We start from the raw sequence: 230686 nt of genomic DNA on the forward strand, positions 1-230686 counted from the left end.
GGCGATCCCGAGCTGTTTCGCGACCCGCCCGATCAACTGATACTCCGTGCTGCCGTCCTCACGATCGGCCTCCCGGATCATCCGGACCGCACGCTACCGGAACTCCGGCGGATACTGACGTGGCATGACTCCATCCTCCTAAAAGAAGCGGAACCAAAACCAGTACGGTTCAGCACGTCACATGGCCTGTGCTGCGATGGTCCTGGCCCTGCGGTGGCCGTGGCAGTTCGCGGCCGGGGCGATCTTGATCGGGATCGTGGCGACCACCGCGACCAGTGTCAGCATCTCGACGTTCTCGTTCGCGCCACTGCATCCCTCGGACCTGATCACGCCGACCGCGATCCTGTTGCTGGTCCTGGTCCTGGGCAGTCTGGTACGGCAGTGGCTGCTCAGCCGGGAACAGGTGCAGCTGCAGGAGCAACGCGCCGAACACGAGGCCGGTCTGCGGCGCGCCATGGAGGAACGCAGCCGGATCGCTCGGGAGCTGCACGATGTGGTGGCGCACGGTCTGTCGATCATCTCGATCCAGGCCTCGACCGTGCGGTACCGGGTGGAAGGGGTGCCGGAACCGGTGGTCGTCGAACTGGAGCAGATCAGCGAGTCGGCCCGCGAGGCCCTGGCCGAGATGCGTTCCCTGCTGCAGGTGCTGCGGGCCGAGGACACCGAGACCGAACTCGCCCCGCAGCCCTCGGTGGCGCGACTCCCGGAGTTGATCGCCGCCAGCCGCCGCGGTGGTCAGGAGGTGAACCTGGAGATCAGCGGTGACCTCGATACCGACCTGTCGGAGGTGACCTCGCTGGGGGCGTACCGGATCGTCCAGGAGGCGCTGAGCAATGTGCTGCGGCACGCGCCGGGACAACCGATCGAGGTCCGGGTCACGGTCGGGGAGCGCGCGGTACGGGTCGAGATCAGCAATCCGCTGGCCGGTGCCGACCGGGGGCGGACCGAACCCCGTCGCGACGGTCTCGGGCTGCTGGGAATGGCCGAGCGGGCCAAGATGGCCGGCGGCTGGGTGGAAGCCGGCCGGATCGGGGACGACTTCCGCGTGGTCGCGGAGCTACCGCGACACGGTCGGGCGACCCGCTCCTGAAAGCGACCGGGCCCGGCACCTCGGAATCGAGGTGCCGGGCCCGGTTGGCCTCGTCAGTGACTCAGCTGCGATCGGTGCCGTCGAACCCGTGCGGATCGCGCCGGCCTCGGGCCCAGGCAGCAGCGCCCAGGCCGACGGACAGCAACCGTCGCCACCGTCGGCGCCGCCGTTGTCACCGTCGTCGGAGCCACCCGAGGACTTCTCGGTGACGGTCACCACCGTGGAGGAGATGGCCTGGTTCCCGTTGGTGTCCTGCACCGTGTAGGTCAGGGCGTGGCTGCCGGGCTCGGAGGTGTTCACCGAGCCGATCACCTCGACCTCGGGAGTCAGGTCACCATCGGTGTCGTCGGTGGCCGAGACCCCCGCCAGCGGGTCGAAATCGTCGCCGACACCGACCTCGGTGCCCTCGGGCACCGTCAGCTCCGGGGCGGTGACATCGGTACCCGCTGCGGTGGCGGTGAACACCGACATCTGGGTGATCGATCCCGGGGTCAGGTTCTCCCCGGTCTCCGCGTCACGGCTGACCGCGTACCAGGCGTAGGTCTCGCCTTCGGTGAGCCCCGACCATTCCACCGAGGCCGGCCAGCCCGACTCCGCGGTGTCCTCGCCGATGACCTCGTCGGTGGGAGTGGTTGTCCATGAGGTGGAGAGGACATGCCCGGTGACGATTTCGGCCCAGATGCCCTGCCCGCACCGTCGCGGTGGAACTGTTCCGCCGAACGCACCGTCGCGGTGGACCTCCAGATGAACGCACCGTCGCGTTGAAACTGTTCCGCAGCACCTGCAGCTCTGCTTCCGTCTGGGGTGCAGATACTGCGGAACGGATGGTGGGAGTGGGCGGTACGAGCCCCGCTGGCGCGACCGCAGAGGCAACGGCGATCATGGCCGGAGGACGAATCCGGCCGAACGCAGGGAGATGGGTACCGATGAGTGATCGTGAACGCGTACTGATCGAGGTCGAGGAACTGCTGCACCAACTCGGTTCCGGTTCGCCCCCGGTGCTGCTCGACGTGCGTTGGACCCTCGGTGGCCCCTCAGGCCACGGTGACTACCTGGCCGGGCACATCCCGGGCGCGGTCTTCGTCGACCTGGACACCGAGCTGGCTGCCCACGGGGAGCCGACCGAGGGACGGCACCCGCTGCCGTCGGTGGCCGACCTGCAGGCGGCGGCTCGCCGCTGGGGGATCGACGACGACTCCTCGGTGGTCGTCTACGACGGTGGGGGCAATCTGGCCGCTGCCCGGGCCTGGTGGCTGCTGCGCTGGGCGGGGCTGAGCCGGGTACGGCTGCTCGACGGTGCGCTGCCGGCCTGGCAGGCCGCCGGTGGAGCGTTGGAGACCGGTGAGGTCGTACCGGAACCGGGCAGGGTCGAACTGAGCGAAGGACATGTGCCGAGCCTTGATCTGGATCAGGTGGCCGAGGTCGCCGACACGGGGGTGTTGCTGGACGCCCGGGCGGGGGAGCGCTATCGCGGGGAGACCGAACCGATGGACCCGAAGGCCGGCCACGTACCCGGTGCGCTGAGCGCCCCGACCAGTGAGAACCTGACCGCCGACGGGCGGTTCCGCGATCCCCAGGAGCTGCAGCAACGGTTCGACGCGCTGGGGGGTCGGCCCCGGCACCGAGGAGGTTGCCGTCTACTGCGGCTCCGGGGTCTACGCCGCGCACGAGGTCGCCGCGTTGGCCTCGATCGGAGTCAGCGCCGCGCTCTACCCGGGATCGTGGTCGCAATGGAGCAATCACGACCTGCCCGTGGCCACCGGACCGCACCCCCGATGAGTCTGTTCCGCAGCATCGGCAGCTTTCGTTGCCGGATGGGTGCGTTTGCTGCGGAACGGATGTGGGGCCGGGTTGTGGAGGCGGTGGGGCCGGGGCTGATGGAGCCCCCAATCGGAGTCGAACCGATGACCTTCGCTTTACAAGAGCGCTGCTCTGGCCTCTGAGCTATGGGGGCCGAGGCATCGCACACTCTAACCTGTCCGATGCTGCTTCCTCATCTCCGGGAACCGGTGCCCGCGGGCGGTGAGGAGACTCAGCCGGGGTCGCTGGACAAGCCGATCCCGAACAGTCCGAGCGACAGCACGGCGAGGATGCAGGCCAGGGTCGACAACAGGCGTGACTGCACCCAGGTACGGTCCGCCCGGGCATGCCGGTCGTTCTCGGACCCGGCCAGTCGCAGGGCCATCTCCACCCTGGCCGGGGCCGCCAGGGTGCAGATCGACGCGGCCACATTGTGCACCGCCAGGCCGAGGGCGAGGGGTACGCCGGTGCCGGCGAGCGCAGCCGTCTGCGGGCCGGCCAGCATGGCATTGGCCCCGGTGTTCGAGCCGGTGACGAAACCGCCGATCCCGGCCAGCCACGGCACCACGAGTGCGTAGGCGGCGCCGAGTGATCCGAATCCGGCGGCCATCGCCGCCGACATCCCCGAGGCCGCCATCAGTGCGCCGAGGACGATGAACATGCCGGTGGCCGGGCCGACGTGCAGCCAACCGCGACCGGCCGCCGACCAGGCCGACCTGCGCAGCGCGACATCGGTCCCGGGCAGCGATCCCGCCACCGCGCTGGTCACCAGCAACCACAGCGCCGGGGAGGCCAGGTACCTCCCGGGGCCCTCCTCCAGCCCACCGAGGCGGACCAGGGCCGAGGTGCTGACCACCCCCAGCAGCAACACCGCATACGGTACGAGCGCGCGGCGCAGCGGGGCCGAGCCGCGCATGGAGCCGCCGCGCAGGCGGGCGAGGAGCAGGTGCCCGGTCAGCACCACCAACGCGCCGACCGCCCCGGCCGGGGCGGTGCCGAGGGTGAGGTTGGCACCCAGCACGGCCAGCCAGAGGGCCGCTGCGGAGGCAGCGGCGGCGAGCAGTGACCGCAGTCGCACCGGCGCCGGGGCCAGGAGGACGGCGGCGAAGCCGACGCCGAGGAAGACCGGCAGACTGGCCACGGCCGAGAGCACGCCCAAGGTCTGGAACGACACACCGCTGAGCTGGGAGGCGATCAGGGTGCCCGGACCCATCGAACCCCAGGGGACCGCGCACAGACCGAGCAGTCCGATTCCCGCCGCCCGACCGATCCCCAGTCCGAGGGCGGCCAGCAGCGGGATGGCCAGGGCGGCGCCGATGCCGTAGCCGGTCAGCGACTCGGCCAGCGGGGTCAGCCCGTGGACGATCGCCAGGACCGGTCCGATGCCGTTGCCCAGACAGTTCCGCAGCCAGTCCGAGAGAACCCTCTGGCCACCGCTCCGGCGGCCGAGCTCGGCGAAGGCGATTCCGCCGAGGATGATCAACAAGACCTCCACCGTGACCGGCAGCCAGTCGTGTACCAACCCGGGAATCGCCTGTGCCGGCAGGGGAAAGGCGATGACCATCACCACCAGCGTCAACGCCAGACCGAGCGCCGCGGCGAGGGTGGTGGACAGCCGCACAGCCAGCGCGATGATCACCGCGATGATCGGCAGCGCTGCCAGCAGACTGATCATCGGGCCCACTGTACGGATCGGTCCCGGGCCGGATCAGCCGGTCCCGGTGCCGGCGTGCGGGGACGAATCGAACCCTCGCGGTCAGTCACCGGGTCCGGCCAGGTAGCCCAGCCCGGTGCCGTCGACGGTGACCGCCTCACCGGCTGGCAGGAAGACCGCCTGCCCTGTTTCCAGGGTGAGTTCCTGATCGGTGCCGGTGAGCCTCAGGTCACCGGCGACCGACAACAGGATCCGTGGCGCATCGGTGGCCGGGACCGAGGCGGCCACGGGATCGCGTACCTCCCAGATGGCGAACTCCGGGGCCGGCGTGGGATAGCGGGAGATCCCCGGCCCTTCCGGCACCGGGTGCAGCACCCGGGGGACCTCGGGGGAGAAGTCGACCACCCGGCTGAGCTCGGCCACATCGATGTGCTTGGGGGTCAGCCCACCCCGCAGCACATTGTCGGAATTGGCCATGATCTCGATCCCGGTGCCGTGGAGATAGGCGTGCATGTTCCCCGCACCGAGGAACAACGCCTCACCCGGCTGCAGGTCGACCCGGTTCAACATCAGGGCCGCGACGATCCCGGGATCATCGGGGAAGTCGCGGGCCAACTGCAGCACCGTCCGGGCATCCCGGCCGGCCGGGCCGCCGGCCTCGGCATAGGTGTGCGCGGTGTCGACCACCTTCCGTACCTGTCGTTCGGTCAGTTCCAGGGCAGCCAGGAAGGCGTGCTCCAGCGGTGCGGCGCCGGAGAGTTCGGCCACCAGTTCGCGAGGGGCGTTGAACAGGTTCAATGCTTCGCGGGCCGCGGCGACGCTGCGGAAACCGCAGAGCCCGGAGAACTCGGTACGAGCGATGATCGCCTCCGGCTTCGGCCAGTCGTCGCGATAGTTGCGTTCGACGGCGTCGCGGGCGAGGCCGGCCGACTCCTCGGCCCGGTAGCCCTCCTCGGCCTGGCTGCGCGAGGGGTGGGCCTGCAGCGAGAGCGCCTTGGCCGCGGAGAGGATCTTCAACAGGAACGGCAGCCGGTCGCCGAAGCGGCGGCGTACCGATTCCCCCAGCAGTGCCGGGTGCTCGGTGATCGCGATGTCCAGGCCGCGTCCGTCGGACAGCTTCGAGGGTGCCGAGCTGTGCGCCCCCAGCCAGTACTCGGCCTGTGGCTCGCCGGTGGCAGGGGTGCCGAGCAACTCGGCGATGGCGTCGGTGGTGCCCCAGGCGTAGTGCTGGACCTGTCCGCTCAGTCGGTACATGGGGCACAGTCTTGCAAAGCCGGGCCGATCCGGTGACCCCGATCACCACCGGGGATCACCACCTCGGCCGGGAACGGTCCCATGTGCTCGGCGAGGGAATGACACCGGTGTGATTACGGCCTACGATGGTGGGCATGGTCGAAGCCAACCCTGCTCCTCGTCGGGCCACCGAGCTCTCTGACCGCGATCGCGATCTGCTGGATTTCGAACGCGAGTGGTGGAGTTTCGCGAGCTCCAAGGAGGAGGGCATCCGGACCAAGTTCGGTATGTCGGCCACCCGCTACTACCAGGTCCTCAACTCGCTGCTGAACACCGCCGAGGCCGAGGCCTACGACCCGTTGCTGGTGAAGCGGTTGCGCCGGTTGCGTGACTCCCGGCAGCGCGCCCGCTCGGCGCGGCGACTGGGGTTCGACCCGGATCAGACCGGCTAGGAAACCATCCGGCTGGGAAACGATCCGGATAGGAGGCAGGACCCGGATTCATCGGTAGCCACCGCGCTCCAGTCCGGCCAGTCGCTCGAAGAGGTTCGCCCGGGCCGGATTCCCGGTGCGCAGCGCGGACCAGCCCATGGCCAGCAGATAGGCCGGCAGGAACGGCGGACCCGCCAGCGCGAACCACTGCCAGGCATGGGTCTCCTCGTGCAGCATCACTTCCGGATGCCGCCGCACCAGGCGCGGTACGGAGGACTGGGTGAGGACCACATTGCCGATGGTGAATGCCCCGGCGATCGGGAACCGCAGCCGGTAGCCCTCCCCGACGATCATCCCCCGGGGCCCGTGTTTGAACCGGACTCCACCGATCCGTCCCACGAGCAGCCCGAACAGGGTGCTGCCGTTGATCAGGTTGCCCAGTTCCCGAATCCGCCACGCGTCCACGGACCGAGTGTGCCCGATACGGGCGAAGGGCGGGTCGGAGTGCCGAGGCGTTTGCACTCTCACATGCCGAGTGCTAAAAATGAAATTGGCACTCGACTCATGAGAGTGCCACCGGCAAGCCGGTGAGGGGTGGCGAGAGCCTCCCCGTCCGTCGCGGGCACCAACCTTGTCACCGAAAACCTGACAGATCCATTCGTACGGCACTGAGCCGGGAGGAATCGGAAGACATATGGCAAAGCTCATTGAGTTTGACGCGGAGGCCCGCCGCGGCCTCGAGCGGGGCATGAACGTCCTCGCCGACGCGGTGAAGGTCACCCTCGGCCCGAAGGGCCGCAACGTTGTCCTGGAGAAGAAGTGGGGAGCCCCCACGATCACCAACGACGGTGTTTCCATCGCCAAGGAGATCGATCTCGAGGATCCCTACGAGAAGATCGGCGCCGAGCTGGTCAAGGAAGTCGCCAAGAAGACCGACGACGTCGCCGGCGACGGCACCACCACCGCCACCGTGCTGGCCCAGGCGCTGGTCCGGGAGGGTCTGCGGAACGTCACCGCCGGTGCCAACCCGATCGCCTTGAAGCGGGGCATCACCGCTGCTGTGGAGAAGATCACCGAGCAGCTGCACAAGAACGCCATCGAGGTCGACTCCAAGGAGCAGATCGCTGCCACCGCGTCGATCTCGGCCGGCGACAAGCATGTCGGTGAGACCATCGCCGAAGCCATCGACAAGGTCGGCAAGGAAGGTGTCATCACCGTCGACGAGTCGAACACCTTCGGACTCGAGCTCGAGTTCACCGAGGGTATGCGCTTCGACAAGGGCTACATCTCGCCCTACTTCGTCTCCGATCCCGAGCGGATGGAAGCCGTCCTCGACGATCCGTACATCCTGATCGTCAACTCCAAGGTCTCCTCGCTGAAGGACCTGCTGCCGGTGCTGGAGGCTGTCATGCAGTCCTCCAAGCCGCTGCTGGTGATCGCCGAGGATGTCGACGGCGAGGCCCTGGCCGGCCTGGTCGTGAACAAGATCCGTGGCACCTTCAAGTCCGTGGCCGTGAAGGCACCGGGCTTCGGTGACCGGCGCAAGGCCATGCTCGGCGACATCGCCATCCTCACCGGTGGCCAGGTGATCTCCGAGGAGGTCGGCCTGAAGCTCGACGCCGTCTCCCTGGAGATGCTGGGTCGCGCCCGTCAGGTCGTCGTCACCAAGGACGAGACCACCATCATCGACGGCGCCGGCGATGCCGACCAGATCGCCGGTCGGGTGGCCCAGATCCGTGCCGAGATCGAGAACAGCGACTCCGATTACGACCGGGAGAAGCTGCAGGAGCGCCTGGCCAAGCTGTCCGGTGGTGTTGCGGTGATCAAGGTCGGCGCGGCCACCGAGGTCGAGCTGAAGGAGCGTAAGCACCGGATCGAGGACGCCGTGCGCAATGCCAAGGCTGCGGTCGAGGAGGGCATCCTCCCCGGCGGTGGTGTGGCCCTGCTGCAGGCGGCCAAGAGCATCGACCTGTCCGACCTGACCGGTGACGAGTTGATCGGTGCGCAGATCGTGCTCGCCGCCGCCTCGGCACCGCTGCGGCAGATCGCCCACAACGCCGGCCTGGAGCCGGGCGTGGTGGCCGAGAAGGTCGCCGGGTTGCCGGTCGGCGAGGGCCTGAACGCTGCCGACGACAGCTATGTCGACATGGTCAAGGCCGGCATCATCGACCCGGCCAAGGTGACCCGTTCGGCGCTGCAGAATGCCGGCTCGATCGCCGGTCTGTTCCTCACCACCGAGGCCGTCATCGCCGACAAGCCGGAGAAGGCTCCGGCCGCACCGGCCGGTGACGACATGGGCGGTATGGGCGGCATGGGCTTCTGATCCCAGCCTCCGAGCTCACGAAGGGCGGTTCCCCACACGGGGAGCCGCCCTTCGGCGTTTTGCGGTACGGGCGGGTCAGGGAGGTTCGTGCCGGTCCGGCAACCTCCGGTGCCCCGACCGGCAACTTGCAGGCATTGGCTCCGGCCGGTGTCCCCGGGTGCTTCGGGGACCGGCACAATGGGGCCGGTGAGTGAAGCACTGTTTCCGGTGATCGATGGACACAACGATCTTCCCTGGGCGCTGCGGGGCGACAGCTACGACCTGGACAAGGTGGACATCGCCCGCCCCCAGCCGCAGCTCAACACCGACCTGATCCGGGCCAAACAAGGAGGCCTGGCGGCACAGTTCTGGTCGGTCTACGTCCCCTCCGCCCTGCCCGAACCCGAAGCAGTGACCGCGACCCTGGAGCAGATCGACGCGGTCTTCTCCATCGCCGAACGCTATCCCGACGACCTGCACCTGGTCCGTACCCCCGACGAACTCGACGCCGCCCTGGCCGACTGGCGACCCGGCGGGCCGATCGCCTCCCTGATGGGCGCCGAGGGCGGGCACTCGATCAACAACTCCCTGGCGGTCCTGCGCAACCTCCATCGTCTGGGCGTGCGCTACCTGACGCTGACCCACAACGACAACACCGACTGGGCCGATTCGGCGACCGATGAGCCGGTGCACGGTGGACTGACCGATTTCGGTCGGCAGGTGGTCGCAGAGATGAACCGGATCGGGATGATGGTCGACCTCTCCCACGTCGCCGACACCACGATGAACGACGCCCTGGACGTCACCACCGCGCCGGTCATCTTCTCCCACTCCTCGGCCCGGGCCGTCTGTGACCACCCGCGCAATGTGCCCGATCAGGTGCTGCAGCGGCTCCCCGGCAACGGTGGCCTGTGCATGATCACCTTCGTGCCCTACTTCATCTCCACCACCGTCCGGGCCTGGGCGCTGCGCCGCTCCGAAGGCGCCGAACAGGCCGGGATCGACCCGAAGGACTGGCCCGCCATGGACGAGTTCGCCAAGACCTGGCCCGAGCCGACCCCCGAATCGACCATCGCCGACGTGGTCGCCCACCTGAACCACGCCCGGGAAGTGGTCGGCATCGACCACATCGGCCTCGGTGGAGACTACGACGGGACCGACGCCTTCCCCGACGGGATGGACGATGTGTCGGGCTATCCGGCGCTGATGGGCGCCCTGTTGGACGAGGGATGGTCGGCCGCGGAGCTGAACAAGCTCACCCACCGCAACCTGCAGCGGGTCTTCCGCGACGTCACCGACGCCGCAGCGGGCTGAGGTCAGCCCAACCGGCCCAGGGCAGCCAGCGGGATCCCCAACCACGACGGTCGGTTGCGCGCCTCGTAGACCGCCTCGTAGACCGCCTTGTCGGCGACATAGGCGGCCAGCAGTGCCGATTCGGTCGGGGTCAGTTCCTGTTCCTCGGTGTACCCGTCGAGGAAAGCCTGCTGGTTCCGGGCGGCCCAGCCGGTCGCCTGCAGCTCACGCTCACCCTCATCGCTCAGATCCGCGCTGACCTCGGTCATCACCACCGAATGAGCGGCGTAGTCGAAGGAGCGCAGCATTCCGGCGACATCGCGCCAGCGGGAATCGGGTTGGCGCCGCTGCGGCAACGGTTTGGCCGGTTCGCCTTCGAAGTCGACCAGTTTCCAGCCGTTCACCGTCCGCAGCGTCTGCCCCAGATGCAGGTCACCGTGGATCCGCTGGGTCGGCGTACCGGGCAAGGTTGCCAAGCCCTGGTAGAGCTCGGTCAGGCCGGGGGCGAACTCGGCCAGTTCCGGCACCGCGACGACCGCCTCGGCCAACCGGCCGCGCATCCGGGCGATCAACTCCGCGACCCCCTCGGCGGTGCGCTCGGTGGTGCCGAAGTGCTCGGCCAGCGCCCGATGGACCGAGGCCAGCGCCGCACCCAGCCGGTAGGCCTCATCGGCGAAGTCACCGCCGGCCTGGTTGGCATCCATCTCACCCTCGGCGCTCCAGGCGGCTTCGGCGAACAGGTTGCGAACCGAGGTCAGCGCCAGCTCCCAGCCGTCGCTGGCGGTCTTCAGGAACTGTTGCAGGATGGCCAGTTGCAGGGGCTCCTCCTCGGTGTCCCAGGACAGCCAGCCGTACAACCGGGCGACGTGCTCGGAATGGTCCTGGGTCAACACGTCGAGGACCTCGATGTCGGGATTCATCCCGCGGGTCAGTTTGCGGAAGATCTTCAACAGCGCGTCGTCGCCGAACATCACCGAGGAGTTCGACTGCTCCCCGGTGAAGGGGGAGGACTGGGCCTCGGAGGACAGCTCGCAGCCGGGCTCGAGGTGGAACTGCAGGCCGATCGCCCCGGTCCCGGCACCGATCACGTCCGTGGACTGGAAACCGGCCAGCCAGCAGGCCATGGCTGCCCGGTCGTGGATCGCGTCATAGGCGTGGCGCCACTGTTCGGGTTCACCCTCGGGCGCCTCGTTGTGCCAGCTGATGAAGGCATGCCCGAGGTTCTCCTGCGGTTGGCTGTAGAGAGCGAGCGGCAACTGGTACAGCTCGGTGTCACCATCGACGTAGTGCACATGGACCACGTCGATCACCACCCGCAGATCAGGTTGGGCGGTGGGCAGTTCACCGATCCGGGTCACCCAGGTGACCTCGAAGTCACGGCCTTTGCCGCCGAACCAGCGGGCGGTGGCCAGGTAGTCGGCCAATCCGGTGGTCGGCAGCGGGCTGGGGGTGCCGATGGATGTCATGCTGTGGCCTCCACGACGGGTCGGGTCAGTCGGAACCAGTAGAAGCCGTACGAGCCGAGGGTGAGCAGGTACGGCAACTGGCCGATCTTCGGGAACGGTACGCCGCCGACGAGCTCGACCGGGACGCGGCCCTCCCATTCACGCAGGTCGAGTTCGATCGGCTGGGGGAAACGGGACAGGTTGTTCACGCAGAGGATCACATCGTCGACACCGGGCTCATCCTCGGTCGGTTCGCTCAGCGTGTGGGAGCGGACGTAGGACAGCACCGACGGGTTCGATCCACCCAGGTCGATGAAGTTGCCGCGGCCGAAGGCCGGGTGCCGTTTGCGGATGTGGATCATCCGGCGGGTCCAGTGCAGTTGTGAGGACGGGTCGGCCATCTGTGCCTCGACGTTCACCGCCTGGTAGCCGTAGACCGGGTCCTGGATCAGCGGCAGATGCAGTTTGCCGGGGTTGCAGCGGGAGAAGCCGGCATTGCGGTCCGGCGTCCATTGCATCGGGGTACGCACACCGTCGCGGTCACCGAGCCAGATGTTGTCGCCCATGCCGATCTCGTCGCCGTAGTAGAGCACCGGTGAACCGGGCAGGGAGAACAGCAGGGCGTGGAACAGCTCCATCCGGTTCGGGTCGTTGTCCAGCAGCGGCGCCAGTCGTCGGCGGATGCCGATGTTGGCGACCATCCGCTGGTCCTGGGCGTACTCGGCCCACATGTAGTCGCGGTCCTCGTCGGTGACCATCTCCAGGGTCAGCTCGTCGTGGTTGCGCAGGAAGATGCCCCATTGGCAGCCGGACGGGATCTCCGGGGTCTGCGCCATGATCTCCGAGATCGGATAACGCGACTCCCGCCGTACCGACATGAACAACCGGGGCATCACCGGGAAGTGGAAGGCCATGTGGCATTCGTCGCCGCCGACCTCGGGGTCGCCGAAGTACTCCACCACATCGGCCGGCCACTGGTTCGCCTCGCACAACAGCACCCGCCCGGGATACTTGTCGTCGACGAATCGGCGGACCCGCTTGAGCATCTCGTGGGTCTCCGGCAGGTTCTCACCGTTCGTACCGGGCCGCTCGTAGAGATAGGGCACCGCGTCCAGCCGGAAGCCGTCCAGGCCCATCGCCAGCCAGAAGTCCATCGCGTCCAGGATCGCCTGCTGGACCGCCGGGTTGTCGAAGTTCAGATCCGGCTGATGGTGGAAGAAGCGGTGCCAGTAGTACTGCTGACGGGCCGCATCCCAGGTCCAGTTGGAGGGTTCGGTGTCGACGAAGATCACCCGCGCCTCGGCGTACTCGTCATCGTCGTCGGACCAGACGTAGTAGTCGCCGTAGGGGCCCTCGGGGTCACTGCGGGAGGCCTGGAACCACGGGTGGCCATCGGAGGTGTGGTTCATCACGAAGTCGATGATCACCTTGATGCCCCGGGCGTGGGCGGCGGTGATGAAGGTACGGAAGTCCTCCACGTCACCGATCTCGGGCAGGATCGAGGTGAAGTCGGCGACGTCGTAGCCGCCGTCGCGCAGCGGGGAGGTGAAGAACGGCGGCACCCACAGGCAGTCGACGCCCAGCCAGGCCAGATAGTCGAGTTTCTGGATCAGCCCGGCGAAGTCACCGGTGCCGTTGTCGTCGGCGTCGTAGAAGGCGCGGACCAGCACCTCGTAGAAGACGGCGCCCTTGAACCAGTCGGTCTCGGTATTCGGGTTCAGCACGGTGGGGTTGGACCGCACGGGACTGACATCGCTCACCATGCCAACCTAGTGGCCCGTTCGTCGCGGCGCGGCCGGGCCCCCGAAACGGTTCGGATCCGTATGCTGATGCCGAGTCCGGAACGGGAGGCTGGGATGGCAGATGCAGAGCCGCTGCTGGAGGTCATCTGCCTGCACGAACACGATGCCGTGCGTGCCCAGGCCGGTGGTGCCGATCGGGTCGAGCTGGTCGGCACCTTGGACGACGGCGGGTTGTCACCGGCACCGGAGCTGGTGGAGAAGGTACGCGACGCGGTCGATCTCGAGGTACGGGTGATGCTGCGCCTGCACGGCGGATTCGACATCACCGGCTCGGAGTTCTCCCGACTGCGCGGCCTGGCCGCGGCCTATCTCGATTCGGGCGCCGACGGGTTGGTGCTGGGATTCCTCAACGGCCACGCCGAGGTCGACACCGCAGTGGTGGAGGCGCTGGTCGAGGGTGGTGACTGGCCGTGGACCTTCCACCGGGCGATCGACCATGCCTTGGACCCCCGGCGGGCCTGGCGGGCACTGCTCGGGCTCCCGCGACTGGACCAGGTGCTGACCGCGGGTTCCCCCCGAGGGGTCGAGCACGGCCTGGACGAGCTGATCGGTTTCGCCGGCCAGGATCACCGGATCGCGGAGTTGATCATGGCCGGTGGGGGACTGCGGGCCGAGGACGTGCCCTGGTTGTGCCGGGCAGGGATCCGCGCCTTCCACATCGGCACCCCGGCGCGACCGGGTGGGTCGCTGAAGGCCTATGTCGATGCCGATCTGGTCCGGACCTGGCGGACGTTGATCGACGACTCCCACCAGCGGGCCCGACGGGCTGCCACGACAGGTCCGGAATCGCCGGCAGGCTGAGCGGATCAGCGGGCCGAGCCGGCCGCCACCGCCGGCGTCGATCAGCCCAGGGCAGCCGGCAGGGGACGCTCGTGCAGCACCAGCAGGCCGGAGACCGCTCGGGTGAGCACCACGTAGAGCCGGCGGAGGCCGGTCAGCTCGTCGGCCTCGGCCTCGACGATCTCGGCCGGTTCGACGACGATCACCTGGTCGAATTCCAGGCCCTTGGCCAGGCTCGCCGGAACCAGGTCCACTGCGCCCTCACCGGGTTCGACAGCACCGAGGGTACGGAAGTCGACAGCGGCCTCGGTGAGCAGTCCGGCCATCTCGGGCAACCGCCGATCGGCGCAGATCAGCCCCAGGGTGCCCGGTCGGTCGATCCGCTCGCGGATGCCGCGGAGCAGGGTGTCGCGCTCGGCGGAGGCGATCACGGCGAAATCGCCGTCGCCACGGCGGACCGAATGCGGCGGTGCCAGCTCCGGTGCGATCGAGGGCAGCAACCTGGCCGCGTACTCGATCACCGAGGCCGGTACCCGGAAGCCGGCGGTCAGCTCGCTGACCCGGGTCTCGGGCTGCTGCAGATGTGCCAGCGCCACCGGCCAACTCCCGGTCGACCAGGCGGTGGTCGCCTGGGCAAGATCACCGAGCAGGGTGACCGAGCCGCTGCTCGCCCGGCGGCCCAGGGCACGCAACTGCATCGGCGACAGGTCCTGGGCCTCGTCGATGATCAGGTGACCGTAGGACGGGGTCCGGTACAACTCGTCGGCGGCAGCGTCCAGCAACGCCAGATCGGCACTGCTCCATCGCATCGAGCGGACACTGCGGGGTGGTCGGTCGATCAGCAGGGCAGCGATCTCGGCCTCGTCCAGGATCCCCTCGGCAGCCGTCCGCAGGACGAGCTCGTCGGTCAGCAGGGCGAAGATCAACTTGCGTGGATCGACCTGTGGCCAGAGTTTCTTCGCGCAGTCCTTCACCGGTTTGCTGCGGGCCACCGCTGCCTGCACCCGGTCGTCGGGGGAGTCGCCGGCGGCCTCCATCCGCAACAGCACCTGATGGGCCAGGCGCATCGGCAACATCTCCCGGGCCGCCCCGTAGCGGACGCCCCGATCACGCAGGTTCTGCAGGGTCTCGGCGATCAGGTACGTCGGCACCCGCCACTGCCGCGAACCCCGGGGGACGACCAGGTTCTCGGTCGGCTCGGCCAGGTTGTTCCAGACCGCGCGAGCGATCACCTGCGCCATCCGGGCATCGGATTTGATCATGGCGACCTCGACCGGGTCGACACCGCGGACCTCGACGCCCAGGCAGCGTTCCAGCAGGGAGTCGATGGTGTACTGCTCGACCTCGATCTCGCCCAGCGCCGGCAGGACATCACCGATGTAGGACAGGAAGCTGTCATTCGGGCCGATCACCATCACCCCGGCCCGTCGCAGCTGTTCGGCGAAGGCATACAGCAGATAGGCCGCACGGTGCAGGCCGACGGCGGTCTTGCCCGTACCCGGTGCTCCCTGGATGCACAGCGAGGTCTGCAGGTCGGCACGGACCAGCAGATCCTGTTCGGGCTGGATGGTGGCCACGATGTCGCGCATCGGTCCGCTGCGCGGTCGCTCCACCTCGGCCTGCAGGATGTCGGAGTCCGCGGCTGCATCGGCGGGGGCGGTCAGGTCCTCGTCCTCGTAGGCGGTCAGCTCACCGTCGGCGAAACCGAATCGGCGGCGCAGCCCGACCCCCATCGGTTCGGTCGGGCTGGCCCGGTAGAAGGGGCGGGCCATGTCGGCGCGCCAGTCGATCACCAGCGGCTCGTCCCCGGCCTCGGCGGTGACGTGCTGGCGGCCCAGGTGCAGACTCTCGTCCCGGCCGGCACCGGCCTCGCGGCGGTAGTCCAGGCGGCCGAAGAAGGGCGGGGTGGCGGGGTCGGTCTGCAATCTCACCATCCGCCGGAACAGCGCCTGCCGCAGGTACGCGGTGGAGACCGCGTCACCGGCGGTGACGGTGCCGTCGAACAGGGCACCGGCGCGCTCGTGCATCGCCACCAGGGCGGCTCGGGAACGGTGCAGATGGGCGGCCTCGGCGGCCAGGACGGGATCGGTCGACGGCATGCGAAACTCCGGACGAAGGTACGACTGGTGTCACGGGGAAGGCTGCCGCGCGCCTGCGCGCCGGTCAGGGACAGCCCACCGTACTCCGTGCCGCCCGTCGGTGCCAGCCGAACGGCGCCACCACCGGCGTGTGACAGCGGGTGTGACAGTCAGCGGGTGTGACGGTCAGCGGGTGTGACAGTCAGATGACGGATTCGGTGTCGCACTTCCCGGCTGCCGCCGCGCGGCAATAGCGTGCCGACATGTGTCGACTGCTTGCGATGACCGCTGGTGAGTCCAGGACCATGTCCGAGCATCTGGGCGAGGACCTGGATCGTTTCGTGGCGCTGTCGGAGCGTCATCGCGACGGCTGGGGTCTGGCCAGTTCCAGCGGTGGTGCACCGGAGCTGGTGAAGGCCCCGGAGCAGGCACTGGGCTCGCCGCGGTTCGCCGAGGCCGCCACCCAGTGGCCCGCCGAGCAGTTCCTGCTGCACCTGCGGCTGGCGTCGCCGAACAAGCGGCACTCGATGCAGAACACCCATCCGTTCGTGTCCACCGAGGTCCCCGGTGGGCATCCGGACCTGGCCTTCGCCCACAACGGTCATGTGTTCGACAACGCCTCGCTGAATGCCCGGACCGGGCAGGTCACCGCCCGCCGCCCGCTCGGGCAGACCGACTCCGAGGCCTACTTCTTCATCGTCGACGAGTTCCTGCGCCGGGGCGAGGAGCCCTTGCGGGCGCTGGCCGCGGCGATGCAGGTGGTCGCCGATTCGACCGAGTACACCGGGCTGAATGCCGTTCTCTCGATGCCGGAGGGGCTGTACGCGATCCATGCCGCCGATCCGAATCCGCGCCAGGGTGATCTCGATCGGGCACCGGATCCGCAGCAGTTCGAACTCCGTTACCGGGTCGAGGAACGGTTGTCCGTGGTCGCCTCCAACGACTGGCAGCCGGCTACCGACGGCTGGCAGGTGTTGGCGAACCGGCAGTTGCTGTTCCTGCCCGCCGGTGGCGGGTCGTCGATGACCGTCGATGTCGACGAGGCCTTGTTGCCGATGGCCGCCTGACGGGCCCCGGTCCGGCGCCCGGGGTGATAGACAGAAGCCGTGATCGAACGTCCCCGAAAGACCCGCAGCGCCGTCCGGCTGATCGTGCTCAGCGATGACGACCGGGTGCTGCTGCTGCAGGACAGCGACCCCGGGATCGCCGAGGTGACCTGGTGGGTCACTCCCGGCGGTGGGATCGACCCCGGTGAGAACGAACTGCAGACCGGGGTACGGGAGCTGGCCGAGGAGACCGGCTGGCAGGCCGCGGAGTCCGACCTGATCGGCCCGGTCGCCCGGCGCCGGGTGGTGCACGGCTACAGCGACGAGATCCTCGATCAGTACGAGGCGTTCTACCTGATCCGGACCCCGGCCTTCACCGTCGACATCGCCGGGCACACCCCGGAGGAGCAACTCACCCTGCAGGGCAACCGCTGGTGGCCCCGGGCCGAGCTGGAGACCACGAAGGCCTGGATCTGGCCGGCCGAACTGCAGCAGATGATCAGCATCGGGCAGACCGGCGGCCAGCCGCTGGAGCTCGGTCTGGTCACCCGCGAGTCGACCGTACCCGTCGACGACTGAGGAGGGTCAGGTCAGTTGTTGATCAACTGGCGAGGTCCTCGGCGTCGGTGACGTGGTAGGCGTAGCCCTGTTCGGCCAGGAACCGCTGCCGGTGCTGGGCGAACTCGGCATCGACGGTGTCCCGGGCCACCACGGCGTAGAAACGGGCGGTGGTGCCATCACCCTTCGGCCGCAACAGCCGTCCCAGCCGCTGGGCCTCCTCCTGCCGGGAACCGAAGGCGCCGGAGACCTGGATCGCCACCTGGGCAGTCGGCAGGTCGACGGAGAAGTTCGCCACCTTCGAGACCACCAACAAGTCGATCTCGCCGGTACGGAACTGCTCGTAGAGCTCCTCGCGCCGTCTGGTCGTCGTCTCCCCGGTGATCACCGGGGCCTCCAGCCGCTCGGCCAGGTCGGCCAGCTGATCGACGTACTGGCCGATCACCAGCCGGGGCACTCCGGCATGGCGGTTCACCAGATCCACCACCGCAGCCGACTTCGAGTCCGCGGTCGCGGCCACCCGGTAACGGACCTCGGGATCGGCCAGGGCGTAGGTCATCCGCTCGTCCTCGGCCAGGCTCACCCGAACCTCCACGCAGTCGGCGGGGGCGATGTAACCCTGGGACTCGATCTCCTTCCACGGAGCGTCGTAGCGCTTCGGGCCGATCAGTGAGAACACATCACCCTCATGGCCGTCCTCGCGGACCAGGGTCGCGGTCAGGCCGAGCCGCCGGCGGGCCTGCAGCCCGGCGGTCATCCGGAACACCGGCGCCGGCAACAGATGCACCTCGTCGTAGACGATCAGCCCCCAATCGCGGGCGTCGAACAGCTCCAGATGCGGATGGATCCCGTTCCGCTTCGTCGTCACCACCTGGTACGTGGCGATGGTCACCGGGCGGATCTCCTTCTTCGCCCCGGAGTACTCACCGATCTCCTCGGCGCTCAGCGAGGTGCGCCGCAACAGCTCGGCCCGCCACTGCCGGGCCGAGACGGTGTTGGTGACCAGGATCAGCGTGGTGGCCTTGGCATGGGCCATCGCGGCGGCACCGACCAGCGTCTTCCCGGCGCCGCAGGGCAGCACCACCACACCGGAGCCGCCGTGCCAGATCGATTCGGCGGCCTGTCGCTGGTAGGGCCGCAGCTCCCAGCCGTCGGGGCGCAGGTCGATCTCGTGGGCCTCACCGTCGACATAACCGGCGACGTCGTCGGCCGGCCAGCCCAGGGTCAGCAGCAACTGTTTCAGGTGGCCGCGCTCGGAGGGATGCACCGCCACGGTGTGCTCGTCGATCCGGGAACCGACCACCCCGGACAGCTTCGAGGACCGCAGCACCTCGGTCAGCACCGGGATGTCGGTGCTGGTCAGCACCAGCCCGTGGACGGGATGCTTCTCGATCCGCAACCGGCCGTACCGGTCCATCGTCTCGGCGACGTCGACCAGCAGGCTGCTCGGCACCGGGTAGCGGCTGTAGTTCAACAGCACGTCGACGACCTGCTCGGCATCGTGACCGGCGGCCCGGGCGTTCCACAGCCCCAGCGGGGTCAACCGGTAGGTGTGGATGTGTTCGGGTGCCCGTTCGAGCTCGGCGAACGGGGCGATCGCGATCCGGCACTCGTCGGACTGGGGGTGGTTGACCTCCAGCAGCAGGGTGCGGTCGGACTGCACGACCAACGGGCCACTCAATGGATGCTCCTTTCGGTGGCAAGGGGTTCCACGGTACGGATCCGGGCAAGCGGCACCGACAGTTCCCGGTCACCGCCGTCAGGTCGCAGCCGCAACCGGCCGCCGGCCACCTCGACCGCCAGGCCCCGGTCCTGCAACTCATTGCCCTGCTGGTCGACCCAGCCGAGGTCGACCCGGGAACCGGCCACCTCGGTCAGGTTGCGCTGCAACCGATCGGCGTCGCGGCGCCGCTGTTCCTCGGCCTCCCCGCGGCGGACGGTCGCCAGCAGCTGCTCGGCCAGGGCCTGTGGTGTCGCCGTCGGGCGGGTACGGACGGTACGTGGCCGGGCGCGTTGCGGGGCGGGTGCGACCAGCCGGTTGCCGCCCATCCCCTCGGCGGCCGGGGACAGCCCCAGGTCGTGCAGCCAGTCGACCATCTCGGCGGCATCGGCGGCGGCGATGATCACCCCCGGGGCGACCTGCCGTACCCCGAATTCACCGGCCCGGGGGTGACCGGTGACCAGGGCCAGTTGCGCCGGATCGTCGATCCGCAGCCAGCTGCCGGCGCTGCCGATCCGGATCGCACCGTGGCGGCGGGCGGCATCGGTGATCAGGTACTGCAGCGGCTGCGGTACGTCGGTCTCGGTGTGCTCACCCAGCCAGTCGATGATCTCCTCGGCCGACCAACCGCGGTCCAGTCCGCGGCGGATGCTGTCGGCGCTGAACCGGTAGACCGAGGCGGTGCCGCGGCTCTCGGTGTCGGCCAGCAGCCGCAGCACCCCGAGCACCGGCGGTTGCAGCGGGCCTGCTGCCACCGCGGTCAGGTCGGCCTGCAGGATGACGGTGCTGATCGGCTCGGGGAAGGACAGCTCGGCGGGGAGCTCACCGGTGACCGCGACCTCGGCCAGGCCGGTACGCCCGCCCATCGCGGTCAGCCCGAACCACTCCGCGGCTTCGGCCACCTCGGCAGCAGCCGCGGCCAGATCCAGGTTCTGCCAGGCCGGGCGCAGCCAGCCGACGGTAGCGGTGATCAGCTCCCAGTCGACCGTCGCACCCACCTCGACGGAGATCAACTCGGCCAGGAACAGGCCGCGTAGCTCGGCGGCGCGGGCATCCAGCGGTCCGGGTTCCTGTTCCAGTGGGCGGGGATCGCGCTCGGGCCAGTGGGGAAGGTCGCGCCAACCGAGGACCAGGCTCAGCCAGCGTTCGGCGCCGGGCCGGGCGAGCCAGCTGTCGTAGGCGCTGGTGATCTCCACCCGCCCGCCGGCGGCCCGCAGCAACCCCAGGGATTCGGCGAGCGCGGTGGTCCGCAGCAGTCCCTTCGAGGTGAGGCCGAGCCGACGGATGAGCGTGGACTGATCGGCCGCGCCGATACCGCCGGCCCGCAGGAGCTGGGGGTTCATCCGGTCGAGCTCGTCGACCAGTCCATCGGTCTCCTGGATGCTCGCGAAGGCGGCACCCAGTCCGGCCAGGTCCACCCGGCGGTGCCGGGCGGGGTCGACCACGGCGGGCTCGACCGCCCGGGGCGGGCCGTCCCCGACCTCGGCCGCGGCGAAACCGCCGCGGGCGGCCAGGGCGACCTCACGGGGCAGGATCACCGTCTCGGTGTCGGTCGGCCGCAGCAGCCCGCGAGCCAGCAGTCGCTCGACCGGCGTCCGGGCACTCGCCAGATCCACCGTCCGGTCGGCCTGGCGCAGGGCACCGGTCGGTGGTCCCCAGGCCAGCCGGTCGACGACGGCCCGCTCGTCGGTGCCGAGTTCGGCCAGCAACTGCTCGGGATCGGCGATCCGCTGACCGGGCGTGCTCGGTGGGGCCAGACCGCCCGGCCAGGGCCCGAGCGCCAGGCGTACCTCCCGCAGCAGTTGCAGCGACTCCTCGCCACCCCAGACCAGCCCGCGCTCGCGGAGTTCGCCGACCCGGTCGGCCAGCCACCGGCGGTCCCGCCCGGTCAGCTCGACCAGCTCCGCGATCGACGGTTCGCCGTGGGTCGCCGCGATCGCCCGGGCGGTCATCAGCTGGGCGGCGTCCAGACGTTCCAGCGCCCGGCCGACCGAGGCGGCGGTGGCAGCACGGTTCGCCACCTCGGCCAGATCGGCCGGCGGTGGACTGCACAGATCGGGGCGCAGCTCCAACAGCCGGACCAGTGCGGACTGGTCCAGCCGCCGCAGGGCTTCGCTGTAGGTGCGGGGCGGACGCATGGGACCGAGCCTACGCGCGGCTCACACCTGGTCGGGCCGTTCTCCGCGTTGCAGTGCCCGGGCCTGGACGAAGCCGAGCACGACCAGCACCACCCAGCTGGTGACCAGTAGCACCGAGGACATGTCGGTCCACCAGCCGCCGAAGGTGCTCGAGCTCAGCGCGAGCAGCAGCAGGCTGAGGGTGAGACCCGCGCCCAAGGCGCCGAGGAAGACATTGCGTACCAGCCGGCGGCGGTACCGGATCCGGACCGAGCAGAACATCGCGATGACGAAGAACGGCAGGGACAGCGGGCGGATCAGACCGCCCAGCAGCAGGAAGATCACCACCGCCGGGGTGAGCGCTCGCAGCACCTCACCGAAACCGGGGGCGGGCAGGCTCGGCGGCGGTCCGCTGGAGGGGCCGAACCATTGCGGGGTACCCGGTTGCGGGAAGCCTGCCGGTGGAACGCCGCGGTCGGCCGGCACCGGGGGGCCCTGGGGTGGGGGGAAGTCCGGTGCCGGGGCCGCCAGGACCTCCCGCATCGGCAACCGGGGGTCGAACCCGGGCTCGGTGGCCGGTGCGGTGTCGAACGGTGTACCCGGTGCGGCCTCCTGGGCCCGGCGGGGGGAGTCGTCGGCGAATGCGGTCAGGGCCGCCCGCTCGGTGCGGTAGGGCTGTCCGGGATCACGGCCGGGCTCGGTGAGAAGTCCCAGGACCTCCAGCGGCGGTGCCTCGGGGGCACCGTAGTGCGGCTGCCCGGCCGGTACCTCGGTGGCCGCGGGCACCGGGTCGGCATCGGGTTCGGCGCGGCTCAGCGGGGCCGCTGCCGGAGCCTCGAATCGTCCGGGCCGTTCGCTCGGCGCGTACTCCGGTCCGTCCTCCCAAGTGGCCATGGCCGCCATCGTAGTTCGCGCCCGGTCACCCGGCGCACCGAGCGGCTTCGATTCCCGGTTCGGCTGTGCGGTCGGTACGGGTACGCTGTGCCCCGTCACGGTGACGCGTCGTCGTGCCGTGACGATGGGATTCGTTGGACCAGTGCACACCTGTCCGGAACATCCGGTCGGGTCGGTGGCCTGGGAATCAGAAAGGGTACGTGTCGTGGCGGTTGGCAGAGTGCGTTTCTTCGATGCGGAGAAGGGCTTCGGCTTCCTCACCAAGGATGATGGTGGCGATGTCTACGTCCGGTCCTCGGCGCTCCCCGCCGGCGTGAGCACGCTGAAGCCGGGGCAGAAGGTCGAGTTCGGGGTGATCGACGGCCGCAAGGGTGAGCAGGCATTGTCGGTGGAGCTGTTGGAGGCGCCGCCGTCGTTGTCCAAGGCCTCCCGCAAGTCGCCGGAGCAGATGGCGGTGATCGTCGAGGACCTGGTGAAGATGCTGGACGGCATCGGCGCGGGTTATCGCCGTGGACGGCATCCCGACGGACGTACCTCGGGCAAGATCGCCAGTGTGCTGCGGGCCGTCGCCGACGAACTGGAGCTGTGAGCGTGCCGCAGGTGACGGAGCGGAAGCGGCCCAAGCTGGACGCCCAGCTGGCCGCGGCGATCGACGATGCCCGGCGCGCGGCCGAGGAGTCGGCCGATGTCTTCGAGGTCGGTGAGCATCTCGGTGTGGTGCCGGAGGCAGAACGGGTGGTGACCCACTGGTTCGCCTGTCACCACCCGGGATACCCCGGCTGGCGCTGGGCGGTCACCTTGACCCGGGCCTCCCGGGCACGGACGGTGACCGTGAACGAGGTGGCACTGCTGCCCGGTACCGAGGCACTGGGTGCCCCGGAGTGGCTTCCCTGGGACGAGCGGATCCAGCCCGGTGACGTGGGCCCCGGTATGTTGCTGGCGACCCCGGACAACGACCCGCGACTGGAGCCCGGTTACACCGCCGGATCGATCGAGGTCGACCCCGAGGAACGGGTGGCCCTGCGCTCGGTGGTCAGCGAGCTCGGACTCGGCCGGGAGCGGGTGCTCACCGCGCACGGGCGGGACCTGGCCGCGCAGCGGTGGCTGCACGCTGCTCCCGGGCCGCACAACGACCTGACCCGGCAGGCGCCGGACGTCTGCGGCAGCTGCGGCTACCTGGTCCGGCTGCAGGGCGGCCTGGGTGTGATGTTCGGTGCCTGTGCCAACGAGTACTCACCCTCGGACGGCCGGGTGGTCAGCATCGACCACGGGTGCGGTGCGCATTCGTCGGTGACCGAACCCGAGCGCGGGGTGGAGATCCCCGAGCCGGTGTGGGACACGATCAGCGTCGGGGAGAGCATCTTCGACTGAACCCACAGCGGCCCCGCCGGGATCCCGGCGGGGCCGCTGTGGGTTCGCCTGCCCGTTTCGGGCGCCCGGCGATCGGCCCGGTCAGCTCGCCTTCACCGACCGGTGCGCCCAACTGCCGATCAGGTCGATCGCCGCCGTGGCCGAAACCTCGGCAGCGTTGATCACCTGGTCGTTGAACACCTGCTGGTTGTCGGTCTCGATGCACAGATCGGAGACCCCGCGCAGGTAGGCGAACGGCAACCGGTGGTGATAGCTGACCTGGGCCAGGGCCAGTGACTCCATGTCGGCGGCCAGGGCCTCGGGCCATTCGGCGATGATCTCGGCAGCCTTGGCAGCGGTGATAAAGCTGTAGGAGGAGACCGCCATCCCCGACACCGCCCGCTCGCCGTGGTGGGTGGCCACCAGCCGGGAGACCCGCGGATCGGCGAGATAGCGGAACGGCATCCCGGGGACCTCACCCCGGCGGTAGCCGAAGGCGGTGGCGTCGGCGTCGATGTTCACGAACTCGGTGCCGATCACCAACCGGTTCAACGTGTTCGCCCGCAGCCCACCGGCCGTACCGGCGCTGATCACCAGCGGATCCCGGCTCTGCACGGTGCTGATCGCGGTGGACAGGGCGGCGGCGGCGTTGACCAGTCCGACCCCGGACTGGATCAGCACGAACTCGACCCCGTCGCGTTCGAGGGTGAGCATCAGCGCACCGCCGACGAACCGGGAGTCGACCTCGGTGCACAGGTCGAGGAACGGTTCGGCCTCCTGGCGCATCGCCACACTGACGATCGCTGCCGGGAAGGCAGCGCTCATGCCCAGACCTGTTCCCAGGCCTCGCGGGCGGCCAGGAAGGCGGCCGCTTCCCGCTGGGCATCGACCAGGGAGTGGGAGGCGGCCCAGCCGCACTGCTCGATGTTGGCGGCCGGCACGGCCTCGGCCGACATCACATCGGTCAGGGTCTGCTCCACCAGTTCGGCCACCTCACTCCACTGCGGGGCGCCGTCGAGGGTCAGGTAGAAACCGGTCTGGCAGCCCATCGGGCCGAAGTCGATCACCTTGTCGCTGTGGTTGCGGCTGAGTTCGGCGAACAGATGCTCCAGCGAGTGCAGGGCCGGCATCTCCAGTGCCTCGGCGTTCGGCTGCTTGAAGCGGATGTCCCATTTGGTGATCGTGCTGCCGCCGTCCAGCTGCTTCTCCGAGGCGAGTCGGATGTAGGGCGCGGCGACGGCGCGGTGGTCGAGGTTGAACGATTCGACGTTCATCTGCTTGTTCACGTTGATCTTCCGTCGGGTGCATTCGTGGGTGGTCCGGGACCGGCCGGACAGGGCAGGTCCCAAACGGGACAAGTCTAGGCGAGGACCGGCCTCGGCCGGCAGTCGCCGGTCAGGCCGGCGCGGGGCCGGTCGACTCCCGGATGGTCAGCGCCGGTGTCAGGCTCAGCTGGCGCAGCGCCCGGCCGGGTTGTTCCAACCGGTCCAGCAGCAGATCGACCGCCGCGGCACCGACCTCGGCCCGGGGCGGCTTCACCGCGGTCAACGGTGGTGTCATCAGCTCGGCGATCTCGTCGTCGTAGGAGACGATCGACAGGTCACCGGGCACCGAGATGCCCGCACTCAGGGCCGCCTCGATCATCGCCATCACCTCGGCGGCCTGCGGCGACTGCATGTTCGGTGCGACCAGCAGGCCTTGCACACCCTCGGTCCGCAGCATCCGTTCCATCATCGGTCGCTCGTCCAGCAACTCGTAGGAGGCGCCGCGCAGCAACAACCGGTGGCCGCGCGCGGCGGCCTTGCGCTTCATCCCGGTGATCACCTCGGGCCAGTAGAAGCTCAGGGAGGGCACCAGCACCGCCAGCGCCGGCGCGGTCTGCGGCTTCGGCGGTTCGGTACGGCCGCGCGGCGGCTGGTCGACCCGTACCGCGCCGCCGTGCACCCGGGTGAGCAGACCCCGGCGCTCCATCGCGGCCAGATCCCGGCGCAGGGTCACCGGGGTCACGCCCAGCTCATCGACCAGTAGCCCTCGTCGAACTGGTGGTAGGACGCGGTGTCGAAGTCGGCATTCGTCACCGGATAGAGCAGGACCTGCGACCGCAGGTCCCCGCCGCCGCGCTCGGCGTTCATCAGGCGAACACCGTCGACATGCAGCCGCCGACCGATTCGCCGGTGACCGCGACCCGGGAGGTGTCCAGATTGTGTTCGGCACCATGCTCGGCCAGCCACTGACCGACGGCGTAGTTCTGCTCGATCTGGGTGGGGTAGCCCTTCTCCGGTGCCCGGTCGTAGACGCGGAAGACGCCGGCCGCTCCGGCACCGACCACCAGTTCGCGGAACAATCGGTCGTGGGTGTGCTGGTCACCGAAGACCCAGCCGGCGCCGTGGATGTAGAAGATGACCGGCAACGGCCCCTGGGTGCCGACGGGACGGATGATCCGGGTACGCACGGTGCCCCACTCCCCGGCGTCCACGTCCACCACTCCTCCTCGACCTGGGGGCGCTCGACGCCCTGCCCGCTCTGCAGGTCGGCGAGGATCTTGCGTCCCTCCTCCGGTGGTACCTCGTAGATCCGTGGGTGCGGATCGGTCTGTTCGGCCAGCGCGGCCGCCTCGGGCTCGAGGTAGGGCTGGATCGGATCCGGCAGTTCGGACATGGAATGCCTCCATTCGCTCGAAAGGTGGTGGTGCGTGTGCTCCTGGTGTGCTGTCGGGGGCAGAAGTAAGCACTGCTTACTCAGTGTAGTCGGGTCCACCTCGACGCTCCACGGGGGTGTCGGCGTCGGGTTCGGGGACGCATCGCCTGCAGTCGCAAATCGATCGGCGAGTGGTGGCGGTACCCGGCTTCGTTCGGCGGTCGAAGCTGGGCCTGCGGGGCGGCCGGGGTGGGCGGGAGTGTCGGCGGCCAGCGTGGTGGCGCCGCGCACGCAGGTGCTTAGCGTTTGTAATTAGCGTTGCTAACTATTAACCTCGAAGTAGTGACGAGCGAACCGACCCAGCATCCCGAACCGGGCCTGCGGACCACCGCGGGTCTGGCCAGCACACTCAGGTTGGCCACGATGCGGCTGGCCCGCCGGCTCCGACAGGTCCACGCCGGCGGTCACGACCTGGGTGCGAACCAGCTGTCGACCATGAGTGCCCTGATGCGCGACGGCGAACTGGGGATGTCGGAGCTGGCCGAGCACGAGAAGGTGAAACCGCCCTCGATGACCCGGATCGTCGGCTCCCTGGTCGAACTGGGGATAGTCGAACGCCGCTGTGATGATCATGATCGTCGGCACCAGCGCGTCCGCCTCACCGCCGAGGGGCGCAATGTCGTCACCGCCGAACGTCGTCGCCGCGACCAGTGGATGGCCCAACAGGTGGCCGCCCTGAGTCCGGCCGAACGCGCCGCCCTGCGGGCGGTCGTACCAGTCCTGCAGAAGTTGGCCCAACAATGAACCTTGCTCGCTCCCGTACCTTCTCGGCCTTGCAGAACCCGAACTACCGGATCTACCTGGCCGGCTCCTTCGGCTCCAACATCGGCACCTGGATGCAGCGTGTCGCCCAGGACTGGCTGGTCCTGGAACTGACCGGTTCGGCGCTCGCCGTCGGCATCACCACCGCGCTGCAGTTCCTGCCGACCCTGCTGCTCTCGCCCTACACCGGGCTGATCGCCGACCGCTTCGACAAGCGGAAGGTGCTGTGGTTCAGCCAGGGCTGGATGGCGCTGATGGCCGCTGTCCTCGGGGCAGCCGCGATCACCGGCGTCGCCACCGCCGAGACCGTCTACCTGCTGGCCCTGCTCTTCGGTGTCGGCTCGGCCATCGACGTACCGGCACGGCAGTCCTTCGTCTCCGAACTCGTCGGCCGGGAGAACCTGACCAATGCGATCGGGTTGAACAGTGCCACCTTCCACCTGGCCCGGATCATCGGCCCGGCCCTGGCCGGTGTGGTGATCGCCGGCTTCGGTTCAGGCTGGGCGATCGCGACCAATGCCGTCACCTACCTGGCATTCCTGCTCGCGATCACCCTGCTGGATGCCTCGAAGCTGCAAACCGTCGCCCGGGTGGAACGGGCCAAGGGGCAGATCCGCGAGGGGATCGCCTATGTCCGCGACCGGGCCGATCTGCTGCTGGTGCTGTTGATCGCCTTCTCCGTCGGCACCTGGGGGATGAACTTCCAGATGACGATCGCCCTGATGGCCTCCCAGGAGTTCGACAAGGGCGCCGAGCAGTACGGCATCCTCGGCTCCTTCATGGCCGTCGGTTCGCTGGCCGGGGCGCTGATGGCGGCCCGGCGTACCTCGGCGCCCCGGGTCCGCCAGGTGGTGATGAGCGCGATCGCCTTCGCCGTCGCCGAGATGGCCCTGGGGTTGATGCCGAGCTACCTCTTCTTCGCGATCGGCCTGCCGGTCGTCGGCCTGATCTCCCTGCTCACGCTGACCGCGGCCAATGCGGCGGTGCAGATGGGCACCACCTCGGGGATGCGCGGCCGGGTGATGGCGCTGTACTCGATGGTGCTGATGGGCGGTACCCCGATCGGGGCCCCGCTGCTGGGCCTGCTCGCCGAGCACTTCGGGCCCCGATCCACCCTGATCGGCGGCGGTGCACTCACCCTGATCGGGATCGGCATCAGCGTCGCCCTGGTGATCCGGTTCAAGCACCTGGATGTGGAGACCCATCTGCGACCGCGTCCCAGTCTGGCGGTACGCGAACCCAGCACCCCCCGGGTCTGAGCCTGCCGAACCCGAGCTGAGACCTGGACGGGCCGCAGGCGAGCACGGCGGTCGGGATAGATTGCCGCCATGTTCTCGAAAGTGCTGGTGGCAAACCGTGGTGAGATTGCCGTCCGTGCGCTGCGAGCAGCACATGAGCTGGGTGCCCGCACCGTCGCGGTCTTCGCCTACGAGGATCGCAACGCCGTGCACCGGATCAAGGCTGACGAGGCGTACCTGATCGGTGAGGAGGGGCACCCGGTCCGGGCCTACCTCGATGTCGACGAGATCGTCCGGGTGGCCCGTGAATCCGGTGCCGATGCGGTCTATCCCGGGTACGGCTTCCTCTCGGAGAACCCCCAGCTGGCGCGGGCCTGCAGCGCCGCCGGGCTGACCTTCATCGGCCCGCCGGCCGAGGTGCTGGAACTGGCCGGCAACAAGGTACGGGCGATCGGCAAGGCCCGCGAGGCCGGTGTACCCACCTTGTCCTCGACCTCGCCGAGCACCGACATCGACGCCCTGGTCGCCGGCGCGACCGAGATCGGTTTCCCGGTCTTCGTCAAGGCGGTCGCCGGTGGTGGTGGCCGCGGTATGCGCCGGGTGGACGAACCGTCGGAACTGCGGGGAGCGATCGAGGCCGCATCGCGGGAGGCCGAGGCCGCCTTCGGTGACGGCACGGTCTTCGTCGAACAGGCAGTCGCCCGGCCACGGCACATCGAGGTACAGATCCTGGCCGACACCCAGGGCGAGGTGATGCACCTGTTCGAGCGGGACTGCTCGATCCAGCGCCGGCACCAGAAGGTGATCGAGATCGCCCCGGCGCCGCACATCTCCGACGAACTGCGGGCAGCCCTCACCACCGATGCGGTGAAGTTCGCCGAGGCCCTGGACTACTCCTGTGCCGGCACCGTGGAGTTCCTGGTCGAGACCGAGGGACCGCGCGCCGGCGAACATGTGTTCATCGAGATGAACCCGCGGATCCAGGTCGAGCACACCGTCACCGAGGAGATCACCGATGTCGACCTGGTGCAGGCGCAGATGCGGATCGCCTCGGGTGAATCGTTGTCCGATCTGGGGTTGAGCCAGGACACGGTACGGATCAACGGCGCCGCCCTGCAGTGCCGGATCACCACCGAGGACCCGGCGAACGAGTTCCGCCCCGACATCGGCACCATCACCGCCTACCGGTCCGCCGGTGGAGCCGGTATCCGGCTCGACGGCGGCACCGCGGCCACCGGTGCCGAGATCAGCGCCCACTTCGATTCGATGCTGGTGAAGCTGACCGCCCGCGCGCGTACCTTCCCCGAGGCGATCGTCCGGGCCAAACGGGCCCTGGCCGAGTTCCGGATCCGCGGCGTGGCGACCAACATCCCGTTCCTGTTGGCGGTGCTGAACGACCCCGACTTCACCGCCGGGGACCTGTCGACCTCCTTCATCGCCGAGCGGCCGGCACTGCTGACCTCCCACACCCCGGCCGACCGTGGCACGAAGCTGTTGCGGTGGCTGGCCGATGTGACGGTTAACCAGCCCCACGGGCAGGCGCCGACCGACATGGACCCGGCGGAGAAGTTGCCGCCGGCCGATCTGGAGACGGCCCCGCCGGCCGGCTCGCGACAACTGCTGGTCGAACAGGGGCCCGAGGGGTTCGCCGCGGCACTGCGGGGTTCGCAGGCGGTGCAGGTCACCGACACGACCATGCGTGATGCGCACCAGTCCCTGCTCGCCACCCGGGTCCGGACCAAGGACCTGCTGACCGTCGCGCCCTACCAGGCGCGACTGCTGCCCGGCCTGCTGTCGGTCGAGTGCTGGGGTGGGGCCACCTACGACGTGGCGTTGCGGTTCCTCGGCGAGGACCCCTGGCAACGGTTGGCGCAGTTGCGCGAGACGATGCCGAACCTGTGTCTGCAGATGTTGCTGCGCGGGCGGAACACGGTCGGCTACACCCCGTACCCGACCCAGGTCACCGACGCCTTCGTCGCCGAGGCGGCGCAGACCGGGATCGACATCTTCCGGATCTTCGACGCCCTGAACGATGTGGAACAGATGCGCCCGGCGATCGAGGCCGTGCGGGCCACCGGGACCGCGGTCGCGGAGGTGGCGCTGTGCTACTCCGGTGATCTGTCCAGTCCCGAGGAGGACATCTACACCCTCGACTACTACCTGCGGCTGGCCGAGCAGATCGTCGAGGCCGGCGCCCACGTCCTGGCGATCAAGGACATGGCCGGGCTGCTCCGTGCGCCGGCGGCGACCACCTTGGTCAGCGCGCTGCGGGAACGATTCGACCTGCCGGTGCATCTGCACACCCATGACACCCCCGGTGGCCAGCTGGCAACCCTGTTGGCCGCTGTCGAGGCCGGGGTCGATGCCGTCGACGTGGCCAGTGCACCGATGGCGGCGACCACCAGTCAACCGCCGTTCTCGGCCCTGGTGGCGGCCTTGCAGAACACGCCCCGGCAGACCACGCTGACCGGTGCCGACGGTACGCGGGATCTGCGTACCGTGATGGACTTCGAGCCCTACTGGGAGGCGGTCCGCAAGCTCTATCGGCCCTTCGAGTCCGGACTGCCCAGTCCCACCGGCCGGGTCTACGACCATGAAATCCCCGGTGGTCAGCTGTCCAACCTGCGGCAGCAGGCGATCGCACTCGGGCTGGCCGATCGATTCGAGCAGATCGAGGACACCTACGCCGCGGCGAACAAGATCCTCGGCCGACCGACGAAGGTGACCCCGAGTTCGAAGGTCGTGGGCGACCTGGCGTTGCACCTGGTGGCGGTGGGCGCCGACCCGGCCGACTTCGCCGAGAACCCGCAGAACTACGACATCCCCGATTCGGTGATCGGTTTCCTGGCCGGTGAGCTCGGTCGGCCGGTGAACGGATTTCCCGAGCCGTTCACCAGCAAGGCCCTGGCGGGCCGGCAGGTGCCGATCCGGGAGGCCGAGGTCAGCAGCGAGGATGCCGCGCTGTTGGACGAACCCGGTGAGGTGCGGCGCCGTACCCTGAACCGGTTGCTGTTCCCGGGCCCGACCAAGGACTACGAGGGTGTGCTGGAGACCTACGGAGACCTGTCGGCGGTGCCCACCCTGGACTACCTCTACGGCCTGGGCGAGACCGGTGAGCACACCATCCGGATGGGCAAGGGCGTGAACATCATCGTCGCCCTGGAGGCGATCGGTGAACCCGACGAACGCGGGGTCCGCAATGTGATGACGTTGATGAACGGCCAGTTGCGTCCGATGCGGGTACGGGACCAGTCGATCAAGGTCTCCGACGTCGGTGCCGAACGCGCCGACGCCCAGAACCCGGGACATGTCGCGGCGCCGTTCGCCGGGGTGGTGACCGTCTCGGTGGAGGTCGGTGACACCGTCGAGGCCGGTCAGGCGGTCGCCACCATCGAGGCGATGAAGATGGAGGCCGCGATCACCGCCCAGGTCGGTGGCACGGTGGAACGGGTCGCCCTGAGCGGTGTCCGTTCGGTCGAGGGTGGCGACCTGGTGCTGGTGATCGCACCGGAATGATCGACCGGCCACCGGTGCCGTACCGACGGCAGGTCGTGGGTCGATCGTCCATTTGCGGTGTTTTCCCCCGCCGCTAGTGTGTTCGGGTGAATACTCGCAGCCGGCGCAGGTTGGTGACAGCAGCCTTGCTGGCGCTGATCCTGATCGTGATCGTCGGCGCGTTGCTGCAAGGAACCCGCTGAGTGTCTGTCCGCAGGCGCTCGCGGTACGAACGGATGGAGACCGGACGCAACGTTCGGCGCGGACGGATTGTTGGGGCAGGCTGGATGGTGCGAGGCAACGGTACGAGGCGCTGGGCGAGCCTGCTGATCGCTCTGCTGACTCTGCTGATCGGCCCGGCCGGGTTCGCCGTCGCTGCCGACGATGTCGCCTTCACCGTCGACGACGAGGCGATCGCCGCTCCCACCGGTTTCGCCTACGACGTGGAGACCGACCGATACTGGATGGCCCGGTCCTCGGGCGCCGGCGAGGTCGTCGGACTGAACTCCGACGGCGAGGTCGAGGGTGTGGTCGGCTTCGGTGCCGAGACCCAGCAGGTGCAGGCCCTGGCCGACGATGCCGATCGGTTGTTCGTCGGCGACATCGGTGATGTCGACCTGAACCGGGAGTTCGTCACCGTCTACTTCCTGACCAATGCCGAGCCCGGTACCGGTGACGGCACCTACGGTGCGTTCGATCTCGCCTACCCCGACGGGCCGCATGACGCCAAGGCCATGTTCGTGCGTTCGGGCCGGGTCTACCTGGTCACCGCCGGGGACGATCCGGCGATCTATGCCGCACCCGAGCAACCTGACCGGACCGGGGTGAACCAGCTCGAACGCCTCGGCGATGCGCCGGCCAATGTCACCGATGCGACGGTGCTCGGCGACGGCCGGGTGGTCCTGCGTACCTACACCTCGCTGCATGTGCTCGACGGTGACGGGGTCGAGGTCGGCAGTTCCGAATTGCCCTGGCAACAGGCCGGGGAGACGATCGCCCGCGATGCCGAGGACGACTCCCAGGTGCTGATCGGCGACAGTGCCCAACCGATCCAGGTCCTGCGGACCGCGATCCCCGACGAGGTCACCCCGGTTGCCGAGGCGCCGGCCGAGCCGCCGGCCTCGCCTGGTGCCGAGCCGGCCGAGGACACCTCGGGTGAGACCGAGGTGGCCGAACCGTCGAGTGGCGGTGCTGCCCGTACCGGCACCTTCGTGGCGATCGGGCTGGCGGCATTGGTGGCGGTGCTCGCCGCGGTGATCGCGTTCCGGGCCAAGTCACCGGCCGGTGCCGACCTGCGACCTCGGGTGACCTTCAGCGAACCTCCGGGCTCGGCGGTGTGGCGCGCCGGCCGGGAGGACGAGCAGAGTTCGGAACAGGCCGATCGCGTCGCGGAGTCCCCGGAGGAGGCCGAGAGTTCCGAGGTCGACGCCGAGGGATCCGCCGGCCGGGCTGGGGCTGCTGAGTCCGATGCCTCCGGTGAGCGTGGCCGGGAAACCGCTGGGTTTGCCGGGGCGGTCGGTGAGGCCGATGTTGGCGATGAGCGTGCCGCGGAATCCGGAAGCCCGGCTGAAGATCTCGGTGAGCGTGGCGGTTCCAAGGAGGACGTCGGCGCGGCGGCCGAGGAGGTCACCGGCGCCGCCGGCCAGGGATCAACGGCGGGTGAGCTGGCCACCAGTACAGCCGCTGAGGAAGCGAACGGTGCAGGCAATCGTGCCGATCCCGCGCTGACGAACCCGTCAGCCGTGCGCACCGCTGATGCCACCGACGGCGCGGCGGAGGCCGCGACCACCCGCTCACCGTGGCAGCGTCTGCACCCGCCCGCCGAGGCGCCCGACGTTTCCGGCGCTGGAGCCGCGGGTGCTGGAGCCGCGGGCGCTGGAGCCGCGGGTGCTGGTGCTGAAGGGACCGGAGCTAGCGGCCAGGAAAGCGGTGCCGGGGAGCAATCCGACGAGGTGGCACCGGCGCCGACACCACGGCGAGCGGTCCGGCGTACGACGTTCACCGAGACGGACCTCGACGATGACGATGACGACCTCGGTCTCGCGCCGTGGGAACGCCAACCCGTCGATGATGCGGCCGGCGAGCCGTCCCGACCGCGCCGCGGTTTCCCGTTCACTGACTGATTCGGCGCATCCACTCTCACATGGAGAACACCACTGGTGTGGCTCCAGATCGCAACAACGGTCGTCGCGGGACCTGTTTGGGGTTCTGGCGCCACCTCAGCGGTGTCGGGACCTGCCGCGGGTGGTCACCGTCATCGGCCGGGGCGGTAGGTCGGCATGAACACCGCTGGTGTGGCTCCAGATCGCAGAACCGGCCGCTGCGGGTCCCGTTTCAGGTTCTGACGCCAGCTCAGCGGTGTTCCGTGCAGGGAACGGGTCGGTGGTGATGCCTTGGCTCGGGCACGCTGATGGCCCCGGCTCGTGGCGGCCGGGTTGCGGATGGACTGCAGAACCGGTGACCGCGGTCGGTCGGGCGAGCTCGCACCGACCCAGCGGTTTCGGGCTCAGCCGACTCGTTCCAGGATCCAGTCCAGACAACGGATCAGTGCCTGCACATCCTCGGGATCGACCGCGGCATAGGTGCCGATCCGCAGCTGGTTGCGGCCCAGCTTCCGGTACGGCTCGACGTCGACGATCCCGTTCGCCCGCAGCACGGCCGCCAAGGCAGCCGCGTCCAGTTCCTCGGAGAAGTCGATCGTCACCACCACCGGCGAGCGGTACTGCGGATCGGCGACGAACGGGGTCGCCAGCGGATGCGCCGATGCCCAGGCATACAGCGCGTCCGAGCCCCGACGGGTGCGGTCGGCGGCGAACTCGATGCCGCCGTTGTCCAACAGCCACTGCACCTGCGCGTCCAACATCAGCAAGGTCGCGATCGCCGGGGTGTTCACCGTCTGGTTCTTCCGCGACTGTTCGATCGGGCCGACCAGCTCCAGCCCGCCCGGGATCCAGCGCGAACCCGCGGCCAGCCGGTACGCACGATCGATCGCGGCGGGGGAGAGGAAGGCCAGCCACAGCCCGCCGTCGGACCCGAGGTTCTTCTGCGGCGCGAAGTACCAAGCGTCGGTCTGGGACAGGTCCACATCGATGCCGCCGGCGGCCGAGGTGGCATCGATCAGCATCAGCGAACCGTCGTCCACGACCCGCCGGACCGGCAGGCTGACCCCCGTGGAGGTCTCGTTCTGCGGCCAGGCGTAGACATCGGCATCGGTCGGAGCGAGTGCCACCCCGGAACCGGGCTCCACCCGATCGACCTCGGGCTCGTCCAGGAACGGTGCCGCCGCGGAGGCCGCGGCGAACTTGGCCGAGAACTCACCGAGCACCGCATGGGCACTGCGACGCTCGATCAGCGAACTGACCGCGATGTCCCAGAACAAGGTGCTGCCACCGTTTCCGAGCACCAACTCGTACCCCTCCGGCGCCCGGTACAACGCCGAGAGACCCTCGCGTACCCGGCCGACCAGTGTGCGCACCGGTTCCTGCCGGTGGGAGGTGCCCAGCACCGGTGAGGTCGAGACGACCGCGGCGGCCGCCTGGCGAATCTTCGCCGGTCCGGACCCGAAACGTCCGTCGGCCGGCAGCAGGTCGACGGGGAGGCGCAGGTCGGGGTCGAGGTGAAGGTGGGCCATGCTGCGATCCTTGCAGGTTCCGTGCCACGCTTGGAACATGAGCACGCATGGCGAGATGCCGGAAGTCGCCTCCATCCGTACCGATTACGTCGGTGGCCGGCTGGTGGAATCCGAGGTGCCGGACAACCCCTGGGAACTCTTTGCCGTCTGGCTGGCCGAGGCTTTGGCCGCGCATGCGGACGGTCTGCTCAGTGAACCGACCGCGATGGCCCTGGCGACCGCTGCGACCGAACGTGACCAGACGGTGATGCCGAGTGTGCGTACCGTCCTGTTGAAGGGCCACGACGACCATTCGATCACCTGGTTCACCAACTACGAGTCCCGCAAGGGCGTCGAACTGGCGCAGAACCCGCACGCGGCGATCATGCTGCACTGGGCGCCGCTGTACCGGCAGGTACGGATGGTCGGCGCGGTGGAGAAGGTCCCCGAGGAGGAGTCGATCGCCTACTTCGCCACCCGACCGCGCGGCTCCCAGATCGCGGCCCGGGCCTCGGCCCAGTCGCGGTTCGTCGGGGCCAGGTCCCTGGCCGAGGACTACGCCGCCGAGGAGCAACGGTGGGTCGACCGGGAGGTCCCGCGTCCGGAGCACTGGGGCGGGTACCGACTGCTGCCGAACCAGATCGAGTTCTGGCAGGGCCGGCCGAACCGGCTGCACGACCGGATCGCCTACCGCCGGGTCGCCGCCAACTGGACCTTCGAGCGCCTCGCCCCCTGACCCGGAGGGAATGCGCGCACACGCATGGGTGTTGGGTGCAATAGGATCACCGCATCACCGGAGTCGTGCGGACTTCGCACGCCCGCCGGTCGGATGCGCCGAGGAGCAGGAGACGTGACACGTGAGTGACCTTATTCATCCCACCGAGATGTATCTGCGGACCATCTTCGAGTTGGAGGAGGAAGGCATCGTGCCGATCCGGGCACGGATCGCCGAGCGCCTGCAGATGTCGAATCCGACCGTCTCGGAGCGGGTTGCCGGGATGGAGCGCGAAGGCCTGTTGACCGTCGAGGGCGACCGACACCTGGAGTTGACCGAGACCGGCCGCGAGCTCGCCACCAAGGTGATGCGCAAACACCGCCTGGCCGAGCGGTTGCTGACCGATGTGATCGGCCTGGACTGGGAACTGGTCCATGTCGAGGCCTGTCGCTGGGAGCACGTGATCAGTGACGAGGTGGAGAAGCGCCTGATCGAGGTCCTGAACCACCCGACCGAATCGCCGTACGGCAACCCGATCCCGGGGCTGGCCGCGCTCGGCGCCACCCACGAGGTGCCCGGATTCCGCGATGGCACCGAGCCGCTCAGTGCGGTGGTCAAGAACGGCCCGGTCGAGGTCGTCCTGCGCCGGATCAGCGAGGAACTCCAGAAGGAGGACGAGGTGCTGATCAACCTGCGCGGTGGCGGTATCGAACCCGGAGTCGCCCTCAAGGCCGAGCCCGGCGGCCTCGGCGTACGACTGATCCCCGCCAGTGGGCCCGGGGTGGAGGTCGACGTCGACACGGCGCAGTACCTGTACGTGAGCAAGGCCTGAGCCAGCAACTCGCCATCGGCTCGGGAATACCTGCCGGGCACGGCCGGTTGTGCTGGTGAACGCAATTGACGGGCCCCACCGAGGGGCCGTGATCTGGAGGAGAAATGGCAACCGTCGATCTTGACACCCAGTCCTTTGCCGAAACCGTGCAAAGCAGCGATCGGGTGATCGTTGACTTCTGGGCCGACTGGTGCCAGCCGTGCAAGCGGTTCGGACCGATCTTCACCAAGGCGTCGGACAACGAGGGCTATGGCGAGGTCGTCTTCGCCAAGGTGGACACCGACGCCAACCAGCAACTCGCGATGCAGCTCGGAATCCAGTCGATCCCGACCCTGATGGCCTTCCACAAGGGGGATCTGGTCTTCAGCCAGCCGGGCGCCCTGAACTCCCAGCAGTTGGAGCAGGTGCTTGACGCGCTGGTGCAGTACGACGGCGAGGAGCCGGCCGCCGAGACCGCCGACTGAGCACCTCGGTGACGATGGCCATGGGGCACTAGCGTGTGACCCATGGCCATTTTCGCTATCACCTACACCTATGCCGCGGACTCCGCCAGCCAGCGGGATCAGTACCGGCCCGAACATCGCGAGCACCTGACCGAACTGGCGAAACGGGACCAGCTCCTGCTCTCCGGGCCGATCAACGACGACGGGCCGCCGGCGGCCCTGCTGATCGTTCGCGCCGGTGATGCGTCGGAGGCCGAGCGTCTGCTGGCCGAGGATCCCTTCCAGCGTGAGGGGCTGGTCGCCGAGATCGGTGTCCGTGCCTGGGAGCCGGTGCTCGGTTCCCTGTCGGGGCCCTTCGTTTCCTGATTCCGGTCTCGATCGTGACGGGTCCGTGACACCTGCGGCGGGTTGCGGCAGGTTCTCCGAAATCCCGTGTTCAGGCTGCTAACGTCGCCTGCGGTGCTCCATCGGGTGCCACATTCATTCGACGATAGGAGCATCTGAGCCATGAAGGGGTTCAAGGAGTTCTTGTTGCGCGGCAATCTGATCGATCTTGCCGTCGCATTCATCATGGCGACCGCCTTCGGAGCAGTTGTCACCGCGTTCACCGAGCTGGTTGTGGCTCTGATCGCTTTCGCCCTCGGCGGAGCGACGCCCGAGGTCGGGCGGATCCTGATCCTCAACAGTGTGGACATCGCACCGTTCATCAACGCCGTGATCTCGTTCGTGATCATGGCCGCCGTGGTCTACTTCGGCATCGTCAAGCCGTACCAGATGTTCCAGGACCGGTTCGGCAAGAAGGAGCCCGAGGAAGAGCTCGACGACCAGACCAAGTTGCTGGGTGAGATCCGCGACCTGCTGGCCGGGCGCTGATCAACCTCCCCGACATGCCCCGACCCGTCGTGGGTCGGGGCATTGTCATGTCCAGGGGTTCGGCAACTGCCGGTGCGAGGGTACGGGCCGGCCGCTCGACCGTACCGACCAACTGCCGCGGCGCTCACCAATGCGGCGGGCGGTCCTGCAGCAACCGGCGATCATCGGGCCCCAGGGCACCGGGGTGGCGGGTCGGTGAGTTCGCCGGCCCGACCTGTGCCACCGCCTCGGCCAGCAGGGCCGCCCATCTGCCGTACCCGATCCGGGCCAGCAGTTCCGGTGGTACGGGCATCGGCCACGGCCGCGCGGCATCACGACACCGCTGCCGTACCTCCCGGGCACGTTCGAGGTCGACCGGACCGGGGGAGCCGGTCAGGGCCAGGCCGATCGCTTCGGCGACCGGGTCGGCTGACTCCTTCGCCATCCTCAGTGCAGCTCGGTGCCGTCGGGCACCTGCCCGCCCGGTCCGTCGACCACGACATCGCCGATCACGACCACCCGGTCGCCGAAGGTCCAGTCGCCGCGAACGGTGAAGGCGGTCGCTCCCTTCAGTGACGGCGGTCCGGCCGGGAACCGGGCATCGAAGTCCTTGATCAACTTGTAGAACTTCGGGTCGAGATCGACATTGGTCGCCTCCGGGGTGACCGCGCGCAGACGTCCGTCCTCGGTACGTTCGTAGAGGTCGCTGCGGACCACCAGCAGATCGTTGGTCGTCTTCACCGGCTGGAACCGCGATCGCGGGACCTCGATCACCTGCGCGCCCTCGAAAGCCTCGATCGCCGAACCCATGGCCGTCTCGATCTGGATCACCTTCGGTGACTGCGAATCCGACGGGTCGACGGTCTTCCGGTTGACGATCATGGGCAGGCCCAGCACACCGTCACGCTGATCGAGCAGTGCGGCGAGTTTGCGCAGGTCCAGCCACAGGTTGTTGGTGTTGAAGTAGCTGTGCCGGTGGATGTCGCCGAAGGCGTCGGCATCGGCATCGCGGACCTGGGCGGACTCGCGCAGGACCAGCCGGCCGTCGGACCTGCGTACCGCCAGATGACCACCCTTGCGGTCGGCTGCGGTACGTCGGCACACCTCGATCGCGAAGGGTGCGTCGCTGTCGATGAACCAGGCGGCGATCTCCGGTGAGGGGGTGGCGCCCAGATTGTCGACATTCGCCACGCAGGCATAGCGGAAACCGGCATCCAGCAGGGCCTGCAGAACACCGGAATCGCGCAGCGAGGGATAGAGGTCGCCGTGGCCCGGCGGGGTCCATTCGAGCTCCGGGTCGGCGGGCCAGTGCGCGGGGGTCAGGTCCTCGGCCAGCAACTTCGGCTCCTGACTCTGCAGGAAATCCAGCGGGATCCCGTCGACCGTGATCTCGGGGTGGCGCTCGAGATGGGCCAGGGTGGGTTGACGGGTACGGAAGCTGTCCATCAGCACCAACGGCATCGCCACGTCGTAGGTCCGTCGTGCATGCAGCACCTGTTCGACGATCAGGTCCAGGAAGGTCTCCTCCCCGCGGACCGGCAGCAGCGACTTCGGGCCGGTCATCCCCATCGAGGTACCGAGCCCGCCGTTCAGCCGGATCAAGGCGACCTCGGACAAGGCCGCGGCGCGTTCGGCGTCGCTGAGGTCGATGTCGGCCAGGCTGCTCGGTGCGGACAGCGGCTCGATCTCGTCCTCGGCGACGATCCCGGTCACGCCGTCGGCGAGCTGCCGGTAGTAGGAGCTGAATGCCTCGATCGCGGCCGGGTAGACCTCGGCCTGTTGCATCTTGGTCCGGGCCTGGCTCAGTCCGGCCGGTTCGGTGGTCTGCGACATGGCCCAATCGTGTCATGTCCGGCCCGGCTGTAGGGCTGCCGGCACCGGTCGGCGCGATCGTTCCGGCCGGGTTCACCGGTTGTTCTGCCGCAGGCATCGGTCGGGGCCCCATCCGGGGTGGTGATCGACCGCGAACCGCCGAGCCGGGACGGTGCGGCCCGGGCATGGAATTCAGGAATCCGAAGCGCCCCCGGCAGGATTCGAACCTGCGACGCACGGTTTAGGAAACCGACGCTCTATCCCCTGAGCTACGAGGGCCTTGTCGCCGAGGCGACTCGGGCAGTGTACGCGCGATTGCGGTCGGCTCGCACGGTCGGTACTCAGCGCAGCACCGCCGACAGCGGGCCGGAGTTGGCTGCCGTGGTCAGGCTGACCGCGGTGGCTTCGGGGACCTCGACCAGGATCAGCGAGGAGTCGGCGGTCGACGGCCCGAGACCGCCGCCGGACCCGGTCGGAGCCGGCACCGAGACCAGCCGGGCGCCCTCGGCGATCACGGTGGTCGTACCGGTCTCGTCGACCCCGATCAGGTCGACCCGTTCACCCGGTTGCAGCAGGGAGACCAGCTCGGCGTCGGAGAGCCGGACCGGTGCGATCACCATCCCCAAAGCGGCTGCCGCGGAGTCCTCGGAGACCACGCTCACCTGGGTCACCGGACTGCCGGCGCTCAGCGGTGCGGTGAGGGTACGCCCGACCAGCGGCTCCGGATCGGGCAGGCTCGCCGCCGGCGCCAGCTCGACCGGCCACTGGGCCGGCTGCAGATCGGCGGCGGTCAGCCGGTGCCCACCGGGCAGGTCGGCGCGGGTCACCACGACCGGGGTCTGCGCCGGTTCGGGCGGTCGCAGGGCCATGGTCATCGAGAACACCGCCAGCGCGGCCGCCCCGGCTGCCACCGGACGGCGATGCCAGGACAACCAACGGGTGAGGCGGGTGATCGGCTGGGCCATGTCGCCCAGCGTGGTCGATCGGGATCCCGGTTTCGACCTCGGACCGCGGTTGTCCACAGATCAATGCGTCGACCGGCCCGATCAACTCCGGCAGACAGGTCGGTCAGGACTTGTTCGCACTGCCCGAGCCGGCAGGCGTCGAGGACGAGCTGCTCGATCCGGAGTCCGTCGATTTGCTCGATCCGGAGTCCGTCGATTTGCTCGATCCGGAGTCGGTGGAGGTGCTCGGCGAGGAATCGGATTTCGACGACGAATCCGAACCGGAGTCGGACGACTTGTCCGAGTGGCTGCTGCTGTGCGTGGACTTCGTCGAACCGTTGGACCGGCTGTCGGTCTTGTAGAAGCCCGATCCCTTGAACACCACGCCGACGGCGTTGTAGACCTTGCGCAGCTTGCCGCCGCAGGCCGGACATTCGGTCAGCGGCGCATCGGAGAACTTCTGCACGGCCTCGAGGTCGTGGCCACATTCGGTGCAGCGGTACTGGTAGGTGGGCATGTGTTCGGTTCGCTCTCTGGACGGTCTGTGTGTCAGTCGGTGTCTGGCACTCAAGCATAGCGACTGCTAACGGTATTCTCTGGCCGGTGCGCTCCATTCCTCGCTGGCTGACCGTGACCCTGGTCGTGGTCGTGCTGCTCGCCCTCGCGTTGAGCAGCGCCATCACGGTGATGTTGCGCAATCCGTACCCGCAGGTCGAGGGGGAGATCCCGGTCAGTGCCGTGGGCGCCCCGGTGACCGTGCTCCGGGACGACTTCGGCATCCCGCAGATCTATGCCGACACCCCCGAGGACCTGTTCGCCGCCCAGGGGTTCGTCGCCGCCCAGGAGCGGTTCTTCGAGATGGACGTGCGACGCCATGCGACCTCGGGTCGGCTGGCCGAACTCTTCGGGGCCGATCAGGTCGAGTCCGACGCCTATGTGCGGACCATGGGCTGGCACCGGGTCGCCGAGGAGGAGGTAGAACTGCTGCCGGCCGACACCCGCCGACTGCTCGAGTCCTATGCCGCCGGTGTCAACGAGTACCTGTTCGGGCGGGCCACCGAGGACATCTCCACCGAGTACGCCATCCTCGGGGTCAGCGGCCTGACCTACCGGCCGGAACCGTGGACGGTGGCTGATTCGCTGGCCTGGCTGAAGGCGATGGCCTGGTCCCTGGACGGCAACCTGACCTCGGAGGTGGAGAACGCGCAGCTGCGGCAGGTGCTCGATGCCGAGCAGTGGGAACTGCTCGACGACGACCCCGATCTGGCGCCGGTGCTCACCGAGGGCACCGTCGTCGACGGCGAGTTCGTCGGCGATGCCGACCAGGGCAGTTCGCGACCCGCCGACGACCTGCCCACCGAGGCCGCCGAACCGTTGCAGGATGCGGGCAAGGTGACCGAGGCGGTGCAGGGTCTGCTGGGGAGCTCGGCCGACAATGCGGTCGGGTCCAACTCCTGGGTGATCTCGGGCGATCACACCGCCTCGGGTATGCCGATCCTGTCCAACGATCCGCATCTGGGGACCTCCATCCCCTCGGTGTTCATGCAGATCGGGCTGCACTGCCGGACCGTCGACGAGCAGTGCCCCTATGACGTCTCCGGCTACTCCTTCTCCGGGATGCCCGGGGTGATCATCGGCCACAACCAGTCCATCGGCTGGGGGCTGACCACCCCGTACCTCGACACCCAGGACCTGGTGATCGAACGGGTCCGCAACGGGCGGGTGGAGACCGCGGACGGTGAGGCCGAGCTGCAGGTACGGACCGAGCGGATCGAGGTGCGTGACGCCGAACCCCGGGAGCTGCAGGTACGGGAGGGCCCGAACGGGCCGTTGCTGTCCGACGTCGACCCGCAACTCGCCGGGGTGGCCGAGATCGGATCCGGGGCCGACGCGGCAGCGGGTGAGGAGTACGCGGTCGCGCTCAGTTGGACCGGGTTGTCACCGTCCACCTCGGCGGAGGCGATCTTCGCGCTCGACCGGGCCCAGGACTTCGACGAGTTCCGGGATGCCGCGCGGTTGCTCGGCAGCCCGGCGCAGAACCTCGTCTACGCCGATGTGGAGGGCAACATCGGCTATCAGTTGCCGGGCACCGTACCGATCCGCAACGGCGGGGACGGCACCGTACCGACGCTCGGCTGGACCGAGGACGCAGGCTGGTCCGGCACGATCCCGTTCGAGGAACTGCCCTATTCCTACAATCCGCCCAGCGGACTGATCGTGGCGGCGAACCAGACGATCGTCGAGGACTATCCGGGAGTCCTGCAGGCCGGACAGTCGGCCGGTTGGCGGGCCGAACAGTTGGAGCAGGCGCTGCGCGAGGCCGACCGGCTCGATCTCGACACCGCCCAGGAGCTGTTCGTCGACGACGACTTCCGGCTGGCCGAGACCATGGTGCCGTTGCTGCAGAACGTCTATCTCGGTGACCCGTGGGTACGCGAGGGCCGCGACCTGCTCGGTGACTGGGACGGTTCGATGGACTCCGATTCGGCCACCGCCGCCTGGTTCGCCCTGGTCGTCCGGAGCACGATCGCGAAATCGTTCGGTGCCAACCTGCCCGAGGACCTCGCCCCGGCCGGGGGTGAACGCTGGTACGCCGCCTTGGAGCAACTGCTGCTGGATCCGGAGAACCCTTGGTGGGACGACCCGGAGACCTCACTGGTGGAGCGCCGCGACGACGTCCTGGCCGCTGCCATGGTGCAGGCCAGGAAGGAGGGGACGGTGCTGATGTCGGACCGGATGGACACCTGGTCCTGGGGGCGGCTGCACCGCTTGGAACTGCAGCACCAGACGCTGGGCAGCTCCGGGGTGGGCCTGCTGGAGTCACTGTTCAATCGCGGCCAGGAACCGATCGGTGGTGGTTCGGGCATCGTCGAGGCCTGGGGTTGGGACGACCGCAACGGCGACTTCACCGTCACCACCGGGCCGGCGATGCGGATGCTGGTCGACTTCTCCAACCTGGACAACTCCCGCTGGATCAACCAGTCCGGGACGTCGGGGCACACGACGAATCCGAACTATGCCGATCAGTATCCGCTGATGGTGCGCAACGAACTGCAGCCCTTCCTGTTCAGCGCGCCGGCGATCGATGCTGCCAGCACCCGGCGGTTGACCCTGGTTCCTCGCTGAGGCCGGTCACTCGACGGCGATCACCCGCTCCTCGGTGATGATCACGTCCACCGGTACGTCGTTCTCGGCGGTCGGCAGCGAGTCCAGCACCTCGTTGTCGTTCAGCAGCAGCACCACGGCCGCCTTCGGGTCCGACCAGGTCAGTGCCCGGTCGTACCAGCCGCCGCCGGTGCCCAGTCGATCACCGGAGGCGGTCGCGGCCAGCCCGGGGCAGATGATCACCTGTGCCTCGGCCAGGGTCTGCGGCCGCAGCCGCTCGGTGGTGGGCTGCGGGATGCCGAAGGGTCCGCGCTGCAGTTCCTCCGGACCGGCGTACCAGGCCCACTGCGGATCGGCGGCCGAGGCATCGGGGCCGAAGGCCGGCAACAACACCTTCGCGCCCGCCGCGCGCAACATGCCGACCGCCTGCAGGGTGCCCGGTTCGCCGGGGCGGGAGAGGTAGCAGGCAACGACCAGGTCAGGGCCCAGGTTGTTGCCCAGGAAGTCGATCAGATGCTGTGCCCGTACCCGGTCCATCTCGGCGGTCTCGGCCGCCGGGCGTACCGATCGTCGAAGGAGGACCGCCTGGCGAAGTCGCTGCTTCGACTCGGCGATGGCTGCCCGGAGGTTGTCGTCCACTGTCCTATCGTAGGGACATGGCATTGTTCGGCCGACGCAAGAAGCGACAGGAGGAGGCGGAAGAGCCTGTCGTGGAGGTCCAGAAACTTCCCGACCCTCCGGCTCCCACGATCAACGGCATGCGCAGCATGGCTGATCACCGGGACTACCTGCTGTCCCTGGTCGAGCCGTTGCCGCCGTTCGGGCAGAACCTGCTGGAGGCCCAGGGGCTCGCGCTCTGCGAGGACATCGTCTCCACGATCGAGCTGCCGGGCTTCGACAACTCCTCGATGGACGGGTACGCGGTGCGCTGCGCCGATGTCGCCGAGGCGGCCGAGGACAACCCGATCGATCTGCCGGTCGCCGGTGAGATCGCCGCCGGTGACGGTGACATCCCGCAGCTCGCCGTCGGTACGGCGGTGAAGATCATGACCGGTGCACCGATCCCCGACGGTGCCGATGCGGTGATCCCCTACGAGGGCACCAACCGCGGCACCGATCGGGTACGGATCATGGTCTCGGCCACCCCGGGCCTGCATATCCGCCGACGCGGTGAGGACATCGCCGCCGGCACCTTGTTGATGAACGACGGTGATCAACTCGGGCCGCGCAACATCGGGTTGCTCGCCGGTGTCGGGATCGACAAGGTGCTCGCCCGGCCGCGTCCTCGGGTGGTCGTGCTGTCCACCGGCAGTGAGCTGGTGCAACCCGGATCCCCGCTGACCGGCGGGGGACAGGTCTATGACTCCAACTCCTACCTGCTCGCCGCCGCGGCGAAGGCCGCCGGGGCGCTGGTGTACCGCGTCGGACTGGTCTCCGACGACCGGGAGGAGATCAAGCAGACGATCTCGGACCAGATGGTCCGCGCCGACCTGATCGTCTCCTCCGGCGGTGTCAGCCAGGGCGACTACGACCTGGTGAAGTCGGTCATGCCCGAGCTGGGACTCACCGACTTCTGCCAGGTGGCGATGCAGCCGGGCAAACCGCAGGGCTTCGGCCTGATCGGGGAGGACGACGAGGAGCGGGTACCGATGATCATGGTCCCGGGGAACCCGGTCAGTGCCTTCGTCTCCTTCGAGGCCTTCGTCCGTCCGGTGATCCGCAAGTTGATGGGGGTCGAGCCCTACGTCCGGCCGACCGAACGGGCCTTCACCACCCATGTCATCCGGTCGGTGAAGAACAAGACCCAGCTCGCCCGGGCACTGGTCACCACCGATCCCGGCGGACGCCGCACGGTGGAACTGGTGGGCGGCCACGGATCCCATCTGCTGGGCGACCTGTCCAAGGCCAATGCGCTGATCCTGCTCGGCCCCGATGTGGAGACGGTCACCGCCGGTCAGCCGATCGCCTACTGGCCGCTGAACGATGGCTGAGGAGCCGCAGCTCACCCACCTCTCCGAACGCGGTGAGGCCCGGATGGTCGACGTCTCCGACAAGCAGGTGACGGCCCGCCGGGCGAGTGCGCTGGGAGTGGTGGCCATCAGCGCCGAATGCGCTGCGCTGCTGCGATCGGGCGGGGTGCCGAAGGGTGATGCCTTCTCGGTCGCCCGGATCGCCGGGATCATGGCGGCGAAGAACACCGCGCAACTGATACCGCTGTGTCATCCGTTGCCGTTGACCGGCACGACGGTGGAGGTTGAACTGGTCGGGGAGACGGTGGAGATCCGGACCAGTGTGAAGACGACCTCGCGGACCGGCGTCGAGATGGAGGCCCTGACTGCGGCCGCCGTCGCCTGCTGTGCTTTCATCGATATGGTCAAAGGAGTGGACCGGCTCGCTAGGATCGAGCGGGTGGAGGTCGTCACCAAGTCGGGCGGCCGAAGTGGAGACTGGAGTCGGCAGACGGATGGCACAAACGCAGCTGGGTCGGGCGATGGTGATAACGGTGTCGACGCGGGCGGCAGCCGGTGAGCGTCCCGACACGACCGGCCCGCTGATCGTCGAGGCACTGAAAGACTGGGGTTTCACCCTCTACCCGAAGGTCGTGGTTCCCGACGGTGACGGGATCGAGTCGGCACTGAAGGCGGCGGTGAACAGCAAGGTCGCCCTGGTGGTCACCACCGGCGGCACCGGCATCTCGCCGACCGACCGTACCCCGGAGGCCACCGCGGCCCTGTTGGACAAGACCTTGTTCGGGCTGTCGGCGCAGATCGTCGCCCGCGGTGTGGACAACGGCGTGCCCGAGGCGGTGCTCTCGCGTGGGCTGGCCGGTGTCTGCGGCACCACCTTGGTGGTGAACCTGCCCGGTTCGCCCGGTGGGGTGAAGGACGGGCTGGCAGTGCTGGAGAAGGTCCTGCCGCATGCCATCGGTCAGATCGCCGGCGAAGATCATGAGCAGTGAGGCGCGATTTCCTGATCATCATCACTGGCCGGTTTCGCTGCGTCACGGAAGTGTGAGGCTGGATCCGCTGCGACGCAGTGATCGTCGCGAGTGGAACGAGGTACGCGGGCGCAACTTCGGCTGGTTGCTGGCCTGGGAGCCGACGGTGCCGCCCGGTGGGGACAATCGCCCCGGCTCGTTCACCGAGCTGGTCCGGACGATGAACGCCCAGGCTCGACACGATGCCACGCTGCCCTGGGTCATCAGGTACACCCATGGCAGCGATCAGCCGGTGCTCGCGGGTCAGCTGACGGTGAACAACATCATCGGCGGGGCGGCGATGACGGGTTCGATCGGTTACTGGGTGGATGAACGCTGGGCCGGCCGGGGGATCGTACCGACCGCGGTGGCGCTGGCCATGGACTACTGCTTCAGCGTGATGCGGCTGCACCGGATCGAGGTGGCGATCCGGCCGGAGAACGGCAGATCGCTGCGGGTGGTGGAGAAACTCGGCTTCCGCTCCGAGGGCTTGCGTCCGCGCTATCTGCACATCAACGGGCAGTGGCGTGATCATTTGATCTTCGCCCTGCACGCCGATGAGCTCAGCGGGCCGATGTTGAGTCGGGTCGGCGACACTCCGCGCCGCCTCGCCTGATCGGCATCGGCGGGCGCTTACCGTTGCCCTCGTGGAGGCTTTGATCTATGCAGCGATTGTCGTGGTCTGGTTGGCCTACCTGATTCCGATGTTCCTGCGACGGCAGAAGGTTGCCGGTCAGGCGCCGATCCAGCCCATGGAGTCCGGTGTGCGCATGGTCCGTCGGCCGACGGTGGTCGAGGCCGAGGAGGCGGGTTCGTCGCTGGTGTCGACACCGCTGACCCGGCGGGCAGGGTTGTACAACCTGCGTCGTCGGGAGCTGCTGGCTGCCCGTCGCCGGCGCAATGTGCTGACACTGTTGATGTTCGCCACCACTGTCGTGTTGGTCCTCTGCGTCGCCGGCATCACGCCCTGGTGGGCAGTGGCCGTCCCCGGAGGGATGGTCATCGCCTTCCTCGTCCTGGCACGGGTTTCGGTGGTGTACCTGCGTCGTGATCTTGATCGTCGGCGCGACGCGCTGCTGCGCGACGGCGACGAGGAGGAGACGGTCGCGGTCTCCCTCGATCAGGTACGCCCCGGTGCGGCCGTCGAGGGTGTCGCCCTCGGTGTCCCCGACGACGAGGGTGGCCAGCTGTGGCAACCGCTGCCGATCACCTCGCCGACCTACGTCTCCCGTCCGGTTGCCGGGCGCTCGATCCGGACCATCGATCTCTCCACTCCGGCCTCGGCCCCCGCGGCCACCGACCATCAGGATCGCCCGGTGACGGCCGATGAGCCCACCGAGGCGATCAGCCGTACCGGCAGCACCGCGCTGTGGCGTGACGGCTCGCCCGAGGGCGAGCAACAGCGCCCCCGCGCCGTCGGCGAGTGAGGCGCCGGTCGTAGTCGGCTCGGCCGGCCGGCCGGCAGTCGTAGTCGTCTCGGCCGGATCTTCACGGCGCTGCGCGGCCGATCACCCGCTCGCCTCTGCGTCTGTTCCGCAGGAAACGCACCCATCCGAGGGTTTTGAGTGCGTGTGCTGCGGAACGGATGAGTGGGGGAGGTGCTCGTCCGCGGACCCTCTGCGAGTTCGGTCTTCATGAGTTCGGGCAGCAGCAGATCGCCATCACTCGACGCGCTCGGAGTGATGGCGATCGTTGCTGAGACTGTCGGCAGGCGAGGTCAGGCGGCGAGCGGCAGCCTGCCCAGCAACCTTTCGAAGACCAGTTGCCGGTCGAACTGCAGACCGTAGGCCCGGGCCGCGATGGCCATTGCCTCGCGCTGCATCGGGGTCAGTTCCATCGCCTTGTCCAGTTCCCGGGTGATGGACTCGGCATCGCCGGCTTCGATGATCATCGCCGTGTCACCGACCGCCTCACCGATCCCGCCGGTCAGGGCGGTGATCACCGGCCCGCCACCCGCGAGCATCTTCTCCACCAGGGCGATGCCGAAGGTCTCGGTGAACTCCGGACGCGGTTTGCTCGGCAGCACATAGGCGGCACAACCGGCCATCAGCGCGGGCTTCTCCACGTCGTCGACGTCATCGAAGAAGACGATCCGATCGGCTACCCCGGAGCCCTCGGCGACGGACTTGAAGTAGTCCTTGTCCGGACCGTTCCCGGCGATCACCAACTGCTTGTCCACACCTGCCTTGCAGTTGGCGAAACCTTCGATCAGGTCGTCCACGCCCTTGGCCAGGGCGAGCCGGGAGAGGAAGAGCACATAACCGTCGGCGGTCAATCCGCGACGCTCCAAGACCGCGGTGATCTCCTCGCGGCTCTGCTGCACGTACGGGGTGGAGTCGATCGCCGGGTAGGAGATCTCCACCCGGTCGGCCAGCTGGGGTGCGAATCTGGTTCCGGCACGGGCATCGAGCTCGGTCGCCGAGCTGACGATCAACTCCTTGGTGTACTCCGAGACCGCCACACAATGATCATTGGCCAGATAGGTCGCCAAGATGTCGACCGCGGCCCCGAACCGTCCCTCGGCGACACAGGAACGGACGACATTGGTGATGTCGGAACCGACCGCCTCGGCAATCGTGGTCACCCGACAGGGCAGACCGGCGGCCTCGGTGAGCCGGCGGGCATCGACCACGGCCCGGTCGTGCGGGCTCAGGTAGAGCGACATGCAGACGGTCGGCGTACCGTCGGAGAACAGTTCGATCAATCTGCCGGTCAGGCCGGCCAGGTAACGGCCGTCGGGCACCTTGTAGTCGCCGACCGGTTCGGGCCGTTCGACAATGATCCCGGGTGAGTAGTCGGGAACGGTGTCCAGTGGCTTCAACGGCAGGCCGGCCTCGGCCAACCGGTCGATCGGCCAGCTGAGGATGCGTACCTCGTCGAATCCGCGTAGGCGGGCGACCTCGGCCAGGTTGCGGGCCTCGACCGAATGCCCGCAGATCACCGGGTCGGCGCGGACGACGATGACCATCCGACTGTTCACCGATGGGCTGAGGATCGAGAGTTCGCCGTTCTCCTGGGTGGCGTTGGGGTGGAGGGTCATGGACATCTCACCTTCTTTCGACTCGGGTCTGTGGGTCCTGCGGTGGTTCAGCCGACGGCGGAGTGGAAGCCGATCGACGGCGGCCGGTTGTGCCTGCCCCACTCCGACGGCTCGGGGCCGAGCTCGATGTCCAGGCGCCCGCCCCGGCGGACGTCGGCAGCATCGATCCAGGTCTGTTGCAGCAACTGGCCGTCCAACCAGGCCTCCTGCACGTACTGGTACGGCCCACCCCTGCTGGGGGTACGGAAACCCTGGGTGGTGATCTCGAACAATCCGCCGGGTACGCGCAGCCGGGCGGCGCGGACGTTCGGGGTGTTGATCAGGAAGCGGGACTGTCCGGTGACCGGGAACAGGCCGAGCGTGGCCCAGACGTACCAGGAGCTGAGGCCGCCGGAATCGTCATTGCCCGGCAGCCCGCCGGCGCCGGTACCGAACTGGTTCAACCAGGCCGACTGGATGATCTCGGCGGTCCGGTCGGGACGGCCGGTGTAATGGTAGGCCCACGGCGCGTCGAGATCGGGTTCGTTGTTCAACCCCTCGAAGCGGTTCAGCGCATATCCCGCGGCCATCTCCTCGATCCCGGGTTGCTGGCCGGGTTGGGTGACCGGCTCGGCGCCGTACCCGAAGAAGGCGTCCAACAAGGCGGTGTAGGCCTCATCGCCGCCGGACAGTTCGATCCGCGAGGCCATGTCGTGCACCAGCCGGAAGGAGTAGTTCCACTTGCCGCCCTCGTAGTAGGTCGAGTCGCGCAGCAGGCCGGTCTCGGGATCGAAGGCATTGCGCCAGTTCTGTGCCAGCTCGGCATAGCGCGCGGCGCCGGCATGATCGCCGACGTACTCGGCGACGATCGCGGTGCAGTGGAAGGCATGGGCCAGATCGAGGGTGTGACTGATCGGGTGGGTCAGCCCGCGGGTCATGTACTCCTCACCGTAGGAGCGGCGGAAATCGGCATCCATGAAACACAGGGCCCAGTCCCAGTCCACGCCACTGAGTCCGAGCTGGCACAGATCGGCCAGGAAGGGATGAGCCAGCGCGCTGCCCTGGCGGGCGAACCGGTCGGCGCCCTTGGCCATCCGATAGCCGATCGGCAGGTTGCCCTCGTTCTCACAGATGTGCAGCAGGGCGATGCCGAGTTCGACCGCCCGCTCCGGCAGCACGGTGGTGAGCAGCGGTAGCTGGGTCCGGTAGATGTCCCACATGGTGCTCAGGTCGAAGGCGAACGGGCTGTTCATCGGCCACAAGGGGCTCTCGTTCAGCGCCATGCACGGTTTGATCAAGGAGTGGTACAGCGCGGTGGAGAAGATCGTCCGGACGCCTGCGTCGTCGCTGTCGATCTCGATCAGGTCCAGATGATCACTCCAACTACGGGCGGTCTCGGTGCGCCGGGCGTCGAAGCTGGGCGGGATCGTACCGGTGAGCTCGTCCACCCCACCGCAGTCGCGGTACAGGCTGGCCCGGGCTTGTTCCACCCCGCGCAGGGAGAATCCGATGCGTACCTCGATCTGCTGACCGGGTACGGCAGGGCCTCGCCACATCAGACCGAAGGAACGCAGGGTGGTGGCGCGGATGTAGTCGAAGTCGAGCCGGGTTCCGCCCTGCATCAGGCGCTGGTCGTACCACAGCGTCTGCCGCCAGCCGGGGACATCGCACTCGATGTGCACCGACAGCGGCACGCCCTCGACGACGACCTCACCCTGAGCGACATTGGGGGAGACGATCTCCAGATGTGCCCGCAGCGGTACGGTCTCGCCGTGCGGGATCTCCAGCCCGCCGTGGGAGAAGTCGATCACCACCCGGGCATCGCGATGGGCCTGGCCGAAGGTGTAACGGTGGACTGCCGATTTGGGGCCGACTGTCAGTTCGCAGTCGATCATCGAGCCCGGGTCGTCGGGGTCGACACCGGTCAGCCGGGTGCCGTACCAACCGGGTTGGGCTGCCTCGTCGACCATCCGCCAGGAATCGCCCAGGGCATCCAGCGGCTGCACCATCGGGGTGACCCGGAAGTAGTTGTAGTACTTGCGGATGGCGCCGGTGCCGGACTGCTGGAAGTGGGTGAATCCGCTGATCTGCCCGGCGGGTCCGAGGCGCACGGGCACCCCCTCGGTGTTCAGCGCGTAGTTGGAGTACCCGGTCGGGTAGCCGCCGGAGTAGGCGCAGGCCGAGACCATGCCGAGCGGGTAGGTGGCTCCGGGATGGGTGTTGCCGACCTGCGGCTTCGGCCACCACCAGGTGGCTGCCAGCCCGACCGGGTCGGGCAGGTCGGTGGCGGCGGTCCCGATGAAGGGATCGACCCAGGAGTAGTTGCCGGCCTGCTCGGCCCGAGGCCAGGCACCGGCATGCCCGATCGACGCATCTCGATGCATCTCAGGCTCCCGTCACCGTCCGTGCGGTGAACTGCGGGCACGGCTTCACCATGGGGCCGAAGCTACGACAGGACCGTAACGGCGGTGTTTCGCGGCGGTGACAAACGATGGCGTCCCAGCCGAGAAGTTGCTGAGGACTGCCTCGGGAAGAACTGGGCTGCGCGGGGATGTGTGGTGGGGACTACGACGGGGAAGAACCGGGACCGTGAGGGAGAACCGGGACTGCGACGGTGGCCCGCCGCGGTGGACATCACCAGAGCCTGTCCCTGGCGGGGTGGTTGCGGATCGTGCCCGAGGTAGCCGGGACTGTGAACCACCGGCCGGAGACCGGGCATTTGTGGTCGGTATTCGGCCTTTGCTGCCGTAAATGGCAGCAGTGGCCGATTAGCGACTGTTTGTGCCAGTGGTCGGTCGAGAAGCGGCATGGGTCGGTCGATGGGTCAGGGGTCAGCAAGCATGCCCCCGGTGCCGACCGCCGAACCGGTGGCCGAGGTCCGCCGGTCGTGAAGAGTCGGAGACGGGCGAGGTGAGAAGTGCGAAGGCAGATGATGGGCCTGTGAACAGGGCGCTGATCCGACATTTGTGGTCGTCATAGGGCGATTGCTGCCGTATATGGCAGCAGTGGCCGATTAGTGACTGTTTGTGCCAGTGATCGGTCGAGAAGTGACCGGGGCCGCGGTCGGCGGGGTTGGAGGTCTCGGGGTTGGAGGCCTCGTGGTCGGTGGGCACGTGGTCGGTGGGCACGTGGTCGGTGGGCACGTGGTCGGTGGGCCCGGGTCGGTGACCTCGGGTCGGTGGGTTCGGGGTCGGCGTGTTGGCAGGTCAGTGGCAGGCGACCGGGATGGTTGACCGGGGAGGCCGGTTGCTGGGCCTGGGGGTCTTCTGGCCGGGGCAGGAGGGGTATCTGGTTCGGCAACCGGCAGGTCAGCGAAATCGGTGGCGTCTGCTGCGCAGGATCTGTGACAACGCGGCGGAGGTCCGATCCCAGTCCCCGAAAACCTGGAGATAGGTCAACCGGATCACGCTGAAGCCTGCCCGTCGCAGTTCGAGGTCTCGGCGCCGATCAGTGGCATAGCTCGTGCTGTGGCTGTGGTGGGCCCGGCTGTCGGCCTCGAGGACCAGTGAATCGCCGACCAGCAGATCCACGTGTCCGACATCGGGGATCGGCACCTGGATCTTCACCGGAACCCCACGGAGTTCGAAGAACAACCGCAGTCGGGTCTCGGTGCCCGACTGTGCACCTGCGCGGACCCGCCGCAGGATCCGCTGCTTCTTCACCTGTCCGATTGCGGCGATCGTCCGGGCATCGGCGAGGGTGATCAGCTTCTGCTCCACAGCGGATTCGAGGACGATCACTGCGGTCTCTGCTTCGTGCCGCAGAACCGCGGACTCCAGGCTGTGCCACAGCGACATCGTCGGCGAGCGGTCGGGCCAGTTCTGCAGCCGATGATCGAGTCGATCCGGCGACCGCGGCGGCTGGTTCCGGCGGAAGAACACATGGGTGAACGAGTCCGGTGGTGTCCAGACCCCGTGCAGGCGGAGCACGCTCAGGCACCCCAGCCGACATCCCAGTCGGAGAGCGCCGAGGACTGCGGGGTCGGCGGTGCCGGTGGCATACCAACCGTGTCCGATGTGCAGCAATCTGTTCTCGGCGATCGCACGGTGAAGCGCGGGGCGACCCGCACTACCGATCAGGTCGGCATGGGACCAGACACCGAGTGCGGGCAGATGGTCATGATTCATCCAGTGATCGTGGAGCGAACTCGACCGCACTCGACCGCTCGGAGACACCCGGACGACACGGCAGCCGCGACGGGCGACACCGAGGCGGGTGGCATCGAGGCGGGTGGCATCGAGGCGGGTGGCATCGAGGCGGGCGGCACCGAGGCGGGCGGCACCGAGGCGGGTGATGAGGTGTCAGTGCCACCGGCCAGTGCTCTCACCGTAGTTTGGCCTGGATCACCGACAGGGAGCTGGGGTTGGTCCGGGCGACGAGGCCGGTGCGGTGAACCGGTGTGATCCGACCCGGTGCCGATCAGCGCAGCGTGTCGCGGATGCTCTGTCCTGCCTCGCCGATGTGGTCCAGCTCGTCGTGATCGCGCGCCGGCTCCTCGTGATCGTGCGCCGGCTCGTCCTGATCGCGCCTCAACTCGGCCTGATCGCGCGTCGGTTCGTGATGATCCTGCGCCTTCTCGGTCTGGCCCTGTGCCGGCTGGGCCTGTGCACCCGGCTCGTGGGCGACCGGTGGATCTGCCGACGACACCTCGTCACCGCCCGATCCGGCGACCCCGTCGTCCGGTTGCGTGGTGTCGCCCGACAGCGGCGGTACGGCCTCGGCATAGGCTGCGGACAGCCGACGGTACGGGCGGGAGACGAAGGCCACCACGACCGCCAGCAACATCACCAGGCTGGCTCCGACGAAGGCCAGTGCGATCCCGCGGGCTTCACCGTCACCGAGCAGCCAACCGAAGGTCTGCCGGCCCTCGCGGGACTCCATGTAGGGGATCAGCACGAACTCCGCCAGTGGGCCCACCAGGAACGACGACACCGGCGCGGCGGCGGCTTCCACACTGGCGGCGAAGCCGAACACACGTCCCTGTTTGGCGAACGGCACCACCCGCTGGATGATCGTCTGCTCCGTCGCCTCGGCCATCGGCGTCAGGCACATGAAGACCCAGATCCCCAGCGCATAGAGCCACCACAGCTCGCGGATGGCGAAGGTCATCCCGAGCAGGGCGATGCCGACGTTGACCAGCAGCATGGTACGTACCGGATTCTTGCCCAGACCGAACTTCGCCACCAGCATGCCGCCGATGATGAAACCGGTGCTGGTGACACCGAGCACGACACCCCACGCCTCGACGCTGAACAGGGTCAGCCCGTAGGGATCCATGAGTGCCAGGAAGACACCGCCGACGAGGTTGTTGAAGGTGGAGAACAGGATCAGTGCGAGCAGTCCGGGCACCACCAGGACCGCCGGCAGCATCTCCCGCAGACCGAGGAACTTCGGTGCCTCCGCGCCGGCCTCGGCAGTGCTGACGATCCGCTCCTCGGGGATGGCGATGGTCAGCAGGTGCGCCAGCGCCAGCCCGGTCGCGGCGGTGGCGATGACCACCGTCCAGCCCATGCCGAGCAGGCCGATCGACAGTCCGGAGAAGACGCTGGTGACCATGAAGGCGAGGCCTTGGACCGTACCGACCAGACCATTGGCCCGGTCGCGGCGGTCGGCCGGGACGAGCAGGGTGACGGTCGTCGACAGCGCGATGTTCCGCAGGTGCTCCACCACGCCACCGATCAGGATGACACCGGCGAACAGCCAGAACCAGGGTCGGCTCCAGTCGACCAGCGTGGTGACGTCGAAGATCAGGTAGAGCAGGCCGGCCAGCAGGTACGCACTCACGGTGATGCTGCTGGACAGCACCATCACCGCCTTCTTCCGCATCCGGTCGACCAGACCGCCGAAGATCATCCCGAAGACGGCGATCAGCAGCATGTAGGAGCCGCCGATGATCGACGTGGCCAGCACCGAGCGGGTCTCCAGATAGGCCCAGAAGGTCAGGCCCCACCACAGATAACTGGAGGTGATGTTGGCGACTGCGGTGTTCACCAGCACTTGGTGGAAACTGCGCATGGTCGCGCCGACCGGGCCCTGTGGCCGTGGGGTGGCGGTGCCGTCGGTCATCCGGACTCCTGAGCAGGTCTGCGGCTCCGCACGCCTGCCGTGTCGGTCCGTGACTCAGCGTAACCAAGGGGACCGACACGTTCCCATCGATAAATCCGACAGGCACCGGGGGCCGGCCAGCAGGGTGGCCGACCCCGGTAGCGGCTCAGGCCGGCTGCGGTACGCGCCCGTCGGTCTGTGCACTCGCCGTTGCGAACGTACCCGCCGCCAGATAGCGCTCACCGCTGTCGGGTAGGACGGCGACGATGGTCTTCCCGGCATTCTCCGGACGCTGGGCCAACTGGGTGGCGACCCAGGTGATGGCGCCGGCGGAGGTGCCGATGAGCAGGCCCTCCTCGGCTGCCAGGGCCTGGGCGGCGGTCCGGGCGTCGGCGGTCTCCAGGGCGATCACCTCGGCCCTTCCTGGCCACCCTGGTCGAGAATCCCGACGCCTACTTCACCGATCAGCTCGCCAATCCGGGTCGGCGAAGTTCACATTGGGCACGGTCACCACTTCGGCACCGAAGGCCTGCAGCAAGGTGATCTTGTCCGGGCTGATGTTGTCGCTGAGGTAGAACTTCGTGCGGTAACCGTGGCGGGCGGCGATCGCGGCCAGGGAGATCCCCGGTGTTGCCGCTGGTGACGTCGACGATCGTCCCGCCGGGCTGCAGGGCGCCCGATTCCTCGGCCTGGCGGATGATCGACCAGGCGGCCCGGTCCTTCACGCTGCCGAGTGGGTTGAGGTATTCGAGCTTCGCGAGCAGTCGTGCCCTCAGGCCGCGGTTGGTGGAGTACTTCTGCAGTTCGAGCAGCGGGGTGTGGCCGATCAGATCGGTGATGCTGGTGGCGATGGTGGTCATGGTTCGAGATCCGGTCCTGATGCGTACAACACAATGTCTAGTGACTTAATGCTAAAAACGTCGGTAAGGGGAACCCGGTGTCCAGCTGCTGGACAGGGGGAGTGGTGTCTCGAGCCCGGTAGGCCTGGGTGAACCCGGTACGCACTAGTCTGCGGACAGGCCAACTCCACTGCCGCAGTTGCTCGCCGAAGTGCCCGCATTGAACGACCCTTCCGAACCGTTCAGCTACACCGTCGACGGGGAAACGATCGTCGCCCGCTGGGACATCGGCAAGGCCAATCAGTTGCACCCGGGTGAGGTCGGTGAGCTGAACACCGAGTTCGCGGTGGTCGTCAGCTTCGACGAGGCGAAGGGGACCTGGAAGTCCAAGGACCATGAGAACACCTCCGGCTGGTCGGCCGGCGGTGGTGGGCTCAGCTGGGGCACCTCGATGTCGTCGGGAAAATCGGCCAGCAAGGGATTCAGTGTCTCCTTCGGTGGCGGCGACGGCCCGAAGGTGACGACCTGGGACACGAAGCGGATGAAAGAGCCGCTGTTCGCGTTCCTCGAGGTCCACGGCTGGACCAAGAAGCGCGGTCTGTTCGGCTGAGTCCGCGGCCGACGGATTGCCGCCCGGAGCAGTTCCGGTGGTATAGTCGGCCCTTGCCTGGGGCTATGGCGCAGTTGGTAGCGCGTCTCGTTCGCAATGAGAAGGTCAGGGGTTCGAATCCCCTTAGCTCCACCACCGGAAACAGTGGGGTTTCCACACCCGCGAAGTCAGTTCTCCACCTCGTCATGTCGTTCACGTGTGCCCCCGGCGTGCCCCGGACCATTCAGCCGTGCCAGACCCGCTCGATCCGCACCCGTTCCCAGATGGTGCAGATAGATGTTCGTCGTCGCGATCGACGCGTGCCCCATCCACGCCTGCACGGTCACCGGATCGACCCCGCGAGCCAGCCACAAGCAGGCGGCCGTGTGCCGCAGATCGTGAATCCGTCGACCGCCAGCCGTCGATGACCAGTTCAGCGTCCGCTTCACCGCCGTCGCATGCAACCGGTGCCCGGTCACGGTCGTGAACAGCGGCTCATCAGGAGCACGATCGGCAGCCATCGACCGGACCAGCGGCAGCACCTTTCCGGCCAGCGGCACTCGCCGACCCTTGCCCGATTTCGAAGCCTTCGCCGCGACACCTTCGGGCTCGGCGCGCTCCACCACCAGCATCGGCATCGGAACCTCAACCAGATCCCGTACGCGGACCGCGCGCAGCTCCGACCACCGCAGACCGGTCCACCCAGCGATCAGCATCACCTCGGCCAGGCGATGATCCCGCTCAGCCGCCCGAGCGACGAAGGCATCCAACTCGGCCTCATTGAACGGATACATCTCGACCTTCGGGCTGGCCGCCTTCGGGACGCGTGTCGGCGTCACCGGATTCAGCAGGATCAGCCGCTCCCGCACCGCCCAGGCGAAGAAGGTCGACAACGACGCACGGAATCGCCGCACCGATGACTCCGCCAGACCCCGGCGGGTCAGATGGATCAAAGTACGCGTCACCTCGCGGTCGGTGACGGAGCCGATCGACAGTGCCGCCAGGTTCGTCGGCACCAGACGCGGCAACGCCCGATCGGCCACATACGTCTTGGCCGACACCGAGTCCTTGCGCTCCTCCAGCCAGATCGGCAGCAGCTTTGCCACCGTCTCCCGACCAGCACGAGGATCGACACCTCCGGACAGCGCCGCCCGCTCACGGTTCAGCCATGCTGTCGCTTCACGCTTGGTATCGAACGTCCTCCCCGCGACATAGGTGCGGCCGGACTTGAGCACCGCCCGGAATCGTCCGGATGGCTCCTTGCGGATGGTCATGCCACTTGATCATGCAGCCAGGACAAGACATCGTCACGCTGATACCGAGGCACCGACGGGGACAACCACGTCACCCGAGGCCCCTGCCCGGCGGTGCGCCAACGACTCAGTGTCGACCGGTCGACCTTCAACACCTTGGCCACCTCCGCGCTGGTCATCAGCACCGGAAGATCACTGGACAACAATGCACTCATGACAATCTCCTCGTGTCAGTCGGGGAACGGCTTCCCCGGATTTGATCTTGAATGGGGTTCAGTCACCGGGTGGCGCGTCAAGGGCACCTGCGGTGTCACTGCGTGATTCGCGTTGCTCACCCTGGACCCGCCACCCGGTGACCGAAGGGATGGCAGCTATCCGGGGAAGCCGGATCACGGTCGCGTTCACGGGTCGGGGCCGGTTGCCGAACGGGTTTCCACAGCCTGTTTCGCGGCGTCGTACTGATCACGCCAGGAGCGTCGTTGGACGATCAGGTCGCTGATGACGCGGGCGTAGGTGTCGGCGGGGACGTCGGTGTCGGTCCAGATGTAGCGGGGGTGGCCGTCGGTGCTGGTGACGTCGGCGGCCATGGATTCGATGTCGGGGTCGAGGTATCCGGCGGCGTGCAGGGCTTCGCGGACCACGCTGGCACGATCGGCGCGATGCCGGGCGAGGGTCTTGCCGGACCATTTGCGGGAGACCAGGACGCGGCGGCCGCCGAGGCCGAGGTGGTCACGATCGTGCGCCTTCTTCGGGCACCGGCCCGGTTCCATCCCGCGAGCAGCGTGGTCGGGCTGGACGCCGTAGCGCAGCCAGTTCCAACACCCAGGCGAGCAGGGCAGGAACCGCAGTTCGGCTTCCATCCGGGCGATGTGCGCGAGCCGCCGGGGATGATCGTCGGCGTCGTCACCGCCGAGCGGGTCGGAGACGGCTTTGGTGAGGTACTTCGTCAGATAGCGGACGGTCCGGTCAGCTTCGGGGGAGGGGGCGATGATCCCGCGTGAATCGTGCTGGGTCCCGAAGCGGAGCAGATGCGCTGGCCGATCCAGATCCTCGGTCGCCTCATCCCAGGTGGGGAGGAGTTCACCGGTGGTCGGGTCGGCGTATCCGGCACCGGTCCACACCGGCAGCTCGTCCAGATAGACCGGCTGGTCGTGTTGCGGCCACCACACCTGGTGATAGACGGCTGCGAGTGCTTGGCGGATGATCTGGTGGGGGATGGTGCCCCGGATCGCCATGTGTAGGTGCGGCGCGAGCCGGGCTTGCGGTTCGACGGTGGCGAAGTATTGGAGCTTGAACCCACAGGTCCGGCGGAGCTGTTGGATGAATCGGTCGACGAGCTTCGCGAAGTGCACCGTGTCCCTGGCTTGCCGCTGGTAGTCATAGCTGGCCGGGTCGGTCGGGGCACCGTCACGAACTGGACCGTAGGAGGGCAGGGTGAGGGTGAGGAACATCGACGGCCGGAACTCCCGACCCTCCGGCGTCCGATAGACGGTGCCGATCGTGCGGTCCTCGACCGGGACACGCGGCAAACTTCCCGCATCCTGCCGACGACGCGTCGACCGTTGCCGACGACCGCCCGCAACGGCCCCGACCAGGCCAGGTGTGGCGTCGTCGACCGGGCTCGTATCATCTGGACCAGATAGTCGGCTGTCGGCGTCCGCTCGGTCGTCGTTGTCGTGGTGATCTTGGTCGCCCGGACCGTCTGGAGCGTCCGGGTTGTCGTGGGTGTCGGGTTCGTCGGTGCGGTGCCAGCCTTCGGCGCATTGCTGCATGCGGAGCACGCGTGCTTTGTGGGCGCAGGAGGGGCAGGCGGATGCGCGGGTGGCTCCGCAGGGGAGCGCGACGACGGTGTCGCTGCCGGTGTCGCGGTCGAGGACGCGGCGCATCATCGGCCGCACACAGACGCGTTCCTTGATCGCGAGTTCGCGCATGGTGTCGTTCAACACCTCCCGCAGCCGCACCGGCGCACCCATCGGACTCAGCCCTCCTCATCCGGACGCCGCGACCGCCGACGGCGCGAGCTGCGTGAGCCGGGCGTGCTGTCCCCGGTGCCCGGATCCTGGCTCGTGGCGGGTGGGCAGATGGGGGATCTTGTGACAGGTCGCCCCGGCCTGGACTGCTCCGTCGCCGAGGACCATCGCGACCTCTTCCCGGTCCCGCAGCCGCAGCCCCAACGACTGGGGGAACAGGTGCCGCATCTTCACTATCTCTTTGCGCGGGTCCTGCAAGAACGCGAGCACCAGGAACTTCGGTGCCCGGCCTGCGCTCAGCAGCCGCGACAACGCCGCCTCCGCCCGCTTCACCAGATCCCGATCCGCCGAATAGGCCACCAGCGAGGCAAGTTCGTCGACCACGATCAGCACCAGCGGCTCCGCGATCGTCGGCCGGTGATCCCGCACCCGACCAGCCAAGGCGTGCGTGCGCTCCTCCAGCCGTTGCACGGCATCCTCCAGCAACTGAACGGCCTCAACAGGTGTGGTGGCGGTGCGGGTGAACAAGCGTCGGCCCATGGTGAGTTCCATGCCGCCTTTGAGATCGATCCCGTGCAGCTCCACCAGCCCGGACCGGACCGCCGGGGCGAGCGCCAAGATCGTGCTCCACATCACCGATGCCTTACCCGCGCCAGTGCACCCAGCGACCAAAGTCGAGATCAGCGGCAGCCACCACGTCGTGCTGTCCTCCGTCCGACCGACCGGCACCGCCACCAACTCGCCACCCGAGCCGTAATCGGCACCGTGGCCGTAGTCGGGGATGGTGGCGAGGAACGGTTCACCCAAGGGGTCACCGAAGGACCACACGATCCTGCAGGTCGTGTAGGTGTCGTCGGGGATGATCCGGACCCGGCGGGCACCGACAGCGGTCCGTAACCGGTCGGCGGCGTGTTCGACATCTTCGACGGTTTGGCCGATCAACAACAACAGATCGACCGACAGCTGACCGTCGATCCAGCGCAGCCGCCGCCGTGATGGCACCGCCACTGTTTCCTCGCCGGGGGTGCGGCGGGCGAGGCCGCAGGCATCCATGACCGGTCCCCAGCTCTTGCGGACCCACCGCTTCGTTCGCCGCCGAAATGACGGCAGTGCCACATGCCGGTCGAACGACACGGGCCAGACCCGCGCCCACACCCCCAGCAGGGCGAGGTAGGTGACGATGACGATCAGCGGCCACCGGTTCTGCTGGATCTCGCCGACACAGACGATGATCACCGCGAGCAGCGACCACAGCCAGTACCGCAGCAGCAGCCGGACCAGCCGCGAGACCCACCACCACACTTCCAGCCCGCACCAGCGCAGCACCTTGATCGCCGGCATGATCACGCCGCCTTCGAATCACCAGCAGCACGTCCACCCTTGGGTGAGGCCATCCCGGTGGCTCGCAGCGAGAACGCGATCCGCTGCCGACCATTCCCCACATCCTTCAGATACGGGGTGACCGTCAACTCACTCAGCACCACCGGCCGCACTGGAACACCCGGGATCGCTTCCGGCGGCACCGGCTGCACGTCCGCCAGCAACTTGACCCGGTGGGTGCGTTCGCGGGCTTCGGGATCGAAATCCATCACATCGACAACCCACACCGGCAAGCCAGTGCGCTCGTCCACTTGCTGCACCTCACGTTCCTTCGATGAACGGTCGAAATCACGCTGCTTCGACACCTCACCAACCACCCCCGCACCATGCGGGAACACCTGCTGAAAACTGACCTGAAACGGACCCTGAACGCCCATGGCGTGTGCCTCCTGGTACTCGCTGCACATCGGAACTTCCGATGCATCTAGCGAACGGCGTGGGCGAGTTGCGCGAAAGATGGCAGGAGGTGGCAGGCACCGTGCCAGGAGTGCTAACCCTGCGAAACGGTTTGATATGTCAGTCCGATGAGGCAGCATGCTGTGCAACCGATGAGGCGCTACGCACCAGGAGTTGACGATGGCGTACAACCAAATTCGAGCGGCACGCGAAAGCCGCGGATGGTCGCAGTCACGGCTTGTCGCGGAAATTGAGCGTGCAGCTCAAGCGAATGGCGTCTCGCTGATGACTCGGGGATCCCTGACGACCGCTCTTTCGCGCTGGGAAAACGGACACGTCGCACCGAAGCAGCACCACCGCAGTTTGCTCCGGGCGACCCTAGGGATTGACCTTGACGATGGCCACAACACGGGCGAGCCAATCGGTCAGGCAATGACGCTGGTCCAGGTCGACGCGCAGGCCGAAGTGCTCAGTGCGATCCGTCGATCGGATCGTCACGGACTCGCGCACATGACCAACCCGCAGCTCGACATCTATGCAGCCGCCCTCCGAGGCAGCCTTGGCACCGGCGGACCGTTACCGGTACGAATCCGGCTGGCGGCGCTGCTCGCTGACGCAGAGGCCTTGATTGCCTGGCAACTCATTGACCTCAGCCAACCAGCAGCCGCTTTGAGTCGATATCGCAGGGCCGAGCAATACGCGCGCGATGCGGAGGACGCTCACCTGATCGCGCACGCCCGGGCGGGTCAGGCTGTCGCGCTGATTGATCTTGATCACCCTGACGATGCGCATCAGCTCATGCAGGCCACACGAGCCCAGGCCGAAGGCAAGGTATCCACGTTGTTCTGGGCGTGGCTGCTCGCCGCCAACGCTGAGACCGGTGCTGCCGCCGGCGATGGCAGGACATGTCGAGAATCTGTGCGCGCTGCTTTCGATGTCTTGCCTGACGGTCAGCGGGCCGACCCAGCGCTGCCATACATCACGCTTGGTCCTGCCCACCTACAGCGGTGGGCGGGGCACTCACTGAGCATGATCGGGGAGCGCAGCGCGATTGACATGCTGGAAGAAGCGGCAGAAGCGATGCCGATCGACTTCGTCCGTGCTCGGGGCAGTCTGCATACCGACATGGCCGAGTGCCATGCACTGCTTGGTCATAAGTCTGATGCCCGTCGAGAGCGGGGGACTGCGCTGGAGCTCGTCCAGGAGAGCGGATCCCGACGACAGCAGCGGCGGCTCAACTATCTGGTGGCCGCCTAACGCGAGCAATCAAGTAGAGCAGGGCAACCAGCGAGCCAGAGCCCAGAACTTCACCTCGCGCGGCCATTTGGGGAATGCTGGCCAGCGGAACCCACCGAGACACGCCAGTCTCCTCGCTGTCAGTCTCCGATGTCACGTGAACCGCGTCACGGCTTGCGAAGAGGTCGTGAGGGCTATCCACCATGCCGATCGCTGGCTGGAACGAGAGGAGACGCTCGACCGATTGTGGCTCCCAGCCTGTTTCCTCACGCGCTTCACGAGTCGCCGCCTTCTCAGAAGCCTCACCGGGATCGACAATGCCACCAGGAAGCTCCCAGCCCCATTCATTGGAGACGAACCGATGCTTCCACAGAAGCAGCACTTTATCCTCGGCGTTCAGCATTGCTACGAGCGCGACGCGCTGTAGCCGAACCACGTGATGCTCAAATCGTTCGCCACCTGGCGGCTGGACGTCGACCTTGGTCAGGCGTACCCATGGACTCTCATACAGCGACCGTTCACCGAACGTTGCCCACTCGCCCACGGGCTTAGCCGCCTGCTCGTCGTGGTCTTCCGAAGTCACGACAGTTACGCTACCGGCGGCGTCCGACCGCACCCAACTGCCGAATCCAGCTCTAGTCAATCAAGTCGCCTCGCTGCGCTCGGCGAGCCGCTGCGGTCCGGGTCCTCGCGCTCCGCTCCGCTTCGCGCTGCGGGCCGATCCTCACAGGTCACCGCGCCCTTCAGGTTCTAACCGCAAATGGATCAGGGTATGGGCGACATCCAACTATTGAGGCTTGTTGGTCCGGAATAGATCGATCCGGTCGTGGCCTGGCTCAATCGCCTACTTCGCCAGAAATCAAAATATCTCGCTCCAGGTCCAGTAGGTTCGACACTCCGAGATAACGGGTCCGCCAGCCGGGGCATCGACGCAGTGCTCGACTTGGCGAAGTGTAAACAATGCTGCCACGCCTACTAACAAGGCCAACACGATTACGGTGATCAGAATCACCCGAGAGATCCTGCTCCTCCTACGCACTTCCATAGTGCCTCAAGAGTCCATTCTGATCACCGCGGCCCAAACTGCGCTGGCTCAAATTGCATTGGTTTATGAAGGGCTTCATTATCTGGGATTCGTCGTCGCCGACGTGACCAAGGCCTCCGGCATGACCGAACTCGTGCACGGCCAGAGACTCGAGGTCGTATCTCTGCCCGCTGCAAGACGAGCCTGACACATACCAATTCTTGTAATTCGAGTTGACCTTAATATCGGATTCGAGTCGAAGTCCAGGGGCTATGGCCGCCCAAGAACATGCAACGCCCAAAACGGAACTGTCGATTGGGCCCCAGCCGACTACGTTGACATTGTCGCCCACAACAGGGCATGTGCCATCTCTAGTCACTTGTGACGACCGGCTGGTCGTTCCTCGATTAGAAGTGATCAATGCGCTGTCGCGGTTGCCACAGCTAGAACTTCGGCCCGTCGAGACTGACGCTGCGGCTCTTTGCATCGCTTCCCGACCACCTGAAACAGGCGCGCCCGAGTTATTGTAATACCAGTCGTAACGCTTTGCCGCCCACTTTCGATTCAATAGGTACGGTGCATTGGTGGCGCATTTAGGGCTAGCTCGCCGTGGAGCACTCTCCTGCTCGCCCCCGTTCGCCAGCTCGTCTGAGAGTGTTCGGGCCGCGGAGGGTGAGCTGCCCAGCACCGTCCCGTCATCGGCTGCTGCGAGGTTGAATGACTCGTCGAGATAGGCCGAGAGCTCGTATCCCTCGCTCGGGGTCCGTCCTAGCGCGCTCACGGTGACTAACCGGTCAGGCTCTGTCGGAACATCGAGAACAACACCGTTTTCAAACTCGATCTGTGTGCCCGTCGGGTCGCAGTCGGCCGGAAGGTCAGCTATGTTTTCGAACTCGATCAGAGGGCCGCAGAGCGGGGCGGCGTGCGCGGCCCGGTCCGCCGCTGGCACTATGAAGGCGCAGGTTACCGTGAGTGCGAATGTGATTGCTACGGTCTTCGATCGGCGACTCATCTTCATGGCACAATCTCCCGTCGGGGGGGCTTGCGTGGAGGGCGGTCGGCAGATTCTTCCGAGATCGATCACCGCATACGCTGTGGTGCCGACGGCATCAACTTAACTAGCTCGGGGCGATGCTGTCTATCGTTTCTGCCGGTCGTTCACCTCTGCGTCGTCGTCTCGTAACCGAATTCCCGGCCCTGAGGTGGGCGCGCGCCCCTATCGACGGACCTTCCGTCACCGGCCAGTCCGCGAGCTTGCGGTACAACCATGCATGTTCCCCCGGCGTGCCCCCAGATCCAATCTCATCGCCCGTAGTGCACGTTGATCACGGCGTCCATGCGGTGCACCGGCAGATTGGACAGGTCAGATATCGTTCGCAATGAGAAGGTCAGGGGTTCGAATCCCCTTAGCTCCACCACCGGAAACGCTGGTGTTCCGCACCATCGCATTCACGTCTCCATCTCGGCATGTGCCTCGTGTGTGCTGGCCCGTCCTTCTGGTCGCGGCGATGGTTCCATCGTTCCGGCGGGGCCGGTCGTGGTCTGGGCCGGACCGCTCCTGAAGATCAAACTGCTGCTCTAGCACCCCCTGCCACACGACGCGACCACAGAGGCGGACGGTTCCGCAGCTCGCGCGGATTTGGCTCTCCCGAACACCTGCCGGCATCGGCCAACCGGATCTAGGGTGATGAGGCAGGATCACCCCGACCACAGGAGATCTGATGGACGACCCCACAGCGGCGATGCGCAAGCATCTCGTCCGCTACATCCCCGCCTTCAGCCCGCGGCTGATCGAGAGTGCCGCCGGATCGTACGTCCACGATTCCGAGGGCAGGGCGATCCTCGACTTCACCTCCGGCCAGATGAGTGCGGTGCTCGGTCACTCCCATCCTGACATCGTCGCCACCGTGTCCTCGTCCATCGCCACACTTGATCATCTCTTCAGCGGGATGCTCAGCCCGGCGGTGATCGAACTCGCCGAACGACTGGCCGACTCGCTGCCCGAGCCGCTGTCGAAGATGGTCCTGCTGAGCACCGGTGCCGAGGCGAACGAAGCGGCGATCAAACTGGCGAAGCTTTACACCGGTGGGTACGAGATCGTCTCCTTCGACCGGTCCTGGCACGGTATGACCTCCGGTGCCGCGGCAGCGACCTTCTCCGCGGGCAGGCGCGGGTACGGCCCGGTGCTGCCGGGCAACCTCACCCTGCCGACGCCCAATGCCTACCGATCACCGTTCCGCCACCCCGACGGCACGCACGACTGGCAGACCGAGCTGGAGTACGGCTTCGCCTCCGTCGATGCCCAGTCCACCGGGGCACTCGCCGCCTGTCTGGTGGAGCCGATCCTGTCCTCCGGTGGCATCGTCGAGCTGCCGATCGGCTACCTCGCCCGACTGCGTGAACTCTGTGATCAACGAGGAATGTTGTTGATCTTGGACGAGGCGCAGACCGGAGTCGGCCGTACCGGCACGATGTATGCCTTCGAACGCGACGGGGTCGCCCCCGACATCCTCACCCTGTCCAAGACCCTCGGAGCCGGCCTGCCGGTGGCGGCGGTGATCACCAGCCCGGAGATCGAACAGCTCTGCCACGACCGCGGTTTCCTCTTCTACACCACCCATGCCTCCGATCCGCTGGCAGCGGCCGTGGCGAACACCGTGCTGGACGTGGTCGAGCGCGACGGCCTGGTCGAACGCGCCGGCAAACTCGGCGAGCAGCTGGGAGACCGGCTCGGTGAACTGCAGTCGGAGTTCGAGGTGGTCGGCGACGTGCGCGGGCGCGGCCTGCTGCAGGGGATCGAGCTGGTCGCCGACAAGCAGACCAAGGAGCCTGCCGAGGCGCTGGGGGCAACGGTCACCGCGGCCTGTCTGGAACGCGGACTGCACATGAACATCGTGCAACTGCCGGGGATGGGGGCGATCTTCCGGATCGCGCCGCCATTGACCATCAGCGAGGACGAGTTGCACCAGGGGCTGGACATCCTCGATGCCTCCCTGCGGGCGAGCATCGGCTGAGCCGGGAGTCGGCGGCCCGGAATCCGGCGGAACAGATCGGCCGGCGGCGATGTTGACGACACCGTGACGACATTGCGTGGTGAATACAAGGTCCCCGGCGGCAAATTGGTCGCAGTCGATGTGGAGACCGTCGACCGACGAATGTCTCGGGTGAGCTTGTCCGGGGACTTCTTCCTCGAGCCCGACACCGCCTTGGAGGACATCGACGGTGCGCTGACCGGGATGAGTGTCGATGCCGGGGTCGACCAACTCGCCCAGGCGATCAACGGCGCCCTGGACGACGGTGTCTCCATGATCGGCTTCAACGCCGATGCCGTGGCGATCGCGGTACGCCGAGCCCTCGGTCACGCCACCAGCTGGTCCGACCACACCTTCGACCTGATCCCGGCCACGGTGCTGCCGCCGGTGATGCATGTCGCCCTGGACGAGGTGATCGCCAAGGAGGTCGCCGCCGGCACCCGCGGACCGACCCTGCGGTTCTGGGACTGGGATTCGCCGCTGGTGGTGATCGGCTCCTTCCAGAGCTATCGCAACGAGATCGACCCCGAGGGCGCGGCCCGGCACGGGATCGACGTGGTCCGACGGATCTCCGGTGGCGGGGCGATGTTCATGGAGCCGGGCAACTGCATCACCTACTCGTTGACCGTCCCGACCTCCTTGGTGGAGGGCCTCAGCTTCGAGCGTGCCTACGCCTTCCTCGACTCCTGGGTGATCGAGGCCCTCGCCCGGGTCGGGGTGAATGCCCGCTACGTGCCGCTGAACGACATCGCGTCCGATGTCGGCAAGATCGCCGGCGCGGCGCAGAAGCGTTACCCCGGTGTGGTGCTGCATCACGTGACCATGGCCTACGACATCGACGCCGACAAGATGCTGGAGGTGCTGCGGATCGGTCGGGAGAAGATGAGCGACAAGGGCACCAAGAGCGCCAACAAGCGGGTCGATCCGATGCGTTCGCAGACCGGTATGGATCGCCAGGCGATCCTCGACTCCTTCGCCGACACCTTCCGCGGCCTGTATGCCATCAACGAGTCCGCCTACACCGATGCCGAGCTGGCCACAGCCGCCGATCTGGTGGAGACCAAGTTCGGCACGAAGGAGTGGACCCACCGGGTGCCCTGATCCTGGGCCGGTCCCGGTGATGCCCTTTGCGGGCATTTGCGGTTCATATTCGGCCATTGCTGCCACATACGGCAGCAGTGGCCGAATGACGACCCCGAATGCCGGGGAGCGCCGCCCGGGTGTTGCCGCTGGCTCCCGGCAGGGGTCAGCCCAGCGCCCGGCGCAACCGCTCCTGCAACTCCGCCGGGGCTCCCTGCAGCAACTTGCGCCAGTGCCCCAGGGTCGAGCGCAGACCCGGCTCGTCGATCACCGAAGCATCCCCGACCCAGTCGGGATCGGACCCGGCCGCGGTCTGCCGATCGCCGTCGGCGGCAGTCCCGGTCGGCGCCCCGGTGACGGCCCGGCGCACCGCCTCTCGGGCACCGATCCGCCCGACGACCGAGTTCTCCGGGTCGCCGACCATGTCGTGGCCCATGCTCTTCACCAATTCGGTGACCGTGTTCTCCGGCATCCCGGTGATCTTCGCCATCACCGGACCGGCCACGTCATAGGACAGATCGGGCAGCGGCAGGCTGGTCCGGGACAGTCCGAGCTCCTCGGCGAACAGCGAGATCAGCTCCGGATAACTGAGCACGGTCGGCCCGACCAGATCGCGATGGCCGTTCCACGGCGTGGACTCGCCGGCCTCGATGAGCACCCGCACCACATCGGCAGCCGCCACCGGCTGCACCCGGTGGTCCAGCCACTGCGGCGCGGGCAGCACCGGCATCCGCTGCACGAGCCGTCGGATCAGTTCGAAGGAGGTCGATCCGGCGCCGAGCACCACCGCTGCCCGGAACACCATCACCGGCACCGGGGACTCCTCGGTGAGGATCTCCTCCACCTGCAACCGCGACGTCAGGTGATCGGACAGTTCCCCCTCCGGCACGATCCCGGACAGGTAGACCATCGACCGGCAACCGGCCGCCTCACAGGCGGCGGCGAAGTTGCGGGCCGCCTCGGCTTCCCGATCGACATATCCCGAGGAGGTCATCGAGTGCACCAGGAAGTAGCCAACCTCGCAGCCGGTGAGGGCGGCGCGCGCGGAATCAGCGTCCTGCAGGTCGAACGGCCGTACCTCCACCTGGTCGGCCCAGGCGTACCCGCTCGCCTTCGCCGGATCCCGGAACCCGGCCACGACCGAATGGCCCGCGCCGAGCAGCGAAGGGATCAACCGGGATCCCACATAACCGCTGGCACCGCTGACGAATGCTTGCACTGGCTGTCTCCCTCACCCGACTGAATCCGACCGATTGGGTAGTCTCCGGGTCACGGAGAGTGTCTGTTCTTCGACACCGTACTCCCACCCCCTGCCAGTCCGAGCCGAAGCCGATCCCGGGAGGATCCATCAGCGACACCGTGAACAAGTCCGCGCCGGTGGGCGCACGCCACTGGGTGTTGCGGATCGGGGTCCTGCTGCTGGGTGCGGCGTTCCTGGCCGGCACCTTCAGGTTCGACTACGACAGCATCTGGTTCTACCTGTTGTCGGTCGGGCTCGGGCTGTCCTGGCTGGCGGTGTGGTGGGTCGACCGTGCCGCGGCAGCAGCAGCGGAGCCGCCCCGGTTCTCGGTGGTACGCAGGGTGCTGCTCGGGCTCGGGGCGGGTGCGGCGCTGGCAGCGGCCTGTGCGGTCGGGGCACTGCTGTTCGGTGACGTGCCGGTGATCGGGCCGTCGATCGCCGAGGTGATCTCCCCGGTGCAGTCCTCGATCCTGCCGGTCGCCGTCACCGCCCTGGCGGTCGGCGCGACTGAGGAGTTCGCCTTCCGCGGCGGGGTCTTCGCCTGGTTCGACCGCCGCCCGATCGTCTGGTCCACTCTCGTCTACGTGGTGATCACCGCGGGCACCGGCTCGATCTCGCTGGTGATGGCCGCTGTGTTCCTGGGGGCCGGCACCGGCATCCTGCGCGCCTGGACGAGGTCGCTGATCGCCCCGGTGCTCTGCCACGTGGTCTGGTCGGCGCTGTTGTTGCTGGTGCTACCGCAGGTCGTCGCCCGCTTCGGCGGCTGAGTCCTTCGTACCGCCCACCAGCTTCAGCCCGATCACCGCGCCGACGATCCCCAACAGGAAGATGATCTTGGGTGCCGACACGGCCTCGGCCCCGGTCAGCATCGCCCAGGTCACGGTCAACGCTGCGCCCACTCCGACCCAGACGGCATAACCGGTACCGATCGGGATCGTCCGAACCGCCTGCCCCAGACCGATCATGCTCGCCACCACCGCGACGGCGAAGACGGCGGTGGGCAGCGGACGGGTGAATCCCTCCGACATCCCCAGCGCCGTCGCCCAGACAGCCTCCAGGACCGCACTCACCAGCAGGATCAACCACGGCATCAGCTGACCACCTTCAAGCCGATCACCGAACCGACCAGGACGACCAGCAGCAGCGAGCGCGCGATCGTCGGCCGTTCCTGGCCACTGACGAATCCCCAGAGCACGGTCAGGCTCGCCCCGATGCCGACCCAGACCGCATAGGCAGTACCGGTCGGGATGGTGATCATGGCCCAGGACAATCCGGCCATGCTGATCACCACGGCGATCACGAAGATCGCTGTGGGCAGTTTGCGGCGCAAGCCGTTGGAGGCGCCCAGGGCAGTGGCCCAGACGGCTTCCAACATGCCGGAGACGATCAGGATCAACCAGTCCACGTACCCTCCGATGATCATGAACGCCCGTGATCCGGGTGGACTCCGATGCTAACCACTCGCAGATCCGGGTCGACGGCCGGGCAGGGAGAATGGGTGAGGATCGGGCAGAATGCAGCGATGCGATTGTGGAGTCTGCACCCCGGCTATCTGGACCGCCAAGGCCTCACCGCCGGCTGGCGGGAAGCCCTGCTGGCCCAGGCGGTGCTGGCCGGGCGGACCAAGGGATACCGCTCGCATCCGCAACTGGCCCGCTTCCGTGCCGCAACCGATCCGTCGGCGAGCATCGGCGGTTTCCTGGTCGGCATCGCGGACGAGGCCGATCGGCGCGGTTACCGCTACGGCCGTTCCCGGATCCTCACCCCCACCGATCCGCCGGCGGTGGCGATCGAGGTCACCGACGGCCAGCTCGGGTACGAGTGGGAGCACCTGCTGGCCAAACTGCGGCAGCGCTCCCCGCAGGTCGCCGAGGAGCACGCCGGCGTCACCGTACCCCGTCCGCATCCGTGCTTTCGGCAGGTCCGGGGTCCGGTGGCCGAATGGGAACGCCGATGACCCTCGCCCGATGATCAGCTGGGATCGGCCGAGCTGACCGCCGCGGCCAGGGCCGCGCGGCAGGCACGGACCCGCGGGGTCTCGGCGATCGATCCCCGGGTGGCGGTGAAGACGGTACGCCGGGGCCCCCCGGCCAGGTCCAGCAGGCGAAGCCGGGCCCGGGTCGATGCCTGCAGCAGACCGGGCAGGATCGCCACCGCCATCCCGGCCTCGATCAGTGCCAGGTGGGTCTGCAGATCGGCGGTCTCGAACCGCACATCGGGTTCGAAACCGGCACTCCGACAGGCCTGCTCGGCCCAGTGGCGCGACGCCGCGCCGGGCGGTTCCATCACCCAGGGACGATCCGCGCAGTCGGCGATCGAACCGACATCGGACCACCCGTCGGGTACGCCGAGCTGCAACCGGTCGCTGGTCAGCCCGACCCGGTCGAGCTCGGGATGCCAGGGCGCGGCATGGCCCGGGTACTGCTCGGCGATCACCAGGTCGAAGGACCGCAGCCAGGTCTGGTGCAGTGCGGTCTCGGGTTCGCGCTGACTCACCGTCACCCGCAACTGGGGGTGATGGGTCTGCAGATGGTCAAGCATCTGCACGGTGAACGCGAGCGCCGCGGACTGGAAGATCGCCACCCGCATCGTCCCCGAGGCCTTCTCCTCGGCGCCGGCCAGCTCGGCGGCCGCCCGGTCCAACCGGTCCAGGATCGCTGCGGTGTGCTCGACCAGCACCTCCGCGGCCGAGGTCAGGCGTACCCGCCGGCCGACCTTGCGCAACAGCGGCTGGCCGACCTCGCGCTCCAGCAGGGCGAGTTGCTGGGAGACCGAGGACGGGCTCTGATGCAGGGCCTCGGCCACTTCGGCCAGGGTGCCGCGCAGACTCAGCTCATGCAGCAACCGCAGTCGCCGTAGGTCGTACACGCCACCCCCCATGATTCGGAGTCTCTTATTGATACTCGTCAGAAAACATCGCTTTACCTGATGCTACGACCCCGCGGATACTGAGGGAAAGCGTGAGTATTCCAGGAGGGGCCGATGACCACCGAGCAGCACAGCGAGATCCGGGCCGGGGAGCCGTCGGTCGCCGAGGTGGAGGCCCTGGTCCGTCACTGGCTGGCCGAGGCCGCCAAGGAACCCGTCGACCCGGCTGCCAAACAACTGGCACAGGTGCTGACCGACCCCACCGGGTTGGAATTCACCGTCGGCTTCGTCGATCGGGTGATCCGTCCGGAGGATCTCGGGGTGGCCGCCGACAGTCTGCAGGAGCTCGCCGCCAAGGCGCCGGCCTTCCTGCCCTGGCATCTGCGCACAGCGGTGAAGCTGGGGGCTGCGGTGTCCAAGGTGGCGCCCTGGCCGGTGATCCCGATCGCCCGCCGGGCACTGCGGGAGATGGTCGGCCACCTGCTGGTCGATGCCAGCGATGCCAAGCTGGGCAAGGCGATCGCACGGATCCGCGAACGCAACGTCCGGTTGAACATCAATCTGCTCGGTGAGGCGGTACTCGGGCAGACCGAGGCCGAGCGGCGGATGGCCGGCACCCGCCGGCTGCTCGAGCGCGACGACGTGGACTACGTCTCGATCAAGGTCTCCGCGGCCGTCTCGCCGCATTCGGCCTGGGCCTTCGATGCCGCCGTGGATCACATCGAGCAGTCGCTGTTGCCGCTGTACCGACTGGCATCGCAGTCACCGACGCCGAAGTTCATCAACCTGGACATGGAGGAGTACCGCGACCTCGATCTGACCATGGCGGTCTTCATGCGACTGCTGGACCGGCCGGAGCTGCTCGACCTGGAGGCAGGCATCGTGCTCCAGGCGTACCTGCCCGATGCGCTGGGGGCGATGGTCGAGCTGCAGGAATGGGCCGCCGCCCGGCGGGCCCGTGGCGGTGCGCCGATCAAGGTACGACTGGTGAAGGGTGCCAATCTGCCGATGGAGCAGGTGGAGGCGTCCCTGCACGACTGGCCGCTGGCGACCTGGGGCAGCAAACAGGACTCCGACACCAACTACAAGCGCGTTCTGCACTACGCGCTGCAGCCCGAACATGCCCGCAATGTGCGACTCGGTGTGGCCGGACACAACCTCTTCGACGTCGCCCACGCCTGGTTGCTCGCCGGGAACCTCGGCGTCGTCGATCAGGTCGACTTCGAGATGCTGCTGGGGATGGCGCAGGGTCAGGCCGAGGCGGTACGGCGTACCGTCGGCCAGCTGCTGCTCTACGTACCGGTGGTGCATCCGGAGGACTTCGACGTCGCGATTGCCTATCTGGTGCGCCGGCTGGAGGAGGGCGCCAGCCAGGAGAACTTCATGTCGGCGGTCTTCTCCCTGAACGACGATCCGACGCTCTTCGCCCGGGAGCGTGACCGCTATGTCGCCTCCCTCGCCGGAGTGGACGACCAGATTCCGTTGCCGAACCGGCGGCAGGACCGGCGCAACGAGGATCCGGCCGATTCGATCAAGCCGGTCTTCGACAATGTCCCCGACACCGACCCGGCACTGGCCGGCAACCGGGAGTGGGGGACGACGATCATCGACGCCATCGACGGATCGCAGCTCGGTGAGCAACTGGTCACCGAGCACACGGTGAGCGATGTCGAGGAGCTCGAATCCCTCGTGTCCACCGCAGTCGGCGCCAGTGCCGAGTGGGGAGCGCTCGGCGGTGCCGGTCGGGCGGCGGTGCTGCGCAAGGCGGCGGCCGTGCTCGCTGAGCGTCGGGCCGAACTGCTGGAGGTGATGGGGGCCGAATGCGGCAAGACCCTGGACCAGAGCGACCCCGAGATCTCCGAGGCGATCGACTTCGTCAACTATTACAGCTCGCTGGCCGAACAGCTCGACCAGCTCGACGGCGCCCGTCAGGTGCCGGTGAAGCTGACCGTGGTGACGCCGCCGTGGAACTTCCCGGTCGCCATCCCGACCGGGTCGACCACCGCAGCGTTGGCGGCCGGATCATCGGTGATCATCAAGCCGGCGCCGCAGGCAGCCCGATGCGGGTCGGTGATGGTGCAGGCCCTGTGGGATGCCGGTGTGCCCCGTGCGGTGCTGCAGTTGGTGCACACGGACGAGGGTGAGGTGGGCAAGCGGCTGATCTCGCATCCCGAAGTCGATCGGCTGATCCTCACCGGTGCCTTCGACACCGCATCGCTGTTCCGTGAGTTCCGCCCCGATCTGCCGCTGCTGGCCGAGACCAGCGGGAAGAACGCGATCATCGTCACCCCGCATGCCGATCTTGATCTTGCTGTGAAGGATCTGGTCAACTCCGCCTTCGGTCACGCCGGACAGAAGTGCTCGGCGGCCTCGCTGGGGATCCTGGTCGGCTCGGTCGCAGGCTCGCGCCGTTTCCTTGATCAGCTCACCGACGCCGTGCGCTCGTTGAAGGTGGGCTATCCCTCGGATTCGACCACCCAGATGGGGCCGATCATCGAACCGGCCTCGGGCAAGCTGCGGCGCGCGTTGACCGAGTTGGCCCCGGGCGAGCAGTGGCTGGTCGAGCCGCGACAGCTCGACGACAGCGGTCGCCTGTGGTCGCCGGGCGTGAAGACCGGGGTGGCCCGCGGATCGGAGTTCCATCTCACCGAGTACTTCGGTCCGGTGCTGGGCCTGATCCGGGCCGACGACCTCGCCGAAGCGGTGCAGATCCAGAACCAGGTCGACTACGGTCTGACCGCCGGACTGCACTCCCTCGACCGTGACGAACTGGAGTACTGGTTGGCCGGTGTGCAGGCCGGGAACCTCTACGTCAATCGTGGGATCACCGGTGCGATCGTTCGCCGGCAGCCCTTCGGGGGATGGAAGAAGTCGGCCGTCGGTCCCGGCACCAAGGCCGGTGGCCCGAACTACCTGATCGGGCTGAGCGACTTCGAGACCTCCGGTGCCCGCGACGGTGCGTCGATCAGCGCGGCGATCGAGAAGTTGATCACCGGTGTCGAACTCCCCGACCGCGACCGGGAGTTCCTGGTCCGGTCGACCGGTTCGGATGCCCTTGCCTGGCAACAGGAGTTCGGAGTCACCCGCGACATCAGCGGTCTGCTGGCCGAGCAGAATCATCTGCGTTATGTACCCACCGCAGTGACCATCCGCGACGAGGGTGCGCCGGTGGCCGGACTGCTGCGGGTGCTGGCCGCCGGTGTGCTCAGCGGTGCCCAGGTACGGGTGTCGGTGCCGGCCGCGTTGCCCGACGGCCTGGCCGATCTGGTACGCCGCCACGCCTCCTATGTGGTCGAGGACGATGTCGCCTGGCGGCAACGGCTGACCGGTCCCGACGCTCCCGCGCGGGTGCGCCTGCTGGCCGGTGAGCGGCAACGGTTCGCCGAGCAGAGTGGTGGCCGGGCCGACATCGCCCTCTACGCCCAGCCGGTGACCGAGGCCGGGCGGGTCGAGCTGCTGCCGTACCTGGTCGAACAGGCGGTCTCGATCACCGCGCACCGCTTCGGGTCACCGACCTCCTTGGTCGACGGTCTGTTGTGACGCAGGGCTCCCGGACGGGGATGGCTTCGTGACGAGTCCTCTGGTTAGGCTTACCTGAGTCATTCAGGTGTCCAGCCGGAGGTAGTCCATGAGCTTCAAGGAAGCCAGCAAGTTCACCACCATGTGTGAGGTGGCGGTGATCGCGAATGAGCAGATCAGCCCCAACTTCCGCCGGATCACGGTGGCCGGTGAGGAACTGGCGCAGCTTCCCCGCCATGGCTTCGATCACTGGTTCCGGCTGTTCCTGCCCCAGGAGTCCGGGGAGACCAATTTCGACCTGCCGAAGAAGCTGGGCCTGATCGGCTACGTCAAGTTCATGCGGATGAACTCGGCCACCCGGCCGTACCTGCGCAACTACACGGTGGCCGAGTTCCGCCCCGACCAGCGCGAACTCGACATCGACTTCGTGGTGCACGGCGACCACGGCCCAGCCAGTCGCTGGGCGCAGCGGGCGGGTGCCGGGGACACGGTGGTGCTGGTCGACCAGGGCCGCGGATTCGATCCCGACCCCGGTGCTGCGCAGTACCTGCTGGCCGGTGACGAGACCGTGCTGCCGGCGATCGCCGGGATTCTTCGCGATCTTCCCCGTGAGGCCAGGGGGCTGGCGGTGCTGGAGGTCGCCGACGCAGGGGACCGGCGTGAGCTGGCCGCGCCCGCCGGGTTCGACATCCGCTGGCTGGTCCGCACCGACGAGCATCCCGGGTCGCTGGCACTGGCCGAACTCAAGACCTGGCAGCCCGATGATCCGAAGAGCCTGAGTGCCTACATCTGCGGTGAGCACGAACTGCCTGTGGGCGGTCGACGGCACCTGGTCTCACTCGGCGTACCGAAGTCGCGGATCGCCTTCGTCGGCTACTGGCGCCAGGGCAAGGCCGCCTACTGAACGCGGACCGGGTCGCACCCGGTCGTTCCCGGGGCTGTTTCGTGATCGCCGTACTGGTGAGTAACATAGGTCGCGTACCCTACTGAGGAGACGACCATGGTCGACAGCGTTGCCGAACACACCGACGAGGAACTGCATCCGCCGCTGGAGTTGGGCGTCGAAGCACCCGAGACCGAGTTGGACTCGGCCTGGTTGGGTCGGCATCTCCTGGGCAAGTGGGAGGAACAGCGGCTGGCCGGGCGGCGCAAGGCTGCCGATCCCCGTTATCAGCGCATCGACGGGCTCAGCATGGACGAGCACCGGGCACGGGTCACCGAACAGGTGAAACTGCTGGCCGATGACGGTGCGGCCCTGGCCGCCTTCCCCGCCCGGCTGGGTGGTCGTGATGATCATGGTGGCAACATCGCCGGTTTCGAGGAGCTGGCGCTGGCCGACCCGTCACTGCAGATCAAGGCCGGGGTGCAGTTCGGCCTCTTCGGCGCCGCCATCCTGCACCTGGGCACCGAACGCCATCACGACGAGTTGCTGCCGCCGATGATGAGCCTGCAGAACCCGGGCGCCTTCGCCATGACCGAGACCGGACACGGTTCCGATGTGGCCTCGATCGGTACCACCGCGACCTACGATCCCGCCACCGAGGAGTTCGTGATCCACACCCCCTTCCGGGCGGCCTGGAAGGACTACCTGGGCAATGCCGCGGTGGACGGGCGGGCAGCGGTCGTCTTCGCCCAGTTGATCACCGGCGGCGAGCGCCAGGGTGTGCACGCGTTCTACGTGCCGATCCGCGATGCCGAGGGCAACTTCCTGCCCGGTGTGGGCGGTGAGGACGACGGCCTGAAGGGCGGACTGGGTGGTGTCGACAACGGGCGCCTGCATTTCGACCAGGTCCGGATCCCCCGTACCCAACTGCTGAACAGGTACGGCGATGTGGCCCCCGACGGGACCTACAGCAGCCCGATCGCCAGCCCCGGGCGACGCTTCTTCACCATGCTCGGCACCCTGGTCCAAGGCCGGGTCTCGATCGACGGCGCGGCGGTCGTGGTGTCCAAGGCGGCCCTGGCGATCGCCATCCGTTACGGCGCCGAGCGGCGGCAGTTCCACGCCAGCTCGACCGAGGAGGAAGAGGTCATCCTCGACTACCGCAGCCATCAGCGGCGGTTGTTCACCCGGCTGGCCGACACCTATGCCCGCAGCTACGTCCACGACCGGCTGCTGGACGATCTGGACGAGGTCTTCAGCGGCACCGACGACACCCCCGAACGCCGCGAGGACCTGGAAACCCTGGCGGCCGGGGTCAAGGCGGTCTCCAGCTGGCAGGCCCTGGACATCCTGCAGGAGTGCCGGGAGGCCTGTGGCGGAGCCGGGTTCCTGCAGGCCAATCGGCTCACCCAGCTGCGGGCCGATCTCGATGTCTATGCCACCTTCGAGGGCGACAACACCGTCTTGTTGCAGCTCGTCGGCAAGCGGTTGCTGAGTGATTACGCCAAGCAGTTCAAGGGGGCGAATGCGGCTGCGCTGGCCCAGTTCGCCGCCAAGGAGCTGGCCGGTCGGGCGGCCTCGCTGGTCGGCTTCCACCAGCTCTCCCAGGACGTGGGCGATCTCTGGCGGGCATCCTCGGCCTCGGTCGCCCTGCGACGACGCGCGGTGCAGACCGAGCTGTTGACCGATCGGGTCAGCAGCATCGTCGGTGACATCGCAATGCGCCTGCGCAGCGTCGGACGCGATGACCCCGCGGCTGCGGCGAAGGCCTTCAACAATGTGCAGAACGAACTGCTGGACGCAGCCCGGGCCTGGGTGGAGTTGAAGACCTACGAGGCCTTCGCCGACGCGGTGGCACAGATGCCGGACGCCACCCGGACCGTGATGAAGGATCTGCGGGATCTCTACGCGCTGTGGCTGATCGAGAAGAACCTGGCCTGGTACCTGGCCAATGGCCGGCTCTCCGGCGCCCGGGCGAAGGTCGTCAGTTCCACCATCGAGCGGCTGCTGGTGAAGATCCGCCCGCACGCACTGGGTCTGGTCGATGCCTTCGGCTACGGCGACGAACACCTGCGCGCCGAGATCGCCACCGGTGCCGAGGCCCGGCGGCAGCAGGAGGCAGCGGCTCACCGGGAGTGAGGCTCGGGCCATCCGGTCGAGGCGGCGGCTGACGTGACAGGCTGGCGGGGTGGAGGAGCAACTGCTGGCGCCGTTGGCTGCGGTGAGCATGATCGGCGCCTGGTTCGTCGTCTGTGAGGTGGCCGCGCGCTTCGCCGCCGGTGCCGAGGTGGAACTCTTCCGCAAGGCCGCACATATCGGAGGGACGGTGCTCGCCGCCGGCTCGCTGCTCTGGGTGGAGGTCATCGACTATGTGCTGATCGGGCTCGCCTTCGCCGTGGTGATGGCCGTGCTGCCGCGGTTCGTGCCGTTGCAGGCCATGAGCGAACGAGTCTCCGCCGGGCCGATCGCCTACGGCCTGGGTGTCGCCTGCGCCGCGCTGGTGGCGCCGAATGCGGCGATCTTCGGGGCCGCCCTGCTGATTCTCGGCCTGGCCGACACCGCCGCGGTGGTGATCGGCAAGCGATGGCCGCTGCGCCGGCTGCGCAGCGGCAAGAGCGTCGGCGGAGGCCTCGGCTTCTGGCTGATCGCCGCGATGCTGCTCGCAGGCGTCGGTGCGGTCGCCTGGCCGCTGGCCCTCGCCGTGGCCGTGCTGCTGGCCTTGGTTGAACTGGCCACCCCCGGCGGCTGGGACAACCTCAGCGTGCCGGCTGCCGTGGCCGCGCTGGGCTGGTTGATGGTCTGAGAAGGTCTGGCGTACCGCGCCTCGAGTCGGGCCGGCGTCAGCACGCCGATTTCGTGGCTCCAGATCGTCGAATCGGACCCGCAGTGCGTGATCGGGGCGACTGGAGCCACATTCTCGGTGTCAGGTGCCGGTCAACCTCCCCAGGAATGAAACCCGAGACACCCGCGTTGACCCGTATGATTGAAGAATCAACTAATCAGGAGTCAGGATGCAACTCGGAATCTTCACCGTCGGTGATGTCACCCGCGACCCCACGACCGGCCGTACCGTCAGCGAGCACGAGCGGATCAAGAACACCGTGGTCATGGCGAAGAAGGCCGAGGAGATCGGACTCGACGTGTTCGCCACCGGTGAGCACCACAACCCGCCGTTCGTCCCCAGCTCACCCACCACCACCCTGGCCTACATCGGCGCGCAGACCGAGCGGATCATCCTCTCCACCTCGACCACGCTGATCACCACCAACGATCCGGTGAAGATCGCCGAGGACTATGCGACCCTGCAGCACCTGACCGACGGCCGGGTGGACCTGATGATGGGCCGCGGGAACACCGCGCCGGTCTACCCCTGGTTCGGCCGCGACATCCGCGACGGGATCGAACTGGCGGTCGAGAACTACGCCCTGTTGCACCGGTTGTGGCGCGAGGAGGTCGTGAACTGGAGCGGCAAGCACCGCACCGCGCTGCAGGGTTTCACCGCCACCCCGCGCCCGCTGGACGGCGTACCGCCGTTCGTCTGGCACGGTTCGATCCGTAGCCCGGAGATCGCCGAACAGGCCGCCTATTACGGCGATGGCTTTTTCCACAACAACATTTTTTGGCCGATGAGTCACACCAAGCAGATGGTGAACCTCTACCGGCAACGCTGGGAGCACTACGGCCACGGACCGGCCCGGACGGCGATCGTCGGCCTGGGTGGACAGTTCTACATGGCGAAGAACTCCCAGGACGCGGTACGCGAGTTCCGGCCCTACTTCGACCAGGCCCCGGTCTACGGACACGGTCCCTCCCTGGAGGAGTTCAGCCGGCTGACCCCATTGACGGTCGGTAGTCCGCAGCAGGTGCTGGAACGCTATGCCGCCATGCGCGAGGACGTCGGCGACTACCAGCGCCAGCTGTTCCTGATCGACCACGCCGGCCTGCCGATCGACACCGTGATGCGACAGCTGGACCTGCTGGCAGAGATCCTGCCGGACCTGCGTGCCGCCTATGCCCAGGGGCGACCGGCGGACGTACCCGAGGCGCCGACCCACGATTCGTTGCTCGGGGCGAAGATCGTCGACCGGGTGGCAGCCGACCTGGCCTCGGCACGGACCGAGGAGGTGCAGTCGTGAAGCTCGCGGTGATCACCGCCGGGGTGGGCTCCCCCTCGGCCACCAAGCTGCTCGGTGACCGACTGGCCGAGGCCTTCGTCGTCGAGACCGGTGCCCAGGTCAGCCAGGTCGAACTGCGCCACCTGGCCCGGGATCTGGCCGGGCACCTGGTGACCCGGGTGCCGACGCCGGAACTGTCCGCGGCGATGGAAGCGGTCGCCGCGGCCGATGCCGTGATCGCGGTGACACCGATCTACAACGGCAGCTTCCACGGGTTGTTCAAGCTGTTCATCGACGCCCTCGATCAGGACACCCTGGCCGATGTACCGGTCCTGCTGGCGGCGACCGGCGGTACGGTGCGGCACTCGATGGCGATCCAGCAGACGCTGGTGCCGCTGTTCTTCCACCTGCGGGCACGGATCCTGCCGACCACCGTCTTCGCCGCCACCGGTGACTGGGGAGATGCCGGCTCCGAGCTGCCGGGCCGGATCGAGCGGGCAGCGCGGGAACTGGCCGATTTCGTCGACGGGGCGCCGCGGCGCAGCCGTACCGATGAATTCGCGGTGGTCCCGTTCGAGGAACTGCTGAACCGCTGAGCATGGCCGCCGGTACGCGCGTACCAGCGTCGCGGTCAGGAGCAGCGCAACTCGCCGTCGGGGGTGTCGCCGTCGGCGAAGTAGTCGACCACGGCATCGTCGACACAGGAGTCACCGCGGCCATAGGCGGTGTGGCCGGTGCCTTCGAGGGTGATCAGGTGGGCTCCCGGCTGCTGTGCCGCCAGGTCCTCGGTCCACTCATAGGGCGTGGCCGGATCGCCGGTGACACCGATCACCAGCATCGGCGGCGCCTCGGGATAGGTCTGGCGGATCGGGATCACTGCATCGACCGGCCAGGTCGGGCAGGCCAGGCTGGGTCCGAAGTAGGTGCCGAAGAGGTCCGAGCCGGACGCGGCGCTCTCGGCGTCGAGGCGGGCCTGTTCGATCCCGGTGTCACCGGCATCGAGGCAGTTGATGGCCAGGAAGGCGTTCGCCCCACCGGCGTAGTGACCGTTCGGGGCGCGGCCGTTGTAGCTGTCGGCCAGGCCCAGCAGGGCATCACCGCGACCGGCCATCGCCGCGGTCAGCGCATCGGCCAGCAGCGGCCACTGGTCGGAATCGGCGTACAGGGCAGCGATGATGCCGGTGACCGCCAGGGACTGGCTCAGGTCACGACCGCCGACCGCCAGCGGACGGCCGTCCAGGTCGTCCAGCAGACCGGTGATCCGGTCGATGATCCCGTCGGCCGAACCTTCCACCGAGCATTCCGGTGAACCGGAACACCACTCGGCGAACTCGCGCAGGGAGGCGTCGAAACCGGCCACCTGACCACTGCCCATTCCGGTGGTACGGAAACCGGTGTCGTCGCTGGGCAATGGGGCCACCGAATCCAGGGCGATCCTGCCCAGCCGATCGGGGAACAGTTCGAGGTAGGTCTGCCCGATGATCGTGCCGTAGGAGTAGCCGAAGTAGTTCAGCTTGTCGTCACCGACCAGTTCGCGCAGCAGGTCCAGGTCCTTGGCGGTGTCGACGGTGGAGACATGTTCCAGCAGTCGGCCCGAATCGGCCAGGCAGAGGTCGCCGAAGTTCCGCCAGCCCTCGACCAGGTCGTCGAACTCGGGCTCGTTGTCGGGTGACTCGTCGAGCGCCAGCAGGGCATCGCGATCGGCGTCGGTCCCGCAGCGCACCGGGGTCGAGTTGGCTGTTCCGCGCGGATCCCAGCCGACGATGTCGTAGGCCTCCAGGCCCTCGGAGCGGAAGGCCTCGACCAACGCCACTCCCGACTCACCGGGGCCGCCGGGGTTGATGAAGATCGTGCCCAGCTTCGGGGTCCGGGTCGCTGGGCGCTGCATCAGGGCCAGTGTGACGGCACTGTCGGCAGGTAGGTCCCAATCCAGGGGAGCGGCCACCTCGGCGCAGCGGAACTCACCGCAAGCACTCCAGTCGAGCTGCTGGCCACGGTAGGCGTCCAGATCGGCCAAACCGTCCCGCATCCCCGGCACCACGACATTCCCGGCATCGGACTCACCTCGATCAGGTGAGCGTTCGGCCGGGACGGGTTGTGCCGACGGTGCCGAACTGCCGGTCTCGGGTTCTGCGGTGCCGGCATCGCGTTCCAGTGATTCGCGCAGCAGGGTCGGGGCCCCGACAGCCACCACGGCGCCGAGGGAACCGGTGCCGAGGACAGCGATCGTCAACAGCACCGAGAGGGCTGCACTGCGGAGGCGGGGCACCCGGCCATGGTAGACGGCGAAGGCCAATCTGCACGCTTCCTGCGCGCCGCAGCGGCAGTCATCGGTGATCGGCGCCGAAGAGGTCGGCGGCCAGTGCCGGCGGGTAGGGCCCGTAGCCGTTCCTGGCCGCCGATCGCCGGCGTGCACCGGGCAGGGCGGTGATCACCTTCAGCAGCCGGCCGGGAATCAACGGCCGGTTGCGTTCCCGGGCGTCGGCGGCGCGCTGCTCGGTCCGTACCTGTGCCTGCTGGACCTGGACGATGGCCGGTTCCCGGGCGCTCTGGATGGCCGACATGACCTCGGCTCCGGGCCGCTCGGTACGGCGCAGCGCCGGGACCAGCAGGTTGGCCGCGACCACTGCGTCCTGCAGCGCCATCAGGATCCCGTTGCCACCCACCGGGGAGATTACATGTGCGGCATCACCGATCAGCAACAACCCCTCGCGGTGCCAGGTACGTACCCGCTTGAGCTCCACCGAGAGCAGCGTGATCTGGTCGAACCCGGTCAGCAGCTCGATCCGATCGCCGAGCCAGCCCAGGTGGGCCGCCAGGAACTGCTTGATCGGCGCCACACCGGCGCTGCGGGCGGCGGCGTACCCGCCCTTGGGTACGGTCACCCCGATCTGCCAGTCCTGCACACCACCGAGCAGTCCGGCATAGGCGTCGCGGCCGAAGTAGAGGTCGACATCGGCCTCGGCCGGATCGTCGGGCCGTCGTGGCATCCGGAACCACAGCAGATCGGTGGTGGCACCAAGATCATCGACCGGAAGCTCGGAAAGCGCACGCAGCTTGGAGAAACGGCCATCGGCGGCGATGACCAGATCGGCCCGCAACTCCCGGGGACCGTCGGCGTCCCGCCAGGCAACCCCGGCCACCCGATCTCCGTCGAAGATCAACTTCCTGACCCGGGCGCCGGTGATCACGGTGAACTCCGGCAGTGCGGCGGCCCGCCCGGCGAGGAAGTCGAGGAACCGTACCTGCGGCATCAGGGCAACGAACGGGAAGCGGGAGTCCAGTTTCGTGTAATCGGTGGTGATCACCGTGCCGGCCGGGGTGAACATGCGGAACCGGGTGGCCTTGAAATGGGGGAGTGCCAGCAGGTCCTCGGCCAGCCCGAGCCGATCCATCAGCTCCAGGGTCCACGGATGCAGCGAATCACCCCGGAAGTCCCGGTCGAAGTCCTGGTGCGACTCCAGCAAGGTGACCGCGATCCCGGCGCGGGCCAGCAGGTACGCCGCCAGCATCCCGCCCGGGCCGCCGCCGACCACGATGCAGCGCGGGGCTGTCGGTTCCTCGGGCTGCGGTTCATCGGGCTGCGGTTCATCGGGCCCCGGGTCATCCGTCACTCATCGACCCTAGCCCGCCGCTGCCCGAACTCATCGGGAGCTGTGGCGACCTCCACCCGCTCCGAGGTCACCATAACTTCCGACAATCTGTCAGGACCAGATGCCGGAGGTGCCGCGTCGGTGGCTGTCCAGCAGATGGGTGTCGACGATCCCGACCGCCTCCATCAGCGCGAACATGGTGGTCGGGCCGACGAAGCGGAAGCCTTTGCGCTTCAGCGCCTTCGACAGTGCCAGTGACTCCGCCGAACGGGTCGGTACGTCGGCGAGCTCCCGTGGCACCGGGGTGGTCCGGGGCCGGAAGCTCCAGATGAAGTCGGCCAGACCGCCCTCGTCCCGCAGGGCGAGCGTCGCCTGGGCATTGGCGATCGTGGCGTCGATCTTCGACCGGTTCCGGACGATCCCGGCATCGGCCCGCAACCGCTCCCGATCGGCCTGCCCGAATCCGGCCACGATCTCGGGGTCGAAGTCGGCGAAGGCGACCCGGAAGTTCTCCCGCTTCCGCAGGATGGTGGCCCAGGACAGACCGGACTGGAAGGCCTCCAGGCTGAGCCGCTCGAACAGCCCGCGTTCGTCGCGTACCGGCATCCCCCACTCGGTGTCGTAGTAGGTGCGCAGCAAGGGGTCGACCGCGGCCCAGGCCGGGCGACGCAGACCGTCCTCGCCCAGCACCGTCATCGGGTCACCACCCACCGCCGCCACCACCGCCGACGCCACCACCACCACTGAAGCCGGATCCACCACCCGAACCCGAGCTCGGCGCGGTCATCGCCGAGGTGGCGGCAGTGCTGAACCCGTCCAGGGATGCGGCGAACGAGGCCGCTCCGTCGGGATCGAAGATCCACGGGCTGGCTCCGACGTACCAGGCGGGGACCACCAGATCGACATCGTCGCGCTGGGCCAGCTCGGCGAACACCCGGGTCCAGCGGTCGGTGAGTCCCCAGATCATCGCGTACGGCAGGTACCGGGAGAAGATGTCCACACCCTCCTCGAACCGGATCTGGTCGGCCTCGGCGGTCCGCAGATAGGTACGGAAACCCGCGGCCTGGACGTTCAGCGCGGTACCGGTCGCCGACCGCCCGGGTACGCCGGAGGCCAGCACCGCCACCACCACCCCGAGTGCCAGCACCGCGACACCGACCAGGCCGATACCGAGGGTGAAACCGAGCGCGAGGAACAGCGCCACACCGAGCACGATCAAGCCGGTGGCGCTCAGGCCCCAGACAGCCCGGCTGCGTCGGGGATCGGATCGGAACCACCCCGAAGACGCGACCTCGTCGAACAGCTTCGCCAGGGTCCGCTCGGAGGGTTTCTGCAGGCCACCGGCCGTGGACAGGTCGACCGTCGGCCCGTCGGCGAAGAGACTGTCCAGCAGGACCCGCTCATAGCCGCGCAGCCCGGCCGGCTGTTTGTCGGTGGCCCGCAACAGCCAGCCAGCGGAATCCTGTTTCGACTCGGTGCCCACCTGCTCGATCAACAGATGCCCGCGCGCCGCCAGATCGACCAGGGTGGCGCTGACCGCGGTCTGCCGCGTCTGCTTGCTGGCCAGCACATCCAGCTCGGCGGGGCGGACATCGTTCGGCGGGGTGAACTGCACGGCGATCGGGCCCTTGCGGTACGGGGTGGTCGATGCGGTGCCGGGGTCCTGCGGGCGCTGACCTGGAGTCAGGTCGGTGAAGGTGAGGTCGGCCTCCCGGCGGCGCAGCGCGACCGCGATCGCGGCGCCCGCGGCGGCCACCAGTGCTGCCAGACCGGCCGAGACCGGGTTCAGGCCGACGACCCGGCCGAAGGTGTATCGCTCGGTCAGGATCGGCTGTACGCCGGGGAAACTGCCGGCCGGCATGGCGGCCACGACTTGCATCCCGTCGCCCGGTTCCAGTTCGGCGATCGGGCCGTAGGTGGCCGAACGATCGTCCGGGCCGGGGGAGAACGCACACGGTTGGTCGTAGTCCTCACCGATCCAGCAGGCGTGGCCGGCGAGGTCGACCGGGGTACGGGTGGTGACCGTGACCTCGCGCAGGGGGATCTCCCAGCCGGTGCCGATGGCATTCCAGCTCAGCTCGTCCAGACCGCTGCCCGGGGCATCCGGATTGAGCACCCCGGCGATGGTGTAACCCACCCGGTAGCGGTGCACACCTTCGAGCTCGACGTCCTCGTCGCCGATCCGGATCAACACCGCACCCCGTTCACGCTCGGTCTCGATCAGGGCCGGTGCGGTGTCGCTGCTGGCGGTGATCTCACTCACCGGCAATGATCGCCAGTGCTCGGAATCGTCGGGGATCTCCATCCGTTCGGGCACGGTGAGGTACGGGCCGTGCCCGGAGTCGTCACCGAAGTTGAAGTCGAAGTCGAGCACGACATCGAGTGATCCGTCGGGCTGCAGAGTGGCGTCGACGGCCATTCTGTCGATCGAATCGTCGTCACTGTCATCGGCGCGGGCAACGGCGGTGGAGCCGAGCAGCAGCGTGAGGCCGACGATCATGATCATCATCAACCGGAGCCAGGACCGGCTTCGCGGCAATGGGAAAGCAGGGCTGGTCATCTGATCACTCCACAGGATCGGCGGTCTCGGCGCATCGGACACGCCGAGGCTGTCGTGCAGGTCACCGGTCGAGGATGCGCCGAGGCGTGCGGGGTTCGATCCCCGCACCCCTCGCACACCCGATCGGCGCCACGCCGACATGCTAACGAGTCGACATGCCACCGAGCGGATCAGGTCAGGACCGAGTGGATCAGGTCAGGGCGGTGAGCACCCGGTCCAGGGCCTGCACCGCACGGGTGATGTCCTCGGCGGAAACCGTCAGTGCCGGCCGGAAGCGGATCGAGGACTCCCCGCAACCGAGCATGAACACGTGCTCATCGCTCCGCAGATGCTCGACCACCTGATCGCGTAGCTGCGCCGAGGGCAGCGTCACCGCACACATCAGGCCCAGTCCGCGGGGGTCGCTCACCGACTCGTGCCGGGAGGCGAGCTCCTGCAACTGCTGCAGCAGCTCGGCACCGCGTGCCTCGGCATTGTCGATCAACTGCTCGGCTTCGATCACCTGCAGGATCCGGCGCGAACGCACCATGTCGGTCAGGTTCCCGCCCCAGGTGGAGTTGATCCGCGAGGGGACTTCGAAGACGTTGTCGGCCACCTCGTCGACGCGGCCGCCGGCCATGATGCCGCAGACCTGCAGCTTCTTGCCGAAGCTGACCACATCGGGCTGCACCCCGAGCTTCTGGTACGCCCAGGCGGCGCCGGTCAGCCCGCAACCGGTCTGCACCTCGTCGAAGATCAACAACGCATCGTGCTCGATGCACAACTGCTTCATCGCCGCCAGGAACTCCGGCCGCAGATGCCGGTCACCACCCTCGCCCTGGATCGGTTCGCAGATGAAGGCGGCGATGTCATCACCCTCGTTCTCGAAGTGGGTCAGTGCCTGTTCCAGTGCCGTCCGTTCCAGCGCCTCGACGTCATGGTGCTCGGAGACGTAGGGCGCCTCGATCCGTGGCCAGTCGAACTTCGGGAAACGGGCGACCTTGTTCGGATCGGTGTTGGTCAGGCTCATGGTGTAACCGGTGCGGCCGTGGAAGGCCCCGGTCAGATGCATGATCCTGTTGCCGAGATCGGGGCTCTTGCCGGTGGCCTGGTTGCGGCGGCTCTTCCAGTCGAAGGCCACCTTCAAGGCGTTCTCCACCGCGAGTCCGCCGCCTTCGACGAAGAACAGATGGGGCAGCTCGGGATCGCCGAGCACCCGGGCGAAGGTGTCGACGAACTCGGCCATCGGTACCGAGTAGATGTCGGAGTTCGAGGGCTTGTTGATCGCCGCCTTGGTGAGTTCGGCACCGAACTCGGCATCCTCGGCCAGGCTGGGGTGGTTCATCCCCAGGGCGGAGGAGGCGAAGAAGGTGAACATGTCGAGGTATTGCTGCCCGTTGCGTTGATCGACCAGCTCCGATCCGCGGGAGTGGGTGAGGTCGAGCACGAAGTCGAAGCCGTCGGTCAGCAGGTGCCGACTCAGCACCTCGCGCACGGCGCCGGGTTCAAGGTGTTGGGGAGTCGTCGTTGTCATGCACCAAGACTACGAATCTTTGTGTCGAGGCGCGAGTTCCCCATAAAAGCTGTTGTTACGAACAGGTTAATCGCCGAAATATTGCGCGCCCAGCACGGCGGCGAACCAGAATCCGCGCCCGAGCGCATCCCGTGGCTCGGGACGTATGCACCGATAGGGCGGAGAGGTTGGCCGTTCTCGATAGGGTTCGAGGTGTGAGTTCGCGTGCCCAGTTCCTCAGCATGCCGCCCTGGGGGCGACCGCAACTCCTCACCACCGATCCGCATCCGGCCTCCGGTGATCACCGAGATCTGGTCGTCGTCGGTACGGGCTTCACCGGTCTGACCGCAGCGGTACGGGCAGCCGAGGCCGGCGCGACGGTGACCCTGCTCAGCAACGGCCGACCCCGATCGGCGGCCCTGCCCGGCTGGTCGACACCGCTGCACGGGGAGGACCCGCACCAGATCCGCTTGTTGCACGGCGAGCCCGCCGTCGGCGGCTGGGTCGCCCAGCTGGCTCGGGCGGCCGAGCATCTGGAGACCAGCGCCGGTGACCTCGGGGTGAAGGTCGAGCAGCGCGACTTCGGGCTCTCCACCTTCGACGGCCAGTGGGCCTTCCAGCTCAGGTTCATCGCCCGTGCGCTGCGGATCGGCGGTCTGCGGGTCGACTTCGACGACCGCTCCGGTCTGCCCTTCCCGCTGCGCCCGGAGTTGGTCGTCGTCGATGGTGGGGAGATCGACCCGACCCGCTGGTTGGATGCGCTGACCCGGCGCGCGATCGACCTGGGGGTACGGGTCGTGCCCGGCCAGCTCGCCGGACTGCGGGTCCGTCGGGGGATGGCCACGGTGGAGACCGGCAGTGCACGACTGCACGCCGGACGGGTGATCCTGGCCAGTTCCGCACCGCTGGCCGACCGGGCCCTGTTGCGACCTCGGGTACGGACCGAACAGTGGCACCTGGTGGCCTTCCGGACCGAGACCTTCCCGCACCGCGAGCTGCAGGTGCTGGACCGGCCGCAGACCGTCCTGGCCCGGCACGCCGAACATCTGGTGGTCGGTCAACGCGGCGGTGCGGCGACCCAGCTGCTCGACTGGGTCGGCCGCAGGTTCCCCGACAACCGGATCACCCACGGCTGGTCGGCCACCACGACCCGCAGCATCGACGCCCTGCCGCTGGTCGGCTCGGCCAGTCTCAGCGGGGAGACCGTGCTCACCGCCAGCGGCCTCGGGCAGTACGGGCTGAGCCTGGGCACGGCTGCCGGTCTGCAACTTGCCGATGTGGTGCTCGGCCGTTCCCGGGCCGGTGAACTGCCATGGAGACCGGCCCGCGGTGTCACCGCGAACGGATTGTCCAAGCGGCTGCGTTCGGCAGCGATCGGCCCGATCCCGTTCATCACCCGGTTGAACACCCCGCCGCTGCGCGACTGAGGGCCGCGGTGCCTCAGCTGCGCACGGCCCGGTCGTGGCAGCGCCACCACCAGGAGTTCAAGCGGGCGAAGGGCGTATGGTCCTGCGCCGGCAGGGTCTGCCAGGGTTTGTCCAGGATGTAGTGCAGATTGCGTACCTGATCATCGCGCCAGAACTGCGGGTGCTGAGTGGGCAGGGTCTTCAAGGCGTTGTAGTACCACGGCAGTTGCACCCAGTTGTCGAAGATCTCGTTCAACAGGTCCTGCTCGGGGAACGGATACCGCGACAGGTCGTCGATCGCCTGCAGACGATCGACGATCCTCGCCATGGTGGTCTCGCTCGGCTGCAGCACCATCGCCCCGGAGTTGAAGTAGGCGCCCGCCGAGGGGGGCGGTGATCCCCGGCCGGAGCGATCGCACCAGGTGTAGAAGCAGTTCTCCGGCCGCCAGTCCGGCGGGTAGCTCTCGATCCGCAGCGGATTGCAGCGACAGGCGTGGCAGGCGGCGAGGTTGTCGCCGGCCAGGTCGAGGTCGAACAGCTCGTCCATCGGCTGCAGCACCAGCATGTCGCTGTCCAGGAACACCACCCGTTCGTGATCGGTCAGCGACCAGACGGCCAACTTGGTCCAGACCGAGTCGAAACGGCCCGCGGCATAGGCTCCGGCGGTGTGCCCGGGCGGCGCCAGTGGGGCCACCTCGCGCCACGGCAGACCAAGATCATCCAGTTCCAGCCGTACCTGCTCGTCCACCTGCGCGGTGATCATCACCTCCAGCGGGTGGGAGCTGCCGACCTCGGTCAGCGACCGCTGCAGCACCCGCAGCCCCGGAAGGTAGTCGGCATTGGTGAGCAGGGTCACCCAGGCACTCATGCAACCCGCCGATGATCATCGAGGAGCCCGCCCAGCCAGTCGTTGACGAACCTCCCGGCCGGGTCGAGCTCCCGGCGGACACGATGGAAGTCCTCCCACCGGGGATAGATCGCAGCGAAGTCGTAGAGCCCGGAATCGAAGTACTTGCCCCAGTGCGGACGGCCACCGGCTGCCGCCAGGCGGCGCTCGGCCGCCCGCAGGAAGTCCAGTCCCTCGGGGTTCAGCGACCCGTCGTCGGCGTAGTAGACGACGAAACCGAAGAACAGCGTCTCCCGGTCATGGGCCGGGCTCAGCCAGGCCTGCGAGCCGCCGGTCGATCGCAGGATCACCGGATAGTGCAGATGCGGGCGTTCGCGTCGATACCAATCGCCGAAGTCGGCCAGGATCTCCGGCGCATCGGCCAGCGGGACACCGATCTCGGTGTTGATCTGCGGTACGGCGATCCCGCGGCAGAACACCTGGTAGACGTCCCCGGTGACGGTGGCGAAGTCCCGGAAGCGGGTGACGGTACGGAACTGGCGTCGCTCACCATCGGCGCCCCGGACGGTGTCGGCCCGCATCCGGGCCAGGGTCGCATCCACGGTGGCGTTGAGTTGTTCGTCACCGACCGATCCGCTCAGCAGCTCCCGGCCGTTGTGCCGCCAGGCCGCGACCTCGGCCGGTGAGGCCTGTGCGGCGTTCCACACGTGCACCCGGTCGTCGTCGAGGAACCACCAGGCCTTGGAGAACTCCCACTCGGCATTCCACCGCGGCAGGTCCCGGCCGATCGTGTCGGCGGCGACCGCATCCTTGTGACAGGTGAAGACCCGGTGCGCGACGGTCCGCAGGGTGACCCGGGTGATCACGCCGAGGGCACCCAGCCCGACCAGATGGGCACCGAAATCGGGATCGCCGCGGCGCACCTCACGGACCCGGCCGGCGGCATCGACCAGGCGCAGGGAGACCACCTCGTCGGACAGCGTGCTCTGACCCAGACCCTGACCGTGGGTACCGGTGGCCAGGGCCCCGGCCAGGCTCTGCTCGGCGATCACCCCGGGGGAGGCCTGCAACATCCGCTGATGCTCGGTGAGGGTGTCGAAGACCTGCTGCAGGCGCGTACCGGCGCCGAATGTCGCCGTGTCCTGGTCCAGGCAGACCAGTCCGGACAAGGCGTCGAGGCTGACCAGAAGTCCGCTGCCGCCGGCGAGCAGGTCACCATTGGACAGTCGCGAGCCGACCACCCGTACCGGGCGGTCGTCGTGGCGCAGCAGGCCCTGCAACTCGACCTCGGTGCGAGGACGGTACGGCTCGGGCCGTTCGCTAAGCACCCGGTTGTGTGCCCAGTTCCAGACCCGGTGCTGGTCCGATCCGGCCTCGGGTACGCGTGGGGGATAGGCGGTCACGGTCCCCAGCCTGCTCCACCGGGACAACCCGGTGCCAGTCCTCGCCGGGACGAATCGCTCAGATCCAGCTGCTGAACCACATCCGTGCCTGCCACGAAGAGCGGGGGATCACCTCGTCGGTCAGCACCGGGTACAGCCAGGCGAAGTTGAGCATCACCAGGATCACGAAGACCGTGCAGCAGGTGGCGGCGATCGAACGGCGACGGGTGGCACGCTGATCGCCCGGGTCCGGTTTCGGGCCCAGCAGCATGCCCATCACCAGCGCCAGCGCGATCACGGTGAACGGGATGATCATGATCGCGTAGAAGAAGAACACCGGCCGGTCGGAGTTCGGGAACCAGGGCAACCAGGTGGTGGCCAGGCCGACCACCGGGGTGGCGAAGCGCCAGTCCCGGGTGAAGATCCACAAGGCGACGGCGGCAACCAGGGCCAGGACCCCGGTCCACCACAGGATCGGGGTGCCGATGCCGGAGATGACGGAGATGCAGTTCTCGTCGATGTTCGGCGGACATCCCTGGGTGCCGGGGGAGATGTCGTTCTGCGCGTCGATGCCGATCGGCCGACCGATCACCAGCCAGGTGATCGGGTCGGCGTTGTAGGTGTGGGTCTGCGACCTGATGTAGTCGCCGTTGTGGAAGCCCCAGATCTCCTTGTGGTACTCCCACAGGGCGAGCAGTCTGTTCGGGTTCTTGTCCTGGCCCCAGCCGCCGTCATTGGTCAGCCACCCCCACCAACTGGCGACGTACACTACCCCGGCCACCACCACCTGGTAGACGAACGCCGGGATGCCGTCGCGCAACACACCCCACCAGGCCCGGGAGCCGGCGCCGGCCAGCCGCCGGGCACTGACATCCCAGTACAGGGTCAGCAGGGCGAACCCGGCCAGCACGACCAGCGAACTCCATTTGGTGCCGATGGCCAGCCCCCAGCAGATGCCGGCCACCAGTCGCCACGGCCGCCAGAGCAGGAGCGGACCGAACCGGCCTCCCAGGTCGGGCAGCTTGTGCTGGGTCAGCCAGTCGGCCAGCCGGCCGCGGAACCAGTCCCGATCGGCCAGCATGCAGGCGATCGCCAGCATCGTGAACAGGGCCTGGAAGATGTCCAACAACCCGATTCGCGACATCACGAAGGCCAGACCGTCGAAAGTCAGCAAGAGCCCGGCGATCACCCCGACCAGCAGCGAACCAGACAGCCGCAGGGCGATCCGGATCACCACCGCGACCAGCAGTGCGCCGGCCACACAGGCCGAGATCCGCCAGCCGAAGCTGTTCATCCCGAACGCCGCCTCGCCGAGGGCGATCATCCATTTCCCGACCGGCGGGTGCACGATGTAGGAACCCTCGGCAGTGGCGATCAGGTCGACATTGCCGTTGACGATCTGCTGGTTCGCATCCTCCGGCCAGCTCCGCTCGTAGCCGTAGAGCAGCAGCGACCAGGCGTCCTTGGGGTAGTAGGTCTCGTCGAACATCAGCTTGTTCGGATGGCCCAGACCGACCAGCCGGAGGACGAAGGCGATCAGCGTGATCGCGGCGGTGACCGCCCAGGTGAACAGGCCATGACCCGCATAGGCGGTCCGGGCGATCGAACGGCCCAACCGGTCCACGGTGCTCCGGGACCGGTCACCGGGATCGGCGGGAAGCGGCCGTTCGGCGAGGGCGGTGGCAGTCACGCCGCACATACTAGGCGGCGAGGCCACCTTCGCCAGTGGGATGCTGGGGCCGTGTTGATCCTCGCCGCCACCCCGATCGGGTCAGTCGACGACGCCTCGCCGAGGCTGCGTCACGAACTGTCCACCGCCGATGTGATCGCCGCCGAGGACACCCGTCGACTGCGCGCCCTGCTGCAACGGCTCGGTGTGCAGACCGAGGCCAAGGTGATCTCCTACTTCGACCAGAACGAGGCCTCCCGGGTGGATCGGCTGATCGCCGAACTCTCGGACGGAGCGCGGGTGCTGGTCGTCAGCGATGCCGGGATGCCGACCGTCTCCGATCCCGGTTACCGGCTGGTCCGGGCCGCGGTGGAGGCAGGTCTGCCGGTCACCGCGGTACCCGGTCCATCGGCCGTGCTGACGGCCCTGGCGGTCTCCGGGCTGCCGGTGGACCGGTTCTGCTTCGAGGGTTTCTGTTCCCGGAAGGCCGGTGAGCGCAAGCGCCAGTTGCAGGCACTGGCGACCGAACCGCGGACCATGGTCTTCTTCGAGTCCCCGCACCGGATCGCCGAGATGCTCACCGATGCCGCCGAGGCCTTCGGCGCCGACCGACCGGCAGCGGTCTGTCGGGAACTGACCAAGACCTACGAGGAGGTACGCCGAGGCGGCCTCGGTGAACTGGCCGGCTGGGCGGCCGAGGGGGTACGCGGGGAGATCACGGTGGTGATCGCCGGAGCGGCCCCGGTGGCCGAGGACCTGCCGGGCGCAGCGACCGAGGTCGCCGAGCTGGTCGGTGAGGGGATGAAGACCAAACAGGCAGTCGCCGAGGTGGCCCAGCGGCACGGTCTGGCGAAGAATGCCCTGTACTCGGAGGTGCTGCGGCAGCGCCACTGACGCATCGCATCGCGGCCGTGGGAGAATGGTCCGTCCTCAGGAAAGGGGTCAGCAATGGGATTGTTCCGTCCGAAGCGCAAAGAGGTCGCCGAGACCCGTACCGCCTTGCAGGAGGCGGCCGACGGGCACCGGTCGGGTGCGATCGAGAAGGTCATCGACACCGTGCTGGCTGTCGGCATCGACGGTCGCGGACCGCTGAAGTCGGCCTCGGCATTCGCCGAGAGCGCGCGTCGCGGGACCCGTGACGTCGATGCCGCGATCAAGAAGATCCTCAAGACCTCCACCCGCCGCGGGGCTGCCGGTGGTTTCGTCACCGGACTCGGCGGTTTCGTCACCATGCCGGTCGCGCTGCCGGCCAATGTGCTCGAGTTCTACGTCCAGGCGGTACGGATGATCGCCGCCGTCGCCCACCTCCGTGGCTACGACCTCACCGACGACCGGGTACGTACCGCGATCCTGTTGACCCTGACCGGTTCGGATGCCGACGACGTGCTGAAGAAGGCCGGTGTCACCGCACCGGGTGGGCAGCTGGCCTCCTTCGCCCTGCGCCGGTTGCCGCCGGCTGCGCTGATGATCGTGAACAAGGCCGTCGGGTTCCGGCTGCTGCGCGGTGTGGGGGAGAAGTTCCTCACCCGCCTGGGCAAGGGCGTGCCGTTCGTCGGTGGCTTCCTCGGCGCCGGGTTGGACGCCTGGATGATGTCGCGGATCGGCCGGAGCGCGAAGAAGGAGTTCCCGCCGATCGAGACCGTGCGCGCGGAGGCCTGAGGAGTCGAGCCCACAGTCGGTGATCGGCCACCGCCCCGCCCCTACAGTGGGCGGCATGGCTGATCGAACGACCCTGCCGGAGGCTCCCGAGCCGCTGCCGGCGCCGGTGGCCGATTCCCACACCCACCTGGACTCGACCCGCGACCACAGCGGTCTGCAACCCGCCGAGGCGATCGCCCGGGCCGCGGAGGTGAATGTCACCAGGTTGGTGCAGGTCGGTTGCGACCTGGCCGGTTCGGCATGGGCGCTGGAGATCGCCGACAGCTGCCCGGAGGTGGTCGCCGCGGTCGCCCTGCATCCGAATGATGCCGCACGGCTGGGTGATCGACTTCCCGACGAGCTGACCGCGCTGCGGGAACTGGCCGAGACCGCCGGACCCCGGCTGCGGGCGATCGGGGAGACCGGGCTCGATCACTTCCGTACCCGCGAACCCGAATTGCAGAAGCTGCAGCAGGTCTCCTTCGCCGAGCACATCGCGCTGGCCAACGAACTCGGTCTGACGCTGGTGATCCATGATCGCGATGCGCATACCGAGATCCTGCAGGTACTCGACGCCGAGGGGATTCCCGAACGGGTGGTCATGCACTGCTTCTCCGGTGACGCCGAGTTCGCCCGGGCCTGTCTGGACCGGGGTGCCTGGCTGTCCTTCCCCGGCCCGGTCACCTTCAAACCCAATGACGCGCTGCGCGAGGCCGCCCGGATCACCCCGGCCGACCGGCTGCTGACCGAGACCGATGCGCCGTACCTGACGCCGATGCCGCTGCGCGGCCGGCCGAACGCGTCGTACCTGATGCCGTACACCGTGCGATTCCTGGCCGAACTGCGTGGCGAGGACCTCACCGAGTTGTGCCACCGGCTGACCCAGAACACCTTCGCCGCCTTCGGCGGGGCGTGGTGATGCAGTTCTCGGAGGTGTTGCAACGGCGGCGGATGATCCGGCGGTTCGATCCCCGGGCGGTCGCCGATGATCAACTCAGCGCGGTGTTGGAGGCCGGTCTGCGGGCACCGTCGGCCGGATTCAGTCAGGGCGTGAGCCTGCTGGCCCTCACCGGGGGACAGGCGGACCGGTTCTGGCAGGTCAGCGCCGGTGAGCGAGGCTCGAGGTGGCTGGACGACATGCGGCAGGCACCGGTGATCATCACCGTCTGGACCAGTGAGCTGAGCTATCGCCGTCGCTATGCCGAACCGGACAAGGGGCGTCGCGTGGATGCGGTCTGGGAGGTTCCCTGGTGGTGGGTCGATGCCGGTGCGGTGATCGAGAACCTGCTGCTGGCCGCCGCCGACAACGATCTCGCCGCAGCGCTCTTCGGGGTCCGTGGGATCGAACAGGTACGCGCGGCCTTCGGCGTACCGGACGAACAGGCCAGTGCCGGCGCGATCGCCCTGGGTCATCGCGCTCCGGACGAGACCCCGCGCGGATCGGCGACCCGCCGCGCACGGCGTACCGATGCCATTCGCATCGACCACTGGTGAACTAGGGTCATCTGCATGCCAGCCGCCCTGCTCGATCCCCGCACCATCCGGGAGCTCGCTGCCGGTCTCGACCTGCGGCCGACCAAACAGCGCGGCCAGAACTTCGTCCATGACGCGAACACCGTCCGCCGGATCGTCACTGCCGCCGAACTGACCCCGGCCGAACCGGTGCTGGAGATCGGACCGGGGCTCGGGTCGCTGACGCTGGGACTGCTGGAGGCCGGTCACCCGGTGACGGCGATCGAGATCGATGATCGACTCGCCGGACTGCTGCCGCAGACCGTCGCCGAACGGCTGCCGTCGGCGCATTTGCAGGTGATCACCGCCGATGCCCTGACCGTGACCGACCTGCCCGATCCGGCGCCGACCGCCCTGGTGGCGAATCTGCCCTACAACGTCTCGGTGCCCGTGCTGTTGACCATGTTCGAGCGGTTCGACAGCCTGCGCAGCGGGTTGGTGATGGTGCAGGCCGAGGTGGCCGATCGGCTGGCGGCGCCGCCGGGTTCGCGTACCTACGGTGTGCCGTCGGCGAAGATCGCCTGGTACAGCCGTGCCCGCCGGGTGGGCACGGTGCCGCCGAAGGTGTTCTGGCCGGTACCCAATGTCGAGTCCGGGCTGGTCCGCCTGGGCCGCCATGACCCGCCGCCGACCACCGCGACCCGACAGCAGGTCTTCGCCGTCGTCGATGCCGCCTTCGCCCAGCGGCGGAAGATGCTGCGTTCGGCACTGTCGGGGCTCTTCGGCGGCTCCGCCGCAGCAGCCGAGGCGCTGACCGAGGCCGGGGTGGATCCGCAGGCGCGGGGCGAGTCGATCGACATCGCCGGGTTCGCCCGGATCGCCGAACGGATAGGTTGACCCCGTGGTTTCCCAAGTGGTCAGCAACCGGGTGTCGGTCCGCGTTCCGGCCAAGATCAATCTCGCGTTGGCCGTCGGTCCCAGGGCCGATGACGGCTATCACCCGCTGACCACCGTCTTCGAGGCTGTGTCGCTGTTCGACGAACTGCAGGTGGAGGCGACCGATGCCGCCGGAATCTCGGTGAAGGTCACCGGTCTCGGCGCCGAACACGTCCCCACCGATCCGCGGAATCTCGCGGTGCAGGCCGCGCAACTGCTGGCCGACACCTTCGAGATCGACACCGACGGTCTGGCGATCACCATTCGTAAGGGAATCCCGGTCTCCGGGGGCATGGCCGGCGGGTCAGCCGACGCCGCCGGGGCGCTGCTCGCCTGTTCGGTGCTGTGGGACATCGACATCGACGCCGACGAGATCCGTGCACTCGCCGCCGAGCTGGGCAGTGACGTCCCCTTCGCCCTGCTCGGAGGTACGGCCATCGGCACCGGGCGGGGGACCGAGTTGGTGCCGGTGCTGAACCGCGGCCGGCGCCACTGGGTGCTGGTCTTCGGGGAGAGCGGTCTGTCCACCGCCGAGGTCTACCGCCGCTTCGACGAACTGCGGCCCGACGGTTGTGAACTGGAGGTCCCCGACGACCTGATGGCGGCGCTCACCGCCGGGCCGGTGACGAAACTGGCCGACTCCCTGCGCAACGACCTGGCCGAGGCTGCGCTCGACCTGCGCCCGGAACTGGCCGACACCTTGGCCGAAGGAGTGGACGTCGGGGCACTGGCCGGTCTGCTCTCCGGATCGGGACCGACCTGTGCCTTCCTCTGTGCCGACGAGTCCGCCGCGATCGACGTCTCCGGGCGGTTGTCGCGCTCCCTTCCTCCGGATCGGGTACGGCGGGTGACCGGGCCGGTGCCCGGAGCCCGCCTGCTCGGGTGAGTTCTCAGTCCTCGACCGACGACCAGGACCCGCCCGCCGGGGGCAGCTGCCGGCGTAGCGTCGTGAACGCCTGATCGCCTCCGACAGCTGTGACCGGCGGGTCGCCGCGGACCACGTCGAGACGTCCATCAGATCAGTGTTCCATGGCACAGTGCACCGGAATCGCTGGCGGTTACCTCTAGGGTGATGCCATGGAGTCGGACGAGGTCGATCGCGTCGTCGACGCGTGGGCCCGGGAACGGCCCGATCTCGACCTGACGCCGATGTACGTGATGAGCCGGGTCAGCCGGTTGGCCCAGCAGCTGGACCGTGCCCGATCGGCAGCCTTCAGCGGCCACGAGCTCACCGGCTGGGAGTTCGACGTGCTGGCCGCACTGCGGCGGATCGGCAAGCCCTATGTCCTCTCCCCGGGACGCTTGCTGGCCGAGACCCATGTCACCTCCGGGACCATGACCAATCGGATCGACCGGTTGGCTGCCCGCGGGCTGGTGAGCCGGGAACCGGATCCGGCCGATCGACGCGGGGTACGGGTGGCGCTGACCGAGAAGGGGCGGGTGGCCGTCGACGGCGCACTGGTCGACCTGGTCCGGATCGAGGACCAGTTGTTGTCCGGCCTGGCCGAGGAGGAACGCCAGGAGGTGGCCGACCTGCTGCGGCGGTTGATGCTCAGCTTTCCCCGCCCCACCCCCTGAAACCGCAGACACGATGAACGGAGATTGCTGGTGAACGAGCAGGTGCCGATCCCGCGGGGCAGTGAACCGGTCCGTGCGCAGCTGGCGGCAGCCGGGGTGGAGGCCCGGACCGTGGTGCTGCCCGACTCGGCCCATACCGCGAAGGCGGCAGCGACGGCGATCGGCTGCCCGCTGGGAGCGATCGCCAGCTTGCTGTTCGTGATCGATGAGGTGCCGACCCTGGTGATGACCAGCGGAGCGCACCGGGTCGACACCGAGGTCATGGCCCGGGAGCTGGGTGCGGAGTCGGTGGCGATGGCGAACGCCAAGCAGGTACGCAGCGTCACCGGTCAGGTGATCGGTGGCGTCGCCCCGATCGGGCATCCGCAGCCGGTGCCGACCGTGATCGACCGGACCCTGGCCGAGTTCGACCCGATCTGGAGCGCTGCCGGACATCCGCACACGGTGATGGCGCTGAGCTTCGAGCAACTGCGCGAACTCACCGGTGGGCGAGTGATCAGCGTCGCCTGAGTACCCGCTCGGGCTCGGTCAGTCGGGGCCTGCGTTCGATCCCGGACAGGCCGTTCCAGGCCAGGTTCACCAGATGGGCGGCGACCTGTTCCTTGCTCGGTCGGCGCTCGTCCAGCCACCACTGGCCGGTCATCGCGACCATGCCGACCAGCATCTGGGCATAGATCGGCGCGATCTGCGGGTCAAGCCTGCGCTCGGCGAAGGCGTCGGCCAACAGATCGGTGACCTGGCTGCCGACCTCGGACAAGATGGTGGCGAACGAGCCGGAGGCCTGCCCCACCCCGGACCCGCGCGACAACAGCCGGAAACCGTCGGGACGGCGTTCGATGTAGTCCAGCAGGGCCAGTGTGGCGCGTTCCAACAGCACCCGGGACTCGACGTCACTCACCACCTGCTCGGCGGGATCGGGGTCGTCGACACTGGGGTCCAATGCGGTGCGGATACCGTCGGACAACAGGCTCATCTCCCGGTCCACGACCGCGCCGTAGAGGCCTTCCTTGCCGCCGAAGTGCTCATAGACGATCGGCTTGGAGACCTCGGCGCGAGCGGCGATCTCCTCCACCGAGGCACCTTCGTACCCGTGATCGGCGAAGACCGAGCGGGCGTGACCGAGCAGCTGTTCGCGGCGCTCGGCCCGGGTCATCCGGGGCCGGCGACCGCGGGGATCGGTGGTTCGCGATGGCATCGGGCCCAGTGTGCCGGATGACGTAAGGTGTCCGGAGGCCGGACGCACGCTAAGCTGCCGGTCGATCATTCCCCGGTTGGTCTGCCGGCAGGGCCCGCCTGACTTTGAATCAGGACAAGCGACGTAGGTTCGACTCCTACCCGGGGAGCCACCTGTGTGTGTTGCGCCGATCCGCTGTTCTCCGCGAGTCTGTGCGCACGGTTGCACCCTGATCGACCTCAGGGTGGGTTCGTTGCGCAAAGGAGTGTCATGCCTGATCGGTCCGTACCCGTCGCCGTCGTCGGCACCTTGAACCTCGATCTGGTGGTCACGGTGGATCGCCGTCCGCAGGTGGGGGAGACGGTGATGGGCCGCGGACTGACCGAACGCCCCGGTGGCAAGGGAGCGAACCAGGCGCGGGCCACCGGCGCCGGCGGTGCGATGGTCGGGGTCGTCGGTGACGACGATGCGGGACGGTTGATGACTCGGGCGCTGGCCGAGGCCGGTGTGGATGTGACCCATGTGACGACCTCGCCGACCGTCAGCGGGCGGGCGATCGTGGAGGTCGACGCCGCAGGCGACAACCGGATCGTGGTGATCGCCGGGGCCAATCACGACCTGAGCGCCGACCAGGTGGTGGCCGCCCTGGACGCCCTCGACCCGCAGGTCGTGCTGACCCAGTTGGAGTCTCCGCTGGAGGTGACCGAGGCGGTTGCCGGCTGGAGCCGGGGTCACGGCCGACGGTTCATCCTGAACCCGAGCCCGGCGGTCGAGCTCGATCCCCAGCTGCTGGCGAGCGCGGACCCGCTGGTGGTCAACGCCGGTGAGGCGAGGTTCTACGCCGGCGCCGGCAGCGAGGACCCGGTGGTGCTCGTGAACCGGCTGCTGGAACGCGCCACCTCGGTGGTGATGACCCTCGGCGGGGACGGTACGGTGGTCGCCGCCGACGGCCGGATCGAGCGGATCGAGACCCAGAAGGTCGACGTCGTCGACACCACCGGTGCCGGCGACCATTTCGTCGGGGTGCTCGCCACCCTGCTCGCCGAGGGGCAGGGTCTCGTGCAGGCTGCCACCGCGGCCACTCGTGCGGCCACCGAGCTGGTCGCGACGCCGCTGTCGGCACGCTTCTGACGAGACCGCAGACCTGCGGAGAATCGGGGGCGTCCCTCGGTCCTCGGCCGCCTGTCACCTTGGGGATCCCTTCGGCAACTTTCGCCGCCCAGCTGGCTCCCAGGGGGCCATGACTGCTGACGAATTGGGTACGGTGGCGCGCCGAGCCGACACCGGGCACAGCGGGTTGCCATGACGCGGACCGCTCGAAGGTGCGAAGCACCGGCCGGGCACACGCGTTAGGATCGTGCAGGTTCGGAACCGGTCCGTGAGGAGAAGGCGTGAGCGAATCCCCCGATCAGCAGCCAGTGGCGGCACTGATCATTCTGGCCGCAGGTGCGGGCACCCGGATGAAGTCGCGGAAGTCGAAGGTTCTGCACGAGGTGGCCGGCCGGTCGATGCTCGGCTGGGCGGTGCACGCGGCCAATGGTGTGCACCCGCAGCGCCTCAGCGTGGTCGTGGGGCACCTGGCCGAGCAGGTCAGTGAGTACCTGCACGAGTTCGCCCCGGAGGCGACGACGGCCCTGCAGGCCGAGCAGCACGGGACCGGACATGCGGTGAAATGCGGTCTGGACCCGATGGGTGAGTTCAGCGGTGAGGTGGTGGTCACCTACGGCGACGTACCGCTGCTGAGTGCCGAGACCCTGCAGGCACTGGTGAGCGAGCACCGTACCGCGGCCAATGCGGTGACCGTGCTCACTGCCCGGGTTCCCGATCCGACGGGGTACGGGCGGATCGTCCGCGACGCCTCGGGCAGGATCGTCGAGATCGTCGAGGATCGCGATGCCGACGAGTCCCAGAAGCAGATCGACGAGATCAACTCCGGCATCTATGTCTTCGACGCCGAGCTGTTGCGGGCCGGTCTGGCCCAGCTCGGGTCCTCCAATGCCCAGGGTGAGCAGTACCTGACCGATGTTCTGGGGTACGCGGTGAGCCGGGACCTGCCTGTCGGCGGGTACGTGACCGAGGACCCCTGGGAGACCGAGGGGGTCAACGACCGGCAGCAGCTCGCCCGGCTGGACCGCGAGGCGAACCGACGCCAGCTCGTCCGCTGGATGAAGGCCGGGGTGACGATCGTGGACCCGCTGAGCACCCGGATCACCGCCGATGTGGGACTGGGGATCGACGTCACCTTGCAGCCGGGGACGATCCTGTCCGGCGCGACGACCGTCGGTGACGGGGCCGAGATCGGTCCCGACACCCGGTTGCACGACACCGAGGTGGGGGCCGAGGCATCGGTGATCCGGACCGAGGCCAATCTGGCCGTGATCGGGGAGCGGGCCGTGGTCGGGCCGTTCACCTACCTGCGGCCGGGCGCCGAACTCGGTGCGGGGGCCAAGGCAGGTGCCTTCGTCGAGGTGAAGGCGAGCACCATCGGCGAGGGGGCGAAGGTGCCGCACCTGTCCTACATCGGCGACACCACCATCGGCGAGCGGGCCAATGTCGGGGCCGGCACGATCGTCGCCAACTACGACGGGGTGGCCAAGCACCGGACGCTGATCGGCAAGGCGAGCTTCATCGGTTGCGGGACGACCCTGATCGCACCGGTCGAGGTCGCCGCCGGGACCTACATCGCTGCCGGCTCGACGATCACCGAGGCCGTGCCGGCCGGTGATCTCGGTGTCGCCCGCGGGCGGCAGCGCAATGTCGAGGGTTGGGTCGCGAAGCGGCGGGCGGGTACGCGTACCGCAGCAGCCGCCGAGGAGGCCGCGTCGGGCTCCTCACCTGTCGGCGAATGAGGCTTGTCTGCGCGGCCCGTCGGGGCCATGCAATGATCACCAGTGTCGTCGGCAGTCGGAGGAGACCATGAGCGGGTTGAAGAAGGTACCGGAGAAGCATTTGATGCTCTTCTCCGGTCAGGCCTATCCGGAGTTGGCCGAGGAGGTCGCCGAACTCCTCGGTTGCGGACTCACCCCGACCCGCTCGGTCTCCTATGCGAACTCCGAGATCTACGTCCGCTTCGAGGAGTCGGTACGCGGCTCCGATGCGTTCGTGATCCAGAGCCACGCTGCGCCGGTGAACGAGGCGATCATGGAACAGTTGATCATGATCGATGCGCTGAAGCGGGCTTCGGCGGATCGGATCACGGTGGTCTCGCCGTTCTATCCCTATGCGCGACAGGACAAGAAGCACGCCGGCCGGGAGCCGATCTCGGCCCGGTTGATCGCCGATCTGTACAAGGCAGCCGGTGCTGACCGGATCATGTCGGTGGACCTGCACGCGGCACAGATCCAGGGATTCTTCGACGGCCCGGTTGATCATCTGTGGGCGCTGCCGGTGCTGTCGGACTATGTGAAGGAGAAGTATGTCGGGGAGGACCTGACGATCGTCTCGCCGGATGCCGGCCGGGTACGGCTGGCCGATATGTGGACCGACAAACTGGATGCGCCGTTGGCGATCATCCACAAGCGCCGGGATCCGAATGTGGCCAACACCGTTGCCGTCTACGAGGTGGTCGGTGAGGTCGAGGGCAAGGTCTGTCTGCTGGTCGACGACATGATCGACACCGCCGGTACGATCTGCCAGGCCGCCGATGCATTGCTGGCCCGAGGAGCGAAGAAGGTGATCGCCGCGGCGACCCATCCGGTGCTCTCCGGCCCGGCCGGTGAGCGGCTCAACAACTCCGCCTTCGAGGAAGTGATCGTCACCAACACCTTGCCGATCCGGACCGATGTGGAGATGGACAAGCTGACGGTGCTGTCGATCGCGCCGCTGATCGCCCGGGCGATCCATGAGGTGTTCGAGGACGGTTCGGTGACCAAGCTGTTCGACGGGCAGTCCTGAGACGTTCGGTGAGCATACGGTCACCGCATCTGGAGCGTTGCAGGGAGTGCGGTCTGGCGCCAGCTCGAGTCCAAGGGGTCGAGCAGTCAGGTGACCGGGAGCAGGCCTCGTTCGGCGAAGACCTTCTTGGCGGTGAATGTCGCGTTCAGGGCACGGGGGAAGCCGCAGTAGACGGCGGTGTGCAGGAGCGCCTCGATGATTTGCTGCGGAGTGAGCCCGATGTTGAGAGCAGCATTGATGTGAACATCGAGCTGGGACTCGCAGCCGCCGAGCGCGGTGAGCATGCCGAGGGTCACGAGCTGCCGGTCACGGGGTTCCAGGCCGGGTCGCGAGTAGATCTCACCGAACCCCCAGGCGACAACCTGGTGGCCCAGTTCTGGGGATATGTCGCCGAGCGCGTCGATGACGTTCGCGCCGGCAGTTCCGTCGATGGCGTCCAGCACCTTCTTCCCGTGCTCGAAGCGCCGCTGTCGTTCGGCACTTTCAGACATCAGTGGTTCCGTTCTGTCGACGTGTCGACGTGTCGACGTGTCGACGTGTCGGCGGGTCGGGTGAGGTCGTTGCGGTAGAGCCGGATCTTTTCGGCCAGCGCCTTCTCGTGGGAGCGCAGGAGGGTGATCTGCTCGCGGAGACCGGCCTGATGTGCTTGGAGTAGTCGCAGGCGGGCCTCCGTCGTCACCGGTCCCTGCTCGCGAAGGGCGGCGTACTCGCGCATCTGCGAGATCGGCATGCCCGTTTCCCTGAGACGCAACAAGAACCTCACCCACTCCACGTCCGCACTCGAGTATCGGCGTTGGTTCCCCGAGTTCCGGGCCACGGGCCGGATCAGCTCAGCACGCTCGTAGAAGCGCAATGTATGTGCTGTCACCCCAGTCGCCTCGGCCATCTGAGCCACCGTGAGACCTGCCTCGTCCTCTGCCACGTCAGCAGGCTAGAAGTTCGAGCACGCTCCAAGTCAAGGTTGAACATGAACACCAAAGTTGGTGCGTCGTCGGGCCGGGTGGGCCCGGCCGCGCCGCCACGATGACGGGAACACCACACTCAGAACCGCGGTGGCTCGGGATCCGCTGCTGGCGGACGGTCGGGCCGTCGTCGGCGCCGCGGGGGTGGCAATGAGGTCGCTCCCGGAATTGTCGGCAGTGGAGTCGAGCCGATCGCGGGTGTGATCGGATCCGTGCCCGCAGGAAAGCTCAGTGGACCGTGTCGCCGGAAGATCTCACCGGACGGGCTGACCCACTCGAAGTCGGTGCTGCCGGTGCGCCGGTACCGCCAACCGTGGAACGTCTTCAGCCGGTGATGCCGTCGACACAGTGGTGCCAGGTTGTCGGTGATGGTCGGCCCGCCTGCGTTGAAGACAACGATGTGGTCGAGGTCGCACTTCGCCGATGGGCGACTGCACCAGGGGAAGATGCAGGTCGGGTGGGTGAGTCTGACCTGTTCGCGGATCCGTGCGGTCGGTACGTAGGAGTCGGTCACCGCGGGTTGGTTCAGATCGATCACTGGTCGTACGGTCACGGTGACTCCGGGGGATCCACACCAACGGCGGATCTGTTCGGCAGTGATCACGGCGCCTGTGGAGGCGACCATCCCCAGTTGATCATCGGTCTGGCCAGTCACGGAATCGAGCTGGGTGACCAACTGCAAGTCGATCAATCGCGGCGCCGGCATCGACGCCTCGATCGATTGGGGATGTGCGTCCGATGAGGACCCGGGGAGCGCATATCGTCGCCGGAGTCAACAGGAACCGCGTCGCCGGATCGATCCACGACCGTCGAGTGTCTCGCGGGTGTGGACGGCTGAGTGCCTGGCGTTGGCGGCAGGGACGCCGACGTCGGTGCCGGTGTCCCCGCAGACGCAGCCTCTGGTGTCACACCTCCGGCCGCGGGCAAGGGTGTCTGCCGGCGAGCCAGCTCGCCCAGGGCGAGAGCGCGACGGGCATTGAGACCCTCGGCGGAACCCCAGGCCTTCTGCTGAGCGGCACCGTACTGCAGGGCCTTCTCCAGGTCGGCGCCATCGACAGCGTCGAGGATTGCGCTGACCTCGGCAACTGCGTTGACGCGGGTGTCACCGGTCCGGATCGTCACATGGCGCTCGTCGAACACCTCGCTGTCGGCGCGCTCTCCGGTGACGCGTCGTGCTGCCTCGACCGTCCGTTCGAGCTGACTGACGCAGACACGGCCGGCAAAGGTGACCAGCTGGCGATCGACCCAGGCGGCGGCGCCATGGCTGAGCGTCATCGTCCGGGCGGCGACCCGCCGAGCATGATCGGCCGACAGATCAAGTCGGGTGACGCGCTCCCAGAGCAAGGGAAGTCGGTGCCGGAGCTCGAGCGCCTCGGCCAGCAAACGCTCACCCCCAGCAGTGCTCAACCCGAGCAGTGCGGCGAACTCGGCGACGGATCCCGGCTCCACCTCAGGAGTGCCCTCGCCGGCGAAACGAGAAACCGTCTCCACACCGGACGGGTTGGTCAGGTCACCGAGCCACGGGTGGGAATCGGCCCAGTGGCAGGCTGCCTGAAGTTGATCACGCTGAGCAGCTCGAAGACGCAACATCACCGCACGCAACTCTGCATGCTCGGCGACGATGTGGTCCGCTGTCATGGAATCAATCTAACTGCCAGGTCTGACACTCGGGGTTGCTCAAATCTGTTGTCCACAGGTGGATTGCGGAGTTCCTCCTGTTCGAGGTGTTAGCATGCTGACCGGTGTGATCACGGTCGATGGGGCCCGTGTCTGCGGTGGTCGTGGTGAGCGCGACTGTTGGGAAGGTGATACTGGGCGTCGGGTGCTTCGTCGCGGGTGGAGCTTTGGGGTCTTCGTGGACGGGCCCGGCTCCTCTGGTCGGGTCTGCGACCGGGAATCACCGACCGCATCGCCGCCCGAGGACGAGAGTTCCGTCGCAGGCTCCGGTCCTCTCGCCCTTTTACGCCCACCACACCTGCGATGCGGTCGGAGATTCCCGGTTCAGCGGTGCCGATCCACTGTTGGCGGGGTCGATCCCCGGTTCGCGGTTCGCGGTTCGATTCCCGCGGTTGGCGGGGGCGATCTCCGGTTCGCTGTTGGCGGGTCCGATTCCCACTGTTGGCGGGGTCGATCCCCGGTTCGCTGTTGGCGGGTCCGATACCCGCGGTGGCGGGGTCGATTTCCGGTTCCGATTCGCGATCCCCGGTCCGGGTGCGGAATCGGGGATGGGCCCGGGGTGGCTTGCGCAGTTCAGGTGCCGGGTGAGCAGGGTGCTCGGGTGTTCCCGTGCTGCCCTTCCGGTCCGAGGCCGGCCGAGCGTGGGACGGTCTCATCCGTACTTGCTCCCCGCGTGATTCCTCAGCCGTTCGTCGAAGCTCAACTGGGATTTGGGGTCGGACCCACGCGACCATCCGGGAAACTCGGCCACGACGGCCGCGCCTCAGTCGAGGACGGACCTCGCCACGCGCTGCACGCCCTCGCCCAGGACGATCGTGTAGTGGTTGACGTCGCCGACCTCGGTGATCCGGACCTCCGGAAGTGTGGTCGCCCAGGCATCGAGATAGCCCGGTGGGTACAGCGGCGACTTGTCCAGCAAACCGTGCGGTGCCCGTAGCACCTCGGCGCGGTGCTGCAAGCGAGCACTGACCTGTTCATTCGCCCCGCCGACGAACAACTCGGCGAAATCGGCCAACATCGCCTCGGACGAGGTACGCGCATGCAGGTGCGGCGGCTCGCCGGTCAGGTCATAGGCCGCGTAGGCCTCGACCGCCGGGCTCCAGTGATCACGCAGCGCCGGATGCTCCCGAAACTGCGCGACGTACTCCTCCCGGCTGGTGAAGGTACGGGACAACCGATGCGCGGCCGGACCGAGGGCAGCATGAGCCACCTCGTCCAGCGGCGTGTGCGCCATACCCGGTGGTTTCGGCAGCGGGGCGCCACCGTCGACGAGTACCAACCGCTCGACCAGCTCGGGGTACTGCACCGCCAGGGTGATCGCCACGAAGGCACCCATCGAATGCCCCACCACCACGACCGGGCGATCGGTGGTCTGCCGCAGCGCCAGCGCACAATCGGCGGCATGGCGTTCCATCCCGAACGGACCCGGCAGATCACTGCTGGCACCACGGCCCCGCAGATCCGGCGTCAGCATCGGGGTGTCGGGCAGCGCCTGGTGCAGACCGGCCCAAGCCAGATGGTTGCCCGTGATGCCATGGATGGCGAGCACCTCCGGGACGCCGGTCCCGAACTGGAAGCAGGACAGATCCCCGTCACCGGTGGGAACGGTCACTGGCGTCGTCGCGGGAACCTCGGTCGAGGTCGGGTCGGTGCTGTCGGTCATTGCTGGCCTTTCCGCCGGGACTCCAATTCTGTCCCGACTTGGCGGGCAGTCAAGGACCCGCCCTGTCGGTACGGGCCGGCCGCTTCGGCCACCGCCGCAACTGCGCCTTCGTGACCTGCCGCCGAGCAGCCAACGTGAGCTCCATCCCCGATGCTCCCTCACGCGGGCACTTGCGGATGAGGCAACGAACCCACCCACGCGGGCATCTTCAATGAGTCAACGCGGCAACTTCCCAGATCGGGCACGAGAACGTATCATTGCCGGGTTGCCATGGCGAGGGAGTGAGAGCTCCGTGATCGACAGGGCCCGGGTCCGTACCCGGCCGGCAGAGCAATCTGCGTTCATCCTCGCCGTCATCGACAGGTTGGAGGACCACACAATGGCTGACATCATCACTCTCAACGCCGAAGCGCGGGACGCGTTCGGCAAGGGCGCTGCCCGCCGTATCCGCCGCGCCGACAAGGTTCCGGCGGTCATCTACGGACACGGCATGGATCCGGTCCACATCACCTTGCCGGGTCACGAGACCCTGCTGGCGCTGCGCAACTCGAACGCCCTGCTGACCATCGAGCTCAGCGGCTCCGAAAGCCAGCTCGCCCTGCCCAAGCAGGTGCAGCGCGACCCGATCAAGGGCACCATCGAGCATGTCGACCTGATCGCGGTGAAGCGCGGTGAGAAGGTCACCGTGGAGGTGCCGCTCACCGTCACCGGTGAGGCCGCCCCGGACACCGTGGTGATGCTGGACCTGCAGACCATCGGTCTGGAGGTGCTGGCCACCAATATCCCCGAGGAGATCGAGATCTCGGTCGAGGGTCTCGAGGCCGGTACGCAGATCCTGGCCGAGCAGCTCAAGCTGCCGGAGGGTGCAGAACTCGCCGGACACGAGGCGGACTCGCTGATCGTCAACGTGACCAATGCCCCGACCCAGGCCGAGCTGGACGCCGAGCTGGCCGAGGCCGAGGCCGAGGCCGGCATCGAGCCGACCCTGGACGAGGACGCCGAGGCTGCCGAGGGCCAGGAGCCCGGTGACGGCGAATCCGAGGGTGACTCGCAGGAGTGAGCAGTTCCGCGCCGTGGCTGGTCGTCGGGCTCGGCAACCCCGGGCCCGGCTATGCCGGCAATCGGCACAATGTCGGCTTCTTCGTCGCCGACGCCTTGGCATCCCGCGCCGGAGTGAAGTTCACCGCTCCGCGCGGGATGCGCGCCGAGGTCGCCGAGACCCGGCTGACCGCAGCCGGGATCGGTGGCATCGGCACACCGGCACAGCGGCTGGTGCTGGTGAAACCGCGTACCTACATGAACGACTCCGGTCTCGCGGTACGCAAACTGGCCGCCTTCCACAAGGTCCCGGCCGAACAGGTGATCGTGATCCACGACGAACTGGACCTCGACCTGGGCCGGATCCGGGTCAAGCTCGGTGGCGGTGACAACGGGCACAACGGACTGAAGTCGATCCGGGCCCATCTCGGCACCGGTGACTTCCCGCGGATCCGGTTCGGCATCGGACGTCCGCCGGGCCGGATGGAGGTCCAGGCCTGGGTGCTGTCGGACTTCCGCCCCGCCGACCGGGCCGAGGTCGAGTTGCAGACCGAGAACTGTGCCGATGCGGTCGAGGTGTTGGTCAACGACGGCCTGTCGGCCGCGCAGAACCGCTTCAACTCCTGACCGGCTGCACGTACCCGCCGAGACAGGGCAGCGTAGGCTGAGTCATCCCGATGCCGAACGCTTCGGGTGTGCGAAGGAGTGGTGGAACGGTGGAACTGAAACTCGGGTACAAGGCCTCGGCCGAACAGTTCGCGCCACGCGAGCTGGTCGAGCTCGCGGTCCGCGCCGAAGCCAGTGGGATGGACTCGGCCACGGTCAGCGACCACTTCCAGCCGTGGCGGCACAAGGGTGGCCACGCCCCGTTCTCCCTGGCCTGGATGACCGCGGTGGGTGAGCGTACCGAGCGGCTGCAGTTGGGGACCTCGGTACTCACCCCGACCTTCCGGTACAACCCGGCGGTGATCGCCCAGGCCTTCGCCACCATGGCCTGTCTGTATCCGGACCGGATCTTCCTCGGCGTCGGTACCGGTGAGGCACTGAACGAGATCGCCACCGGTTTCGACGGTGAATGGCCCGAGTTCAAGGAGCGCTTCGCCCGGCTCCGGGAGGCCGTGAAGCTGATGCGTGAGCTCTGGCAGGGCGATCGGGTCGACTTCGACGGTGAGTACTACAAGCTGAAGGGTGCCTCGATCTACGACGTACCCGAGGGCGGCGTCCCGATCTACATCGCTGCCGGCGGACCGATGGTCGCGCGCTATGCCGGTCGGGCCGGTGACGGATTCATCTGCACCTCCGGCAAGGGAATGGAGCTCTACACCGAGAAGCTGATCCCGAGCGTCGTCGAGGGCGCGGAGAAGGTCGGCCGGGATCCGTCCACGATCGACAAGATGATCGAGATCAAGATCTCCTACGACACCGATCCCGAGCTCGCACTGGAGAACACCCGGTTCTGGGCGCCGTTGTCGCTGAGCGCCGAGCAGAAGCATTCGATCAACGACCCGATCGAGATGGAGGAGGCCGCCGACGCGCTGCCGATCGAGCAGGTGGCGAAGCGATGGATCGTGGCCTCCGATCCCGATCAGGCCGTCGAACAGGTCAAGGCCTATGTCGATGCCGGATTGAACCATCTGGTCTTCCACGCCCCGGGTCATGATCAACGCCGGTTCCTCGACCTGTTCTCCCGCGATCTCGAACCGCGGTTGCGCAAGCTCGGCTGACTCGTGGTGGGCCCGGAGCCACTGCGGATCGGTGAGGTCGCCCGTCGCAGCGGTCTGAGCGTGCGGGCGCTGCGGCACTACGACGACCTCGGGCTGCTGGTGCCCAGTGAACGGACCTGGGGTGATCACCGGCTGTACTCCGCAGAGGACCTTCGACGGCTGCTGTCGATCCAGAACCTGAAGTCGATCGGGTTGTCGCTGCCCGAGATCCAGGCTGCGCTGGACGAACCGGGGTTCTCGGCCGCCGAAGCCCTCACCGAGCACCTGCACGCGGTCGACGAGCAGATCACCCGGTTGCAGGCACTGCGACAGCGTCTGACCGAGCTGCAGGGGACGGCCGACAAGAACTGGTCACAGGTGTTGGACACGATCGAACTGTCCGAACGGCTGAACCGCGCCGAAGTCCATCAGCGGATCAGCGCCGCACTGGACACGCACCTGCCCGAGGACGTGCCGGTGCTCGCCCAGCACCTGGTCAGCGACCCCGATCCCGGGGTACGAGAGGTGCTGTCCTGGGCGCTGGCGCAACACCCCGAGCGGGCACTGCCGGAACTGGTCGCTCGGATCGATGATCATGATCCTGCGGTACGTCGGCAGGTCGCCCACACCCTGGGCAAACTGGCAGGCCCCCAAGTGGTGCCCGGATTGCAGCAGCTGTTCGCCGATGCCGACCCGCAGGTGGTCGCCAGTGCGGCATTCGGCCTCGGCCGGACCGGTGACCAGCGGGCGCTCGACACCTTGGTCGATGCCCTGGGTGCCGAGCCGGCCGAAGTCATCTCGACCGCGATAGCCGACTTCGGCCCACCTGCGTTGGAGCCGGTGGCGCAGCGGCTGTCCGATCCCGACCCGGGGGTGCGGGAACGGGCCGCCGAGATCCTCGGACTGATCGGCGATCCTGCGGCAGCCGCGCCGTTGTCCACCGCCGCCGGTGATGCTCAGCTGCAGGTACGCTTCGCCGCCGTGCTGGCGCTCGGGCAACTGCCCGGGACCCAGGCGATGGCGGCGATCGAACGGGCTGCCCGAAGCGGCGATGATCAACTCCGGCTGCTGGCGGGGCGCCTGCTGGCCGACCGGCAACCCCCGCACGACAGCACCGGGGGAGCCGGCCGGACCGCAGATCGGGCGCCGCGCGCACGCTCCGACGATGACCCGACGCCATGATCAGCCGGAGTGTGCACGACCCAACTCCAGGCGTACCCAGTCGGTCACCTCGACTCCGGTGCCCCGGAAGTGGTCGGCGATCCGGAGCCCGAGTTCGCTGACCGAGGGCTGTTCCAGCAACACGGTCTGCTGCAGGTAGCGAACCACTGCCGAGTCCAGTCGGCGCTGCGGCACGTCGATGCCGCCGAGGTCCGTCTCGGCCCGCCTGCGTACCCGGTCGGTGGTCTCGGTCGGCACCTCGGCCGCGGTCGTCCACCGCGGGTCGGCTTCGGCCACCTGCCGTGCGGTGATCATCGCCAGGACGTCACGGCGTTCCGGCGTACCACCGGTCACCGACGCCAGGGCGGCCACCCGATGGGTCGGACCGGGACCGAGCAGATGAGTTGCGGTGTGCCCGGGCAGTCGCAGCACCCGGCCGAGTCGGACCGGTTCGCCGGCGGCCTCGGCCAGGTCGGCGATCGCCGTGCGAACCGGCCGGCCGCCGACCTCGCCGGCGAGCAGCATTTCGGGATCGATCTCTCCCCGGGAGTCCGGCGTACCGTCGCCGGCCAGCGCCGCGAGTTGTCCGGCGAGGCCGACGAACGCCTGTGAGGTCGCTGTCAGGTCGCTGGTCGTCAGCAGTTCCACCAGCACCCCCGGGCCGGCGGCGATCGTCCCGTGTGCCAGTGGCGCGACCTCGACCGGGCGCAGCGATCCCAGTGCAGCGACTCGGTCTCCGTGATGATTCCGCATCGCCGTCCTGGCCTGCAGCCGGGTGGCTCCGGTCCGTTCGGTCAGATAGGTCAGGTCGTCGATCTGCTCACCGCGTTTGTCCAGCAGTCGCCGGGCGAGGTCGGCGAGCAGCGCATCGCTTGCCCCGCTCATGGTCTGCAGCGCCCGTTCGGCCCAGGTCGACGGCAGCCGGCCCAAGGCGTTCAGGGCAGCGAAACGTACCTCGGCGTCGGCCTGATCGTCCTCAGCCGCCTCGGCCAGGGCCAGGGTCGCCGGATCGGCTGCCGGCGTGCCCAGATAGGCCAAGGTGTCGGCGGCGTGGACCCGCGACGCGACCGCTCCCGGGGAACGTACCGCCACCGCAAGCGCATCCACACCAGCGCGCCCCAATGCGCTGAACGCACTCGACATGGTGTTGCGCAACTCCTCCTCGCCCCGGCCCAGGGCGCCGATCAGCACCGGGATCACCGCTGGATTCCGGGTCTGCCCGGCAGCCCAGCACGCCCGCGCGGCCACCAACGGGTGTGCGTCGGCGACCAGTTCCACCACGAACTCGGCATCGGTGGCGCGGCCCCATTTCGAGAGCACGTGCAGGGCCTGCATCCGGGCCAGCCAATGCTCACTGCGCAAGGCGTCATGAAGGTACGGCGTGGCCTCCTCGGGCATCCGCCCGAGGGCCCAGGTGAGGGTCTCCCGGATCGCGAACTCCGGCTCGGTGCCCATGGCCTGTACGAGCGCTGCGGCGACCTCGTCGCCGGGGGACTCGGCCAGTTCCAATACCGCCTGGATGCGGACGTCGGGGTCGAGGTCTTCGATCATCGAGCGCTGCAGGGCGCTCGGCGCAGTGGTGGTGGACATGGCTCAAGGCTCGACCCTCACGCTGCGAGAGGTTCAAATCGGGACCCGGATCAGTCCCGTTCCCAGAGCTTCTCCTCGATTCTTCCGAGCAGGGCCACCGTGGTGGACAGCTCGGCATCGTCGGCGATCAGCGACAACAACAGTGCCGAGCGTTCGGCGCGTACCCGCTCGATCGTGTCCCGCGCGCGGTCGGTGAGTGACACCTCGATCACCCGGCGATCCTGTTCGGACCGGGTCCGCCGGACCAGGCCGAGTTCGGTCAGGGCACGCAGGGCGGCGCTGGTGTTGCTGCTCTTCAGCCCCAGTTGCCGTCCGAGCTCGGAGGGGCTGATCGCGTCGCGTTGGTCGATGTGGCGCAGCACCAGCACCTCCAACGGGCTCAGCGAGACGATCTCCGGATCGGTGAAGGGCAGATCGGCGATCCGCCGGGCAAGACTGACGATCAGCGCCGCCAGATCGGCAGCCTGTTCCTGGCGTTCATCCACGGTGACTCCTCCCGGTTGCTATCGTCTCATAGCTATGTAAACATAGCTATGACTTCATAGGAAAGCAGGTAGGATGAGCACACCAGACACAGCGACAGCGACGAAGGAGTCGACCACCCTCGGGGCCAGATGGCTGATACCACTGGCCCTGTTGACTGCGCTCGCACCGTTCGGCACCGACCTGTATCTGGCGGCATTCCCGACCATGGTCGACGACCTGTCCACCACCGAGTCGGGTATCCAGTTGTCATTGACCTCGTTCCTCATCGGCGCCGGTGTGGGGCAGCTGATCTTCGGACCGATCTCGGACCGCATCGGCCGGATGCGCCCGCTGGTGATCGGCCTGGTGATCGCCGTCGCGGCAGGCGTCGCCGTGGCGCTCGCGCCGACCATCACGGTGCTGGTGATCGCCCGCCTGGTACAGGGAATCTGTTCGGCTGCAGGCATGGTGATCGGCCGGGCGATGATCTCCGACCTGGCCGTCGGTGATGCCGCTGCCCGCGCGCTCAGCCTGTTGATGCTGGTCGGCGGCGTGGCCCCGGTGATCGCGCCCCTGCTCGGCAGTCTGCTGGTCGAGCCGCTCGGCTGGCGGGGCCTGATGTGGATCGTCGCCGCCCTCTGCCTGGTCGCCCTGATCGGCACCACACAACTGCGCGAGACCCTGCCGGCCGAACGCCGCGGGGGCGCCGCGACACCCTTCCATCCCTCGATGCTGTGGTCGCGGTCCTATGTCGGCAACACCCTCGGGTTCGCCTTCGGCTTCGCCACCATGATGGCCTACATCTCGGCCTCCTCCTTCCTCTACCAGGACCTGATGGGCCTCAGTACCTGGCAGTACGGTCTCGCCTTCGGCATCAATGCGCTCGGCCTGATGCTCAGCAGCGGGATCTCCGCCCGGCTGGCCGACTCGGTGGGCCCGCGCCGACTCGCCCGGATCGGGCTGTCGGTGAACGCAACCGCCATCGTGGCCATCACCGCGATCGCCCTGAGTGGCCTCGATCCGCTGTGGCTGGTGGTGCCGATCTTCTTCGCCGTCGCACCCCTCGGTCTGGTCTTCGGCAATGTCACCGCCCTGGCCCTGAGCACGGTACGGGAGGCCTCCGGCACCGGATCGGCACTGCTCGGTGCACTGCAGTTCGGCCTCGCCGGCCTGGTCGCTCCGCTGGTCAGTCTCGGCGGGGAGGGCACTGCACTGCCGATGGCGCTGACGATGCTGGTGGCGACGGTGATCGCGAACCTCGCGTTCACGCTCGGCAATCGGCGACCCGCGGGAGTCGACCGGAGCGAACCGGCGGAAAAGGACCCTTCGTCGACGCGCTAGTGTGGATCGGGTGAGCCTGTCTGCTCTCGTCTCCCGGATCGCGTCCGACCCCGTCCTCTCCGAGGTGGTCGATGACGCCCGTCGGCGTACCGTCAATGCCTTCGACCTGACCGGCCCGCCGGCGCTGCGCCCGTTCGTCGTGGCGGCCCTGGCGCAGGTGGCGCCGGTGCTGCTGGTCACCTCGACCTACCGTGAGGCGGAGAACGTCACCGCCGTTCTCGGCAGCATCCTCGACCCCGACGATGTCGCCTACTACCCGGCCTGGGAAACCCTGCCGCATGAGCGGCTGAGCCCCCGCTCGGACACCGTCGGACGGCGGTTGTCGGTGCTGCGCCGGTTCGCCGGTACCGATGAACAACCGCCGCCGAAGGTGGTCATCGCCCCCGTCCGCTCGCTGCTGCAACCGCAGGTCAAGGGTCTGGGACAGATGCGGCCGGTCCGGGTCGAGGCCGGATCCGAACACGACCCCGAGGAACTGGCCCGCGATCTGGTCGCCGCCGCCTACACCCGGGTCGACCTGGTCGAACGTCGCGGTGAGTTCACCGTCCGCGGCGGCATCCTGGACGTCTTCTCGCCCACCTCCGAGCATCCGGTCCGGATCGACTTCTTCGGTGACACCGTGGAGGAGATCCGCTCCTTCACCGTTGCCGATCAGCGCTCCTTCGGCGAGCCGCTGGCCGAGTTCACCGCCTCTCCGTGCCGGGAGATGTTGATCACCGAACAGGTACGCGAACGCGCCCTGGCCCTGCTCGATGATCATCCCGAGTTGTCGGAGATGCTGGAGAAGATCGCGCTCGGTACCGCCGTCGAGGGCATGGAGTCGCTGGCCCCGGCCCTGGTCGAGGGCGGCATGGAGCTGATGATCGACGCCCTGCCCGATGACACCATCGTGCTGATCGCCGACCCGGAGCTGATCCGTGGACGGGCCGCCGATCTGGTGACCATGAGTCAGGAGTTCCTGGCCAGTTCCTGGCAGGCTGCCGCGGCCGGGGGGAAGACCCCGATCGACCTGGCCGCCTCGGCCTACCGGGATCTGGCGCAGGTACGCGCCGAGGCCCTGGACCGCGGTCTGCTCTGGTGGACGCTGAGCCCGTTCTCCGCCGGCCCGGGCGCCGATGAGGTGATCCGTACCGATGACGGCGAGGTGGTCGACCTGTCCACCGGGCCGATGACCGGTGTGGACTCCCGTACCCTCGCTGCGCGAGCCGTCGACTCCTGGCGCGGCAACGTCGATGCCGCGATCGGTGACATCCGGCGCGCGCTGACCGCCGGCTGGCAGGTCGTCCTGGCGGCCGAGGGGACAGGTCTCGGCAAGCGCATGGTGCAGTTGCTCGGCGAGCACGAGATTCCGGCCAGGTTGGCCGATCACGAGGGTGACCTGCACGACGACGTGGTCAATGTGATCATCGCCGACCTGGCCCAGGGCTTCGTCGCCGAGGGCATCAACCTGGCCGTCTTCACCGCTGCCGATCTGTCCGGTCAGCGCACCGCCGACAAGTCGCAGCGCAAGATGCCGGCCCGGCGGAAGAACCAGATCGATCCGCTGCAACTGAGCACCGGTGACTCGGTGGTGCACGAGCAGCACGGGGTCGGTCGCTACATCGAGATGGTGCAGCGCACGATCGGTGATGCGACCCGCGAGTACCTGGTGATCGAGTACGCGCCGTCGAAGCGGGGGCAACCGGGTGACCGATTGTTCGTCCCGATGGACCAGTTGGACCAGGTCACCCGCTACGTCGGCGGGGAGAACCCGACCCTGGACAAGATGGGCGGCGCGGACTGGGCCAAGCGGAAGGGCCGTGCCCGCAAGGCGGTACGCCAGATCGCCGCCGAGTTGATCAAGCTCTACGCCGCGCGACAGGCCTCCCGCGGACATGCCTTCGGCCCGGACACGACCTGGCAGCGCGAGCTCGAGGATGCCTTCAACTACGTGGAGACACCCGATCAGCTGGCCGCCATCACCGAGGTCAAACAGGACATGGAACAGATCGTGCCGATGGACCGGCTGATCTGCGGTGACGTCGGGTACGGCAAGACCGAGATCGCGGTCCGGGCCGCATTCAAGGCGGTGCAGGACGGCAAGCAGGTGGCGGTGCTCGTACCCACGACGCTGCTGGTGCAGCAGCACTACGCGACCTTCGCCGATCGCTACGCCGGATTCCCGGTGAGAGTGGCCGGGTTGAGCCGATTCCAGACCGAGGCGGAGGCGAAGAAGGTGCGCGAGGGGGTCGCCGACGGCAGCGTCGACGTCGTCGTCGGTACCCATCGGCTGCTCAGCGGTGAGGTCGAGTTCAAGGACCTCGGCTTGGTGATCATCGACGAGGAACAGCGTTTCGGCGTCGAGCACAAGGAGGCGTTGAAACGCCTGCGGATGGACGTCGATGTGCTGGCGATGTCGGCCACCCCGATCCCGCGCACCCTGGAGATGGCGATCACCGGTATCCGGGAGATGTCGACCATCGCCACCCCGCCGGAGGAGCGGCACCCGGTACTGACCTTCGCCGGACCCTACGAGGAGGCGCAGGTCGCCGCGGCGATCCGGCGCGAGCTGATGCGGGAGGGGCAGGTCTTCTTCATCCACAACCGGGTGCAGTCGATCGAGAAGACGGCGAAGAAGATCGCCGAGCTCGTACCCGAGGCGAAGGTGGTCACCGCCCACGGCCAGATGGGGGAGGCCAAACTCGAACAGGTGATGGTCGACTTCTGGGAACGTCGCGCCGATGTGCTGGTCTGCACCACCATCGTCGAAGCTGGGTTGGACATCTCCACCGCGAACACCTTGATCATCGAACGGGCCGACCTGCTCGGGCTCTCGCAGCTGCACCAGCTGCGTGGCCGGGTGGGCCGCGGTCGGGAGCGGGGCTATGCCTACTTCCTCTACCCGCCGGACCGTTCGCTGACCGAGACCGCCCATGATCGACTGGCGACCATGACCGCCCATTCCGATCTTGGTGCGGGAATGCAGATCGCGATGAAGGACCTGGAGATCCGGGGCGCCGGAAACCTCTTGGGCGGCGAACAGTCCGGGCACATCGCCGATGTCGGTTTCGACCTCTACATCCGGTTGGTCGGCGAAGCCGTCGCCGACTTCCGTGGCGAGGGCGGCGAACCCGAGCCGGAGGTACGGATCGAGCTGCCGGTCGACGCCCACCTGCCGGAGGACTACATCGAGACCGAGCGGCTGCGCCTGGAGATGTACAAACGGTTGGCCGAGACTCGTACCCCCGACGACCTGAGCGCGGTGGTGGCCGAGATGACCGACCGCTACGGAGAGCCGACCGGTCCGGTGCTGACCCTGATCGACGTCGCCCGGTTCCGGCTCGCGGCCCGGGCTGCCGGACTGCGTGAAGTCGTCGCCCAGGGCAACTTCATCCGCTTCGGACCGGCCGAGCTGCCCGATTCGCGTCGGATGCGGCTGAAGCGGTTGCACCCGCGCGCGGTGCTGAAGGAACAGACCAAGATGGTGCTGATCCCGCGGCCCCGGGCCGAGCGGGTCGGTGGCAAACCGCCCACCGATGTGGAGCTGCTGCAGTGGGCGAGCAAGGTGGTCGAGGACATCTTCGCGCCCGTGCTGGCCCCGGCTGCCGGCTGATCCGGGCCGGTGCATCGCCCGTCGTGGAGGACGTGCTCAGACCCATTCCCGCAGTTGCCGGGCGAGCTCCGGAGCGGCCAGGTTTCCGTTCACCGATCCCTCGCTGGTGGCCGCTAGCTCACCGCCCAGCGGAAGGTCGTTGAGCTGGGTCCTGCGGCAGCCGAAGTCCTCCACGATCACCGCCGTCTGCTGCTGGCCGTCGTCGACCACCAAAACGTACAACGGTCCGGCGTCCGCGGTGCAGGGGGTTCCGGGCGACAAGGGGACCGCGGAACCGATCAGCTCGTCCACCCGACCGAGCTCGGCCGCAGGCAGCGTCTCCGCCTGCCCGTCGAGTTGCCAGAAGAACCCGTCCTCACTGCTCGACATCGGCAGCGAATAGTGACAGACCCAGGCCGCAGTCGAGGGCCGCAGCGCGGGTGAGACGGGCGCCGCCGGGATCGTCCCGTCCGAATTGGTCGGCATCAGGTCGGGGACCTTCGGCGGACAGAGCTCGTCGGGGGCGAGCCTCGCAGCCGGCGTCGCCGGGGCAGGGTTGCGCCCGCCCGCCGCGCAGGCCGAGGTGGCCAACAGCAGGCTCACCAGTGCGAGCTGGACGGGGATCAGCCGGCGGAGCATCGGGCCAGTCTAGATTCCCCGGGCCTCAACCCCGCCTACGGCACCTGGGATCCGCTTACCCATGCCGTGACACCGGGAGGATCGCTGTCCACCCCGTACCGGTCCTGATTCGAGGTTCCGCACCGACGTTTCCCCTCACGGCGTGAGCTTCACAGCACCTGCCCCGCACGACACAAGCCCGCACGACACAATGGCGCTGTGACTGACTCCGATCGGCCCGACCAGCTGTCTTCCCTGGCCACGCTCGTGCAGGTGATGCATCGATTGCGAGCGGGGTGTCCCTGGGATGCCGAGCAGACCCATGAGTCCCTGGTGACCTATCTGCTGGAGGAGACCCACGAGCTGATCGAGGCGATCGAGGACGGCACCGATGACGATCGTCGCGAGGAACTGGGGGATCTGCTGCTGCAGGTCGTCTTCCACGCTGAGATCGCCACCGAACGCGGTGCCTTCGACCTCGAGCGGGTGGCAGCCGAGCTGACCGACAAGCTGATCCGTCGACACCCCTACGTCTTCGACGACTCCGCCGTACCCGAGGACCTGGTCGGCAGTTGGGAACAACGCAAACGGGCAGAGAAGGGCCGCCGGTCGGCGCTGCAGGGGATTCCGCCGATGCCCTCGGTGCCGCGGGCGCAGAAGGTCATCTCCCGATCCCGCTCCCATCGGGTCGATCTGGACCTGCCGAGTGAGCCGATCGGCGACCGCGAGCTGGGGGATCAACTGCTGGCGCTGATCGCGCGGGCACAGGCCAGTGGACTCGATGCCGATCAGGTGCTGCGGACAGCGGTCCGGGGGCTGGAGCAGCAGGTGGTCGCCGCCGAGGGATCCGGGCAGCTCGCCGACCCGCCAAGGCAGACGCCGCGCTGATCCGTACCACCACGGCCACTGGTCCGCACAGCGAGGATCGCTAGGCTGTCGGCGTACCGCAGTTCGAACAGTGAAAGGGCGACTTGTGGCATCCATTGAATTCGTCGACGCACGCGAGATCCTCGACTCCCGAGGCAACCCGACCGTGGAGGTCGAGGTCCTGCTCGATGACGGCACCGAAGGCCGCGCCGCGGTCCCCTCGGGTGCCTCCACCGGCGCCTACGAGGCCGTCGAACTCCGTGACGGGGACAAGAGCCGCTACGGCGGCAAGGGCGTGTTGAAGGCCGTCGACAACGTGATCGACGCCATCGGCGAGGAGATCATCGGCTACGACGCCTCCGACCAGCGCTTCATCGACCAGGTGATGCTGGACCTCGACGGCACCCCGAACAAGGCCAACCTCGGAGCCAACGCCATCCTCGGTGTCTCCCTCGCCGTGGCCAAGGCCGCCGCCGAATCCGCCGGTCTGCCGCTGTTCCGTTACGTCGGCGGGCCGAACGCCCATGTGCTCCCGGTGCCGATGATGAACATCCTCAACGGTGGCGCCCACGCCGACTCCGATGTGGACGTGCAGGAGTTCATGATCGCCCCGATCGGCGCGCCGACCTTCCGCGAGGCGCTGCGCCAGGGGGCCGAGGTCTACCACGCGCTGAAGTCGGTGCTGAAGGCCAAGGGGCTGGCCACCGGGCTGGGCGACGAGGGCGGTTTCGCGCCCAACCTGCCGCAGAACCGGGCCGCTCTGGAACTGATCGCCGAGGCGGTGGAGACCACCGGTCTGAAGCTCGGCACCGACATCGCCCTGGCGCTGGACGTGGCGGCCACCGAGTTCTTCGAGGACGGCAAGTACGCCTTCGACGGCAAGAAGTTGACCGCCGACAAGCTCAGCGCGGTCTACGCCAGTTGGCTGAAGGACTTCCCGATCGTCTCCATCGAGGACCCGCTGGACGAGAACGACTGGGACGGCTGGAGCAAGCTCACCGCCGAGGTCGGGGACAAGGTGCAGTTGGTCGGTGACGACCTGTTCGTCACCAATGTCGAGCGGCTGCGTACCGGGATCGAGAAGAAGGCGGCCAATGCGCTGCTGGTGAAGGTGAACCAGATCGGTTCGCTGACCGAGACCCTGGATGCCGTCGAACTGGCCCAGCGCTCGCAGATGGGCGCGATGATGAGCCATCGCTCGGGTGAGACCGAGGACACCACCATCGCCGACCTGGCCGTGGCCACCAACTGCGGGCAGATCAAGACCGGCGCCCCGGCCCGCTCGGAGCGGGTGGCCAAGTACAACCAGCTGCTGCGGATCGAGGAGGAGCTGGACGACGCCGCCACCTACGCCGGCGCCGGCGCCTTCCCGCGCTACACCGCCTGAGACAACAGGCTGCCCGGGCAGCCCAGAGGAGGACTCCGCGCACCTCGGTGCGCGGAGTCCTTCGTGTCTGGGGACGCTCGGATGGATTTCGACGGCCCCGGCTTGTCGCCGGGGATTTCGACGGCTGGGCCTCGTTGCGGGTACGGCGGACCGCGCCGTACCGCGATATCGGGCCGGCTCGCTGGTGGCGGGCCGTCGAAATCCCGATCTCGTCGAGGAGAGCCGGCGTGCTCGGCGCGGGAATTCGAGCCTGAGCCGTCGACATGGTGAACTGGTGGGCGTGGCACAGGCGACGAAATCGCGGCCGGCCGGCCGCCCGGTGAGCTCGGGGCCGACACGAACCCGTGTCGGCCGGCGTGGCACGTCGTCCACCTCCACCCGGCCGGGTGCGCGGGGGGCCGCTGCCACGCCGCCGGCGAAGTCGCCGCAGAAGCAGAAGCGGGCGGCCTGGCTCACCCTGCCCGGTGGTGTCGGGGTCACCCGGCGGGCGATCGCCCTGGTGATGGTCGTGTTGATGTTGGGCATCTCCTATGCCAACAGCGTGCGGATCTACCTGAACCAGGACGCCGAGATCGCCGCGCTGCAGCAGGAGGCCGAGCAGCGCCAGCTCGCCATCGACGACCTCAACTACGAGCTGAGTCGGTGGCAGGACGAGAATTACGTCCGGGCGATGGCTCGGGACCGGCTCGGTTGGGTGGTACCCGGGGAGGTGGGGTTCCGGGTGATCGACGCCGAGGGCAATCCGATCGGGTCCAGCCTCGACCGGCAGGCACAGGTTCCGGCGGCCGAGGCCGAACCGAAGGTTCCCTGGTGGAGCAGGCTGGAGAACGGCATCGCCGCCGCCGACCGTCCCGTCGAGGCCGAACCGGAGCCGTCGGCCGATCCGGCGGACGAGGAACCGTTGACCGCCGACGGGGAGGCGCCCAAAGAGGTGGTCGAGCCGGCCGAGGGGACCGGATGATCGACGAGTACACCGAGGCGGACGCCGCAGTCGTCGAACTGCAACTGCACCGCCGCCCGCGAGCCGTGGTACGGGTCGGCTGGCGCTGCCACCAGGGCCGTCCGGGGGTGATCGTGACCGAGCCCCGGCTCCCCGACGGCACCCCCTTCCCGACCATCTACTACCTGACCTGTCCCAGCATGGTCGCCGGCTGCTCGTCGTTGGAGGCGTCGGGGCTGATGGCCGAGATGAACCAGCGGCTGGCCGAGGATCCGGAGTTGGCTGCGGCCTATCGCAAGGCCCATGAGGCCTATCTCGCCGATCGCAACGCGCTCGGAGTGGTGCCGGAGATTGAGAACTTCTCCGCCGGCGGGATGCCGGATCGGGTGAAGTGTCTGCATGCCCTGGTCGCCCATTCGCTGGCTGTCGGGCCGGGAGTCAACCCGCTCGGCGACGAGGCGCTGGCGATGCTCGGCGACTCCCTGGCGAAACCCTGTCTGCAGGATCAGGAGCTGACGCTGTGAGAGTGGCTGCGATCGACTGTGGCACCAACTCCATCCGGCTGCTGGTCGCCGAGGCCGGCACCGACGGTCGCCTCCAGGAGTTGTATCGCCAATTGCAACTGGTCCGGCTCGGCCAAGGTGTCGATGCCACCGGGCGATTCGATCCGGAGGCGCTGCAACGTACCCTCGCGGCGACCGCCGACTTCGCCCGGGTGATCGCCGAGTACTCGGTGCCCGCTGAGCGGACGCGCTTCGTGGCCACCTCTGCGGCTCGCGACGCCGCCAACTCCGAAGAATTCTTCGACGGGGTACGTGCGCTCGCCGGGGTGGAGGCCGAGATCATCTCCGGGGACGAGGAGGCGCGGCTGTCCTTCACCGGGGCCCTGTCCGGCTTCGACGACGCGGCGAGCTTCGACGAGCCGGTGCTGGTCACCGACATCGGCGGCGGATCGACCGAACTGGTCGTGGGTACCCACGGTGTCCTCGCCCAGGCCGTGTCGCTGGACATCGGTTCGGTACGTCTGCGTGAGCGTCTGCTGCCCGGCGATCCGCCGACCGAGGAGGAGCGCGCGGCGACGGTGGCCTACATCGATCAGCAGTTGGACAGCTGCGGCATCGACCTGTCGGGTGTCGGCCGGTGGATCGGTGTGGCGGGCAGTGTGACCAGCCTGGCCGCGCTGGCGCTGGGCCTGAGCAGCTATGACCGCAATGCCGTCCACCGGGCAGAGCTCAGCATTCCCGAGGTACGCCGAGGGGTGGCGGCGATCCTCGACAGCACCGTGGAGGATCTGATCGAGGCCGGACCGATCCAGCCTCGCCGGGCCGAGGTACTGGCTGCCGGGGCGATGATCATCGATCGGATCGCGGCCCGGGTCGGTGCCCCGGCGCTGACCGTCAGTGAGTCCGACATCCTCGACGGGATCGCCGCTGCCCTGATCCGGGACTCGTCCACCGACTGAGGCTGTTCATCCGCGGAGCCGGCAGGCTGCACGACTCCCACGTGTCTTGCGCCCGGCCCGTACCTGTGTCAATCTTTCATCGCAGAACCGCAAATTTTCATTTGGAGGCGACAAAGATGTCCGAGGCTACATCCATCCCCACCACGATGCAGGCAGTGATCTGTCACGGTCCGGAGGACTACGCGCTGGCCGAGGTCCCGGTGCCCCAGCGTGGACCCGGTGAGGTGCTGGTCAAGGTGGATGCAGTGGGCATCTGCGCCAGCGACCTGAAGTGCTATCACGGTGCGGCGAAGTTCTGGGGCGACGAGAACCGGCCGGCCTGGGCCGAGACCGAGGTGATCCCCGGACATGAGTTCGTCGGTACGGTCGTCGAGCTGGACGACGAGGCTGCCGAGCGCTGGGGGATCGCCGTCGGCGACCGGGTGACCAGTGAACAGATCGTCCCCTGCTGGAAGTGCCGTTACTGCATGAGCGGGAACTACCACATGTGTGGGCCGCACGTGATGTTCGGCTTCAAGCGGGCCACCCCGGGAGCCATGGCCGAGTACATGGTGTATCCGACGAATGCCTTGGTGCACAAGGTTCCCAGCCATCTGCCGCCAGCCCATGCCGCCTTCGTGGAGCCGCTGTCCTGTGCCCTGCACGCGGTGGAGCGGGCCGAGCTGACCTTCGAGGACACCGTCGTGGTCGCCGGCTGCGGGCCGATCGGTCTGGGCATGATCGCCGGTGCGAAGGCCAAGAGCCCGGCCCGGATCATCGCCCTGGATGCGGCACCGGAGAAGCTCGCACTGGCCGAGCGGACCGGCGCCGACCTGGTGCTGAACATCACCGAGGTCGATGTGGTGGCCAAGATCATGGAACTCACCGACGGTTACGGCGCCGATGTCTACCTCGAAGGCACCGGTCATCCCTCGGCGGTGGGACAGGGTCTGAACCTGCTGCGCAAGCTGGGTCGCTTCGTCGAGTACAGCGTCTTCGGCAGTGATGTCAGCGTCGACTGGTCGATCATCAGCGATGACAAGGAACTCGACGTCCGCGGAGCCCACCTGGGCAAGAACTGCTGGCCGACGGCGATCCGCCTGCTCGATTCGGGTGCACTGCCGATGGACGAGATCGTCACCCACCAGCTGCCGCTGTCCGAGTTCCAGCAGGGGCTCGACCTGGTCAACAGTGGCAAGGAGTCGATCAAGGTCTCGCTGATCCCCGGGGCGACCGCCTGATGACCACGTCCCCTGCTGGTGCCGATCTGTGGATCGGCACCAGCTGGAAGATGAACAAGACCCGGTCGGAGGCGAACGACTACGTGGCCGCACTGCTGGCCGCCGATCCACCACCGTCCGGGGTCACCGGATTCATCCTGCCGCCACACACCGTGCTCGCCGAGGTTGCCGGACGACTGGCCGGCAGTGCGTGGTCGGTGGGTACGCAGAACGCGAACTGGCGCCCCGAGGGTGCGGGCACCGGTGAGGTGTCGATGCGGATGGTCCGCGATGCCGGGGCCTCGATCGTCGAGATCGGCCACTCCGAACGGCGGGCCGAGTACGGCGACACCGATCAGGCGGTGCAGCGCAAGGTACGGGCTGCCCTGGAGGAGTCGATGACCCCGCTGCTGTGCGTCGGGGAGAGCGCCGAGGTACGGTCCGGCGGCGGTCAGGATCGGTTCATCGCCGAGCAGGTCGCCTCGGCCCTGGAACTCGTCGATGCCGATCGGCGCTCGGAGGTGGTGATCGCCTATGAGCCGATCTGGGCCATCGGCGAACACGGCACCCCCGCCGAACCCGAGCAGATCGCGCCAGTGGTACGGGTGATCGCCGAGACCGTCGCGGAGCAGGGCGCACGGATCCTCTACGGCGGCAGCGTGACCTTGCAGAACGCGTCCGAGTTGCTGCAGATCCCCGGCGTCGGAGGACTGTTCGTCGGCCGTACCGCCTGGGATCCGGCGGGGTTGCTGGCGCTGATCGACCTCGCGGCCAGCACACGCTGAGACATTTCTTTCGACAAGTCTTGTAAATATTTCACTTCTTTAGTTTGATACTTCCACTGCACGGCGCCGAGCGTCCTGCAACCCACCTTTCAAGCTCAGTGAGGAGCATTGGATGCCACGCAATCGCAGCGTCGCTCGCAGGAACCTTCTGTTGCGCCGAGGCATCGCCGCAGCAGTCGGCGTGGTCCTGTTGGTCGCCATGATTCTGAACACGAACTTCTTGACCGCCGCCCAGGTCGAGGAACTGGGGCCCGAGACCTTCGACCCGGTCGCCACCGCAGATGAGCTGTGGCAGCAGGCCGGTGATCTCTCCTTCAGTCCGGTGGGTGAGGTCCTGACCGCGGTGCAGGAGGACCCGCAGGCCGCTGCCGAGGAGTTCGGTGCCCAGGAGCCGAGTGAGGGTTCCTACGTCTTCGCCGTCGAGTTCAGCGGAACCGTCACCGAGGCCGACGGTGACACCCTGAGGCTGGAGGTCGACGGTGCACCGGAGCGGACACCGTTGCTGCTGCCGGTCGGTACGGCGGTGAACGGGACCGTGCTCCGAGACGCGCTCGGGTTCCGATTCGCCGATGCCCCCGGACAGACCGAGTTCCAGTACGTCGGGGACGAGCTGAAGCGGAAGATGCTCGAACAGGTCGAGGCGCAGCTGCCCGACCCGGCCTCGGCAGCCGGGAAGCAGATCACCGGCACCGGTGTGATCGCGGTGGCGCTGACCGGCGACTCGGCTCCGCCCGAGGCCAAGCCGGTGAACATCCAGCCGGTCGAGATCGAGGTCTCCGAATGAGCGCGACCCAGGTTGAGGCCGAGCAGGGGGCGAACTCCACCGAACCCCTCCTGCGGGCTGTCGACATCGCCAAGACCTACGGCGTCACCCGAGCACTGAAGGGTGTGAACTTCGAGGTCCACCGGGGCAAGGTGACGGTGCTGTTCGGCGAGAACGGTGCCGGCAAGTCGACCCTGATGAAGATCCTGTCCGGTGTGGTCGAACCCAGTGCCGGGCATCTGGAGCTCGACGGCTCGGAGGTGTCCTTCGCCTCCACCACCGATGCGTTGGAACACGGAATCGCGATCATCCACCAGGAGTTGAATCTCTGCGCGAACCTGAGCGTGCGGGACAACATCTTCCTCGGCCGGGAACTGCTGACGGCCGGTGGGTTCGTCGACTATCGCCGCGAGACCGCGATCACCGAGCAACTGATGCAGCGGCTGGAGGAGCCGATCGCGGCATCCACCCCGGTGCAGGACCTGCGGGTGGGTCAGCAGCAGATCGTGGAGATCGCCCGGGCGCTGGCCGCCGATGCCCGAATCCTGATCATGGACGAGCCCACCTCGGCGCTGTCGGCCAGCGAGGTGGAGGTCTTGTTCAAGGTCATCGGGGAACTGACCAGCCAAGGTGTGGCGATCGTCTACATCTCCCATCACCTGGAGGAGGCGCTGGAGATCGCCGACTATGCGGTGGTGTTCCGCGACGGGGAACTGGTCGCCACCGCCGATGCCGAAGACATCGACCTGCCGTGGGTGGTACGGCAGATGGTCGGCCGGGAGGCCGACTACGACTTCTCCGGGGCCGAGCGCAATTTCGGCGAGGTGAAGTTGCAGATCGACTCGGTGACCGTGGCCGACCCGGCCACCTCCCGGGTGTCGGTGAACAATGTCTCCCTCGACGTGCGGGCCGGTGAGATCGTCTGCATCTACGGACTGATGGGCGCCGGACGTACCGAATTGCTGGAAGCAGTGGCGGGGCGCCATGCGATCGCCGGTGGTTCGGTTCGGCTGGCGGGAACGGATCTGGCCGGGATGTCGATCCAGGACCGGATCGAGGCCGGTATCGGACTTGTTCCCGAGGACCGGCAACGGGACGGCCTGGTGCAGATGCTCAGCGTGGCCGGCAATCTCACCCTGGCGAGTCTGCTCCACTGGACCAGGCGGGGGTTCTTGTCCCGGTCCAAGGAGCGGCCGCGGGTCGCCTGGGCCATCGACGAGGTGCGGGTGAAGACCGCGAATCCCGATGCGCCGATCACCTCGCTGTCCGGCGGCAACCAGCAGAAGGTGGTGCTCGGCAAACTGCTGCTCACCGATCCGGAGGTGCTGCTGCTGGACGAGCCGACTCGGGGGATCGATGTCGGTGCCAAGGGCGAGATCTTCAGCCTGCTGTTCGCCGAGGCCGACAAGGGGTTGGCGGTGCTCTACGTCACCTCCGAAGTGGGTGAGGCGTTGTCGGCCTCCCACCGGATCCTGGTGATGAGCAAGGGGCGTCTGGTCGGGGAGTTCGATCCTCGTACCTGTACCCGGGACGAGATCATGGAGGCCTCCGGGGAGGAGGCCGTGGAGCCGGTCGCGACCGACGGTGGGCCAAGGCCCGGTGGCGACGATTCCGACACTTCACTGCCGATCGAGGCAGCTACCCACGACGCCGCCGGGCGGAGCAACCGAAACGAGGAACCACAAGCATGAGCACAGCGACAACGACGTCGACCGATCCGGCGCAGCGGCGGATCTTCGGCAACCTGACCTGGAACCAGTTGTTGACCGAAGGGCGCGCATTCATCGCCCTGGCGATCATCGTCATCGTGTTCGCGGTCATGAGCGAGAACTACCTGACCGTCGGAAACCTGACCACGATCACCAAGCAGGTCGCATTCAATGCCCTGGTCGCCTTGGGCATGTTGTTCGTCATCCTGCACGGCGGCATCGACCTCTCGGTGGGGTCGACCGTTGGGCTGACCGGTGCCGTGGCCGGCAACCTGTTCCGTGGGGTGGACGTACCGTTCACCGAGTTGATCATGCTCCCGAAGCTCTGGGTGGTGGTGCTGATCGCTGTGCTGGTGGGCATGTTGGTCGGGTGGGTCAACGGATTGTTGATATCCCGGTTGAATCTGGCCCCGTTCATCGTCACCCTCGGCATGCTCTACGTCGCTCGTGGCCTGACCCAGGTGCTGCTGGACGGACAGAACATCACCAACGAACTGCGCGGCCAGGAGGGGCTGGGGAACACCGGTTTCCTGCAGATCTTCGCCGGCAGCCCGCTCGGGATCCCGATGTCGGCCTGGACCTTGATCCTGGTGACGATCATCGCCTCACTGGTGCTGGCGAAGACCCCGTTCGGCCGCTGGCTGTACTCGATCGGCAGCAATGAGCGGGCGGCCGACCTCTCCGGCGTACCGGTCAAGCGGGTGAAGGTCTGGGTCTACGTGATCTCCGGGTTGTGCGCCGGACTGGTGGGTGTGCTGCAGATCGCCAACATCTCCAGCTCCACCGCCGACCTCGGTCAGTTCTACGAGCTGAACGCGATCGCCGCAGTGGTGATCGGTGGCGCCGCCCTCTCCGGCGGCCGGGGCACGGTCCGCGGAACGATCATCGGCGCTTTCGTGATCGGCTTCCTCGCCAACGGGCTGGTGATCGTCGGGGTGTCGCCGTTCTGGCAGCAGGTGATCACCGGAGCCGTGATCATCCTGGCCGTCGCGGTGGACCAGATCCAGCAGATCATTCAGCGCCGGCGCAGCGCACGACGTGCCGTCGCATCGGCGAAGAAGGAGTCACTGGCGCGCGCGGCTGCCGCGGAGTGAACCGGTACGGCGGATCCGTACGCAGGAAGAGTTTCTCAGCACCGGAGGGTATCTCCCCACCGGAATCGATCAAGGAAGACCGAGGTTGGAAGAATGAAGCGCACACTGACGAAGATGATCGTGGCCGGGGCCGGCATCCTGGCCCTGTCCGCCTGCGGCGGTACGTCGGAGGACGGCGGTGCAGAGCCGGCGCCCGCGGGTCAGGCCGGCGGCACGATCAGCATCATCACCGTCGATCCGTCGAATCCGTACTGGAAGGCCGAGGTCGACACCGCAGTGCAGCAGGCCGAAGCGCTGGGTTACCAGACCACCACCGCAGCACACGAGAACGAGCCCGATGAGCAGAACCGCCTGATCGAGGCCGCGATCAACGACAAGGTGGCAGGGATCATCCTCGACCCCGCCGGTGCCGACGAGAGCGTTGCCGCGGTGCAGAAGGTGGTCGACGCCGGGATCCCGGTGGTACTGGTCAATGCCGAGATCAGCCAGACCGGTCTGGCGAAGTCGCAGATCGTGTCGAACAACGCCCAGGGGGCGACCGTCGGTGCCGAGGCATGGGCAGAGGCCATGGAGTACGAGGGCACCTACGTCGAGCTGCTGGGCAAGCCCTCGGACAACAACGCCCAGGTGCGTTCGGACGGGTACGCCTCGGTGATCTCGCAGTACCCGGACCTGGAGAAGGTGGGTGAGGAGATCGCCAACTGGGATCGCCAGGAGGGCCAGGAGAAGATGGAACAGCTGCTGTCGAAGAACCCCGATGTGAAGGGTGTCGTGGCAGGCAACGACGAGATGGCCCTGGGAGCGATCAACGCACTGAAGTCTGCGGGCAAGATCGACGAGGTGAAGGTGCTGGGCTTCGACGGCAACCAGGACGCCGTGGACGCGGTGAAGAACGACGAGATGGTGGCCACGGTGGTGCAGCCGATCGTGGAGGGAACGACCATGGCAGTCGAGCAGTTGAACAATGTGATCACCACCGGTGAGACCGGGGTCCCGGAGGAGAAGCAGGCGCTGGACTGTGTCCTGGTCACCAAGGACAATGCAGACACTGTCCAAGACTTCGTGGTCACGGAGTGATCGCAGGTCACACCAGGTGAATTGGTCCGCGGCCCGGTGCGCCTGCGCGTACCGGGCCGGCTGGACCGGAACGGATGATGATGGCTGAAGCCCCCGACGTCGCCTCCGGCAGACGTACGCGCGGCCAGCGCTCCGGCGACACGAAGTCCGAGCTCCGACGCCGGGAGATCGCCTCCCATGTGCTCGGTGTCGGTTCGGCCACCGCACAGGACCTGGCGGCCCGATTCGATGTGAGCATCGTGACGATCCACCGGGATCTCGACGAGCTCGAGCGGCGCGGTGTGGTGCGGAAGTTCCACGGTGGTGTCAGTGCGCAGCCCTCCAGCGTCTTCGAGTCGCAGATGGAGTACCGGCTGACCACCAACCTGCAGGCCAAGCGATCGATCGCCGCAGCGGCCCTGAACTACGTCCATCCCGGGATGTCGATCCTGCTCGACGACAGCACCACGGTGCTGCCGATGGTCGACGGACTGGCCGAACGGCAACCGCTGCACGTGGCGACCACCTTCCTGCCATGCCTGAACCAGCTGGCCGAGAGCGCGGTGGACAACGATCTGACCGTGATCGGCCTGGGCGGGCGCTACGACGCCGCCCATGACTCCTTCGTCGGAGTGCAGACCACCCAGCAGGTGGAGAACATCCATGTCGACGCCGCCTTCGTCTCCACCTCGGCGGTCTGGCAACTGGAGATGTTCCACCAGGAGGAACAGATCGCGGCCCTGAAGCGGGCCATGCTGGCCGCAGCGAGTCAGCGCTATCTGCTGATCGACCACAGCAAACTGAACCGGTTGGCGCTGCTGCGGGTCGCCCCGCTGCGGGAACTGACCACGATCATCACCGATGAACAGGCCGACCCGGAGCTGCTGAAGATCTGGGCCGATGCCGGCATCAGCTACGAAATCGCCCCTACGCTCACCGCCGACCATTAGGGAAGAAGAACTCATGACTCATGTCCACAACGGTGCGGAAACCTTCAAGGAAGACATCATCCGCAGTTTCGCGCTGGCTCATGCCGACCGGGTGACCAGGATCGAGGGAGCCTCCGGCTTCCGCCGGGCCGACGGCCCGTTGGCCGGCAAGACGGCTGTCGTCATCGGCGGCGGATCGGGCCATTTCCCGTCCTACAACGGCGTCGTCGGGCCGGGCTTCGCCGACGGCTGTGTGCTGGGTGACATCTTCGCCTCACCGTCGGCCGAACAGGTCTATCGGGTGGCCAAGGCCACCGACGGTGGCGCCGGGGTGATCCTCGGGTTCGGCAACTACGCCGGTGACCGGTTGAACTTCGGGCTGGCGGCCAGCCGGCTGCGATCGGAGGGGATCGACACCCGGATCGTCTACGTGACCGACGACATCGCCTCCGCCGATGCCGATCATGCCGAACAGCGCCGGGGTATCGCCGGTACGTTCACCGTCTACAAACTGGCCGGCGCAGCGGCCGAGGAGGGTCTCGACCTGGACCAGGTGGAGGCGGCGATGCGGAAGGCGAATGAGGCGACCTACTCCTTCGGTGTCGCCTTCGCCGGGTGCACCCTGCCGGGTGCCGACGAGCCGCTCTTCGTGGTCGAGGAGGGCAAGATCGACTTCGGCCTCGGGATCCATGGCGAACCGGGCATCTCCACCGTCGACTGGATGCCGGCCAAGGAACTCGCCGCCCAGTTGGTCGAACGGATCCTCGCCGAGCGGCCGGCCGACTCCGGGCCGCGGGTGGCGGTGGTGGTCAACGGTCTGGGGGCCACCAAGTACGAGGAGCTGTACGTGTTGTTCGGCGAGATCGCCGAACTCCTGATCGAGCAGGGCCTGGAGCTGGTGGAACCCGAGGTGGGGGAGTTGGTCACCAGCTTGGACATGGCGGGTTGTTCGTTGTCCGTCACCTGGTTGGACGAGGACCTGGAGCGCTGGTGGACCGCGCCGGCCGACACCCCGGCGTTCAAGCGGGGCACGGCGGCGAAGTCGAAGTTCGAGACCGCGACCACCACCGGCTCGACCGAAGCCGCAGTCGAGGCAGACACCTCCAGCGAGGAGTCGCGACAGGCTGCGGTGGTGGTACGGGCAGCGCTGGACGCCCTGGACGAGGTGGTCCACGCCAACCAGGAGAAGCTGGGCCGGTTGGATGCGATCGCCGGTGACGGTGACCACGGCATCGGGATGTCGCGCGGATCGGCTGCCGCCCGAGCAGCCGCGCAGACGGCCGACGGTGGTGTGCAGAGCGTGTTGCAGGCGGCCGGAGCCGCCTTCGGGGACAAGGCCGGTGGCACCAGCGGCGTTCTCTGGGGGTTGCTGCTGGCCGGCATCGGGGAGGCGCTGGGCAACTCCGAGGCACCGGACGCGGCGACGGTCAGTCGTGCGGTGCGGCAGTCGACCGCGAAGTTGCAGGAGTTCAGCGGGGCGGGCTTGGGTGACAAGACCATGATTGATGCGTTGCTGCCGTTCGTCGAGGAACTGGACCGGCAGACCGCCGCCGGTGCCGGACTGGCACCTGCGTGGCGCGCCGCCGCGGAGGTGGCGGTCGCTGCGGCGCAGGAGACCGCGCAACTGGTACCCAGGCTCGGCCGGGCACGTCCGCTGGCCGAGCGCAGTGTCGGTACGCCGGATCCCGGTGCGGTCTCCCTGGGGATGATCGTGACGGCAGTCGGGGAAGCTTTCGAACGAGGAGATGAGGACTGAGATGAGTGGACTGAGAATGCTGGTGGGCAGCGACTCGGCCGGTTACGACTACAAGCAGGCACTGCTCGCCGATCTGCAGGCCGATGAGCGGGTCGCCTCGGTGGTCGACCTGGGGGCCACCGCGGAGTCGCTGGACAGCTGCACCTACACCTCGGTCGCCACCCGCGCCGGTGAGTTGATCATGGCCGGTGAGGCGGACCGGGCGATCCTGGTCTGCGGTACCGGGATCGGTGTCTCGATCGCGGCGAACAAGGTCCCCGGTATCCGGGCGACCGTTGCCCATGACTCCTTCAGTGTGGAGCGTTCGATCCTGTCCAACGACTGCCAGATCCTGACCTTCGGGCAACGGGTGATCGGACTGCAGCTGGCGCGGCGGCTGGCCAAGGAATGGCTGGGCTACACCTTCGATCCGAGCAGTCACTCGAAGGCCAATGTCGACGAGATCGTGAGCTACGAGGCCGCGGTCGCCGCCGAGTGAGGTCGTCGATCCCACCTGGTCGAGAGGCCGTCGAACTGCCCCGGACCCCTTCGGTCCGGGGCAGTTCGCGTACCCGGTCACCCCGCGGTGCGGCAGGAATTGCCCGGGATGGGATCATGGGCCGATGGTCGAATCGCAGCGCACGGTCGCTCAGGCCATGCTGCGCTCACCGAAGCTGTCGGCTCCGGGCCTCAGTGTCGGCGACCTGCTCGACTTCTTCGCCGATGATCACGTCCACCTGGCGTTGATCGTCGACGGCGGACGATTGGCCACGGTGATCACCCGTTCCGATCTGCACGGCCATGCCCTCACCGAGACCGCAGATGATCTTGGGACGCTGGCGGGATGGACCGTCGCCCCGGATGCCGACCTGGAGCAGAGCCGGCAGCAGATGATCGCCACTGGTCGGCGACGGCTGGCGGTGGTGGGCGCCGACGGGAAGTTGCAGGGGCTGTTGTGCCTGAAGCGTTCGGGACAGGGATTCTGCTCCGATGCCGGGGTGGCGTCGCGGGCTCGGGAGCGCAGATCCGTCGCTGCGCAACCCGACGGGGCCTGAACCGGGCGGCGGTGAACCGTCCGGTACGGCCGCGTGTGCGACCGGCTCTGGTGCCCCCGGTGGGACTCGAACCCACACTGGAGCGGGTTTAAGCCGCTTGCCTCTGCCATTGGGCTACGGGGGCCGGGCACCATTCTTCCCGACCTCGGCCGGCTGGCCCAATGCGGCCCACCGGCGGATCTCAATCGGCCGGCAGCCGGTCCAGGGCCTCGTTCTCCAGCTTCTCCCACTTCTTGATCTTGGTCCGGACGGCGCTGATCTCCCGCGGGCTCAGCTCCTTCGCACCGTCCGGGGTCATCCGGAACACATCGATCTCGCCGCCGACGCTGGGGGAGGTGATGCGCAGGGCGTCCAGGACCCGGACCGCTGCCAGTACGCCATGATCGACATCGCGTTCGGTCATCCGGAAATGGGCGAGCAGGGCACCGGCCTGCTGGGCCATTGCCGAACCGGACCCGATCGCGTGGAATCCGACCTCCTCGTAGCGGCCGATCAGCCCGTGCGGGTCGATGTCGACGATGAAGGGCTCACCGCTCGCGGTGTAACCGGCGGCCATCACATAGGTGGCCGGCGTCGAACCCGAGGAATCCTGTCCCGGTACCTCGGGGATGAAGCTCTCATAGTGGTGCCGCAACAGCGGCAGTACCTGCTCCTGCAACCCGCGGCCGATGTTCGGTGCCCCGAGGACCTGGGTGGCCGACTCGGCCAGGATCGGTTCCAGTTCCAACAGCACCGCCCGGGAGCCGCTGCCGGCCCAGGCGCCTGAGTCACCGAGCGGGTGCAACTTCTGCGCCGGGTAGCTGAGGTCCCGCGCCCCATCGGTGATCTGGGAGTCGGCTGCGAGCACGACTCCGTCCTGGCAACGCAGGCCCAGTACAACCGTCATCGACACGCCTCTCCGAGTGGGACGGGGAGGACCATCACACCACGGACGGGTCCGGTCGGCGCAGCCGGGCCACCGACCCCGGTTCAGCCCGAGCGGCTTCAGGCCCGAGGGGTACGGGCCAGCTGCCGCCCCTGCGCCACCAGCGTGCCCTCGGAGTCCCAGATCCGGACATCCTCCTCGAACTGTCCGCCACTGACATGTTCGGTCTCGTGCCGTACCAGCAATGCACCGGGCGCCGGGCGGGCACGGATGTAGGCCGACAGCTGCAGCGTCGGCGACCAGCCGAACCGCCCGAAATCGGCCAGCACCGGCGGCAGGCAGTCGACCAGGAACAGCAGCGCGAACGGGTCCGGTTCGCGGCCGTCGGGGAACCTGACCCAGGCCTGGATCATCCCTCGCCGGGCCGGCTGACCCAAGGCCCACTGGACCGTGGCCGGATCGAAGCGCAGATCGAGGTTGTTCAGGTACTTCGCCGACTCGGTGATGTGCGGCGGCGCCATGGTCGCCGGCAGACAGTCCTCGGGGGCCGGCATCTGCGGCGGGTCGCGGCGGACCTCGGAGTCGTCGGGCAACTGCGACAGGTCACCGAAGACACCCTGGACGATCGCCCGGGTCTGCAGGGCGCCCGCGGCGTCGGGCTGGGCGAGGGTGGCGGTACCGCTGGAGATGCTGCCACCCCGGCGGGCCACCTCGGCGGTGACGGTCAACGGCCCGGCGGTCGAGGCGCTCAGGTACGTACCGGTGATCGCCAGCGGATCGGGGTGCCGATCGTCGCCCAGGGCAGCGGCCAGGCCGCGGGCCGTGGTGCTCAGCACCACGCCACCGTTGATGCCGTTGCCGACCTGCCAAGAACCGTCGAAGGATCCGGTGCTGACGCCCGGATCATCGGTCGATCGCTCGACCTGGGTGCTCGCGTCGAAGGAATTCACCCGGTGAGCCTAGGGCAGGAACAATCAGGGGCTTCTCCGGGTTGCATGCGGTGAGGGTCCGCCGTCCGCCGGTAGGATGGGACCCGTTCAGTCAGAGGAGGAACTTGACCATGATGCGCAGCTCCAATCCGGTGTTGTCGAGGAATGACACCTGGTCGTCGGGCGGCTACGCACCTGCCGACCAGAGTTACGGCCAACAGCCGCAGCACGGCGGACCGATCGGCCAGCAGGACCGCAACCGGGGCGTGATGACCCTGGACGATGTGATCACCAAGACCGCGGTGATGCTGGGCATCGTCGTCCTCTCCGCGGGTGCCACCTACTTCCTGCTCCCGCAGCCGCTGTGGCTGCCGGCAGCGATCGTCGGCGGTCTGGGCACCTTCATCCTGACCATCATCGTCGCCGCTCGGCGTACCGTGCCGGTGCCGCTGGCCTTCGTCTTCTCGGTGCTCGAGGGAATGCTGGTCGGCGCGATCTCGGGTGTCTTCGAGAACGTCTACCCCGGCATCGTCGTGCAGGCGGTCTTCGCCACCATGGTCGCCGCAGGTGTCACCTTGGCGGCCTACAAATTCTTCAACATCAAGGTCGGCAACACCTTCCGGAAGGTGGTGACGATCGCCACGATCGCCATCGCCGCAGTGATGTTGATCAACTTCATCGTCTTCCTGTTCAACGGTGCCGGCATCGGCATCCGGGCCGGGGTCACCGGCGAGGTCGGCCTGCTGCCGTACCTCTTCTCCGCGATCGCGGTCGTGCTGGCGGTGCTGAACCTGGTGATGGACTTCGACCACGTCGAGCGCGGGATCGCCATGCGCGCCCCGGCCGACCAGTCCTGGAAGGCCGCCTTCGGCCTGACCGTCACCTTGGTCTGGCTCTACATCGAGCTGCTGCGGATCATCAGCTACTTCCGACGCTGACCTCGCAGACGACGAGCCCGGTCCCTTCCGAGGGGCCGGGCTCGTCGGCGTTCGGCCAGGAATCAGCCGAGATGTTTGCCCAGCAGTGCGCGGGCGCCGGAGGTCCAGGGCCAGTCCTGCCAGCGGTTCAGCGGGATCCAGGCCGCATCGGAGGTGGTGCCGCCGATGTCGTGGACCACGGGGTCGCCGGGGTCCGGGCAGTCGGCGGCATAGACCAACCGGACGGCGTGGAAGTCCTCCAGCACCGCGGTGGGGGATTTGCCGACCCAGTGGTCGGACTGGACGTCGATCAGCAGGCCGAGGTCGACATGCTGACCGGTCTCCTCCATCAGTTCCCGGCGGACCGTGTCGGTCGGTTCCTCACCGGGATCGACCCCGCCGCCGGGCAGGCCCCACTGCCCGGGCACGTGGGTACGGTCGGAGAACTCGGTGCCGAGCACGCCGCGGCCACTCAGGGTGATCGCGTAGGCGGCGACCCGCTGCCGGCGGACCGCCTCCTTGGGTGCCGGTCGGGAGCGGCTGCGGCGATCGCCCCGGCTGCGGTGATGCGGCACGGCCTCGACCAGCAGCACCAGATCCCCGGAGGGGCTCCGCTGCGCGCGGACCGTCCGGGTCAGGCTCAGCCCCCGCTGCCACAACGTGGAGTAGGGGTCTGCGCCGTGGTCGAGTTCGAGACTGATCAACGGCTCACCCGTTGGTCCGACACCGATCAGTCTCATCTGACCATCATTACCACGCCGACCGAATGCGGCCAGCCACCACGCAGCGACGGGCCCGTTATGCTCAACACATTCGGCCGCGGTCACGAGGGTTCGCACCCGCCTCGTACGCGGCCGTCGGTGACCGACGAGGCAGAGGAGCCACGGTGAAGTACAAGGACGATGCCAACCTGGATTCCTCGCAGGTACGCAACCGCGGGCGCGGCGGGGCGATCGCCGCCGGTGGCGGTATCGGCACCCTGCTGCTGCTGTTCCTGATCTCGCAGGTGGTCGGTGTGGACCTGACCGGTCTGGCCGGTGGCAGTGCGCAGGCACCGGCCACCAGTGGCAGCGAGGAGGAGGAGACGAACGACAACTGCCGTACCGGTGCCGATGTGGCCGCCGATCGGGAGTGCCGCTTCGTCGCCTACACGAACTCCATCCAGGACTACTGGGGGCAGACCCTGGAGGGGTACCAACCGTCGACGACCAACATCTTCACCGATCAGATCAGCACCGGCTGCGGGACCGCCACCTCGCAGATCGGGCCGTTCTACTGCCCGACCGACCAGAGTGTCTACCTCGACACCGGATTCTTCGACCAGTTGAGCGAGCAGTTCGGCGCCGAGGGCGGTGATGCCACCGAGGCCTATGTGATCGCCCATGAGTACGGCCACCACGTCTCGAATCTCCTCGGCGACCTGGAGGCCGGGCAGCAGGACTCCTCGACCGGTCCCGACTCGATGGGGGTACGGCTGGAGCTGGAGGCGGACTGCTTCGCCGGCACCTGGATGAACTGGGCCGATGCCGACCCCGATGACGTCATCGAGAGCTTCACCGAGGACGACCTGAACCAGGCCGTGGACGCCGCCGAGGCCATCGGCGACGACCGGATCCAGGAGAAGACCCAGGGGCAGGTGCAACCGGAGAGCTGGACCCACGGCTCGGCCGAGATGCGCAAGGGATGGCTGCTCGAAGGCTTCCGTACCGGCGACCCGAATGTCTGCCGGACCCTGATGGACCCGTCCACCTCGACCGAGCTCGGCTGACCGGTCACGGATGAGTCGGCAGGAGGACCTGGACACGGCACTGGCCGGTACGGCGCCACAGGTCGCGCCGCGGCTGCTCGGCAGTGTGCTGCACCATGATCACGTGGCGGTGAGGATCACCGAGGTCGAGGCCTATGCCGGGCCCGACGACCCCGCCTCCCACGCCTGGCGCGGGGAGACTGCGCGGAACCGGACGATGTTCGGGCCGCGAGGCCATCTCTACGTGTACAGCATGCACGGACACCACTGCTGCAATGTGGTCTGTGCCGATCCGGGTACGCCGACCGGTCTGCTGATCAGGGCAGGTGAGGTGGTGGCCGGGGTGGATCTGGCCCGGGAGCGCCGCGCGGCCCATCGGCGTACCGCGATCCCCGAGCACCAGCTCGCACGGGGCCCGGGGAACCTCACCCGCTGCCTGGGGATCACCCGCAGTGACGATGGCACCGACCTGCGCAACCACTGCGGTCCCTGGCTGGAACTTCGCCCGCCCCTGCCCCTGGCCGAGGTACGTTCAGGGCCGCGGGTGGGAGTGCCGCGAGCTGTCGACGTCGCCTGGCGATTCTGGATCGCCGGCGACCCGAGCGTCTCCAGCTTCCGCCCCGCCCGCAGCTCCCGCTGACCCCGCTCGGCAGCTCCCGCCCGAACAGTTCTGCATTCAACAGGACAGAACGGCAACGGGTCGATATCCTCCCTATCGATTGCTGCGTCGGGCAGTCGGGGCCACCCGGTGCACCACGCTGCACGGGGGCCATAGGGGATGCAGTGACACAATTCGACAGCGCTGGTGTATGCCCGGATGCGGGCCGAGCGCCGCGGCGGGCGGCAGTTTCCGCACGAGGACTGAGCGGACTGGCGGGGGCCGTGGTGGGCTCGTTGGTGCTCGGGATCGGGGGACTGCTGTCCCCGGTGACCGAGGCCCACGCCGAGGTCCTGGAGCCCGAGCTCATCGCCACCACCGTGGTCAGCGGGGTACAGGCGCCGGCCAACTTCGAGATCGACGACGACGGCAACATCTTCCTCGCCCAGCGCCATGGTGTGGTGCTGCGTTACACCGGTGAGGGCGACACCTCACCCGAGACCGTGATCGACCTGCGCGAGGAGGTCTATCGGCAAGGCGATCGTGGACTGCTGGGCCTGGCCCTGGACCCGGACTTCGCCGACGGCAGCCCCTACCTGTACCTGCTCTACACCCAGGACAAGGACCCCTTCGGCACCGATCAGGTGCCGCGCTGGGGCGGGGAGGAACTGACCGACCCGTGTCCGGATCCGCCGGGGGCCAACGGTGACGGCTGCACCGCCACCGGTCAACTGGTCCGTTACACCGTCGGCGAGGACGGCACCGCCGACCCGGGATCGGCAGTGGTCCTGCTCGACGGATCGAACCGGACCGAGGGCGGCTGGTGCTCCCAGTTCCCCTCGCACGCCACCTCGACCCTTGCCTTCGGCCCGGACGGAATGCTCTACGTCGGCCACGGCGACGGAGCCAACTACAACACCGCCGACTGGGGCCAGTTGGGTGGGACCCAGCCGAACACCCCGACCCCGGTGAACTCGTGCAACGACGGGCCGGGGGAGCGGGGAACCACGCCGGACCGGGCGGACTCGGCCGGTGGTGCCCTGCGATCACAGTCGGTACGCGCGGCGACCGAAGACGGTTACGTCAGCTGGGACGGGGCCATCCTGCGGATCGATCCCGAGACCGGTGAAGCGGCGGCGGACAACCCGCTGGTGGCAGTGCGCTGACTGCGCCGTTCTACGGCTGGCGGCACTCCGATGCCTACCTCGAGGGCTGTCGCGCGACCGGCGCCTCGTCGGCCAACGGCGGCACCTTCGTCACCGATGAGGACTGGCCGGAGCACCTGCAGGGTGCCCTGGTCTTCGCCGACATGGGTCGCGGTTGTGTGATCGCCATGCAGCTCGGCGCCGACGGCGAACCTGATCCGTCCACCGTCGAGGTGCTGGTCAGTGGGGTACGGGCGACCGCGATCCATTCCGGTCCCGACGGTGACCTGTACTTCACCGACTCTGCCAACAACTCCCTGGTCCGGCTCTCGCCGACACCGACGGCTCCGGAGGTGGAGGTCGCGGTGACGCCGCAGGACTGGGCGGTCGGTGACGAGCTCAGCTTCGCCGCCGAGGGACTCACCGGTGACGGCGACGCGCTGCCCGAGTCGGCCTACGACTGGCAGGTCGAACTGGTCCAGTGCACCGACGAGGCAGCCACCGACTGTTCGACCTCGGAGGCGACCGGGGTGGAGATCGACGGTCCGGTGGCCACGGTCGAGGGCCCGGATGTGCCCTACTACGCCTATCTGCAGGCCACGGTGACGGTCACCGACGAGGGTCTGAGCACCAGCGACTCGGTCGAGGCACATCCGCGGGTGAGCACGGTCAGCCTGACCACCGATCCCGCCGGGATCGAGGTCAGTCTGGGCGACACCTCGGGCGCGGCACCGCAGTCGGCGCGCTACCTGGAGAACGGGACCGTGAACCTCTCGGTGCCGCAGGAGGCGAGCGTCGACGACGCCGATCACGAGTTCAGCGGTTGGTCCGACGGCGACCAGGCGGGAACCGAGCGTACCGAGCAGGCGCCGGCCGGCGACAGCGAGTACACCGCCGTCTACACCGAGGTCCCGCCGCCGCTGGAGACCACCGTGACCGAGGTCGAGGTGAACCCGACCTCGATCCGGATGCCGTTCTGGTCCGCCCGGCTGGTGGTCGTCGAGGCCCGGGTGCAGAGCACCCAGCCGGTGGACCGGGTGACCACGGTGCTGAGCTCCAACCGCGGGCAACGCAGTATCAGCATGGGCCGCATCTCCGGCAGCAACACCGACCGGGTCTACCGCAGTTACGTCGTGATCTCCGGAACCGGGGCCAGCGTCCGCCACACCGAGGTGACGGCTCTCAGTGGAGGTCAGACGGTACGGACGGCTGGTCCCGACATCCGGGTCAGTACCTGCCTGCTGTTCTGCTGAGCACCGACCGCGTCGCCCGGCCGGGTCTAGGCTGCCCCCATGAGTTCTGAGCACGGACGGGCCCCGAAGGGTTTCGGCGATCTGCTGCAGGCCAATGCCGACTACGCCGCGCATTTCGATCTGCACGGTTTCGACGGTGTGGCCAATGCGGGGGTGGCGATGGTCACCTGCATGGACAGCCGGATCGATCCGCTGACCATGATCGGCCTGCGGGCGGGCGATGCGAAGATCCTGCGGAACCCGGGTGGCCGGGTGACCGATGCCATCCTGGCCGGAGTGGTGCTGGCGGTGAACCTGCTCGGGGTCGACCGGGTGCTGGTGGTGCAGCACACCCGGTGCGCGGTGGCCAGCGCCAGTGAGGAGGAGTTCCACCGCCGACTGACCGAGAGCACCGGGATCGACTCCAGCTGGATGACGGTGCCGGTGGTCACCGATCCGGAGCGAACCCTGCGCGATGACGTCACCCGGGTGCGTACCCACCCCCTGGTCCCCGCGGGGGTGCAGACCGGTGGGTTCGTCTACGACGTCGACACCGGTCGGCTGAACCAGTTGGTCTGACTGACCTGATCCGGCCTGTGCTGATCTGACCTGGGCTGATCAGACCCAGGCCGGAGCAGGCTGCTCACCGCCGAACGGCTCGCCCCCCTCGCAGGGGGCGAGCCGTTCGGGTTTCTGCAGGTCAGCCCTTGGCCGGTGCGGTACCCGGGCCGTCGTCGAACAACTCGCCCAGGCTGTGCGTCGGCTGGTCCTCCTCCGGGCGCTGCCGGGGCAGGGTCTGGCCCCGGTTGCGACGCTCCCTGAACGCCTCCAGCAGGTGGTACAGCACCGGCACCACGATCAACGTCAGCAGGGTGGAGCTGATCATGCCGCCGATCACCACCACCGACAGCGGACGGGAGATGAACACACCGCCACCGGTGAGCCCGAGGAACATCGGGATCAGCGCACAGATGGTCGCCGCTGCCGTCATCAGGATCGGTCGCAGACGTAACCGGGCACCCTGGATCACCGCATCGTCGACCGATGCCCCCTGCGCCCGATACTTGTTGATCAGGTCGATCAACACGATCGCATTCGTCACCACCACTCCGATCAACATCAGCAAGCCGATCATGGCGGCGATGTCCAGTGAGGTCTGGGTGATCAACAACAAGGCGATCGCACCGGTGGCGGCGAAGGGGATGGAGACCAGCAGGATCAACGGCTGCAGCAGCGACTTGAAGGTCGCGACCATGATGATGTACACCATCGCGATCGCCACCAGCATGGCGATCCCGAGCTGGTTGAACGACTCCGCCTGGTCCTGGGCCACACCACCGATACTGGCGGTCACACCGTCGGGCAGCTCGACCGAATCCAGACCGGTGGTCAGCGCGGCGGTGATCGTCCCCAGGTCGCTGCCGGTGGGCAGACCGCTGACGGTCACCGACCGGCGGCTGTCGATCCGGGTGATCTCGGCCTGGGAGCTGACCTCCTCCACCTCGGCGACGTCCTTCACCTGGATCGGGTCACCGGTGATGTCGGCGAGATCCTCCGAACGCTGGGTCAGTTCCTCCTGCAGGTCGGTCGCCGCCGCGGACTCCGCGCGCTGTTCGCGTGCCTCGGCCAGCTGGTCGTCCAGTTCATCGCGCTGTTCGCGCAACTGGGCCAGCTGTTCCTCCAGGGCCTCGACCTGTGCATCGGCCTGGGCCTGCGCTTCGACCTGGGCCTGGGCCTGCGCTTCGGCCTGGGCCCGGGCAGCCTCCTCGACGGCCTCGATGGCCTCCTCCGGAGAGGTCGGCAGTTGCCCACCGCCACCGGTGCCCGTACCGGCCGACGCCTGGGACGCGGCGGTACGTGCTTCGTCGATCTGGCTGATCATCTCATCGATCTGGTCGTCCATCTCGGCCTGCTGGTCGATCAGCGCCTGCTCCTGCTCATCGGCCTGACGCTCGGTCTCGGCGGCCTGCCGGTCCGCTTCGGCCTCCTGCTGTTCGGTGATGTCGTCCTGTTCGGCCTGCTGGGCATCGGCCGTCTGCTTCTGGGTGACCGGGAGCTCCAGATCCTCGAGCTGCTGCTTGGTGGTGATCGGGTCACCGGAGCGCAGGATCACATCCTGCTCACCCTCGTTGACCTGCATCTGCCCCAACGTGGTGCCACCGATCGCCTCGGCGATCGCCGGCCCGACGGTGCCCTGGCTCATGCCGTACCCGGCGGCGGCGTCCTCGTCCACATTCACCTGCAGGATCTGGGTCTGCTCGGCCAGGTCGCTGCTGACCTGGGTCAACCCGTCGAGGCCCTTCATCAGATCCTCGATCTGTCGGGTCCCCTCGGCCAGTGCCTCGGGATCGGCGCCGGTCACCTGCACCGACAGTTCCTGGGAGGTGGTGCTGCCGGTGCCGTTGACGGTGATCTCACCGGCATCGGGGATCGCTGTCAGCTCCTCGCGTACCTGATTGGTGACCGCGGTCGTGTCGGCATCCTCGTTCAAGGTGACCGAATAGGTGACCATGTTCGCGCCACCGCCACCGCTCAGCAGGTCGACCTCGCCGGTGTTGCCGGTGATCGAGGTGGAGTAGGTCTCCACCTCCGGGTTCGCGTTCAAGGCCTCCTCGACCGGCAGCGACTTCGCGTCGGTCTCCTCCATATCGGTACCCGCAGGCAGTTCCTGGGTGATGCTGAGGGTGTTCTCCCCGGTGCTGCCCAGGTAGTCGGTACGCAGGAACGGTGTCAGACCGATGGTCAGGATGAAGATCAACACCGCGGCGATCGAGGTGACGATCGGGTGCCGCAGGGTCCAGCGAAGGATCGGCAGGTAGCCGCGCTGCAGGGCGGTCTCCCGGGATTCGTTGGCATCATGGTCGTCGGCCAGGGAGTTTCCGGTCGGGTACTTCGACCGCAGTTTGGCCACCGAGGCGTTGATGTAGGCCTCGGAGCTGCCCTTGGCCTGGAGTTTCTCGACCAGCGCGGTCTGCTTGGCGGCCAGTTTCGTCTCGATCTTCTCGGTGTCGGCCCGCTGCCGTTCCTCGGCCTTGGCGATCCGGCGTTCGGCGCGGGCTTCGCGCTTGGCAGCCTTCGCGTCGAACCGTTCGAGCTGGGCCTGGCGACGGCGAGCCTTGGTCGGGCCCATCAGCTCGAGCTCGTCGGCGGTCGGCTCGGCCGGTCGGGTGGCCGGTCGCATGAACCAGTAGGCGAGCACCGGAACGATGGTCAGCGCGACGATCAGGGACGCGATCAGGGCGATCGCCGCGGTCAGTGCGAAGGGGCGAAACAGCTCGCCGATCACTCCACCGACCACGGCCACCGGCAGGAACACGGCTGCGGTGACGAAGGTCGATGCGCCGATCGCGCCGGCCACTTCACCGACCGCCTTGACGATCATGGGTACGCCGAACTCCTCACCGGCGTCGCGATGTCTCTCGATGTTCTCGATCACCACGATCGAGTCGTCCACCACTCGGCCGATCGAGATCGTCAGCGCCGCCAGGGTGAACAGGTTCAGGGTGAAACCGCCGACGTACAGCGCGATCAGCGCCATCAACAAGGACAGCGGGATCGACAAGGCGCTGATGATCGTCGGCCGGACGGCGAGGATGAACACGAGGATCACCAGCACCGCCATCACCAGGCCCAGGGCGCCCTCGGTCGCCAGGTCCTTGATCGAGTCCTCGATGTAGGGGGCCTGGTCGAACATGATGGTGAACTCGACCGGGGCGGAGAGCTGTTCGCTCAATCCGGGCAGGGCGTCCTTGACGGCATTGGCCACCTCGACGGTGTTGCCGTCGGTGGTCTTGGTCACCTGCAGACCCAGGGCGGGTTCCCCGTTGACCCGGAAGATCGAGTTCTCCTCGGTGGCCACGTCCTCGACGTCGGCGACATCCTTCAACTGGACCGGGTCCTCGGTGCCCTGCAACCACAGGTCGCGTACCTCATCGACACTGGTGAGGGTCTTGCCGATCTGCACATTGACCTGTCTGCCGGCATCGTCCAGCTGCCCGCCGGGGATCTGCGCACCGTAGGCGGCGAAGACCTCCTGGATCTGACTCGGGTCGACCTTCTTCTCGTCCAGGTCGTCCTGCCGCAGGGTGATCACCACCTCCTTCACGGTCTGGCCGGTGACCTGGGACGAACCCACCCCGGAAATTTGGTTCAGCGCCGGTACGACGATCTCGTCGAGCTCCTCGGCGAGCTGATCGGTGTCCATGTCCGAGGACACGCCGTACTGCAGGACCGGCAGCGCGTTCAGATCCACGGTGGTGACCTGCGGGTCGACATTCTCCGGCAGCGTCGAGCGGATCTGGTCGATCGCCCCTTGGAGGTCGTTGCGCATCGCGGTGCCATCGACCCCGAACTCCCATTCCACCTGCACCATCGACGAACCGCTGTTCGAGGTCGAGGTCACGGTGGTCACGTTGCTGACCCCGCGTACCGCCGTCTCCAGGGGTTCGCTGACATCACGTTCGACCACTTCGGGCGACGCGCCCTGGTACTGGGCGGAGATGAATGCTGCCGGGTAGTTGATGTTCGGCTGCAGTTCCTGCCGCAGGTTCGCGGCGGAGAAGAGCCCGACACCGACGATCGTCAGGCAGAGCAGGACGATCACAGCACGGTTGGCGAGGCTGAGCCGGGTCAGTTGGCGCACGGGATTCCTTTGCGGGAAGCGGGGGTTGGCACGGCGTGGGCTGCACCGTCCACACCTGTTCGATTCTGGTCGATCCGGTGACACCCGGCATCAGTCGGACGACTGATATCCGCCTCAGGGTTTACCCCCAGCGGTTGCACAGCTCGGGTTGTCCGCAGACGCCACCGGTCGATCACCGAACCATCCTCCACCCGCTGTGCTGCCGGCGGGCGTGGGGTGCTCAACGATCTGCGTGAGCCACTCCTGCAGGCGGTGGTGACGAATGTCATGACCGGTCCCCGGCAGTGGGCAGGAGTGAGGGCTGGACGAGACATCCCCCCAGTTGTGCCAGCCTGCCGCTACGTCAGGTCAAGCCGACGAGCAGTGATCCGAACGGCGGTTCCCGCAGGTCGACGGTCAGTCCGCCGACGGCGGTACGATGTCGGTCTGTGCCGGCAGCTCGTCCTGGCGCAGCACGCCGATCGGGCAGCTGACACCGTTCGGGCCGTGATTGCAGTAGCCGCCCGGGTTCTTCAGCAGGTACTGCTGGTGGTAGTCCTCGGCGAAGTAGAACTCGTTCGCCGGCACGATCTCGGTGGTGATCTCACCGTGGCCGGCTGCGGTGAAGCGCTCCTGGTAGAGATCCAGGATCCGCTGCGCCTGCGCGGCCTGCTCCTCGGAGGTGGTGAGGATGATCGAGCGGTACTGCGTACCCACGTCGTTGCCCTGGCGGAACCCCTGGGTCGGATCGTGGTTCTCGAAGAAGACCTTCAGCACCCCCGCCAGCCCCACGGTCTGCGGGTCGTAGGCGACCTTCACCACCTCGGCCTGCCCGGTGCGTCCGCTGCACACCTCCTCGTAGGTCGGGTTCGGGGTGTAGCCGCCCTGATAGCCGGCCGCGGTGTTGGTCACCCCCTCGGTCTGCCAGAACAAGCGCTCGGCACCCCAGAAACAGCCCATGCCGAGACCGATCACCTGGGATCCTGCCGGCACCTCGTCCAGGGCGATGCCGTAGTACAGGTGCTTCGGGATCGGCGACAGGACCGGGGTGTCGCGCCCCGGTAGTGCCTGCTCGGCGGTGACCATGGCGGGGGCGAAGTGGCGGAAGATCATGGCCCCATTGTCCACCCGCGGTCAACGGCTCAGCGAGATCGGTCCAGCCGCCAGTCGATCGGCTGTCCGCCGGCCTCGGTGAGCAGGGCATCCACCCGGGAGAAGGGTCGGGACCCGAAGAAGCCGTGCCGGGCCGACAACGGCGAGGGGTGCGGGCTTTCCACGTACGGGGTGGAGCCGAGCACCGGGATCAGCGATTGCGCGTCGCGACCCCAGAGGATCGCCACCAAGGGCCCGCCGCGCTCGACCAGCGCCTCGATCGCGCACTGGGTGATCTCCTCCCAGCCCTTGCCCCGGTGCGAGGCCGGGGCGCCGGGGGCGACGGTCAGCACCCGGTTGAGCAACAGCACCCCCTGGTCGAACCACGGTGTCAGGTCCCCGCCGGCAGCCGGTGGGATGCCCAGGTCGTCCTGCAACTCGCGGTAGATATTGACCAGTGATTTCGGCAAAGGACGGACATCGGGGGCGACCGAGAAGCTCAACCCCACCGGATGTCCCGGGGTGGGGTACGGGTCCTGGCCGACGATCAGCACCCGTACCCGCTGCAACGGCAGGGTGAAGGCACGCAGCACGTTCTCCCCGGCCGGCAGATAGCCGCGGCCGGCAGCCAGTTCCCCGCGCAGGAACTCACCCATGGCGCTGATTCGTCCCGCCACCGGGGACAGTGCCTGCGCCCAGTCCGGGGCGATGATCTCGGACAACGGTTTCGGCATCTCAGGTCCTCGGCGGATCGGGTTCGGGCCCGGCAACGGGGTCGGGGGTCTCACCGTCGCGGTGGGGTACCCCCGGAGCCATCACCGAGGCCATCAATGTCGCCAGTATGGCCAACCCGGCGCCGACGGCGAAGGCGAGTTGCATGGAGACCACATCGGCCAGCAGGCCGGCCACCAGCGGGCCGAGGATGCCGCCGATGTCGGACATCATCGAGAACACCGCCACCGGCTGCCCGCCACGGGGACCGACGACATCGCCCACAGCGGCCGCCGGGGCGGTCCCGAGCAGCGAGGCGCCGAGACCGTAGACGACCATCGCCACGGTCAGCCAGGTCAGGCTGGTCGCCCACGGTGTGGCGGCGATCGACACCCCACAGAGCACACCCCCGAGCATCAGTGCCGGTCGGCGTCCGGTGGTGTCGACGAACCGTCCGGCCGGTGCCAGGGCGAGGGTCTGCGCCACTGCGGCGATGGCGAAGGCGATACCGGCATCGGCCGGGGAGCGGTGCAGGGATTCCACCACCAGGATCGGCACCAGGGAGCTGCGGACGCCGAAGGAGTTCCAGCCCTGGCTGAAGTTGGCCATACAGGCCGCGCGGTATCCGGCATCGGCCAGCGCGCTGCGTACCGTCGCCGACCCGGTGGCACGGCTGAGTGGATCGTGGGCCGGCGGCCGCAGCAGGAGGGCACCGACCAGGCCGGCGACGGCGAGCGTCACGGCGTAGAAGAAGAAGGGTGCGGTCAGCGAGATCCGGGCGAGCAGGCTGCCCAGGGCGGGACCGGCCATGCCGCCCAGCAGGAAACCGCTCTGCATGGTTCCGCTGGCCCGCCCGCGCTGCTCGGCAGTCACCGATCGCAACAGCAGGGTCATCGCCGAGACCGAGAACATCGCCGAGCCGATGCCACCGAGACCGCGCATGATCAACAGCTGCGGGTAGCTGGTGGCCAGGCCGGCGGCGGCGCTGGAGGCGGCGACGATCAACACCCCGGCCGAGAGCACGACCCGCTCGGAGAAGCGTCGCAGCATCCTGGCGGCGAAGGGGGAGAAGAGAAATCGCAGGAACCCGAAGGCCGAGATCACCGCACCGGCCTCCAGGTTGCCGATGCCGAAACTCCGGGCGAAGACCGGCAGCACCGGCACCAGCACCCCGAAGCCGACGGCGACACAGAACCCGATCAGCGCCAGGACGTAGACCTCGCGGGGGAAATGCGTACGCCGGGTCCACCACTGTCCGAACCGGATCCTCACCGGCACCCGGCCCGCGTACGACACCTCACTGGCGCGACCCTAGCGCGCCGCGACAGCACCCGGCGAGCGGGCGTCCGCGGACTCGGTGACCGTCGCCCGATCCCGGATTCGGCCCTGAACCGGACGGGCCAGCGCCTGCCGGGCCGGTGCCCGAACCTAGACTCGGAGCCATGGACTCCACGGAAATGGATGCGATCCTCGACGAGTTGGCTGCCGGTCGGATCGACAAGGCCGAAGCAGCCCGACGGATCCAGGCCGTCCGCGGTGCCGGATCGAACGCCCCGCAACAGGCGGCGGATGGCTTGGGGTGGCCGGCAGCCGAGTCGCCCGCCGACCAGCCGCTCTCGGCCGCCGCCGAGGAGGCCGTGGTGGAGGAGCAGGCAGTCGAGGAGCCGGAACCGGCCCCGGCAGCCGAGCCCCTGAACGAGCGCGATCTCGGTCGGGCACAGGCACCGGGGGTGGCCCGGGAGGACTTCCGTCGCCCGGTCCACGGCCCCGAGCCGACCGCCGGGACCGATACGTCGGATGCATCGACCACCGACCCATCGGAGGCCGGCACCGATCCATCGGGCACCGATCCGGGCGAGCGCGGCTCGGCTGCATCGGACGGGTCGAAGGCGGGCCGGACCGGTCAGGACGCGCCGAAGGCCGAGGACAAGGTCTCCACCGCTGATGGCGTTCCCGATCTCGGCGCCTGGTTCGACACCGCCCGCCGGGGGTTCGGGCGATTGCGCAGTGATGCCGAGAAGGGTTTCGACCGGTTGCGGGCCGAGGCCGAGAGCAGACTGGGTGAGCGACGTCCGAGCGCCGACAGCGGCGCCGGTGCCGGTACGGGAACGCCCAAGAATTCGGCCAAGGGGGTGCAGCGGGTCTTCATCCGAGCCGTCGGTCGGCGGATCCGGGTGGTCGGTGATGCCGATGTCGCCACGGTCACCGTCGACGGCACCCACAACCTGAAGCGTCGCGATCAGGTCATCGAGATCACCAGCGAGGGCGATGTCGGACCGTCGCTGCAGGGATTCAGCATCTTCCGGCCGCCGCGCAGTTTCGACGACGTGAAATCGATGGGGCTGGGAAGGGAACTGACGGTCCGGATCAACCCGGCGCTGCAACTCGACGCCGAGATCACCGGTGGCTCGTTGCACACCGAGGGAGTGGAGCGGTTGGGCAAGGTACGGGTGACCGTCGGCGGTGCCCGGTTCAGCGGCGTCACCGGCGCCGAGGACGTGTTGGTGCAGGCCGGTCCGGCGACGCTTGCGGCCACGATCACCAGCGGTCGATCCCGGGTGCGCTGTGAGTCGGGCACCTTGACCGTGACCCTGGGCGCCGGCAGCAACGTGACCGTGCACACCGAGAGTCAGCTGGGCCGGATCGCCTGGGCCGGGGCGCACAGCGGTGCCGCCGACGAGGTCGAACTCGGCAACGGCAGCGCCCGGCTGGATGTGGGTGCGGTGATGGCCTCGGCCACCATCCGTACCGAGGTCGCCGAATAGGCCGAACGCCCAGAGCCCGGCCGGGTCACACAGGTCGGGACGACCACAGGTCGGGACAACAGGAGGGCCGCACGGCGATCCGTGCGGCCCTCCTGTTGGCAGTGTGTTCGAGGGTCAGCCGGTGAAGGGTTCGACGCCGGTGATGGTGACGTTGATCTGCTTGCCGTTCGGTGCCTCGTAGGACACCGAATCGCCCTTCTTCTTGTCCAGGATCGCGGCACCCAGGGGGCTCTGCGGGCTGTAGACGTTGAGGTGGTTCACGTCGTCGTCCAACCCGAGCATCTCGCGGGAGCCGAGCAGGAAGGTGTCGGTGTCGGTCTCGTCACCGTCGAAGGCGATTGTCACCTTCGAGCCCGGGACGACCAGATCCACCTCGGCGGGTGCCTCGCCCACCTCGGCGCGGCTCAGCATGTCCTTCAACTGCAGGATCCGGGCCTCCATCTGGCCCTGCTCCTCGCGCGCCGCGTGGTAGCCGCCGTTCTCCTTCAGGTCGCCCTCTTCGCGGGCCTGCGCGATCCGCGCAGTCACCTCGGCGCGACCGGTGTTCTCCAGGTGCGCCAGCTCGGCGGCCAACTTGTCGTAGGCCTCCTGGGTGAGCCAGATCGTGTTCGTTTGGGTGGTCTCTGCCATCGAACAAGGCTAGCAAAGCCCCCGACGGTACGACGGATCGCGCTGCCGCACGGCTCAGAGAGCCTCGCAGTCCTCCACGTCGACCGCAGTGGAGCGGCGGTAGGTCAGGATCGTCACCTCGACGGTCGCCTCGTTCGCCTCGCTGGGTTCGATCAGCTGGGTGACCTCACCGACCCGTTCGAAGTTCTCGGCCAGGGCGAACACCTCGCAGGTGGCCGGGCGCGAGGGGTCGGGGCGATAGACGTCGATCACGGCATCCACCCGGTCGGGGTGGGTCTGGAAACCCCGGACACTGCCGCCGACCTGCTCGTTCCCGTGGAACGAGGCGATCCAGAGGTAGGTGCCGCCGGCTATCAGGGCGAGCACGGCGATGATCGCGATCCACCCGGTGCGACCGATCCGCGGCGGTGGGTACCGGCGGGCGATCCGTTCCCTCTCGGCCTCGTCGAGGCCTTGGCTGCTGGACACCTGTCCATTGTGCTGCATCGGCCACCCGGTGCCGAAATGCCGCTCGTACCGGCTTTTCTGGAATCGGTGTCGGTCCTTCGTTGTTGTATGGAGGTGAGCCCACGGTCGGCCGGTTTCGGCCCGCCGGAGGCCCGGAACGGATCCCGACGTGACGCAGGTCGCGCCGGTTGGATTGGCGAGGACGCGTGCTGCGGGGAAGGATGACCTCCATGGTCGAATCAGTTGCCGACGATCTCGAAGGCCCCGCCGTCGTGCTGCCGCGCAGGCATGACCACCACGGTGAGCCGCTGCGGTTGTTGCACGTGCACGCGCACCCCGATGACGAGTCGAGCAAGGGCGCGGCGACCACGGCCCGGTACGTCGCCGAGGGGGTCGAGGTGATGGTGGCGACCTGCACCGGCGGCGAGCGCGGCTCGATCCTGAATCCGGCGATGGAACGACCCGACATCGAGGCCAACATCGCCGAGGTACGACGCAACGAGATGGCCGCGGCGAGGAAGATCCTGGGGATCGAACAGGTCTGGCTCGGCTTCGTCGACTCCGGCCTGCCCGAGGGTGATCCGCTGCCGCCGCTGCCGGAGGGCTGTTTCGGGCTGACCGATCCGCAGGAGACGGCGCGCGAACTGGTGAAGGTGATCCGGCAGTTCCGGCCACAGGTGATGACCACCTATGACGAGAACGGCGGTTACCCGCACCCGGATCACATCATGACCCACCGGATCAGCATGACCGCCTACGAACTGGCCGCCGACCCCGCTGCCTGGCCCGAGCTCGGCGAGCCGTGGGAGGTGTCGAAGCTCTACTACCACATGACCTTCCATCGCCGGCGGCTTGCGGCCCTGGACGCCGCGATGACCGAGGAGGGGCTGGAGTCGCCGTACCGGGAATGGCTGGCGAACTGGGACCGGGGTGAGGACTGGGAGAAGCGGGTGACCACCCGGGTCTGGGCCGCGGACTGGTTCGGGGTACGCGATGCCGCCCTGCTCGCCCACGCCACCCAGGTCGACCCGGACGGGCGGTGGTTCGCCATCCCGCTGCACGTGCAGCGGCGCGCCTGGCCGACCGAGGACTTCGAGTTGGCCCGCAGTCGGGTCGAGTCATCCCTGCCGGAGGACGACCTGTTCGCCGGCATTGCGGTCGAGTCGCCGGTCGTACCGGCGGTGGAGGAGGCATCGGCATGAGGAACGAGGACAATCCCCTGGCAGCGATCGCGATCCCCGGATGGGGGATGGCGATCGTGCTGGTGCTGATCATGGCGGCGATGGGCCTGATCTTCTGGTCGATGATGCGGCGGCTGCGGGCCGAGCGGCTCGAACTGCAGGCAGAGGCCGAGGCCGCCGGCGAGACGGTGCTGGCCGTACCGACGCTGGAGGACCTGGACCGTGACGCCGACGGGGGCCGCCACCGCTCGGCGGACCGGACGGCAGGGGCTGTCCGCGACACGCCCGAGCCGGCCTCGGAGACGGTCCGCGACACGCCGAGCAAACCGCGCCAGACCGGCGATTGAGCAAGATTCCGGTCCGACTTGTGGTCTTCCGGTTTCCAAAATCACATGCGTGTAATACGCTTATCTAGCGGTCAAGGTGACTGTCAGACACTACATCTAGTGTTCAGGGCAGCCGAAAGGGCCGAGCGGTGAGGCTGACGGGAAGTAGGTCGGCAGATCCGGTCAACAGGTCAACGGCAGACCGAACAAGCAGGGTTTCCCTCGGGTTTTTTAGGAGATGTGACATGTCCGTGACGGTGTACACCAAGCCTGGATGCGTTCAGTGCACGGCCACCTACCGTGCCCTCGACAAGGCGGGTGTGGAGTACGAGGTGATCGACCTCACCGAGGACGATGCGGCGCTCGAGCACAGCAAGAACCTGGGCTACTTCGCGGCCCCGATCGTGATCACCGCGACCGATCACTGGTCGGGTTTCCGCCCCGACAAGATCGCGGCACTGGCCAAGGCGCAGGTCGAACAGACCTCCGCCAGCAGCGTCGCCTGAGCAATCCGACAGGGCCGGTCGACCCGAACAGCTGATTCGGGTCTCCGGCCCCGAAGGCGCCCGGCACCGGGCGTCGCCGAACCGAACGACCAACAGATCAACGGTCTGAGTGAGGCAAAACATGACGAGTGCAACGGTCGAACCGACAACAGGCATTCGGCAGACCACGGATCGCGTGATCCACTTCTCCTCGAGCTCGGGCAACACCGACCGGTTCGTGCAGAAGCTGGGGATCGAGGCCACCAGGATCCCGCTGGACGGGACCCCGGTGCAGGCCCGGGCACCGTTCGTGCTGGTCGTACCGACCTACGGTGCCGAAGGCAAGGGGCACGTACCGCCCAAGGTGGTTGCGTTCCTGAACGATCCGGTCAACCGGTCACACCTGCTGGGTGTGATCGGGGCCGGCAACACGAATTTTCATGACACCTACTGCTTGGCCGCAGACATCATCGCCGCCAAGTGCCAGGTGCCCGTTTTCTACAAGTTTGAACTCATGGGGACCCCCGACGACGTCGACCGGGTCAGGGAAGGATTGGAAGCACTGTGGAGACGACGGTAGAAGATCTGGGCGTCGATCCGGCCAAGGCCGAGGCGCCCGGCAGCGAACCTCAGCCGGCGCCCACCCCGGGCACGTCCGATCTGGCACCCGATGCCAGCGACACCAACATCCCCGACAAGTACCGCGGGCTCGGTTACCACGAGCTGAACGCGATGCTGAACCTGTACGACGAGCAGGGGAGGATCCAGTTCGGCGCGGACCGGGAAGCAGCCCACCAGTACTTCCTGCAGCATGTGAACCCGAACACCGTCTTCTTCCACGACCTGGAGGAGAAGCTGGACCATCTGGTCAAGCACGGTTACTACGAGAAGGACGTGCTCGACCAGTACAGCGACGACTTCATCAAGGGACTGTGGAAGCACGCCTTCGACAAGAAGTTCCGATTCCCGACCTTCCTCGGGGCGTTCAAGTACTACACCTCGTACACGCTGAAGACGTTCGACGGAAAACGCTACCTCGAGCGGTACGAGGACCGCGTCTGCATGGTCGCGCTGGCCCTGGCCCGCGGTGACGAGGCGATGGCGACCAACCTGGTCGACGAGATCCTCGGCGGCCGGTTCCAGCCCGCCACCCCGACCTTCCTCAATGCCGGCAAGAAGCAGCGCGGTGAGCTCGTCTCCTGCTTCCTGCTGCGGGTGGAGGACAACATGGAGTCGATCGGCCGGTCGATCAACTCCGCGCTGCAGCTGTCCAAGCGTGGCGGTGGTGTGGCGCTGTCGCTGACCAACATCCGCGAGTCCGGTGCGCCGATCAAGCACATCGAGAACCAGTCCTCGGGTGTGATCCCGGTGATGAAGCTGTTGGAGGACTCCTTCTCCTACGCCAACCAGCTCGGTGCCCGCCAGGGTGCCGGTGCGGTCTACCTGCATGCGCATCACCCCGACATCCATCGTTTCCTCGACACCAAGCGTGAGAACGCCGATGAGAAGATCCGGATCAAGACGCTCTCGCTCGGCGTGGTGATCCCCGACATCACCTTCGAGCTGGCGAAGCGGAACGAGGACATGTACCTCTTCTCGCCCTATGACGTGGAGCGGGTCTACGGCGTACCGTTCACCGAGATCTCGGTGACCGAGAAGTACTACGAGATGGTCGACGACGCGCGGATCCGGAAGACCAAGATCAACGCCCGCGAGTTCTTCCAGACCATCGCCGAGATCCAGTTCGAGTCCGGTTATCCCTACATCATGTTCGAGGACACGGTGAACCGGGCGAACCCGATCGACGGTCGAATCACGATGTCGAACCTGTGCAGCGAGATCCTGCAGGTCTCCACCCCGAGCAAGTTCGCCAACGATCTGTCCTACGACGAGATCGGCAAGGACATCTCCTGCAACCTGGGTTCGCTGAACATCGCCCAGGCGATGGATGCACCGGATCTGGGCCTGACCATCGAGACCGCCATCCGTGGTCTGACCGCCGTCTCGGACATGAGCTACATCGACTCGGTGCCGAGCGTGGCCTACGGCAACTCCAAGAGCCACGCCATCGGTCTGGGGCAGATGAACCTGCACGGTTATCTGGCGCGCGAGCGGATCCACTACGGCTCGGCCGAAGGGGTCGACTTCACCGACATCTACTTCATGACGGTGTTGTTCCACTGCCTCCGGGCGTCGAACACGATCGCGGTCGAGCGTGGGGAGACCTTCGACGGCTTCGAGCGGAGCAAGTACGCCTCCGGCGAGTTCTTCGACCGCTACACCGCCGGTCCGTGGCAGCCGAAGACGCAGAAGGTGAAGGAGTTGTTCGCCGACGCCGGTGTGCACATCCCGACCGTTGCGGACTGGGAGCAGCTGAAGGCCGATGTGATGGCCGGCGGGATCTACAACCAGAACCTTCAGGCCGTACCGCCGACCGGTTCGATCTCCTACATCAACAACTCGACCTCCTCCATCCACCCGGTGGCGGCGAAGATCGAGATCCGCAAGGAAGGCAAGATCGGTCGCGTCTACTACCCGGCGCCGTACCTGAGCAACGACAATCTCGAGTACTACGCCGATGCCTACGAGATCGGGTACGAGAAGATCATCGACACCTATGCCGCGGCCACGCAGCATGTCGATCAAGGTCTGTCCTGCACCCTGTTCTTCACCGATGAGGTGACGACCCGGGACATCAACAAGGCGCAGATCTACGCCTGGAAGAAGGGCATCAAGACGCTCTACTACATTCGTCTGCGGCAGCTGGCCCTGCAGGGCACAGAGGTCGACGGCTGCGTCTCCTGCATGCTCTGAGGAACTGATCATGTCCAATCCCGAGAACCTCCACGAAGGCAACACAGTGACAACCACAGGCGAAGGCACCGCCACTCCGGCGGTGAAGCTGGTCGACCATGTCCAGGCGATCAACTGGAACCGGATCGAGGACGAGAAGGACGTCGAGGTCTGGAACCGGTTGGTGAACAACTTCTGGCTGCCGGAGAAGGTGCCGGTCTCCAACGACGTGCAGTCGTGGGCGACGCTGACCCCGGCCGAACAGCAGTTGACGATGCGGGTCTTCACCGGCCTGACCCTGCTCGACACCATTCAGGGCACGGTCGGTGCGGTCAGCCTGATCCCGGATGCGCTGACCCCGCACGAGGAGGCGGTCTACACCAACATCGCCTTCATGGAGTCGGTGCACGCCAAGAGCTACTCCTCGATCTTCTCCACCTTGTGCTCGACCAAGGAGATCGACGAGGCGTTCCGCTGGTCGGTGGAGAACGAGCACCTGCAGCGCAAGGCCGAGATCGTGATGAACTATTACAAGGGCGACGATCCGCTGAAGAAGAAGGTCGCCTCGACCTTGTTGGAGTCGTTCCTGTTCTACTCCGGCTTCTACCTGCCGATGCACTGGTCCAGCCGGGCGAAGCTGACCAACACCGCCGATGTGATCCGGTTGATCATCCGGGACGAGGCGGTGCACGGCTACTACATCGGTTACAAGTACCAGCGCGGTCTGGAGACCCAGACCCCGGAGCGCCGCGAGGAACTGAAGACCTACACCTTCGACCTGTTGTTCGATCTCTACGACAACGAGGTGGCCTACACCCACGCGTTGTACGACGAGGTCGGCCTCAGCGAGGACGTGAAGAAGTTCCTGCACTACAACGCCAACAAGGCATTGATGAACCTCGGCTACGAGGCGATGTTCCCCTCCCAGGTGACCGATGTGTCGCCGGCGATCCTGTCCGCGCTGAGCCCGAACGCCGATGAGAACCACGACTTCTTCTCCGGATCCGGTTCGTCGTACGTGATCGGCAAGGCGGTCAACACCACCGACGAGGACTGGGACTTCTGAGTCGGGTGTCGAGGGCGAGTGCCGGTTGTGCGGCACTCGCCCTGTTTCTGGGCGGTTGTGCCGGGGGAGATGATCCGCTCGCGCTGACGGCGCAGCGGGACGGCGCGAGCGTCGTCATGGTGCAACTGTCTGATCCCGGCGGTGGCATGGAAGCTGCCTTCAGCGGCACCGTGACCGTCACCCGGGACGGGTGCTGGACGTTCGACGACGAGGCGCCGCTGGTGTTCCCGGCCGGCACCGATCTGGTCGACGACGGGCGGGCGGTCGAACTGTCCGACGGCACGGTGACTCGACTCGGGGATCAAGTGCGGTTCGGCGGCGGATTCGTCGACATCGACAGCCGAAGCGGGGTCGCTGCCGAATGCGCCGACGGCGACAGTCTGATCCTGTGGCAGTGACCTGTCTGCCACGGAGCCCGGTGGCGGCCCGAAGGAGACTGAGGCGGTGGGAACAGCACGCCAAGGTCGCCGAGACGCGATGAGATGGCACTGAGCCTGTGGCGACGCACAAGGGCAGCACGCGCCGTTGCTGAGGACCCGTTGGTGCAGCCACCGGGCCGCGTGATCCGGTGTCGCGGTCTTGCTGATAGCGCTCCCCGGCGCGTCACCCGTGGTGTGTCAGACGAAGCCGCCGTATGCGAGTCGACGGGTGATTCCGAAATGAGTCACAACTCGCGCAGACTGATCCGCCCCAACGTCACTAGCCGCACTCCACGGGCCTGCACTTCGTCGGCTCCGGCATCCTCCTCCTGAAGCAGGAATCCGGCACCGACGACGTCTCCTCCGGCCGAGTGAAGCAGGTCGAGTGCGGCAACGGCTGACGAGCCGGTGGAGATCACGTCATCGACGAAGAGCACGCGCCGACCGCGGACCGCATCCAGACGCGCGCGGTCGAGCATGAGTTCCTGCTTCCCGTGGCTCGTGATCGAGGTCAGGGTGGCCCGGAGCGCATCCTTCAGGTGGACCTTTCGGGATTTCTGCAGGACGAGATAGTCGTCAAGCCCCAGGGCGCGGGAGACCTCGACTGCCAGCGGAATCCCCAGAGTCGCGGCCGTGGCCACGATGTCGATTCTGTCGTCCCGGAATCGCTCGGCCAGTTCGGCGCCCACGGTTTCGATGAACCGGACGCCGTGATCGATCGTCATCAGCAGTGTGATCGCCCGAGTGTCGGAGATCGGTATCACCGGGAGTTCGGCAGTCCAGGATCCAATTTGTACCGACTGGGTCGTTTCATGCATGGGATCCCTCGGGGTCCTTTCTACGGGCGTCGAGTCGCGGTCTGATCAGCAGGTTCACCAGCGGGTGCAGGATGAGCAGCATCACCGTACTGACCATCATCGGGCTGGTCAGGACGCTGGACACACTAGGGGAGAGTGTGGCGACAACATCGTCGGGAATGGCTTGCAAACCCACGGGTACTACGAAGCTGACCGCAGCCACGATCAGGTTCAGGTCGTCCCACTCGACATGCCGGAGTTGTTGCACCCCTGAGATCGCGATAACACCGAACAGGATGGTGGCAGCCGCCGACAGCGCGGGGCCGGGCAGGTTGGCGATGAACAACGCGAGGGGCGGAAAGAATGCCAGACCGACCGCGAGCGCCCCGGCCGCGATCGTGACCGATCGCGAGGCGATCCCGGACACTCGGAGGATCCCAGCATTCTCGGGGTAGGAGGTGGTCCCGATGCCACCGAAGAGGCCACCAATGGCCGAGCCTACGAACTCGACGCTCAGACCACGATTGGCGCGGTTCACGTCGACCTTCTGCCCGGACCAGCGGCCCAGTAGGGCGTAGACACTCATCGATTCGGCTCCGGCCTGCAGGAAGCCGATCATCATGATCGGAACAGCAGCCCAACTGAAGCCGATCCCGAACGGCAGCAAGGTCGGAGCGCCGATGAGCGGCGTGGCTGTGAGGTCAGGCGGGCTCCACACCCCCATGGCGGCCGCCAGAACCGTTCCGATCGCAACTCCGGCGAGAATCGCCAAGCGTTTCAATATGGTGTTCCCGCCAAAGATCATGCAGCCGGCGACCGCCAGTGCGCTGATCACGGCGATGATCACACCGGGGCCGAATCCTGTGCCAGGAGCAAGCTCGGTGAACCAACCGGAGACGCCGATCGAGGCCAACTGTGCCCCCAGAACGAGAAACATGACGCCGAACACCAAGGGATTCGACACCACCCGGGCGAGGTGTCCGTACAAGCCCAAGCGGGCAAGCGGGAACGCCAGCAGTGCCGAAAGGAGCCCCGCGATGATCATGGAGCCGAATGCAGTTCCGAGGCCGAACTGGCCCCCGGTGGCGATGAGTGCGACTAGCAGCGCAGCCGTCGGGCCCTGCACGATCGGCAGTCTCAGAACTCGGCTGGACGATGCGATGGTGACGATACCGGTAAGCAGGAAACAGCCCTGGATGATCAGGGCAACCTGCTCGGACTCCAAGCCGACTGCCGAGCCCAACGTTGCCGGAAATACCCAGAGTCCGGTCAGTGCCAGCAGGTGTTGAACTCCGTAGACGGCAGCGCGTTGCGGAGGCAGCGCCTGGTCGTAACCGATCGAGAACGAACCGGGGTCCGCGGTCCTCGGAGGTTGAATGGTCATAGTTGCCTCTCGGGAGCGGTTTCCCCCTGAAGCTAGACCGGCGGAAGGCAGATAGCTTTACGACGCGGTTACGGCCCGGTTTCGTCCTTGGCGATCAAGGCTGGGTGCCCTCGGGGCCGCCGCGTCAGCGGCGCAGACGAATCAGCCCGACGGGTCTCACGCCGAACCGGTGCGCAGCCTGACCTCGCGTTCCATCCGCTTCTCGTGGCGCTGCCGGCCCCTGATCGCCTCCTGCTCCCGGCTCTTCGGCGGGGCGTTCGTCACCAGCTGATCCAGCATCGTCCGGGTGGCGGCAGCGATCTCGTCGATCGCCTGCTCGAAGGCCGGGGTGTTCGCGCGCGACGGGCGGGTCGATCCGCTGACCTTCCGGACGAACTGCAGTGCGGCCTCACGCACCTCGTCGTCGGTGGTCGGAGGCTCGAAATTGTGGAGACATCGAATGTTGCGGCACATGGACCGATGCTAGGTCACCTGTCGGGCTGGGAGCAGTGGCGGGCACTGGGCAGTGACCTTCGGGTCGGCCATACTCGGAGGCCCCGACGAACCAGGAGATTCCATGCGAAGCAGTTTGTTCGACGCCGCCAATTCCGAGCGGCAGACCGCCGAACGCTGGGCCCTTCAATCGGGGAAGATCCTGCGCTGTGCACTGACCCCGGATTCGCCGGAGATCATCTCCGCTGCCGGTGCGATGGTGGCCTATCAGGGGCAGATGGACTTCTCCTACCAGGGCAGCGGCGGCGGGATGCGGCTGCTGAAGAAGATGGCGACCGGCGAGGGTGCGAACATGATGCGCACCCGCGGTCACGGCGAGATCTTCTACGCCCGGCAGGCCCACGACGTCTTCCTGATCCAGCTCGAGGGTGAGGCGCTGACCCTCAACACCAGCAACGTCCTCGCCTTCGACGGCTCGATCAACTGGGACATCAAATCGCTCGGCGGGGCAGGCTTCATGGCGGGCGGGCTGTTCAATCTGCACCTGCAGGGACACGGCATGGTCGCGGTGACCTCCGATGGGCCGCCGATGCTGCTGGACTGCTCCCAGCAGCCGACCTGTGTCGACCCGCAGGCGGCGGTCTGCTGGTCGGCGAACCTGGCACCGCAGATCAAGAACGACTTCAAGTTCGGGTCGCTGATCGGACGTGGTTCGGGAGAATCGTTCCAGCTCGCCTTCCACGGCCCGGGCTTCGTCGTGGTCCAGCCCTCGGAGGGCGTACCGGTGGTCCGTGCCGGTAGCTGACACCCCGGGCGAAACGCACGCGACATGACAGATGTCACCACGGCGGCGTTGAGCGCTCATGGCAGTCGATGAATCGTGCAGCCCCACGGACCCCGGGGACCAACCAGAGTGAGGGGTATGAGCAGCCACACCGAGCAGATTGACGATCGTCGGCAGACCGGAAAGACCGTGGCCGGGCAGTCGAGGGGCAGCGGCGCCGCGGCATGGGACGCGGTGAAACCGTGGCAGGGCAAGGCCGAGCCGATGGATCGGTTCCTGCTGCTGGCCCCCCTTGTCGCGGTTGGTCTGATGCTTCTCACCAAACCGCTGCAGCCGTTCTGGTTGGCCAGTGAGCCGCTGCTGCTCGCCGCCGTGACCGGATCCAACCTGTCGGTCGGAGCCGCAGCGGCATTCGCTGCGGTGAACGGCACCAGTCTGCTGCCGGTGATCGCTGTGGGGGTCTTCGGTTCGCTGAAGTTCCATTGGCTGTTCTGGCTGGCCGGCCGTCGCTGGGGCGATCGGCTGGTGGCGCTGCTGGTGCCCACCGAGTCCGGTCAGCGCAAGGCCGCGGGGCTGCGCGGACGTACCCGCCTGACCGCGGTCGGGGTCCTGATCGGGGAGTGGCCCGGTGTGCCCACCGTGCTGGTCCACGTAATCGCCGGATGGCAGCAGATGTCGTTCCTCCGCTGGTGCGCTCTTGCCGTGATCGGGGCCGCGGCCTGGGTCGGCCTGGTCGCCGGACTGGGCTACGGGATCGGCCAACCCGCGGTCGATCTGGTGCTGATGATCGACAGGTACGCCACCTGGGTCAGCCTGGGAATCCTCGTGCTGATGCTGTTCACCGCCTCCCGGCAGGCTCGCCGTACCCGCTGAGCCAGCTCCGGAGGACGAAACGCCGGACAGGCAGAATCGCACCGAACCACAGCAGTATCCCGACTAGGCTGAACCGAGCGGCTCCCCGAACGGGTCGACGTCAACGTGCCCCGTTGGCAGCCAGCGAGGACAGCGAGGTTTGGAACAGTGATCGAATTCGACGGTGTCTCCAAGCAGTACCCCGGCGGGACCACGGCGGTGTCCGATCTGGATCTGACCATCCCCAGCGGGAAGATCACCGTCTTCGTCGGACCCTCGGGATGTGGCAAGACCACCTCCCTGCGGATGATCAACCGGATGGTGGACCCGACCACCGGAACTGTCAGCATCGACGGTGATGACGTGGCCCGGCGACCGGCCGCCCAACTGCGACGCACCATCGGCTACGTGATCCAGAGCGGGGGACTGTTCCCGCACCGGACGGTGGTGGACAATGTGGCGACCGTGCCGGTGCTGGACGGTGTCGGCAAGCGACAGGCCCGCGATCGCGCACGCGAACTGCTGGAGGTCGTCGGGCTGGATGCCTCGCTGGGTGATCGGTACCCGGTGCAGTTGTCCGGCGGGCAGCAGCAGCGGGTCGGGGTTGCCCGGGCGCTGGCCGCCGATCCGCCGATCATGTTGATGGATGAGCCGTTCTCCGCCGTGGATCCGGTGGTACGCGAGGATCTGCAGAACGAACTCCTGCGGTTGCAGGCCGAGCTGGGCAAGACCATCGTGATGGTCACCCACGATATCGACGAAGCGATCAAGCTCGGTGACCTGGTGGCGGTCTTCGCCTCCGGCGGGAAGCTGGCGCAGTTCTCGCCGCCCGCCGAACTGCTGGCCGACCCCGCCGACGATTTCGTCGCCGGGTTGGTGGGCCGCGACCGCGGTTATCGCGGGCTGTCCTTCCTGAGCGCCGATGATCTTGAACTGCAGTCCATCGATTCGAGCGTCGACGGCGCGAAGTTGATCACCGACGCAGGCAGGCCGGTCGGCTGGCAGGACGGTGCTGGGCTGAATCCCGATGTCGGTACCTACACCGAGGGGGCCACCTTGCGGACGGTCGTCGACCAGATCCTGTTGTCGGCGGTCGGTGCCGCGGTGCGGGTCGACGGTGACGGACGTGCGGTGGGCCTGGCCCTGCAGTCCGAGGTGATCGCCCAGGCCCAGGAGCGGGAACCGCGCGATCGCATTCCCGGCGAGCCGGTGGCCCCGGAGAACGGGGTCTGACCGATGGGCTTCTTCGCTGATGTGATCAGGTACCTGCAGATCAACGGTGAGACCGTGCTGCAGGCCTTGCTCGAACACATCTGGCTGGCACTGCTTCCGGTGCTGATCGCTTTCGTGCTGGCGGTGCCGATCGGCTGGCTGGTGGTACGGGTGAAACCGCTCAGCCAGATCATCCTGGCCGGTAGCAGCGTGATGTACACCATCCCCTCCCTGGCGCTGCTGCTGCTTCTTCCCGGGATCATCGGGACCAGCGTCCTGGACACGATCAACGTGGTCATCGCACTCACGCTCTACAGCGTCGCGCTGTTGGTACGTACCTCCGCCGACGCGCTCGGATCCATCGACGACGCTGCGGTGCAGGCGGCGGTGTCGATGGGGTACGGGCCGGTGCGTCGCTGGTTCACCATCGATCTGCCGCTGGCGATGCCGGTGCTCCTGACCGGACTGCGGGTGGCCACGGTCGCCAATGTCAGCATGGTCAGCGTCGCCGCCCTGATCGGCATCGGCGGACTCGGACAGTTGTTCACCCGCGGTTTCCAACTCGGCTTCTATGCACCACCGATCGTGATCGGGTTGGTGTTGTCGGTGCTGCTGGCCGTAGTGGCCGACCTCGCGATCGTCGCCGTCCAACGGTTGGCCACCCCCTGGACGAGAGCGGGGAAGACCGCATGAGCCTCGACTACCTGCTGAACCCCGAGAACTGGTCGCTGGCCAATTCGGCCGGGTTTCCGCAACGCATCCTGGAACACCTGGCCTACACCGGGCTGGCCCTGGCGCTCGCCTTCGCCATCGCCTTCCCGCTCGGTCTCTGGATCGGTCACACCGGTCGAGGTGCGTTCCTCGCGATCAACATCGGCAATGCCGGCCGGGCGCTGCCGACCCTGGGAGTGCTGATGCTGGCGCTGGCCCTGGTCGGCATCGGGCTGCTGCCGGTGACGATCGCCCTGGTGGTGCTGGCGATCCCGCCGATCCTGGCCAGTACCTATGCCGGTATCCGCGCGGTGCCGCCGACGGTGGTCGATGCCGCCAGAGGGATCGGGATGACCGAACCACAGATCGCCTTGCGTACCGAACTTCCGATCGCTGCGCCGATCGTGATCGGCGGCGTCCGCAATGCCGCACTGCAGGTGATCTCGACCGCCACCATCGCCGCCTACGTCGGTCTCGGCGGTCTCGGTCGCTTCCTCTTCGACGGTCTGGCCCTGCGCGACTACTCGCGGGTGGTGGCAGGTGCCGTGGTCCTGGCCGTGCTCGCGGTGGTGATCGACCTGCTGTTGGCCGGCGCCCAGCGCATTCTGGTTTCTCCCGGCGTCACCGGGAGACAGGCCCGGCGGGTCACCGTGGGGTCCAAGTCCTGAGTCCCGTCGGACAGGGCCAGTAGGCTCCCCGGCAGGGCTTCGGCCAAGCAACGATCAGGAGAATCAGCATGAATCGAGCACGAACGATCCTCGTAGGCGCCGGTGCCGCCCTCAGCGCACTGGTGCTGGTCGGTTGCGGCGGCGGCTCGGACCCGCTGGCCGGTGACTCCGGCGGCGGCAGCGACTCGAGTTCGACCATCACCATCGGCTCGGCCAACTTTCCCGAGAGCGAGCTGTTGATGCAGATGTATGCCCAGGCGCTGGAGGCCAAGGGTGTGCAGGTGGAGACCCAACCGAACATCGGTGCCCGGGAGATCTACATGGAGGCCTTCAACGACGGCAGCATCAATCTGCTGCCCGAGTACAACGGGGCACTGCTCGCCTACCTCTCACCCGATGGGGTGAGTGAGGACGTCAGCACCCCCGAGGAGGTCTACGACGCCCTGCAGGAGGTGCTGCCGGAAGGAGCGCAGACCCTGGAGCAGTCCGCGGCCGAGGACAAGGACACGTTGACCGTCACCCAGGAGACCGCGGCCGAGTACAACCTGCAGAGCCTGGCTGACCTGGCACCGGTGGCCGGTGAGATGTCGGTCGGTGCCGGGCCGGAGTTCCAGGAGCGTTTCCAGGGCTCGATCGGTCTGCAGGAGGTCTACGGCGTCACCTTCGGCGAGTTCAAGCCGCTGGATGCCGGTGGTCCGCTGACGATCGCCGCCCTGCAGGACGGTGACGTCGACGTGGCCAATGTCTTCTCCACCGACTCGGCGATTCCCAGCAACGGCTGGGTGACGCTGGAGGATCCGGAGAACCTCTTCCTGGCCCAGAACGTCGTACCGCTGATCAAGTCCGAACAGGCGACCCCGGAGGTGGTCGAGGCACTGAACGGTGTCTCCGCGGCGCTCACCACGCAGAACCTGACCGATGCCCTGGCGCAGGTGCAGGTGGACAAGGCCGATCCGGTGGTCGTGGCCGGAGACTTCCTCACCGAGCACGGTCTGAAGTGATCGACTTCGGCTGAGGTCTCGATCACCTGCGAGAACGCGATCGTGCCGTCCGGTCACAGACCGGACGGCACGAGTCGTCTCAGCGGCCGGTACGCAGACCGCGCCAGGCGATCACGGCAGCGGTGAACATCAGGCCCGCAGCGAGCAGGCAGGTGATCGCCACCCCGGACTCGAATGCCGCCCGGGCCGAATCGGCCAGGAACGCCGCCTGCTGGCCGGCAAGTCCGGTCGCCTCGTCCAAGGCGCCACCGAGGGATCCGGTGGCCGCTGCCTCGGCTTCCGGCGACATCCCGGCAGGCAACAGCAGGTGCGCCCGATAGGCGACCGTGATCACGCTGCCGAGGACTGCCGTACCGAGCACCGCACCGACCTCGTAGGCGGTTTCGGACACGGCCGAGGCCGCTCCGGCCCGATCCCGGGGTGCGGAGCCGATGATCAGGTCGTTCGACAGTGTCTCCGCGCCACCGATACCGGCACCGAGCATGGCGAAGGCGAGCATCAGCGTCACGGCCGTGACGCCCTGGCCGGACAACCCCACCAGGAGGAAGGCTGCGACCGAGACCAGCAGTGCTCCGGTGACGGTGGTCCGGACCGGCAACCGGCGGGCGATGCCGACAGCGAGGAAGCCGCCGACCATGGCCGTCACCGAGCCCGGCAGCAGCACCAGAGCAGCCGACAGTGCGCTGAGCCCGAGCACCAACTGCAGATGCTGCGAGACCAGGAACAGGAATCCTGCCATCGCCATCATGCTGACCAGGTTGATCAGCACCGAGTAGCGGAAGTCGGCGATGCCGAACAGCGACAGTTCGAGCATCGGCTGGCTGCCGCGATCGCTCAGCGCCCGTTGACGGGAGATGAAGGCCGCGCCGAAGGCCAGGCCGAGGACGGCCAGCACCAGCGGTTGGACACCGAATCCGTACACCGCGAGTTCCTTGATCGCGAGTACCAACGGGCCCATGGCCAGAATCGACAGGCCGACACTGAGCAGGTCCACCCGGCCCGGTGTGGGGTTGCTCGATTCTGGGATCAGCACTGGGGCCAGGATCAGCAACGGGATCAGTACCGGGACCGAGATCCAGAAGACCGAACCCCAGTCGAAGGCGGTCAGCAACAGGCCACCGATCAGCGGGCCGAGAGCCGCGCCGGCGCTGAAACCGGCGGTCCAGACCGCGATCGCCAACCGCCGCTGGCTGTCGACGCTGAACAGCGAGCGGGTCAGCGCCAGGGTCGACGGCATCAGCATGGACCCGAACAGCGCCATCGCGGCGCGACCGGCGATCAGCCACTCGGCCGAGGGGGCGAAAGCAGTGGCAGCCGAGATCGCGGCGAATCCGGTGGCGCCGATCAGCAGCAGCCGACGGCGCCCGATCCGGTCACCGAGATTGCCCATCACCAGCAGCAGGGCCGCCAGGACGAGCGGGTAGGCGTCCACCATCCACAGTTGTTGGGTCGCTGTCGGGTGCAGATCGGCGGCAATGGCCGGCAGCGCCAGGCCGAGCACCGTGTTGTCCATCGACACCAGGAGCACCGGCAGCATCAGTACCGCCAGGGCAAGCCACTCCCGTGCGCCGGCACGCGCGGTGGCTGGTGCCAGTTGCTGAGTCATGTCTCTCTCCTTCTCCGCCGAGTAACTGTACCGTCTGGACGGTACACAAAACAATCGGGAACGCGCGCTTGTTCCCGCCGGCTTCGAACTCCTTCGGTACTGTGCGGACCATGGCGCGACCACCGGCAGCACGGGACAAGGTCCTGCAGGCCTTCGCCGAGCTGGTGGCCGCCGAGGGTGAGCAGGTGGCGACCCTGGATGCCGTCGCCGAACGCGCCGGGGTTTCCAAGGGAGGACTGCTCTACCACTTCGGATCCCGGGAGGCCCTGCTGGACGGTTTGCTGGAGAAACTGCTGGCCTACGGTGAGGAGGATCTGCAGCAGATGGCGGCCGATCCCGACGGCCCCGTCACCTACTACCTGCGTACCTCGGCCAGGTCACCCGGTGGGTTCAACGACTTCTACCTCGCCGCCTCGCGGATCAGTGGCCCGAACGCCGAGCGGGCGCGCGGTGCGCTGATGCAGCTGGAGCGGGGTTGGTACGACGCCCTGCTGGAGGCCACCGGTGATCCCGCGGTGGCGACCACGCTGCTGCTGCTGGGCGACGGGCTCTACCTGAAGGCCCTCCGGGGTCAGCAGGACCTGGCGGTGGAGAACTGGAAACAGATCGAACCCCTGATCACCCAGTGGGTGGGCGAGCGCGACTGAGGCGCCCGCTGTCATCCATTCCGCAGGAAATGCGCCCAACGGGGGCGGATGGATGCGTGTCCTGCGGAACGGATGAAGACCGCGGTTCGGGGTCGTCCGGTTCCCTCAGACATCTGTTCCGCAGGAAATGCACCCAACAGGGGCGGATGGGTGCGTGTCCTGCGGAACGGATGGAGACATCAGCCGATCGGCCAGACCGGGGTCGTCGACGCCGGGCGGTGGGTCTCGAACCAGGCCATCGCGTCCAGCACCAGGTCGTCGGTGAACCGTTGGCCGGCGATCTGCAGGCCGATCGGACGGCCGTCGCCGGTGAAACCGCAGTTGACGGTACCGGCCGGCTGGCCGCTCATGTTGTACGGCACGGTGAAACCGATGTGGGCCATTCCCAGATCCTGCTCGCCGAACGGCATCGGCCACTCGGCCGGGAACGCCGCCACCGGCGCCACCGGTGACAGCACCAGATCGCAGCCGGCGGTGAGGTCGACGGTACGCCGCTGCAGCGTACCGATCGCGTGGTAGCAGTCCATCAGCTGCTCACCGCTGGTGCCGGCCGCCTGCTGCACCCAGCGCTGGATGAACGGCAGGGTCAGTTCCTGCCGGTCGCCGGGCAGGATCTGCTGGTCCCGCAGCGACCGTACCCGCCAGAACCGGTCCAGATCGGTCAACACCCGGTCGCTGCAACTGCCGGGGAGTTCCACGATCTCGGCGCCGCTGTCGGCGAACAGATCCACCGCGGCGGTCACCGCGGCCGCCACCTCGGGGTCCACCGCCATCCCGTCGCCCGCCTCGGGCTGGAACCCGATCCGCAACCGTGAAGGGTCGCTCGCCCGGGGCTGGGTGCCGAGTGGGGGCAGACTCGTCCAGTCGCCCTGCGCAGGGCCGGCGAGGACGTCCAGGAGCAGCCGCGCGTCCTCGGCGGTACGGGTGAGCGGCCCGGCGGCCCGTCCGAGATAGGGCGCACCGAGCGGGATCAGGCCACCGGTCGGTTTGAGGGTGGCCAGGCCGAGCCAGGTTCCGGGCAGGCGGATCGAACCGCCGATGTCGCTGCCGACGTGCAGGGGCCCGAATCCGGCGGCTGCGGCGGCACCGGCACCCGAACTGGACCCGCCGGTGGTCCAGGCCGGATTCCACGGGCTGCGGGTGATCCCGTGCAGGCTGGACACCCCGGAGGACAACATGCCCCAGTCCGGCATCACCGTCGACCCGAGGATCACCGCCCCGGCTTCGCGCAGGCGGGTGGTGATCGGGTCGTCGTGCTCGGGGATCACCGGGATCACCGCAGCATTGCCGCTCGGCATCGGTACGCCGGCCCGGGCGATGTTCTCCTTCACCGTCACCGGTACCCCGTCCAGCGGCCCACAGGGGTGGCCGTGCCGCCAGCGCTCGGCACTGGCCCCGGCGGCCGCGGACGACTCCGCCGGGTCGCGGATCCAGAAGGTGTTCAGTTCGGGCTCGCGTCGGCTGATCTCGGCCTGCACCGCATCGTGGACCTGCACCGGATCGAACCGGCCGTCGGCGAAACCCTCCAGCAGCTGATGCGCGCTCAGTTCGGCCAGTGAAGTCACCTCTGCTGCTCCTCACGATCGGGTGCTCGCAGCGTATCGCCGGGCCGGCGGCGCTGCAGTGGCGTACGGGAAGCTGATCATCGACGACCGGAGGGCAGACGCCGCGGGGCGCAAGGCTGCGCCCGGCAAAGGTCACACATTGCCCACGGTTCGGGAGATCGGCTCCCCTCCGGGAGCGGTGGGCCCTACGCTTCGGCATTGTGCGCACCGCATGCCGGGGCAACGCAGCCCAGGGCACCCGCAACGGGAGGACACGTTGATGAAGAACAGCTGGCAGCGAGCCGGGCTGACGATCGGCGCCATGATCGCGATGGTCGTCACGGCCGCCTGTTCGGCCGGAGCCTCGCAGGAGCAGGGCGGCACCACCGAGGAGGAGGCGCCGACGAGTCTGCAGGTGGGTCTGGTCGCCGAACCGGCCAACCTCGACTTCACCACCACCGACGGCGCCGCGATTCCACAGGTGTTGCTCTACAACGTCTACGAGACCTTGGTGAAGGTCGACTCCGCAACCGGGGAGATCGTGCCCGCGCTGGCCGAGTCCTGGACCGTCAGCGAGGACCGGACGACCTACACCTTCCAGCTCACCCCGGATGCCACCTTCAGCAACGGCAAGACCTTCACCGCCGAGGACGCGGTGTTCTCCATCGAGCGGGTGCAGGAGGACTGGACCATCTCGTTGAAGTCGGCGATGGACAAGGTCGAGTCGGCCGAGGCGATCTCCGACACCGAACTGCAGGTCACGCTCAATGAGCCGTCGAACGACTGGCTCTACCGGATGACCACCCGGATCGGGGCCATGATGACGCCCGAGGGGGTCGACGATCTGGCCAATGCGCCGGTCGGCACGGGCCCCTACACCTTCGGTGAGTGGCAGCGTGGTACCTCGATCAGCCTGAACCGCAATGACGATTACTGGGGTGCCGTCCCGGCTTTCGCCGAGGTGGTGTTCCGCTACTTCGAGGATCCGACCGCGCTGAACAATGCGCTGCTCAGCGGTGACATCAACATCGTCGGTACGGTGCAGGCACCCGAATCGCTGGCCCAGTTCGAGGGCGACGACCGTTTCCAGATCATCGAGGGCACGACCAACGGTGAGGTCGTGTTGTCGTTCAACAACTCGACCGAGCCGATGAGTGATCCCGAGGTACGCAAGGCAGCCCGGACCGCGATCGACCATCGGGCGCTGCTCGACACCTGCTGGGCCGGCCGGGGCACCCTGATCGGGTCGATGGTGCCGCCCACCGACCCGTGGTACGAGGATCTGACCGATGTCTACCCTTACGATCCCGAAGCGGCCCGGAACCTGCTCGCCGGATCCGATCATCCCGGCGCCACGGTCCGTCTGCGGATCCCGGCACTGCCGTACGCGGTGGCCTGTGGCCAGGTCGTGCAGAGCCAGCTCGAGGAGGCCGGTTTCACCGTCGAGCTGGACCAGCTGGAGTTCCCCAGCCAGTGGTTGCAGACCGTCTTCACCGATGCCGACTACGACATGTCGATCGTCTCCCATGTCGAACCACGCGACATCGGTGCGGTCTTCGGTGACCCGGACTACTACACCAAGTATGGGGACCCGGAGTTCGTCGAACTGCTGGAGGCCGCCGACACCGGTGACGAGACCGCGCAGGTGGAGAACATGCAGGCCGCAGCACGCAAGCTGTCGGAGGACGCGGCTGCGGACTTCCTGTTCCTGTTGCCGAACCTGATGGTCGCCGATGCCGACATCACCGGCCTGCCGGAGAATGCGATCAGTGAGTCCTTCGACCTGTCGAGCCTGGGTACGAGCTGATCGATGGCCGTTGCGCTGCGGCTGGGAGTCCGCCTGTTGCTGTTGATCGTCGGGGTGTTCGTCTCCTCGGTGCTGGTCTTCGGTTTCATGGCGGTGCTTCCCGGTGACCCGGCGGGGGTCGCGCTCGGCGTCAACTCCTCGCCGGAGGCGATCGCGGCCCTGCGTACCCAGTTCGGTCTGGACCGGCCGCTGCCGGTGCAGTACCTGGACTGGATCGGCGGGTTCCTCACCTTCGATCTGGGGGAGTCCTGGATCTCGCGTACCCCGATCGCACCGTTGATCAGCGACGGCCTGCAGGTGAGTCTGTGGTTGGTCGGGGTCTCGATGGTGCTGGCGATGGTGATCGCGGTTCCGTTCGGGTGCCTGATGGCGCTGCGGAACGGCAAACCATCGGGTCTGCTGCTCTCGGGGATCTCCCAGGTGGGGATGGCCGTGCCGGCCTTCCTGGCAGGCATCGTGCTGGTGACCGTCTTCGCGGTGAAGCTGCGCTGGTTGCCGGCCGGCGGCTGGACCGTCCCGGCGCAGGACCCGCTCGGCTTCCTGGAGAACCTGATCATGCCTGCCCTGGCCCTGGCGCTGGTGCAGTCCGCGGTGCTGGCCCGCTACGTCCGCAGCGCAGTGCTGGACGTGCTGGGGGAGGACTATCTGCGCACCGCCCGGGCGAAGGGATTGCGGCCGGTGCAGGCCCTGATCCGCCACGGACTGCGCAATGCTGCCATCCCGGTGGTGACGGTGCTCGGTCTGCAGTTGACCACCTTGATCATCGGCGCGGTGGTGATCGAGCGGGTGTTCGTGATCCCCGGGATCGGCTCGGTGCTGTTGAACGCGGTCAGCAGCCGGGACCTGATCATCGTGCAGAACGTGGTGATGGTGCTGGTGCTGATCGTGCTGGTGATCAACTTCCTCGTCGATGCGCTCTACGTGGTGATCGACCCGCGGTTGCGGAGCAGCCGGTGAGGCGCAATCCGAGTTTGCTCGTCGGTACGGTGGTGGTCGCGATCATCATCGGCAGCGCACTGATCGGTCTGGCCTGGACACCTTGGGATCCGACCTATGTGAACGCCGTCGATCGGTTGCAGGGACCGTCGGGGCGTCATTGGTTCGGCACCGATGCGCTGGGGCGCGATGTGTTCAGCCAGATCATCGTCGGTGCCCGTACCACCTTGTGGGTGGGCGTCGTGGCGGTCGGTGTGGCGGCGCTGATCGGCGTACCGCTTGGCATCGCCGCCGCCATGTTGCCGCGGATCCTGGGGGAGTTGCTGTCCCGCGGGGTGGATCTGCTGCTGGCCTTCCCCGCCCTGCTGCTGGCGATCATGTTCACCGCCATCTACGGCGGCAGCACCGAGGTGGCGATGATCGCGATCGGTATCTCGACCGTACCGATCTTCGCCCGGGTGATTCGCTCGGGAACCCTGCAGATCCTGCATGCCGACTACATCCTGGCCGCCCGGGCAGCCGGCCGAGGTCCGCTGTGGATCGCGGCCCGGCATGTCCTTCCCGGGGTGGCGAGCCTGATCATCGTGCAGGCCTCGGTGTCCTTCGCGATCGCGATCCTCGCCGAGGCGGCCCTGTCCTTCCTCGGGATGGGGACACCGCCGCCGGTTCCGTCCTGGGGACGGATGCTGTCGGAATCCCAGCAGTTGTTGTTCACCGCACCACGATTGGCGATCATCCCGGGCGTGGCGATCGCACTGGCGGTACTCGGGTTCAATCTGCTCGGTGACGGTCTGCGGGACCGGTTGGATCCGCGACTGGCCCGGGGGAGGTGAGGTGTGATGCGCACAGTGCTCGGCGTGGAGGATCTGAACATCGGCTGGGAACGGGGGTCGTTGGTCCGTGGTGTCAGTTTCAGCGTCGGCGCCGGGGAACGCGTCGGCCTGATCGGTGAGTCCGGTTCGGGCAAGTCGCTGACCGCCCTGGGCACCATCGGTCTGTTGCCGCAGGGTCTGCGGGCCACCGGTGCGATCACCCTCGGTGATCATCGGTGGCAGGCGCAGACGGCGAAGGAGTCCGCACTCGCGCGCCTGCGGGGAAAGACCGTGTCGATGGTCTTCCAGGAACCGATGACGGCGCTGAACCCGACGATGCGGGTGGGGGAACAGGTCGCGGAGGTGATGGTGATCCACCACACCGTGGAGTCCCGGGCTGCCGCCCGCCGGCGCGCGGTCGAGTTGCTCGGCCAGGTCGGGCTGGCCGACCCCGAGCAGGCTGCCCGCGCCTATCCCCACCAGCTCTCGGGCGGCCAGCGGCAACGCGTGGTGATCGCGATCGCGATGGCCAACCATCCCGCGTTGTTGATCTGCGACGAGCCGACCACCGCCCTGGATGTGACCGTGCAGGCGCGGATCTTGGACCAGATCGTGCGCAGTGTCAGTGCCGAGGACGCGGCTTTGTTGTTGATCACCCATGACCTGGCGGTGGTCGCCACGGTCTGTGAGCGGGTGCTGGTGATGAACGACGGCGAGATCGTCGAGCAGGGGACCGTGGAGCAGGTGCTGACCGATCCGCAGCATCCCTACACCAGGAAACTGATCACCGCCTCCGAGCTGTCACCGAAGGATCCCGGGGAGGTGGCTGATCCGCGACCGATGGTGACCGTGCGGTCGCTGACCCGGCAGTACCGGCGATCGCGTGCCTCGGTGCTGCAGCGGGCTCCGGTGGTCGACGCCCTGCAAGGGTTGGACTTCGAGGTGTCCACAGGGGAGAGGTTCGGCATCGTCGGTGAGTCGGGTTCGGGCAAGTCGACGCTGCTGCGGATCTTGGCCGGCCTGGACCAGCCCACCAGCGGCACCGTGCACGTGAACGGGACCCAGATCACTGGTCTGTCCGAGCGACGGCTGGGTTTCCTGCGGGACGAACTACAACTCGTCTTCCAGGATCCCGCGGGTTCCCTCGATCCCCGGATGCGGGTGGCCGACATCATCGGTGAGACCCTGCGCCGGGAGACTCCGGCGGCCAAGGCCGCCCGGGTGGCCGAGCTGCTGGAACAGGTCGGCCTGCCACCGGAGTCCGGGCGGCGGTTCCCGCATCAGTTCTCCGGTGGCCAGCGGCAGCGGATCTCGATCGCCCGGGCACTGGCGCCCCGGCCGTCGATCCTGCTGGCCGACGAACCGGTGAGTGCCCTCGACGTCTCGGTCCGCGCCCAGGTGCTGGACCTGATCTCAGACCTGGTCGACGACCTTGACCTGACCCTGATCTTCGTCTCCCACGACCTGTCGGTGGTCCGGCACCTGTGCGACCGGATGGCAGTGATGCATCGGGGAAGGATCGTCGAGCTCGGTCCGGTGGAACGGATCTGGGCAGACCCTGCCGATCCCTACACGCGGCAGTTGATCACCGCCGTACCCGACATCCGGCGGGCGCTCGACGGAGGCGGCACCGAGGATCTGTTGCTGCCCGGCTGATGAACCCGTGTGAATTCTGCCGATTGGTGCCTGTGTCCACGACCGGCGCTCTATGGTGAGGCCATGACGTCCGGGGGCAAGGTCCGAAAACTGGGCGTCGAGGAGGAGTTCCAACTCGTCGATCTCGACACCCGGCGACTCGTCTCCCGGGCCGAGGACATCCTCGCCGCACTGCCGCCGGACATCTACGTCGCCGAGATGCAGCGCTTCGTCGTGGAATCGAACTCCTCGGTCTTCAGCGACCTGTCGGGGCTGCGGGACAACCTGCTGAAGAACCGGCGGACGCTCAGCGCGACCGCCGAACGATTCGGCGTGGGGGTCGCGGCCGCGGGAACCATGCCCTTGTCGATCCCGGCCGATCTGCAGGTGACCGAGACCCCGCGGTATCGACGGATGCTCGCCGACTACCAGCTGCTCGCCCGCGAACAACTGATCTGCGGCACCCAGGTGCATGTCGATGTCGTGGACCGGGACGAAGCGGTCCGGGTGGCGAGGCGGCTGGAGCCATGGATCCCGTTGTTGCTCGCCCTCAGCTGCTCCTCGCCGTACTGGTCCGACGGATCCGACACCGGGTACGCCAGCGCCCGCACCCTGGTCTGGCAGCGCTGGCCCACCGCCGGTCCGGCCGCACCGGTGTCCTCGGCCGCCGAGTACGACGCACTGATCGAGCAACTCGTCGCCTCCGGCGTGATCACCGATCCGGGCATGGTCTACTTCGACATCCGGCCCTCGGCGCATCTGAACACCCTGGAGTTGCGGATCTGCGACTCCTGCTCCTCGGTGGAGACGATCGCCGCGATCGCCGGTCTGTTCCGGGCACTGGTCGTCCGGGAGGCGGAGCTGCTGGCTGCCGGACTGCCACCGATCGCGTCGATGCAGGCGCCGATGGTGCGCGCGGCGATCTGGCAGGCCGCCCGCTCGGGGATGGAGGGTGAGCTGATCGACCCGCTCACCGGCCGCCCCCGGCGAGCCAGCGATCTGCTGTTGGAACTCACCGAGGCACTGCGGCCGCAACTGGAGGAATCGGGGGACTATGCACTGATCTGTGACCTGGTGCACCACGCGCTGCGGATCGGCAGCTCGGCCTCACGCCAACGTCGGGTGATGCGCCGACGCGGTCTGCTGACCGATGTGGTGGACCTGATGGTGGCCGAGACCGCCGGCCAGCCCTCGGCAGCCCTGCTGCCGCTGGAGGGCGGCAGCATGCTGCTCGGCTACCGCAGACTGGATCGCGACGAGCTGCCCGCCAGCGGTTCACCGGCCTACGACGAGGCGATCGACGAGCGGGGCGAACCGCGCCCGCTCTATGCCGACGTGCTCGGCGCGGTCGACCGGATCGGGCCGGTCTCCTTGCGCCGGATGCAGTATGCGGTGGAACGCGAACAGGGACGCCAGGGGGTGACCTTCCGGGCCACCGGGTCGCCACGGGCCAATGTCTTCCCGCTGGACCTGATCCCGCGAGTGGTGACCGCCGAGGTGTGGCAGGAACTGGCCGACGGACTCGGTCAACGCGCCAAGGCACTGAATGCCTTCCTGCGCGACATCTACGGCGCCCAGCAGATCATCGGCGACCGGATCCTGCCGCCGGAGCTGTTGGACCGGGCACCGGGTTTCCGGTCCATCGGCCGGATGCCCCGGTGGCAGACCGTCCGCAACCACATCAGCGGCTTCGACCTGGTGAACACCGGGCCGGGGGAGTTCTCGGTGCTGGAGGACAATCTGCGGGTACCCAGTGGAATCGGGTACGCGATGGCGAACCGGGCGATGATGGACCAGTTCGGCGCCGACGTGCCGCATCCCGGAGAACTGTTGTCCACCGAGTCGATCCCGCAATTGATCGTCGACACCCTGCGCGCCGCCGCACCACCGGGTGCCGACGGTGATCCGCATGTGGTGCTGGTCAGTTCAGGCTCGACGGATTCGGCCTGGTTCGAGCACACCATGATCGCCGAGCGTGCCGGGATGCCCTTGCTGGGCACCGACGATCTGGTGGCCAGGGACGGCTGCATCTACTGGCGCAAGCGAGGCAAGGAACGCCGGATCGATGTGATCTACCTGCGGATGGAGGAGGACATGTTGCTCACCTCCAGCGACGGGGAGGGCAATCGGTTGCGGCAGGGGATCGTCGATGCCATCGGTTCGGGGAATCTGTCGCTGGTCAACGCACTCGGCAACGGAGTCGCCGACGACAAGGCGATCTATGCCTTCGTACCGGCGATGATCGAGTACTACCTGGGGGAGAAACCGCTGCTGCCGCAGATCCCGACCTGGTTGTGCGCCGAACGTGATCAGCGCGATTTCGTACTCGCCAACCTCGATCAACTCGTGGTCAAACCGATCGACGGATTCGGTGGTACGGGAATCACCATCGGGCCCTCGGCGACCGAGCAGGAACTGGATGCGCGGCGCGCGGAGTTGTTGGCGAATCCGGAGCGGTTCATCGCCCAGGAGGTGCTGAAACTGTCGACCCACCCGACGTTCGACGGTGAGGGGCTGCATCCGCACCACATGGACCTGCGGGTGTTCATCCACCTGCGGGCACAGGGGGAGGACATCGAGAGCCTGATCGTTCCCGGCGCACTGACCCGGGTCGCCCCGGCGGGCTCGTTGATCGTCAACTCCTCCCGGGGCGGTGGCGGCAAGGACACCTGGATCCTGCATCATTGACCGCAGCGGCCGCCGATGTCGGCGGCCACGTCGGTACGGCCATGTTGGCCCGAGATGATGAGGTGACGATGAAGGACTTCACAGTCGAAACTCCTGCCTGGGCCGACGACGCAAGTCGTTTCGAGTCCTTGGGTGACGGTATCTACCGGGATCGGCAGGAGGGGGAATCCGGTGAGCCGAAGCTGTTGCTCTCGTTCACCTATGAGGAGGACGACGACAGTCAGTACCCGCTGGAGGATCTGCTCGACAAGTACCTGCTGAGTCTTTCCGCCGAGACCGAGTTCGTGAGCGATCCGCAGCCCGGTGATCGGGCCACGATGGAGTTCGAGGGCGAGGTCGACGGACTGCGGCAGGCCGCCGCGCTGGTCGGACGTACCGTCCGCAACCAGGTGACCACCACCGACGGCCGCGAGTACGTGAGCATGGTGATCGAGTAGGGCAGACCGCTCCCGGTCGCGAACTGCACGCGCGGTCATGCACGGTGTTGGCCAGTCCGCTCAGCAGGCCCAGTCGAAGGCCGGAGAAGTCGGCGACGGGCATCGCCGCGGGGGCTGTTCGGTGGCTTCGCTCACCGCTGTGCCCTGGACTCGGCGGCGCGCCAGGTGTGGGGTGCGATCGCCGCGGAGAACTCCTCGCGCAAGGACTTCGCGGCCGGGCCGCATTCGAGATCGCGGGAATGGAATTCGGACTCGGGGTGATGCGGGCCGGAGGATTCGATGCGTCGGGCGAGTTCGTCGAGCGCGCGACGCCCGCGCAGGCGGCAGTCCGCGGCCTCCTCGGCCGAGAGCCGGATCAGTGCGCTGCTGTCGACGACCGTGACCGGTGAGTAACGGGCGCTGAGGAAGAGGTCCTCGCCGCGTCCGGCGAGGAACCACTCACCGGGTCGGTGATCGAGATAGCGCATCGACTGCTCGTGTGCGGTGATCCGCTCGGGATCGGCCCAGGACTCGATCGGCGGGACCGGCTCCAGCGGATGCCGCAGGGCCTCGTTGTAGGAGCAGTACTCCACGGTGGGAGGGCCGCCGCGAACCAGGGTGAAGCAGATGATCCGGCCCGACCGGCCGTCGGGCAAGGCGACGGCAACGACGGTGTCGTCGTGCAGGACGACCCGGCCGCCACCGGGGAAGTGCAGATGACGCGATGCCAGGGTGGGGTCACCGATCCGGAGATCCCGTACCTGTTCGTGAGATCCGCCGAAGGCCGCCACCAACCGCTGCACCTGGCGGGACGACTCGGAGCGTTCCATCGCATCGAGGACGATTCCCAGCCGAGTGTTGGTCAGTGACATGCCAGTAGCATCCCAGCTCAGAAGTTCTCCGCCCGGTGCAGCCAGTCGCGGACAAGTGCACCGACGACCTCCGGCTGCTCCAGGTGGAGGTTGTGCCCGGCACCGTCGAGGACGACGAAGGTGCCGTGCGGGTAATGGTGCTGGAAGGCCAGTCCGTCCTCGTACCCGACTACCTGATCCTGCCTGCCGAAGAGGTGCAGGGCAGGTGCTGGGAAGGCTGATGCTGCCTCGGTCTCCGGTGAGTACGCGTCGGTGTAGGAAGCGCTCAGGCGATCGAGCACGTGTTGATCGCAGCCACGTAGCCCCGGTAGGACGTACTCCTCGAAATCACGCAGCATCGTCGGTGTCTGCAGGACCGTCATCTCCTCGAAGGCACCTCGCCATTGCCCCGCCCGGTCAAGGACCTCGGGGTCGTGCACCACCACTTCGCGGGCGGGGAGTGTCCGGCGAGCATGATCCGGCTGGAGCACACCGGCGAGCGTGGCGACTCCCAGGCACTGTTCGGGTAGCGCATGACTGACATGGCGAGCCAGTAGCGCCCCGAAGGAGTTGCCGAGGATGGCGAACGGACCGTCGCCGACGGTCCGGACCACCTCGTCCAGCACGGTGTCGGCAAGTTGTCTCGGGGTGCGCTCACCGGTGTCGGTGGCTCGCTCGGCCCAAGGAAGGTCGATGTAGATGCGCTGCCAGCGTTCGCTGCCGACGGATCGCTCCAACGGAAGCAGGATCCGGTGATCAACACCGAAACCATGAACCAGGAAGAGCGGAATGCCCTCACCGTGCACGGCTGCGATCATCGTCGGATCCTAGCTTCTCCGGACGCGCACAAGGCCACGTCCTGGGGACGTGGCCTTGTGGTTCAGCGCCAGCCGAGTTCGGGTGCGACCTGGGTGAGGATGCTCTCGATCACGTGGGCGTTGTAGTCGACGCCGAGCTGGTTCGGCACCGTCAACAACAAGGTGTCGGCCTCGGCGATCGCTTCGTCCTCGGCGAGTTCCTTCGCCAGCACATCGGGTTCGGCGGCATAGCTGCGGCCGAAGATCGACTTGGTGGAGTCGATCACACCGATCTGGTCGTTGGTGTCACGGTCGCTGCCGAAGTAGGCGCGGTCGGTGTCGTTGACCAGGGCGAAGATGCTGCGGCTGACCGAGGTACGCGGTTCGCGCTCGTGGCCGGCCTCCTTCCACGCCTCCCGGAAGGTACGGATCTGCTTCGCCTGCTGGACGTGGAAGGGCTCGTTGCTCTCGTGGTCTTTCAGCGTCGACGACATCAGGTTCATACCCAGCTTCGCCGCCCAGCGAGCCGTGGCATCCGAACCGGCACCCCACCAGATCCGGTCGCGCAAGCCCTCCGAATGCGGCTCCAGACGCAGCAGGCCCGGCGGGTTGGGGAACATCGGGCGCGGATTCGGTCGGGCGAATCCCTCACCCTTCAGCAGTTCGAGGAAGACCTCGGTGTGGTTGCGGGCCATATCGGCATCCGACTGGCCCTCGGCCGGGGCGTAACCGAAGTAGCGCCAACCGTCGATCACCTGCTCGGGCGATCCCCGGCTGATGCCCAGTTGCAGCCTGCCACCGGAGATCAGGTCGGCCGAGCCGGCGTCCTCGGTCATGTAGAACGGGTTCTCGTAGCGCATATCGGTGTTATGACACCCGAAAGGTCATTTCGCCCAAGCTGTTCAACCACTAGTACGTCTGTGCGCCCGCCTGTAGCATCGGCTCATGATCACTTCAATAGCTTCAGCCGTACTCTACGTTAGCGATCAAGACTCCGCACTGGAGTTCTACAGGGACATTCTCGGCTTCGCTGTAGTCATGGATGCCGATATGGGTGAAGGTTCACGTTGGTTGGAGGTCAAGCCTGGCGAGGCTCAGTCGTCCATCGTGCTCGCCTCGGCTGAATCGTTCGGAAAGCAGCCCGGCGACGGCGCATTCCTGACGTTCGCGGCTGACGATGTCGCGGCCACAGTCGAAGAATTGCGTGCCCGCGGCGCGACGACCTCCGATGTAACACGCGAACCTTGGGGCACCTATGCAACAGTCGACGCTCCCGATGGTCACAAGCTCCAGTTCAACCAGCGTCCTCAGAATTGACTATCCTCGGCGTTGTCGCGCTATCGGAGTTGTGCGATACCTAAGACGAAAATGACAGCAGAGATTCACTCCGATGAGATGGCGAGGTGGGCTGTGTATCGCTGGGATTTTTTCATCACATCTGCCCGCCGAAACTTAGCCCGGTGCATTGAGATTAACGATTGTTGAGTGGATCTGCCAGAACATCGACCAAGGCAGAGGTGTCCCGAGCGCGGACCCTTCGAAGAATGTAAGGTGCACAGGCCAACCATCGCGATAAGACCTGACGAGGTCGGCGAGGCCGGAGTGCGTCAACGTGAGCGATGTGGCATCGCCATAAGGAGCCAGGCTCCACGTGACATCGGTGCGCGGCTCATCGGGGAACTTCCACGAATAGGTCAACGCACGCAAGACTTCAGACTTCACAACCGTCGACTCACATAGATACCCGTCGCCATGGTCTATCGCGAACGACGACCCCGAGGAAATCGAGCCAGAGACGACCGTGCCAAGCCACTCTCCAATGTGAGACGGCGTGGTCAGAGTCTCCCACGTTCGAACGACTGGAGCGTCGATGACCCACTCGACATGCAACTCTGATTCGTCGGTCTCGATCGAAGTTAACGGCATCTAATCACGCTATCGCAAGGTGTGCTTCGCCGTCACTGTATGCCATCGCCAGTCATTCCCTCGTCGCCTCAGTTCCCGAACCAGATGCTCGGGATGTCTTCTGCGCACGTCGACAAATCGAGGTACCGGAGAATAGTTCCGTCACAATCTACTGCACCATACTTGCCGACCGGCACGTTCATCGGCGGTATGACCCAAGAGCTAGTGCCGCCGAGGCCGATCGTCGACAAGTCGTCGACTAGCAGCACTGGACCCGCCCCAAGAGCTCGCTCTGAAGGGTCGTCTTCAACCATCACAAAAGCGCGCTCATTCGCTCCGACAATCGCCGTCTGCGGATCCGGCCTCCACAGAATCTCGAGACTTCCCCCAACGTAAGCGGCGACAGTCCGCGCAAGATCATTCGTGGGAATCATGGTGAAAGCGTGCGCGAGAATCTTCATAACTCAGCCCTCAACTGCTGAACTGGGACTCGACACCGTCGTCGAAGTCTTCAAAGCTCACTGTAGCGTGTTTCGATGTTGTGGCACCGGTTCCTCCAGTGCGCCGCTTTCGATCACCCCAGGGTGCTACTTCTGGTCGGATCGCTCATAGTCGATGAACTGCGCATCGTCGTTGACGGAGGTTCCCCGGTATTCCTGTTGCTGTCCACTGGCGGGCGTAGTGGTGCACCCGGAAGTAGGCGCCGTCGGCGCCGAGTTCCTCGGCGGCGACAGCCAGGTCGATGGACTGCAGTAGTACATCGGAGGCACTGCGGGTGCCGGAGTGCGGGGACGGCGTCCAGTGGCCGAACGACAGGAATCCAATGTTCTTCACATACTGTTGAACGATCAACCGGTGGATTTATTCCCGACGGTGACGGCGGACGCGCACCCGAACAGGTTCGGCCCGGCTCCGATGTGGCAGGCTGGCCCGGCAGCTCGGACGAGTTCTGCCATGGCGCGACGAAGGGGCCGACGATGCCGACCATCACCCGTACCGACACCGCCTGGGTGTTCGACCTCGGTGCCGACGAGAACCGCTTCTCACCCCCGTGGCTGGACTCGGCGGAGGATCAGCTCGGACAGGTCGCCGCCGATCCCGAGGTGCTGCCGCTGATCACCAGTGGCCAGGACAAGTTCTTCTCCAACGGCCTCGACCTGGAGTGGGTGTTGGCCAATCGCGACCAGTTCCACGACTACGTCGCGCGTACCGAACGCTTCCTGGCTGCGGTACTGACCCTGCCGGTGCCGACCATCGCCGCGATCAACGGCCACGCGTTCGGAGCCGGCGCGATGCTGGCGATGTGTCACGACCAGCGGGTGATGCGAACGGACCGAGGTTTCTTCTGCCTGCCGGAGGTGGATCTGCCGCTGCCCTTCACTCCCGGGATGCAGGCACTGCTGACCAGCACCCTGCCCGCCTCCACCGCCCGGGTGGCGATGACCACCGGCCGCCGTTTCGGTGGTGAGGCGGCGGTGGCTGCCGGCATTGTCGAGGCGGCGGTGACGATCGAGGAACTGCCGGCGACCGCAGCGGCGATGGTCGAGGGTCTGGCAGGCAAGGATGCGGCCAACCTCGGCAACATCAAGTCGGCACTGTTCGCCGAGGTGGTGGCCAAGCTCGGTTCGACCGCGGAGTGATCACCGGGAGACCGGCGGGTACGCCTCGGGCAGCGGTTCAGGCGGAGTAGGCGGCGACGCTGATCGCGGCGTAGTGGCAGGCGAAGGCCAGCACGGTGCACAGGTGGAAGATCTCGTGGAAGCCGAACCACTGTGGTGACGGGTTCGGGGCCTTGCGTGCATAGACGAGTGCGCCGAGGGAGTAGAGCAGGCCGCCGGCGATGATCAACCCGACGACCAGCGGTCCGCCGTTGTCCCAGAACGGTTTCAGCCAGCCGACCGCCGCCCAGCCGACCGCCAGGTACAGCAGGGTGTAGAACCAGCGCGGTGCGCTGAGCCAGAAGATCCGCGACAACAGGCCGAGGATCGCCGCACCCCAGACCAGCCCGAGCAGCCACCACCGGTCGGCGCCGTCGAGCAGCAGCAGGGCCATCGGGGTGTAGGTGGCGGCGATGAAGATGAAGATGTTGGCGTGATCCATCCGTCGCAGGATCGCCGAGCCCTTGGTTCCCCAGCTGAAGCGGTGGTAGATCGCACTCGTACCGAAGAGCAGCACCGAGGCGGCCAGGAAGACCGCACCGCCGATCTTGCCCGGCTGGGTCGGGGCGAAGATCACCAGGACGATCCCGGCGGCCAGCGACAGCGGCAACATGGCCGCATGCAGCCAGCCGCGCAGCTTGGGTTTGAGTGGGGCCAAACCCATGTCGGCTGTCATCGTCGCCCCTCGCTCTGCAGCATCCTGCAGCTAAAACTTACGGAACCGTAACTTACGGTCTCGTAGGTAGCGTATCCCCTTCATCACCGGAGGCAAGCACACATCGGCGATCCCAGCACTGGTCTAGTCTTTCGGTTGTGTCGAGCATCCTCACCGGGCCCCTGCGTGCGCTGCAACGCCTGCGCGACCGGGTCTCCGGGATGCGCCCGCCGGACCTGTTCTACTCCACCTACGAACATCGGCTGCTGGCCGAACTGGACACCGACAAACTGCCCCAGCATGTTGCGGTGATGGCCGACGGGAACCGTCGCTGGGCCCGACTGAACGCCCCCGGGCAACCGCTGGCAGCCGGTTACCGCGCCGGTGCAGACCGTTTGGAGGAATTCGTCGACTGGTGCGCCGAGGCAGGGATCGGACTCGTCACCTTGTGGGTGCTGTCCACCGACAACCTGCGCCGCGCCGACGCCTCGGAGCTCGGGCCACTGCTGGAGGTGATCGCCGAACTGGTCGAGGAGCTCGCCGACAATGGCCATCGGCGGGTGCAGCTGGTGGGGGCGCTCGACCTGTTGCCGATCGAGGTACGGCAACGATTGCAGGCCGCCGAACGCCGCAGCAGTGCCGATGCGCCGATCCACGTCAACATCGCCATCTCCTACGGCGGACGACACGAACTGCGGGACGCCTTCCGGTCCCTGCTGGCCGATCAGGCGAGCAAGGGCGTCAGTACCGCCGAGTTGGCCGACATCCTGGAGATCGAGGACATCGCCGACCACCTCTACACCGCCGGTCAGCCCGATCCGGACCTGGTGATCCGGACCTCCGGTGAGCAGCGGATGTCGGGATTCCTGATCTGGCAGTCGGTGCACAGTGAGTTCTACTTCTGTGAGGCCCTGTGGCCCGACTTCCGCAAGGTCGACTTCGTCCGGGCGCTGCGCTCGTACTCCCAGCGGGAGCGTCGCTTCGGACGCTGAGCGGTATCGGCGGTTCACCGCGCGTGTTGTGGTCGGCTGTCGATCCTGCGAGGTGTCCAACTCGCTGTAACGAAACGTTCATCCGCAACCGGGCGAGTCGGTGTGTCGTACCCCGCCGGGCGCCGTAGCGTCTGTGCCGTGACCGGTGGGGAAGCCGGTCACCCGGAAGGAAGTCATCCATGACAGACCCGGCAGGACACGGTCGCTGGACCGTGCAGCCCCGGGCCCGCGTTCGGCACGAGGTGTCGATCACGGGAGCGGGGGAGAGGTGTTGCGGCCGAGCCGCCGTACCACCCCCGATCTGCCGTGCAGGGGCATCACCAGCCCCCGACCAATCCCGGCCCATCACCTGAAAAGGTGGGGCCGGACTCGGTGAGGTGCGGCCCCACGGCGAGGACAAACCGTGTCATTGAGCACCGCCCACACCGCCGCAGCCGCTACGACGCGCACCATCGTCATCGACACCTCGGTGTTGTTGAGCGATCCGCACGCCATGCGTCGATTCGCCGAACACGACGTGGTCCTGCCGGTCGTCGTGATCACCGAGTTGGAGGGCAAACGCCACCATCCCGAACTCGGCTACTTCGCGCGTACCGCGCTGCGACATCTGGACGACCTGCGGATCAAGTTCGGCCGACTCGACGCCCCGGTCCCGGTGAACGAGGAGGGCGGCACCATCCATGTCGAGCTCAACCACACCGATCCGACCGTCCTGCCCAGCGGGTTCCGGCTCGGGGACAACGATTCCCGGATCCTGGCCGTCGCCCTGAACTACCGCGCCGAGGGTCACGACGTGGTGCTGGTCAGCAAGGATCTGCCGATGCGGGTGAAGGCCTCCTCGGTCGGCCTGCCGGCCGAGGAGTACCGCGCCGATGCCGCCATCGAGACCGGGTACACCGGGATGGCCGAACTCGAGGTCGATGCGGGTGTGGTCGACCGGTTGTACGCCGACCAGGTGATCGATCTCGACGAGGCTCGCGACATCCCCTGCCATTCCGGGGTGGTGCTGCTCGGCGGCGGTTCCTCCGCGCTGGCCCGGGTCACCCCGGACAAGCAACTGCGTCTGATCAACACCGACCGCGACGCATTCGGGCTGCACGGTCGCTCGGCCGAGCAGCGAGTCGCCCTGGACCTGTTGCTGGATCCGACGATCGGTGTGGTCTCCCTCGGCGGTCGTGCGGGTACGGGCAAATCCGCCCTCGCCCTGTGCGCCGGGTTGGAGTCGGTGCTGGAGCGGCGTCAACACTCCAAGGTGATCGTCTTCCGCCCGCTGTACGCCGTCGGCGGTCAGGAGCTGGGATACCTGCCCGGTTCGGAGAGCGAGAAGATGGGGCCGTGGGCGCAGGCGGTCTTCGACACCCTGAGCGCGGTCACCGACAAGAACGTGATCGACGAGGTGGTCGACCGGGACCTGCTGGAGGTGCTGCCGTTGACCCATATCCGTGGCCGCTCCCTGCACGATGCCTTCGTGATCGTCGACGAGGCGCAGTCGTTGGAACGCAATGTGCTGCTGACCGTGCTCAGCCGGGTCGGTCAGGGCTCGCGGGTGGTCCTCACCCACGACGTCGCCCAGCGGGACAACCTGCGGGTCGGCCGGCACGACGGCGTGGTGGCCGTGGTGGAGAAGCTGAAGGGGCACCCGCTGTTCTCCCATGTCACCCTCACCCGCTCCGAGCGTTCGCCGATCGCGGCGCTGGTCACCGAGATGCTGGAAGGTGAGTGATCATCGCATCCTGATGGTCACAACTTCGCGGTGAGCACCAGCTCGTGCTCGGGATGCGCGGTCTCCACGACGGCGTCGGCCTCGCCCATGGCGAGCAGGCCGACGACCACCGCCGGGGCGACCGCGTAGCCGATCACCGCATCACCGGCCTCGGCCAGTTGGCCCAGGTCCAAGGCCATGGCCATGGATCCCGAGCCGTGGGCGACCAGCGCGGTCATCGTCGCCGCCCACATGGCATAGGCCAGGAAGAGCAGCAGGCGTGGGGTTCTGGGCAGCCGCGGGGAATCCCGGCGGGTGAATTCGGCCTCGGTCAACAGCAACCAGACCAGACCGATCAGCAGTACCGCCAGTTGTGAGCTGCCCACCAACGATTCCAACGGCTCGGCCACGTAGATCCGGTAGGGGGAGATCAACAACACCAGCAGAGCCAGCGCCAGGACGAACCATCGCCGGTCGGTGAAGCCCGATCGCCCCCATCGCGGCAGGGCCAGCGCGACCGCGATCACCGCCAGTGCCGCTGAGCCGACGGCACCGCTCAGCGAGGGCAGCTCAGCCAGGATGCGGATGCCGGCGAAGGCTGCCATCACCGCGATCGCGGCCGCCAGCACCGCGGCGGCTGCATCCGCACGCCGGATCGCCTGCACCCCGATGATCACCGCTCCGGTCAGCAGCACACCGTCGGCGAGCACCCCGGAGCCGAGCGGCAGGGTGAACCACAGGCTGTCGACCATGTTGAGCAGACCCCAACTGCCCAGCAGCAGACCGAAGAGCATCCCGCGATCGGCCAGGGACTGGGTGATCCGCAGTGGTTGCGGGGCAGAGGCCCCTCGTCGAGCGGCCAGCGACATCGCAGCCCAACAGGCACCGATGCTGATCAGCATGTGGCCGATCGTCAGTGCCGTCGCCGATCCGCCGATCCGCAAGCCGGTGGAGACCCCCAACCCGACCACCGGCACGGCCAGCAATCCGGTGACGACCGGCCAGATCCGGGCCTCGGTCAGGTCGCGCAGCGCGGTGAACGTGTAGACGCCGAGATTGACCGCCACCTGGGCGAACGTCGTCCCGGCCGCAACCGCCAGCGGTACCGAGACCGGGATCAGCAGGGCCGCCACCATGGTCAGCGCGTCCGATCCCAGCACCGAGGCCCGGGTGCTGATCAGTGATGGTGCCAGCTGGGTACCCGCCAGGCCCAGCGTGGCCAGGATGGTGGTCGACCACCGAAGCTCCCCACGGGTGCCGGTGATCGTGGCCACCAGCATCAGGATCGCCCCCACGGTGATGCTGATCAAGCTCAGCGCAGCGCTCAGCAGGTTGCCGCCGTCCAGCACGGCGAAGACGCCGACCAGCCAGGTGACGACACTCACCACCAGCAGCACCAGCCAGCAGCCGATCCGCCAGGCCCAGCCGAGACCGAGGGAGGCCAAGTAGGTGAGGAGCATCGTGAACCAGTAGCCCAGCGCGACCGGAAGATCGGCGGTCCGAGCGATGTCGAAACGATTCACCGGCGTGGTCCGGTCCACCACCACGGCCGAGACCAGAACGGTGATGATCAACACCGCGTACATCAGATAGGCGCCGACGATCACACTCGGCAACGGTCGCCGCCAACCGCGCGGATCGACATGCCCGTCACGGACCGGGACGACCAGGGTTTCCCGCAACGCAACCACAGCGACTCGACCGGGTACGCGCAAGGAGGGGACAGCCACGGGACCACTATGCACAGGCGAGGTTTCCCCCGACCAGTTCGGGGCTGCGCCGGCGGCTCGTTCCCGGACCGGGGCGACTCGCCGAGAGCCCGACGGCGACGGCGCCGGACGTCGACGGCACCGGAGTGGACGGTGCCGCCTGATCAGTCGGTACGGATCAGCCGGCGCATCGCCATGTTGGCCCAGGTAGGGCCGGAATCGGCATCGATCCCCTCATCGACGAAACCGTGTCGCTGGTAGAACTCGACCGCCCGGCGGTTGCTCGCGAACACCCACAGATAGGCCCGGTCGGTTCCCAGGGCCCGCTGCAGCATCGCCTGGCCGAGGCCTCGTCCCTGGGCGCGGGGCAGTAGATAGAGCTTGATCAACTGGTGCTCGACCCGCGGGGCGGGGAAACCGAGTTCGATCTCCCAGCCCTGCGGTCCGGGCCCGGTCTCGGCCACCCCGAGCGGGCCCTCGGCATCCTCGGCCAGCCACAGCGCGTACCGAGGGTCGGCCAGGGCAGCGGTGGCCTCGGCCAGTTGCTCGGCTGTCTCACTGCGGCGCAGGGAGGCGAACTCGGGGCCGAAGTCGTAGGTGGCGATGGTGGCCTCGATCAGCGTCTCCACCCAGACGGTGACATCAGCGAGCCGGGCACGACGGATGGTCGTACCCGGCTCGGTGTGCACCGCGGGAGGGTGTTCGCCGCTCAGCTCGGCCGCCTGGTCATCGCCAGCACGTCGAGTGCGGTGTCGAGCTGCTCCTCGGTCAGCAGGCCGTCGCTGACGTACCCACGCTCGACCACGACCTGACGGATCTTCTTGTTCTCCTTCAGCGCCTGCTTCGCCACCGCGGCCGCGTTCTCGTACCCGATGTACTTGTTCAACGGGGTGACGATGGACGGCGAGGACTCGGCGAGATGGGTGCAGTGCTCGACATGGGCGGTGATGCCATCGACACACCGGTCGGCCAGCAGTCGCGAGACCGCCGACAGCAGCCGGATCGATTCCAGGACGTTGCGCGCCATCATCGGCAACATCACGTTCAGCTCGAAGTTGCCCGTGGTGCCGGCGAAGCCGACCGCTGCGTCGTTGCCGATCACCTGCGCGCCGACCTGGATGGTCGCCTCACACATCACCGGGTTCACCTTGCCCGGCATGATCGACGAACCGGGCTGCAGATCCGGCAGCGCGATCTCGCCGAGACCGGCCCGGGGTCCTGAGCCCATCCAGCGTAGGTCGTTGGCGATCTTGACCAGGGAGACGGCGATGGTACGCAACACCCCGGAGGCCTCCACCAGACCATCGCGTGCACCCTGGGCCTCGAAATGATCCTTGGCCTCGGTCAGCGGAAGACCGGTCTCGTCGGCGATCGTGGCGATCACCTTCGGCGCGAACCCGGGCGGGGTGTTGATGCCGGTGCCCACGGCGGTCCCGCCGAGCGGCAGTTCGGCGACCCGCGGGAGGGCGGCCTCGATCCGCTCCACGCCCAGCTGGACCTGCCGGGCGTAACCGCCGAACTCCTGGCCGAGGGTGACCGGGGTGGCATCCATCAGGTGGGTACGGCCGGACTTCACCACCTCGGCGAACTCCGTGGCCTTGCGCTGCAGCGACTCCTCCAGATGGCGCAGGGCGGGGATCAGGTGGTTGATCAACGAATCGGTGGTCGCGATGTGGATCGCGCTGGGGAACACATCGTTGGAGGACTGGGAGGCATTGACGTCGTCGTTCGGGTGCACCGAAGGTCCGGCGTCACTGGCCAGGCTGCTGATCACCTCGTTGGCGTTCATGTTCGACGACGTGCCGGAACCGGTCTGGAAGACGTCGATCGGGAACTCCGCGTCGTACTTGCCGGCGGCGACCTCGGCAGCGGCGGCGGAGATCGCATCGGCGACATCGGCGTCCAGCACACCCAGCTCTGCATTGGCCTTGGCGGCGGCACCCTTGATCAGTCCGAGGGCACGGATCAGGGCCGGCTCGATGGGCGTACCGGAGATCGGGAAGTTCTCCACGGCTCGCTGGGTCTGGGCCTTCCACAAAGCGTTCTTCGGCACCCGGACCTCGCCCATGGTGTCGTGCTCGATGCGGTACTCCGTTGTCGGGTCGTTCTCAGTCATGGTTCCATTCTGCCCCTTTCCGGCGCTTCGGTGTACCCGGTGGATGGCGTAGTCGATGTGGTGTCCGTCGCGTTCGACAGCGACCTCGATCAGGTCGGTCTCGCCGAGCCGAGCCAGCCGCTCGGCCAGGTCGTCGGAGCGTTGCTGACACCAGATCGCGAGCACACCGCCGGGGTTCAGGGCGGCCACGGCTGCGGTCAGCAGGTCGGGTTCGTAAAGCTCGGCGTTGCCGGCATGGATCAGGAAGTCGGGGCCGTTGTCCACGTCGAGCCCGATCGCATCGAAGCTCCGGCCGGGCTCGGTCAGCAGGGCGCTGACATCGGTGTGCAGAAGCGTGGTTCGCGGATCGGCGCCGACTCCCGCGAGCTGCTCGGTCAGACCCTGGTGGGCCCACTCGATCAGTGGCTCCTCGATCTCGGCGATCACCAGATCGGAGAGGTCGGACTCGAGCAATCGGGCGGCGGTGAACCCCAGACCGAGACCACCGAGCAGGATCGTCGATGCCGGCAGCAGGGCCTCAGCCAGGGCTCGTTCGGACTCGACCTCGGCGGAGTCCATGGCGAATGTGCCGTTGACGATCAGTTCGTGCACCGCCCCGGTCCCCGTGCCACGGCGGCGCAGTGCGATCTCTCCCCGTTCGGTACGTGCCCGGGCGAGGGTTCGGGGTGGTTCGTACGGGTGGGTCATGGTGCGGGACTGTTCGCCTCGGATCGGGGAGCGGTGTGCTGTACGGGTCCACGGTAACCGTCGTCGTCGGCGACCCGTCGTGGCGGTTTGGACCAGCCTGTGCGATCTGTGACCATGGGGCGGTGAGTGACCAGCCGGAGCCCGAGGGACCGCCACCGTCGCACGGCGGATTGAAGAAGGCGCGCCCCACCGACATGGTCTGGTCGCTGCTGATCATCGCCATTCCGCTGGTGATCATCACCTTCCTGTTCACCCGCGGTGAGACGCCGGTGAAGGAGGTGGACTGGCAGGCCCCGTTGGCGCAGGCCCGGTCCGAGGTCGACTGGCCGGTGCTGGCGCCGGAAGGGTTGCCGGACTCCTGGGTGCCGATCCGGGTCAGTTGGACGCCCGAGGGCTCGCCCGGTCTGAACAGCCAGCCCTCGCCGCGAAACCAGTGGCGGCTGGGCTTCCTCGATCCGTCACAGATCTACATCGAACTGAACCAGGGCGATGCCGAGATCGACGAGTTCATCGCCGAGACCACTCGCGAAGGCCTGCCGGACGGGATCAGCCAGATCGGTGAGGACACCTGGGACCGGTTGGTGACCGCCGATGAACGTACCCGGGCGCTGGTCTTGCGTACCTCGGAGGTGACCACCGTGGTGGTCGGGGACACCGACTACTCCGAGCTCGAGACCTACGTCACGGTCCTCGAGGACTGACATCGACGGACGCAGGGCTCTAACGTCGCTGTTACTGGTATGTAATATTGTACATGTTAGATGCTTCCATGACCTCCATGGATCACACCAGCCAGAGTGCTGGGACCGACCGGGTGCTTTCCGCCGAGCAGGCGAAGAAGGCCCGAACTGTGATGGGCGCATCTGCGATCGGCCACTTCGTCGAGTGGTTCGACTTCGCCGTGTACGCCTACGCAGCGCCGATGATCGCGTTGCTGTTCTTCCCCGAGTTCGACCCTGCGGCAGCGCTGCTGTCGACATTCGCCGTCTACGCGGTGGGGTTCGTGGCCCGACCGATCGGCGCCTTCGTCCTCGGTGCCCTGGGAGACCGGTACGGGCGCAAACGCGTGCTGGCCGGCGTGATCTTGCTGATGGGCGTCTCGACCACCTGCATCGGACTCCTGCCGACCTACGCCACGATCGGGGTGGCCGCCCCGATCCTGCTGGTGCTCTGCCGGATGTTGCAGGGTCTGTCGGCCGCCGGGGAGACGATCGGCTCCAACTCCTTCGTTGCCGAACACTCACCGATCGCCACTCGTGGCCGCAACGTCGGGATCGTCTACACCGCCTCCAACCTGCCACCGGTGCTCGCCGCATTGCTGGTGCTGTGGTTGACCACCGCCCTGGCCCCCGAGGCCTATGAATCCTGGGGCTGGCGGGTGCCCTTCCTGCTCGGTGCACCGCTCGCGGTGGTCGGTCTCTACATCCGTACCAGGGTCGAGGAATCACCGGCATTCCTGGAGATGCGGGAGACGCGGACCGTCGAGACGGCTCCGATCTGTACTGTCTTCGCCGAGCAGTGGCCGGCGATCTTGCGGGTCTTCGCCATGGCGGCCGTGGCCAGCTTGGGCTACTACTCGCTCACCGGATACTTCTACTCCTACATGACGGTGACGATCGGGCTGTCCTCCTCCGACGCACTGATCTCGAACAGCATCGCGTTGTTGATCACCTTCTTCACCGTTCCCCTGGCGGCAGCGGCCTCCGACCGCGTCGGCCGGCGCCCGATGCTGCTGCTCGCCATCGCCGTCAGCGCGATCGTCGCCGTACCCGCCTATCTCCTGGTCGGGGTCGGCACGTTGACCACAGCGGTGATCGCCCAGTCGATGCTCGGTCTTGCACTCGGCCTGGTGTTCGGCCCTGCGGGTCCGTCCTATGTCGAGATGTTCCCGGCCCGGGTGCGGTTCACCGGGGCATCGATCAGCTACAACCTGGCGTTCACCATCTTCGGTGGCACTGCGCCACTGCTGGCCACGGCGCTGGTCACCGCGACCGGATCGACCATTGCTCCCGCCTGGTACATCGTGATCGTCACCGTTCTGGCCCTGCTGGTCCTCTGGAGCATGCCGGAGACACGTCATCGCTCAATGCGTGACAGCTGAGACCGAACAGGCCTGCGACGCCGACGAGCCCTGCCCGGGTCCCGGGCAGGGCTCGTTCTGTTGGTTGTTGGTCTTGTTGGTGGTCGGGTCCGGCGGACGTTCAGTGACGAGCGCCGGCACCGGCCGTGGCGGGTTCGACGCCATCGACGTCGTCGTCGTTGAACGGCAGCTCACCGCGCGGAGCGTCGTACAGGGACTGATCGAGGATGCCCTCGCGCTTGGCGACGATGGTCGGCACCAAGGCCTGGCCGGTGACGTTCAGCGCGGTCCGTCCCATGTCGACGATCGGCTCGATCGCCAGCAGCAGGCCAACGCCCTCCAACGGCAGGCCCAGGGTGGACAGGGTCAGGGTCAACATCACCGTGGCGCCGGTCGTACCGGCCGTGGCCGCCGAACCGATCACCGAGACGAAGACGATCAGCACGTACTGCACGAAGGTCAGCTCGATGCCGAAGAACTGGGCGACGAAGATCGCGGCGATCGCCGGGTAGATGGCCGCACAACCGTCCATCTTGGTCACCGCACCGAGCGGTACGGCGAACGAGGCGTAGGAGCTCGGTACGCCCAGGTTCCGCTCGGTCACCCGCTGGGTCAGCGGCATCGTGCCGACCGAGGAACGGGAGACGAAGCCGAGCTGGGTGGCCGGCCAGACCCCGGAGAAGAACTGGCGGATGCTCAGTCCGTTCGCCTTCACCAGGGCCGGGTAGACCACCAGGTAGACGATCGCCATCGCCGCGTACATGCAGATCACGAACACGCCCAGTGAACCCAGGGCATCCCAGCCGTAGGTGGCGACTGCCTTCGCGATCAGGGCCAGGGTGCCGATCGGCGCGAGACGGATGATCCACCAGAGGATCTTCTGGATGATCTCCAGCAGCGAACGGGTGACGGCGATGAACGGATCGGCCTTCTTGCCGATCAGCATCGCCGCGATGCCGACGGCGATCGCGATCACCAGGATCTGCAGGACGTTGAAGGTGATGTCGGCCTCGATGTCACCGGAGGAGGACTGACTGGCATCGGCGGTCAGGCCGAGGAAGTTCGCCGGCACCAGGGAGTCCAGGAAACCGAGCCAGGACCCCTGGGTGGAGGATTCGGCTGCGTTCTCCGCACTGACGCTGGTACGTGAACCGGGTTGACCGATCAGACCGGTGGCGATACCGATCAGTACCGAGATGAAGGCGGTGATGGCGAACCACAACAAGGTGCGCCACGCCAGCCGGGCGGCATTGGTGACCTCCCGCAGGTTCGCGATCGAGGTGACGATCGCGGTGAACACCAGCGGTACGACCGCAGCGGTCAGCAAGGAGACGTAGACGCTACCCACCTCAGTGACGGTGGTGGTCAGCCAGTTCGGGTCGTCCTCGGTGCCGCCCAGGCCGCGGGCGATGAACCCGACCCCGAGGCCCAGGACGAGGGCTGCGAGGATCTGGTTGCCGAAGGAGGTCATCCACGAGGGGAGGCGTCGCCTCCGGTGCGGTTCGGATGTGGGGGTCGCCGCGGTTGTCATTGGAGGCTCCTTCGGTACGTGCGGGAGGCGAAGTGTTCAGGAAGGGTCCGCGACCGGGCGGTCGTTCGGGCCGACCCCGGGTGAACACGACCCGCCGGGTCGACTATTCCCGCGGCGGAACCGAAAATGGTGGTCAGTCCGACGGCAGGGGAGTCTTTGATGAGGATCGGTGTGATCAATCCACACGACATGGCTCTGGATGCCGAGTTGTGGCGGTGGGTCCCGGTGGGGGTTTCGCTGCACTGCACGCGGTTGCCACCGCACGGGGACAAGGTGGACCTGTCGATGGTCGAAGGATTGTCCGACCCGGCCGAGCTGGCCGCCGCCGCCCGCAGCATCGCGCAGTTGCGGCCCGATGCCTATGCCTACGCCTGCACCTCGGGGAGCTTTGTCGGCGGAGTGGCCGCCGAGGAGAGGATCAGTCGGACCATCGCCGTGGCGGGAGGGGCGCCGGCCGTCACCACCTCGGGCGCACTGGTGAAAGCACTGTCGGAACTCGGTGTACAGAAGATCTCGGTGGCGACGCCGTACATCGCTCAGGTCACCGCGCGGTTGGTCGATTTCCTCGCCGAGACCGGTGTGCAGGTGGTCCGTTCGGCCGGGCTCGGCCGAGACCGGGGGATCGAGACGATCCCGGCCCGGGAGACCGCCGAGTTGGTGCGGGCGGTGGACGATCCCGACTCCGAGGCGATCTTCCTCAGTTGTACGAATCTGCCGACGATCGATGTCGTCGACGAACTCCGCGCCGAATTGGGCAAACCGGTGATCAGCGCGAACCAGGTCACCTTGTGGGCTGCCCTGCGGGCCGCCGGGGCGTCAGCCGAACTGACCGGCGTACCCGTCTGACGCTCTACGCGGATCGTTCGATCGAGGAGACGGCCAGCCCGGTCAGGCTCGGAACAGACTGCCCACTCCGTCGGCGATCGGTGATCGGCCGAGCAGGCGCAGGCCCGACCAGACGCTGACCTGGTTCGCGGTGAGTACCGGCCGGCCGGCATCGGCCTCCAGCTGCGGCAACAGCCCGGCGGTGTGTAGGGCCGTGTCCGGGACCACGACCACATCGGCATCAAGGGGGCCGAGGTCGTCGACCATCTGACGGATCCGGTCGGCCGACCAGCGCCCCGCATCCTCACCGGACGGGACGTCGGAGCTCGCGGTGACCGCGACCTCGAATCCCGCTTCGGTGAGCAGTCCACTCAGGCAGCGGCTGACCGGTTCGGGGTAGCTGGCGGCGATCGCCACCCGACGGGCATCCAGGTGGTGCAAGGCGTCGACGAAGGCAAGGCTGGTGGAGGTGGCCGGTACGCCGGCCGCGTGCGCGAGTCGGGCCGCCTGGTCCCGGGCGCCCTCGAGGCCGTCGACGAAGCTGCCGGAGGTGCAGGCCCAGACGATCGCCGCGACCCCCGCGGCAACCGCTGCCTTCGCGGTCGGGTGCAGTTGGTCGTCGGCGCCCAGTGCGCGCAGGGCCGCCATCTCGTGGTCGGTCGGTCCGGCCCAGGTGTGGCGTACCTCGATCGGTTCGGTGATCCCATGGCGCCGTAGATCGGCACTCCAGGCCACGAAATCGTCCTCGGCGCTGTGGCCGGGGTAGAGCATGGTGACTCCTGCCATGGGGCCAGTCTGCGGGATCAGTTGATTGTTGACAATCTTCTCGACACGATGGGCTCCATGACTCCTGGCGACCCACCCGCCCATGACAGTCGTTGGCTCGGAGCGACCGAGTTGACTCACGCCTACGCCGACGGACTCGACCCGACCGAGGTCGCGAGCCTGCTGCTGGAGCTGGCCGAGGCCGAGCCCACCAACGCCTTCTGCCTGCTCGACCCCGAGACCACCCTCGAACAGGCACGCGCATCCGCCGACCGATGGCGGGCCGGGGAACAACGCGGACCGCTCGACGGGGTGCCGATGACGATCAAGGACCTGATCCTCACCCGGGGGTGGCCGACCTTGCGCGGATCGAACCTGATTCGGCCCGATTCCGACCCCTGGCAGGTCGACGCACCGGCGGTGGCCCGGCTCCGGGAAGCCGGCGCGGTCCTGCTGGGCAAGGTCGCCACTCCCGAGTTCGGTTGGAAGGGGGTCGCCGACAGTCCTCGTACCGGGATCAGCACCAACCCCTGGGACACCTCGCGTACCTGTGGCGGCTCGTCCGGTGGCTCGGCCTCCGCGGTTGCCCAGGGGCTCGGCGTCGGATCGGTGGGCACCGATGGTGGTGGATCGGTACGGATCCCCGGTGGCTTCTGCGGCGTGGTCGCGTTCAAGCCCACGTACGGTCGGATCCCGCTGTGGCCGGCCAGCCCCTACGGCACCTTGGCCCACGCTGGCCCGATGACCCGTACCGTCGCCGATGCCGCGATCATGCTCGACGTCCTGGCCGGACCGGATGCGCGGGACTGGTCGGCTCTGCCTCCGCCCGTCGGTTCCTTCGCCGAGGCGGCCGGGGCCGCCGACGTCGCCGGTCTACGGATCGCCTGGAGTCCCGATCTCGGGTACGGCGTGAACGACCCGCAGGTGCTGGAGACGGTGCAGCGGGCCGTTGCTGCCCTGGCCGATGCCGGTGCTGTGGTCGAGCAGGTGGACCTGCAACTCGGCGACCCGGTCTGGGCGTACCACACCCTGTGGTTCGCCGGTGCCCTCGCCGTGGTGAATGGGTACGGGCCGGGCGCGATGGAACGGATCGATCCGAATCTGGCCGACGCGATCGCACGGTACGGCCACACCAGCTCCCAGGACTACCTGCGGGCGGTCGACTGTCGGATGGCGCTGGGGCAACGGTTCGGGGCGCTGCACGAGACCTATGACGTGTTGCTCACCCCGACCCTGCCCGGGGTCGCCTTCGAGGCCGGGGTCGACGTACCGGCCGGATCGGCGGTCCGGGACTGGACCTCCTGGACGCCGTACAGCTACCCGTTCAACCTGACCCAGCAACCGGCGATCACGGTACCTTGCGGTGTGGTCGACGGGCTGCCGGTGGGGTTGCAGGTGGTCGGTCCCCGGCACGGTGATGCGACCGTCGTGCGGGTTGCGGCCGCCTATGAGCAGATCGGTGGTTGGGAAGGTCTCGGGGGAACGACGAAAGGGAGTGGGCAGGGATGAACGAACGACATCTGAGGGTCGGCTTGCGAGAGCGTGGGGTGAGCGCCAAGGTGCTGCTGCTCGACGACGAGGCGCCGAGGACGTCGGCTGCGGTCTGGGAAGCGCTGCCGCTGGAATCGCAGGTCTACCACGGCAAGTACGCCCGCAACGAGATCTATGCCCTCTTCGACGCCTTCGGCGATCCGGGGTCGGAGAACACGACGATCACCCCGATCCCCGGGGATCTGTGCTGGTTCACCTTCGCCGGTGACCTCGGCAACCCGGCCTACGGGTACGACGAGGCCTCGGCGGCCAAGCAGCATGCGACGGTGATCGATCTCGCGGTCTTCTACGGTCGCAACAATCTGTTGATCAACGGTGACGTGGGTTGGGTGCCGGGCAACGTCTTCGGCTCGATCGTCGAGGGTCTGTCGGAGTTCGCGGCCGCCTGTCAGGACATCTGGATGGGTGGCGCCCGGGGGGAGACCCTCTATCTGGATCGGTGGGAGGAGCGGTGAGCGGTCTGCATCCGATCGAGCAGGAGTCGACGCCGTCGCTGATCGCACGACAGCTGCGGACAGCGATCGCGGCGGGCCGCTTCGCCCCCGGTACCCAGCTGGCCGAGGCCGAGCTCGCTCGCGAACTCGGGGTCAGCCGGGGGCCGTTGCGCGAGGCTATGCAGCGGCTCAACCAGGAAGGGCTGCTGGTCGGCCATCGCAACCGGGGGCTGTTCGTGATGGACCTCGATGCCGACACGGTGCGCGACATCTATCTCGCCCGTGGCGCGATCGAGCGCGCGGCGGTGGAGTCGCTGATCGAGGCCGGGCGCAATGGGGAGGCCGACGCCTTGTTGTCGATCGTGCAGGAGATGCAGGCTCGCTCGGAGGACCCGAACTCGAAGGAGATGTCGGAGATCGACCTGCGGTTCCACGAAACCCTGGTGGCGCTGGCCGACAGTCCTCGGTTGATCCGGATGCATCGCACCTTGTTGACCGAGACCCGGCTGTGCCTGACCCGGATGCAGGGCACCTACGACAGTGCCGAGGTACGGGTACGCGAACACGAACGGATCGCCCGGGCCGTCCTCGACGGGCGGCTGGTCGACGCGGTGCAGTCCCTGGAGGAGCACATGCACGACGGGCTGGCACGTCTCCATCCGTTGTCGCAAGACTGAAACATTGAATAATCGTCAGATTGTTGACAATCTGACAGGCGCCTCCGTACGTTCGACGCAATCGCAGATCGTGAGGAAGGCCCGTCATGCCGTTCATCCTGAACCGTCGTTCATTGTTCGTAGCCGGACTCGGAGCAGCCGGTGCCGGCCTGCTCGGAGCCTGCACCACGACCACTCCCGGAGCACCGGGAGGCCAGGCGAGCGCGAACCTGCTGGAAACTGCCCGGCAACAGGGCTACCTGCGGGTGGCCATCGCCAACGAGCCTCCCTACACCCAGGTCGAGACCGACGGAACCGTCACCGGTTGTGAGCCGGACATCCTGCGGGCCGTGGCCCAGCGACTGGGCATCGACGACATCCAGGGCATCGTCACTCCGTACGAGTCGATGATTCCGGGGTTGCAGGCCAACCGCTGGGATGTGATCGCAGCCGGCCTGTTCATGAAGCAGTCGCGCTGTGCCGAGGTCAGCTATTCCGAACCGGTGATCGTCTCCACCGAGTCCTTCGCCGTACCGAGCGGCAATCCCGGCAAGATCACCACGATCGCCGACGTGCTGGCCAACCCCGAGCTGAAGGTCGGCGTGATCCCCGGTGGCTTCGAGGAGGGGATCCTCAACAGCGCCGCAGTCCCGGCCGAACAGCAGGTACAGGTCGACGATGGACGATCGGGTGTGGAAGCGCTGCAGGCAGGACGCTGTGACGTGTTCCTGCTGCCGACGCTCTCCTTGGAGGCCCTGATCGAGGACGGCGACGAGTTCGAGGTCACCGACCCGATCCCCGATGCCCCCGCGACCGGTTCGGGTGCCGCCTTCCGACAGTCCGATCAGTCCTTCGTCGACGCCTACAACACCGAACTCACGGCGTTCAAGGCCACCGATGAGTTCACCCGGATCCAGGAACAGTGGGGATTCGATCCCGCCGCGGTCGAAGGCGTGACCGCCGAACAGCTCTGCCAGAACGAGGGCTGACCCGACGCCATGAGCGTCCTCGTCGATTACGCGCCGCTGCTGCTGCGGGGGCTCGGGATGACCGTTCTGATCACCGTGCTCGGCGCGGTGGTGACGGTGATCGTGGCCTTCGCCGCCGGCATCGCCCGGTTGTCCGAACACGCATGGATCCGGGTCCCGGCAGGGGTCTTCGTCGAGGTGTTCCGCGGCACCTCGATGCTGGTGCAGCTGTTCTGGTTCTTCTTCGCCCTGCCTTTCCTGGGAATCCAGTTGGCACCGCTCACCGCAGCGGTCCTGGTGCTCGGCCTGAACGAGGGCGCCTACGCCTCGGAAGTGGTCCGTGCCTCGATCAAGTCCCTGCCCAGAGGGCAGACCGAAGCCGCGATCGCCTGCGGTATGCGACCGGTGCAGCGCATGCGTCGGATCCTCGTCCCGCAGGCGATTCCGACGATGTTGCCGCCGATGGGCAATGTGATGGTCGATCTGATGAAGAACACCTCCCTGGTGTCGTTGATCACCGTGCTCGACCTGACCTTCGCCGCCCAACAGATACGTACCACCACCGGTGAGACGATGGCGGTCTTCACCACGATCCTGATCATGTACTTCGCGCTCAGTCTGGCGATCAGTGCGATCACCGCCATGCTCGAGCGTCGCTTCTCCCTCGACAGTTCCGACCTGCCGAAGCTGAAGCTGACCGATGTGCTCGCCCGGAGCAAGGCGGTGTCGCAATGATCTGGGACAACGAGTTCGCGCTGTCGATCGTCCCGGCCCTGCTGCAGGGATTCCTGACGACGATCGAGATCACCCTGCTGGGTACGGCGCTGGCTGCCGCTCTCGGCCTGGTGGTGGCCATCCTTCGTCACCTGAGGATCCCGGTGATCAGTCGGCTGCTCACCTTCTCCGTGCTGTTCGTCCGCGGTACACCGCTGTTGGTGCAGGCCTACTTCGCCTTCTTCGTGCTGCCGAGCTTCGGCCTCACGTTCAGCGCGCTGGCGACCGGTGTGGTGGTGATCGGAATCAACTACAGCGCCTACATGGCCGAGGTCTACCGGGCCGGGATCGAATCGGTGCCCAAGGGACAGTGGGAAGCCGCCACCGCCCTGAACCTGCCGCGCGGAAGGGTCTGGTCCAAGATCGTCCTGCCGCAGGCCCTGCGCACCGTGGTCCCGATGCTCGGCAACTATCTGATCATGATGTTCAAGGACTCGGCGATCCTCTCGGCGATCACGGTGGTCGAACTGATGGCGGTCGCCCAGCAGATCGGCAGCAGTGAGTTCCGCTACCTGGAGCCGATGACCATTGCTGCCGTCCTCTACTTCATCGTCAGCTACCCGTCCTCGATTCTCGTGAACCGGCTGGAGGCCCGTCTTGCCCACTCGTGATGACATGATCATCTTTTCCTCGGTGAACAAGTCCTTCGGGGCGCACCATGTACTGCGAGACCTCGATTTCGTGGTCGGTCGCGGCGAGAAGGTCTCGATCATCGGCCCGTCCGGATCGGGCAAGACAACGATCCTGCGGATCCTGATGACCCTGGAGCACCCGACCTCGGGCCAGGTGATGGTCGACGGTGACGAACTGTGGAACCTGCACACCGGTCAGAAACCGAAGGAGACCAAGGCGATGCGACGCACTCGCAGCCGGATCGGGATGGTCTTCCAACAGTTCAACCTGTTCCCGCACATGACCGCGCTGGAGAACATCACCGAGGCGCCGATCCGGGTGCAGGGCAAGAGCCCGGCGCAGGCCAGGCAGCAGGCGATGGAGCTGTTGGAGATGGTCGGCCTGGCCGAACATGCCAACAAGCGCCCGGCCAAACTGTCCGGTGGCCAGCAGCAACGGGTGGCGATCGCCCGGGCGATGGCCCTGCAGCCGGCCGTGATGCTCTTCGACGAGCCGACCTCGGCCCTGGACCCCGAACTGGTCGGCGGGGTGCTGAACGTGATCCGGGATCTGGCACAGACCAGCGACATGACCATGCTGATGGTCACCCACGAGATGCGCTTCGCCCAGGAGATCTCGGATCGAGTGGTGATGTTCGACGAGGGAGTGGCCATTGAGGACGGGCCGCCGCAGCAGATCTTCGGCAACCCGTCGCACGAACGTACCCGCCGGTTCCTGCAGGCGGTCCTGGAGGCCTGAACCGGTCGCGACCCGGCGGCACACACGGTGCCCGGACCGCCCCCCGGCCACGACGCCGGTCGGCAGCAGCCCAGTTGCCCGGTTCAGCCGGCTTGCTCGTCACCGAGCAGGTCGAGTGCCAGTTGCTCGTAGCGACGGGTCGCGGTCACCAGTTCGTCGATGCCGACCGATTCGTCGACCTGGTGTGCCTGATCGTTCAGGCCGCCGGGGCCCAGAATGATGCAGTCGATCCCGAGATCGCGGGAGAGGAACCCACCGTCGCAGGCGGCAGTCCATCCGGTCGGGGTGCCGCCGGCGGCCCGGACCAACCGATGCTCGGGTTCGGTACGAAATCCCGGCATCTCCATCGACACATCGATGGCGACCTCGATCCCGTCGCCGGTGATCCCGGCCTGCCGGATCCGCTCCAGTAGGGTCTGCGCGATCGCCGCAGGATCCTCATCGGGCAGCAGGCGACGGTCCAGCGAGATGCTGCAGTTCGGGGCGACCATCGAGGTGCCGTGACCGCCGGAGATCCTGCCGGTGCTCCAGGTGCCGGACCCCAGCAACGGATCGGCGTGGTCGTCCAGCCGGTGCTGGTCGTCTGCGAGCAACATCAGCACCCGGGCAGCGGCGTCGATCGCGTTCCGGCCGTCGGCGGGTCGCCCGGAGTGGGCGGGCACACCGGTGACGGTCACCTCGAGATAGCTGTCACCCCGACAGGCGATGACGGTCTGCAGGTCCGTGGGCTCGGCGACCACACAGCCCAGGTAGTCGTGGTCGAGCCCGGCCTCCACCAGCGCGCGGATGCCGAGACCGGTGTCCTCCTCGTCCACGGTGCAGGCCAGGGTGAGTGGCCCACTCAGTTGCGCACCGGCACGCTGCAGACGGCCCATCGCGGTCAGCACCGCTGCGAGTCCGCCCTTCATGTCCGAGCTTCCGCGGCCGTGGACCCGATCGCCGACCACCGCTCCGCTGAACGGCGCGCGGCTCCATCCCGGACCCGCGGGCACGACATCGGAGTGGCCGAGGAACAACAATCCCGGTCCGTCACCTCCGGGCAGGGTGATCGAGATGTTCTGCCGGCCCGGGGCGACCTCGTCGATCCGGGTCTGCAGACCCAGCGAGGCGGCCGCTCCGGCGAGTACGTCGACGGTGGCTGCCTCGGTGCCACCGGGGTTCTCCCCGGCGGCGCGGATCAGCGCCGAGGTGAGCCGGATCAACGGGGCATCGGCGGTCGACACGGCTGCCTCCTCAGCTCGCCGGTGTGAGCTCGGCACGCGCCCGGTCCAGGGCGACGGCCAGCCGCCGTACCCCTTCGTCGATCCGTTCGGGGGTGCTGGAGGCGAAGCACAGGCGCAGGGCATCGGAGAACGCACCGGCAGGGGAAAAGGCGACGCCGGGAATGTAGGCCACCCCCTCGGCCAGTGCCAGTTCGAAGAGCTCCTGCGGCGGGAACACCCCGTCGGCACCGTTCAACGTGAGCCAGCAGAAGAAGCCACCATCAGGATGGGTACTGCTCACCAGCTCGCCCAGATGGGTCTGCAGGGAGGTCTGCATCGCGGCCTCCCGTTCGGCGTACAACCCCCGCAGGTGGTCCAGGTGATCGGCCAGACCGCCGGTGGCGATGTAGCCGGCGACGAGCTGCTGGGCCGGCACATTGGTGCAGGTGTCCATCGCCTGTTTGGCGTTGATCAACAACTGCCGCAGCCGCGGGTCGGCGTCCACCCAGCCGACCCGCAGGCCGGGTGCCAGGATCTTGGAGAAGGTACGGACGGAGAAGACCAGCGGGTCGTTGTCGCTCAACTCGGGGAAGCCCGGAATCGGGTCACCGCGGAACCGCAACATGCCGTAGGGGTCGTCGTCGATGATCACCGAGTTCCAGCGGCGTGCGAGTTCGATCACGCGCTCACGCCGTTCGCGGGAAAGGGTGACGCCCTTGGGGTTCTGGAAGTTCGGGATGGTGTAGATCGCCTTCGGGGTACGGCCGGCGCGCGCGACCAATTCCTCCAGTTGGTCGACATCCATGCCGTCGTCGTCCATGCCCACCTCCAGCAGGTCGGCACCGTAGGACAGGGCGGTGGCCGAACCATTGGTGTAGGTCGGGGATTCGATCACCACCAGATCCCCGGGATCGATGAACAGCTTGCCCGCGAGATCCAGACCCTGCATACCGCCACTGGTGATCACGATCCGCTCGGGATCACAGGGAACGTCGAGCCGTTCGGCGACTGCCTCGATCAGTTCGGGCTCGCCCTCGGTCGCGCCATAGGTGAACGAGTCGGGATCCCAGACCCGGTCGGCGATGGCGGTGAACTCGGAGTCCGGAATCGCCTCCGGGGCGGGGGCGCCCATGGCAAACCGGACGATGTCATGGGTCTGGGCGGCCAGCAACGAGGTCGAGGAGTCGATCACCGAACCGACCAGCTGGTCGGCCCGGTCGGCGAGGGGCAGCGGTCCGCTCGGGTGGCCTGAAGACATCAGGTACCTTTCGTCAGCAGTTGGCGGGGAAACTCAGTGAAACACTCGACGCCGGTTCCGGTCACCCTGACGGTCTCGGAGACCTCGTAGCCGTACCCGGTCATCCACATGCCACAGATGATGTGGAAGGTCATGTTCGTTCGCAGCACCGTCGGATCACCGGATCGGATACTCACGGTGCGCTCACCCCAGTCCGGTGGATAGCCGATGCCGACCGAGTAGCCCAGGCGACTCTCCTTGCTCAGCCGGTGACGATTCAGTGCCGCGGTCCAGGCCTGCGCGACAGTGTCCACCGGCACACCGTCGGCGATCGTGTCCAGCACGTCGGCGAGCCCCTCGGCGACCGCTGCCTCGGTCCGGCGCAACTCGTCGCTGGGCGTACCGAGCATGATCGTCCGGGCCAGCGGTACGTGATAGCGCCGATGGGCACCGGCCAGCTCGACCACCACGGCGTCGTCGTCGACGAAGCGTTGAGCGGTCCAGGTCAGGTGCGGGGTGTCGGCCGCGGCTCCGGTCGGCAGCATCGGCACGATCGCCGGATAGTCACCCCAGACCTCGTCGGTGCCCGTGATCTGAGCCTGGCTGATCCTCGCGGCCACGTCGTTCTGCCGGACGCCGACATCGATGCTGTCGATGGCCGCGGTCATGGCGGCAGTGGTGGCCCGGGCGGCAAGCCGCATCAGTGCGATCTCGGTGTCGGACTTGACCACCCGTACCCAGTTGACCAGCTCCTGCGAATCCACCAGCTCCCGGCCGGGCAGGGCTCGCTGGAGCGCCAGATAGGCCTTCGGGCTGAAGAAGTGTGCATCGGCCTCGATCCCGATCACCGACCCCTTGGGCAGTTGTTCGGCGAGCTGATCCCCGACCACGTCGAAGGGATGCTCGGTCGGCCGGTGGACCAACGACTCGGGATAGCCGAGGATATGTTCGGCCGGCAACCAACTGGTGCGGGTCGCTCCCGGCGCATCCATGGCCCGGGTGTGGAAGACCAGTTCGCCGCTGGCCGGGACGAACAGCACCTGCGGGGTGTAGAAGGACCAGGCGTTGTAACCGATCAGGTAGTACAGGTTGGCCGGATCGCTGACCAGCAAGGCATCCAGGCCGGCCTCGGTCATCCGGGTACGGACCGCGGCGAGACGTCGGGCGTACTCCTCGGCGGTGATCTCGATCATGCCAGCACCTGCGCGACGGCGGCACCGAATCGCTCCAGTCCCAGATCGATCTCCTCGGCACTGACCACCAGCGCCGGGATCAACCGGACGACATTGCCCCGCGGGCCGCAGGTGAGGCTGAGCAGACCGTGACCGGTGGTCGCCTGTTGCACCGCGGTGGCGATCTCGGTTGCCGGCGCACCGTCGCTGGTGCTGAACTCGATGCCCTGCATCAGCCCCAGGCCGCGGACGTCACCGATACCGCCCCGCTCGGTCGGCCCGAACTTCTCCTGCAGCTGTTGCAGTCCGGCCTGCAGTTGCTCACCGCGAATCAGGGCGTTCTGCACCAGGTTCTCCTCCTCGATCACACCCAGGGTCGCGACCCCGGCGGCCGCGGCGACGGCATTGCCGCCGTAGGTGCCTCCCTGGGAACCGGGCCAACCCTTGCCCATCAGCGATTCCGAGGCCGCGATGGCCGAGATCGGGAACCCCGAGGCGATCCCCTTGGCGGTGATCAGGATGTCCGGGGTGATCGAGGACCACTGGTGACCCCAGAAGCGACCGGTACGACCGACCCCGGCCTGCACCTCGTCGACGATCAACACGATCCCATGGGCATCGGCCCGCTCACGCAGACCTTCGAGGAAGGCCGGGGGAGTCGGCAGGTAACCACCGTCGCCGAGCGCGGGCTCGATCAGCATCGCCGCGGTGTCGTCGGGGGCGGTCCGGGTCGCCAGCAGGTAGTCGAGCTCGGTCAGTGCGAAGTCGACGGCCTGCTCGACCGACCAGCCGTACCGATAGGCGTAGGGAAACGGCGCCAGGTGCACCCCCGACATCAGCGGCGACCAGCCGGCGGAGAACTTCGTACCGGCCGTGGTCAGGCTGGAGGCGGCGGCGGTACGCCCGTGGAACCCGCCCTGGAAGACGATGATGTTCGGCCGGCCGGTGGCCATCCGGGCCAGCCGGATGGCGGCCTCCACGGCTTCGGAACCGGAGTTGGCGTAGAAGACCGAGTCGAGCCCGGCCGGCAGCACCTCGCCGAGCTTCTCGGTCAGTTCCAGCAACGGGCGGTGCATCACGGTGGTGTACTGCGCGTGGATCACCTTGCCGACCTGATCCCGTGCGGCTTCGACCACCTTCGGGTGGCAGTGGCCGGTGCTGGTGACCCCGATCCCGGTGGTGAAGTCGAGGTAGTCGCGTCCGTCGGTCCCGTGGATCCACGAACCGTGGGCGTGGTCGACGACAACCGGGGTGGCCTGCTTCAGCAGGGGGCTCAGGGAGGTCATACCCTCATCGTTCGCGGTGCATTGCAGATTGTCAACAATCACTCTGCAGTGGGATAGCGTGGGCACATGCCGGTACTGACGATCCTCACCGATGACGCGTTGTCACCGCCCCCGAACCTCGATCGCCTGCGGGAACTGGTCGAGGTACGACTTTCGTCTGCGGCCGACCTGCCGGCACTGGTTCGCGGGGCCGACGCGGTCTTCGGCTGGGACTTCTTCTCCGGTGCGCTGCGCGAGGCCTGGCCGGCCGCCGATCGGTTGCGCTGGTTGCACGTCGCAGCCGCCGGGGTGGACGCGATGCTGTTTCCCGAATTGGTGGACTCCGAGGTGGTGGTGACCAATGCGACCGGGCAGTTCGACCGGCCGATTGCCGAGTTCGTCGCCGCGCAGGTCCTGGCCGAGGCCAAACAGCTTTACCCGATGCACGACCTGCAGCAGCGCAAGCAATGGCGCCACCGGGAGACCGAACTGATCGCGGGGCGCCGGGTGCTGGTGGTCGGTACCGGCGGCATCGGTCGGGCCATCGCCCGTCTGCTGCGTGCCCTCGACATGTCGGTGACAGGGGTGGGGCGGGTGGCCAGGGAGACCGACCCGGACTTCGGCACGGTGCTGAGCTCGGATCGCCTCGCCGAACACGTCTGCGGGGTCGACCACCTGGTGGTGATCGCCCCGCTGACCGACAGCACCCGGGGGATGATCGACGCTCAGGTCCTGGCCGCACTGCCCGATGGGGCACAGGTGATCAATGTCGGCCGGGGCGCACTGATCGATGAGCAGGCGCTGATCGCACTGTTGTCGACCGGGCGGATCACGGCGGCCCTGGACGTGGTGCAGACCGAGCCGCTGCCCGTCGACAGCCCTCTGTGGGAATTACCGAATGTGCACCTCAGCCCGCACATGTCCGGTGACGTGAACGGTTGGCGGGATCGGCTGGCCGAGCAGTTCGAGGCCAACCTGCGTCGTTGGCTGGCCGGCGACGAACTGCACGGGGTGGTCGACAAACGGGCCGGGTACGTGCGGCACGGCTGATCGAGGACTTGGCAGGGTCGCCTACCGCTCGCCGATGCTCGCCTGCTGCGCCTCCACGCTGTCGGCATCGATCGGTTCGTGATCGCTGAGACCGTGCTCGGTCTTCTCCCAGTAGTGCGGACGGACGATCAACTGCCACAACGCCTTGTAGGCCGCGATCGAATGCAGCAGCCAGTACACAGGATTCAGCAGCGCCCAGAGCACCAGGTTGAAGGCACCGCGGCGGTACGGCCCCATCATGTTCAGGTAGACCATCAGCACATTGCCGATCAGGAAGTTCATCAGCGCCGGCCACAGCACCCACAACGGGAACCACTGTTCCAACAGGGTCACCGGTACGAAGACGCTGGCGATGGTGGCGAGGGTGAACGGCAGCATCGCCAGGAAGACGAACGGGGTCCCGGCGATCAGCAGGGTGAACCCGAGGAAACTGCGCAGACCGATGGCCCGGATCAGCTGCAGCGGATGCCTGGCATGGACCAGGGCGGTCTGCATGTACCCCTTGATCCAGCGGCTGCGCTGGCGGATGAAGTTCGGGACGGAGGTGTTGGCCTCCTCGAAGGTGGTCGATTCCACGATGCCCACCCGCTGTCCACGGGCACTGGCACGGATACCGAGGTCGGCATCCTCGGTGACGTTGTGCGGATCCCAGCCACCGAGCTCGCGCAGCGCCTCCACCCGGAAGTGGTTCGAGGTGCCACCGAGCGGGATCGGCAGCCGGTCCAGGTCCAGGCCCGGGAGCATGTAGTCGAACCAGTAGCTGTACTCCAAGGTGAACATCCGGGTGAGCAGATTCTCCTGGGCGTTGAAGTAGTTCAGGGCGGCCTGGACGCACACCACCTCCTCACCTCCTCGGCGAAACGCCAGATAGGCCTTCTTCAACTGGTCCGGTTCGGGGACGTCCTCGGCGTCGTAGATCACCAGGTAGTCGCCGGTGGCGATCGCCAGACCCAGATTGCACGCCCGGGGTTTGGTCTGCGGGGTGCCGGGGGGCACGGTGACGATGGTGACATTGGCCGGTGGCTCGGCGCCCTCGATCGCGGTCCGGGTCTCGTCGTCCTCGGCCTCCACCAGGACCAGGATCTCCAGCCGGTCCGCCGGCCAGTCCAGGGCCCCGAGGTTGTCCACCAGTCGGGCGACGATGTTGGCCTCCCGGAACACCGGGACCAGCACGGTGTAGCGGGGGAGGGTTTCGTCGTCGAGCTCGTCCAGGCTCTCGCTGGAGATTCGCTGCACCACGTCCACCCGGGCGCCGCGCAGGGAGACCACGAACTTGAACGCGGTGCCGGCCAGGAACAGGACACTGCAGAGGAACAGCAGGGCCAGGATCGTCTGTCTCGGGAACGCGATCAGCAGACCGAGGAGAACCAGGATCAGCAGCGCCCCCGCGATCTTCTGGCCGCGCACGAGCACCGAACGGGCCGAGCGCTCCGGATCGCGATCATGCAGTGCGTCGACGGCCTCGGCGGCGAACGGGCCGGCGAACCCCTCGAGAACGGCGTCGACGATCACCTGTCGGGGTGCAGCGGTCAGTCTCACCGGCTCGGCGAGAGCCCGGGAGACCTCGGCTGCCAACTCGGCGTCGGGAGCCGCCGCGGCGACCACCCGTACCCCTTGGTCGCGTCCGATCGGCACCCACAGTCGCCGGATCATGTCCACCCGCAGTTTCGGGGAGACGTCGGCCACATCTGCCCGCAGGTGCGCAGGTGACGGGTGGCTCATCAGCCGGCCAGCCTTTCCATCCAGAGGAGTACGTTGTTGCGGCCCAGGGCGTCGGCCCAGCCGATGCCCAGCAGGCTCAGCGCCAGCAGACTGAGCGTGACCCGTTGCCACCGACGAACCCCGCCCGGGGTGATCGACAACAGCACCACCAGGATCAGCATGAAGATCACGCCGACCGAGCCCAGGGGGAGAAGGGTCAACCCATAGGCGGTCAGGACTGCCAGCAGCAAGAGGATCATGATCACCATCGCTGCCGGCCTGCGCAGCAACACGGTGCCGAGCATGCCGACCGCAACCGGGGCCAGGATCAACAGGCCCTGCACGCTGCTGAAGGTGGTGGCCAGCGTCTGCAGGCGGTCAGCGTCGAGGCTGAACCCGGACGGCAGGATGGCCAGCACCGTGCCGGCGAAGGCCGCCTGCAACAGCGCCGCGGCGGCGAAACACCCCAAAGCCGGGAACGTGACCACCAACAGGTTCGCCCAGCGTGCTCCGCGAGCGCGCCAGGACGGTTTGATCAAGGGGACGATGGCGGCGGCGATCAGCACGTAGACGATGCCCATCGTCGAGGACAGTGCGGCACCGGCGAAGTAGAGGCCGGCACGGAAACCGGCCTGGGTGTTGGCCAGGGCGGTGAACCTGACCAGGTCGGCCATCCCCAGAGCGAAGAGCGTCAGGCAGAGCGTCTGCCCGTAATCGGTGGTGACCAGATAGCCGAACAGCGGGGTGCCGATCAGGGCGAGGCTGAAGGCCGCCGTCTGGTACCAGGCGAATCTGCGGCGCCACATCGTCTCCACCAGTCGATGGGCGGCGACACCGGCGATCAAGGCACCGGCGACCGAGAGGCTGGTCGTACCGAAGGGCAGGAGCAGCAGGAGCCTGGCCGTGATCGTGGTCAGTGGCGGGTAGAGCGAGTTGATCGCGACCACGCCGGTCTCGTTCGGGTCGATCAGCCGAACCTGTTGGGCGAGCGTCGCATTCGGTGTCGCGAAGGGTGCCCCGGAGGTGTCGCCGAGCAGGACGGCGAGGACGAGGAACGGGGCGGCGTAGGCCAACCGGACCAACCACCGGCTGACCGGGTGCGTCGGCCACAAGGTGACGCGTCGGGCATCGTCGCCGTCGATCCGAATCGGGCGGGCAGTGCTGGACAGGGCCATCGTGGGTCCTCGGGCTGGAGCGGCGGTGCGGGGCTCGACCATCCTTGTGTCCGGATCGGCGTGAGGGTCCGGACCGGCGTGGCGAGCCAACGATTCGACCCGACGGGCGGGTGCTGGACCAAGTGTTGAGCGATCAACTACCGGATGGCAAATCGAGCGGCTGAATCTGCCGTTGGCCCACCCGTGAGGTCGGCGGGCCGATCAGGACTCGGTCTCGGAGCGGGCCGCCGCCACCTTCGCCTTTGCGCCGTCGAGCCACTCCTGGCAGATCGCGGCCAGTTTCTCCCCGCGCTCCCACAGCTCCAGCGACTCGGCCAGCGGTACGCCGCCGGACTCGAGTTTCGCGACGATACCGGTGAGTTCCTCGCGGGCGGCTTCGTAGCTGATCTCTTCGCTCATGGCTGCTCACCTTCGGGTTCGGTACTGCGGGGGATGACTTCGTCCACGGCGACCCACAGATCACCGTCGGCCAGCCGGAGGGTCAACGCCTGGTCGGGACTGACCTGGTCGACGCTGCTGACGGTGGCACCGTCGGCATCGGCGACGATCGCGTACCCACGATCCAGGGTCGCCTTCGGCGACATCGCCCGCACCCGGGCGAGTGCCTGCTGGATCTCGCTGCCCTCGGCCTGCAGGCGATTCTGCACGCTGCGGCGGGCCCGGTCACGCAGCGCTGTGATCTGGTCGTGGCGCAGTTCGAAACCGTACAGCGGGTTGGCCAGCCCGGGGCGGTGCCGCAACTGGTCCAGGCGTTGCTGCTCGGCCCCGAGCAGATTGCCGATCGCCCGGTCGAGCCGCTGTCGGGCCTGCTGCACACCGCGGGCCTCCTCCCGGGCATCGGGAAGGATGTGCCGGGCCGCATCGGTCGGGGTCGAGGCCCGCAGGTCGGCGACATGGTCCAGCAACGGGGTGTCGGTCTCGTGTCCGATCGCGGAGACGATCGGGGTACGAGCGGCCGCCGCGGCACGGACCACTCCTTCGTCGGAGAAGGCCAGCAGATCCTCCAAGGAACCGCCGCCGCGGGCGATCACGATCACCTCCACCGAGGGATCGCGGTCGAGATGACCGATCGCGGTGATGATCTCCAGACCGGCCTGTTGTCCTTGGACCGGGACATTGCGAACGGTGAAGGTAGCCGCCGGCCAGCGGCGACGGGAGTTCTCCAACACGTCACGCTCGGCAGCGCTGCCACCGGCTGTGATCAGCCCGATGCTGCGGGGCAGGAACGGCAGTGGTCGTTTGCGCTCGCGGTCGAACAGCCCCTCGGCGGCCAGCCGTTGTCGCAACTGCTCGAGTCGGGCCAACAGCCGGCCCTGACCGCTGGGCCGCAGGTCGGTACAGGCGAACCGCAGGCTGGTTGCCTTGGTGTGCACATAGGGCTTGAGCTCGGCCACCACCTGGGCCGAGGGCTGCACCGGCCCGGCGCCGTTGAGTACGACGCTGTCGACGGTGGCGGTGACCGAGACCTCGGCCAGCGGGTCGCGCAGGGTGAGGAAGGTCACCGACGGGTAGGACTTGAGCTCCACCACCTGGGCCTCGATCCAGACCGAGCCGAGCCGGTCGACCCAGCCCTGGACGCCACGAACGACCTCCCGCAGCGGCGCGGGGGAGTCCGGGGAGGTCTGCAGTGCCACCGGTGCAGCCTAGCGAGACCCGCCGACGGGCGGGTGGTTGGTTGCGGCGGTGCCGGGCGCTGTTCGCGAAATCGCTAACCGTCATGCCGGTGGGGTCGAGGAGGGTACGTGGTGGAGGCCTCCCCGGTGTGCGACCGTCGCTGGTTGGCCAGCCCGTACACTGGCGCATATGACTGCCACCGACAATCGGCCGAGCACGCCCGCGACTCCGCAGGAGACCGCGGCGTCGGAACGGCAGGTGGTGGTCGCCGCCCCCCGCGGCTACTGCGCCGGGGTGGACCGGGCGGTGATCACCGTCGAGAAGGCGCTGGACCACTACGGCCCGCCGATCTACGTGCGCAAGCAGATCGTGCACAACAAGCACGTGGTGGAGACCCTGGCCGAGCGCGGCGCGATCTTCGTCGAGGAGCTCGACGAGGTGCCCGAAGGGGCGATGGTCGTCTTTTCCGCCCACGGGGTGTCCCCGGCGGTGAAGCAGGAGGCGAAGGATCGTGGCCTGCGCACCATCGACGCCACCTGCCCGCTGGTCACCAAGGTGCACCAGGAGGCGAAGCGTTTCGCCCGGGAGGACAAGCAGATCCTGTTGATCGGCCATGCCGGTCACGAGGAGGTCGAGGGGACCGCCGGCGAGGCTCCCGAACACATCACGCTGGTGCAGTCGCCGGAGGAGGCCGATCAGCTCGACATCAGCGAGCTCGACAATGTGGCCTGGCTGTCGCAGACCACGCTCAGCGTCGACGAGACGATGGAGACGGTGAACCGGCTCCGCAAGCGGCTGCCGCTGCTGCAGGACCCGCCCAGCGACGACATCTGTTATGCGACCTCGAACCGGCAGGCGGCGGTGAAGCAGATCGCCGCCCACAGCGACCTGGTGATCGTTGTCGGATCGGCCAACTCCTCCAATTCGGTACGGCTGGTGGAGGTGGCACTGGAAGCCGGCGCGAAGGCCTCGTACCGGGTGGACAATGCCGGTGAAGTCGATCCCGCCTGGTTCGAGGGAGTGGAGTCGGTCGGTGTCACCTCCGGCGCCTCGGTCCCCGACGATCTGGTGCAGGGCGTGCTGGACCTGCTGACCGAGCACGGTTACCCAACCGCCACCGAGGAGAAGCTGACCGAGGAGAACCTCGTCTTCGCGCTCCCGCCGGAACTGCGCAGGGATCTGCGCCGCGACACCAGCGGTGACTGAGCAGCCTCTCGCCGCGGGCAGGGCGGCCGCCGACGGTGCCGATCGGCGAGTGCGGCAGGATGGGGACATGCTCGTAGCCTTCAGCATCGCCCCCTCCACCGAATCCGCCGACGGTGGCGTCCACGAGGCCGTCGCCGAAGCGGTCCGGATCGTGCGCGACTCCGGACTGCCCAACGAGACCAATGCCATGTTCACAAGTATCGTCGATCTAGGACATGGGTCTTTCATCCGGCCCGCAGGAATCTGAGGAGGGAACCGCCGTGCTACTCGCATTCTCCGTCGCCCCGTCCGGAACCGGCCGCGAAGATGGATCAGTCCACGATGCTGTCGCTGCCGCAGTGAAGGTCGTCCGCGACTCCGGTTTGCCCAACAGGACATCGAGCATGTTCACAGAGGTCGAAGGTTCGTGGGACGAGGTCTTCGACGTCGTGAAGCGCGCGACCGAGGCTGTGGCGCCGTTCGGCTCTCGGATCTCACTGGTGATCAAGGCGGATATCCGTCCCGGCTATGCGGGAGAGCTGGAAGGCAAGCTGGAACGGCTGGAGAGGGCGATCGAGCAGTCACCTTTTGCGCTGCCGAAGTGATTCCTCGGGAGGCTGCTTGCGAACATCGCGAAATGGGTTGAGTAGCATCATGCAACGCTAACGAACTTGAACGGATGAACCCGGCGAGAGAGCTAGGCTGGAAAGTGGAGAGGGCACCGGGGAGAGATCCTCGTCTGCCACCTCGTCTTTCCACTGAGCGGAGAACCCGCCCATCAATTCATCTGAGAAGGCATACACACTATGGACTCCACTAAGGTCGCACTCGTTACCGGGGCCGGTCAGGGCATCGGACGCGGAATCGCGCTTCAGCTCGCTTCTGACGGCTATCACATCGCCATCGCGGATCTGGCCTTCCAGGAAGATAAGGCCCGCGTCGTCGTCAAGGAGATCGAAGAGCTCGGACGCAAGGCAATCTTCGTCGCCACGGATGTTTCGAAGAAAGAAGACATCTTCGCCGCGGTCGACGCCGCGGCAGAGCAGCTCGGAAGCTTCGACGTGATCGTCAACAATGCCGGTATCGCGCAGGTCAAGCCGATCGAGGAGATCTCCGAAGAGGATCTGAACAAGATCTTCTCGATCAACGTCAATAGCGTCGTATTCGGCATTCAGGCCGCTGCGGCAAAGTTCACTGCTCTCGGCAAGAAAGGCAAGATCATCTCCGCCGCCTCGATCGCCGCCGTCAAGGGTTTCCCGATCCTGGGCGCCTACTCGGCATCCAAGTTCGCGGTTCGCGGCCTCACGCAGGTTGCTGCGCAGGAGCTGGCGCCGCGCGGCATCACGGTCAATGCGTACGCCCCTGGCATCGTCGGAACGGGCATGTGGGATCTGATCGACGAGAAGCTGTCGGAGATCAACGGCAAGTCCCGCGGTGAGAACCTCAAGGAGAATGTCGAGTCGATCATGCTCGGACGCATCGAGACGCCCGAGGACGTCGCCGGCGTCGTGTCATTCTTCGCCAGCCCGAAGGCGGACTACGTCACCGGTCAGGTGCTGCTCGTCGATGGTGGCATGCTCTACAACTGAGCCCTCGAGGGGACGGTGCGACGAACCTGGTCGCAGACCAGTCGGGCCAGATGCGCATCCGGCTTGACTGCGTCTGTCGATCAATCGATCAGCTTTCCGGCAGGTGCTTGCGCCAGCTGAAGGCAATCACTCCCACGCTCAGCAATGCGATCACCGCACCTGTGAAGAACATCTCCGTGTAGTTCAGCCAAGCGCCGATTGCCGAGAGGATCATCGGGATAAAGAACCCGAGATACGTCAACGAGTAGAACACTGCGGTCAGCCCGGCCAGATCGTTGGGCCCGGCGATCCGCTGGATTTCGCGAAGGCCGCCCACCAGGAGTAGGCCGTAGGCTGCGCCGAGCAGGGCTGCAGCAGCGACTGCCCAGGGCAGCGAGTCCAGACCTGCCGCCGCGGCTGCGAGGAGCATCGCCGGAACGGTCACCACGAGCGCAATCCCGATACCGCGGGCAGAATGCGGTGAGTCGACCAATGATGCCAGTCTTTGTACAGCGACTCCGCATCCGAGTGCTACTACGCAGAGCAACCCGGACATGCCGATCTCGAATCCGGGTGCCTGCGACATCATGAGTCCTGGGAGTATCGCGTAGGCGCTCGCGGCGGTTCCGAACACCCAGGGCGCCATGGGTGCTACGACAAAAAGGAACCTGCGATGCTTGGCTGCGGGGATCGCGAGGTCCTCGAGCAGGGGAGTACTGGTCTGTGCTCGTGGGCGGCTCTCAGGTGCCCCCAACAGTACAAAGAACGATACGAGTGTGATGCCGATGTGGACCAGATATGGCAGCGCGGTCGGGATCGGCCCGAACTGTGCCAACGCGGCGGCGATACCCGCTCCGAGCGCGAAACCGGTCGTCAGTGAGAGAGCCGCTCGGGCCGCGCCCTGTCCCTCGGGCGCGTGGGTGTCGAAGGGAACCTGAGACAACTCCTTCAGCCAACTCGTCCCCACCGCCATGACTAGACCGAGCGCGATACCAGAGCACACGCGTCCGAGGAACAGCAGCGTCGCATCTGACGCGCCGATGGCCAGTAGCGAGCTGCCCAGCACTGCGACGAGCGGTGCTGGCACGAACAGTGGGCGTCGTCCGAATCGATCCGAGAGCGGGCCGCCGAGCAGCAGTGCCGGAATGATCCCGAGGACGTAGGCACCCAGGAGGACGTTCACGGTGAACGAGTCCAGGTGGTTGACATGCCGGTACATGACCAACAGCGGAGTGAACTCGTTACCTCCCCACGCGACGGCGAAAAGACCGAAGCTTACACGCTTCCAGGGGAGCATTCCATGGCGGGATCGGGAAGGGGAGGGGACTGCGGTGGTGCTCACGAGGGCTCGGTTCTGTGTGAGGCTGAATCAGCGGGATTGAGGGGAGAGGAGCTGGCGGTGCGTTCCTCGGACATGCGTGTCGAGAGCAGCGGCGAACGCGTCGGCGTCACCCATGGCGATCAGGTCGGTCAATCGCTCGTGTTCGGCAATGACTGTGGCGGCGATATCGTCTCTGCGCCACAGTGATCGCGCCGTCATGCGCTGCTGACGTTCGCGCAGAGTGGCGAAGAAGTCAGCGAGGAGCGCGTTGCCGCCGGCCTTCACGATCAGCCAGTGGAAGGCGGCGTCCGCGGCTGTGAATGCTCCCAGGTCACCGGTTGCGTGCGTGCTGCGCTGCAGTGCGATTTGCTCGAGCAGGTCGCTGCGCAGTTGTGCGAGAGAAACCTCACTCCGCTCGAAGCGGCGAACCGCAGCGCTCTCGACGACCACGCGAGCCTCGAGGATGTCCTCCAATTCGTGCGGATGAACCTCCACCACGAGGGCGCCCCGCTTCGGGTACAGTCGCATCCATCCCTCCGCCTGCAGGCGGAGAAAGGCCTCACGGATCGGCGTGCGGCTCATGCTGAGACGGTCGGCGATGGAGCCTTCGCTGACCATCGTCCCGCCGAGGAGCTCTCCGTCGAGGATCGCCTCCTTCAGGTGGGCGTAGGCCGTATCCGCTGAGGATTGGGCGTTCTTCGGTGCCATTCTGCTGTTATGCACAACATAGATACTAGTTGTATTCATGTATCCCTGCAAAGATCAAGCGCACTTCCCGAAGCCGTCGTCGCGTGATCCGATCAGTGCGCTACGGCCGCGTAGGCCACTGGCAAAGCATGTTCACAGAGGTCGAAGGTTCGTGGGACGAGGTCTTCGGCGTCGTGAAACGCGCGACCGAGGCTGTCGGGCCGTTCGGCTCCCGCATCTCGCTCGTGATCAAGGCGGATATCCGTGCTGGTTGCGAAAGAGAGCTCGACGGGAAGGTCGAACGCCTGGAGCGGGCGATCGAAGAGACCGTCGAGCAGTCCCCTCGCGTCACTGACCGCGTTTCGCCTAAGCGGGATACGCCGTCGGTCCGAGTATCGGTCGCGGTCGACCCGGCGGATGGGGTGAGACGGGGAGCCCGGCTCACCCGCACCCGCCAGGACGACCCCGGCCGATGCTCGGGCCGAAGAGGCACTTGCCCGTGAACCCCGGCAGTGGATCGAATCGGCGTCGGCGCGAGGAAGGGCGGTTGAACAACCAGCTCACGGTCTGCAGCCCGGTGTGCGGGTGCGGGGCGACGTCCATCCCGCCGGTCGTTTCCACCTGATCTGGCCCGTAATGGTCGACGAAGCACCAGGCGCCGATCAGGGAACGCTGGCGTTGCGGAAGAGTGCGCCGTACCGTCATCGACCGCGGCCCACCCAGCGGCACGTCCCGGGCGGTGATGATCTCCACCGGCGCCCGGCCACCCTCCTTCGACGACGGTCCGCTGAGTCCGTCGGAGTGGCACACGACCTCGTCCGGCCGGGTCTCGAGGTTGCTCATGTCCGATCACTCCTTCGGTGCCGATCGGGAGCCACCGGCGGGTGGGACTCGGGCGATCGCCTGTCAGTGAGTCTGCACACCTGCAGTTCTGCTGCCGAACCCGGGGTCAGCCGACGCCGTGCTGTCGGTCGGGCCCTTCGGTCTCCACCTGATCGGCCAGCAGCTCGAACAGATCGGGGTCACGTCGACGCAGTTCGCCGGCCTCGGGAAGTGATGCCCGCGACTTCGCCGCGGTGTCCGACTCCTGTTCCACCGGCTCGATCACCGGGGTCACCTGGGCGGCATCCTCGACCAGCTCGGTCTGGCTGACCCGCCGGATCGGGGTCTCCACCGGGGTCGCCGTGGCCAGGTCGACATCGCTCACATGCAACTCGGTGAACCGACGGGCACTGACCAGCACCCGGGTCTCCAGGGAGGAGACCGTCGAGTTGTACTGCGCCACCGTCCGGTCCAGGGCGCGGCCGAGCCGGTCGAAGTGGCCGCCCATGGTGCCGATCCGCTCATGCAGTTCGCGGCCCAGCCGGAAGACATCGGCGGCGGACTCGGCCAGCGCGGCCTGCTTCCAGCCGTAGGCGACCGCGCGCAGGGTGGCGATCAAGGTCGTCGGGGTGGCCAGTACGACATTGCGGGCGGCCGCATACTCGTGCAGATCCGGTGCCTGGGCCAATGCCTGGGCGCCCAGGCTCTCACTGGGCAGGAACATGATCACGAACTCCGGCGTACCCTCCTCGGCCTGCCAGTAACGCTTGCCGCTCAACTGGTCGATGTGGGTCCGGACATTGCCTGCGAACCGGTTCAGCGCCTCCTCGTGCTCCCGCTCGTCATCGGCCTCGTGGGCATCCAGGAACGCGGCCAGCGGGACCTTCGCATCGACGAAGATGCACTTGCCGTCGCCCATCGCGACCCGCATGTCGGGACGGACCGCACGATCGTCGGCACTGGTCGTGTGCTGGGTGTTGAAGTCACAGTGCTCGACCATGCCGGCCACCTCGGCCACCCGCTTCAGCTGCAACTCGCCCCAGGCCCCCCGCAGATGGGGTTTGCGCAGGGCTGTGGCCAGGGCATGGGTCTCCCGGCGCAGGTGCTCACCGGTCGCCTGCACCGCCTGCACCTGATTGCGCAGGTCGGTGGCCAGGGCCACCCGCTCCTTCTCCACCGCGGTCAACCTGGCCTGGAACAGCGCCAACGTCTCGGTCACCGGCTTCAACGCCTGCTCGGTCGCCTTCAACCGTTCATCGGCGCGCGCATCGGCCTGTTTGCCCTGATTGGCCAACGACTCGGCCGACAGTGCCTTGAACTGCAGGACCAACGACTCCCGGTCGGCGGCCAGCCGCTCGACCCGGTCGCGGGCCGCGTCACGTTCGGCCACCGCCTTGGCCAGCTCCGCACCCACTGCCGCCGCCTCGGCCTGGGCATTGGCGGCCTCGGCGCGGGCGTCGGAGATGGCAGCCTTGCCGCCGGCCAGTTGTTCACGGGCGGCGGCGGCCTCGGCACGGGCCTGGGCTGCCTCGGACCGGAACTGTGCGAGCTCGGCCTCCCGCTGGGCCGCATCGGCACGATCGGCGCCCGCTGCCCCGACCAGCTCGGCCTGCTGGCGTGAGCGCAGGACCAGCCATGCACCGACCGCCCCCAGAGCCAGCCCGATCAGCAGCATCAGTACCCCGGTTGCGATGTCCATGACTCCATCTTGGTCGACGGGTCCGACACAACCGGGGACCACGCGCCCGCGTGCGGTGAGACAGGTGGGCGACGGCGCCGACGACAGCGCCGCTACAGTCGGCGGCATGCAGCCCGACTCCGATGAGCTGACCGATCTGTCCGCATTCGTCCAGGCCTCACCCAGTGCGTACCACGCGGCTGCGGAGACGGCGCGCCGGTTGACCGCGGCCGGTTGGTCGCCGCAGCCCCGTACCGAGGCCTGGGACGTCAGCCCGGGTGGGCACTTCACCCTGCGTGGCGGGGCGCTGATCGCCTGGTGGGTGCCGGAATCGGCCGATACTCGCTCCGGTTATCGGATCGTCGGTGCGCACACCGACTCCCCGGGGTTCAAACTGAAGCCACATCCGCAGCTGCGGCGGCACGGCTGGGACCAGCTCGGCGTGGAGGTCTACGGTGGCCCGTTGCTCGCCAGCTGGACCGATCGTGATCTTGGTCTGGCAGGTCGAGTGGTCGACCGGCTGGGCAACGAGGCGCTGATCCGTACCGAGGCGGTCGCGCGGATCCCGCAATTGGCGATCCACCTCAACCGCTCGGTGAACGCCGACGGGTTGAAGCTGGACCCGCAGGCGCACACGATGCCGATCATCGGCCTGGGGGAGCGGGAACTGTTCGACCTGCTGCTGGACGGTGTGGACCTGCCGGCCGATCCGGTCGGGTTCGATCTGCACACCTACGACACCCAGCCGCCGGCGGTGATCGGCGCCGGCGGCGAGTTCTTCGCCAGTGCGCGGTTGGACAACCTGAGCAGTGTGCATGCCGGGCTGACCGCCTTGCTGGAACCGGCTGACGATCATGGACCGGAGATCCGGGTACTGGCGATCTTCGACCACGAGGAGGTGGGCAGTGCCAGCACCACCGGTGCTGCCGGACCGCTGCTGGAGGAGGTTCTGCGACGCACCTCCCTCGGCCTGGGGGCCGACGAGGAACAGCATCTGGCGATGCTCGCCGGTTCCAGCTGCGTCTCCTCCGATGCCGGTCATGCGGTGCACCCGAACTATGCCGAGTACCACGATCCGGCCAACCACCCGCTGCTGAACGGCGGACCGTTGCTGAAGATCAACGCCAACCAGCGCTACGCCACCGATGGTGTCGGGGCAGCGTTGTGGAGTCGGGTCTGCGACCAGGCCGGGGTACGGGTGCAGCCCTTCGTGTCCAACAATGCGATCCCCTGTGGCAGCACCATCGGTCCGATCACGGCCACCCGGATCGGGGTCACCACCGTCGACGTCGGCGTCCCGCTGCTGAGTATGCATTCGGCCCGCGAACTGGCCGGAACCGGTGATCTGCTGGACCTGGGCGCCGCACTACGTGCCTATCTCTGGCTCTGAACCACACCCGCGAGTTCTCCGGCGGCGATTGCCTCGGTCACGGTTAGGCAACGATCAGATAGCGAAATCGTCAACTGTGTCCCGCGTACGCGTGCCAAGGGCAAACATTGCAGGCAGATCCGCGGCACGGGCAGCGGACCGTAGAGGAGAACCAGACTTATGACTCGAGCGAAGACGTTCATGCGTACCGCTGCTGTCGTCGGCGCACTCAGCCTTGCGCTCACGGCCTGTTCCAGCGGCACCGAGACCGAGACCCCCAGTGGCGACACCGGTGGCTCGGGCGGTGAAGGCGGTCAGCTGCACTTCGGCACCCTGCTCCCGGTGACCGGTTCACTGTCCCAGCTGGGCCCGCCGGAAATCGCCGGTGTCGACCTGGCCACGAAGGAGATCAACGACGCCGGCGGCGTGTTCGGCAACGAACTGCAGATCACCCACACCGACTCCAGCGATGCCGACAACGCCCAGGTGGCGACGGAGTCCTCGCAGCAGTTGATCTCCGAGCAGGTGCAGACGATCATCGGTGCCGCGTCGTCCAGCGTGACCCTGAACGTGATCGACGACATCACCGGTTCCGGCATCGTCCAGTTCTCGCCGGCCAACACCGCGACCGAACTGTCCGGGTACAGCCCGTTCTTCTTCCGGACCGCTCCGCCGGACTCGGTGCAGGGTGACGCGCTGGCCAACCTGATGCTGGCCGACGGCGCGTCCAGCGTCGGTGTGCTGGTGTTCAACGATGCCTACGGCACCGGCCTGCGCGACACCGTTGAGACGGTCGTCACCGAAGCCGGCGGCTCCATCACCTACGGCACCTCGGGCCAGGAGTTCGACCCGAACGAGACCAACTACTCCGGCATCGTGAGCGACGTCCTGGCGACCAACCCCGACGCGATCACGATCATCGCCTTCACCACCCAGACCCCGCTGATCGTGCGGGAGCTGGAGTCGCAGGGCTTCGACATGAGCAAGCTGTACTTCGTCGACGGCAACCTGCAGAACTTCGGCACCTCGGGCGAGAACGGCTTCCCCGAAGGAACCCTCGAGGGCGCCAAGGGCACCCTGCCGGGTGCCTACCCGACCGAGGAGTTCCAGAGCCGGTTGCTGGAGGTGAACCCGGACCTGAGTGACTTCTCCTACAGCGCGGAGTCCTACGACGCCACCATGATGTCGGCGCTGGCTGCGCTGAAGGGTGGAGCAGCCACCGGTGCGGCGATCCAGGAAAACCTGCCGGCGATCTCCGGCGCGAACGGTGGCACCGAGTGCACCGGCTGGGTGGAGTGCTCCGAGCTGGTCTCGAGCGGCCAGGAGATCCATTACCAGGCCGTCTCCGGTGTGGGACCGTTCAACGCCCAGAACGATCCGTCCTCGGCGTTCGTGGGCATCTACGAGTTCGACGCCAACAACGAGTACTCCTTCGTCGAGTCCCGTGAGGGCGTCGTCGCGGAGTGACCCCGTCACCGCTGTGACATGAGTCCGGCCCCGGCAGGTCTTCCTGCCGGGGCCGGACTCTTTGCATTCGCCGATCAGTCCGTCCGTGCCGGCGAAGATCCATCCCGACCGGGTCTCGCCACCGCGAGCCCGGCCGGGATGGGAGCGATCGGCTACTCGTTGTCGCCACCGGTGCCGCTGGTGCCGACCTGGCTGATCACCGTCTCGGGATCGCCGCCGGGCCAGACCCATTCGCCGACCTCGGGCAGGTCCTCACCATGGACCCGGGTGTACTCGCGCGCGGCCAGCCGGGCATCGACCATCTGCTGACGCAAGCCGGCGGCCCGAGAACCCAGACTCGGAACGCGATCGATCACGTCGATCACCAGGTGGAACCGGTCGAGATCGTTCAACATCACCATGTCGAAGGGGGTGGTGGTCGTCCCCTCCTCCTTGTAACCACGGACATGCCAGTTGGCATGGCCGGTACGCCGGTAGGTCAGTCGATGGATCAGCCACGGATACCCGTGGTAGGCGAAGATCACCGGCGCATCGGTGGTGAAGATGGTGTCGAAGTCGTGGCTGCTCAGGCCGTGCGGGTGCTCGGCCTCATCCTGCAGCCGCATCAGATCGACGACGTTCACCACCCGTACCCGCAGGTCGGGCAGATGGGTACGCAGCAGATCCGCCGCGGCCAGCACTTCCAGGGTCGGGACATCACCGGCACAGCCCAGGACCACATCGGGCTCGGTTCCGGGCTCCTCGGTGCCGGCCCATTCCCAGATGCCCAGCCCGCGGGTGCAATGGGCCACGGCCTCATCCATGGTCAGCCACTGCGGTGCCGGCTGCTTGCCGGCGACCACCACATTGACGTAGTTCTTCGAGCGCAGGCAGTGGTCGTAGGTGGACAGCAAGGTGTTGGCATCGGCCGGCAGGTAGACCCGCACGATCTCGGACTTCTTGTTCAGCACATGATCGATGAAGCCCGGGTCCTGATGGCTGAAACCGTTGTGGTCCTGACGCCAGACATGGGACGACAGCAGGTAGTTCAGGCTGGCGATCGGTCGCCGCCACGGGATGTGCCGGGTGACGTCCAGCCATTTGGCGTGCTGGTTGAACATCGAGTCGATGATGTGGATGAACGCCTCGTAGCAGTTGAACAATCCGTGCCTGCCGGTCAGCAGGTACCCCTCGAGCCAGCCCTGGCACTGGTGCTCGCTGAGGGTTTCCACGACCCGCCCGCGAGGTGCCAGGTGGTCGGCGGAGTCGCTGTCGGCGTACAGCCCGTTCCACTGTTTGTCGGTGACTTCGAAGACCGACTGCAACCGGTTCGAGGCAGTCTCGTCGGGGCCGAAGATCCGGAAGTTGTCGGGGTTGCGCTCGATCACCGCGGTCAGCCAGTTGCCGAGGACCCGGGTGGCCTCGGCCACCGTCGCACCCGGATGGGGGACCTCGACACCGAACTGACGGAAGTCGGGCAGTCGCAGATCGCGCAGCAGTTGCCCGCCGTTGGCGCTGGGATTGGCGCTCATCCGCAGCTCGCCGGCCGGAGCCAGGGCAGCGATGTCGGCGGCCAGCGCTCCGTCGTCGTCGAAGAGCTCGGCCGGGTGGTACGAGGCGAGCCAGTCGTGCAGCACCGCCAGATGCTCGGGAGTGTCGCGGGCGTTCGACAACGGCACCTGATGGGAGCGCCACGATCCCTCGGCGGGCAATCCGTCGATCACCTTCGGGCAGGTCCAACCCTTCGGGGTACGGAAGACGATCATCGGCCAGGCCGGACGGTCGATGTCTCCCTGCGCGGCGGCTGCCTTGTACTCCGCGATCTGATTCAGCACCTCGTCCAGCAGCAGCGCGAACCGCTCGTGGATGGAGGAGATCGGCTCGTCGTCGAAGCCGGCGGTGAACAGGTAGGGGGTGTGCCCGTACCCGCGCATCAGTTCGGCCAGTTCCGACTCCGGGATCCGCGACAGCACCGTCGGGTTGGCGATCTTGTAGCCGTTCAGGTGCAGGATCGGCAGCACCACCCCGTCGGTGGCCGGATTGAGGAACTTGTTGCCATGCCAGCCGGCGGCCAGCGGGCCGGTCTCGGCCTCCCCGTCGCCGATCACACAGGCGACCAGCAGATCGGGATTGTCGAAGGCCGCGCCATAGGCGTGGGACAGGGCGTAGCCCAGCTCACCGCCCTCGTGGATCGATCCGGGGGTCTCCGGGGCGACGTGGCTGGGGATGCCGCCGGGGAAGGAGAACTGGCGGAACAACAGGCGCAGGCCCTCGGCGTCGCGGCTGATGTCGGGGTAGGTCTCGGTGTAGGTGCCCTCCAGATAGGAGTTGGCGACCAGCCCGGGGCCGCCGTGACCGGGCCCGGTGATGTAGAGCGCATGGGTCGACCGCTCGTTGATCACCCGATTCAGATGGGCGTAGAGGAAGTTCAGGCCGGGGGTCGTTCCCCAGTGGCCGAGCAGTCGCGGTTTGACGTCGTCGGCAGTCAACTCGGTCCGGAGCAGTGGATTGTCCAGTAGGTAGATCTGGCCGACCGAGAGGTAGTTGGCTGCCCGCCACCAGCGGTCCAGGCCTTCGAGGCTGGGTGCGTCGAGCGCGCCCGGTTCGCGGAACGGCCAGGCGGTGCCGCTGGTCGGGGTGTCGGTGAGGATCGAGTTCATGGCATCTCCGAAGAAGGAGCGGACAGTGACGGAACCTCGCTGTTCCCGCTGGGCGGATCGATCACCCTCGCGTTACTACGAATGGTAGTAGCAATTCGGGGGTCCGTGAAAGCGGTTTCGGCGAACCGGTCCCGCAGAGTCGGTGCCCATCACGTACCGGCAGGTCTCGACCCGGAAAATCCCGGACGCGACGGCCCCGGATGGGACAGACTCGAGGGATGCCCGATCTGCTCCTGCCCCCCGGTCCCGGGGCTCCGCACGGGTTGCGGGTGCCGGCCGCGGAGTTGGCCGAACAGTTCTCCCATGCCTCCGGTCCGGGTGGCCAGGGGGTGAACACCGCCGACTCGCGGGTGCAGTTGAGCCTCGATCTGGCGCAGACCACGGCCCTGGACGATGTCCAGCGTCAACGGGTGCTGGAGCGGCTGGCGCCGCGGCTGGCAGGCACTGTGTTGATCATCAGCGCTGCCGAGCACCGCTCGCAACGCCGGAACCGGGTGGCCGCCCGGGAGCGCCTCGCGAGCCTGCTTCGCGAGGCGGTGATGCCGGTACCGGTACGCCGGGCGACCCGACCGTCGGCGGGATCGCGACGGCGCCGACTCGATGCCAAACGGCGACGGGCGCAGACCAAACGCCGACGTCGTCCACCCGGCCCCGGCGATCAGGCCTGACCCGAGGTGGACCCGCCGGGGTCGTCAGCCGTGGCGCCGGCGCTCGTGATCAGGGTCTGCAGGGTCGTGGTCAACATCGCATTCTGCTGCTCGTCCAGGTGCTGGGCTTGTGCCGCCTCATCGCTGCGCGTAGGTCTGGAACCGCCCCCCCGTATCGGTCCGAAGGAGCCCAGCATGAGTATCGGATTCGGAATCTTCCTGATGGTCGTCGGTGCGATCCTTGCGTTCGCGCTGGAGATCCAGGTGTCCTGGATCGATCTACGCCTGGTGGGCTATCTGTTGATCGCCGCCGGTGCGCTGGTCACGGTCCTGGGTCTGGTCCTGATCTTCCGGCGTCGCAGCAGCAGCACGGTGTCGAGCACCAGTATCGACCCGAAGTCCGGTGCCCGGATCACCCGTCAGGAGAGCTCGCGCCCCGAGACGAAGTACTGAGGTCTCGTGCCGGTACGGTGAGTGCATGACCGGTGCCCGAGCATCCTTCGTCAACGACGTCCCCCACTTCCTCCGCGATGCCCTGCGGGGAACCGTGGCGCGAAGGGCGGATCTGACCTGGTTCGGTGACCCCGGCTTCCTCGCCTTGAACACCCCGCTGCTTCCCGGAACGGTGGGACTGGTCTCCGGCGGTGGCTCCGGCCACGAGCCGATGCACACCGGATTCCTCGGCGAGGGCATGCTGCGGGCCGTCGCGCCCGGGTTGCTGTTCACCTCCCCGAATGCGGTCCAGGTGGCCGCCGCCACCCGGTCGGCCGACGCCGGAGCCGGGGTCCTGCAGATCGTCAAGAACTACACCGGGGATGTAATGAACTTCCGGGTCGCCCGGACCGTGGTCGGCTCCGAGGGGATCGAGACCGAGGCCGTGGTGGTCGATGACGACGTGGCGACCGATCACGGTGATGCCGGTGGGCCCGGGCGTCGCGGTACCGGTGCGACCATCATCGTGGAGAAGATCTGCGGGGCGGCCGCCGCCCGCGGGGACGGTCTGTCGGTGGTCGCCGAGCTCGGTCGCCGGGTGGTGGCGCGATCCCGCAGCATGGCGGTGGCAGTGGCCCCGGGAGCCCTGCCGGGGGCCGACGGACCGACCTTCGACCTGCCCGAGGGAAAGCTCGAGCTGGGAATCGGCATCCATGGCGAGCGTGGGGTGGAACGGCTGGACGTCCGTCCGGCGCGGGAGATCGTCGGCCTTGTGCTGGACCGGATTCTCGACTCGCTGGCCACCGACGGCGATGATGGTGCGGATGTGGGCGGTACGGGTGAGGACGCCGGGCTGATCGTGCTGGTCAACGGGCTCGGGGCCACACATCCCTTGGAACTGGATCTGGTCGCCGGCGAGGTGAGTGCCCAGTTGGCCGATCGGGGGGAGTCAATCGCTCGGATCCTGGTCGGCACCTACGTCACCGCCTACGACATGGCCGGGGTGTCGATCACCCTGACCCGCGCCGACGAGGAGGTGCTCTCGCTGTGGGACGCTCCGACGACGGCCCCGGCCTGGCCCGATCCGGCCAGCACCCTGCCCGGGAAGCTGGTCGACACCTCGGTGGCCGAACCCGATGATGCTGCCGCCGACGGGGCCGAGGTGCCGTGGCTGACCGCCTTCGTCGCCCGGGTCGGTGCCGCGATCGGTGAACTGACCGATCTCGATCGGCGGGCCGGTGACGGCGATTTCGGGACCAACATGGAGGCGGCGCTGGGGCACTTCGGCTCCCAGATCCGCGGCGACCAGGTGGCGGCGCTGCGGGCGGTCGAGCGGTCCTTCCTGATGCGCGCCGGAGGTACCTCGGGTGCGGTGTTCGGCAGTCTGTTCCATGCCCTGGCCGAGGCCTTCGCCGACGAGTCGGACCCGCAACAGGCGTTGAGAACGGGCCTGCGTACCGGGCTGGAAGAGATCACCGCCCTGGGTGGCGCCCGGGTGGGGGACAAGACCCTGGTCGATGCGCTCGCCCCTGCGGTGGAGGTGCTCGATGCCGGGGGAGACCTGGCTGCTGCTGCCGAGGCCGCCGCCGAGGGCGTCGAGCGGACCAAGGATTCGGTGGCCACGAAGGGCCGCGCGAGTTATGTCGGAGAGGGGGCCGTCGGCGTACCCGATCCCGGTGCCCTGGTGGTCAGCTGGTTGCTGCAGGCGGCCGCCGAGAACCTGCCGCAGGATTGAGCGGACCCCAGTCAATGGGCAGCGCTGATCTGTCTGTTCGACGCGGTCTCACGGTCGGTCGTGATCATGGATTTGCGCAAGCCCGAACGCGCGAAAATCGAATGATCAGAATTTGCGGTGATCTTCGGGAATCCGTTGATGGACAGGAGATCGAGAGGGTTACACTCGAGTCAACTCCGGATGCGGCACTGCTGCGGAAGTCGCCCCCGTCCGCGCCGGGTCCGAAGGAGGATTTCGCCCATGCGTGTGGCCTTGATGGTTCCCTGTTACGCCGATGCCCTCGAGCCGGAGACCGGGATCGCCACCCTGCAACTGCTGAGACGTCTCGGCATCGATGTGGACTATCCGGTCGACCAGACCTGCTGCAGCCAGCCGATGGTCAATGCGGGTTTCCACGAGGACGCCAAGGCCACCCAGGCCCACTTCGTCGACACCTTCGCCGGGTACGACTACATCGTCGCGCCGTCCAACAGTTGTGTGCGCAATGTGCGGGAGAACCTGACCGCGGTGGAGCAGACCGACCGGACCCGCGAGGTACGGTCGCGCATCGTCGAACTGGTGGAGTTCCTGCACGATGTGCTGCAGGTGGAGGATTTCCCCTGGGCCGAGTTCCCGCACAAGGTGACCTATCACGACAGCTGTTCCTCGATCCGCTTCCTGAAGTCCTCGAGTATGTCGGAGCTGCGGGAGGAGCCCTACTCCAAGCCGCTGGCACTGCTCAGCCGGGTGCGGGGTATCGAGATCGAACAGACGAAGCGTCCGGACGAGTGCTGTGGGTTCGGCGGGACCTTCTCGGTCCTGGAGCCGGCGACCTCGGTGAAGATGGGGCAGGACAAGG

General features: G+C 67.5%; 214 protein-coding genes, 5 tRNA genes and 1 pseudogene (1 of these 220 cut by a window edge). 125 read left to right on the top strand and 95 right to left on the bottom strand.

Translation table 11 applies throughout. The features are described 5' to 3' along the window. The first annotated feature begins 181 nt into the window (after positions 1–181). Positions 182–1090, top strand: coding sequence for a sensor histidine kinase (locus CLV29_RS00005; protein WP_133753075.1), 909 nt, complete (start codon positions 182–184; stop codon positions 1088–1090). Here CLV29_RS00005 and CLV29_RS00010 read toward each other — a convergent pair. Next, positions 1058–1663: an immunoglobulin-like domain-containing protein gene (locus CLV29_RS00010; RefSeq protein ID WP_208292683.1), complete on the bottom strand. Its 606-nt coding sequence runs from the start codon at positions 1661–1663 to the stop codon at positions 1058–1060. The two genes, CLV29_RS00005 and CLV29_RS00010, sit on opposite strands and share 33 nt — an antisense overlap. Positions 1664–2016: 353 nt before the next feature. Between CLV29_RS00010 and CLV29_RS16605 the strand changes: the two are divergent. Further along, positions 2017–2352 (top strand): annotated as a pseudogene (locus tag CLV29_RS16605) (sulfurtransferase); the annotation flags it as partial. Positions 2353–2968: 616 nt separating this feature from the next. Here CLV29_RS16605 and CLV29_RS00020 read toward each other — a convergent pair. From CLV29_RS00020 to manA, 3 genes are all read right to left on the bottom strand, one after another. Continuing rightward, positions 2969–3044 (bottom strand) — tRNA-Thr (locus CLV29_RS00020). Between the two features lie 78 nt (positions 3045–3122). After that, entirely contained in the window at positions 3123–4565 is a 1443-nt protein-coding gene (locus tag CLV29_RS00025; RefSeq protein WP_133753077.1) for an L-lactate permease, read from the bottom strand. 81 nt (positions 4566–4646) lie between these two features. Continuing rightward, the gene (manA, locus tag CLV29_RS00030; protein ID WP_133753078.1) at positions 4647–5798 is read right to left on the bottom strand and encodes a mannose-6-phosphate isomerase, class I; all 1152 of its coding nucleotides are present in this window, start codon (positions 5796–5798) and stop codon (positions 4647–4649) included. 134 nt (positions 5799–5932) lie between these two features. Here manA and CLV29_RS00035 point away from each other — a divergent pair, with 134 nt between their 5' ends. Then, positions 5933–6229, top strand: a complete 297-nt coding sequence (locus CLV29_RS00035) for a DUF3263 domain-containing protein (RefSeq protein ID WP_208292684.1) — start codon at positions 5933–5935, stop codon at positions 6227–6229. 48 nt (positions 6230–6277) lie between these two features. Here CLV29_RS00035 and CLV29_RS00040 read toward each other — a convergent pair whose 3' ends face one another. Next, entirely contained in the window at positions 6278–6673 is a 396-nt protein-coding gene (locus CLV29_RS00040) for a hypothetical protein (RefSeq protein WP_133753080.1), read from the bottom strand. Positions 6674–6902: 229 nt separating this feature from the next. Here CLV29_RS00040 and groL point away from each other — a divergent pair, with 229 nt between their 5' ends. Both groL and CLV29_RS00050 read left to right on the top strand, forming a co-directional pair. Next, complete coding sequence (gene groL, locus CLV29_RS00045; RefSeq protein WP_133753081.1) at positions 6903–8531, top strand: chaperonin GroEL; 1629 nt, start codon at positions 6903–6905, stop codon at positions 8529–8531. 186 nt (positions 8532–8717) lie between these two features. Further along, complete coding sequence (locus tag CLV29_RS00050; RefSeq protein ID WP_243831630.1) at positions 8718–9824, top strand: dipeptidase; 1107 nt, start codon at positions 8718–8720, stop codon at positions 9822–9824. 2 nt (positions 9825–9826) lie between these two features. Here the strand turns inward: CLV29_RS00050 and CLV29_RS00055 are convergent, their stop codons facing one another. Together CLV29_RS00055 and treS are read right to left on the bottom strand one after the other, a co-directional pair. After that, positions 9827–11269, bottom strand: coding sequence for a maltokinase N-terminal cap-like domain-containing protein (locus CLV29_RS00055; RefSeq protein WP_133753083.1), 1443 nt, complete (start codon positions 11267–11269; stop codon positions 9827–9829). Then, on the bottom strand, positions 11266–13008 hold the full coding sequence (gene treS / locus CLV29_RS00060; RefSeq protein ID WP_243831631.1) for a maltose alpha-D-glucosyltransferase: 1743 nt from the start codon (positions 13006–13008) through the stop codon (positions 11266–11268). Before treS ends, CLV29_RS00055 begins: the two co-directional genes overlap by 4 nt. Positions 13009–13104: 96 nt before the next feature. On the opposite strand from treS, the gene CLV29_RS00065 reads away from it, so the two are divergent. Continuing rightward, complete coding sequence (locus CLV29_RS00065; protein ID WP_133753085.1) at positions 13105–13851, top strand: copper homeostasis protein CutC; 747 nt, start codon at positions 13105–13107, stop codon at positions 13849–13851. A 41-nt stretch (positions 13852–13892) separates the two neighbouring features. Here CLV29_RS00065 and CLV29_RS00070 read toward each other — a convergent pair whose 3' ends face one another. Further along, positions 13893–15929 carry a HelD family protein gene (locus CLV29_RS00070; RefSeq protein ID WP_133753086.1) on the bottom strand — a complete coding sequence of 679 codons (2037 nt, stop codon included), beginning with the start codon at positions 15927–15929 and terminating at the stop codon, positions 13893–13895. A gap of 242 nt (positions 15930–16171) precedes the next feature. On the opposite strand from CLV29_RS00070, the gene CLV29_RS00075 reads away from it, so the two are divergent. Next, complete coding sequence (locus CLV29_RS00075; protein WP_133753087.1) at positions 16172–16975, top strand: class II glutamine amidotransferase; 804 nt, start codon at positions 16172–16174, stop codon at positions 16973–16975. Between the two features lie 39 nt (positions 16976–17014). Then, positions 17015–17533 carry an NUDIX hydrolase gene (locus tag CLV29_RS00080; RefSeq protein WP_133753088.1) on the top strand — a complete coding sequence of 173 codons (519 nt, stop codon included), beginning with the start codon at positions 17015–17017 and terminating at the stop codon, positions 17531–17533. 22 nt (positions 17534–17555) lie between these two features. Here CLV29_RS00080 and CLV29_RS00085 read toward each other — a convergent pair whose 3' ends face one another. From CLV29_RS00085 to CLV29_RS00095, 3 genes are read right to left on the bottom strand one after another with little or no spacing between them, the layout of a single operon-like run. Then, positions 17556–19193 (bottom strand): DNA repair helicase XPB, encoded by a 1638-nt coding sequence (locus tag CLV29_RS00085; protein ID WP_133753089.1) that lies wholly within the window; start codon positions 19191–19193, stop codon positions 17556–17558. Further along, the gene (locus tag CLV29_RS00090) at positions 19190–21370 is read right to left on the bottom strand and encodes a helicase-associated domain-containing protein (RefSeq protein ID WP_133753090.1); all 2181 of its coding nucleotides are present in this window, start codon (positions 21368–21370) and stop codon (positions 19190–19192) included. The genes CLV29_RS00085 and CLV29_RS00090 overlap by 4 nt, the downstream gene beginning before the upstream one ends. A 21-nt stretch (positions 21371–21391) precedes the next feature. Continuing rightward, a complete protein-coding gene (locus CLV29_RS00095) occupies positions 21392–22243 on the bottom strand; it encodes a hypothetical protein (RefSeq protein ID WP_133753091.1) in 852 nt (283 codons plus the stop codon). Positions 22244–22448: 205 nt separating this feature from the next. On the opposite strand from CLV29_RS00095, the gene CLV29_RS00100 reads away from it, so the two are divergent. After that, a complete protein-coding gene (locus CLV29_RS00100) occupies positions 22449–22832 on the top strand; it encodes a cold-shock protein (protein ID WP_133753092.1) in 384 nt (127 codons plus the stop codon). A 2-nt stretch (positions 22833–22834) separates the two neighbouring features. Then, positions 22835–23614 (top strand): DUF3027 domain-containing protein, encoded by a 780-nt coding sequence (locus CLV29_RS00105; protein WP_392508963.1) that lies wholly within the window; start codon positions 22835–22837, stop codon positions 23612–23614. An 81-nt stretch (positions 23615–23695) separates the two neighbouring features. Here the strand turns inward: CLV29_RS00105 and mtnN are convergent, their stop codons facing one another. From mtnN to CLV29_RS16320, 5 genes are all read right to left on the bottom strand, one after another. Beyond that, positions 23696–24418 (bottom strand): 5'-methylthioadenosine/S-adenosylhomocysteine nucleosidase, encoded by a 723-nt coding sequence (gene mtnN, locus CLV29_RS00110; protein ID WP_133753094.1) that lies wholly within the window; start codon positions 24416–24418, stop codon positions 23696–23698. After that, positions 24415–24867 (bottom strand): S-ribosylhomocysteine lyase, encoded by a 453-nt coding sequence (locus CLV29_RS00115; RefSeq protein WP_133754921.1) that lies wholly within the window; start codon positions 24865–24867, stop codon positions 24415–24417. Before CLV29_RS00115 ends, mtnN begins: the two co-directional genes overlap by 4 nt. Before the next feature lie 121 nt (positions 24868–24988). Further along, positions 24989–25600 (bottom strand): substrate-binding domain-containing protein, encoded by a 612-nt coding sequence (locus tag CLV29_RS00120; RefSeq protein WP_166649076.1) that lies wholly within the window; start codon positions 25598–25600, stop codon positions 24989–24991. Beyond that, positions 25597–25725, bottom strand: coding sequence for a hypothetical protein (locus CLV29_RS16920; RefSeq protein WP_279586441.1), 129 nt, complete (start codon positions 25723–25725; stop codon positions 25597–25599). The genes CLV29_RS00120 and CLV29_RS16920 overlap by 4 nt, the downstream gene beginning before the upstream one ends. Beyond that, the gene (locus tag CLV29_RS16320; RefSeq protein WP_208292686.1) at positions 25725–26075 is read right to left on the bottom strand and encodes an alpha/beta hydrolase; all 351 of its coding nucleotides are present in this window, start codon (positions 26073–26075) and stop codon (positions 25725–25727) included. The genes CLV29_RS16920 and CLV29_RS16320 overlap by 1 nt, the downstream gene beginning before the upstream one ends. A 497-nt stretch (positions 26076–26572) precedes the next feature. Between CLV29_RS16320 and CLV29_RS00130 the strand changes: the two genes are divergently transcribed. The 4 genes from CLV29_RS00130 (at position 26573) to CLV29_RS00145 (ending at position 33908) form a co-directional block, all read left to right on the top strand. After that, positions 26573–27034, top strand: coding sequence for a MarR family winged helix-turn-helix transcriptional regulator (locus tag CLV29_RS00130; RefSeq protein WP_243831633.1), 462 nt, complete (start codon positions 26573–26575; stop codon positions 27032–27034). Then, positions 27031–28311: an MFS transporter gene (locus CLV29_RS00135; RefSeq protein ID WP_133753095.1), complete on the top strand. Its 1281-nt coding sequence runs from the start codon at positions 27031–27033 to the stop codon at positions 28309–28311. Before CLV29_RS00130 ends, CLV29_RS00135 begins: the two co-directional genes overlap by 4 nt. A 69-nt stretch (positions 28312–28380) precedes the next feature. Further along, positions 28381–31806, top strand: a complete 3426-nt coding sequence (locus CLV29_RS00140) for a pyruvate carboxylase (protein WP_133753096.1) — start codon at positions 28381–28383, stop codon at positions 31804–31806. 266 nt (positions 31807–32072) lie between these two features. Continuing rightward, positions 32073–33908 carry a hypothetical protein gene (locus CLV29_RS00145; RefSeq protein ID WP_133753097.1) on the top strand — a complete coding sequence of 612 codons (1836 nt, stop codon included), beginning with the start codon at positions 32073–32075 and terminating at the stop codon, positions 33906–33908. A gap of 383 nt (positions 33909–34291) precedes the next feature. Here the strand turns inward: CLV29_RS00145 and serC are convergent, their stop codons facing one another. After that, complete coding sequence (gene serC / locus CLV29_RS00150) at positions 34292–35416, bottom strand: phosphoserine transaminase (RefSeq protein ID WP_133753098.1); 1125 nt, start codon at positions 35414–35416, stop codon at positions 34292–34294. A gap of 37 nt (positions 35417–35453) precedes the next feature. Here serC and pdxH point away from each other — a divergent pair, with 37 nt between their 5' ends. From pdxH to CLV29_RS00175, 5 genes are all read left to right on the top strand, one after another. Beyond that, the gene (pdxH, locus tag CLV29_RS00155) at positions 35454–36131 is read left to right on the top strand and encodes a pyridoxamine 5'-phosphate oxidase (protein WP_243831634.1); all 678 of its coding nucleotides are present in this window, start codon (positions 35454–35456) and stop codon (positions 36129–36131) included. A 121-nt stretch (positions 36132–36252) separates the two neighbouring features. After that, positions 36253–36942: an iron-dependent transcriptional repressor DtxR gene (locus CLV29_RS00160; protein WP_133753099.1), complete on the top strand. Its 690-nt coding sequence runs from the start codon at positions 36253–36255 to the stop codon at positions 36940–36942. A gap of 104 nt (positions 36943–37046) precedes the next feature. Then, complete coding sequence (gene trxA / locus CLV29_RS00165) at positions 37047–37406, top strand: thioredoxin (protein WP_133753100.1); 360 nt, start codon at positions 37047–37049, stop codon at positions 37404–37406. A gap of 42 nt (positions 37407–37448) precedes the next feature. After that, on the top strand, positions 37449–37751 hold the full coding sequence (locus tag CLV29_RS00170; protein WP_133753101.1) for a YciI family protein: 303 nt from the start codon (positions 37449–37451) through the stop codon (positions 37749–37751). Positions 37752–37892: 141 nt separating this feature from the next. Then, positions 37893–38258 (top strand): MscL family protein, encoded by a 366-nt coding sequence (locus CLV29_RS00175; protein ID WP_133753102.1) that lies wholly within the window; start codon positions 37893–37895, stop codon positions 38256–38258. 124 nt (positions 38259–38382) lie between these two features. On the opposite strand, the gene CLV29_RS00180 is transcribed toward CLV29_RS00175, so the two are convergent. The 5 genes from CLV29_RS00180 to CLV29_RS00200 form a co-directional block, all read right to left on the bottom strand. Next, positions 38383–38682 (bottom strand): hypothetical protein, encoded by a 300-nt coding sequence (locus CLV29_RS00180; RefSeq protein ID WP_133753103.1) that lies wholly within the window; start codon positions 38680–38682, stop codon positions 38383–38385. A 2-nt stretch (positions 38683–38684) separates the two neighbouring features. Continuing rightward, positions 38685–40070, bottom strand: coding sequence for a UTP--glucose-1-phosphate uridylyltransferase (locus tag CLV29_RS00185; RefSeq protein ID WP_133753104.1), 1386 nt, complete (start codon positions 40068–40070; stop codon positions 38685–38687). Positions 40071–40255: 185 nt separating this feature from the next. Continuing rightward, a tRNA-Arg gene (locus CLV29_RS00190) sits at positions 40256–40328 on the bottom strand. A gap of 62 nt (positions 40329–40390) precedes the next feature. Beyond that, complete coding sequence (cpaB, locus tag CLV29_RS00195; RefSeq protein WP_133753105.1) at positions 40391–41014, bottom strand: Flp pilus assembly protein CpaB; 624 nt, start codon at positions 41012–41014, stop codon at positions 40391–40393. Between the two features lie 103 nt (positions 41015–41117). Next, positions 41118–41510, bottom strand: a complete 393-nt coding sequence (locus CLV29_RS00200; protein WP_133753106.1) for an FmdB family zinc ribbon protein — start codon at positions 41508–41510, stop codon at positions 41118–41120. 86 nt (positions 41511–41596) lie between these two features. On the opposite strand from CLV29_RS00200, the gene CLV29_RS00205 reads away from it, so the two are divergent. Further along, entirely contained in the window at positions 41597–44119 is a 2523-nt protein-coding gene (locus CLV29_RS00205) for a penicillin acylase family protein (protein WP_133753107.1), read from the top strand. A gap of 6 nt (positions 44120–44125) precedes the next feature. On the opposite strand, the gene CLV29_RS00210 is transcribed toward CLV29_RS00205, so the two are convergent. Then, positions 44126–44737 (bottom strand): 5-formyltetrahydrofolate cyclo-ligase, encoded by a 612-nt coding sequence (locus CLV29_RS00210; RefSeq protein WP_166649077.1) that lies wholly within the window; start codon positions 44735–44737, stop codon positions 44126–44128. A 17-nt stretch (positions 44738–44754) separates the two neighbouring features. Here CLV29_RS00210 and glp point away from each other — a divergent pair, with 17 nt between their 5' ends. From glp to CLV29_RS00235, 5 genes are read left to right on the top strand one after another with little or no spacing between them, the layout of a single operon-like run. Then, the gene (glp, locus tag CLV29_RS00215; RefSeq protein ID WP_133753109.1) at positions 44755–46089 is read left to right on the top strand and encodes a molybdotransferase-like divisome protein Glp; all 1335 of its coding nucleotides are present in this window, start codon (positions 44755–44757) and stop codon (positions 46087–46089) included. A gap of 43 nt (positions 46090–46132) precedes the next feature. Then, complete coding sequence (gene moaC, locus CLV29_RS00220; protein ID WP_392508172.1) at positions 46133–46627, top strand: cyclic pyranopterin monophosphate synthase MoaC; 495 nt, start codon at positions 46133–46135, stop codon at positions 46625–46627. Further along, positions 46602–47057 carry a MogA/MoaB family molybdenum cofactor biosynthesis protein gene (locus CLV29_RS00225; protein ID WP_243831636.1) on the top strand — a complete coding sequence of 152 codons (456 nt, stop codon included), beginning with the start codon at positions 46602–46604 and terminating at the stop codon, positions 47055–47057. Before moaC ends, CLV29_RS00225 begins: the two co-directional genes overlap by 26 nt. Next, positions 47017–47691: a GNAT family N-acetyltransferase gene (locus tag CLV29_RS00230; protein ID WP_243831637.1), complete on the top strand. Its 675-nt coding sequence runs from the start codon at positions 47017–47019 to the stop codon at positions 47689–47691. Before CLV29_RS00225 ends, CLV29_RS00230 begins: the two co-directional genes overlap by 41 nt. Before the next feature lie 31 nt (positions 47692–47722). Beyond that, positions 47723–48502 (top strand): hypothetical protein, encoded by a 780-nt coding sequence (locus tag CLV29_RS00235; protein WP_133753112.1) that lies wholly within the window; start codon positions 47723–47725, stop codon positions 48500–48502. A gap of 290 nt (positions 48503–48792) precedes the next feature. Here CLV29_RS00235 and CLV29_RS00240 read toward each other — a convergent pair whose 3' ends face one another. From CLV29_RS00240 to CLV29_RS16330, 6 genes are all read right to left on the bottom strand, one after another. Beyond that, positions 48793–50121 carry a glycosyltransferase gene (locus tag CLV29_RS00240; RefSeq protein ID WP_243831638.1) on the bottom strand — a complete coding sequence of 443 codons (1329 nt, stop codon included), beginning with the start codon at positions 50119–50121 and terminating at the stop codon, positions 48793–48795. Positions 50122–50162: 41 nt separating this feature from the next. Continuing rightward, positions 50163–52478 carry a glycoside hydrolase domain-containing protein gene (locus tag CLV29_RS00245; RefSeq protein ID WP_133753113.1) on the bottom strand — a complete coding sequence of 772 codons (2316 nt, stop codon included), beginning with the start codon at positions 52476–52478 and terminating at the stop codon, positions 50163–50165. A gap of 924 nt (positions 52479–53402) precedes the next feature. Further along, on the bottom strand, positions 53403–54221 hold the full coding sequence (locus tag CLV29_RS00255; protein ID WP_133753114.1) for a DUF559 domain-containing protein: 819 nt from the start codon (positions 54219–54221) through the stop codon (positions 53403–53405). 292 nt (positions 54222–54513) lie between these two features. Beyond that, on the bottom strand, positions 54514–56160 hold the full coding sequence (locus tag CLV29_RS00265; protein ID WP_243831639.1) for an MFS transporter: 1647 nt from the start codon (positions 56158–56160) through the stop codon (positions 54514–54516). Between the two features lie 145 nt (positions 56161–56305). Continuing rightward, positions 56306–56551 (bottom strand): hypothetical protein, encoded by a 246-nt coding sequence (locus CLV29_RS16325; protein WP_208292688.1) that lies wholly within the window; start codon positions 56549–56551, stop codon positions 56306–56308. Positions 56552–56603: 52 nt separating this feature from the next. Continuing rightward, positions 56604–56999 carry a pyridoxal-phosphate dependent enzyme gene (locus CLV29_RS16330; protein ID WP_208292689.1) on the bottom strand — a complete coding sequence of 132 codons (396 nt, stop codon included), beginning with the start codon at positions 56997–56999 and terminating at the stop codon, positions 56604–56606. A 178-nt stretch (positions 57000–57177) separates the two neighbouring features. Between CLV29_RS16330 and CLV29_RS00275 the strand changes: the two genes are divergently transcribed. Both CLV29_RS00275 and CLV29_RS00280 read left to right on the top strand, forming a co-directional pair. Then, the gene (locus CLV29_RS00275; protein WP_166649078.1) at positions 57178–57588 is read left to right on the top strand and encodes a hypothetical protein; all 411 of its coding nucleotides are present in this window, start codon (positions 57178–57180) and stop codon (positions 57586–57588) included. Positions 57589–57647: 59 nt separating this feature from the next. Then, positions 57648–57723: transfer RNA gene (locus CLV29_RS00280), tRNA-Ala, on the top strand. A 32-nt stretch (positions 57724–57755) separates the two neighbouring features. Here the strand turns inward: CLV29_RS00280 and CLV29_RS00285 are convergent. The 5 genes from CLV29_RS00285 to CLV29_RS00305 all read right to left on the bottom strand — a co-directional run bounded on the left by CLV29_RS00285 (position 57756) and on the right by CLV29_RS00305 (position 62547). After that, positions 57756–58841: a tyrosine-type recombinase/integrase gene (locus tag CLV29_RS00285; RefSeq protein WP_133753117.1), complete on the bottom strand. Its 1086-nt coding sequence runs from the start codon at positions 58839–58841 to the stop codon at positions 57756–57758. Further along, on the bottom strand, positions 58838–59035 hold the full coding sequence (locus CLV29_RS00290; RefSeq protein ID WP_133753118.1) for a helix-turn-helix transcriptional regulator: 198 nt from the start codon (positions 59033–59035) through the stop codon (positions 58838–58840). Before CLV29_RS00290 ends, CLV29_RS00285 begins: the two co-directional genes overlap by 4 nt. Positions 59036–59221: 186 nt before the next feature. Then, the gene (locus CLV29_RS00295; protein WP_133753119.1) at positions 59222–60793 is read right to left on the bottom strand and encodes a replication initiator; all 1572 of its coding nucleotides are present in this window, start codon (positions 60791–60793) and stop codon (positions 59222–59224) included. 15 nt (positions 60794–60808) lie between these two features. Continuing rightward, entirely contained in the window at positions 60809–62131 is a 1323-nt protein-coding gene (locus tag CLV29_RS00300) for an FtsK/SpoIIIE domain-containing protein (protein ID WP_133753120.1), read from the bottom strand. A gap of 2 nt (positions 62132–62133) precedes the next feature. Next, a complete protein-coding gene (locus CLV29_RS00305; RefSeq protein ID WP_133753121.1) occupies positions 62134–62547 on the bottom strand; it encodes a hypothetical protein in 414 nt (137 codons plus the stop codon). Positions 62548–62746: 199 nt separating this feature from the next. Here CLV29_RS00305 and CLV29_RS00310 point away from each other — a divergent pair, with 199 nt between their 5' ends. After that, positions 62747–63823 carry a helix-turn-helix domain-containing protein gene (locus CLV29_RS00310; RefSeq protein WP_133753122.1) on the top strand — a complete coding sequence of 359 codons (1077 nt, stop codon included), beginning with the start codon at positions 62747–62749 and terminating at the stop codon, positions 63821–63823. On the opposite strand, the gene CLV29_RS00315 is transcribed toward CLV29_RS00310, so the two are convergent. Both CLV29_RS00315 and CLV29_RS17135 read right to left on the bottom strand, forming a co-directional pair. After that, complete coding sequence (locus tag CLV29_RS00315) at positions 63801–64385, bottom strand: NUDIX hydrolase (RefSeq protein WP_133753123.1); 585 nt, start codon at positions 64383–64385, stop codon at positions 63801–63803. The two genes, CLV29_RS00310 and CLV29_RS00315, sit on opposite strands and share 23 nt — an antisense overlap. Positions 64386–64833: 448 nt before the next feature. After that, positions 64834–65844 (bottom strand): matrixin family metalloprotease, encoded by a 1011-nt coding sequence (locus CLV29_RS17135; RefSeq protein WP_133753124.1) that lies wholly within the window; start codon positions 65842–65844, stop codon positions 64834–64836. A 703-nt stretch (positions 65845–66547) separates the two neighbouring features. Between CLV29_RS17135 and CLV29_RS00325 the strand changes: the two genes are divergently transcribed. Together CLV29_RS00325 and lplAB are read left to right on the top strand one after the other, a co-directional pair. Next, entirely contained in the window at positions 66548–67840 is a 1293-nt protein-coding gene (locus tag CLV29_RS00325) for an aspartate aminotransferase family protein (protein ID WP_133753125.1), read from the top strand. A 63-nt stretch (positions 67841–67903) separates the two neighbouring features. Beyond that, on the top strand, positions 67904–68959 hold the full coding sequence (lplAB, locus tag CLV29_RS00330; RefSeq protein WP_481819211.1) for a lipoate-protein ligase LplAB: 1056 nt from the start codon (positions 67904–67906) through the stop codon (positions 68957–68959). Positions 68960–69104: 145 nt separating this feature from the next. Here lplAB and CLV29_RS00335 read toward each other — a convergent pair whose 3' ends face one another. Continuing rightward, positions 69105–70157, bottom strand: a complete 1053-nt coding sequence (locus CLV29_RS00335) for an NAD(P)H-binding protein (RefSeq protein WP_133753126.1) — start codon at positions 70155–70157, stop codon at positions 69105–69107. Positions 70158–70297: 140 nt separating this feature from the next. On the opposite strand from CLV29_RS00335, the gene CLV29_RS00340 reads away from it, so the two are divergent. After that, positions 70298–70945, top strand: coding sequence for a CPBP family intramembrane glutamic endopeptidase (locus CLV29_RS00340; RefSeq protein WP_166649079.1), 648 nt, complete (start codon positions 70298–70300; stop codon positions 70943–70945). Here CLV29_RS00340 and CLV29_RS00345 read toward each other — a convergent pair. Together CLV29_RS00345 and CLV29_RS00350 are read right to left on the bottom strand one after the other, a co-directional pair. Further along, a complete protein-coding gene (locus CLV29_RS00345; protein WP_133753128.1) occupies positions 70913–71269 on the bottom strand; it encodes a DMT family transporter in 357 nt (118 codons plus the stop codon). The genes CLV29_RS00340 and CLV29_RS00345 overlap by 33 nt on opposite strands. Next, the gene (locus CLV29_RS00350; RefSeq protein ID WP_243831642.1) at positions 71269–71601 is read right to left on the bottom strand and encodes a DMT family transporter; all 333 of its coding nucleotides are present in this window, start codon (positions 71599–71601) and stop codon (positions 71269–71271) included. Before CLV29_RS00350 ends, CLV29_RS00345 begins: the two co-directional genes overlap by 1 nt. 99 nt (positions 71602–71700) lie before the next feature. Here CLV29_RS00350 and CLV29_RS00355 point away from each other — a divergent pair, with 99 nt between their 5' ends. Beyond that, entirely contained in the window at positions 71701–72135 is a 435-nt protein-coding gene (locus CLV29_RS00355) for a pyrimidine dimer DNA glycosylase/endonuclease V (RefSeq protein ID WP_133753129.1), read from the top strand. Positions 72136–72149: 14 nt separating this feature from the next. On the opposite strand, the gene CLV29_RS00360 is transcribed toward CLV29_RS00355, so the two are convergent. Then, entirely contained in the window at positions 72150–73058 is a 909-nt protein-coding gene (locus CLV29_RS00360; protein ID WP_243831643.1) for a LysR family transcriptional regulator, read from the bottom strand. Between the two features lie 102 nt (positions 73059–73160). Between CLV29_RS00360 and CLV29_RS00365 the strand changes: the two genes are divergently transcribed. The 6 genes from CLV29_RS00365 to CLV29_RS00390 all read left to right on the top strand — a co-directional run bounded on the left by CLV29_RS00365 (position 73161) and on the right by CLV29_RS00390 (position 82159). Further along, positions 73161–76586: a bifunctional proline dehydrogenase/L-glutamate gamma-semialdehyde dehydrogenase gene (locus CLV29_RS00365; RefSeq protein WP_133753130.1), complete on the top strand. Its 3426-nt coding sequence runs from the start codon at positions 73161–73163 to the stop codon at positions 76584–76586. An 88-nt stretch (positions 76587–76674) separates the two neighbouring features. Continuing rightward, positions 76675–77469 carry a siderophore-interacting protein gene (locus CLV29_RS00370; RefSeq protein ID WP_133753131.1) on the top strand — a complete coding sequence of 265 codons (795 nt, stop codon included), beginning with the start codon at positions 76675–76677 and terminating at the stop codon, positions 77467–77469. A gap of 96 nt (positions 77470–77565) precedes the next feature. Further along, positions 77566–79587 (top strand): acyl-CoA dehydrogenase family protein, encoded by a 2022-nt coding sequence (locus CLV29_RS00375; RefSeq protein WP_133753132.1) that lies wholly within the window; start codon positions 77566–77568, stop codon positions 79585–79587. Between the two features lie 49 nt (positions 79588–79636). After that, entirely contained in the window at positions 79637–80251 is a 615-nt protein-coding gene (locus tag CLV29_RS00380) for a diacylglycerol/polyprenol kinase family protein (protein ID WP_133753133.1), read from the top strand. 208 nt (positions 80252–80459) lie between these two features. Then, positions 80460–81584 (top strand): LLM class flavin-dependent oxidoreductase, encoded by a 1125-nt coding sequence (locus CLV29_RS00385; protein ID WP_133753134.1) that lies wholly within the window; start codon positions 80460–80462, stop codon positions 81582–81584. Further along, on the top strand, positions 81581–82159 hold the full coding sequence (locus tag CLV29_RS00390) for a CE1759 family FMN reductase (protein WP_208292690.1): 579 nt from the start codon (positions 81581–81583) through the stop codon (positions 82157–82159). Before CLV29_RS00385 ends, CLV29_RS00390 begins: the two co-directional genes overlap by 4 nt. 35 nt (positions 82160–82194) lie before the next feature. Here the strand turns inward: CLV29_RS00390 and CLV29_RS00395 are convergent, their stop codons facing one another. The 5 genes from CLV29_RS00395 to lat form a co-directional block, all read right to left on the bottom strand. Beyond that, a complete protein-coding gene (locus tag CLV29_RS00395) occupies positions 82195–83832 on the bottom strand; it encodes an alpha/beta hydrolase (protein ID WP_133753135.1) in 1638 nt (545 codons plus the stop codon). A gap of 58 nt (positions 83833–83890) precedes the next feature. Next, positions 83891–85177 (bottom strand): FAD-dependent oxidoreductase, encoded by a 1287-nt coding sequence (locus tag CLV29_RS00400; protein ID WP_208292691.1) that lies wholly within the window; start codon positions 85175–85177, stop codon positions 83891–83893. A gap of 90 nt (positions 85178–85267) precedes the next feature. Beyond that, positions 85268–85915, bottom strand: a complete 648-nt coding sequence (locus CLV29_RS00405; protein WP_341799698.1) for a DNA-3-methyladenine glycosylase I — start codon at positions 85913–85915, stop codon at positions 85268–85270. Then, entirely contained in the window at positions 85857–87716 is a 1860-nt protein-coding gene (locus CLV29_RS00410) for a DUF2207 domain-containing protein (protein WP_166649080.1), read from the bottom strand. The genes CLV29_RS00405 and CLV29_RS00410 overlap by 59 nt, the downstream gene beginning before the upstream one ends. 190 nt (positions 87717–87906) lie before the next feature. Then, entirely contained in the window at positions 87907–89229 is a 1323-nt protein-coding gene (gene lat / locus CLV29_RS00415) for an L-lysine 6-transaminase (protein ID WP_133753137.1), read from the bottom strand. A 194-nt stretch (positions 89230–89423) separates the two neighbouring features. On the opposite strand from lat, the gene CLV29_RS00420 reads away from it, so the two are divergent. Next, positions 89424–90635, top strand: coding sequence for an NAD(P)/FAD-dependent oxidoreductase (locus CLV29_RS00420; RefSeq protein WP_133753138.1), 1212 nt, complete (start codon positions 89424–89426; stop codon positions 90633–90635). Positions 90636–90648: 13 nt separating this feature from the next. Here the strand turns inward: CLV29_RS00420 and CLV29_RS00425 are convergent, their stop codons facing one another. From CLV29_RS00425 to CLV29_RS00435, 3 genes are read right to left on the bottom strand one after another with little or no spacing between them, the layout of a single operon-like run. After that, the gene (locus CLV29_RS00425) at positions 90649–91482 is read right to left on the bottom strand and encodes a glycosyltransferase family 8 protein (protein WP_133753139.1); all 834 of its coding nucleotides are present in this window, start codon (positions 91480–91482) and stop codon (positions 90649–90651) included. Then, on the bottom strand, positions 91479–92864 hold the full coding sequence (locus CLV29_RS00430; RefSeq protein ID WP_208292692.1) for a D-arabinono-1,4-lactone oxidase: 1386 nt from the start codon (positions 92862–92864) through the stop codon (positions 91479–91481). The genes CLV29_RS00425 and CLV29_RS00430 overlap by 4 nt, the downstream gene beginning before the upstream one ends. A 58-nt stretch (positions 92865–92922) precedes the next feature. After that, positions 92923–94467 (bottom strand): dolichyl-phosphate-mannose--protein mannosyltransferase, encoded by a 1545-nt coding sequence (locus tag CLV29_RS00435; protein ID WP_392508965.1) that lies wholly within the window; start codon positions 94465–94467, stop codon positions 92923–92925. A 117-nt stretch (positions 94468–94584) separates the two neighbouring features. On the opposite strand from CLV29_RS00435, the gene rsmI reads away from it, so the two are divergent. From rsmI to CLV29_RS00475, 8 genes are all read left to right on the top strand, one after another. Next, complete coding sequence (gene rsmI, locus CLV29_RS00440; RefSeq protein ID WP_243831644.1) at positions 94585–95406, top strand: 16S rRNA (cytidine(1402)-2'-O)-methyltransferase; 822 nt, start codon at positions 94585–94587, stop codon at positions 95404–95406. Between the two features lie 54 nt (positions 95407–95460). Further along, positions 95461–96171, top strand: coding sequence for an EcsC family protein (locus tag CLV29_RS00445; protein ID WP_133753142.1), 711 nt, complete (start codon positions 95461–95463; stop codon positions 96169–96171). Between the two features lie 55 nt (positions 96172–96226). Continuing rightward, positions 96227–97069, top strand: coding sequence for a TatD family hydrolase (locus CLV29_RS00450; protein ID WP_133753143.1), 843 nt, complete (start codon positions 96227–96229; stop codon positions 97067–97069). Next, positions 97069–97644, top strand: a complete 576-nt coding sequence (locus tag CLV29_RS00455) for a nitroreductase family protein (protein WP_133753144.1) — start codon at positions 97069–97071, stop codon at positions 97642–97644. The genes CLV29_RS00450 and CLV29_RS00455 overlap by 1 nt, the downstream gene beginning before the upstream one ends. A 15-nt stretch (positions 97645–97659) precedes the next feature. Then, positions 97660–98499 carry a 16S rRNA (adenine(1518)-N(6)/adenine(1519)-N(6))-dimethyltransferase RsmA gene (gene rsmA / locus CLV29_RS00460; protein ID WP_133753145.1) on the top strand — a complete coding sequence of 280 codons (840 nt, stop codon included), beginning with the start codon at positions 97660–97662 and terminating at the stop codon, positions 98497–98499. 4 nt (positions 98500–98503) lie between these two features. Beyond that, positions 98504–99424, top strand: coding sequence for a 4-(cytidine 5'-diphospho)-2-C-methyl-D-erythritol kinase (locus tag CLV29_RS00465; protein ID WP_243831645.1), 921 nt, complete (start codon positions 98504–98506; stop codon positions 99422–99424). A 191-nt stretch (positions 99425–99615) separates the two neighbouring features. Then, on the top strand, positions 99616–100116 hold the full coding sequence (locus CLV29_RS00470) for a MarR family winged helix-turn-helix transcriptional regulator (RefSeq protein WP_133753146.1): 501 nt from the start codon (positions 99616–99618) through the stop codon (positions 100114–100116). A 30-nt stretch (positions 100117–100146) separates the two neighbouring features. After that, the gene (locus CLV29_RS00475; RefSeq protein ID WP_208292693.1) at positions 100147–100626 is read left to right on the top strand and encodes a YbaK/EbsC family protein; all 480 of its coding nucleotides are present in this window, start codon (positions 100147–100149) and stop codon (positions 100624–100626) included. Here CLV29_RS00475 and CLV29_RS00480 read toward each other — a convergent pair. Next, positions 100613–101311 (bottom strand): TetR/AcrR family transcriptional regulator, encoded by a 699-nt coding sequence (locus CLV29_RS00480; protein WP_208292694.1) that lies wholly within the window; start codon positions 101309–101311, stop codon positions 100613–100615. The genes CLV29_RS00475 and CLV29_RS00480 overlap by 14 nt on opposite strands. 69 nt (positions 101312–101380) lie before the next feature. Between CLV29_RS00480 and CLV29_RS00485 the strand changes: the two genes are divergently transcribed. The 4 genes from CLV29_RS00485 (at position 101381) to CLV29_RS00500 (ending at position 105184) form a co-directional block, all read left to right on the top strand. Continuing rightward, positions 101381–101462: transfer RNA gene (locus CLV29_RS00485), tRNA-Gln, on the top strand. Between the two features lie 98 nt (positions 101463–101560). Next, the gene (locus CLV29_RS00490; RefSeq protein WP_133753147.1) at positions 101561–102421 is read left to right on the top strand and encodes a ribokinase; all 861 of its coding nucleotides are present in this window, start codon (positions 101561–101563) and stop codon (positions 102419–102421) included. 260 nt (positions 102422–102681) lie between these two features. After that, positions 102682–104139, top strand: a complete 1458-nt coding sequence (glmU, locus tag CLV29_RS00495) for a bifunctional UDP-N-acetylglucosamine diphosphorylase/glucosamine-1-phosphate N-acetyltransferase GlmU (protein ID WP_133753148.1) — start codon at positions 102682–102684, stop codon at positions 104137–104139. A gap of 67 nt (positions 104140–104206) precedes the next feature. Beyond that, complete coding sequence (locus CLV29_RS00500; protein WP_133753149.1) at positions 104207–105184, top strand: ribose-phosphate diphosphokinase; 978 nt, start codon at positions 104207–104209, stop codon at positions 105182–105184. Positions 105185–105270: 86 nt separating this feature from the next. Here the strand turns inward: CLV29_RS00500 and CLV29_RS00505 are convergent, their stop codons facing one another. The 5 genes from CLV29_RS00505 to CLV29_RS00525 form a co-directional block, all read right to left on the bottom strand. Then, positions 105271–105627 (bottom strand): carboxymuconolactone decarboxylase family protein, encoded by a 357-nt coding sequence (locus CLV29_RS00505; RefSeq protein WP_208292695.1) that lies wholly within the window; start codon positions 105625–105627, stop codon positions 105271–105273. A gap of 47 nt (positions 105628–105674) precedes the next feature. Further along, the gene (locus CLV29_RS16925) at positions 105675–106070 is read right to left on the bottom strand and encodes a MerR family transcriptional regulator (protein WP_279586472.1); all 396 of its coding nucleotides are present in this window, start codon (positions 106068–106070) and stop codon (positions 105675–105677) included. A gap of 155 nt (positions 106071–106225) precedes the next feature. Beyond that, complete coding sequence (locus CLV29_RS00515) at positions 106226–106699, bottom strand: HNH endonuclease signature motif containing protein (RefSeq protein ID WP_133753152.1); 474 nt, start codon at positions 106697–106699, stop codon at positions 106226–106228. A gap of 134 nt (positions 106700–106833) precedes the next feature. Continuing rightward, a complete protein-coding gene (locus tag CLV29_RS00520; protein ID WP_133753153.1) occupies positions 106834–107784 on the bottom strand; it encodes a DUF222 domain-containing protein in 951 nt (316 codons plus the stop codon). Between the two features lie 802 nt (positions 107785–108586). Beyond that, positions 108587–109486: an alpha/beta hydrolase gene (locus CLV29_RS00525; RefSeq protein WP_133753154.1), complete on the bottom strand. Its 900-nt coding sequence runs from the start codon at positions 109484–109486 to the stop codon at positions 108587–108589. A 379-nt stretch (positions 109487–109865) separates the two neighbouring features. Here CLV29_RS00525 and CLV29_RS00530 point away from each other — a divergent pair, with 379 nt between their 5' ends. The 4 genes from CLV29_RS00530 (at position 109866) to CLV29_RS00545 (ending at position 113409) form a co-directional block, all read left to right on the top strand. Continuing rightward, positions 109866–110546 (top strand): 50S ribosomal protein L25/general stress protein Ctc, encoded by a 681-nt coding sequence (locus tag CLV29_RS00530; RefSeq protein WP_133753155.1) that lies wholly within the window; start codon positions 109866–109868, stop codon positions 110544–110546. Next, positions 110543–111151 carry an aminoacyl-tRNA hydrolase gene (gene pth, locus CLV29_RS00535; protein ID WP_133753156.1) on the top strand — a complete coding sequence of 203 codons (609 nt, stop codon included), beginning with the start codon at positions 110543–110545 and terminating at the stop codon, positions 111149–111151. The genes CLV29_RS00530 and pth overlap by 4 nt, the downstream gene beginning before the upstream one ends. Before the next feature lie 89 nt (positions 111152–111240). Then, positions 111241–112248 (top strand): glucose-6-phosphate dehydrogenase (coenzyme-F420), encoded by a 1008-nt coding sequence (gene fgd, locus CLV29_RS00540; protein WP_208292696.1) that lies wholly within the window; start codon positions 111241–111243, stop codon positions 112246–112248. 3 nt (positions 112249–112251) lie between these two features. After that, positions 112252–113409, top strand: a complete 1158-nt coding sequence (locus CLV29_RS00545; RefSeq protein WP_133753158.1) for a HEAT repeat domain-containing protein — start codon at positions 112252–112254, stop codon at positions 113407–113409. On the opposite strand, the gene CLV29_RS00550 is transcribed toward CLV29_RS00545, so the two are convergent. Then, positions 113410–114978: a HEAT repeat domain-containing protein gene (locus CLV29_RS00550; RefSeq protein WP_133753159.1), complete on the bottom strand. Its 1569-nt coding sequence runs from the start codon at positions 114976–114978 to the stop codon at positions 113410–113412. A 50-nt stretch (positions 114979–115028) separates the two neighbouring features. Next, on the bottom strand, positions 115029–115463 hold the full coding sequence (locus CLV29_RS00555; RefSeq protein ID WP_133753160.1) for a MarR family winged helix-turn-helix transcriptional regulator: 435 nt from the start codon (positions 115461–115463) through the stop codon (positions 115029–115031). 73 nt (positions 115464–115536) lie between these two features. Between CLV29_RS00555 and CLV29_RS00560 the strand changes: the two genes are divergently transcribed. Beyond that, a complete protein-coding gene (locus CLV29_RS00560; protein ID WP_133753161.1) occupies positions 115537–116784 on the top strand; it encodes a multidrug effflux MFS transporter in 1248 nt (415 codons plus the stop codon). A gap of 10 nt (positions 116785–116794) precedes the next feature. Continuing rightward, positions 116795–120376 carry a transcription-repair coupling factor gene (gene mfd / locus CLV29_RS00565; RefSeq protein WP_133753162.1) on the top strand — a complete coding sequence of 1194 codons (3582 nt, stop codon included), beginning with the start codon at positions 116795–116797 and terminating at the stop codon, positions 120374–120376. Positions 120377–120412: 36 nt separating this feature from the next. On the opposite strand, the gene CLV29_RS00570 is transcribed toward mfd, so the two are convergent. Further along, complete coding sequence (locus CLV29_RS00570) at positions 120413–120994, bottom strand: hypothetical protein (protein ID WP_133753163.1); 582 nt, start codon at positions 120992–120994, stop codon at positions 120413–120415. 255 nt (positions 120995–121249) lie between these two features. Here CLV29_RS00570 and CLV29_RS00575 point away from each other — a divergent pair, with 255 nt between their 5' ends. From CLV29_RS00575 to CLV29_RS00645, 15 genes are all read left to right on the top strand, one after another. Then, positions 121250–121861: a nucleoside triphosphate pyrophosphohydrolase gene (locus tag CLV29_RS00575; protein ID WP_133754938.1), complete on the top strand. Its 612-nt coding sequence runs from the start codon at positions 121250–121252 to the stop codon at positions 121859–121861. 85 nt (positions 121862–121946) lie between these two features. After that, complete coding sequence (gene eno / locus CLV29_RS00580) at positions 121947–123227, top strand: phosphopyruvate hydratase (RefSeq protein WP_133753164.1); 1281 nt, start codon at positions 121947–121949, stop codon at positions 123225–123227. Between the two features lie 274 nt (positions 123228–123501). Then, on the top strand, positions 123502–124188 hold the full coding sequence (locus tag CLV29_RS00585; RefSeq protein WP_133753165.1) for an FtsB family cell division protein: 687 nt from the start codon (positions 123502–123504) through the stop codon (positions 124186–124188). Then, positions 124185–124691 (top strand): DUF501 domain-containing protein, encoded by a 507-nt coding sequence (locus tag CLV29_RS00590; protein ID WP_133753166.1) that lies wholly within the window; start codon positions 124185–124187, stop codon positions 124689–124691. Before CLV29_RS00585 ends, CLV29_RS00590 begins: the two co-directional genes overlap by 4 nt. Further along, entirely contained in the window at positions 124688–125629 is a 942-nt protein-coding gene (locus tag CLV29_RS00595) for a Ppx/GppA phosphatase family protein (RefSeq protein WP_133753167.1), read from the top strand. The genes CLV29_RS00590 and CLV29_RS00595 overlap by 4 nt, the downstream gene beginning before the upstream one ends. Positions 125630–125745: 116 nt before the next feature. Then, positions 125746–126849: an alcohol dehydrogenase catalytic domain-containing protein gene (locus CLV29_RS00600; protein WP_133753168.1), complete on the top strand. Its 1104-nt coding sequence runs from the start codon at positions 125746–125748 to the stop codon at positions 126847–126849. Next, on the top strand, positions 126849–127613 hold the full coding sequence (locus CLV29_RS00605) for a triose-phosphate isomerase (protein ID WP_133753169.1): 765 nt from the start codon (positions 126849–126851) through the stop codon (positions 127611–127613). The genes CLV29_RS00600 and CLV29_RS00605 overlap by 1 nt, the downstream gene beginning before the upstream one ends. A 112-nt stretch (positions 127614–127725) precedes the next feature. Then, complete coding sequence (locus CLV29_RS00610; RefSeq protein ID WP_133753170.1) at positions 127726–128397, top strand: DUF2291 family protein; 672 nt, start codon at positions 127726–127728, stop codon at positions 128395–128397. Continuing rightward, on the top strand, positions 128394–130067 hold the full coding sequence (locus tag CLV29_RS00615) for a sugar ABC transporter ATP-binding protein (protein WP_133753171.1): 1674 nt from the start codon (positions 128394–128396) through the stop codon (positions 130065–130067). The genes CLV29_RS00610 and CLV29_RS00615 overlap by 4 nt, the downstream gene beginning before the upstream one ends. Then, on the top strand, positions 130064–131179 hold the full coding sequence (locus CLV29_RS00620) for an ABC transporter permease (RefSeq protein WP_133753172.1): 1116 nt from the start codon (positions 130064–130066) through the stop codon (positions 131177–131179). The genes CLV29_RS00615 and CLV29_RS00620 overlap by 4 nt, the downstream gene beginning before the upstream one ends. A gap of 93 nt (positions 131180–131272) precedes the next feature. After that, positions 131273–132256 carry a D-ribose ABC transporter substrate-binding protein gene (locus CLV29_RS00625; protein ID WP_133753173.1) on the top strand — a complete coding sequence of 328 codons (984 nt, stop codon included), beginning with the start codon at positions 131273–131275 and terminating at the stop codon, positions 132254–132256. 80 nt (positions 132257–132336) lie between these two features. Continuing rightward, on the top strand, positions 132337–133185 hold the full coding sequence (locus CLV29_RS00630; protein WP_166649081.1) for a DeoR/GlpR family DNA-binding transcription regulator: 849 nt from the start codon (positions 132337–132339) through the stop codon (positions 133183–133185). Between the two features lie 13 nt (positions 133186–133198). Continuing rightward, positions 133199–134920 (top strand): dihydroxyacetone kinase family protein, encoded by a 1722-nt coding sequence (locus tag CLV29_RS00635; protein WP_133753175.1) that lies wholly within the window; start codon positions 133199–133201, stop codon positions 134918–134920. A gap of 1 nt (position 134921) precedes the next feature. After that, complete coding sequence (locus CLV29_RS00640) at positions 134922–135398, top strand: ribose-5-phosphate isomerase (RefSeq protein WP_133753176.1); 477 nt, start codon at positions 134922–134924, stop codon at positions 135396–135398. A 124-nt stretch (positions 135399–135522) separates the two neighbouring features. Further along, complete coding sequence (locus tag CLV29_RS00645; RefSeq protein WP_133753177.1) at positions 135523–135954, top strand: CBS domain-containing protein; 432 nt, start codon at positions 135523–135525, stop codon at positions 135952–135954. Positions 135955–136002: 48 nt separating this feature from the next. Here CLV29_RS00645 and CLV29_RS00650 read toward each other — a convergent pair. The 3 genes from CLV29_RS00650 to CLV29_RS00660 all read right to left on the bottom strand — a co-directional run bounded on the left by CLV29_RS00650 (position 136003) and on the right by CLV29_RS00660 (position 137769). Then, positions 136003–136078 (bottom strand) — tRNA-Leu (locus CLV29_RS00650). Between the two features lie 57 nt (positions 136079–136135). Continuing rightward, positions 136136–136840, bottom strand: coding sequence for an Ntn hydrolase family protein (locus CLV29_RS00655; RefSeq protein ID WP_133753178.1), 705 nt, complete (start codon positions 136838–136840; stop codon positions 136136–136138). 98 nt (positions 136841–136938) lie between these two features. Further along, complete coding sequence (locus tag CLV29_RS00660; protein WP_133753179.1) at positions 136939–137769, bottom strand: thioesterase family protein; 831 nt, start codon at positions 137767–137769, stop codon at positions 136939–136941. A 110-nt stretch (positions 137770–137879) separates the two neighbouring features. Between CLV29_RS00660 and CLV29_RS00665 the strand changes: the two genes are divergently transcribed. Beyond that, on the top strand, positions 137880–138686 hold the full coding sequence (locus CLV29_RS00665) for a Bax inhibitor-1/YccA family protein (protein WP_133753180.1): 807 nt from the start codon (positions 137880–137882) through the stop codon (positions 138684–138686). Positions 138687–138748: 62 nt separating this feature from the next. On the opposite strand, the gene CLV29_RS00670 is transcribed toward CLV29_RS00665, so the two are convergent. Further along, complete coding sequence (locus CLV29_RS00670; RefSeq protein ID WP_133753181.1) at positions 138749–139405, bottom strand: NUDIX hydrolase; 657 nt, start codon at positions 139403–139405, stop codon at positions 138749–138751. Positions 139406–139551: 146 nt separating this feature from the next. Between CLV29_RS00670 and ypfJ the strand changes: the two genes are divergently transcribed. From ypfJ to CLV29_RS00695, 5 genes are all read left to right on the top strand, one after another. Next, positions 139552–140433, top strand: coding sequence for a KPN_02809 family neutral zinc metallopeptidase (gene ypfJ, locus CLV29_RS00675; RefSeq protein WP_133753182.1), 882 nt, complete (start codon positions 139552–139554; stop codon positions 140431–140433). Positions 140434–140443: 10 nt separating this feature from the next. Next, on the top strand, positions 140444–141052 hold the full coding sequence (locus tag CLV29_RS00680) for a DNA-3-methyladenine glycosylase (RefSeq protein WP_133753183.1): 609 nt from the start codon (positions 140444–140446) through the stop codon (positions 141050–141052). Positions 141053–141294: 242 nt separating this feature from the next. Continuing rightward, positions 141295–142176: a PQQ-dependent sugar dehydrogenase gene (locus tag CLV29_RS00685; RefSeq protein WP_166649082.1), complete on the top strand. Its 882-nt coding sequence runs from the start codon at positions 141295–141297 to the stop codon at positions 142174–142176. Between the two features lie 143 nt (positions 142177–142319). After that, positions 142320–143408 (top strand): hypothetical protein, encoded by a 1089-nt coding sequence (locus tag CLV29_RS00690; protein ID WP_133753185.1) that lies wholly within the window; start codon positions 142320–142322, stop codon positions 143406–143408. Positions 143409–143447: 39 nt separating this feature from the next. Then, the gene (locus tag CLV29_RS00695; protein WP_133753186.1) at positions 143448–143966 is read left to right on the top strand and encodes a beta-class carbonic anhydrase; all 519 of its coding nucleotides are present in this window, start codon (positions 143448–143450) and stop codon (positions 143964–143966) included. A gap of 121 nt (positions 143967–144087) precedes the next feature. Here the strand turns inward: CLV29_RS00695 and CLV29_RS00700 are convergent, their stop codons facing one another. The 4 genes from CLV29_RS00700 to CLV29_RS00715 all read right to left on the bottom strand — a co-directional run bounded on the left by CLV29_RS00700 (position 144088) and on the right by CLV29_RS00715 (position 151107). Further along, positions 144088–148029, bottom strand: a complete 3942-nt coding sequence (locus CLV29_RS00700; RefSeq protein ID WP_166649083.1) for an efflux RND transporter permease subunit — start codon at positions 148027–148029, stop codon at positions 144088–144090. Between the two features lie 396 nt (positions 148030–148425). Beyond that, complete coding sequence (gene msrA, locus CLV29_RS00705; protein WP_166649084.1) at positions 148426–149121, bottom strand: peptide-methionine (S)-S-oxide reductase MsrA; 696 nt, start codon at positions 149119–149121, stop codon at positions 148426–148428. A gap of 29 nt (positions 149122–149150) precedes the next feature. Continuing rightward, positions 149151–149834 carry a uracil-DNA glycosylase gene (locus tag CLV29_RS00710; protein WP_133753188.1) on the bottom strand — a complete coding sequence of 228 codons (684 nt, stop codon included), beginning with the start codon at positions 149832–149834 and terminating at the stop codon, positions 149151–149153. A gap of 1 nt (position 149835) precedes the next feature. Further along, positions 149836–151107 carry an MFS transporter gene (locus tag CLV29_RS00715; protein WP_243831647.1) on the bottom strand — a complete coding sequence of 424 codons (1272 nt, stop codon included), beginning with the start codon at positions 151105–151107 and terminating at the stop codon, positions 149836–149838. Positions 151108–151253: 146 nt separating this feature from the next. Here CLV29_RS00715 and CLV29_RS00720 point away from each other — a divergent pair, with 146 nt between their 5' ends. Next, complete coding sequence (locus tag CLV29_RS00720; protein WP_133753189.1) at positions 151254–152576, top strand: hypothetical protein; 1323 nt, start codon at positions 151254–151256, stop codon at positions 152574–152576. 114 nt (positions 152577–152690) lie between these two features. Here the strand turns inward: CLV29_RS00720 and greA are convergent, their stop codons facing one another. Both greA and CLV29_RS00730 read right to left on the bottom strand, forming a co-directional pair. Continuing rightward, complete coding sequence (gene greA, locus CLV29_RS00725) at positions 152691–153206, bottom strand: transcription elongation factor GreA (RefSeq protein WP_133753190.1); 516 nt, start codon at positions 153204–153206, stop codon at positions 152691–152693. Positions 153207–153260: 54 nt separating this feature from the next. Beyond that, positions 153261–153674, bottom strand: coding sequence for a DUF4307 domain-containing protein (locus CLV29_RS00730; protein WP_166649085.1), 414 nt, complete (start codon positions 153672–153674; stop codon positions 153261–153263). Positions 153675–153883: 209 nt separating this feature from the next. Here CLV29_RS00730 and mca point away from each other — a divergent pair, with 209 nt between their 5' ends. From mca to CLV29_RS00765, 7 genes are all read left to right on the top strand, one after another. Continuing rightward, a complete protein-coding gene (mca, locus tag CLV29_RS00735) occupies positions 153884–154855 on the top strand; it encodes a mycothiol conjugate amidase Mca (protein WP_133753192.1) in 972 nt (323 codons plus the stop codon). Beyond that, complete coding sequence (locus tag CLV29_RS00740; protein WP_133753193.1) at positions 154852–155181, top strand: hypothetical protein; 330 nt, start codon at positions 154852–154854, stop codon at positions 155179–155181. The genes mca and CLV29_RS00740 overlap by 4 nt, the downstream gene beginning before the upstream one ends. Before the next feature lie 224 nt (positions 155182–155405). After that, a complete protein-coding gene (nrdH, locus tag CLV29_RS00745) occupies positions 155406–155666 on the top strand; it encodes a glutaredoxin-like protein NrdH (RefSeq protein ID WP_133753194.1) in 261 nt (86 codons plus the stop codon). A 121-nt stretch (positions 155667–155787) separates the two neighbouring features. After that, positions 155788–156225 (top strand): class Ib ribonucleoside-diphosphate reductase assembly flavoprotein NrdI, encoded by a 438-nt coding sequence (gene nrdI / locus CLV29_RS00750; RefSeq protein ID WP_133753195.1) that lies wholly within the window; start codon positions 155788–155790, stop codon positions 156223–156225. After that, positions 156210–158459, top strand: coding sequence for a class 1b ribonucleoside-diphosphate reductase subunit alpha (gene nrdE / locus CLV29_RS00755; RefSeq protein ID WP_243831648.1), 2250 nt, complete (start codon positions 156210–156212; stop codon positions 158457–158459). The genes nrdI and nrdE overlap by 16 nt, the downstream gene beginning before the upstream one ends. 46 nt (positions 158460–158505) lie before the next feature. Further along, positions 158506–159504, top strand: a complete 999-nt coding sequence (nrdF, locus tag CLV29_RS00760; protein WP_341799699.1) for a class 1b ribonucleoside-diphosphate reductase subunit beta — start codon at positions 158506–158508, stop codon at positions 159502–159504. 5 nt (positions 159505–159509) lie between these two features. Next, on the top strand, positions 159510–159902 hold the full coding sequence (locus tag CLV29_RS00765; protein WP_166649086.1) for a hypothetical protein: 393 nt from the start codon (positions 159510–159512) through the stop codon (positions 159900–159902). A 266-nt stretch (positions 159903–160168) separates the two neighbouring features. Here the strand turns inward: CLV29_RS00765 and CLV29_RS00770 are convergent, their stop codons facing one another. From CLV29_RS00770 to CLV29_RS00780, 3 genes are all read right to left on the bottom strand, one after another. After that, positions 160169–160648, bottom strand: a complete 480-nt coding sequence (locus CLV29_RS00770; RefSeq protein WP_166649087.1) for a phosphoribosyltransferase family protein — start codon at positions 160646–160648, stop codon at positions 160169–160171. A gap of 85 nt (positions 160649–160733) precedes the next feature. Beyond that, complete coding sequence (locus tag CLV29_RS00775) at positions 160734–162104, bottom strand: uracil-xanthine permease family protein (protein WP_133753199.1); 1371 nt, start codon at positions 162102–162104, stop codon at positions 160734–160736. Between the two features lie 156 nt (positions 162105–162260). Continuing rightward, the gene (locus tag CLV29_RS00780; RefSeq protein WP_133753200.1) at positions 162261–162557 is read right to left on the bottom strand and encodes a DUF2277 domain-containing protein; all 297 of its coding nucleotides are present in this window, start codon (positions 162555–162557) and stop codon (positions 162261–162263) included. Positions 162558–162660: 103 nt separating this feature from the next. Here CLV29_RS00780 and CLV29_RS00785 point away from each other — a divergent pair, with 103 nt between their 5' ends. The 6 genes from CLV29_RS00785 to CLV29_RS00810 all read left to right on the top strand — a co-directional run bounded on the left by CLV29_RS00785 (position 162661) and on the right by CLV29_RS00810 (position 167764). Next, positions 162661–163341 carry an AIM24 family protein gene (locus tag CLV29_RS00785; RefSeq protein ID WP_133753201.1) on the top strand — a complete coding sequence of 227 codons (681 nt, stop codon included), beginning with the start codon at positions 162661–162663 and terminating at the stop codon, positions 163339–163341. Between the two features lie 117 nt (positions 163342–163458). Continuing rightward, positions 163459–164193, top strand: coding sequence for a DedA family protein (locus CLV29_RS00790; protein ID WP_133753202.1), 735 nt, complete (start codon positions 163459–163461; stop codon positions 164191–164193). Between the two features lie 147 nt (positions 164194–164340). After that, positions 164341–165405: an ABC transporter ATP-binding protein gene (locus CLV29_RS00795; protein ID WP_133753203.1), complete on the top strand. Its 1065-nt coding sequence runs from the start codon at positions 164341–164343 to the stop codon at positions 165403–165405. Between the two features lie 3 nt (positions 165406–165408). After that, on the top strand, positions 165409–166077 hold the full coding sequence (locus CLV29_RS00800) for an ABC transporter permease (RefSeq protein ID WP_133753204.1): 669 nt from the start codon (positions 165409–165411) through the stop codon (positions 166075–166077). After that, complete coding sequence (locus tag CLV29_RS00805; RefSeq protein WP_133753205.1) at positions 166074–166763, top strand: ABC transporter permease; 690 nt, start codon at positions 166074–166076, stop codon at positions 166761–166763. The genes CLV29_RS00800 and CLV29_RS00805 overlap by 4 nt, the downstream gene beginning before the upstream one ends. 68 nt (positions 166764–166831) lie before the next feature. Continuing rightward, positions 166832–167764 carry an ABC transporter substrate-binding protein gene (locus CLV29_RS00810; RefSeq protein WP_133753206.1) on the top strand — a complete coding sequence of 311 codons (933 nt, stop codon included), beginning with the start codon at positions 166832–166834 and terminating at the stop codon, positions 167762–167764. A gap of 79 nt (positions 167765–167843) precedes the next feature. Here CLV29_RS00810 and CLV29_RS00815 read toward each other — a convergent pair whose 3' ends face one another. Then, positions 167844–169370, bottom strand: a complete 1527-nt coding sequence (locus CLV29_RS00815) for an MFS transporter (RefSeq protein WP_133753207.1) — start codon at positions 169368–169370, stop codon at positions 167844–167846. A gap of 110 nt (positions 169371–169480) precedes the next feature. On the opposite strand from CLV29_RS00815, the gene CLV29_RS00820 reads away from it, so the two are divergent. Next, complete coding sequence (locus tag CLV29_RS00820) at positions 169481–170017, top strand: TetR/AcrR family transcriptional regulator (protein ID WP_133753208.1); 537 nt, start codon at positions 169481–169483, stop codon at positions 170015–170017. A 179-nt stretch (positions 170018–170196) separates the two neighbouring features. On the opposite strand, the gene CLV29_RS00825 is transcribed toward CLV29_RS00820, so the two are convergent. Then, entirely contained in the window at positions 170197–171582 is a 1386-nt protein-coding gene (locus CLV29_RS00825; RefSeq protein ID WP_208292698.1) for an amidase, read from the bottom strand. A 259-nt stretch (positions 171583–171841) separates the two neighbouring features. Here CLV29_RS00825 and CLV29_RS00830 point away from each other — a divergent pair, with 259 nt between their 5' ends. The 6 genes from CLV29_RS00830 to CLV29_RS00855 all read left to right on the top strand — a co-directional run bounded on the left by CLV29_RS00830 (position 171842) and on the right by CLV29_RS00855 (position 179876). Further along, a complete protein-coding gene (locus CLV29_RS00830; protein WP_133753209.1) occupies positions 171842–173368 on the top strand; it encodes an ABC transporter substrate-binding protein in 1527 nt (508 codons plus the stop codon). Between the two features lie 3 nt (positions 173369–173371). Continuing rightward, on the top strand, positions 173372–174325 hold the full coding sequence (locus tag CLV29_RS00835; protein ID WP_133753210.1) for an ABC transporter permease: 954 nt from the start codon (positions 173372–173374) through the stop codon (positions 174323–174325). Next, positions 174322–175137, top strand: coding sequence for an ABC transporter permease (locus tag CLV29_RS00840; protein ID WP_133753211.1), 816 nt, complete (start codon positions 174322–174324; stop codon positions 175135–175137). The genes CLV29_RS00835 and CLV29_RS00840 overlap by 4 nt, the downstream gene beginning before the upstream one ends. A 6-nt stretch (positions 175138–175143) precedes the next feature. Beyond that, entirely contained in the window at positions 175144–176772 is a 1629-nt protein-coding gene (locus CLV29_RS00845) for a dipeptide ABC transporter ATP-binding protein (RefSeq protein ID WP_133753212.1), read from the top strand. 63 nt (positions 176773–176835) lie between these two features. Then, a complete protein-coding gene (locus CLV29_RS00850; RefSeq protein WP_208292699.1) occupies positions 176836–179439 on the top strand; it encodes a glutamate--cysteine ligase in 2604 nt (867 codons plus the stop codon). Further along, entirely contained in the window at positions 179436–179876 is a 441-nt protein-coding gene (locus CLV29_RS00855; protein WP_133753213.1) for a hypothetical protein, read from the top strand. Before CLV29_RS00850 ends, CLV29_RS00855 begins: the two co-directional genes overlap by 4 nt. Before the next feature lie 131 nt (positions 179877–180007). On the opposite strand, the gene CLV29_RS00860 is transcribed toward CLV29_RS00855, so the two are convergent. The 3 genes from CLV29_RS00860 to CLV29_RS00870 all read right to left on the bottom strand — a co-directional run bounded on the left by CLV29_RS00860 (position 180008) and on the right by CLV29_RS00870 (position 182363). Next, positions 180008–180727 (bottom strand): hypothetical protein, encoded by a 720-nt coding sequence (locus CLV29_RS00860; protein WP_133753214.1) that lies wholly within the window; start codon positions 180725–180727, stop codon positions 180008–180010. 17 nt (positions 180728–180744) lie between these two features. Continuing rightward, positions 180745–181524, bottom strand: coding sequence for an alpha/beta fold hydrolase (locus CLV29_RS00865; protein WP_133753215.1), 780 nt, complete (start codon positions 181522–181524; stop codon positions 180745–180747). 62 nt (positions 181525–181586) lie between these two features. Then, positions 181587–182363, bottom strand: coding sequence for an LLM class flavin-dependent oxidoreductase (locus CLV29_RS00870; RefSeq protein ID WP_208292700.1), 777 nt, complete (start codon positions 182361–182363; stop codon positions 181587–181589). 85 nt (positions 182364–182448) lie between these two features. On the opposite strand from CLV29_RS00870, the gene CLV29_RS00875 reads away from it, so the two are divergent. Next, a complete protein-coding gene (locus tag CLV29_RS00875; protein ID WP_133753216.1) occupies positions 182449–182820 on the top strand; it encodes a VOC family protein in 372 nt (123 codons plus the stop codon). Positions 182821–182955: 135 nt separating this feature from the next. Here the strand turns inward: CLV29_RS00875 and CLV29_RS17140 are convergent, their stop codons facing one another. Continuing rightward, complete coding sequence (locus CLV29_RS17140; RefSeq protein WP_133753217.1) at positions 182956–183429, bottom strand: SRPBCC family protein; 474 nt, start codon at positions 183427–183429, stop codon at positions 182956–182958. Between the two features lie 956 nt (positions 183430–184385). On the opposite strand from CLV29_RS17140, the gene CLV29_RS00890 reads away from it, so the two are divergent. After that, a complete protein-coding gene (locus CLV29_RS00890) occupies positions 184386–185048 on the top strand; it encodes an enoyl-CoA hydratase-related protein (RefSeq protein WP_133753218.1) in 663 nt (220 codons plus the stop codon). A 37-nt stretch (positions 185049–185085) separates the two neighbouring features. Here CLV29_RS00890 and trhA read toward each other — a convergent pair whose 3' ends face one another. Continuing rightward, positions 185086–185742 (bottom strand): PAQR family membrane homeostasis protein TrhA, encoded by a 657-nt coding sequence (gene trhA, locus CLV29_RS00895; RefSeq protein WP_133753219.1) that lies wholly within the window; start codon positions 185740–185742, stop codon positions 185086–185088. A 200-nt stretch (positions 185743–185942) separates the two neighbouring features. On the opposite strand from trhA, the gene uppS reads away from it, so the two are divergent. Both uppS and CLV29_RS00905 read left to right on the top strand, forming a co-directional pair. Then, entirely contained in the window at positions 185943–186713 is a 771-nt protein-coding gene (gene uppS, locus CLV29_RS00900; protein WP_133754944.1) for a polyprenyl diphosphate synthase, read from the top strand. 403 nt (positions 186714–187116) lie between these two features. Beyond that, positions 187117–188436, top strand: a complete 1320-nt coding sequence (locus CLV29_RS00905; RefSeq protein WP_424991520.1) for an RNA 5'-3' helicase PhoH2 — start codon at positions 187117–187119, stop codon at positions 188434–188436. A gap of 17 nt (positions 188437–188453) precedes the next feature. On the opposite strand, the gene CLV29_RS00910 is transcribed toward CLV29_RS00905, so the two are convergent. The 3 genes from CLV29_RS00910 to CLV29_RS00920 form a co-directional block, all read right to left on the bottom strand. After that, positions 188454–190145 (bottom strand): hypothetical protein, encoded by a 1692-nt coding sequence (locus CLV29_RS00910; RefSeq protein ID WP_133753220.1) that lies wholly within the window; start codon positions 190143–190145, stop codon positions 188454–188456. A gap of 143 nt (positions 190146–190288) precedes the next feature. Continuing rightward, complete coding sequence (locus CLV29_RS00915; protein ID WP_166649088.1) at positions 190289–190813, bottom strand: GNAT family N-acetyltransferase; 525 nt, start codon at positions 190811–190813, stop codon at positions 190289–190291. Positions 190814–190833: 20 nt separating this feature from the next. Beyond that, complete coding sequence (locus tag CLV29_RS00920; RefSeq protein ID WP_133754946.1) at positions 190834–192240, bottom strand: class II fumarate hydratase; 1407 nt, start codon at positions 192238–192240, stop codon at positions 190834–190836. An 809-nt stretch (positions 192241–193049) separates the two neighbouring features. Here CLV29_RS00920 and CLV29_RS00925 point away from each other — a divergent pair. Next, positions 193050–193628 carry a DUF4245 domain-containing protein gene (locus tag CLV29_RS00925; RefSeq protein ID WP_133753222.1) on the top strand — a complete coding sequence of 193 codons (579 nt, stop codon included), beginning with the start codon at positions 193050–193052 and terminating at the stop codon, positions 193626–193628. A 68-nt stretch (positions 193629–193696) separates the two neighbouring features. Further along, complete coding sequence (locus CLV29_RS00930) at positions 193697–195028, top strand: MFS transporter (protein WP_166649089.1); 1332 nt, start codon at positions 193697–193699, stop codon at positions 195026–195028. 100 nt (positions 195029–195128) lie between these two features. On the opposite strand, the gene CLV29_RS00935 is transcribed toward CLV29_RS00930, so the two are convergent. Then, positions 195129–196538 (bottom strand): dicarboxylate/amino acid:cation symporter, encoded by a 1410-nt coding sequence (locus tag CLV29_RS00935; RefSeq protein ID WP_133753224.1) that lies wholly within the window; start codon positions 196536–196538, stop codon positions 195129–195131. A 171-nt stretch (positions 196539–196709) separates the two neighbouring features. Between CLV29_RS00935 and CLV29_RS00940 the strand changes: the two genes are divergently transcribed. Then, the gene (locus tag CLV29_RS00940; protein ID WP_243831649.1) at positions 196710–197384 is read left to right on the top strand and encodes a maleate cis-trans isomerase family protein; all 675 of its coding nucleotides are present in this window, start codon (positions 196710–196712) and stop codon (positions 197382–197384) included. Between the two features lie 42 nt (positions 197385–197426). Here the strand turns inward: CLV29_RS00940 and CLV29_RS00945 are convergent, their stop codons facing one another. Continuing rightward, a complete protein-coding gene (locus CLV29_RS00945) occupies positions 197427–198149 on the bottom strand; it encodes a maleate cis-trans isomerase family protein (RefSeq protein ID WP_133753226.1) in 723 nt (240 codons plus the stop codon). Between the two features lie 57 nt (positions 198150–198206). Between CLV29_RS00945 and CLV29_RS00950 the strand changes: the two genes are divergently transcribed. The 7 genes from CLV29_RS00950 (at position 198207) to ehuA (ending at position 203882) form a co-directional block, all read left to right on the top strand. Then, a complete protein-coding gene (locus CLV29_RS00950; protein ID WP_133753227.1) occupies positions 198207–199637 on the top strand; it encodes an amidase in 1431 nt (476 codons plus the stop codon). Beyond that, positions 199634–200134: a DUF3830 family protein gene (locus tag CLV29_RS00955; RefSeq protein WP_133753228.1), complete on the top strand. Its 501-nt coding sequence runs from the start codon at positions 199634–199636 to the stop codon at positions 200132–200134. The genes CLV29_RS00950 and CLV29_RS00955 overlap by 4 nt, the downstream gene beginning before the upstream one ends. Continuing rightward, complete coding sequence (locus CLV29_RS00960; protein ID WP_208292702.1) at positions 200131–200790, top strand: GntR family transcriptional regulator; 660 nt, start codon at positions 200131–200133, stop codon at positions 200788–200790. The genes CLV29_RS00955 and CLV29_RS00960 overlap by 4 nt, the downstream gene beginning before the upstream one ends. 86 nt (positions 200791–200876) lie before the next feature. After that, positions 200877–201758, top strand: coding sequence for an ectoine/hydroxyectoine ABC transporter substrate-binding protein EhuB (gene ehuB / locus CLV29_RS00965; protein WP_133753229.1), 882 nt, complete (start codon positions 200877–200879; stop codon positions 201756–201758). A gap of 9 nt (positions 201759–201767) precedes the next feature. Next, on the top strand, positions 201768–202472 hold the full coding sequence (ehuC, locus tag CLV29_RS00970; RefSeq protein WP_133753230.1) for an ectoine/hydroxyectoine ABC transporter permease subunit EhuC: 705 nt from the start codon (positions 201768–201770) through the stop codon (positions 202470–202472). Further along, the gene (gene ehuD / locus CLV29_RS00975) at positions 202469–203122 is read left to right on the top strand and encodes an ectoine/hydroxyectoine ABC transporter permease subunit EhuD (RefSeq protein ID WP_133753231.1); all 654 of its coding nucleotides are present in this window, start codon (positions 202469–202471) and stop codon (positions 203120–203122) included. The genes ehuC and ehuD overlap by 4 nt, the downstream gene beginning before the upstream one ends. Positions 203123–203126: 4 nt before the next feature. After that, a complete protein-coding gene (gene ehuA, locus CLV29_RS00980) occupies positions 203127–203882 on the top strand; it encodes an ectoine/hydroxyectoine ABC transporter ATP-binding protein EhuA (protein WP_133753232.1) in 756 nt (251 codons plus the stop codon). A gap of 83 nt (positions 203883–203965) precedes the next feature. On the opposite strand, the gene CLV29_RS00985 is transcribed toward ehuA, so the two are convergent. The 4 genes from CLV29_RS00985 to CLV29_RS01000 are packed head-to-tail and all read right to left on the bottom strand — an operon-like array spanning position 203966 to position 208779. Then, positions 203966–205105 (bottom strand): M20 family metallopeptidase, encoded by a 1140-nt coding sequence (locus CLV29_RS00985; RefSeq protein ID WP_243831650.1) that lies wholly within the window; start codon positions 205103–205105, stop codon positions 203966–203968. Positions 205106–205115: 10 nt separating this feature from the next. Continuing rightward, positions 205116–206342: an aminotransferase-like domain-containing protein gene (locus CLV29_RS00990; protein WP_133753234.1), complete on the bottom strand. Its 1227-nt coding sequence runs from the start codon at positions 206340–206342 to the stop codon at positions 205116–205118. Beyond that, positions 206342–207514: a M24 family metallopeptidase gene (locus CLV29_RS00995; RefSeq protein ID WP_133753235.1), complete on the bottom strand. Its 1173-nt coding sequence runs from the start codon at positions 207512–207514 to the stop codon at positions 206342–206344. Before CLV29_RS00995 ends, CLV29_RS00990 begins: the two co-directional genes overlap by 1 nt. Then, positions 207511–208779 carry an aspartate aminotransferase family protein gene (locus CLV29_RS01000; protein WP_133753236.1) on the bottom strand — a complete coding sequence of 423 codons (1269 nt, stop codon included), beginning with the start codon at positions 208777–208779 and terminating at the stop codon, positions 207511–207513. The genes CLV29_RS00995 and CLV29_RS01000 overlap by 4 nt, the downstream gene beginning before the upstream one ends. A 66-nt stretch (positions 208780–208845) precedes the next feature. On the opposite strand from CLV29_RS01000, the gene CLV29_RS01005 reads away from it, so the two are divergent. Further along, positions 208846–209808, top strand: coding sequence for a D-2-hydroxyacid dehydrogenase (locus CLV29_RS01005; RefSeq protein ID WP_133753237.1), 963 nt, complete (start codon positions 208846–208848; stop codon positions 209806–209808). Positions 209809–209829: 21 nt separating this feature from the next. Here the strand turns inward: CLV29_RS01005 and CLV29_RS01010 are convergent, their stop codons facing one another. The 4 genes from CLV29_RS01010 to xseA form a co-directional block, all read right to left on the bottom strand. Continuing rightward, complete coding sequence (locus CLV29_RS01010) at positions 209830–211530, bottom strand: glycosyltransferase (RefSeq protein WP_133753238.1); 1701 nt, start codon at positions 211528–211530, stop codon at positions 209830–209832. Beyond that, entirely contained in the window at positions 211530–212684 is a 1155-nt protein-coding gene (locus tag CLV29_RS01015) for a hypothetical protein (protein WP_133753239.1), read from the bottom strand. Before CLV29_RS01015 ends, CLV29_RS01010 begins: the two co-directional genes overlap by 1 nt. Before the next feature lie 201 nt (positions 212685–212885). Then, positions 212886–213083: an exodeoxyribonuclease VII small subunit gene (locus tag CLV29_RS01020; RefSeq protein WP_133753240.1), complete on the bottom strand. Its 198-nt coding sequence runs from the start codon at positions 213081–213083 to the stop codon at positions 212886–212888. Further along, on the bottom strand, positions 213080–214318 hold the full coding sequence (gene xseA, locus CLV29_RS01025; RefSeq protein WP_133753241.1) for an exodeoxyribonuclease VII large subunit: 1239 nt from the start codon (positions 214316–214318) through the stop codon (positions 213080–213082). Before xseA ends, CLV29_RS01020 begins: the two co-directional genes overlap by 4 nt. Before the next feature lie 169 nt (positions 214319–214487). Here xseA and CLV29_RS01030 point away from each other — a divergent pair, with 169 nt between their 5' ends. The 4 genes from CLV29_RS01030 to CLV29_RS01045 all read left to right on the top strand — a co-directional run bounded on the left by CLV29_RS01030 (position 214488) and on the right by CLV29_RS01045 (position 217072). Further along, positions 214488–215504, top strand: a complete 1017-nt coding sequence (locus CLV29_RS01030) for a 4-hydroxy-3-methylbut-2-enyl diphosphate reductase (protein ID WP_133753242.1) — start codon at positions 214488–214490, stop codon at positions 215502–215504. 67 nt (positions 215505–215571) lie between these two features. Beyond that, complete coding sequence (locus CLV29_RS01035; protein ID WP_133753243.1) at positions 215572–215751, top strand: thiamine-binding protein; 180 nt, start codon at positions 215572–215574, stop codon at positions 215749–215751. Between the two features lie 13 nt (positions 215752–215764). Then, positions 215765–216088 (top strand): thiamine-binding protein, encoded by a 324-nt coding sequence (locus CLV29_RS01040; RefSeq protein WP_133754948.1) that lies wholly within the window; start codon positions 215765–215767, stop codon positions 216086–216088. Between the two features lie 201 nt (positions 216089–216289). Further along, on the top strand, positions 216290–217072 hold the full coding sequence (locus CLV29_RS01045; RefSeq protein ID WP_133753244.1) for an acetoin reductase: 783 nt from the start codon (positions 216290–216292) through the stop codon (positions 217070–217072). A gap of 88 nt (positions 217073–217160) precedes the next feature. Here CLV29_RS01045 and CLV29_RS01050 read toward each other — a convergent pair whose 3' ends face one another. Next, positions 217161–218348: an MFS transporter gene (locus CLV29_RS01050; RefSeq protein ID WP_133753245.1), complete on the bottom strand. Its 1188-nt coding sequence runs from the start codon at positions 218346–218348 to the stop codon at positions 217161–217163. Between the two features lie 72 nt (positions 218349–218420). Beyond that, positions 218421–219080 (bottom strand): GntR family transcriptional regulator, encoded by a 660-nt coding sequence (locus CLV29_RS01055; protein ID WP_133753246.1) that lies wholly within the window; start codon positions 219078–219080, stop codon positions 218421–218423. 128 nt (positions 219081–219208) lie between these two features. Between CLV29_RS01055 and CLV29_RS17145 the strand changes: the two genes are divergently transcribed. Beyond that, a complete protein-coding gene (locus tag CLV29_RS17145; protein WP_133753247.1) occupies positions 219209–219562 on the top strand; it encodes a thiamine-binding protein in 354 nt (117 codons plus the stop codon). On the opposite strand, the gene CLV29_RS01065 is transcribed toward CLV29_RS17145, so the two are convergent. Together CLV29_RS01065 and CLV29_RS01070 are read right to left on the bottom strand one after the other, a co-directional pair. Beyond that, positions 219501–219902 (bottom strand): pirin family protein, encoded by a 402-nt coding sequence (locus CLV29_RS01065; protein ID WP_243831651.1) that lies wholly within the window; start codon positions 219900–219902, stop codon positions 219501–219503. The genes CLV29_RS17145 and CLV29_RS01065 overlap by 62 nt on opposite strands. Positions 219903–220008: 106 nt before the next feature. Further along, the gene (locus CLV29_RS01070; RefSeq protein ID WP_243831652.1) at positions 220009–221580 is read right to left on the bottom strand and encodes a DNA recombination protein RmuC; all 1572 of its coding nucleotides are present in this window, start codon (positions 221578–221580) and stop codon (positions 220009–220011) included. A gap of 106 nt (positions 221581–221686) precedes the next feature. Between CLV29_RS01070 and CLV29_RS01075 the strand changes: the two genes are divergently transcribed. Together CLV29_RS01075 and CLV29_RS01080 are read left to right on the top strand one after the other, a co-directional pair. Further along, positions 221687–222949 (top strand): M18 family aminopeptidase, encoded by a 1263-nt coding sequence (locus tag CLV29_RS01075; RefSeq protein ID WP_133753249.1) that lies wholly within the window; start codon positions 221687–221689, stop codon positions 222947–222949. Positions 222950–223108: 159 nt separating this feature from the next. Then, positions 223109–224395 (top strand): ABC transporter substrate-binding protein, encoded by a 1287-nt coding sequence (locus CLV29_RS01080; protein WP_133753250.1) that lies wholly within the window; start codon positions 223109–223111, stop codon positions 224393–224395. A 152-nt stretch (positions 224396–224547) separates the two neighbouring features. Here CLV29_RS01080 and CLV29_RS01085 read toward each other — a convergent pair whose 3' ends face one another. Beyond that, positions 224548–227034, bottom strand: coding sequence for a phosphoketolase family protein (locus CLV29_RS01085; protein WP_133753251.1), 2487 nt, complete (start codon positions 227032–227034; stop codon positions 224548–224550). Positions 227035–227252: 218 nt separating this feature from the next. On the opposite strand from CLV29_RS01085, the gene arfB reads away from it, so the two are divergent. From arfB to CLV29_RS01105, 4 genes are all read left to right on the top strand, one after another. Further along, the gene (arfB, locus tag CLV29_RS01090) at positions 227253–227702 is read left to right on the top strand and encodes an alternative ribosome rescue aminoacyl-tRNA hydrolase ArfB (protein ID WP_133753252.1); all 450 of its coding nucleotides are present in this window, start codon (positions 227253–227255) and stop codon (positions 227700–227702) included. A gap of 174 nt (positions 227703–227876) precedes the next feature. Continuing rightward, the gene (locus CLV29_RS01095; RefSeq protein WP_133753253.1) at positions 227877–228134 is read left to right on the top strand and encodes a DUF6458 family protein; all 258 of its coding nucleotides are present in this window, start codon (positions 227877–227879) and stop codon (positions 228132–228134) included. A gap of 25 nt (positions 228135–228159) precedes the next feature. Beyond that, entirely contained in the window at positions 228160–229848 is a 1689-nt protein-coding gene (locus tag CLV29_RS01100) for a dihydroxyacetone kinase family protein (RefSeq protein WP_133753254.1), read from the top strand. 240 nt (positions 229849–230088) lie between these two features. After that, positions 230089–230686 carry the 5' portion of a (Fe-S)-binding protein gene (locus tag CLV29_RS01105; protein ID WP_133753255.1) on the top strand. Its footprint extends 146 nt past the window's final position, so the window shows 598 of its 744 coding nt (coding positions 1–598); it begins with the start codon at positions 230089–230091; its stop codon lies off the right edge, out of view.

Source organism: Naumannella halotolerans (assembly GCF_004364645.1).
Taxonomy (GTDB): domain Bacteria; phylum Actinomycetota; class Actinomycetes; order Propionibacteriales; family Propionibacteriaceae; genus Naumannella; species Naumannella halotolerans.

What these genes read in the sequence shown, in the direction of transcription:
- CLV29_RS00005 (WP_133753075.1), top strand. Translation starts at nt 182, where the DNA reads ATGGCCTGTGCTGCGATGGTCCTGGCCCTGCGGTGGCCGTGGCAGTTC.
- CLV29_RS00025 (WP_133753077.1), bottom strand. Translation starts at nt 4,565, where the DNA reads ATGATCAGTCTGCTGGCAGCGCTGCCGATCATCGCGGTGATCATCGCG.
- manA (WP_133753078.1), bottom strand. Translation starts at nt 5,798, where the DNA reads ATGTACCGACTGAGCGGACAGGTCCAGCACTACGCCTGGGGCACCACC.
- CLV29_RS00035 (WP_208292684.1), top strand. Translation starts at nt 5,933, where the DNA reads ATGGTCGAAGCCAACCCTGCTCCTCGTCGGGCCACCGAGCTCTCTGAC.
- groL (WP_133753081.1), top strand. Translation starts at nt 6,903, where the DNA reads ATGGCAAAGCTCATTGAGTTTGACGCGGAGGCCCGCCGCGGCCTCGAG.
- CLV29_RS00055 (WP_133753083.1), bottom strand. Translation starts at nt 11,269, where the DNA reads ATGACATCCATCGGCACCCCCAGCCCGCTGCCGACCACCGGATTGGCC.
- CLV29_RS00065 (WP_133753085.1), top strand. Translation starts at nt 13,105, where the DNA reads ATGGCAGATGCAGAGCCGCTGCTGGAGGTCATCTGCCTGCACGAACAC.
- CLV29_RS00070 (WP_133753086.1), bottom strand. Translation starts at nt 15,929, where the DNA reads ATGCCGTCGACCGATCCCGTCCTGGCCGCCGAGGCCGCCCATCTGCAC.
- CLV29_RS00075 (WP_133753087.1), top strand. Translation starts at nt 16,172, where the DNA reads ATGTGTCGACTGCTTGCGATGACCGCTGGTGAGTCCAGGACCATGTCC.
- CLV29_RS00090 (WP_133753090.1), bottom strand. Translation starts at nt 21,370, where the DNA reads ATGCGTCCGCCCCGCACCTACAGCGAAGCCCTGCGGCGGCTGGACCAG.
- CLV29_RS00095 (WP_133753091.1), bottom strand. Translation starts at nt 22,243, where the DNA reads ATGGCCACTTGGGAGGACGGACCGGAGTACGCGCCGAGCGAACGGCCC.
- mtnN (WP_133753094.1), bottom strand. Translation starts at nt 24,418, where the DNA reads ATGAGCGCTGCCTTCCCGGCAGCGATCGTCAGTGTGGCGATGCGCCAG.
- CLV29_RS00115 (WP_133754921.1), bottom strand. Translation starts at nt 24,867, where the DNA reads ATGAACGTCGAATCGTTCAACCTCGACCACCGCGCCGTCGCCGCGCCC.
- CLV29_RS16920 (WP_279586441.1), bottom strand. Translation starts at nt 25,725, where the DNA reads ATGAACGCCGAGCGCGGCGGCGGGGACCTGCGGTCGCAGGTCCTGCTC.
- CLV29_RS00135 (WP_133753095.1), top strand. Translation starts at nt 27,031, where the DNA reads ATGAACCTTGCTCGCTCCCGTACCTTCTCGGCCTTGCAGAACCCGAAC.
- CLV29_RS00140 (WP_133753096.1), top strand. Translation starts at nt 28,381, where the DNA reads ATGTTCTCGAAAGTGCTGGTGGCAAACCGTGGTGAGATTGCCGTCCGT.
- CLV29_RS00145 (WP_133753097.1), top strand. Translation starts at nt 32,073, where the DNA reads ATGGTGCGAGGCAACGGTACGAGGCGCTGGGCGAGCCTGCTGATCGCT.
- serC (WP_133753098.1), bottom strand. Translation starts at nt 35,416, where the DNA reads ATGGCCCACCTTCACCTCGACCCCGACCTGCGCCTCCCCGTCGACCTG.
- pdxH (WP_243831634.1), top strand. Translation starts at nt 35,454, where the DNA reads ATGAGCACGCATGGCGAGATGCCGGAAGTCGCCTCCATCCGTACCGAT.
- trxA (WP_133753100.1), top strand. Translation starts at nt 37,047, where the DNA reads ATGGCAACCGTCGATCTTGACACCCAGTCCTTTGCCGAAACCGTGCAA.
- CLV29_RS00170 (WP_133753101.1), top strand. Translation starts at nt 37,449, where the DNA reads ATGGCCATTTTCGCTATCACCTACACCTATGCCGCGGACTCCGCCAGC.
- CLV29_RS00175 (WP_133753102.1), top strand. Translation starts at nt 37,893, where the DNA reads ATGAAGGGGTTCAAGGAGTTCTTGTTGCGCGGCAATCTGATCGATCTT.
- CLV29_RS00180 (WP_133753103.1), bottom strand. Translation starts at nt 38,682, where the DNA reads ATGGCGAAGGAGTCAGCCGACCCGGTCGCCGAAGCGATCGGCCTGGCC.
- CLV29_RS00185 (WP_133753104.1), bottom strand. Translation starts at nt 40,070, where the DNA reads ATGTCGCAGACCACCGAACCGGCCGGACTGAGCCAGGCCCGGACCAAG.
- cpaB (WP_133753105.1), bottom strand. Translation starts at nt 41,014, where the DNA reads ATGGCCCAGCCGATCACCCGCCTCACCCGTTGGTTGTCCTGGCATCGC.
- CLV29_RS00200 (WP_133753106.1), bottom strand. Translation starts at nt 41,510, where the DNA reads ATGCCCACCTACCAGTACCGCTGCACCGAATGTGGCCACGACCTCGAG.
- glp (WP_133753109.1), top strand. Translation starts at nt 44,755, where the DNA reads ATGGCATTGTTCGGCCGACGCAAGAAGCGACAGGAGGAGGCGGAAGAG.
- moaC (WP_392508172.1), top strand. Translation starts at nt 46,133, where the DNA reads ATGGTCGACGTCTCCGACAAGCAGGTGACGGCCCGCCGGGCGAGTGCG.
- CLV29_RS00230 (WP_243831637.1), top strand. Translation starts at nt 47,017, where the DNA reads ATGCCATCGGTCAGATCGCCGGCGAAGATCATGAGCAGTGAGGCGCGA.
- CLV29_RS00240 (WP_243831638.1), bottom strand. Translation starts at nt 50,121, where the DNA reads ATGTCCATGACCCTCCACCCCAACGCCACCCAGGAGAACGGCGAACTC.
- CLV29_RS00245 (WP_133753113.1), bottom strand. Translation starts at nt 52,478, where the DNA reads ATGCATCGAGATGCGTCGATCGGGCATGCCGGTGCCTGGCCTCGGGCC.
- CLV29_RS00255 (WP_133753114.1), bottom strand. Translation starts at nt 54,221, where the DNA reads ATGAATCATGACCATCTGCCCGCACTCGGTGTCTGGTCCCATGCCGAC.
- CLV29_RS00265 (WP_243831639.1), bottom strand. Translation starts at nt 56,160, where the DNA reads ATGACCGACGGCACCGCCACCCCACGGCCACAGGGCCCGGTCGGCGCG.
- CLV29_RS16330 (WP_208292689.1), bottom strand. Translation starts at nt 56,999, where the DNA reads ATGACCACCATCGCCACCAGCATCACCGATCTGATCGGCCACACCCCG.
- CLV29_RS00285 (WP_133753117.1), bottom strand. Translation starts at nt 58,841, where the DNA reads ATGACCATCCGCAAGGAGCCATCCGGACGATTCCGGGCGGTGCTCAAG.
- CLV29_RS00290 (WP_133753118.1), bottom strand. Translation starts at nt 59,035, where the DNA reads ATGAGTGCATTGTTGTCCAGTGATCTTCCGGTGCTGATGACCAGCGCG.
- CLV29_RS00295 (WP_133753119.1), bottom strand. Translation starts at nt 60,793, where the DNA reads ATGGGTGCGCCGGTGCGGCTGCGGGAGGTGTTGAACGACACCATGCGC.
- CLV29_RS00300 (WP_133753120.1), bottom strand. Translation starts at nt 62,131, where the DNA reads ATGCCGGCGATCAAGGTGCTGCGCTGGTGCGGGCTGGAAGTGTGGTGG.
- CLV29_RS00305 (WP_133753121.1), bottom strand. Translation starts at nt 62,547, where the DNA reads ATGGGCGTTCAGGGTCCGTTTCAGGTCAGTTTTCAGCAGGTGTTCCCG.
- CLV29_RS00310 (WP_133753122.1), top strand. Translation starts at nt 62,747, where the DNA reads ATGGCGTACAACCAAATTCGAGCGGCACGCGAAAGCCGCGGATGGTCG.
- CLV29_RS17135 (WP_133753124.1), bottom strand. Translation starts at nt 65,844, where the DNA reads ATGAAGATGAGTCGCCGATCGAAGACCGTAGCAATCACATTCGCACTC.
- CLV29_RS00325 (WP_133753125.1), top strand. Translation starts at nt 66,548, where the DNA reads ATGGACGACCCCACAGCGGCGATGCGCAAGCATCTCGTCCGCTACATC.
- CLV29_RS00345 (WP_133753128.1), bottom strand. Translation starts at nt 71,269, where the DNA reads ATGCCGTGGTTGATCCTGCTGGTGAGTGCGGTCCTGGAGGCTGTCTGG.
- CLV29_RS00350 (WP_243831642.1), bottom strand. Translation starts at nt 71,601, where the DNA reads ATGATCATCGGAGGGTACGTGGACTGGTTGATCCTGATCGTCTCCGGC.
- CLV29_RS00355 (WP_133753129.1), top strand. Translation starts at nt 71,701, where the DNA reads ATGCGATTGTGGAGTCTGCACCCCGGCTATCTGGACCGCCAAGGCCTC.
- CLV29_RS00360 (WP_243831643.1), bottom strand. Translation starts at nt 73,058, where the DNA reads ATGGGGGGTGGCGTGTACGACCTACGGCGACTGCGGTTGCTGCATGAG.
- CLV29_RS00365 (WP_133753130.1), top strand. Translation starts at nt 73,161, where the DNA reads ATGACCACCGAGCAGCACAGCGAGATCCGGGCCGGGGAGCCGTCGGTC.
- CLV29_RS00370 (WP_133753131.1), top strand. Translation starts at nt 76,675, where the DNA reads ATGAGCTTCAAGGAAGCCAGCAAGTTCACCACCATGTGTGAGGTGGCG.
- CLV29_RS00375 (WP_133753132.1), top strand. Translation starts at nt 77,566, where the DNA reads ATGGTCGACAGCGTTGCCGAACACACCGACGAGGAACTGCATCCGCCG.
- CLV29_RS00385 (WP_133753134.1), top strand. Translation starts at nt 80,460, where the DNA reads ATGCAACTCGGAATCTTCACCGTCGGTGATGTCACCCGCGACCCCACG.
- CLV29_RS00410 (WP_166649080.1), bottom strand. Translation starts at nt 87,716, where the DNA reads ATGACCAGCCCTGCTTTCCCATTGCCGCGAAGCCGGTCCTGGCTCCGG.
- lat (WP_133753137.1), bottom strand. Translation starts at nt 89,229, where the DNA reads ATGACAACGACGACTCCCCAACACCTTGAACCCGGCGCCGTGCGCGAG.
- CLV29_RS00425 (WP_133753139.1), bottom strand. Translation starts at nt 91,482, where the DNA reads ATGAGTGCCTGGGTGACCCTGCTCACCAATGCCGACTACCTTCCGGGG.
- CLV29_RS00445 (WP_133753142.1), top strand. Translation starts at nt 95,461, where the DNA reads ATGGGATTGTTCCGTCCGAAGCGCAAAGAGGTCGCCGAGACCCGTACC.
- CLV29_RS00450 (WP_133753143.1), top strand. Translation starts at nt 96,227, where the DNA reads ATGGCTGATCGAACGACCCTGCCGGAGGCTCCCGAGCCGCTGCCGGCG.
- CLV29_RS00455 (WP_133753144.1), top strand. Translation starts at nt 97,069, where the DNA reads ATGCAGTTCTCGGAGGTGTTGCAACGGCGGCGGATGATCCGGCGGTTC.
- rsmA (WP_133753145.1), top strand. Translation starts at nt 97,660, where the DNA reads ATGCCAGCCGCCCTGCTCGATCCCCGCACCATCCGGGAGCTCGCTGCC.
- CLV29_RS00470 (WP_133753146.1), top strand. Translation starts at nt 99,616, where the DNA reads ATGGAGTCGGACGAGGTCGATCGCGTCGTCGACGCGTGGGCCCGGGAA.
- CLV29_RS00480 (WP_208292694.1), bottom strand. Translation starts at nt 101,311, where the DNA reads ATGCCATCGCGAACCACCGATCCCCGCGGTCGCCGGCCCCGGATGACC.
- CLV29_RS00490 (WP_133753147.1), top strand. Translation starts at nt 101,561, where the DNA reads ATGCCTGATCGGTCCGTACCCGTCGCCGTCGTCGGCACCTTGAACCTC.
- CLV29_RS00500 (WP_133753149.1), top strand. Translation starts at nt 104,207, where the DNA reads ATGAGCGGGTTGAAGAAGGTACCGGAGAAGCATTTGATGCTCTTCTCC.
- CLV29_RS16925 (WP_279586472.1), bottom strand. Translation starts at nt 106,070, where the DNA reads ATGGCCGAGGCGACTGGGGTGACAGCACATACATTGCGCTTCTACGAG.
- CLV29_RS00520 (WP_133753153.1), bottom strand. Translation starts at nt 107,784, where the DNA reads ATGACAGCGGACCACATCGTCGCCGAGCATGCAGAGTTGCGTGCGGTG.
- CLV29_RS00525 (WP_133753154.1), bottom strand. Translation starts at nt 109,486, where the DNA reads ATGACCGACAGCACCGACCCGACCTCGACCGAGGTTCCCGCGACGACG.
- CLV29_RS00530 (WP_133753155.1), top strand. Translation starts at nt 109,866, where the DNA reads ATGGCTGACATCATCACTCTCAACGCCGAAGCGCGGGACGCGTTCGGC.
- CLV29_RS00550 (WP_133753159.1), bottom strand. Translation starts at nt 114,978, where the DNA reads ATGTCCACCACCACTGCGCCGAGCGCCCTGCAGCGCTCGATGATCGAA.
- CLV29_RS00560 (WP_133753161.1), top strand. Translation starts at nt 115,537, where the DNA reads ATGAGCACACCAGACACAGCGACAGCGACGAAGGAGTCGACCACCCTC.
- CLV29_RS00570 (WP_133753163.1), bottom strand. Translation starts at nt 120,994, where the DNA reads ATGCTCCGCCGGCTGATCCCCGTCCAGCTCGCACTGGTGAGCCTGCTG.
- CLV29_RS00575 (WP_133754938.1), top strand. Translation starts at nt 121,250, where the DNA reads ATGCATCGATTGCGAGCGGGGTGTCCCTGGGATGCCGAGCAGACCCAT.
- CLV29_RS00590 (WP_133753166.1), top strand. Translation starts at nt 124,185, where the DNA reads ATGATCGACGAGTACACCGAGGCGGACGCCGCAGTCGTCGAACTGCAA.
- CLV29_RS00600 (WP_133753168.1), top strand. Translation starts at nt 125,746, where the DNA reads ATGTCCGAGGCTACATCCATCCCCACCACGATGCAGGCAGTGATCTGT.
- CLV29_RS00605 (WP_133753169.1), top strand. Translation starts at nt 126,849, where the DNA reads ATGACCACGTCCCCTGCTGGTGCCGATCTGTGGATCGGCACCAGCTGG.
- CLV29_RS00610 (WP_133753170.1), top strand. Translation starts at nt 127,726, where the DNA reads ATGCCACGCAATCGCAGCGTCGCTCGCAGGAACCTTCTGTTGCGCCGA.
- CLV29_RS00615 (WP_133753171.1), top strand. Translation starts at nt 128,394, where the DNA reads ATGAGCGCGACCCAGGTTGAGGCCGAGCAGGGGGCGAACTCCACCGAA.
- CLV29_RS00620 (WP_133753172.1), top strand. Translation starts at nt 130,064, where the DNA reads ATGAGCACAGCGACAACGACGTCGACCGATCCGGCGCAGCGGCGGATC.
- CLV29_RS00625 (WP_133753173.1), top strand. Translation starts at nt 131,273, where the DNA reads ATGAAGCGCACACTGACGAAGATGATCGTGGCCGGGGCCGGCATCCTG.
- CLV29_RS00630 (WP_166649081.1), top strand. Translation starts at nt 132,337, where the DNA reads ATGGCTGAAGCCCCCGACGTCGCCTCCGGCAGACGTACGCGCGGCCAG.
- CLV29_RS00635 (WP_133753175.1), top strand. Translation starts at nt 133,199, where the DNA reads ATGACTCATGTCCACAACGGTGCGGAAACCTTCAAGGAAGACATCATC.
- CLV29_RS00640 (WP_133753176.1), top strand. Translation starts at nt 134,922, where the DNA reads ATGAGTGGACTGAGAATGCTGGTGGGCAGCGACTCGGCCGGTTACGAC.
- CLV29_RS00645 (WP_133753177.1), top strand. Translation starts at nt 135,523, where the DNA reads ATGGTCGAATCGCAGCGCACGGTCGCTCAGGCCATGCTGCGCTCACCG.
- CLV29_RS00655 (WP_133753178.1), bottom strand. Translation starts at nt 136,840, where the DNA reads ATGACGGTTGTACTGGGCCTGCGTTGCCAGGACGGAGTCGTGCTCGCA.
- CLV29_RS00665 (WP_133753180.1), top strand. Translation starts at nt 137,880, where the DNA reads ATGATGCGCAGCTCCAATCCGGTGTTGTCGAGGAATGACACCTGGTCG.
- CLV29_RS00670 (WP_133753181.1), bottom strand. Translation starts at nt 139,405, where the DNA reads ATGAGACTGATCGGTGTCGGACCAACGGGTGAGCCGTTGATCAGTCTC.
- CLV29_RS00680 (WP_133753183.1), top strand. Translation starts at nt 140,444, where the DNA reads ATGAGTCGGCAGGAGGACCTGGACACGGCACTGGCCGGTACGGCGCCA.
- CLV29_RS00690 (WP_133753185.1), top strand. Translation starts at nt 142,320, where the DNA reads ATGGGTCGCGGTTGTGTGATCGCCATGCAGCTCGGCGCCGACGGCGAA.
- CLV29_RS00695 (WP_133753186.1), top strand. Translation starts at nt 143,448, where the DNA reads ATGAGTTCTGAGCACGGACGGGCCCCGAAGGGTTTCGGCGATCTGCTG.
- msrA (WP_166649084.1), bottom strand. Translation starts at nt 149,121, where the DNA reads ATGATCTTCCGCCACTTCGCCCCCGCCATGGTCACCGCCGAGCAGGCA.
- CLV29_RS00710 (WP_133753188.1), bottom strand. Translation starts at nt 149,834, where the DNA reads ATGCCGAAACCGTTGTCCGAGATCATCGCCCCGGACTGGGCGCAGGCA.
- CLV29_RS00720 (WP_133753189.1), top strand. Translation starts at nt 151,254, where the DNA reads ATGGACTCCACGGAAATGGATGCGATCCTCGACGAGTTGGCTGCCGGT.
- greA (WP_133753190.1), bottom strand. Translation starts at nt 153,206, where the DNA reads ATGGCAGAGACCACCCAAACGAACACGATCTGGCTCACCCAGGAGGCC.
- mca (WP_133753192.1), top strand. Translation starts at nt 153,884, where the DNA reads ATGGTCGAATCAGTTGCCGACGATCTCGAAGGCCCCGCCGTCGTGCTG.
- CLV29_RS00740 (WP_133753193.1), top strand. Translation starts at nt 154,852, where the DNA reads ATGAGGAACGAGGACAATCCCCTGGCAGCGATCGCGATCCCCGGATGG.
- nrdH (WP_133753194.1), top strand. Translation starts at nt 155,406, where the DNA reads ATGTCCGTGACGGTGTACACCAAGCCTGGATGCGTTCAGTGCACGGCC.
- nrdI (WP_133753195.1), top strand. Translation starts at nt 155,788, where the DNA reads ATGACGAGTGCAACGGTCGAACCGACAACAGGCATTCGGCAGACCACG.
- CLV29_RS00770 (WP_166649087.1), bottom strand. Translation starts at nt 160,648, where the DNA reads ATGACGATCGATCACGGCGTCCGGTTCATCGAAACCGTGGGCGCCGAA.
- CLV29_RS00775 (WP_133753199.1), bottom strand. Translation starts at nt 162,104, where the DNA reads ATGACCATTCAACCTCCGAGGACCGCGGACCCCGGTTCGTTCTCGATC.
- CLV29_RS00780 (WP_133753200.1), bottom strand. Translation starts at nt 162,557, where the DNA reads ATGTGCCGCAACATTCGATGTCTCCACAATTTCGAGCCTCCGACCACC.
- CLV29_RS00785 (WP_133753201.1), top strand. Translation starts at nt 162,661, where the DNA reads ATGCGAAGCAGTTTGTTCGACGCCGCCAATTCCGAGCGGCAGACCGCC.
- CLV29_RS00790 (WP_133753202.1), top strand. Translation starts at nt 163,459, where the DNA reads ATGAGCAGCCACACCGAGCAGATTGACGATCGTCGGCAGACCGGAAAG.
- CLV29_RS00800 (WP_133753204.1), top strand. Translation starts at nt 165,409, where the DNA reads ATGGGCTTCTTCGCTGATGTGATCAGGTACCTGCAGATCAACGGTGAG.
- CLV29_RS00805 (WP_133753205.1), top strand. Translation starts at nt 166,074, where the DNA reads ATGAGCCTCGACTACCTGCTGAACCCCGAGAACTGGTCGCTGGCCAAT.
- CLV29_RS00810 (WP_133753206.1), top strand. Translation starts at nt 166,832, where the DNA reads ATGAATCGAGCACGAACGATCCTCGTAGGCGCCGGTGCCGCCCTCAGC.
- CLV29_RS00815 (WP_133753207.1), bottom strand. Translation starts at nt 169,370, where the DNA reads ATGACTCAGCAACTGGCACCAGCCACCGCGCGTGCCGGCGCACGGGAG.
- CLV29_RS00820 (WP_133753208.1), top strand. Translation starts at nt 169,481, where the DNA reads ATGGCGCGACCACCGGCAGCACGGGACAAGGTCCTGCAGGCCTTCGCC.
- CLV29_RS00830 (WP_133753209.1), top strand. Translation starts at nt 171,842, where the DNA reads ATGAAGAACAGCTGGCAGCGAGCCGGGCTGACGATCGGCGCCATGATC.
- CLV29_RS00835 (WP_133753210.1), top strand. Translation starts at nt 173,372, where the DNA reads ATGGCCGTTGCGCTGCGGCTGGGAGTCCGCCTGTTGCTGTTGATCGTC.
- CLV29_RS00845 (WP_133753212.1), top strand. Translation starts at nt 175,144, where the DNA reads ATGCGCACAGTGCTCGGCGTGGAGGATCTGAACATCGGCTGGGAACGG.
- CLV29_RS00850 (WP_208292699.1), top strand. Translation starts at nt 176,836, where the DNA reads ATGACGTCCGGGGGCAAGGTCCGAAAACTGGGCGTCGAGGAGGAGTTC.
- CLV29_RS00860 (WP_133753214.1), bottom strand. Translation starts at nt 180,727, where the DNA reads ATGTCACTGACCAACACTCGGCTGGGAATCGTCCTCGATGCGATGGAA.
- CLV29_RS00865 (WP_133753215.1), bottom strand. Translation starts at nt 181,524, where the DNA reads ATGATCGCAGCCGTGCACGGTGAGGGCATTCCGCTCTTCCTGGTTCAT.
- CLV29_RS00870 (WP_208292700.1), bottom strand. Translation starts at nt 182,363, where the DNA reads ATGCGCTACGAGAACCCGTTCTACATGACCGAGGACGCCGGCTCGGCC.
- CLV29_RS00875 (WP_133753216.1), top strand. Translation starts at nt 182,449, where the DNA reads ATGATCACTTCAATAGCTTCAGCCGTACTCTACGTTAGCGATCAAGAC.
- CLV29_RS17140 (WP_133753217.1), bottom strand. Translation starts at nt 183,429, where the DNA reads ATGCCGTTAACTTCGATCGAGACCGACGAATCAGAGTTGCATGTCGAG.
- CLV29_RS00890 (WP_133753218.1), top strand. Translation starts at nt 184,386, where the DNA reads ATGCCGACCATCACCCGTACCGACACCGCCTGGGTGTTCGACCTCGGT.
- trhA (WP_133753219.1), bottom strand. Translation starts at nt 185,742, where the DNA reads ATGACAGCCGACATGGGTTTGGCCCCACTCAAACCCAAGCTGCGCGGC.
- uppS (WP_133754944.1), top strand. Translation starts at nt 185,943, where the DNA reads ATGCGCCCGCCGGACCTGTTCTACTCCACCTACGAACATCGGCTGCTG.
- CLV29_RS00920 (WP_133754946.1), bottom strand. Translation starts at nt 192,240, where the DNA reads ATGACTGAGAACGACCCGACAACGGAGTACCGCATCGAGCACGACACC.
- CLV29_RS00930 (WP_166649089.1), top strand. Translation starts at nt 193,697, where the DNA reads ATGACCTCCATGGATCACACCAGCCAGAGTGCTGGGACCGACCGGGTG.
- CLV29_RS00935 (WP_133753224.1), bottom strand. Translation starts at nt 196,538, where the DNA reads ATGACAACCGCGGCGACCCCCACATCCGAACCGCACCGGAGGCGACGC.
- CLV29_RS00945 (WP_133753226.1), bottom strand. Translation starts at nt 198,149, where the DNA reads ATGGCAGGAGTCACCATGCTCTACCCCGGCCACAGCGCCGAGGACGAT.
- CLV29_RS00950 (WP_133753227.1), top strand. Translation starts at nt 198,207, where the DNA reads ATGACTCCTGGCGACCCACCCGCCCATGACAGTCGTTGGCTCGGAGCG.
- CLV29_RS00955 (WP_133753228.1), top strand. Translation starts at nt 199,634, where the DNA reads ATGAACGAACGACATCTGAGGGTCGGCTTGCGAGAGCGTGGGGTGAGC.
- ehuB (WP_133753229.1), top strand. Translation starts at nt 200,877, where the DNA reads ATGCCGTTCATCCTGAACCGTCGTTCATTGTTCGTAGCCGGACTCGGA.
- ehuC (WP_133753230.1), top strand. Translation starts at nt 201,768, where the DNA reads ATGAGCGTCCTCGTCGATTACGCGCCGCTGCTGCTGCGGGGGCTCGGG.
- ehuD (WP_133753231.1), top strand. Translation starts at nt 202,469, where the DNA reads ATGATCTGGGACAACGAGTTCGCGCTGTCGATCGTCCCGGCCCTGCTG.
- ehuA (WP_133753232.1), top strand. Translation starts at nt 203,127, where the DNA reads ATGATCATCTTTTCCTCGGTGAACAAGTCCTTCGGGGCGCACCATGTA.
- CLV29_RS00990 (WP_133753234.1), bottom strand. Translation starts at nt 206,342, where the DNA reads ATGTCTTCAGGCCACCCGAGCGGACCGCTGCCCCTCGCCGACCGGGCC.
- CLV29_RS00995 (WP_133753235.1), bottom strand. Translation starts at nt 207,514, where the DNA reads ATGATCGAGATCACCGCCGAGGAGTACGCCCGACGTCTCGCCGCGGTC.
- CLV29_RS01000 (WP_133753236.1), bottom strand. Translation starts at nt 208,779, where the DNA reads ATGACCTCCCTGAGCCCCCTGCTGAAGCAGGCCACCCCGGTTGTCGTC.
- CLV29_RS01005 (WP_133753237.1), top strand. Translation starts at nt 208,846, where the DNA reads ATGCCGGTACTGACGATCCTCACCGATGACGCGTTGTCACCGCCCCCG.
- CLV29_RS01010 (WP_133753238.1), bottom strand. Translation starts at nt 211,530, where the DNA reads ATGAGCCACCCGTCACCTGCGCACCTGCGGGCAGATGTGGCCGACGTC.
- CLV29_RS01015 (WP_133753239.1), bottom strand. Translation starts at nt 212,684, where the DNA reads ATGGCCCTGTCCAGCACTGCCCGCCCGATTCGGATCGACGGCGACGAT.
- CLV29_RS01020 (WP_133753240.1), bottom strand. Translation starts at nt 213,083, where the DNA reads ATGAGCGAAGAGATCAGCTACGAAGCCGCCCGCGAGGAACTCACCGGT.
- CLV29_RS01030 (WP_133753242.1), top strand. Translation starts at nt 214,488, where the DNA reads ATGACTGCCACCGACAATCGGCCGAGCACGCCCGCGACTCCGCAGGAG.
- CLV29_RS01035 (WP_133753243.1), top strand. Translation starts at nt 215,572, where the DNA reads ATGCTCGTAGCCTTCAGCATCGCCCCCTCCACCGAATCCGCCGACGGT.
- CLV29_RS01045 (WP_133753244.1), top strand. Translation starts at nt 216,290, where the DNA reads ATGGACTCCACTAAGGTCGCACTCGTTACCGGGGCCGGTCAGGGCATC.
- CLV29_RS01050 (WP_133753245.1), bottom strand. Translation starts at nt 218,348, where the DNA reads ATGCTCCCCTGGAAGCGTGTAAGCTTCGGTCTTTTCGCCGTCGCGTGG.
- CLV29_RS01055 (WP_133753246.1), bottom strand. Translation starts at nt 219,080, where the DNA reads ATGGCACCGAAGAACGCCCAATCCTCAGCGGATACGGCCTACGCCCAC.
- CLV29_RS17145 (WP_133753247.1), top strand. Translation starts at nt 219,209, where the DNA reads ATGTTCACAGAGGTCGAAGGTTCGTGGGACGAGGTCTTCGGCGTCGTG.
- CLV29_RS01065 (WP_243831651.1), bottom strand. Translation starts at nt 219,902, where the DNA reads ATGAGCAACCTCGAGACCCGGCCGGACGAGGTCGTGTGCCACTCCGAC.
- CLV29_RS01070 (WP_243831652.1), bottom strand. Translation starts at nt 221,580, where the DNA reads ATGGACATCGCAACCGGGGTACTGATGCTGCTGATCGGGCTGGCTCTG.
- CLV29_RS01075 (WP_133753249.1), top strand. Translation starts at nt 221,687, where the DNA reads ATGCAGCCCGACTCCGATGAGCTGACCGATCTGTCCGCATTCGTCCAG.
- CLV29_RS01080 (WP_133753250.1), top strand. Translation starts at nt 223,109, where the DNA reads ATGACTCGAGCGAAGACGTTCATGCGTACCGCTGCTGTCGTCGGCGCA.
- CLV29_RS01085 (WP_133753251.1), bottom strand. Translation starts at nt 227,034, where the DNA reads ATGAACTCGATCCTCACCGACACCCCGACCAGCGGCACCGCCTGGCCG.
- arfB (WP_133753252.1), top strand. Translation starts at nt 227,253, where the DNA reads ATGCCCGATCTGCTCCTGCCCCCCGGTCCCGGGGCTCCGCACGGGTTG.
- CLV29_RS01095 (WP_133753253.1), top strand. Translation starts at nt 227,877, where the DNA reads ATGAGTATCGGATTCGGAATCTTCCTGATGGTCGTCGGTGCGATCCTT.
- CLV29_RS01100 (WP_133753254.1), top strand. Translation starts at nt 228,160, where the DNA reads ATGACCGGTGCCCGAGCATCCTTCGTCAACGACGTCCCCCACTTCCTC.